Annotated in this window: 202 protein-coding genes, 2 tRNA genes and 1 pseudogene (1 of these 205 only partly in view); 111 read left to right on the top strand and 94 right to left on the bottom strand. The window is 35.4% G+C overall.

The features are described from left to right. Nucleotides 1-153: 153 nt before the first annotated feature. Nucleotides 154-1,413 carry a putative DNA modification/repair radical SAM protein gene (locus AC57AW_RS22255; RefSeq protein WP_318846542.1) on the bottom strand — a complete coding sequence of 420 codons (1,260 nt, stop codon included), beginning with the start codon at nt 1,411-1,413 and terminating at the stop codon, nt 154-156. Nucleotides 1,414-1,569: 156 nt separating this feature from the next. On the opposite strand from AC57AW_RS22255, the gene AC57AW_RS22250 reads away from it, so the two are divergent. The 7 genes from AC57AW_RS22250 (at nt 1,570) to sucC (ending at nt 7,972) form a co-directional block, all read left to right on the top strand. Then, nucleotides 1,570-2,898 (top strand): hydroxymethylglutaryl-CoA reductase, degradative, encoded by a 1,329-nt coding sequence (locus AC57AW_RS22250; protein WP_496353620.1) that lies wholly within the window; start codon nt 1,570-1,572, stop codon nt 2,896-2,898. Continuing rightward, on the top strand, nt 2,898-3,065 hold the full coding sequence (locus AC57AW_RS22245; RefSeq protein ID WP_496353619.1) for a hypothetical protein: 168 nt from the start codon (nt 2,898-2,900) through the stop codon (nt 3,063-3,065). Before AC57AW_RS22250 ends, AC57AW_RS22245 begins: the two co-directional genes overlap by 1 nt. Next, a complete protein-coding gene (locus AC57AW_RS22240; RefSeq protein ID WP_496353618.1) occupies nt 3,065-4,153 on the top strand; it encodes a hypothetical protein in 1,089 nt (362 codons plus the stop codon). The genes AC57AW_RS22245 and AC57AW_RS22240 overlap by 1 nt, the downstream gene beginning before the upstream one ends. Before the next feature lies 1 nt (nt 4,154). Then, nucleotides 4,155-4,541 carry a DUF423 domain-containing protein gene (locus AC57AW_RS22235; protein ID WP_047096689.1) on the top strand — a complete coding sequence of 129 codons (387 nt, stop codon included), beginning with the start codon at nt 4,155-4,157 and terminating at the stop codon, nt 4,539-4,541. A gap of 69 nt (nt 4,542-4,610) precedes the next feature. Then, complete coding sequence (locus tag AC57AW_RS22230; RefSeq protein WP_496353617.1) at nt 4,611-5,297, top strand: hypothetical protein; 687 nt, start codon at nt 4,611-4,613, stop codon at nt 5,295-5,297. 75 nt (nt 5,298-5,372) lie between these two features. Continuing rightward, a complete protein-coding gene (locus AC57AW_RS22225) occupies nt 5,373-6,650 on the top strand; it encodes a chloride channel protein (RefSeq protein WP_496353616.1) in 1,278 nt (425 codons plus the stop codon). Between the two features lie 131 nt (nt 6,651-6,781). Then, a complete protein-coding gene (gene sucC, locus AC57AW_RS22220; protein WP_318846547.1) occupies nt 6,782-7,972 on the top strand; it encodes an ADP-forming succinate--CoA ligase subunit beta in 1,191 nt (396 codons plus the stop codon). 257 nt (nt 7,973-8,229) lie between these two features. Here the strand turns inward: sucC and AC57AW_RS22215 are convergent, their stop codons facing one another. Further along, complete coding sequence (locus tag AC57AW_RS22215; RefSeq protein ID WP_318846548.1) at nt 8,230-9,117, bottom strand: mechanosensitive ion channel family protein; 888 nt, start codon at nt 9,115-9,117, stop codon at nt 8,230-8,232. A 94-nt stretch (nt 9,118-9,211) separates the two neighbouring features. Here AC57AW_RS22215 and AC57AW_RS22210 point away from each other — a divergent pair, with 94 nt between their 5' ends. After that, nucleotides 9,212-9,847: a peroxiredoxin gene (locus AC57AW_RS22210; protein ID WP_318846549.1), complete on the top strand. Its 636-nt coding sequence runs from the start codon at nt 9,212-9,214 to the stop codon at nt 9,845-9,847. Nucleotides 9,848-9,945: 98 nt separating this feature from the next. On the opposite strand, the gene AC57AW_RS22205 is transcribed toward AC57AW_RS22210, so the two are convergent. From AC57AW_RS22205 to AC57AW_RS22195, 3 genes are all read right to left on the bottom strand, one after another. Further along, on the bottom strand, nt 9,946-10,452 hold the full coding sequence (locus tag AC57AW_RS22205) for a hypothetical protein (protein ID WP_496353615.1): 507 nt from the start codon (nt 10,450-10,452) through the stop codon (nt 9,946-9,948). Between the two features lie 337 nt (nt 10,453-10,789). Next, nucleotides 10,790-11,305, bottom strand: coding sequence for a hypothetical protein (locus AC57AW_RS22200; RefSeq protein WP_223599855.1), 516 nt, complete (start codon nt 11,303-11,305; stop codon nt 10,790-10,792). An 89-nt stretch (nt 11,306-11,394) separates the two neighbouring features. Next, complete coding sequence (locus AC57AW_RS22195) at nt 11,395-13,680, bottom strand: TonB-dependent siderophore receptor (RefSeq protein WP_496353614.1); 2,286 nt, start codon at nt 13,678-13,680, stop codon at nt 11,395-11,397. Nucleotides 13,681-13,860: 180 nt separating this feature from the next. Here AC57AW_RS22195 and AC57AW_RS22190 point away from each other — a divergent pair, with 180 nt between their 5' ends. Continuing rightward, the gene (locus AC57AW_RS22190) at nt 13,861-14,916 is read left to right on the top strand and encodes a Gfo/Idh/MocA family oxidoreductase (RefSeq protein ID WP_496353613.1); all 1,056 of its coding nucleotides are present in this window, start codon (nt 13,861-13,863) and stop codon (nt 14,914-14,916) included. Nucleotides 14,917-15,004: 88 nt separating this feature from the next. On the opposite strand, the gene AC57AW_RS22185 is transcribed toward AC57AW_RS22190, so the two are convergent. Further along, nucleotides 15,005-16,897, bottom strand: coding sequence for an ABC-F family ATP-binding cassette domain-containing protein (locus tag AC57AW_RS22185; protein WP_496353612.1), 1,893 nt, complete (start codon nt 16,895-16,897; stop codon nt 15,005-15,007). 210 nt (nt 16,898-17,107) lie between these two features. On the opposite strand from AC57AW_RS22185, the gene AC57AW_RS22180 reads away from it, so the two are divergent. Together AC57AW_RS22180 and AC57AW_RS22175 are read left to right on the top strand one after the other, a co-directional pair. Further along, entirely contained in the window at nt 17,108-17,620 is a 513-nt protein-coding gene (locus AC57AW_RS22180; protein ID WP_496353611.1) for a 5' nucleotidase, NT5C type, read from the top strand. Nucleotides 17,621-17,763: 143 nt separating this feature from the next. Continuing rightward, on the top strand, nt 17,764-19,419 hold the full coding sequence (locus tag AC57AW_RS22175) for an alpha/beta fold hydrolase (RefSeq protein ID WP_496353610.1): 1,656 nt from the start codon (nt 17,764-17,766) through the stop codon (nt 19,417-19,419). Between the two features lie 43 nt (nt 19,420-19,462). Here AC57AW_RS22175 and AC57AW_RS22170 read toward each other — a convergent pair whose 3' ends face one another. After that, entirely contained in the window at nt 19,463-20,326 is an 864-nt protein-coding gene (locus tag AC57AW_RS22170; protein WP_496353609.1) for a GH25 family lysozyme, read from the bottom strand. A 66-nt stretch (nt 20,327-20,392) separates the two neighbouring features. On the opposite strand from AC57AW_RS22170, the gene AC57AW_RS22165 reads away from it, so the two are divergent. From AC57AW_RS22165 to deoC, 5 genes are all read left to right on the top strand, one after another. Then, on the top strand, nt 20,393-21,655 hold the full coding sequence (locus AC57AW_RS22165) for an NAD(P)/FAD-dependent oxidoreductase (RefSeq protein WP_318846556.1): 1,263 nt from the start codon (nt 20,393-20,395) through the stop codon (nt 21,653-21,655). Further along, nucleotides 21,652-22,323, top strand: coding sequence for a tRNA (guanosine(37)-N1)-methyltransferase TrmD (gene trmD, locus AC57AW_RS22160; protein ID WP_496353608.1), 672 nt, complete (start codon nt 21,652-21,654; stop codon nt 22,321-22,323). Before AC57AW_RS22165 ends, trmD begins: the two co-directional genes overlap by 4 nt. Nucleotides 22,324-22,703: 380 nt before the next feature. Further along, nucleotides 22,704-23,639 carry an endonuclease/exonuclease/phosphatase family protein gene (locus tag AC57AW_RS22155; RefSeq protein WP_496353607.1) on the top strand — a complete coding sequence of 312 codons (936 nt, stop codon included), beginning with the start codon at nt 22,704-22,706 and terminating at the stop codon, nt 23,637-23,639. A gap of 27 nt (nt 23,640-23,666) precedes the next feature. Next, a complete protein-coding gene (locus AC57AW_RS22150; RefSeq protein ID WP_047379047.1) occupies nt 23,667-24,137 on the top strand; it encodes an Lrp/AsnC ligand binding domain-containing protein in 471 nt (156 codons plus the stop codon). Nucleotides 24,138-24,141: 4 nt separating this feature from the next. Next, nucleotides 24,142-24,885: a deoxyribose-phosphate aldolase gene (gene deoC / locus AC57AW_RS22145; protein ID WP_496353606.1), complete on the top strand. Its 744-nt coding sequence runs from the start codon at nt 24,142-24,144 to the stop codon at nt 24,883-24,885. Between the two features lie 52 nt (nt 24,886-24,937). On the opposite strand, the gene dusB is transcribed toward deoC, so the two are convergent. Then, complete coding sequence (gene dusB / locus AC57AW_RS22140) at nt 24,938-25,933, bottom strand: tRNA dihydrouridine synthase DusB (protein WP_318846559.1); 996 nt, start codon at nt 25,931-25,933, stop codon at nt 24,938-24,940. Between the two features lie 198 nt (nt 25,934-26,131). Between dusB and AC57AW_RS22135 the strand changes: the two genes are divergently transcribed. After that, nucleotides 26,132-28,102, top strand: coding sequence for a T9SS type A sorting domain-containing protein (locus AC57AW_RS22135; RefSeq protein WP_496353605.1), 1,971 nt, complete (start codon nt 26,132-26,134; stop codon nt 28,100-28,102). A gap of 82 nt (nt 28,103-28,184) precedes the next feature. On the opposite strand, the gene AC57AW_RS22130 is transcribed toward AC57AW_RS22135, so the two are convergent. Then, a complete protein-coding gene (locus tag AC57AW_RS22130; RefSeq protein WP_318846561.1) occupies nt 28,185-31,412 on the bottom strand; it encodes a DUF8818 domain-containing protein in 3,228 nt (1,075 codons plus the stop codon). Between the two features lie 155 nt (nt 31,413-31,567). On the opposite strand from AC57AW_RS22130, the gene AC57AW_RS22125 reads away from it, so the two are divergent. Further along, entirely contained in the window at nt 31,568-32,437 is an 870-nt protein-coding gene (locus AC57AW_RS22125; RefSeq protein WP_496353604.1) for a T9SS type A sorting domain-containing protein, read from the top strand. Nucleotides 32,438-32,599: 162 nt separating this feature from the next. Continuing rightward, nucleotides 32,600-33,409 (top strand): T9SS type A sorting domain-containing protein, encoded by an 810-nt coding sequence (locus AC57AW_RS22120; protein WP_496353603.1) that lies wholly within the window; start codon nt 32,600-32,602, stop codon nt 33,407-33,409. Between the two features lie 118 nt (nt 33,410-33,527). Here the strand turns inward: AC57AW_RS22120 and AC57AW_RS22115 are convergent, their stop codons facing one another. The 8 genes from AC57AW_RS22115 to AC57AW_RS22080 form a co-directional block, all read right to left on the bottom strand. Beyond that, on the bottom strand, nt 33,528-36,350 hold the full coding sequence (locus tag AC57AW_RS22115; RefSeq protein WP_496353602.1) for a gluzincin family metallopeptidase: 2,823 nt from the start codon (nt 36,348-36,350) through the stop codon (nt 33,528-33,530). Between the two features lie 53 nt (nt 36,351-36,403). Next, on the bottom strand, nt 36,404-37,783 hold the full coding sequence (pyrF, locus tag AC57AW_RS22110; RefSeq protein ID WP_496353601.1) for an orotidine-5'-phosphate decarboxylase: 1,380 nt from the start codon (nt 37,781-37,783) through the stop codon (nt 36,404-36,406). A 121-nt stretch (nt 37,784-37,904) separates the two neighbouring features. Next, on the bottom strand, nt 37,905-38,246 hold the full coding sequence (locus tag AC57AW_RS22105; protein WP_318846566.1) for a YkvA family protein: 342 nt from the start codon (nt 38,244-38,246) through the stop codon (nt 37,905-37,907). 84 nt (nt 38,247-38,330) lie between these two features. Beyond that, on the bottom strand, nt 38,331-38,870 hold the full coding sequence (locus tag AC57AW_RS22100; RefSeq protein ID WP_496353600.1) for a TlpA family protein disulfide reductase: 540 nt from the start codon (nt 38,868-38,870) through the stop codon (nt 38,331-38,333). A gap of 9 nt (nt 38,871-38,879) precedes the next feature. Continuing rightward, nucleotides 38,880-39,443 (bottom strand): thioredoxin family protein, encoded by a 564-nt coding sequence (locus AC57AW_RS22095; protein ID WP_318846568.1) that lies wholly within the window; start codon nt 39,441-39,443, stop codon nt 38,880-38,882. An 18-nt stretch (nt 39,444-39,461) separates the two neighbouring features. Beyond that, complete coding sequence (aroC, locus tag AC57AW_RS22090) at nt 39,462-40,532, bottom strand: chorismate synthase (protein WP_496353599.1); 1,071 nt, start codon at nt 40,530-40,532, stop codon at nt 39,462-39,464. A gap of 50 nt (nt 40,533-40,582) precedes the next feature. Next, the gene (locus AC57AW_RS22085; RefSeq protein ID WP_496353899.1) at nt 40,583-42,172 is read right to left on the bottom strand and encodes an LIC_10190 family membrane protein; all 1,590 of its coding nucleotides are present in this window, start codon (nt 42,170-42,172) and stop codon (nt 40,583-40,585) included. A gap of 99 nt (nt 42,173-42,271) precedes the next feature. Next, complete coding sequence (locus AC57AW_RS22080; protein ID WP_496353598.1) at nt 42,272-42,826, bottom strand: YMGG-like glycine zipper-containing protein; 555 nt, start codon at nt 42,824-42,826, stop codon at nt 42,272-42,274. A 351-nt stretch (nt 42,827-43,177) separates the two neighbouring features. Here AC57AW_RS22080 and AC57AW_RS22075 point away from each other — a divergent pair, with 351 nt between their 5' ends. Further along, on the top strand, nt 43,178-43,618 hold the full coding sequence (locus AC57AW_RS22075; RefSeq protein WP_496353597.1) for a hypothetical protein: 441 nt from the start codon (nt 43,178-43,180) through the stop codon (nt 43,616-43,618). A gap of 483 nt (nt 43,619-44,101) precedes the next feature. Here the strand turns inward: AC57AW_RS22075 and AC57AW_RS22070 are convergent, their stop codons facing one another. The 10 genes from AC57AW_RS22070 to thrA all read right to left on the bottom strand — a co-directional run bounded on the left by AC57AW_RS22070 (nt 44,102) and on the right by thrA (nt 54,008). Further along, a complete protein-coding gene (locus AC57AW_RS22070) occupies nt 44,102-44,935 on the bottom strand; it encodes a glycosyltransferase family 2 protein (protein ID WP_496353596.1) in 834 nt (277 codons plus the stop codon). Nucleotides 44,936-45,365: 430 nt separating this feature from the next. Beyond that, nucleotides 45,366-45,593 (bottom strand): glutathione synthase, encoded by a 228-nt coding sequence (locus AC57AW_RS22065; protein ID WP_318846573.1) that lies wholly within the window; start codon nt 45,591-45,593, stop codon nt 45,366-45,368. Between the two features lie 638 nt (nt 45,594-46,231). Beyond that, nucleotides 46,232-46,501 (bottom strand): hypothetical protein, encoded by a 270-nt coding sequence (locus AC57AW_RS22060; protein WP_496353595.1) that lies wholly within the window; start codon nt 46,499-46,501, stop codon nt 46,232-46,234. A 359-nt stretch (nt 46,502-46,860) separates the two neighbouring features. Beyond that, nucleotides 46,861-46,931: transfer RNA gene (locus AC57AW_RS22055), tRNA-Cys, on the bottom strand. A 58-nt stretch (nt 46,932-46,989) separates the two neighbouring features. Then, entirely contained in the window at nt 46,990-47,487 is a 498-nt protein-coding gene (locus tag AC57AW_RS22050) for an RDD family protein (protein WP_496353594.1), read from the bottom strand. A gap of 44 nt (nt 47,488-47,531) precedes the next feature. Continuing rightward, on the bottom strand, nt 47,532-48,896 hold the full coding sequence (locus tag AC57AW_RS22045) for a DUF4403 family protein (RefSeq protein ID WP_496353593.1): 1,365 nt from the start codon (nt 48,894-48,896) through the stop codon (nt 47,532-47,534). A gap of 35 nt (nt 48,897-48,931) precedes the next feature. Continuing rightward, a complete protein-coding gene (gene folB / locus AC57AW_RS22040; protein ID WP_496353592.1) occupies nt 48,932-49,300 on the bottom strand; it encodes a dihydroneopterin aldolase in 369 nt (122 codons plus the stop codon). A gap of 4 nt (nt 49,301-49,304) precedes the next feature. Then, on the bottom strand, nt 49,305-50,609 hold the full coding sequence (gene thrC, locus AC57AW_RS22035; RefSeq protein WP_496353591.1) for a threonine synthase: 1,305 nt from the start codon (nt 50,607-50,609) through the stop codon (nt 49,305-49,307). A 15-nt stretch (nt 50,610-50,624) separates the two neighbouring features. Continuing rightward, nucleotides 50,625-51,551, bottom strand: a complete 927-nt coding sequence (locus AC57AW_RS22030) for a homoserine kinase (protein WP_496353590.1) — start codon at nt 51,549-51,551, stop codon at nt 50,625-50,627. A gap of 9 nt (nt 51,552-51,560) precedes the next feature. Continuing rightward, nucleotides 51,561-54,008 (bottom strand): bifunctional aspartate kinase/homoserine dehydrogenase I, encoded by a 2,448-nt coding sequence (thrA, locus tag AC57AW_RS22025; RefSeq protein ID WP_496353589.1) that lies wholly within the window; start codon nt 54,006-54,008, stop codon nt 51,561-51,563. A 334-nt stretch (nt 54,009-54,342) separates the two neighbouring features. On the opposite strand from thrA, the gene AC57AW_RS22020 reads away from it, so the two are divergent. The 5 genes from AC57AW_RS22020 to AC57AW_RS22000 all read left to right on the top strand — a co-directional run bounded on the left by AC57AW_RS22020 (nt 54,343) and on the right by AC57AW_RS22000 (nt 55,521). Next, nucleotides 54,343-54,534 (top strand): bacteriocin-like protein, encoded by a 192-nt coding sequence (locus AC57AW_RS22020; RefSeq protein ID WP_318846581.1) that lies wholly within the window; start codon nt 54,343-54,345, stop codon nt 54,532-54,534. 57 nt (nt 54,535-54,591) lie between these two features. Beyond that, nucleotides 54,592-54,762 (top strand): bacteriocin-like protein, encoded by a 171-nt coding sequence (locus AC57AW_RS22015; protein WP_318846582.1) that lies wholly within the window; start codon nt 54,592-54,594, stop codon nt 54,760-54,762. 62 nt (nt 54,763-54,824) lie between these two features. Then, complete coding sequence (locus AC57AW_RS22010; protein ID WP_496353588.1) at nt 54,825-55,022, top strand: bacteriocin-like protein; 198 nt, start codon at nt 54,825-54,827, stop codon at nt 55,020-55,022. A gap of 63 nt (nt 55,023-55,085) precedes the next feature. Next, nucleotides 55,086-55,295 (top strand): bacteriocin-like protein, encoded by a 210-nt coding sequence (locus tag AC57AW_RS22005; protein WP_047379010.1) that lies wholly within the window; start codon nt 55,086-55,088, stop codon nt 55,293-55,295. Nucleotides 55,296-55,311: 16 nt separating this feature from the next. Further along, on the top strand, nt 55,312-55,521 hold the full coding sequence (locus tag AC57AW_RS22000; RefSeq protein WP_496353587.1) for a hypothetical protein: 210 nt from the start codon (nt 55,312-55,314) through the stop codon (nt 55,519-55,521). A gap of 36 nt (nt 55,522-55,557) precedes the next feature. Here the strand turns inward: AC57AW_RS22000 and nadA are convergent, their stop codons facing one another. The 3 genes from nadA to AC57AW_RS21985 all read right to left on the bottom strand — a co-directional run bounded on the left by nadA (nt 55,558) and on the right by AC57AW_RS21985 (nt 58,190). Further along, complete coding sequence (nadA, locus tag AC57AW_RS21995) at nt 55,558-56,577, bottom strand: quinolinate synthase NadA (RefSeq protein ID WP_496353586.1); 1,020 nt, start codon at nt 56,575-56,577, stop codon at nt 55,558-55,560. 105 nt (nt 56,578-56,682) lie between these two features. Beyond that, on the bottom strand, nt 56,683-57,246 hold the full coding sequence (gmk, locus tag AC57AW_RS21990) for a guanylate kinase (protein WP_496353585.1): 564 nt from the start codon (nt 57,244-57,246) through the stop codon (nt 56,683-56,685). A gap of 86 nt (nt 57,247-57,332) precedes the next feature. Further along, nucleotides 57,333-58,190: a YicC family protein gene (locus tag AC57AW_RS21985; protein WP_318846586.1), complete on the bottom strand. Its 858-nt coding sequence runs from the start codon at nt 58,188-58,190 to the stop codon at nt 57,333-57,335. A gap of 309 nt (nt 58,191-58,499) precedes the next feature. Between AC57AW_RS21985 and miaA the strand changes: the two genes are divergently transcribed. Beyond that, nucleotides 58,500-59,420, top strand: a complete 921-nt coding sequence (gene miaA, locus AC57AW_RS21980) for a tRNA (adenosine(37)-N6)-dimethylallyltransferase MiaA (protein ID WP_496353584.1) — start codon at nt 58,500-58,502, stop codon at nt 59,418-59,420. A 202-nt stretch (nt 59,421-59,622) separates the two neighbouring features. Here the strand turns inward: miaA and AC57AW_RS21975 are convergent, their stop codons facing one another. The 4 genes from AC57AW_RS21975 to AC57AW_RS21960 all read right to left on the bottom strand — a co-directional run bounded on the left by AC57AW_RS21975 (nt 59,623) and on the right by AC57AW_RS21960 (nt 66,544). Further along, nucleotides 59,623-61,035 (bottom strand): efflux transporter outer membrane subunit, encoded by a 1,413-nt coding sequence (locus AC57AW_RS21975; RefSeq protein ID WP_318846588.1) that lies wholly within the window; start codon nt 61,033-61,035, stop codon nt 59,623-59,625. 166 nt (nt 61,036-61,201) lie between these two features. Beyond that, on the bottom strand, nt 61,202-64,384 hold the full coding sequence (locus AC57AW_RS21970) for an efflux RND transporter permease subunit (protein ID WP_496353583.1): 3,183 nt from the start codon (nt 64,382-64,384) through the stop codon (nt 61,202-61,204). 40 nt (nt 64,385-64,424) lie between these two features. Further along, nucleotides 64,425-65,585, bottom strand: coding sequence for an efflux RND transporter periplasmic adaptor subunit (locus AC57AW_RS21965; protein WP_496353582.1), 1,161 nt, complete (start codon nt 65,583-65,585; stop codon nt 64,425-64,427). Nucleotides 65,586-65,947: 362 nt separating this feature from the next. Further along, the gene (locus tag AC57AW_RS21960) at nt 65,948-66,544 is read right to left on the bottom strand and encodes a TetR/AcrR family transcriptional regulator (RefSeq protein WP_318846591.1); all 597 of its coding nucleotides are present in this window, start codon (nt 66,542-66,544) and stop codon (nt 65,948-65,950) included. Between the two features lie 322 nt (nt 66,545-66,866). On the opposite strand from AC57AW_RS21960, the gene AC57AW_RS21955 reads away from it, so the two are divergent. Further along, a complete protein-coding gene (locus AC57AW_RS21955; protein ID WP_318846592.1) occupies nt 66,867-67,421 on the top strand; it encodes a thioredoxin family protein in 555 nt (184 codons plus the stop codon). A gap of 532 nt (nt 67,422-67,953) precedes the next feature. On the opposite strand, the gene AC57AW_RS21950 is transcribed toward AC57AW_RS21955, so the two are convergent. Next, nucleotides 67,954-68,859, bottom strand: coding sequence for an AraC family transcriptional regulator (locus AC57AW_RS21950; protein ID WP_496353581.1), 906 nt, complete (start codon nt 68,857-68,859; stop codon nt 67,954-67,956). A gap of 123 nt (nt 68,860-68,982) precedes the next feature. Between AC57AW_RS21950 and AC57AW_RS21945 the strand changes: the two genes are divergently transcribed. From AC57AW_RS21945 to AC57AW_RS21935, 3 genes are read left to right on the top strand one after another with little or no spacing between them, the layout of a single operon-like run. Then, nucleotides 68,983-70,212, top strand: a complete 1,230-nt coding sequence (locus AC57AW_RS21945; RefSeq protein ID WP_496353580.1) for an MFS transporter — start codon at nt 68,983-68,985, stop codon at nt 70,210-70,212. A 2-nt stretch (nt 70,213-70,214) separates the two neighbouring features. Then, complete coding sequence (locus AC57AW_RS21940; protein ID WP_496353579.1) at nt 70,215-71,696, top strand: trehalase family glycosidase; 1,482 nt, start codon at nt 70,215-70,217, stop codon at nt 71,694-71,696. Between the two features lie 22 nt (nt 71,697-71,718). Beyond that, nucleotides 71,719-74,148 (top strand): TonB-dependent receptor, encoded by a 2,430-nt coding sequence (locus AC57AW_RS21935; RefSeq protein WP_318846596.1) that lies wholly within the window; start codon nt 71,719-71,721, stop codon nt 74,146-74,148. 144 nt (nt 74,149-74,292) lie between these two features. On the opposite strand, the gene AC57AW_RS21930 is transcribed toward AC57AW_RS21935, so the two are convergent. Next, on the bottom strand, nt 74,293-74,931 hold the full coding sequence (locus AC57AW_RS21930; RefSeq protein WP_496353578.1) for an MBL fold metallo-hydrolase: 639 nt from the start codon (nt 74,929-74,931) through the stop codon (nt 74,293-74,295). A 70-nt stretch (nt 74,932-75,001) separates the two neighbouring features. Between AC57AW_RS21930 and AC57AW_RS21925 the strand changes: the two genes are divergently transcribed. Both AC57AW_RS21925 and AC57AW_RS21920 read left to right on the top strand, forming a co-directional pair. After that, on the top strand, nt 75,002-76,222 hold the full coding sequence (locus AC57AW_RS21925; protein WP_496353577.1) for a type IX secretion system plug protein: 1,221 nt from the start codon (nt 75,002-75,004) through the stop codon (nt 76,220-76,222). A 364-nt stretch (nt 76,223-76,586) separates the two neighbouring features. Then, nucleotides 76,587-78,545 carry a M4 family metallopeptidase gene (locus AC57AW_RS21920; RefSeq protein WP_496353576.1) on the top strand — a complete coding sequence of 653 codons (1,959 nt, stop codon included), beginning with the start codon at nt 76,587-76,589 and terminating at the stop codon, nt 78,543-78,545. Between the two features lie 80 nt (nt 78,546-78,625). Here AC57AW_RS21920 and hemH read toward each other — a convergent pair whose 3' ends face one another. Genes hemH through AC57AW_RS21905 form a run of 3 tightly spaced genes read right to left on the bottom strand, consistent with a single transcriptional unit; the run spans nt 78,626 to nt 81,088 of the window. Continuing rightward, a complete protein-coding gene (gene hemH, locus AC57AW_RS21915; protein ID WP_496353575.1) occupies nt 78,626-79,654 on the bottom strand; it encodes a ferrochelatase in 1,029 nt (342 codons plus the stop codon). A gap of 15 nt (nt 79,655-79,669) precedes the next feature. Continuing rightward, nucleotides 79,670-80,197, bottom strand: a complete 528-nt coding sequence (locus tag AC57AW_RS21910; RefSeq protein WP_496353574.1) for an NADPH-dependent FMN reductase — start codon at nt 80,195-80,197, stop codon at nt 79,670-79,672. Nucleotides 80,198-80,209: 12 nt separating this feature from the next. Next, a complete protein-coding gene (locus tag AC57AW_RS21905) occupies nt 80,210-81,088 on the bottom strand; it encodes a NifU family protein (RefSeq protein ID WP_318846601.1) in 879 nt (292 codons plus the stop codon). 167 nt (nt 81,089-81,255) lie between these two features. Between AC57AW_RS21905 and AC57AW_RS21900 the strand changes: the two genes are divergently transcribed. Next, nucleotides 81,256-81,792, top strand: a complete 537-nt coding sequence (locus AC57AW_RS21900) for a gamma carbonic anhydrase family protein (protein WP_309436084.1) — start codon at nt 81,256-81,258, stop codon at nt 81,790-81,792. 171 nt (nt 81,793-81,963) lie between these two features. On the opposite strand, the gene AC57AW_RS21895 is transcribed toward AC57AW_RS21900, so the two are convergent. Then, on the bottom strand, nt 81,964-82,416 hold the full coding sequence (locus AC57AW_RS21895; protein WP_496353573.1) for a hypothetical protein: 453 nt from the start codon (nt 82,414-82,416) through the stop codon (nt 81,964-81,966). A gap of 82 nt (nt 82,417-82,498) precedes the next feature. On the opposite strand from AC57AW_RS21895, the gene AC57AW_RS21890 reads away from it, so the two are divergent. Further along, nucleotides 82,499-84,625 (top strand): helix-turn-helix domain-containing protein, encoded by a 2,127-nt coding sequence (locus tag AC57AW_RS21890; protein WP_496353572.1) that lies wholly within the window; start codon nt 82,499-82,501, stop codon nt 84,623-84,625. A gap of 34 nt (nt 84,626-84,659) precedes the next feature. Here AC57AW_RS21890 and AC57AW_RS21885 read toward each other — a convergent pair whose 3' ends face one another. The 3 genes from AC57AW_RS21885 to AC57AW_RS21875 form a co-directional block, all read right to left on the bottom strand. Next, nucleotides 84,660-85,508 carry a M12 family metallopeptidase gene (locus tag AC57AW_RS21885; RefSeq protein ID WP_496353571.1) on the bottom strand — a complete coding sequence of 283 codons (849 nt, stop codon included), beginning with the start codon at nt 85,506-85,508 and terminating at the stop codon, nt 84,660-84,662. Nucleotides 85,509-85,671: 163 nt separating this feature from the next. Continuing rightward, the gene (locus tag AC57AW_RS21880; RefSeq protein ID WP_496353570.1) at nt 85,672-86,109 is read right to left on the bottom strand and encodes a hypothetical protein; all 438 of its coding nucleotides are present in this window, start codon (nt 86,107-86,109) and stop codon (nt 85,672-85,674) included. Then, the gene (locus AC57AW_RS21875; protein ID WP_496353569.1) at nt 86,110-86,565 is read right to left on the bottom strand and encodes a hypothetical protein; all 456 of its coding nucleotides are present in this window, start codon (nt 86,563-86,565) and stop codon (nt 86,110-86,112) included. Nucleotides 86,566-86,752: 187 nt separating this feature from the next. On the opposite strand from AC57AW_RS21875, the gene AC57AW_RS21870 reads away from it, so the two are divergent. After that, nucleotides 86,753-87,757, top strand: a complete 1,005-nt coding sequence (locus tag AC57AW_RS21870) for an LLM class flavin-dependent oxidoreductase (protein ID WP_496353568.1) — start codon at nt 86,753-86,755, stop codon at nt 87,755-87,757. A 68-nt stretch (nt 87,758-87,825) separates the two neighbouring features. Continuing rightward, nucleotides 87,826-88,947, top strand: a complete 1,122-nt coding sequence (ribB, locus tag AC57AW_RS21865; RefSeq protein ID WP_318846606.1) for a 3,4-dihydroxy-2-butanone-4-phosphate synthase — start codon at nt 87,826-87,828, stop codon at nt 88,945-88,947. A 119-nt stretch (nt 88,948-89,066) separates the two neighbouring features. On the opposite strand, the gene fmt is transcribed toward ribB, so the two are convergent. The 6 genes from fmt to folK form a co-directional block, all read right to left on the bottom strand. Beyond that, on the bottom strand, nt 89,067-90,014 hold the full coding sequence (fmt, locus tag AC57AW_RS21860; protein ID WP_496353567.1) for a methionyl-tRNA formyltransferase: 948 nt from the start codon (nt 90,012-90,014) through the stop codon (nt 89,067-89,069). Between the two features lie 131 nt (nt 90,015-90,145). Continuing rightward, nucleotides 90,146-92,050 (bottom strand): RecQ family ATP-dependent DNA helicase, encoded by a 1,905-nt coding sequence (locus AC57AW_RS21855; RefSeq protein ID WP_496353566.1) that lies wholly within the window; start codon nt 92,048-92,050, stop codon nt 90,146-90,148. Between the two features lie 75 nt (nt 92,051-92,125). After that, nucleotides 92,126-93,565 (bottom strand): OmpA family protein, encoded by a 1,440-nt coding sequence (locus tag AC57AW_RS21850; RefSeq protein ID WP_496353565.1) that lies wholly within the window; start codon nt 93,563-93,565, stop codon nt 92,126-92,128. Nucleotides 93,566-93,776: 211 nt separating this feature from the next. Then, nucleotides 93,777-95,303, bottom strand: coding sequence for an OmpA family protein (locus tag AC57AW_RS21845; protein WP_496353564.1), 1,527 nt, complete (start codon nt 95,301-95,303; stop codon nt 93,777-93,779). A gap of 50 nt (nt 95,304-95,353) precedes the next feature. Then, entirely contained in the window at nt 95,354-96,469 is a 1,116-nt protein-coding gene (locus AC57AW_RS21840) for an OmpA family protein (RefSeq protein WP_496353563.1), read from the bottom strand. Nucleotides 96,470-96,486: 17 nt separating this feature from the next. Continuing rightward, entirely contained in the window at nt 96,487-96,903 is a 417-nt protein-coding gene (gene folK, locus AC57AW_RS21835) for a 2-amino-4-hydroxy-6-hydroxymethyldihydropteridine diphosphokinase (RefSeq protein WP_496353562.1), read from the bottom strand. Between the two features lie 20 nt (nt 96,904-96,923). On the opposite strand from folK, the gene sppA reads away from it, so the two are divergent. After that, the gene (gene sppA / locus AC57AW_RS21830; RefSeq protein WP_496353561.1) at nt 96,924-98,681 is read left to right on the top strand and encodes a signal peptide peptidase SppA; all 1,758 of its coding nucleotides are present in this window, start codon (nt 96,924-96,926) and stop codon (nt 98,679-98,681) included. Between the two features lie 77 nt (nt 98,682-98,758). On the opposite strand, the gene AC57AW_RS21825 is transcribed toward sppA, so the two are convergent. The 6 genes from AC57AW_RS21825 to rpmB form a co-directional block, all read right to left on the bottom strand. After that, entirely contained in the window at nt 98,759-99,019 is a 261-nt protein-coding gene (locus tag AC57AW_RS21825) for a GlsB/YeaQ/YmgE family stress response membrane protein (protein ID WP_318846614.1), read from the bottom strand. Between the two features lie 72 nt (nt 99,020-99,091). After that, nucleotides 99,092-100,045 carry a signal recognition particle-docking protein FtsY gene (gene ftsY, locus AC57AW_RS21820; protein ID WP_047386493.1) on the bottom strand — a complete coding sequence of 318 codons (954 nt, stop codon included), beginning with the start codon at nt 100,043-100,045 and terminating at the stop codon, nt 99,092-99,094. 15 nt (nt 100,046-100,060) lie between these two features. After that, entirely contained in the window at nt 100,061-100,528 is a 468-nt protein-coding gene (locus AC57AW_RS21815) for a RidA family protein (protein WP_318846615.1), read from the bottom strand. 89 nt (nt 100,529-100,617) lie between these two features. Beyond that, complete coding sequence (locus AC57AW_RS21810) at nt 100,618-100,770, bottom strand: DUF4295 domain-containing protein (RefSeq protein ID WP_073175385.1); 153 nt, start codon at nt 100,768-100,770, stop codon at nt 100,618-100,620. Between the two features lie 20 nt (nt 100,771-100,790). Beyond that, nucleotides 100,791-100,973 (bottom strand): 50S ribosomal protein L33, encoded by a 183-nt coding sequence (gene rpmG, locus AC57AW_RS21805; protein ID WP_027373683.1) that lies wholly within the window; start codon nt 100,971-100,973, stop codon nt 100,791-100,793. A 6-nt stretch (nt 100,974-100,979) separates the two neighbouring features. Then, nucleotides 100,980-101,222, bottom strand: a complete 243-nt coding sequence (gene rpmB, locus AC57AW_RS21800) for a 50S ribosomal protein L28 (protein ID WP_002976757.1) — start codon at nt 101,220-101,222, stop codon at nt 100,980-100,982. Nucleotides 101,223-101,465: 243 nt separating this feature from the next. On the opposite strand from rpmB, the gene AC57AW_RS21795 reads away from it, so the two are divergent. Further along, nucleotides 101,466-103,175 (top strand): T9SS type A sorting domain-containing protein, encoded by a 1,710-nt coding sequence (locus tag AC57AW_RS21795; protein WP_496353560.1) that lies wholly within the window; start codon nt 101,466-101,468, stop codon nt 103,173-103,175. A gap of 79 nt (nt 103,176-103,254) precedes the next feature. Here the strand turns inward: AC57AW_RS21795 and AC57AW_RS21790 are convergent, their stop codons facing one another. Continuing rightward, entirely contained in the window at nt 103,255-103,716 is a 462-nt protein-coding gene (locus tag AC57AW_RS21790; RefSeq protein WP_496353559.1) for a glycosyl-4,4'-diaponeurosporenoate acyltransferase CrtO family protein, read from the bottom strand. Between the two features lie 51 nt (nt 103,717-103,767). After that, nucleotides 103,768-105,402, bottom strand: coding sequence for an apolipoprotein N-acyltransferase (gene lnt, locus AC57AW_RS21785; RefSeq protein ID WP_496353558.1), 1,635 nt, complete (start codon nt 105,400-105,402; stop codon nt 103,768-103,770). Between the two features lie 56 nt (nt 105,403-105,458). On the opposite strand from lnt, the gene AC57AW_RS21780 reads away from it, so the two are divergent. After that, nucleotides 105,459-105,872, top strand: coding sequence for a VanZ family protein (locus AC57AW_RS21780; protein ID WP_496353557.1), 414 nt, complete (start codon nt 105,459-105,461; stop codon nt 105,870-105,872). On the opposite strand, the gene proC is transcribed toward AC57AW_RS21780, so the two are convergent. The 4 genes from proC to AC57AW_RS21760 all read right to left on the bottom strand — a co-directional run bounded on the left by proC (nt 105,862) and on the right by AC57AW_RS21760 (nt 109,717). After that, nucleotides 105,862-106,665 (bottom strand): pyrroline-5-carboxylate reductase, encoded by an 804-nt coding sequence (gene proC / locus AC57AW_RS21775; RefSeq protein ID WP_318846619.1) that lies wholly within the window; start codon nt 106,663-106,665, stop codon nt 105,862-105,864. The two genes, AC57AW_RS21780 and proC, sit on opposite strands and share 11 nt — an antisense overlap. A gap of 333 nt (nt 106,666-106,998) precedes the next feature. Then, nucleotides 106,999-108,012, bottom strand: a complete 1,014-nt coding sequence (gene murB, locus AC57AW_RS21770; protein WP_496353556.1) for a UDP-N-acetylmuramate dehydrogenase — start codon at nt 108,010-108,012, stop codon at nt 106,999-107,001. A 3-nt stretch (nt 108,013-108,015) separates the two neighbouring features. Further along, nucleotides 108,016-108,501 (bottom strand): hypothetical protein, encoded by a 486-nt coding sequence (locus AC57AW_RS21765; RefSeq protein WP_496353555.1) that lies wholly within the window; start codon nt 108,499-108,501, stop codon nt 108,016-108,018. Between the two features lie 10 nt (nt 108,502-108,511). Then, nucleotides 108,512-109,717, bottom strand: coding sequence for a pyridoxal phosphate-dependent aminotransferase (locus tag AC57AW_RS21760; RefSeq protein ID WP_496353554.1), 1,206 nt, complete (start codon nt 109,715-109,717; stop codon nt 108,512-108,514). 132 nt (nt 109,718-109,849) lie between these two features. On the opposite strand from AC57AW_RS21760, the gene AC57AW_RS21755 reads away from it, so the two are divergent. The 5 genes from AC57AW_RS21755 (at nt 109,850) to AC57AW_RS21735 (ending at nt 117,732) form a co-directional block, all read left to right on the top strand. After that, a complete protein-coding gene (locus AC57AW_RS21755; RefSeq protein ID WP_496353553.1) occupies nt 109,850-111,667 on the top strand; it encodes a T9SS type A sorting domain-containing protein in 1,818 nt (605 codons plus the stop codon). A gap of 317 nt (nt 111,668-111,984) precedes the next feature. Further along, nucleotides 111,985-114,492, top strand: a complete 2,508-nt coding sequence (locus AC57AW_RS21750) for a T9SS type A sorting domain-containing protein (protein WP_496353552.1) — start codon at nt 111,985-111,987, stop codon at nt 114,490-114,492. Nucleotides 114,493-114,635: 143 nt separating this feature from the next. Beyond that, nucleotides 114,636-115,820, top strand: coding sequence for a hypothetical protein (locus AC57AW_RS21745; protein WP_496353551.1), 1,185 nt, complete (start codon nt 114,636-114,638; stop codon nt 115,818-115,820). A 10-nt stretch (nt 115,821-115,830) separates the two neighbouring features. Then, the gene (locus AC57AW_RS21740) at nt 115,831-117,252 is read left to right on the top strand and encodes a hypothetical protein (RefSeq protein ID WP_496353550.1); all 1,422 of its coding nucleotides are present in this window, start codon (nt 115,831-115,833) and stop codon (nt 117,250-117,252) included. Nucleotides 117,253-117,276: 24 nt separating this feature from the next. Next, on the top strand, nt 117,277-117,732 hold the full coding sequence (locus tag AC57AW_RS21735; protein ID WP_496353549.1) for a DUF1801 domain-containing protein: 456 nt from the start codon (nt 117,277-117,279) through the stop codon (nt 117,730-117,732). Nucleotides 117,733-117,934: 202 nt separating this feature from the next. On the opposite strand, the gene AC57AW_RS21730 is transcribed toward AC57AW_RS21735, so the two are convergent. Genes AC57AW_RS21730 through AC57AW_RS21710 form a run of 5 tightly spaced genes read right to left on the bottom strand, consistent with a single transcriptional unit; the run spans nt 117,935 to nt 126,865 of the window. Then, on the bottom strand, nt 117,935-119,200 hold the full coding sequence (locus tag AC57AW_RS21730; RefSeq protein ID WP_496353548.1) for a TolC family protein: 1,266 nt from the start codon (nt 119,198-119,200) through the stop codon (nt 117,935-117,937). Then, a complete protein-coding gene (locus AC57AW_RS21725; protein WP_496353547.1) occupies nt 119,190-122,285 on the bottom strand; it encodes an efflux RND transporter permease subunit in 3,096 nt (1,031 codons plus the stop codon). The genes AC57AW_RS21730 and AC57AW_RS21725 overlap by 11 nt, the downstream gene beginning before the upstream one ends. 26 nt (nt 122,286-122,311) lie before the next feature. Further along, a complete protein-coding gene (locus tag AC57AW_RS21720) occupies nt 122,312-123,415 on the bottom strand; it encodes an efflux RND transporter periplasmic adaptor subunit (RefSeq protein ID WP_496353546.1) in 1,104 nt (367 codons plus the stop codon). Nucleotides 123,416-123,469: 54 nt separating this feature from the next. Beyond that, nucleotides 123,470-126,142, bottom strand: coding sequence for a magnesium-translocating P-type ATPase (gene mgtA / locus AC57AW_RS21715; RefSeq protein WP_496353545.1), 2,673 nt, complete (start codon nt 126,140-126,142; stop codon nt 123,470-123,472). Between the two features lie 24 nt (nt 126,143-126,166). Next, complete coding sequence (locus tag AC57AW_RS21710) at nt 126,167-126,865, bottom strand: MgtC/SapB family protein (protein ID WP_496353544.1); 699 nt, start codon at nt 126,863-126,865, stop codon at nt 126,167-126,169. Nucleotides 126,866-127,258: 393 nt separating this feature from the next. Between AC57AW_RS21710 and AC57AW_RS21705 the strand changes: the two genes are divergently transcribed. Next, nucleotides 127,259-128,110, top strand: a complete 852-nt coding sequence (locus AC57AW_RS21705; RefSeq protein WP_496353543.1) for an EamA family transporter — start codon at nt 127,259-127,261, stop codon at nt 128,108-128,110. An 88-nt stretch (nt 128,111-128,198) separates the two neighbouring features. Here AC57AW_RS21705 and AC57AW_RS21700 read toward each other — a convergent pair whose 3' ends face one another. Beyond that, nucleotides 128,199-129,560 carry an ATP-binding protein gene (locus tag AC57AW_RS21700; RefSeq protein ID WP_496353542.1) on the bottom strand — a complete coding sequence of 454 codons (1,362 nt, stop codon included), beginning with the start codon at nt 129,558-129,560 and terminating at the stop codon, nt 128,199-128,201. Between the two features lie 30 nt (nt 129,561-129,590). Further along, nucleotides 129,591-130,292, bottom strand: coding sequence for a response regulator transcription factor (locus tag AC57AW_RS21695; RefSeq protein ID WP_496353541.1), 702 nt, complete (start codon nt 130,290-130,292; stop codon nt 129,591-129,593). Nucleotides 130,293-130,393: 101 nt separating this feature from the next. Here AC57AW_RS21695 and AC57AW_RS21690 point away from each other — a divergent pair, with 101 nt between their 5' ends. Further along, nucleotides 130,394-131,068 (top strand): YiiX/YebB-like N1pC/P60 family cysteine hydrolase, encoded by a 675-nt coding sequence (locus tag AC57AW_RS21690; RefSeq protein WP_318846635.1) that lies wholly within the window; start codon nt 130,394-130,396, stop codon nt 131,066-131,068. A gap of 158 nt (nt 131,069-131,226) precedes the next feature. Continuing rightward, on the top strand, nt 131,227-131,538 hold the full coding sequence (locus tag AC57AW_RS21685; protein WP_047378941.1) for an NIL domain-containing protein: 312 nt from the start codon (nt 131,227-131,229) through the stop codon (nt 131,536-131,538). Nucleotides 131,539-131,752: 214 nt separating this feature from the next. On the opposite strand, the gene murA is transcribed toward AC57AW_RS21685, so the two are convergent. Further along, on the bottom strand, nt 131,753-133,060 hold the full coding sequence (gene murA / locus AC57AW_RS21680) for a UDP-N-acetylglucosamine 1-carboxyvinyltransferase (RefSeq protein ID WP_318846636.1): 1,308 nt from the start codon (nt 133,058-133,060) through the stop codon (nt 131,753-131,755). Then, entirely contained in the window at nt 133,060-133,737 is a 678-nt protein-coding gene (locus tag AC57AW_RS21675) for a DUF4290 domain-containing protein (RefSeq protein ID WP_496353540.1), read from the bottom strand. The genes murA and AC57AW_RS21675 overlap by 1 nt, the downstream gene beginning before the upstream one ends. A 187-nt stretch (nt 133,738-133,924) precedes the next feature. Between AC57AW_RS21675 and AC57AW_RS21670 the strand changes: the two genes are divergently transcribed. Beyond that, nucleotides 133,925-135,364, top strand: coding sequence for an alpha-amylase (locus tag AC57AW_RS21670; RefSeq protein WP_496353539.1), 1,440 nt, complete (start codon nt 133,925-133,927; stop codon nt 135,362-135,364). 246 nt (nt 135,365-135,610) lie between these two features. On the opposite strand, the gene AC57AW_RS21665 is transcribed toward AC57AW_RS21670, so the two are convergent. Both AC57AW_RS21665 and AC57AW_RS21660 read right to left on the bottom strand, forming a co-directional pair. Continuing rightward, on the bottom strand, nt 135,611-136,021 hold the full coding sequence (locus tag AC57AW_RS21665) for a thiol-disulfide oxidoreductase DCC family protein (protein WP_496353538.1): 411 nt from the start codon (nt 136,019-136,021) through the stop codon (nt 135,611-135,613). A 4-nt stretch (nt 136,022-136,025) separates the two neighbouring features. Then, nucleotides 136,026-136,493, bottom strand: a complete 468-nt coding sequence (locus tag AC57AW_RS21660) for a heme-binding domain-containing protein (protein WP_496353537.1) — start codon at nt 136,491-136,493, stop codon at nt 136,026-136,028. Between the two features lie 393 nt (nt 136,494-136,886). On the opposite strand from AC57AW_RS21660, the gene katG reads away from it, so the two are divergent. From katG to AC57AW_RS21640, 4 genes are all read left to right on the top strand, one after another. Further along, a complete protein-coding gene (gene katG / locus AC57AW_RS21655) occupies nt 136,887-139,163 on the top strand; it encodes a catalase/peroxidase HPI (RefSeq protein WP_496353536.1) in 2,277 nt (758 codons plus the stop codon). 174 nt (nt 139,164-139,337) lie between these two features. Further along, a complete protein-coding gene (locus AC57AW_RS21650; protein WP_318846642.1) occupies nt 139,338-139,856 on the top strand; it encodes a hypothetical protein in 519 nt (172 codons plus the stop codon). Between the two features lie 447 nt (nt 139,857-140,303). After that, nucleotides 140,304-140,591, top strand: coding sequence for a hypothetical protein (locus AC57AW_RS21645; RefSeq protein WP_312286217.1), 288 nt, complete (start codon nt 140,304-140,306; stop codon nt 140,589-140,591). Nucleotides 140,592-140,597: 6 nt separating this feature from the next. Next, nucleotides 140,598-144,983: a hypothetical protein gene (locus AC57AW_RS21640; RefSeq protein WP_496353535.1), complete on the top strand. Its 4,386-nt coding sequence runs from the start codon at nt 140,598-140,600 to the stop codon at nt 144,981-144,983. 589 nt (nt 144,984-145,572) lie between these two features. Here AC57AW_RS21640 and AC57AW_RS21635 read toward each other — a convergent pair. The 3 genes from AC57AW_RS21635 to AC57AW_RS21625 form a co-directional block, all read right to left on the bottom strand. Next, on the bottom strand, nt 145,573-148,623 hold the full coding sequence (locus AC57AW_RS21635) for an SIR2 family protein (protein ID WP_496353534.1): 3,051 nt from the start codon (nt 148,621-148,623) through the stop codon (nt 145,573-145,575). 556 nt (nt 148,624-149,179) lie between these two features. After that, nucleotides 149,180-149,497 (bottom strand): DUF6922 domain-containing protein, encoded by a 318-nt coding sequence (locus AC57AW_RS21630; RefSeq protein ID WP_496353533.1) that lies wholly within the window; start codon nt 149,495-149,497, stop codon nt 149,180-149,182. 37 nt (nt 149,498-149,534) lie between these two features. After that, nucleotides 149,535-150,215 carry a nucleotidyl transferase AbiEii/AbiGii toxin family protein gene (locus AC57AW_RS21625; protein ID WP_496353532.1) on the bottom strand — a complete coding sequence of 227 codons (681 nt, stop codon included), beginning with the start codon at nt 150,213-150,215 and terminating at the stop codon, nt 149,535-149,537. A gap of 751 nt (nt 150,216-150,966) precedes the next feature. Here AC57AW_RS21625 and AC57AW_RS21620 point away from each other — a divergent pair. The 9 genes from AC57AW_RS21620 (at nt 150,967) to AC57AW_RS21580 (ending at nt 163,733) form a co-directional block, all read left to right on the top strand. After that, a complete protein-coding gene (locus AC57AW_RS21620) occupies nt 150,967-152,517 on the top strand; it encodes a T9SS type A sorting domain-containing protein (RefSeq protein WP_496353531.1) in 1,551 nt (516 codons plus the stop codon). A gap of 12 nt (nt 152,518-152,529) precedes the next feature. Next, the gene (locus tag AC57AW_RS21615) at nt 152,530-155,367 is read left to right on the top strand and encodes a hypothetical protein (RefSeq protein WP_496353530.1); all 2,838 of its coding nucleotides are present in this window, start codon (nt 152,530-152,532) and stop codon (nt 155,365-155,367) included. 5 nt (nt 155,368-155,372) lie between these two features. Continuing rightward, nucleotides 155,373-159,026 (top strand): DUF6443 domain-containing protein, encoded by a 3,654-nt coding sequence (locus tag AC57AW_RS21610; RefSeq protein ID WP_496353529.1) that lies wholly within the window; start codon nt 155,373-155,375, stop codon nt 159,024-159,026. Then, complete coding sequence (locus tag AC57AW_RS21605; protein WP_496353528.1) at nt 159,026-159,454, top strand: hypothetical protein; 429 nt, start codon at nt 159,026-159,028, stop codon at nt 159,452-159,454. The genes AC57AW_RS21610 and AC57AW_RS21605 overlap by 1 nt, the downstream gene beginning before the upstream one ends. Before the next feature lie 118 nt (nt 159,455-159,572). After that, nucleotides 159,573-159,755, top strand: coding sequence for an RHS repeat-associated core domain-containing protein (locus tag AC57AW_RS21600; RefSeq protein WP_496353527.1), 183 nt, complete (start codon nt 159,573-159,575; stop codon nt 159,753-159,755). A gap of 127 nt (nt 159,756-159,882) precedes the next feature. After that, nucleotides 159,883-160,392, top strand: a complete 510-nt coding sequence (locus tag AC57AW_RS21595) for a hypothetical protein (RefSeq protein WP_496353526.1) — start codon at nt 159,883-159,885, stop codon at nt 160,390-160,392. Between the two features lie 30 nt (nt 160,393-160,422). Then, on the top strand, nt 160,423-160,641 hold the full coding sequence (locus tag AC57AW_RS21590; protein WP_496353525.1) for a ParB N-terminal domain-containing protein: 219 nt from the start codon (nt 160,423-160,425) through the stop codon (nt 160,639-160,641). A 1,141-nt stretch (nt 160,642-161,782) separates the two neighbouring features. Then, nucleotides 161,783-162,247: a CPCC family cysteine-rich protein gene (locus AC57AW_RS21585; RefSeq protein WP_496353524.1), complete on the top strand. Its 465-nt coding sequence runs from the start codon at nt 161,783-161,785 to the stop codon at nt 162,245-162,247. A gap of 322 nt (nt 162,248-162,569) precedes the next feature. Next, entirely contained in the window at nt 162,570-163,733 is a 1,164-nt protein-coding gene (locus AC57AW_RS21580) for a hypothetical protein (protein WP_496353523.1), read from the top strand. Nucleotides 163,734-163,876: 143 nt separating this feature from the next. Here the strand turns inward: AC57AW_RS21580 and AC57AW_RS21575 are convergent, their stop codons facing one another. The 3 genes from AC57AW_RS21575 to AC57AW_RS21565 all read right to left on the bottom strand — a co-directional run bounded on the left by AC57AW_RS21575 (nt 163,877) and on the right by AC57AW_RS21565 (nt 166,106). Beyond that, complete coding sequence (locus AC57AW_RS21575) at nt 163,877-164,044, bottom strand: hypothetical protein (protein WP_496353522.1); 168 nt, start codon at nt 164,042-164,044, stop codon at nt 163,877-163,879. Between the two features lie 153 nt (nt 164,045-164,197). Further along, a complete protein-coding gene (locus AC57AW_RS21570; protein ID WP_496353521.1) occupies nt 164,198-165,292 on the bottom strand; it encodes a nuclease/transposase family protein in 1,095 nt (364 codons plus the stop codon). A 1-nt stretch (nt 165,293) separates the two neighbouring features. After that, entirely contained in the window at nt 165,294-166,106 is an 813-nt protein-coding gene (locus AC57AW_RS21565) for an RNA polymerase sigma factor (RefSeq protein ID WP_496353520.1), read from the bottom strand. Between the two features lie 382 nt (nt 166,107-166,488). Between AC57AW_RS21565 and AC57AW_RS21560 the strand changes: the two genes are divergently transcribed. The 4 genes and pseudogenes from AC57AW_RS21560 to AC57AW_RS21545 all read left to right on the top strand — a co-directional run bounded on the left by AC57AW_RS21560 (nt 166,489) and on the right by AC57AW_RS21545 (nt 169,091). After that, nucleotides 166,489-166,713, top strand: coding sequence for a helix-turn-helix domain-containing protein (locus AC57AW_RS21560; protein ID WP_463711787.1), 225 nt, complete (start codon nt 166,489-166,491; stop codon nt 166,711-166,713). Between the two features lie 38 nt (nt 166,714-166,751). Next, nucleotides 166,752-167,402, top strand: a complete 651-nt coding sequence (locus tag AC57AW_RS21555; RefSeq protein ID WP_496353519.1) for a hypothetical protein — start codon at nt 166,752-166,754, stop codon at nt 167,400-167,402. Between the two features lie 674 nt (nt 167,403-168,076). Beyond that, nucleotides 168,077-168,991, top strand: a pseudogene (locus AC57AW_RS21550) (recombinase family protein); the annotation flags it as partial. Further along, entirely contained in the window at nt 168,963-169,091 is a 129-nt protein-coding gene (locus tag AC57AW_RS21545; RefSeq protein ID WP_496353518.1) for a hypothetical protein, read from the top strand. The pseudogene AC57AW_RS21550 and the gene AC57AW_RS21545, both read left to right, overlap by 29 nt. Before the next feature lie 519 nt (nt 169,092-169,610). Here AC57AW_RS21545 and AC57AW_RS21540 read toward each other — a convergent pair. After that, nucleotides 169,611-169,681, bottom strand: a tRNA-Gln gene (locus tag AC57AW_RS21540). 374 nt (nt 169,682-170,055) lie between these two features. On the opposite strand from AC57AW_RS21540, the gene der reads away from it, so the two are divergent. Further along, a complete protein-coding gene (gene der, locus AC57AW_RS21535; protein ID WP_318846664.1) occupies nt 170,056-171,366 on the top strand; it encodes a ribosome biogenesis GTPase Der in 1,311 nt (436 codons plus the stop codon). Nucleotides 171,367-171,614: 248 nt separating this feature from the next. Then, nucleotides 171,615-172,265, top strand: a complete 651-nt coding sequence (gene upp / locus AC57AW_RS21530; protein ID WP_496353517.1) for a uracil phosphoribosyltransferase — start codon at nt 171,615-171,617, stop codon at nt 172,263-172,265. Nucleotide 172,266: 1 nt separating this feature from the next. Here upp and AC57AW_RS21525 read toward each other — a convergent pair whose 3' ends face one another. From AC57AW_RS21525 to AC57AW_RS21515, 3 genes are all read right to left on the bottom strand, one after another. After that, nucleotides 172,267-172,953 carry an alpha/beta fold hydrolase gene (locus tag AC57AW_RS21525; protein WP_496353516.1) on the bottom strand — a complete coding sequence of 229 codons (687 nt, stop codon included), beginning with the start codon at nt 172,951-172,953 and terminating at the stop codon, nt 172,267-172,269. Between the two features lie 176 nt (nt 172,954-173,129). Then, entirely contained in the window at nt 173,130-173,783 is a 654-nt protein-coding gene (locus AC57AW_RS21520; protein WP_496353515.1) for a ComF family protein, read from the bottom strand. Between the two features lie 140 nt (nt 173,784-173,923). Beyond that, on the bottom strand, nt 173,924-175,402 hold the full coding sequence (locus AC57AW_RS21515; RefSeq protein ID WP_496353514.1) for a helix-turn-helix domain-containing protein: 1,479 nt from the start codon (nt 175,400-175,402) through the stop codon (nt 173,924-173,926). 126 nt (nt 175,403-175,528) lie between these two features. On the opposite strand from AC57AW_RS21515, the gene aceB reads away from it, so the two are divergent. The 12 genes from aceB (at nt 175,529) to AC57AW_RS21455 (ending at nt 187,716) form a co-directional block, all read left to right on the top strand. Next, complete coding sequence (gene aceB / locus AC57AW_RS21510) at nt 175,529-177,103, top strand: malate synthase A (RefSeq protein WP_496353513.1); 1,575 nt, start codon at nt 175,529-175,531, stop codon at nt 177,101-177,103. Nucleotides 177,104-177,215: 112 nt separating this feature from the next. Continuing rightward, the gene (gene aceA, locus AC57AW_RS21505; RefSeq protein WP_496353512.1) at nt 177,216-178,496 is read left to right on the top strand and encodes an isocitrate lyase; all 1,281 of its coding nucleotides are present in this window, start codon (nt 177,216-177,218) and stop codon (nt 178,494-178,496) included. A 180-nt stretch (nt 178,497-178,676) separates the two neighbouring features. Then, the gene (locus AC57AW_RS21500) at nt 178,677-179,249 is read left to right on the top strand and encodes an OmpH/Skp family outer membrane protein (RefSeq protein WP_318846671.1); all 573 of its coding nucleotides are present in this window, start codon (nt 178,677-178,679) and stop codon (nt 179,247-179,249) included. A 140-nt stretch (nt 179,250-179,389) separates the two neighbouring features. After that, nucleotides 179,390-179,776, top strand: a complete 387-nt coding sequence (locus AC57AW_RS21495; protein ID WP_496353511.1) for an acyl-CoA thioesterase — start codon at nt 179,390-179,392, stop codon at nt 179,774-179,776. Nucleotides 179,777-179,864: 88 nt separating this feature from the next. After that, nucleotides 179,865-181,031: a hypothetical protein gene (locus tag AC57AW_RS21490; RefSeq protein ID WP_496353510.1), complete on the top strand. Its 1,167-nt coding sequence runs from the start codon at nt 179,865-179,867 to the stop codon at nt 181,029-181,031. 36 nt (nt 181,032-181,067) lie between these two features. Further along, the gene (locus AC57AW_RS21485; protein WP_496353509.1) at nt 181,068-181,454 is read left to right on the top strand and encodes a hypothetical protein; all 387 of its coding nucleotides are present in this window, start codon (nt 181,068-181,070) and stop codon (nt 181,452-181,454) included. 72 nt (nt 181,455-181,526) lie between these two features. Then, nucleotides 181,527-182,969, top strand: a complete 1,443-nt coding sequence (locus AC57AW_RS21480; RefSeq protein WP_496353508.1) for a serine hydrolase — start codon at nt 181,527-181,529, stop codon at nt 182,967-182,969. Between the two features lie 162 nt (nt 182,970-183,131). Next, a complete protein-coding gene (locus AC57AW_RS21475) occupies nt 183,132-184,448 on the top strand; it encodes an erythromycin esterase family protein (protein WP_496353507.1) in 1,317 nt (438 codons plus the stop codon). An 89-nt stretch (nt 184,449-184,537) separates the two neighbouring features. Further along, entirely contained in the window at nt 184,538-184,984 is a 447-nt protein-coding gene (locus tag AC57AW_RS21470; protein WP_047386591.1) for a 6-pyruvoyl trahydropterin synthase family protein, read from the top strand. A 20-nt stretch (nt 184,985-185,004) separates the two neighbouring features. Continuing rightward, nucleotides 185,005-185,775, top strand: coding sequence for a UDP-2,3-diacylglucosamine diphosphatase (locus AC57AW_RS21465; protein WP_318846677.1), 771 nt, complete (start codon nt 185,005-185,007; stop codon nt 185,773-185,775). 194 nt (nt 185,776-185,969) lie between these two features. Further along, entirely contained in the window at nt 185,970-186,962 is a 993-nt protein-coding gene (locus AC57AW_RS21460; protein WP_496353506.1) for a LuxE/PaaK family acyltransferase, read from the top strand. A gap of 208 nt (nt 186,963-187,170) precedes the next feature. Next, nucleotides 187,171-187,716, top strand: coding sequence for a hypothetical protein (locus tag AC57AW_RS21455; protein WP_496353505.1), 546 nt, complete (start codon nt 187,171-187,173; stop codon nt 187,714-187,716). Between the two features lie 123 nt (nt 187,717-187,839). Here AC57AW_RS21455 and aqpZ read toward each other — a convergent pair whose 3' ends face one another. Beyond that, complete coding sequence (aqpZ, locus tag AC57AW_RS21450; protein ID WP_089690627.1) at nt 187,840-188,556, bottom strand: aquaporin Z; 717 nt, start codon at nt 188,554-188,556, stop codon at nt 187,840-187,842. 219 nt (nt 188,557-188,775) lie between these two features. Between aqpZ and AC57AW_RS21445 the strand changes: the two genes are divergently transcribed. The 14 genes from AC57AW_RS21445 to AC57AW_RS21380 all read left to right on the top strand — a co-directional run bounded on the left by AC57AW_RS21445 (nt 188,776) and on the right by AC57AW_RS21380 (nt 205,471). Next, complete coding sequence (locus tag AC57AW_RS21445; RefSeq protein WP_496353504.1) at nt 188,776-189,396, top strand: DUF5715 family protein; 621 nt, start codon at nt 188,776-188,778, stop codon at nt 189,394-189,396. Nucleotides 189,397-189,459: 63 nt separating this feature from the next. Next, nucleotides 189,460-190,239 carry a hypothetical protein gene (locus AC57AW_RS21440; protein WP_496353503.1) on the top strand — a complete coding sequence of 260 codons (780 nt, stop codon included), beginning with the start codon at nt 189,460-189,462 and terminating at the stop codon, nt 190,237-190,239. Nucleotides 190,240-190,256: 17 nt separating this feature from the next. Beyond that, on the top strand, nt 190,257-190,880 hold the full coding sequence (locus AC57AW_RS21435; protein ID WP_496353502.1) for a hypothetical protein: 624 nt from the start codon (nt 190,257-190,259) through the stop codon (nt 190,878-190,880). 149 nt (nt 190,881-191,029) lie between these two features. After that, nucleotides 191,030-191,662, top strand: a complete 633-nt coding sequence (locus AC57AW_RS21430; RefSeq protein ID WP_318846683.1) for a sensor histidine kinase — start codon at nt 191,030-191,032, stop codon at nt 191,660-191,662. Further along, nucleotides 191,631-192,308: a response regulator transcription factor gene (locus AC57AW_RS21425; RefSeq protein WP_318846684.1), complete on the top strand. Its 678-nt coding sequence runs from the start codon at nt 191,631-191,633 to the stop codon at nt 192,306-192,308. The genes AC57AW_RS21430 and AC57AW_RS21425 overlap by 32 nt, the downstream gene beginning before the upstream one ends. A 149-nt stretch (nt 192,309-192,457) precedes the next feature. Beyond that, nucleotides 192,458-193,810 (top strand): T6SS phospholipase effector Tle1-like catalytic domain-containing protein, encoded by a 1,353-nt coding sequence (locus tag AC57AW_RS21420; protein WP_496353501.1) that lies wholly within the window; start codon nt 192,458-192,460, stop codon nt 193,808-193,810. Between the two features lie 250 nt (nt 193,811-194,060). Next, nucleotides 194,061-194,309, top strand: coding sequence for a hypothetical protein (locus tag AC57AW_RS21415; protein ID WP_318846686.1), 249 nt, complete (start codon nt 194,061-194,063; stop codon nt 194,307-194,309). Between the two features lie 136 nt (nt 194,310-194,445). Next, a complete protein-coding gene (locus tag AC57AW_RS21410) occupies nt 194,446-196,371 on the top strand; it encodes an ABC-F family ATP-binding cassette domain-containing protein (RefSeq protein WP_496353500.1) in 1,926 nt (641 codons plus the stop codon). Nucleotides 196,372-196,517: 146 nt separating this feature from the next. Then, nucleotides 196,518-196,874, top strand: coding sequence for a hypothetical protein (locus AC57AW_RS21405; RefSeq protein WP_496353499.1), 357 nt, complete (start codon nt 196,518-196,520; stop codon nt 196,872-196,874). 245 nt (nt 196,875-197,119) lie between these two features. Further along, a complete protein-coding gene (locus tag AC57AW_RS21400; RefSeq protein ID WP_318846689.1) occupies nt 197,120-199,513 on the top strand; it encodes a TonB-dependent receptor in 2,394 nt (797 codons plus the stop codon). Between the two features lie 18 nt (nt 199,514-199,531). Beyond that, a complete protein-coding gene (locus tag AC57AW_RS21395) occupies nt 199,532-200,119 on the top strand; it encodes a hypothetical protein (protein WP_496353498.1) in 588 nt (195 codons plus the stop codon). A gap of 139 nt (nt 200,120-200,258) precedes the next feature. Further along, nucleotides 200,259-201,593, top strand: a complete 1,335-nt coding sequence (locus tag AC57AW_RS21390; RefSeq protein ID WP_318846691.1) for a trigger factor — start codon at nt 200,259-200,261, stop codon at nt 201,591-201,593. Between the two features lie 173 nt (nt 201,594-201,766). Then, nucleotides 201,767-202,453: a hypothetical protein gene (locus tag AC57AW_RS21385; RefSeq protein ID WP_496353497.1), complete on the top strand. Its 687-nt coding sequence runs from the start codon at nt 201,767-201,769 to the stop codon at nt 202,451-202,453. A gap of 153 nt (nt 202,454-202,606) precedes the next feature. Continuing rightward, nucleotides 202,607-205,471: a M16 family metallopeptidase gene (locus tag AC57AW_RS21380; RefSeq protein ID WP_496353496.1), complete on the top strand. Its 2,865-nt coding sequence runs from the start codon at nt 202,607-202,609 to the stop codon at nt 205,469-205,471. A gap of 75 nt (nt 205,472-205,546) precedes the next feature. Here AC57AW_RS21380 and AC57AW_RS21375 read toward each other — a convergent pair whose 3' ends face one another. Both AC57AW_RS21375 and AC57AW_RS21370 read right to left on the bottom strand, forming a co-directional pair. Further along, a complete protein-coding gene (locus tag AC57AW_RS21375) occupies nt 205,547-206,131 on the bottom strand; it encodes a DUF3109 family protein (RefSeq protein ID WP_318846694.1) in 585 nt (194 codons plus the stop codon). A gap of 6 nt (nt 206,132-206,137) precedes the next feature. Continuing rightward, entirely contained in the window at nt 206,138-207,043 is a 906-nt protein-coding gene (locus AC57AW_RS21370) for a DUF6427 family protein (protein WP_047378892.1), read from the bottom strand. A 42-nt stretch (nt 207,044-207,085) separates the two neighbouring features. On the opposite strand from AC57AW_RS21370, the gene AC57AW_RS21365 reads away from it, so the two are divergent. Then, on the top strand, nt 207,086-207,319 hold the full coding sequence (locus AC57AW_RS21365) for a DUF6341 family protein (protein WP_318846695.1): 234 nt from the start codon (nt 207,086-207,088) through the stop codon (nt 207,317-207,319). A gap of 84 nt (nt 207,320-207,403) precedes the next feature. Here the strand turns inward: AC57AW_RS21365 and AC57AW_RS21360 are convergent, their stop codons facing one another. The 6 genes from AC57AW_RS21360 to AC57AW_RS21335 all read right to left on the bottom strand — a co-directional run bounded on the left by AC57AW_RS21360 (nt 207,404) and on the right by AC57AW_RS21335 (nt 211,037). Next, nucleotides 207,404-207,841 (bottom strand): universal stress protein, encoded by a 438-nt coding sequence (locus AC57AW_RS21360; protein ID WP_318846696.1) that lies wholly within the window; start codon nt 207,839-207,841, stop codon nt 207,404-207,406. Nucleotides 207,842-207,900: 59 nt separating this feature from the next. Then, complete coding sequence (locus AC57AW_RS21355) at nt 207,901-208,506, bottom strand: fumarylacetoacetate hydrolase family protein (RefSeq protein WP_318846697.1); 606 nt, start codon at nt 208,504-208,506, stop codon at nt 207,901-207,903. Nucleotides 208,507-208,513: 7 nt separating this feature from the next. Further along, nucleotides 208,514-209,074, bottom strand: coding sequence for a hypothetical protein (locus tag AC57AW_RS21350; protein WP_496353495.1), 561 nt, complete (start codon nt 209,072-209,074; stop codon nt 208,514-208,516). Between the two features lie 8 nt (nt 209,075-209,082). Then, on the bottom strand, nt 209,083-209,481 hold the full coding sequence (locus tag AC57AW_RS21345; RefSeq protein WP_496353494.1) for a putative signal transducing protein: 399 nt from the start codon (nt 209,479-209,481) through the stop codon (nt 209,083-209,085). A gap of 2 nt (nt 209,482-209,483) precedes the next feature. Next, the gene (locus tag AC57AW_RS21340) at nt 209,484-210,248 is read right to left on the bottom strand and encodes an exonuclease domain-containing protein (RefSeq protein WP_318846700.1); all 765 of its coding nucleotides are present in this window, start codon (nt 210,246-210,248) and stop codon (nt 209,484-209,486) included. A gap of 75 nt (nt 210,249-210,323) precedes the next feature. Continuing rightward, nucleotides 210,324-211,037 (bottom strand): CDP-alcohol phosphatidyltransferase family protein, encoded by a 714-nt coding sequence (locus AC57AW_RS21335; protein ID WP_496353493.1) that lies wholly within the window; start codon nt 211,035-211,037, stop codon nt 210,324-210,326. An 89-nt stretch (nt 211,038-211,126) separates the two neighbouring features. On the opposite strand from AC57AW_RS21335, the gene AC57AW_RS21330 reads away from it, so the two are divergent. From AC57AW_RS21330 to AC57AW_RS21285, 10 genes are all read left to right on the top strand, one after another. Then, a complete protein-coding gene (locus AC57AW_RS21330) occupies nt 211,127-213,055 on the top strand; it encodes an LTA synthase family protein (protein WP_496353492.1) in 1,929 nt (642 codons plus the stop codon). A 191-nt stretch (nt 213,056-213,246) separates the two neighbouring features. Then, on the top strand, nt 213,247-213,666 hold the full coding sequence (locus tag AC57AW_RS21325; protein ID WP_318846703.1) for a DUF2147 domain-containing protein: 420 nt from the start codon (nt 213,247-213,249) through the stop codon (nt 213,664-213,666). A gap of 239 nt (nt 213,667-213,905) precedes the next feature. Next, nucleotides 213,906-214,886, top strand: a complete 981-nt coding sequence (locus tag AC57AW_RS21320) for a pyruvate dehydrogenase complex E1 component subunit beta (RefSeq protein WP_047378880.1) — start codon at nt 213,906-213,908, stop codon at nt 214,884-214,886. Nucleotides 214,887-215,000: 114 nt separating this feature from the next. After that, nucleotides 215,001-216,995: a KUP/HAK/KT family potassium transporter gene (locus AC57AW_RS21315; protein ID WP_318846704.1), complete on the top strand. Its 1,995-nt coding sequence runs from the start codon at nt 215,001-215,003 to the stop codon at nt 216,993-216,995. Between the two features lie 66 nt (nt 216,996-217,061). Next, entirely contained in the window at nt 217,062-217,535 is a 474-nt protein-coding gene (locus AC57AW_RS21310; protein WP_047386665.1) for a Fur family transcriptional regulator, read from the top strand. Nucleotides 217,536-217,538: 3 nt separating this feature from the next. Further along, nucleotides 217,539-219,278, top strand: coding sequence for an OstA-like protein (locus tag AC57AW_RS21305; RefSeq protein ID WP_496353491.1), 1,740 nt, complete (start codon nt 217,539-217,541; stop codon nt 219,276-219,278). An 89-nt stretch (nt 219,279-219,367) separates the two neighbouring features. Continuing rightward, on the top strand, nt 219,368-221,224 hold the full coding sequence (locus AC57AW_RS21300) for a P-loop NTPase fold protein (protein ID WP_496353490.1): 1,857 nt from the start codon (nt 219,368-219,370) through the stop codon (nt 221,222-221,224). A 14-nt stretch (nt 221,225-221,238) separates the two neighbouring features. Next, complete coding sequence (locus tag AC57AW_RS21295) at nt 221,239-222,414, top strand: aspartate aminotransferase family protein (protein ID WP_496353489.1); 1,176 nt, start codon at nt 221,239-221,241, stop codon at nt 222,412-222,414. Between the two features lie 188 nt (nt 222,415-222,602). Beyond that, nucleotides 222,603-222,989, top strand: coding sequence for an START-like domain-containing protein (locus AC57AW_RS21290; RefSeq protein ID WP_034696870.1), 387 nt, complete (start codon nt 222,603-222,605; stop codon nt 222,987-222,989). Between the two features lie 78 nt (nt 222,990-223,067). Then, complete coding sequence (locus tag AC57AW_RS21285) at nt 223,068-223,883, top strand: aminotransferase class IV (protein ID WP_496353488.1); 816 nt, start codon at nt 223,068-223,070, stop codon at nt 223,881-223,883. Nucleotides 223,884-223,968: 85 nt separating this feature from the next. Here the strand turns inward: AC57AW_RS21285 and AC57AW_RS21280 are convergent, their stop codons facing one another. Continuing rightward, nucleotides 223,969-224,550: an N-acetylmuramoyl-L-alanine amidase family protein gene (locus AC57AW_RS21280; protein WP_496353487.1), complete on the bottom strand. Its 582-nt coding sequence runs from the start codon at nt 224,548-224,550 to the stop codon at nt 223,969-223,971. 102 nt (nt 224,551-224,652) lie between these two features. Beyond that, nucleotides 224,653-225,201, bottom strand: a complete 549-nt coding sequence (locus AC57AW_RS21275; RefSeq protein ID WP_496353486.1) for a YqgE/AlgH family protein — start codon at nt 225,199-225,201, stop codon at nt 224,653-224,655. Between the two features lie 24 nt (nt 225,202-225,225). On the opposite strand from AC57AW_RS21275, the gene pdxH reads away from it, so the two are divergent. Next, complete coding sequence (gene pdxH / locus AC57AW_RS21270) at nt 225,226-225,867, top strand: pyridoxamine 5'-phosphate oxidase (RefSeq protein WP_496353485.1); 642 nt, start codon at nt 225,226-225,228, stop codon at nt 225,865-225,867. A 271-nt stretch (nt 225,868-226,138) separates the two neighbouring features. On the opposite strand, the gene AC57AW_RS21265 is transcribed toward pdxH, so the two are convergent. Then, nucleotides 226,139-226,429, bottom strand: coding sequence for an HU family DNA-binding protein (locus AC57AW_RS21265; RefSeq protein WP_002976900.1), 291 nt, complete (start codon nt 226,427-226,429; stop codon nt 226,139-226,141). A 399-nt stretch (nt 226,430-226,828) separates the two neighbouring features. Between AC57AW_RS21265 and panD the strand changes: the two genes are divergently transcribed. The 6 genes from panD to AC57AW_RS21235 form a co-directional block, all read left to right on the top strand. After that, a complete protein-coding gene (gene panD / locus AC57AW_RS21260; protein ID WP_047386679.1) occupies nt 226,829-227,179 on the top strand; it encodes an aspartate 1-decarboxylase in 351 nt (116 codons plus the stop codon). A 3-nt stretch (nt 227,180-227,182) separates the two neighbouring features. Then, nucleotides 227,183-228,265 carry a lysylphosphatidylglycerol synthase transmembrane domain-containing protein gene (locus AC57AW_RS21255; protein WP_496353484.1) on the top strand — a complete coding sequence of 361 codons (1,083 nt, stop codon included), beginning with the start codon at nt 227,183-227,185 and terminating at the stop codon, nt 228,263-228,265. 178 nt (nt 228,266-228,443) lie between these two features. Continuing rightward, nucleotides 228,444-229,019, top strand: a complete 576-nt coding sequence (locus tag AC57AW_RS21250) for a TerD family protein (RefSeq protein ID WP_047378867.1) — start codon at nt 228,444-228,446, stop codon at nt 229,017-229,019. 30 nt (nt 229,020-229,049) lie between these two features. Beyond that, the gene (locus tag AC57AW_RS21245) at nt 229,050-229,727 is read left to right on the top strand and encodes a TerD family protein (RefSeq protein ID WP_318846711.1); all 678 of its coding nucleotides are present in this window, start codon (nt 229,050-229,052) and stop codon (nt 229,725-229,727) included. Nucleotides 229,728-229,814: 87 nt separating this feature from the next. Beyond that, nucleotides 229,815-230,453: a vWA domain-containing protein gene (locus AC57AW_RS21240; RefSeq protein ID WP_496353483.1), complete on the top strand. Its 639-nt coding sequence runs from the start codon at nt 229,815-229,817 to the stop codon at nt 230,451-230,453. Nucleotides 230,454-230,470: 17 nt separating this feature from the next. Then, nucleotides 230,471-230,686 carry the start of a TerY-C metal binding domain-containing protein gene (locus AC57AW_RS21235; protein ID WP_318846713.1) on the top strand. It continues 828 nt past the right edge of the window, so the window shows 216 of its 1,044 coding nt (coding positions 1-216); its start codon is at nt 230,471-230,473; its stop codon lies off the right edge, out of view.

The raw sequence follows: 230,686 nt of genomic DNA, 5'->3' as shown, positions 1-230,686 counted from the left end.
TAAATTAAAAAATTTAGTTGTGTTGCCTGTCATTCTGACGCAGGAAGAATCTCCTAAACTAATCAGATTCTTCCTACGTCAGAATGACAAATGTGCTGTTTTATCGAAGCAATAAATTAGTGATCATTTGTGAAAATATTCGTGTAATTTGTGTTAAAACAAAGTTAGTTGTTGAGAAAACTGATTGTGAAACTTTGAAGAACTTCCACCTATCAACAGCTTTCTGAAATTTTTATCCGTTAAATATTTCAGGTAGGCATTCCCCGCATTGAAATCGATGAAATATTTTGCCCGGTTTACGGCTGCTCCCAGTTTTTTTAAATGATCCATCGTTAAAATCTGGAAACGTCTTGCACTGATAATTTTTTGAGCTGTTTTTACTCCGATTCCAGGAATTCTTAAAATTGTTCGATACTCAGCAGTCTGAAGATTCACCGGAAACTGATCCAGATTTCGCAATGCCCAGCTTAATTTCGGATCCATTTCCAGATCAAGAAAAGGAACATTCGGATCCAGAATCTCTTCTGCCCTGAAACCATAAAATCTCATCAGCCAGTCCGACTGATACAACCGGTTTTCACGAAGCATAGGAACCTCAGTTGTTAAAGAAGGTAATCTCTGATCTTCCAGAACAGGAACATATCCTGAATAATAGACTCTTTTCAGATTAAAATTTTTATAAAAATGATCGGCTACTTTAATGATCTGCAGATCATTTTCATTAGTTGCACCCACAATCATCTGTGTAGACTGTCCTGCCGGAGCAAATTTTGGAACTTTCTTCAGAATTTTCTTTTCATCCTGATACTGGATAATTCCTTTTTGAATATAGCGCATTGGGCTGATCATATCCTGTCTGTTCTTTTCAGGAGCCAATAATTTTAATCCGCTTTCTGTGGGAATTTCAATGTTTACGGATAAACGGTCTGCATACAGAGCTGCTTCCTGCATCAGATCGTCACTTGCTCCCGGGATAGATTTCAGATGAATATAACCATTAAAATTTTCTTCGAGGCGCAGCTTTTTGGCCACTCTCACCAGACGTTCCATTGTTGTGTCTGCATTTTTGAAAATTCCGGAACTCAGAAATAATCCTTCAATATAATTTCTGCGGTAAAAATTGATGGTAAGATCTACCACTTCTTCTACCGTAAAGCCTGCTCTTTTAATATCATTTGAACTTCTGGAAACACAATAGGCACAGTCATAAATACAGTGATTTGTCAATAGAATTTTAAGCAGAGAAACACATCTCCCATCTTCTGTATAAGTATGACAAATACCACTTGCAGAACTGTCTCCTAAAGCTCCTTTTTTATTCTTTCTTGAACCGCCGCTGGACGAACACGAAACATCATATTTCGCTGCATCGGCAAGGATTTCCAGTTTTTCTTTAAGACGGTCAAAATTCATATTTTCAAATTTTTGATATGTTTTGTATCTAAAATGTATTTAAATTTTGTTCAAATTTAGTTCAAAAATTGATAAATGTCAATCTTTTTTCATAGAAGTTATCCACAAAAAAGAGTCTCAAAATCATTATATTTACGGCTCATTAAAGTTTATATTATGAATCATAAACCAATCGAAGGTTTTTCTAAGCTTCCAAAGCAGGGGAAAATCGAATGGCTCGTAAACGAATATCTTGAAGGAAATCAGGAATATCAAAATATATTAAAACAATATTGGAATGATGATGCAGATCTTCAGAAGCTTCATGAAGAGTTTTCTGAAAATACCATCTCCAATTTTTATATGCCTTACGGAATTGCTCCGAACTTTTTGATTGATGGGAAACTTGTAGCACTTCCAATGGCTGTTGAAGAAAGTTCAGTAGTTGCCGCTGCTTCTAAAGCTGCCAAATTCTGGATTGATAAAGGAGGTTTCAAAACAACCATTATCAATACTGAGAAACTGGGGCATACCCACTTTATTTTTAATGTAGAATCTCATAAATTATTACATTTCTTTAATTTTAATTTAAAGAAAAAACTCCTTGAAGCGACAGAAGATATTACATCCAACATGAGAAAACGTGGTGGTGGTATTTTAAATATCAGTCTGATTGATAAGACCGCAGAAATGCCGAATTATTTCCAGCTGAAAGCAAGCTTTGATACAGTAGATTCCATGGGAGCCAACTTTATCAATTCATGTCTTGAGCAGTTCGGGAAAACCTTGAGACAGGAAGTGGCTACCAGCGAAGATTTTACTCAGGAAGAAAAGAATTCATTGCAGATCGTCATGAATATTCTTTCCAACTTTACACCTGATTGTATCGTAAGAGCTGAGGTTTCCTGTAAAATGGAAGATTTAAAAGACGACAGTGGAATTTCTCCTGAAGAATTTGCTTATAAATTTAAACAGGCCGTTACCATTGCTGAAATTGAGCCTTACCGTGCTACTACTCATAATAAAGGAGTGATGAATGGGGTAGATGCAGTTGTGATTGCTACCGGAAATGACTTCAGAGCTACGGAAGCCTGCGCACATGCTTATGCTGCAAGAGATGGACAATACAGATCTCTGACTCATTGTACAACAGATAATGGAGTATTCAGATTCTGGATTGATCTTCCTATCTCTGTAGGAGTTGTAGGAGGACTTACGAATCTTCACCCATTGGTAAAATTCTCATTAGCACTTCTTGGAAAGCCTTCTGCGCAGGAATTGATGAGTATTCTGGCAGTTTCAGGTCTTGCCCAAAATTTTGGTGCATTGCGTTCTCTGGTAACTACAGGAATTCAGAAAGGACATATGAAAATGCATTTATTGAATATTCTGAACCAATTGGGAGCTACCGAAGAAGAAAAACAACACTTTGTAACCTACTTCAAAGATAAGACAGTGAGCCACCACGAGGTGATCAATGAATTTAACAGAATGAGAGAAAACTAATGTTACAGATCATTTTGCCCATTGTATTCCTTCTTTTTGGATTCTTTTTAAAGAAAACAAACCATGAAGGTTTCAGAAGCTCCAAGAGATTTGCCAATATGTTTATCATACTGGGAATTTCTACATTGGTGGCCAAGTTTATTTTAATGTACTTAAAATCAGAATAGTGAAAAAGAGTATTGTATTTTTCTTACTGATTTCTGGTTTAAGTTTTTCACAACAACAAAAAGTGAAAATAAGTAATCTGCAGCCGAAAACTGAAGATACTGTTTTCCCGGTTGTTTCTTATTCTGAAAATCCCCGGGTAGAAAATAAAATCAATACATTTCTGCAGGTAGATCAGCTGGAATATGTTCCAGAATCTGGCGGAAACCCTTTTAAACTGGCTTCTACAGCAACCAACTCCTATTCCAATTATCTGTATTTTTATAGTTGGGATAAGATTGAAACGCCTAAAAATATTCTGAGTATTGCAATGGATGGTGAAGCTTCAGGTGCTTATCCTGAAGGTTTTTCAATCTGGAAGAATTTTGACCTGAGAACAGGAAATTATATCAATGCTGAAGATTTATTCCAATCAGGCTCAATAAAAGCAGTGGAAGGTATCATTCAGAAAAAAGTAAAGAAAAGAATCACTGATTTTCTTACCCAACTGAAAGCTGAGAAAAATCCTTCTGAGGAAACGAAAGACCAAATTGCAATGTATGAGGACTGTTTTACAGAACATACTTTAGAAGATATCCGATTTTTCTTCGGAAAAGATAAGCTGACTTTTGTTGCAGGCAGATGTTCCAATCATGCCATGAGAGCATTGGATGATCTTGGAAGCCATGAAATAGAACTTTCCTATAAAGAGCTGGAGAAATATTGGAGTTCTTATACGAAAAATTTGATTTCCGGGTCTGAAAAAACAGAGAAAACCAGTTTCCAGAATAAATTGTACAAAGGAAAAATAGATGGGAAATATCCTGTAACCGTTTTTATTACGCGTCTTTATAAAGATAGAAATAACAGCGGGCTCAGCTCCTTTAATGCATTTTATTGGTATGATAAAAATAAAAAACTGATAGCATGGGATGGAAAAATGAAGGGAAACCATATTTCTATTACAGAAAATGATCATTATGATGAAGCTGCCGGTAAATGGATTCCCAGAGCTTTTGTAGAAGCAGATATGAATGGGAGTAAAATCTCCGGGACATGGCAGGATGATAAAACAAAAAAATATTTAACCCTAGAATTAGAAGAGTTATAAAATGAAAACAATTACTTTAGTTTTTGGAGCGGTTTACGGAATGGTGTCTGTGATCCTGGGTGCATTCGGAGCACATGCTTTAAAGAAAATATTAGCTGTGGAAAGACTGGAAAGTTTTGAAACAGGAGTAAGATACCAGATGTATGCAGCATTTTTCCTGCTGATCATTGGATATATCTTAAAATTTGAAACTTCTGCAGAAAAATGGACTTCCATTTTAATGATTGCAGGAACATTGTTGTTCTCTGTAAGTATCTATTTTCTGAGTATGCAGGATTATTTAGGCATGAATCTTAAATTCTTAGGACCTATCACTCCGCTTGGAGGTTTGATGATGATCTTAAGCTGGGGAATGCTTATTTTTTATTTTGCTAAAAATAGAATTTAATCATTGCAATTCATGCAAAAAAGCAGATCTGCATTATTTTGTATAGATTGTTTTCTGAAAAATCATACCATGACCCATCGTTTTTTATTATTTTTTATTGCTGTCATTATTTCTTCTCTCAGTGTTGAGAAAATCAACGCGCAGGAGAAGAAAAAATTAATGGATAGAGGTATTTTAACAGAAGTGAAAAATATACAAAATCTTTTTTCTGATAGTGTAAAGAGATATGATTATAAAAAAGATGCTGCTTTATATGGTCAGAAGTATAGAGGCTTCTACAGTGAAAAATTAAAGAATCTTAAAAACCTTTATCAAAGCATCTATGACAAAGATGTGATCATCGGAAAGACAGATCCTGGTATTTCATTCAAAGCAACAACCGGGATACAAATAGAAAATAATATACCTCAAACAGGGGCCACGCCTTCGAAGGAAGCGAAAAATAATTCTGTGGATATTGCTGAGGTTGAAAATTACCAACAGCTTGTCGAGTTGAAGAAACAGTTGACGGTTGATTTCCCTGTTTATTTAATAGAAGATCTTAACGAAGAAGTCTATCAGTGTAAATTGAATTTTACAATTGATGTGGATGGGAAATTTAAAAAAGTAAAATATAGTGAGTCATCTGATAAAGAATTTGGTATAATCAGTGCACTGTTCCTGTATGCAGTTGGAGGTTTGGAAAAACCTTTGATTTATAACAAAAAACCGATTGTACAAACCTTTAGACAGCCCATTATATTAAGATTTAAATAAAATACGTATTACAAAGCTGTAATAATCAGTAAAGACAAATGATGATATTCTTTTACTATTTAAAAATAAATTAAAATGAAAATCAATAGAAGAAGGCGAATTATCAAAACATTTAATCTTTTGGATCAACCCATCAGATTTAATCCGTTTGTGTTTAGTAGGACCTTTTTTATGTGGGCAGTTACCGGTCTTGTAGGTGGTATTATTGCCGGAGGATATTGGATTGTACTGGAACATTTCACAGAATTTCTGGCCGAATTTCAAGGCTGGCAGGTGATTCCTACGATGGCAATCTGTGGATTATTGGCTGGGCTGGTGATTCATTTCATCGGTGATCCGGGAGAAATTCATTTGATCGTTAATAATATCAGGTTCAATAAAGGAAAACTGGAACCAAAGAACAATCCTTCGATGATTCTTTCATCCCTGTTTTGTGTAGCTTCAGGAGGAAGTTTGGGACCGGAGGCACCTTTGGTACAGGTAACCGGTTCTACGGGAACCTGGCTTGGGAAAATTTTCAGACTGAAGGGTGAAGAACTGCGTTCTTTGAGTATTGCCGGAATGGCTTCTGGTTTTACTGCATTATTTGGTGCGCCGCTTGGAGGAAGTCTTTTTTCCCTTGAAATTCTGCATCATAAACATGCTGTAGAATATTATAAAGCCATTATTCCTGCATTGGTAGCAAGCTGTTTCAGCTATCTGATGTTTGCTTTGATTATCCATTTAGGAATTGGGGCAACCTGGGACCTAAAAGCCTATCATTATACAGGAGTATATGATTTTCTATATGCTGCGCTGTTCGGAATTGTAGGAACATTTTTTGGATGGATCTTCATTTTTGTAGTTAAGTTTTTCAAGAAAGTTTTTGAATACAAACAGTTTCCGATATATATTAAAACATTCGTAGGAGGAATTATTTTAGGAATCATTGCCTATAATTTTCCTATTACAAGATATTTTGGACATAATGAGATCAATCAGCTGATTGGGGGTAATTTCGGACTGAATTTCTTAATCCTGATTCTGGTTTTTAAAATTCTGGCCATTGCCATTACGGTAACTTCAGGATGGAGAGGAGGGTTTATCATTCCCTTGTTTTTTGTAGGAACAACACTGGGATTAATTATCCATAATTTATTTCCCGGTGTAGATACTACATTGGCCATTGTAAGCTGTATGGCGGCGATCAATGCATGTGTGACAAGAACACCAATGAGTACTACTATTATCTTGGGAACACTTACCGGGTTTACGTATTTCGTGCCGATATTATTTGCGAGTCTTACAGGATATTTTCTGGCTCCAAGAATTCCATTCATTGGATCACAATCTGAGAAATTAGTGGAAGAATAGAGGGAATTTGAATGGTATGTTAAAAATCAAGTCAATCAGACTCTAAATTTTAAGCCAATAAACTTGAACTTCCGTGTCTTTTTAGTAAATTTGTCAACCTTTAAATAGTAAAATAAAATAATAAAAATAATATGAATCTTCACGAGTATCAATCAAAAGAGATTTTATCAAAGTATGGAGTAGCTATCCAACGTGGTTTCGTTGCAAACAACGTAGAAGAAGCTGTAGCAGCTGCTGAAAAATTGACTGCCGAAACTGGAGCTCAGGCTTGGGTTGTAAAAGCGCAGATTCACGCAGGTGGTCGTGGTAAAGGTGGAGGTGTTAAGTTTTCTCCAAACATGGATAAACTTAAAGAAAACGCTCAGAATATCATCGGAATGCAGTTGGTAACTCCTCAAACTTCTGCTGAAGGTAAAAAAGTACACTCTGTTTTGGTTGCAGAAGATGTTTATTATCCAGGAGAAACTGAAACTAAAGAATTTTATGTTTCTATTCTTTTAGATAGAGCTGAAGGTAAAAATACAATCGTATATTCTACTGAAGGTGGTATGGATATTGAGCACGTTGCAGAAGTAACTCCTCATTTGATTCACAATGAATTGATTGATCCTACTTTGGGTCTTCAAGGTTTCCAGGCTAGAAAAATTGCTTTCAACCTAGGTCTTGAAGGAAATGCTTTCAAAGAATTTACAAAATTCATCACTTCTTTATATAACGCTTATATAGGAATTGATGCTTCTCTTTTCGAAATCAACCCTGTTTTAAAAACTTCTGATAACAAAATTATCGCTGTAGATGCTAAAGTAACTTTAGATGGTAACTCATTGTTCCGTCACAAAGATCTTGAAGCTCTTAGAGATACAAGAGAAGAAGATCCTATCGATGTTGAAGCTGGTGAAGCTGGTCTTAACTTCGTAAAACTAGATGGTAACGTTGCTTGTATGGTAAACGGAGCTGGTCTTGCAATGGCAACTATGGATATCATCAAATTATCAGGTGGTAACCCTGCTAACTTCCTTGACGTAGGAGGTACTGCTGATGCTCAGAGAGTACAGACTGCTTTCGGAATCATCTTAAGAGATCCAAACGTAAAAGCTATTTTGATCAACATCTTCGGAGGTATCGTAAGATGTGACAGAGTTGCTCAAGGGGTTGTAGATGCTTACAAAGCAATGGGTAGCCTTCCGGTTCCATTGATCGTAAGATTACAAGGAACTAACGCTGTAGAAGCTAAGAAATTAATTGACGAGTCTGGTCTTCCGGTACACTCTGCAATTACTTTAGAAGAAGCTGCAAACAAAGTAAAAGAAGTTTTAGCTTAATTCTAAAATTTTCAAATAAATAAAGAAAACCGTTCCATTTTTGGAACGGTTTTTTTGTTGATACATGCTCGTTGTAAAATTTTTAGGATAGAATGAATTGTTAACAGCATTAAATTTTATCAAAGATAAAATCCTGACGTCTTTTTAAAAGAGAATGAAGTAAAATTGCGCCTTTGCGATATCCAACTTTGCTTAAATTACAAAAAAGAAGACCACTTCAAAAGTTGAAATGGCCTCTATTCCTATTTGAATATTCCTTACTTATCCTGATGACTTTCAGGTAAAATAGTATCCCCACTGGTAATACTAATACTTGTAGGCGTTACCAGCTGAACCTTATCCACATCAAAACGTTCTTTAATACCTAAATAAGCCTTACTTTTTATCTGTGCCAGGTTAGCACCTACTTTTATCCAGAACTTCACCTGAAGATTAAATGCACCTTGTTTCAGATCTGTAAAGATCACCTCTATGGTGTCTAACTTATCCACATTTTCGAGGTTTTTAATCACATCCAGAATTCCTTTCTGTGCTTTACTGATATCTTCATCAGCCGGAATTTCAAAATTTAAAATAATCCTGCGTTGTGGAGAAGCCGTGATATTATAAAACGGAGCGTTGAAAACTACCTGATTAGGAATATAAGCCTTCTTTCCGTCATCAGTAAGAATTTTGGTCGTTAAAAAACCGATTTCCTGTACCGTTCCTGAATGAGCTCCAATGGTAATATAATCGCCCACTTTGTATGCTTTATCAATACCAATCAGCATTCCTGAAAAAATACTGGATACAAGGTCCTTCAGTGCAACTCCGGCAATTACCCCGGCTACTCCCAGACTTCCTATAAACTTCCAGAGAAAACCGCTGAAACCCATTATTTCCAGCGCAATAAAAGTTCCCATCAGCATGATCAGAAATCTGAATATACTGATTAAAGTAACTAATGAACTTTCTTTTCTGCTTTTTGGAAAAAATTTGTGGAACAGTTTTACAGCTGCCTGGCTTAAATATTTACTGGTGATCAGGAAAAATGTAAATACTAAAATTCCGACAATTAATTTTGGGGTAAGCTCGGCAAATGTCACATACCAACTTTCCAATACTTTATAAACAAGATCTACATACCTGAGTCCGGTCTTCTCCATGAATAAAATTTTAATTAAAGATATAAATTTTCATCAAAAAATTTGCCAGTTCCAAAAAGCCTACTAAATTTGTAGACTAGAAAAGCAGCGTATTATGTCAATAAAACTAGGAGATACAGCACCCAACTTTCAGGCAGAGTCATCTGTAGGTGATATCAATTTCTATAATTATCTTGGAGATTCCTGGGGAATTCTGTTCTCGCATCCTGCAGATTATACGCCGGTATGCACTACGGAGCTGGGATACACTGCAAAATTGCAGTCTGAATTTGATGCCAGAGGAACAAAAGTGATTGCTTTAAGTGTAGATGGAGTAGAGGATCATCAAAACTGGGTAAAAGATATTAATGAGACTCAGAATACCAATGTAAGGTTTCCTATTATTGCTGATAAAGACAGAAAGGTTTCGGAGCTGTATGATTTTATTCATCCTAATGCTTCGGTGACGGCTACTGTACGTTCTCTTTTGATTATTGATCCTTCCAAAAAAGTAAGACTGATTATTACCTATCCGGCCTCTACAGGAAGAAATTTTGACGAAATCCTTAGAGTGCTGGATTCCTTGCAGCTGGTAGATAATTATCGCGTGGCGACTCCTGTTAACTGGAAGCATGGAGAAGATGTCATTATTCCACCAACGATTTCTACAGAAGAAGCGCGGAAGATATTCCCAAAAGGAGTGACGGAAATAAAGCCTTATTTACGCTATACGCCGCAACCCAATACATGATTTTATTTGATTTTTTATAGTTTAGTTTTAATTTGTACGAAAATCGCCCCGGAATTTTATTCCGGGGCGATTTCATTTTTTTATAAGTATTTCAGTGATTACTTAACGTCGTTGATGATTTGTTTACCTTTAGAAGTTGGTAAATAAATACTGAATCCTACATTGAAAGTTAAAGTAGAAGTTAATCCCTCACTACCAAATCCTGCAACACCATTATATTTTACTAGCCCTTCAACACCAATGTTTGGTGTAATGAAGTATGAATAACCTGGACCTGCTCCAAAATCTAAACCTGTTGTAGAATTAGATCCTTCAGTAGAAGTACCTCCAACACCTACATTACCTTCAAAGAACCATCTTCCGTGGTGTAATAGGTTATCTACTCCTTTTTCTCCTGGAGAAACATAATATCTACCTAAAGCTCCAACTTTATAAACAAAATTGGTAGGCGATCCATTTGTTACTTTATTAAATCCTAAATCTACATATCCCCCAACAGCTACATTGTCTTGAATAAAGTAAGCCGCTTTTGGCTGTAATGAAATGTTATATCCACCACCTGTATTTAAACCAAAGTTACTGGCTACGATGCTACTTCCTACCATCCAATTACCTTTCTGAATCTGAGCGTTTGCGGTTGCTGTTAAACCTGCTACGGCTAATATCCCTGTTAAAATAAGTTTTTTCATAATTTATTATTTTAATAATTAAATGTTTATTATTCACGAGTTATAGAAAAAACAATAAATGTGCCATACTCTTAATTTTAGGTAATTTTTCTAAATAAACGTTAACATTATCAGAGAGATATAATTTAGTTTTTTAACATATTCACTGAGAATTTCATAATGATAAAGAAAATAAAAGGTGGGTTTTAAAAAGGAAATAATAAAAAAAAGTAATATACCTAAGTGCTTTTTTTCTTTTGTTCAGTGTTGATTATTAAACAAATAAAAGAATAATAGATATGATAAGCCCTGCAATGGTAAATTTAATTCCGCGTTTGAAAGCCTTTGTTTTAGGATTAAACATCCAGAAACTTGAAATCACAAAAAAGAAAAGAGAAACTCCGAAGAATACACTTAGAGGAGATATAGCATCCTTAGACTGCGATTTGTGAAGAGAAACCATTTTGTCTAGTACGAAAGGCAATTCTTTCTTAGTGTACTTTGCTTTTCCGGTTGCGCTGTCGTAAGTTCCTTGTTTAAAATAAAGAACACTTCCCTCTGTTTTTTCCACTTCAAGGCCTTTCATCTTCAGCTCTTTCTTCAGTTCTTTCTCTGAAAGATTGGCAGCGATGTTTTTTTCATACTTCTTTTCGCTTTTCAGAAAGTCAGTGTCTCTGTACACGAGAAGGATTCCACTTAATGAATAAACAGCCATAATTCCGGCAAGAAAATATCCCAGATAACGGTGTGTAATTCTCATGAAACTTCTTGTGTCTTTAATCTTATCCATATCTTATTGTTTTGTTTTTAAATTTCAAAAGTGGAAACTGCAAAAATGCAATTTCCACTTTTAATGAAAGAATTATTATAAAAAGAATTCTAAAGTTTGTATGTCAGTGTGAAATAGTAGTTTCTTGGAGTGATAGGATTCACTGAGTAATTTTCGTGAACGTTATAGTTTACGACATCAAATAAGTTCCCCACTTTCCCCTGGATTGAGAATTTTTTCCACTCGTAGCCTACAGATACAGAAACAGTTGTATAATCTTTTAGATCAAACATTCTGCTCACATTGTTTCTGCTTGTGTTTGTAGATTTTGAATCATTCCATCCAGCGATTCTGTCTCCGATGTAATAAATTCCAGCTCCAATTTTTAAACCATTTACATAGTTTGTAAATTTATAGAAAACGGAGGCATTCGCTGTTGTAGCAGGTGTTCTTACCAGTCTTTGGTTTTCAACATATCCTTTTTCAGGAGTGTCCAGGTAAACGGAATTGTTATAAGAGAAACCTCCAATTATAGACAGGTTTTCTGTAGGATTTCCTGTAATGTCTAATTCTACACCACGGCTTCTCATATTTCCTGCAAATTCTTTAAGATTGGTATCTGTTGCATTTACTGGTGCCCCGTTTGGAGCAGAAGCGAACCAATATGTCTGGTAATAATTATTGTACATAATCTGGTAAGCTGTTAAGTTAACCGCTAAAGCATTGTTCCAGAAATTCTTTTTAATACCAATTTCGTATTGATCTACTGTTGAAGGCTTTATGCTTTGTTTTGATAAAGTAGTTAACTGATTTTGAACATCTGAAGCAGATTGATTGGTATTTACTGTACCAAATTGATCTGAAGTATATCCAGCATTTGAAGCAAACGAATTAGTATACGTTGCAAACACCGAAAGATTTTCATTTGGAGCATAGACCAAACCTACTTTTGGAGAGAATGCATTGTCAGATGTTGAAGAATTGGCTACTTCAATTTTATCATTAGATGTAAATCGGGTTGTCAGCGTAGGCATATTTTCTATATAAGACCATCTTAACCCTGCAATTACTTTTAGTTGTTTTGTTAAGCTGATAAAATCCTGCGCATAGATCCCAATTCTTCTTGTATTGATTCTGTTTCTTGTATTAAGAGTAGAATTTGGCATATCAATACTTCCCCATGTTGAAGGATCATCTAAATACAGAAGATTTTTTGGAGCTGTAATATTATATGCATAAGCATCTGCCTGACTGTAATCAGCATCTGAACCAATTAAAACTTTGTGGTTGATTCTTCCTGTATTGAATTCACCATTAATGTTTACCTGTGCAGAAGTATAATTTTGTTCGTTGTAAGTTCTACCAAAAGGTCTTTTCCAAGATAATCTATTAGGATCTACAGTGATATCTTTAGTGTCATATATCCATTGTACTCTTTCAGAAGAAAAATAATCTTTAGTGTAGTTTTGGTAAGAAGCAGTAGCGTTCAAAGACCATCTTTCGTTAAATTGATGATTAAAGGTTACGTTCGTAGAAGCTTGCTGTACATTTTGATATTGCCAGTCAGTTCCGAAGAATGTGTTTCTGGAAACAGCATCATTCAATCTGTAGCTTTGGTCTTTTTCAGTAATAGATCCAATTCCGAAATCCGGAGTGAAATTATTTTTAAGATAATCTGCCTCAACAATTAATTGAGATTTATCACTTAAATTAAATAAAAATGAAGGATTGAAATAGTATTTCTCTGATTCTACAACATCTCTGAAACTTTCAGCATGTTCATAGGCACCATTTATTCTGAATGCAACATTTTTGGATAAAGGTCCATAAATATCAACTGTTGGCTTATAGGAATTCCAGCTTCCGCCGTTTAGTCCTACGCTTCCACCAAAATTGAATTTAGGTTTTTTTGTAATCATATTGATAACACCACCAGCTGCTGTATTACCAAAAAGCATAGCATTTGCTCCCTTTAAAACTTCTACTCTTTCCAGACCACTTACTTCAGGGAAAACACCACTGTTTATTCTTGAGCCATTCTTAAAAATATTATCATTTCCTAAAATGAAACCACGTCCACCAAAGCTATCCTGAGAGTTACCTCTGGATGAAGTAATATACAGACCGTTTACATTCTGAAGAACATCACTTAGCTGTTTTGCCTGTTGCTGCTCAATGATTTCGTGAGTAACAATAGCAATAGGCTGTGGATTTTCCATTACCGTCAGGCTTGATTTTGTCGATAATGGTCTTGCCTGGTTAGGATTTCCTGTTTTGTGAAGATTAATATCTTCAATGGTCTGAGTTCTGATGGTGTCTGCTTCAGCATTTTTCATCTGTGAACTTGCTGAAACAGCGATAAATAGAAGACCTAAAGAAAGTAGTTGTCTTTTCATTTTATTTTTATGTAGAACAGTTTTAAATAAGGCGCAAATGTAAGTATTTGTTTAGAATAGATAAAAATAATTTTATGATTTAAATCATATTCTGTTCATAATGGCATGGATTATTTCTATAGCTTCTTTATACGAGGCGATAGAGAATTTTTTATGAATATATTTGTTAAAAATTATAATATGCAATTGGTAAAAGCAGGGCTTTGTGCCTTTGGAATGAGCGGAAAAGTGTTCCATGCGCCCTTTTTAAAGGAGCATCCTGGATTTTTTATTTCTGCTATCGTAGAAAGAAGCAAGGAAGAATCTAAAGAGAAATATCCTGAAGCAACCATTTACCGTTCCGTAGAAGAAATGCTTCAGCATGCAGACGTAGAGTTGGTTATCATCAACACTCCGGTTCAGACTCATTATGAATATGCCAAAAAAGCATTGGAGGCCGGAAAAAACATTATTGTAGAAAAACCTTTTACCGTAGATGTTTCAGAAGCTGAAGAACTTGTGCAATTGGCTGAAGAAAAAGGATTGTTCTTAAGTGTCTATCAAAATAGAAGATTCGACCGGGACTTTTTACAGGTTCAGAAGATTTTAAATGACCAGAAAATAGGAAATATTAAAGAAGCAGAAATCCGTTTTGACAGATTCCGGACAACTCCCAGTGGAAAACAGCATAAAGAAAGTCCGGATCAGCTAGGTTCAGGAACACTTCATGATCTGGGAGCACATCTTGTAGACCAGGCTGTACAGTATTTTGGATATCCTGAAAAACTTTTTGCAGATGTATTTTCTATGAAAGGAAAAGAATTTGCGAATGATTATTTTGAGATCCTGTTATTTTATAAAAATGACCTGAGAGTAAGACTAAAAACTTCGGTTTTCAGTAAAGAAGGTCACTACGCCTATACTATTCATGGTGACAGAGGAACTTTTTTACAGGAAAGAACAGATAATCAGGAAAATGAATTGGTAGCAGGTGCTATTCCTGTATACGGTAAAGAATGGACCCAGCCATTGAAAGAAGCAGATGGAATTTTAAATTTCCTGAACGATCACTCAGAAACGGAAAGAATTTTCACTTCCAGTGATGCAGGTAATTATATGGATTATTACCAGCAGATCTATGAGCACATTGTGTTTGGATACACTTTGCCGTCTCCGGGAAGAGAAGTTATTCAGAATATGAAAATTATTGATGCTTCTCTGGAAAGTGCAAAAGAAGAAAGAGTAATTAAATTATAAATGATGAGTTATGAATTATGAGTTGGAGAGTAATAGCGGTTGTCAACTTTACACCAACTCATAATTCATAATTTTTAATTCATCACTATTAAAGGATTTCCTGAAATTCCAGCCACTTCATCTCATACTCTTCTAGCTTTTCAGAAATAGCTTCCAGCTCGGCAGATAGTTTTGCAACTTTTTCATATTCCGTTTCATTATTAAGCTGATCCATTATTTTAGCACGCTTTTGTTCAAGTTCTGGCATTTCTTTTTCTATGGTTTCCAGTTCACGTTGTTCCTTAAAAGACATTTTTCTTTTTTTAGAAACAGGTTCAGAAACCTCTTGTACTGCCACGATTTCTTTTACAGGTTCTGGCTTTGATGCTGTGTTTTTTTCTAATGCATCCTCACGGCTTTTAGCTTCTCTGTATTCTGAGAAAGTTCCGACAAAATTTCTGATTTTTCCATCTCCTTCAAATGCAAGAACATGACCTACGATTCTGTCCATGAAATATCTGTCGTGGGAAACAATAATTAAACTACCTTGAAAGTTTAGCAGGAAATTTTCCAGAACAGTTAAAGTGGGAAGATCCAAATCATTGGTAGGTTCATCAAATATCAGAAAATTTGGATTCTGATACAAAATATACATCAGGTGGAGCCTTCTTTTTTCACCTCCCGAAAGTTTGGAAATAGGGGAGTACTGCGTTTGGTCATCAAATAAGAACAGCCTCAAAAATTGCGATGCAGAGATCGTTTTTCCGTTAGCTAAAGGGAAGTTTTCGGAAATTTCTTTGATAAAGTCAATTACTCTTTCATCTTCTTTATATTTCAGTCCTTTTTGTGAAAAATATCCGAATTTGATCGTTTCTCCGGTTTCAATTTCTCCGGAATCCTTTGGCTCAAGACCTTGGATGATATTCAGTAATGTAGATTTTCCGGCACCATTTTTCCCTACAATTCCTACTTTCTCACCTCTTTGAAACTGATAACTGAAATCTTTTATTAATAATTTTTCGTCATAACTTTTAGAAATATCCCGAAGTTCCAAAATTTTATTTCCGAGTCTTTTCATTTCAAAATCGAGTTCCAGAGACTCTTTTCGGGTATCGGTTTTAGCTATTTTTTCAGTTTCGTAAAAGTCATCCTGTCTGGACTTTGATTTTGTAGTTCTGGCCTTAGGCTGTCTTCGCATCCATTCCAGTTCTTTTCTGTAAAGATTATTAGCCTTGTCGATAGTGGAATTCATATTGTCCTCACGAATCATTTTGTTCTCAAGATAAGTCGCATAGGAGCCATTGTGGAAATACAGATTTTTATCTTCCATTTCCCAGATAATATCACAAACGCTGTCAAGGAAATACCTGTCGTGAGTGACCAGAATTAATGTTATTTTGGCTTTGCTTAGATAGCTTTCAAGCCATTCTACCATTTCTACATCAAGGTGGTTGGTTGGCTCATCCATGATCAAAAGAGTATGACGGTGCTCGGCTCTTGTTTCAGTTAACAATTTTGCTAAAGCCACACGTTTGATCTGCCCTCCGGAAAGTGTTCCCATTTTAGCTTCCAGATCTGTGATTTTCAACTGAGAGAGAATTTGTTTCATATCATTCTCCAGATCCCAGGCTTTATGAATTTCCATCTCAGCCAGAGCTTTTTCAATGAAATCATAATCTGTAGAAAGTAATGACTTATGATAATTTTTTAAGGCCTGAATGGGCGCAGAATCAAGTGTCATCATAAATTCGTCAATAGTGAGATCAGAATCAAAATCAATTTCCTGGTCAAATAAAACTACCTGAATATCCTTATTGATCATCACATTGCCACTGTCTGCAATTTCTTTCCCCATTAATATTTTAAGAAGAGTGGATTTTCCGCTTCCGTTTTTGGCAACGATGGCTATTTTGTCACCTTCATTGACATGGAAAGAGATATTTTGGAACAAAACTTTGATGCCATAAGATTTAGTAAGATTTTCTACAGAAACGTAATTCATTGGAATGTAATGGTTTGATATTGATTTTGAATTGAACCGCAAAAGTACGAAAATGTAGCCTAAAATTTTCCTGAACCTCTTTTATAAAATGAATATTTATAATTTTTTAATAGACTGTGTCCATTGTCTGAAAAAACTATTCAGTAAATTTGATAGCCTATAATTTAATTAACACAGTAAAAATATTAATACAAAAATCTGATTGAAGTAATGAAAAAAGTAATTGTCGACATGGATGGGGTAATGGCAGATGTATATCATCAGCTGGTACAATTTGAAAAAAGAGATACGGGGAGAGAAATTGAAATCAGTAATTTGACAGGTAAACCTGAAATAGAATCATTTCCGAACGGAAAAAAGCACGTTAATGAAGTAGGGTTTTTCAGAACCTTACCTGTAATGAAGGGAAGCCGTGAGGCAATGGAATATCTGAATAATAAATACGATCTGTATATTGTATCTGCCGGCATGGAATTTCCCAACAGCTTAAGAGAAAAATACGATTGGCTGGCAGAACATTTTCCATTCATCACCTGGGAGCAGATTGTTCTTTGCGGAAGCAAAAAAGTAGTTTCAGGAGACGTTATGATTGATGATTATCCTAAAAATCTGGATCATTTTACAGGAGACAGATTGATTTTCACACAGCCTCATAATGAACTGATAGAAAATGATACCTATCAAAGAGTTCATACATGGGAAGAAGTTATGAATATTCTTTAAAGGTAGAATTTAATGGTTTTTTAGAATAATTATAAAAATAGCGGAAAGCTTTAAATGAATTTTAACTAAAGATAGATTAAATTTAATAAGCTGTTATGAGAACAGGCTGTTGAAAAGAAATAAGTTTGCACCAAACTTTTAACATGAAAAAATATAATACTTTCTTCTTTCTTTTGGCAGCTTCTGCCTTCTATGCTCAGGTTGTTTCTGGGACCATTATTTCTAAAAATGAAAATCAACCAATTCCTTATGTGAAAATTGGCGTTGATAAAGAAAATATTGGGGTAGTTTCTGATGAAAAAGGAAATTTTTCAATTGATCTATCCACTTTAGCTCCACAAAAGAAAATAATCATTGAGGTGCCGGGTTATGAAGTATACGCGGAGGCTGTGCAGGATTTTAAAAAGCATGATCTGCAGAAAATATTTCTAAAAGAAAAAACTAGAAATATTAAAGAAATTGCAATTAAACCTAAGAAACTTGTAGATAAAAACTGGGGAGTAAATACAAAAACAAAAAGTGTTATTTATTCTGTTAATCCGGAATTTGACAAAAAAAGTTTTCTTGGAGAAACAGCCTTAGAATTCAATGCTAAGAAAAGATCCAAGCTTAAAAATATCAATCTGAATATAGCCAGCTATGTTTCTACCCAGCCGGTTTTAATGAGATATAGTATTTACAGTGAAAAAAACGGATTTCCGGATAAAAATATTCTTGAAGAAGAGATTACTGTAGAACTTACTGAAAATATGATCAAAGACGGCACTTATACATTAGATGTGAATGACCGTAATATTTGGGTTCAGGGAAAATTCTTTATCGGAATACAGTTTTTAAAAGATTTTGATGGCAGAATTAAAATAAGTGCCGCTTTATTCAGAACTGGATTTATAAGAGAATTTTATGGTGACTGGCAGAAAATGACCCTTGCTGCGCCAGCAATTAATATTGATGTGAAAATGGATAAAAATGGAGACAATAATCCCGAAAACGAAGGAGGGTTTGCAGACGACAGCGTTGAAGCAATGATGCCTGATGTCTCAAAATATGTTCAGGAATCTGAGCATGCCGTGTATGGACAAAATGAAACTGTCGGTAAATATCTCAAACTTCAGGATACAGACCTCTATTATGAAACGTATGGTGAAGGTGAACCATTGATTCTGCTTCATGGCAATTCAGGAAGTATAAAAGACTTCTATCAGCAGATCCCCGTTTTGTCAAAACAATATAAAGTGATTGCCATAGATACCCGAGGACAAGGGAAAAGTATAGATTCTTCAAAAAAGGATTTTACCTATAAAATGTTTGCAGAGGATGTAAAAGTACTTGCAAATAAGCTAAATCTCGATAAAGTAAATATTGCAGGCTGGAGTGACGGTGGAAATACAGGTCTGGAATTCGCCCTGAAATATCCGGAAAGACTTGATAAACTGATAACCATTGGAGCAAATGCTTTTCCTGATGGAGTAGACGACAGGCTTACCGATCATTTTGAAAATAAAATGATGGTCATGAAAGAACTTAAGGATCCTAAAAAGTTGAATGAACAAAGGCTTCTGAAGATCATGCTGACACAGCCTCGTATCACCAGAACAGATTTAAATAAAATTAGAAGCAAAGTATTGGTGATCGCCGGAGATAAAGATGTTATCAAGCCTGATCACACGGAGCTTATTGCCAAAGAAATTCCTAATGCGGAACTCAAAATTTATAGCAATGCTACCCATATGATTCCTTTTGAAAATGCGGATCAGCTTAATACAGATATTCTGAATTTTTTAGGGAAAAGCAATTAAAAGATAGAAGCGGGAAAATATTTTCCCGCTTCTGTTTTTATGATTAATCCAGGGTCAGTCTTTTCAATGACCAGGAATTACCGTTATAAATATCAAGATCCACTTTGGTATTGATGCCATGAACAATTCCGTTTTCCGTAAACTGCCAGAAATCCCAATGGTCATCGGGGGAGGGAGAAGGAACGTCATTGTAATTGGCCAGCCATAAAGGATAATCTTCAAACTCACCTTTCAGGAAATCTTTATAATAATGATAATAGGTATAAATAATGGGTTTTTCGCCATAAGCCTCTTCCACAATTTTGCACCATACTTTCAGATCTTCAATCAGTTTTTTGTTCGTTTTACGCTTTGGAATTTTTTCAATATCAAGAATCGGAGGAAGATCTCCACTTTCAAGTTTTACATTCGCTAAAAAATTATTGGCCTGAATAACAGGATCTTCATCTGCTCTGTAAAAATGGTAGGCACCACGGATAAGATCATGTTTTTTAGCCATTTCCCAGAACTCCTCAAAATGCTTATCAGCACTTCGGTTTCCCATGGTAGCACGCATAACGACAAACTCCAGCGGAATGGTTTTATTTCCAATGCTGAGGCTGTCCCATTTGATGTCTTCCCTGTTCTGATAATGAGAAACATCAAAGCCATAGGTCTTATCAAGATTGCTCGTCAAAATTCTTTGAATCCTTGCCGTTTCCTTTTCGTTGTTGTGGAGTTTTCTGTGAGTAAATTTGTTAAAGTACAGGGCGTAATAATAGCTGACAGATTGCTTTAAATAAAAGCCGGTTCCAATAAGAGCTACAATTAAAATAGCCAATATTACCTTTCTGCGGAAAAAATAGTTCTTCCGTCTTGTTTTATGGACTTGTTTGGCAGTTTTTTTGGTGTACTTTTTTGGTGTCATAAAGTTTTGCAAAACTAACTTTTTTCACTACTAAATGCTAAAATAAAATCAGTAAATTTGTGTATTATGGAAACACGCGAAAAAATCATCATTATAGGAGGAGGATTTGCGGGGCTGCAGCTTGCAAAAACATTGAATAACAAGAACAAAAAGGTCATTGTTCTGGATCGGATGAACCACCATATGTTTCAGCCGCTTTTTTATCAGGTAGCCTCAGGAAGGATAGAACCTTCCAATATTTCTTTCCCTTTCAGAAAAATTTTTCAGCAGTCCAGAAACACACAGTTCCGTATGACTGAGGTGAAAGAAATAGACCCTTCCACCAATAAAGTCATTACCGATGAAGCAGAATTTACGTATGATAAACTCATCATTGCAACGGGCTGTAAAACTAATTTTTTCGGGAACAAAGATTTGGAAGGAAAAGCTTTCGGAATGAAAAATACCCAGGAAGCCATCAGTATCAGAAATCATATATTGATGACCTTTGAAAAACTGATTATTGAAAAAAGCCGAAGTGATGACGGAAACTGGAATATCGTTATTGTTGGAAGCGGACCTACCGGAGTAGAACTGGCAGGAGCTTTTGCCGAAATGAAAAAAGATATCCTTCCAAGAGATTATCCTTACATGAACTTTGACCATCTGAAGATTATTCTGGTAAGTTCCACAGAAAAGCCATTGGCTGTAATGAGCAGTGAAGCGCAGGAGAAATCTGAAAAATACCTCAAAGACCTTGGAGTGACTTTTATGAGTGGAGAAGTGGTGACAGATTATGATGGAGATAAAGTACACCTTAAAAGCGGAAAAGAAATACCTTCCAATAATGTAATATGGGCAGCCGGAGTTACCGGAAATGTGGTAGGAGGTTTTCCGGAAGAAAAATTAGTACGAAACAGATATATTGTAGATCGATATAATACAATAAAAGGATACGATAATATTTATGCCATCGGGGATATTGCCTATATGGAAACACCAAAATATCCACAGGGACACCCGCAGGTAGCGAATGTAGCCATTAATCAGGCAAAAAATTTAGGTAAAAATTTATTAAAGAAAAGTCAGAACGAGTGGGTAGAGTATGAATATGATGATAAGGGTTCATTAGCAACCATTGGGAAGCACAGAGCCGTTGTTGATCTCCCGTTTATAAAATTCCAGGGATTTCTGGCGTGGTATTTCTGGATGTTTCTCCATTTAATGCTAATTTTGAGCGTTCGAAATAAGCTGGCCATATTCTTCAACTGGATGTGGAGCTATATCAACAAAGATTCTTCTTTAAGATTAATTATTATACCGACTAAGAAAAACGGAACATTACAATGAGAATTGACATAATAAGCGTACTTCCGGAATTGATGGAAAGTCCGTTCAAAACTTCTATTTTGAAAAGAGCGATGGATAAAGGACTGGCAGAAGTACATTTTCATCAACTGAGAGACTGGGCTATCAATAAGCACAGACAGATTGATGATGAGCCTTACGGAGGCGGTGCAGGAATGGTTATGATGATTGAGCCGCTGGATAAGTGTATCTCAGAGCTTAAGTCTCAGAGAAATTATGATGAAGTAATCTATCTGACACCAGATGGAATGACTTTAAATCAGAAAATCGCCAATTCACTTTCTATAAAAGGAAACCTGATCTTTCTTTGCGGCCACTATAAAGGAATTGACCAAAGAGTGAGAGATCTTCATATTACAAAAGAAATTTCAATAGGAGACTATGTTCTTACAGGAGGAGAGCTGGCAGCCTGCGTTCTTGCAGATTCAATTATCAGATTACTTCCCGGAGTTTTAAATGATGAGCAGAGCGCTTTGACAGACAGTTTTCAGGATGATCTTCTTTCCCCGCCAATTTATACCAGACCTGAAAGTTATAAAGGGCTGGATGTTCCCAAAATTTTACTGAGCGGAAATTCCGGAAAAATCGAAGAATGGCGTCATGATGAAGCTGTGAGGATCACCAAAGAAAAACGTCCCGATTTATTGTAATCAAATATTGTTGGAATTTATATAATTCTTACTCGTTTTTAATTCCATTTGTTATGAAGATAAATGGAATAATATTTGTTGTAAATTAAATAAATACGAAAAATATTAATATTTCTATTTTTAAAGTGAGAATTTATTTCTATTATTCTGGTTTTTATGTATTGTCTCAATTTTGATTAATGTGTTAAAACTCCCAGATAATTGAAAAATTAATTTATTATAGCTGATTTCATTGATATTTTTTGTTATATTTGAATTGTTTTTTATTGGAAATTGATTCGCTTTTCTTAAGGTGAATCAAGGAATTTTGAAAAAAAATAATAAATTTACATCTTAAGGAAAAAAGAACATAATAAATTAAAGTAAAGAAATTAGTGTAGATGGAACTGTTCTCTTTTTATAATGTTGAAAATTTATTTTTACCCGATCCGAAACCTGTCCACAAATTAGATCCTACACGGTCAGGCTTAAGGAATTGGGATGAAAAAAGATATAATAATAAGCTTTTCAAAATCTCCCATGTATTTCAGTTGATGAAGGAGGAGAATGGTGTAATGCCATTCGTAATAGGATTGTCTGAAGTTTCCGGAAGGAAAGTATTGGAAGATCTTGTGGAGCTGGAGCCCTTTCATTCGCAATATGGAATTGTACATTATAATTCTATGGACGAAAGAAAAGTGGATGTAGCCATGTTGTATGACAAAAATAAAGTAGAGGTAATAGATTCGGAAACCATTACTTTCTTTTTTGAAATAGTAAATAAAAACACAGGAAATTACGACACAACCAGAGACGTACTTTTTTCAAAAATTAAATATAAAGGGGAAATTATTAATGTCTTTATCGCCCATCTTCCCTCTAAGCGAGAAAAAGATATTAATAAACCTAAAAGAGCCTTTATATTGAATGAAGTCCGGGAACGGATTATGAAAATTGTAGATGCTGATAAAGAGCATGTCATATTGTGCGGTGATTTTAACGAAAACCCGGATGATGAAAATTTAGTACAGATTCTCTATAACAATGAGCATGAGAAGGTTTTAATGAACCCTTTTCAACAATTGTTTTCTACAAGAAATTATTCTACTTTTCATTATAAATCTGGATTGCTGTATGATCAGATCATTATGTCAAGATCTTTGCTTGATAATAAGACGCTGGCTTTTCAGGATGCCCATATATTCAATTCTGAAAAAATCCGCAGCAGAACCAGAAATTTTGAAGGACGACCTTTCCGAACTTATGCCGGTACACGGTATTTAGGAGGATATAGCGACCATTTTCCGGTTTTTGTAAAATTTAAAGATTTACAGTAAAAAACATAAATAATAAAAAAGTAGAAAATGAAAAATTCGAGCAACACAAGCTATCATTTAGATTCTATTGACAAAGAAATTATCTACATGTTGATGGATAATGCTAAAACTTCTTTAGCCCACATTTCCAAAAATGTTGGAATTTCCACAACAGCAGTGCATCAAAGAATCAAAAAACTCGAACATGCAGGAGTTATTGAAAATTCAATATCATTTCTTAATCCTAAAAAAATAGGATATAAAGTGATTTCCTACATTGGAGTATTTCTGGATCAGCCAAGCCATTATCCAGAAGTGGTAAAATCTTTGCATGATATTAACGAAGTAGTGGAAGCCCATTACACAACAGGAAATTATACCATATTCCTGAAAGTTCTTTGTAAAGATAATGATCATTTAATGCAGATCCTTAACAAGCTTCAGAAGCTGAAAGGAGTAACAAGAACAGAAACCTTTATATCTTTAGAACAAGGTATTTACAGACAATTGAAAGTATAACGATATGAACATAGCCCAATATTTGGATTCAACTTACCTGAAAACACCGGAGCAATCAGGTATTTCTCACGAAGAAACACTTCAAAAAGATAAAGAACTTGCTCAGGAAGCTATTGAGAATGGCATTTTTGCCGTAATGATTCGCCCGGATTATGTAGCTGAGATCAAGAAATATATTCAGGAAAGAAATTCAAATGTTGCAGTAGGAACTGTAATAGGCTTTCACGAAGGTACATATTCTGTTGATGAGAAGCTTGCAGAAGCCTCAAAAGCAATTGAAGACGGTGCTGATGAATTGGATTTTGTTATTAATTATACAGCTTATCTGCAAGGAAATACAGAACTGGTAAAAGAGGAATTTGTAAAATGTACAAAATTATCTCTTGAGCATCAAAAAATAGCGAAATGGATTATTGAGATCGCCGCTTTAACTGATGAACAAATTGCAGATCTTACCAAAAATATTTCTACATGGGCCGAAGAGAATTTCTCTGAAAATGACTGGTCAAGAATTTTTGTTAAATCTTCAACAGGATTCTATAAAACTTCTGAAGGAAAACCTAATGGAGCAACCTTTGAAGGAATAGCAATTATGCTCAAAAACGCAGGAAAGCTTCCCGTAAAAGCAGCAGGTGGTGTAAGAACGCCTGAAGATGCTGAGAAAATGATCAATATGGGAGTGAAAAGAATAGGAACCTCTTCAGCTTTAGGTCTTATTAAAAATGAATCTCCATCAGAAGGATATTAATCTAAGGTTCAAAATAATAAAAAACCATCAGTTTTGCTGATGGTTTTTACTTTTATATCTGTGCCTGATATTCTTCGTAGAACTGTTGGGTTTCTTGGATTAAGCTATTCATTTCTTCCAATGTGAAAACTTCCAGGAATTTTTTTCTGAAGTCCTTGAAGTGAGGAATTCCTCTGAAATAATTGCTGTAATGCTGTCTCATTTCGACCAAGCCTAATCTTTCTCCTTTCCATTCAACACTCCATTCCGCATGCTGGCGAACGGCCAATAATCTGTCGGATATTGTAGGGGCGGGTAAATGCTCTCCTGTTGTAAAGAAATGTTTGATTTCATTGAATATCCATGGATAGCCAATAGCAGCACGCCCGATCATGATACCGTCGCATGCATACTTTTGTTTATATTCTAGTGCTTTTTCAGCAGAATCAATATCTCCGTTTCCAAAAATTGGAATCTCAATATTGGGGTTTTGTTTGATTCTGGAAATATGTTCCCAGTCTGCCTCACCTTTGTACATTTGAGCACGGGTTCTGGCGTGTATAGTAAGAGCCTTGATACCTGTTTCCTGCAGACGTTCTGCTACTTCATCAATATTAATGCAGGTGCTGTCCCATCCTAAACGGGTTTTTACCGTTACAGGCAGATGAGTGGAAGTTACAACAGCTTTTGTAAGACGAACCATCAGGTCAATGTCTTTCAAAACACCTGCTCCTGCTCCCTTGCAGACAACTTTTTTTACAGGACATCCAAAATTGATATCTACCAGATCCGGATTTACTGTTTCAACAATTCTTGCAGACATGGCCATAGCTTCTTCGTCTCCACCAAAGATCTGTATACCCACTGGTCTTTCATAATCGAAGATATCAAGCTTTTTACGGCTTTTGATAGCGTCACGAATCAACCCTTCAGAAGAAATAAATTCTGAATACATCAAGTCTGCACCATGCATTTTACACAAACGTCTGAACGGAGGATCACTTACGTCTTCCATTGGAGCCAGCAAAAGTGGAAATTCCGGCAGTTCTATGTTGCCTATTTTTATCATGGTGCAAATTTACGAAATTCTGAAAAAACAATATTTTACTATTTAGAATACATTTAGTGTTTCACGTATCTCTGTTTATTTAAGGGATTTTATGATGTTTTGTTTAATTTTTATTGAATTTATATGATTGATTTTCAATGTTTTTGATATTATATTAGAAAATATTTTTTATATTTAATACTAACAAAAATTAATAATATGAGAAAAATTCTATTTTGCTTGATCGCAGGATTTGCTGCATCAAATTTTTATTCACAAGTGAATGTGTCTGCTACGGCAGGTACAGCTACAGGAACCTATACTACGTTAAAGGGAGCATTTGACGCTATTAATGCGGGAACACATCAGGGAGCAATTGCAATCAGTATCACAGCCAATACAACAGAAACGGCAACTGCCAGCCTGAATGCCAGTGGCGGTGCAACGAGTTATACTTCTGTTGCAATTAAGCCTGCAGTAGGAGTTACGGCTACTATTTCAGGAGATGTTGCCAGTGCACCTTTAGTGAGAATACAGGGCAGTAATATTACTTTAGATGGAAGTAATGCCGCTTCAGGAACTACCAGGGATCTTACTCTTACCAATACGTCTGTTACAGCACCGCAGGTACTTACATTTATTGCGGCTTCTGCGGCAGCGGCCAATACCAATATTATGGTTAAAAACCTGAATATTATTAACGGGATGAATAATTCCTCAGCTTTGGTAATGTATGACGGGGCTACAACTCCTACTGGAGGTTTCTTTAATAATGTTACCATTCAGAATAATGCTGTGAAGAAAGCCTACATGGGAATTTATTTATTTGCAGCTATAGGAGCAGGTAACGGAGGAAATACATTGGTTACCGGTAATGATATAAGTGCTTCAGGGGCAGATGCCAACCGTCTTGGAGGAGTTTATGTACAAGGGGCAGATGGAGTAACTGTAAGTAACAATACGCTGGGTAATTTTGAAACTACCAATGCAGAAATTAAAAGAGGAGTCTGGTTTGCAACAGCAACGGTTAATTCTTCGATTATTTCAAATACCATTACCAATCTTGGTTACACAGGAACTGGTGCTGGGGGTGCTGCCGGGATTACGGTTACTTCCGGTAATACAGGGGCATCTGCCGCCGCTAATATTATTGTAAAAGGAAATACGATTTCCAACTTTAACTCCAGTGGAACGGGAACTTTGTTTGCTGGAATTTATGCGGGAGGTACATTGACCAATGGAATGACTATCACTAATAATAAAATCACAGGAATCAAAAATACCAATGTATCCGGATACGGAGCACAAGGAATTTATCTTGCGACAACAAATCTTACCTCCAATACTTTAGTAGCAAACAATATCGTAAGTGGTATAGCTGGCTATGGATATGCAACAACAGGAGGAGTGAATGACAACGGAAATGGTATGGTCATTACCGCAGGCGGAGGATATAAAGTATATTATAATACTGTTGTGATGGATGTGAGCCAGACTGTTGCAGGAAGACCATCTGCTTTAAACATTACTAGCGGAGTAACAGGTGCAGGAGGTATTGATGTAAGAAATAATCTTTTTGTAAATACCCAGACCCAGGCAGGAGATAGATATGCTATTTATGCCGGAGCGGCCAGTACGGTTTTCTCTACTATTAATTACAATAATTTTTATTCTTCCGGAACTAATCTTGGGTATATCGGGGGAGCTGCCAAAGCTACCCTTACTGATATCCAGTCTGGATTTGGAGGTAATGTAAACTCGTTGAATGTTCTGCCGGTATTTGTATCAGCAACAGACTTCCATGTGTCTGCTACCGGAAATGCAGCGCTTGATAATAAAGGAACTCCAGTTGTTGAAGTAACATTGGATGCTGATGGTAATACAAGAAATGCTGTAACACCGGATCTAGGAAGTTTTGAATTTACAGCAGCAGTATTGGCTGTAAATGAAGCAGCGAAAAAGAATACAGTGAATTTCTATCCGAATCCGGTTGTAGATTACCTTTATATCAATAATGACGGCAGAATCAAAGATGTTGAAGTATACAATGTTTCAGGACAGAGAATTCTTAGTGAAACAATCAACGCAGAAAAAGGCTCTGTAGATATGAGACGTGCTCCTGCAGGAGTTTACATCTTAAAAGTGAATACCGAAAGAGGTTCACAATCACTTAAAGTTATTAAAAAATAAGAATTAACTAATAATAACCAATATAAATCCCCAATAGTGATATTGGGGATTTTTTATTTATTGTAAAAAGAAAATGTTCAACTTAGAAACTTGCCTTTACCTGCATGCTTCCGATATGAATAGTTCGGTCACCCGAGTTTCTTCCTTCGTAATTAAGATTTAGCTGGATAAATGAGTTGATGGCCTGTTGGATAAATACACTCCATACCTGGTTTTTCCCCGGCTTCAAACCATCCAGCATCTGGTTTCCTACAATACTGAAATTGTTTCCGGTAAAATTGTTACTGATGAAGGAGAAGTTTCCACGGATAGACGTTTTTCTACGCTCCCATTGGATGGTTCCCGTAACATCAAAAGCTTTAAGAAGCTCTTCACCATCCAGTCTTTGTTTTTGGCGGAAGGCAGAAGACAATTCAGCCTGTATGGCATCTGTGAATTTATAAGTGGCCTTAGGCTTTGTTTCAAAATTATTAAGACGATAATCCCTTGTTTTAAATAATTGTGAAGAGTTTTGGATATCGTGAACGGAATTTTCCCAATCGACCCTGAATTCTTTATTGAACCAATATCCTACATTCAGGAAGTGAGACGTTTGCTCACGCTCTTCATTGCTGAAATTGGCATTGATGAGATTATCGTTTGTGATGAATCTGTAGTTTCCGTTCCATCCTGATTTTTCGGTCGGATTGAATTGTACAGAAGCGAGTATATTTTGATTTTTAAGAATCTGATCACTATTCTTTTCAAAAGGATTCAGAACAAGAACTTTATCTTTTTTATAGAATGAGTTTTGGGAATTCAATGAAATGTTGAAATTCCAACGCTTTAAAAATCCGTTTTCTGAATTGAAAATGATTGCCGGATTGACAAATAATGCCAGCTGTAATTTATTTTTATTGGAAGGAATATATCTTACAGAATTGGTGTACACACGGATGTATTGAGCAAGATCAGAATATTCGGCAATTTCAAATTCGTCCAGCTGCTGAATGCCGTCTCCGTTATAATCGGTCCATTTGTATACCCCTTGTCCATCCGTTACTTTAATATACTGGAATTCTCTCTGTGCTTCTTGTCCGTTTCCAAGTTCGTAGAAAGCCTGAAGGCGCATTCCGTTTCTGAAAAGCTGTTGGTTGTATAAGATATTTCCAACCACGAAGTCATTATTTCGGGTAACATCACCTTCCGCACCTGAGTAGAAAAATTTTCTGTAGTGGATTAAAGCATTTAGCGTAGTTTTTTCCGTTTTGATGATCTGACTTTCTGCCATGAAACCCAAAATATTGTTCATATTCTGAAGCCTGTTGTCACGCACAGAGTCATTATCTCTCATATATACTTTCGCCAATAGCTTTGTTCTTGTACTGTCACCAATTTTCTTTTGCAAAAAGATTTCTTTCCAGCTGAAACTCGTGACATCCATAAGTTTAGTATCATTGTATTTCTTCTCATTGTGTTCCATGCTTCCACCAATGGCCCAGCTACCTTTTTTACCGGTAAATTCAGTTGAAATTCCTCCACGGATAAATTTAGTATCCTGAAGAGTGGCATTGGTATTCAGGTAAGATAAATTCCCTTTGGTAAAGAGTTTTCCTGTGATCCACCCGAAGTCCAGATCGTTTTTAAGCCCTTTGTAAGAGTCCTGTTCATTTAAATAATTGACACGGTAATTTAAAGTAGACTTGTTGTTCCATTTGTTCAGGAAGCTGAAAATAAACCTGTTTTGAGTCTTCTTGTTAAATTCCTGGGTAAGGTTAAAATCTCTGGAGAATTCCACATCATTGATACGGTCAAGAATATGAAACTGTCTGTCTATATACTGATATTCAAAACTTGGAGTTCCCTTCCATGTATTCTTTGTAAAGCTTTTATTTCCGAAGATACGCCACGCATAGCCCATATTCTGATCAGAATCCTTTGATGAAAATAAATTAACATCATAATTACTCAAGGAGATATCAGCTCCTATTTTTCCTTCATTTAATAAGTATTCAGAATTCAGGGAATATACCTGTGATTTCTGAGGAGAAGGAAGTTTTCTTACTGCTCTGTAATCTCCCGCATTAGGACCTACATATTCAAAAACACGTCCATTATTGGTAGTCTGTGCTATTTTATAATCTCCCAGATTAGCTCCAAAATAAGTAAAAGAAACCTGATAAAGCGTTAGGTTAGGATCAGTGGAAAATTCATAGAAATTTCCGGCAGAGTTTAATTTGTATAAAATTTTATTGACATCATATTCGGTAATGACACCAGATGGAGCATACATCAGATTGGGATCATTTCCAGCTTCAGCAAGGATTTGTTCATCTTCCTTAGATAGATTTAAAGAAAGAGGAGCATTTTTGTTGTCATTTTCCATGAACCAGTTGAGCCCCACTTTGAATTTTTCTCTTTGATGCTCAAGTTTTCCGGTAAATAAATATCTTGAATAATTTCTGTTGGCGTAGTTATAAGAAATTGTAATAAAGTTCTGCTGGAAAATAGGACGGAAACTGGTAAAGGTAACTTCACCTGTATTGTAATTGATGATATAATCCTGATTTTCTCCTCTTTTCATTAAGATACCATCAATGAAAACCTGTTCAGAACCGGAGATCAGTGTAATAAACTGTTCGCCGTTCTTACCCGTCAGACGATAAGGTCCCTGGTTTCCTTCAACCCCTTGAAAACGAATTCTGTGGAATTCACTTCGTGCAACACCGGCAGAAATATCGATCAATGTTTTGTTTTCTTTCCCAAATTCTGTCTGGAACTGAAGTCCCATACTCCTTCTCTGGTATTTCGCAAAATAATTTTTAGACTCTACAAGATCAAGGTGTCCGGCTCTAAGGATAGATTTTTCCTTAATATTAAGCTGCATATAGATTTTGTCAAACTCTTCCAAAGTTTGGGTATAACCATCAGCCTGAATAGGAAGGTTATGATCTGAAATACTGGCTAAAATCGTAACATCTTTTGATAATCGTCCTGAGATCTGAAGGTCCATAGAGCTTTGTACAGACTGTCCCTGATTATTTCCAAAAGTAATCCCACGGATAATAGAACCTTTCGAATTAAGCTCCCCTAAAAATCTTTTTTTGTCATTTTTTGCCAGTACAGCCTCGTCAATAATGATCTTATTGTGCGTTCTTATAAAATCCAGAGTATCTTTTGCAAAAATGTCCTGTTCCAGCCTGGCAGCCAGAATACTATCTCTCTTGATGCTGTCTTCAGGAACATTGGGATTTTTCCACGAAAACACCTGAGCATTTCCAGAAAATATGCCTAAGAAGAATAAAACGAATAGAATGATAAAATTCCGCACCTTTTAAAAATAATTCGTAAAAATAATTAAAAAATGTTAACATTGAGGGGTTAACTATAATTAACAAAAACTTAACTTGTTTATTGTCCCAAATAAAAAATTAGATGTAGTTTTGTGATGTAAAGAAATTTATTAACAAGAAAAAAAATTAAATCATGAAAAAACTTTATTCTCTTTTCGCTACGGTAGTAGTGAGCGCATTCGCCTTTGCACAAACAACTTACACATGGGATTGTACTTCTGTAAATCCTATTTCTGGTACAAATGCTAATATTTCAAGTGTAGCATTCGCAGCAACTCAGGGAAATAATAATGGTACTACTTCTTTAATTGCTACTTCATCTGCATCTAGCGGTTATACGGGAGCCAGTGGGTCTAGTAATTTTGGGGCTGCTGCTTATAAAGATGCTCTTTCTGCTGCTACAAGTACTTATTTTAGTGTAACAGTTACTCCTGTCGCTGGTAATAAAGTCACTTTGAATTCTTTAAATTTTGGATCTAGAGGAACATCTACTGGACCAGGAAAAATTACAGTATACTCTAGTATTGATAATTATACTACTGCCATAGGTAGTGCAAATGTTATTAACAATAGTACATGGGCATTGAATAGCATCACATTTGCAGGTGCTAATCTGGTAGGTGCAGAATCAGCTCCGGTTACATTAAGAATCTATGGAAGTGATAGTCCTGGTACAGGTACTCCTTCTGCTGGTACTGCTAACTGGAGAATAGATGATATTTCTTTAGTTGTTACTTCATCTACTGCCTCTCTAGCTGTTATCGATGCAAAAAACACAAAATCAGGGAACTTTGTAAAGAATTCTTTCGTTAAAAACAATGAGATCGTTTTCGGATCTGATGTAAAAGACGTAAAAGTTTTCAATATGTTCGGACAGCTTGTGAAAGAAGGTTCTGTAAAACAAAACGGAACTGTAAGCGTTGCTGAATTAGCAAAAGGAAACTATATCGTAACAGGTACAGTAAACAACCAGCCGGTTTCTCAAAAAGTTCTTAAAGACTAATCTCTTGAGATAAAAATACAAACAGCCGCTTCATCATTGAAGCGGCTGTTTTTTTATATGATTATTTACTGATCTTTAGATTTTTGTATGCTGTTTATTTCTTAATTTGGTGGTATTGTTTTTGATATTTTTATTACAAATCCATTTCTAAAAATTATTACGATGAAAAAAATCTTTACTCTTGTGGGGCTTGTATCATTAACAGCCTTTTCGAATGCTCAGATTGTGATCAATGAGATTTATGGCGGTAATGCAAACTCAGATGCCGTATTGAAAAATAATTATATTGTGCTCAAAAATATCGGAACCGGATTGGTTTCTTTGACTGGAGCGAGTATACAGTATGCTCCGGCAATAGGGGCATTTACCGAATATCATACACTGCCGGACTTTACTTTAGGGCCAGAAGAAACTTATTTGATTCAGGAATCAGCCATTGATGGAGGTGTTGAAAATCTACCGACACCGAATTTTATTGCAACTGCAATTACCAATTTTGATGGAACGCCCAACAAATCTTCCGGATTGAGAATTTCCAGTGTATCGGGAAAGATCGCTTTAGCTGGAAATATAGTACAGGTTACCGGACCTTCTGCATCTAACGTTCTGGACTTTGTAGGATATGGTTCAAATGCCGATCAGTTTAAAGGAGATGGGCCAGCTCCTTCTCCAACCACCACTACGGCTATAAAAAGAACATCAGCTGGCAGTAATGATAATATGACAGATTTTTCCCTAGAGGGCAGTGTGAAATCCGGTTTTGTACAGAATCCATTTATCAAGGACAGTAAAATTGTCTTTGGAACTGAAGTGAAAGATGTCAAAATCTATGATACATTCAGGCAGATTGTAAAAAAATCACCTACTAAACTGGCTTCAAGTCTTGATATTGCTGAGCTTCCAAAAGGAACTTATATTGTGACAGGAACGATTAACAACATTCCTATTTCGCAGAAAATTATAAAAGATTAGTTTTAATAAAAAGAACAGCTTGTAAATACAGGCTGTTCTTTTATTTTAATATAAGATATCATTCACTGAAATGTAATCCACAAAGATATCTACAATCGTTTTTTTATTTTAATAAGACTTAATACCATCCTCTTCTTGCGGCATTGATAATGGAACCAAGATTAAGAATCAAAGTGTATCGGATACGCTTTCCATAATCTTTAAATGAAGGCTCAAATCCTAACGAAGACTGTATCGGGAAATAAACTTCCAGGAAATCCGGGATGATTCTTACTTTCACTCCGGTATCCCATATGAATTTGGCAGGAAGATCTTTATTTTTATAAACTCCGGCGTCAGCATACACATGGAATATTTTCCATACACTTGAATCTACATTGGCAGAAGTGATCCATTGGTTTACCGTTCCCGGCAGGAATGATTTAAAACCACCATCAGCTAATATAAACTGTTGTGAAAGAAGACCGCTGCTGGCACTTTCTCCCAAAAGATTATAAGAGAAGGAGTAGTTAGAAACCCTCGAAATTCCATAGTCGAAAAGGTTGTTTCTTGTGTTGTTTCTTAAGAAATATCCGGCAAATAAACGTAAGCTCAGCTTCTGTTTAGGAGCAAATTCCCATCTGTAGAAACCTTCAGCTGTTATTTTATTAAAATCCTCCATTCCCTGCGTACTCAGACTAAAACTTTTTTCATGGATCATCTGGCTGTCACTATAGCCATACCCAACTGTCCAGACATTATATTTGCTGTAGTCATTATTGGCAATCATTACAGGACTCAGATCTCTTTCGAAATAATTATAGGAAACTCCGATGCTTCTGCTCACGGTACTTCTTGGATTTTTTCTGAAATTGATAGAGGTAGCTAACGAACTCTTTCTGTAGGCTAATCCATAATCATAATGAAAATAAGAACCGGAAACTCCAAAGGTTAAGCTTCTGATAATACTTTCGGCAGGCAGAATAGAGTAGGAAACAGCTCCTGAACCTGTTAGTTTTCCTGTTCCGGTACTGTAGGTTGGCGTAACTGAATACAGGAATTTCTGATCAAATAAAGATTGATTTTTTAAGTTAATTCCCAAAAGAAACTTATCATACGTATTGTTGAAACGTACTCTTGGGCTGAGATAAATTTCGTTGTATTCCGGATTTGGAATATCTTTTATTAATTTAAGTTTGATTTTTTTTGCATTGGAAAATATTCCTTTTGCATACAGAAAGTTATCTCTGTAATTTGATTCAGGGAAGGTATAGCCGCTATTTAATGTGACTTTATAGATGTTATCAGAAGCTGGAAGCGACAGACTGGTAATGCGTTCATTTTCTTCAGTATCTATCCAGTACGCCTTTTTTTCTCCTTCTTTGGTCTCTGTTTCAAGCTTTACAGGAATAGAGATATCGGTGTTTTTTGTAATCTTTATCTCTAGCGAATCGGTGTTTTTTCTAATATTTTTTAATTTAAAATCAACCCTGTTTTTTTGTTTCAAAAAGTTTGAAAGATAGGCTGTTGATTTATTTTTTGCAGAAAGGGAAGTCAGAAAATCTTCAGGAGTAATTTTTTTTCCTGTATTCTTAGAAATATAATCTTTTACAATATCATTGAAATTGTCATATCCCATTTTATCTGCTGAATAATTAAAGAGACTTCCTGTTTCAAAACTGCTGACAGCCATGTCATTGAAGTTACTCAAGACAGGAAAGTGCTCATCAACCTTCTGATCAAGATTTTGCAGCATGATATACTGATAGGAAAGTCCGTAACGGTCCAAAAGTTTTACTTTGGATGCATGGAAAAATTTTAAAGGCTTCATTCCAAATATTCTGGTCTCAGGAAGTGTTCCTAAAAGCTTTGTGTCAGCATAGAATTTTTTCAGATACTGGATTTCCAGGTAGGATTTTAAACCGTTCTTGAACCAATGGTCTTTTTCTTTATCAGCAATAATATTTTCATCAAGGATTTTCTTGGCAATAATTCCAAAATAATCCAGGTCTGTCTTTTCAGCATTGGTAAATAACTGAAATTTGAATTTCCAGAAAGTAATATCATTATTCCCGAAAAAGTCTTCCTTAGCCCTGAATTTATCAGAAATAAAAATACTTTTCGGAAGAAAACCGATTCTCTCTTTCAGAAACTTTAATTGTAAAGGAAGGTAAAATTCCAGATTTTGTTTTTCTTCCGGTTTCAGATTATAACCAAATTTAATTTCGGTTTCAGCCCCGTCAACATTGGTTCTTATTGAAGGATAGGCTGTAGGAGAAATCAAAAACTCAGGATCTGAATCCAGATATCCTTTGAATGAGTTCATCTGAACCTGTGGGAGATTACCCTCCACAAAGCTATTGGCAGGGATATCAAAGTTGACAGTCCAGAAAGTATTGAAACTTACCGGTTCTTCAATATCGTGATAGTTTCTTTGAGAAATATTGTCCGGATCAAAATGATCCGGAACAATAAAGAAATATTTTAATACCGTATTCTGAGCGGATGTTCCGTATCCCGTAAAAGTTTTATCGGGAAGCTGCATCCGGTATTGCAACTGTAAAGTGACGCTTTCGCCAGGTTTTAATACATTTTTCAGAGGAATAAAAAGATTTTCATCTGAGATTGTATTTACGGGAATAACTTCATTATCAGAATTTTTAACATTCAGTTCAAAAAGTTTTCCCAATTGATCGCTTGTCGCAAAATGCAAATCAGTATTTCTGTCTTCCAGTTTTCTGTAGACTAAAGAAGTTCCGCGTCTGTTGTAAGCGGAAACCCAATTCAGGAGTTTTACAGTCTGCAGATCTTTTTCGGAATGATTGTAATAAACAATTTCCTGACTGATCTCAAGGTTCTTTTTGTCAGGAGACAGTTTAGCTTCAATATATATACTGTCTTTCTGTGCAGAAACCTGTGCGGCTCCCCAGAACAAAATAAGACAAATGCTGATCTTTTTCAAATATTCGTGATAAAGGTCAAATATAACTTATTTTGGATATACTTTATAGGATTTTAACCCTGAATTGCTTTTTTTTCCAAAGAATTAATATACGCATTCCATCCCTCTGTTTTATAAGTGATCGCAGATGCTTCAGGGTTATCAGATTTGTAGATTCCTCTTCCTACAATGATAAAATCTGTATGCAGCGTTTTGAAAACATGTTCCGGTGTATTGTACTGCTGTCCCTTACCATCTCCTGAATCTGCAAGATTAACTCCCGGAGTGAATAATAAAAGGTCTTCAGGAATTTTGTTCTGAGATACTCCACCAATTACATTAGGATGAGATAAGGCTACTTTTAAAGCTTCTTCACGATAGCTTGCAGTAGTAAGAGCTCCTTTAGAAGACATTCCTACAATAGCTACCACTCCTACATTGTGGAAACAGTCTAATGATTCAAAACCTCCGATAACCTGAGACGTTACGAAATCTGCCCAATTGGTAATTTTGAAAACACCACTTGTGAACTGAAGTTCCTGAGTATTTCCAATGTCGGCAAACTTTCTGTCTTCCATCAGTAAGAACTGGTGTTTTACAGCGATCGCTTTTAAAGGAGTGATTGTTTTTTCATAATCGAAATCAGAAATAATATCAATATGCGTTTTTAAAGCAATGATGTGTGGTCCTACTTTTTCAGCAAGTTCCAATAACTCCTGAGTAGTGGTAACATCTGCAGAAGCAATAAGGTTTGATTTTTTTGCTAAAGCTGTTTCCAGTAATTTTTTTGATACCGAATGTTGTGTAGTCTGAAGTTTCTGATCGTAAGAAGATCTGGTTTCTTCTTCAAACTGAATATGGTTCCCCTGAAGGAAGTCCTGAATTCTTTTTACTTCTTCATCAGACAGTTCACCGGTTTCCTGAAGAATGTCGCATACTTCCGAAATATTGAAAAGCGTGTGTACTCTGTATCCTTTACTTTCCAACAGTTGTTTTCCACCCTGTTCTCTGTCCAATACCACAACAATATCAGAAACTTTAAGGTCTTCCTGTTCTATTTCAGGAATGGTTTCTAACAAAGATTTTCCTGATGTGATGACATCCTCTACCAAAAGACAGTTTTGTCCTTTCTGATAAATCCCTTCAATCAGTTTTTTCGTACCATAGCTTTTAGCCTCTTTTCTTTTAATAATTAATGGAATGTAGCTTTCCAGAGACATTGCAGTCGCCATAGGAAGAGCAGCATAAGGAACTCCACAGATTAAATCAAAATTATCCAATGGAAGCATTTCCAATAAATAATTAGCAAGATTTTTTAAAATTTTAGGATCTGAAGCCAAAGGTCTTAAGTCTACATAAAAAGGACTTTCAATACCACTTTTTAGGGTAAACCTACCAAATTTGATGATGCCTAGTTTGTAGCACTCTAAGAAGAATTCTTTTTTACTTTCCATTATTTTTTATTAGATATTGCAAATTTAAGGAATTGAAATAAGGCTTAAAAATTTATCAGCTATTTGTAAATAAAAAACCACCCCAGATCTACCAGGATGGTGTGAAAAATATAATAAACTATTATTTTACGATTTCAGCATCAATGACTTGAGCGCCTCTGTATTTTTGTTCGGCTTCCCATAATAAAAACTTGTCAACCTCTTTGATGAGTTTAGGAATAGTGAGCGACAAAACTGCCAGGTCATCCATGACTCCAAGTACCGGTATGGCAAATTCAGGAAGCAGGTCAATAGGAGAGATGACATATAAAATTCCCAGTAAAGGAAGAATAATGTCTATAGATCTCATCGGATAGGTTCCTCTTTTCCACATTTTGACCATTCTGAAAATATCAGGGATCTTTTTTACAAAGCCCTTGTGATTGATAGCTTCTTTTGCAAGATTTAATTTTGAATATTTCATTTTTGTGTTTGGATTTAATAAATTTTTCAACATTATAAATTTCACAAATCCTGTACCAACAAATTATAAAATTTAGTTAAAAATTTATTTGATAATATTGTCAATGAACTGATGCACAGTCTCTGTGTCCCAATCTTTTGTAGCATCTTCTTTGATAAGGATTCTTCCATACTTATCCAAAAGGAAAGTCGTAGGAAAAACTTTAGGAAGAATTTTCTCAGAAATAGGGCTTTGAGCAATATAAACAGGAACTGTATAATTATTTTCCTTTAAAAATTTTCTTACATCTTCTTCTTTGTCATTCATAGCGATCAATACAAAATCTACATGATCTTTTCGGGTATTGTACAGCTTCTGAATAGAGGGCCATTCTTTTCTGCATGGCGGACACCAGGTTCCCCAGAAATTCAGGAAAATTCCTTTATCCTTAAAGTTTTTAAGATTCGTACTCGGTGCATTGATTCCTTTAAGTTCTATATTGTAATCTTCTTCACTGATGTGTACCGCATTTTCAATAGTTGCAACAGGGAGGAATGTGTCTTTTAGAAAATTCCTTATTCCCGGTATGAAGGCAATACCACCGATAATAACAATTAATACAAGATAAATGACATTTTTTTTCATATCTCTTTTTTATAGAAGATCTAAAATTTCCTGAACAGCATCTTTTCCTCTGTTCTTGGCATAATATATCTGCAGATCATTATAGAACATATCTTTTGGATACGCTTCAGGATCAGCTTTATATTTCATCAACAGTTCATACCCGTATTTTGGACGAGGTCCCCATGAATTTTTTACATTCAGGTCTTTGTCAAGAATAAGTACTTTAGGAATAGATTCCGTACCATTGGTCAGAAACTGGTTGATTAAGCTTTTATCGCTGTCTCTAAGAAAAACTCTTACTTCATTATGACCTTCAAAAAATCTGAATAATGCAGGAACTGTTGCACTTGCATCACCACACCAAGCCTCAGAAATGATTAAAATCTTTCCGTCAAAGTTTTTTGCAGCGAGTTCTTTCAGCTGATCTTCATCCGGAATGTATTTTTTTACCGTTCGGTCCATTCTCTGAAGACCCAGCTCATAATATTGTTTATATTCAGCTTCCTGCTGGTTGGCAGGATTTGCTAATCTTTCTTTTGCAATCTGAAGATATTCGTCAAAAGAAATTCCTTTATCCCAGTAATTTTTCATTACCAAAAAGATTTTATGTTAAAAATTATTGATATTTCTTGTTTTGTTGATCAGAAACAGGTCTGCCAATACAAATGCAGCCAGGCTTTCCACTACAGGAACAGCTCTTGGAACCACACAAGGGTCGTGACGGCCTTTTCCTTCTACGATCACAGGATTTCCTTCTTTATCAATACTGTCCTGAGGTCTCAGAATAGTTGCCACGGGCTTGAAGGCTACACGGAAATAGATATCCATTCCGTTGGAAATTCCCCCCTGAATACCTCCTGAAAGGTTAGACTTTGTAGTGAAATCTGTATTGAAAGCATCATTGTGCTCTTTTCCTGTCATTTTAGCTCCGCAGAACCCGCTCCCATATTCAAAACCTTTGCAGGCATTGATGTTCAGCATTGCTTTTGCCAGTTCAGCCTGAAGTTTTGAAAATATAGGTTCGCCAACTCCCACAGGAACATTTTTAATCACACAAGTGATCGTTCCACCAATGGTATTGCCTTCTTTTTTGATCTCTTTGATTCTTGAAATCATCTTTTCAGCCGTTTCGGCATCAGGACAACGAACGTCATTGCTTTCCGTTTGAGAAAAATCTAAAGCCTGGTAAGGTTTTTCACAGAAAATATCACCCACGGAAGAAACGTAAGCGTTGATTTCAATGTCTGATAAAAGCTGTTTTGCAAGAGCTCCGGCTACTACCCAGTTCATTGTTTCTCTAGCAGAAGATTTCCCGCCACCACGATGATCTCTGAAACCAAATTTCTGGTCATAGGTGAAATCAGCATGACTCGGACGATATGCTCCTGCGATATGGTCATAATCTTTCGATTTCTGATTTTCGTTTTCAATGATAAAACCAATTGGGGTACCAGTTGTTTTTCCGTCAAAGATTCCTGAAAGAAATTTTACAGTGTCACTTTCTTTTCTTTGAGTAACAATTGCTGACTGGCCAGGTTTTCTTCGGTTCAGTTCGTATTGAACCTTATCGAGATCTACCGTTAAACCTGCCGGAAAATTATTGATGATACCGCCGTAAGCCACTCCGTGACTTTCTCCAAATGTTGTAAGACTAAGAAGATTACCTAATGTATTGAACATAGTACAAAATTACCTTTTTTTCTTCAGATAATAAAGTTTCTGGATTTGTTCTATTTATCAGTGTTTTTGATAATATTGATAACCTTTTGGGCTTCTTTTTTTTCTTCCGGAGTCATTTTTTTCCAGATAAATCCTTTTTTGAGGTCATTTTTGTCTGAAAGCTGTGGGAAAATACCTGCTTTTACATCATCAAAAATATAAAATGGAGTAACCGCAGGAAGAGGAGTATCAAAACTGTAAGGATAATTGTGAGAAACATTAAATTTAAAATTCCCGATTTTAAATGTATTAAACTGATGGTATTCGTAGGTTGAAGGTCTGTAAAGCTGTTCTTTTTCAAATCCTGTCATAAAGCTTCCCACCCTGAAACTTGGAATATATTTTTGTATCAATGCCGGAAAGGATAACATTGAAATGAAAAATAAACTGAGAACTGAAAAAACAATAATGGATTTTTTTTGATTAAAATATTCATGAAACAGAACAAAAAATACCACGAAGAAAACATCTATGAAAAATCTGTATTGAGCAGAAAACGCAAGGATCAATATACTTTTTATCAATAATGAAATGCAGATCAGAGTGATGAGTTTTCTTTTTTTGATCCAGGCAAATGCAGTAAAAATTGCTAAACTCAGGACAAAGAGAATATTAATCTTTGATTTGATTCCTTCCAGAAAAAGCCAGTTTTTAATATAATCTGCTGTAGAAAATTTTTGAATTTCTTCATAGGTATACTGCATATCATAGGTCTTCATGATTGCAAATTGTGACGAGGTTTTTAAAACCTCAGGATTAGGTTTCCAGAATACACCCAAATCACCTATTGCTACAGGAAAAACGGGAAAACCGAATGTCCATATATTTTTAATAAAGAATAAAACGAGAATTAGAATTCCTGAAAATAATGGCTTGAAATTGTTTTTGAAAATAAAAACAGAACTTAGAAATACCAATACAGGCAGCCATATCATGGTAGGTTTTATTGCAAAAACAAAAATTGAAAAGGCAAAAAGGAGACTTATATTTTTGTTCCCGTCTATGAGTTCATTTAAAATAATCAGTGAAAAAATAATGACAGGAAGATCTGGACTTGGAGATTGTGAGAACAGTAATAAGATGGGTAGAAAACAAAGATGTATCCAATTTTTTCTTTCGATGATATAAATGCTGTAAATAATGAGTAATACAGCATTGATTCTTAAAAACGGGTCAGAAAAATTGGAAAATCCGGCCTGAAAAATATGCCAGACAGACATTTGTCCCAGCGTGAGATCTATGTTTGAAATTCCTTTTACCAGTCCATATTCTGTAAGCCACTGAAGAGTAGGAATGTAATATCCGAAATGATCTAATATATAAGGATAATAAGAACCTGCGAGCATGATAATCAGAGCAGCAACACTCATTAATCCAAAATCTTTTTTTGAAAACTGGTAGAATTCCTGATAGGGTTTATTTTTAAAGAAAAAGAATAATCCTGATAGTATTGAAGCTGCTTCTACATAAATATTTAAAGGAAAGAAAAAAGAAATGAATGTCCATACCAGACTTATTCCCAGGATTCCGGATAAGATTTTTCCTGAGATTCCCTGAAATAAAATTCCGGATATGTTTTCCATGATTTTTCCCCAGCCCATTAAGACAGGAATGATGAAAATTGAAGAAAACAGGATCAATAGCATAAAAAAAGATTGCTTAAAAATAAGCAATCTTTATATTTATTGTGAAAATATTTATTAACGGGGTTGTACTCTTCCGTCTTTTCTATCTTGTGATCTACCAATGGTATAACCTGTTGCACCTCCTACAACACCACCAATTACAGCTCCAAGTCCTCTGTTTTTCTTGGCGATAAGGGCTCCGGCTGCAGCTCCACCCACAGTACCAATCACGGTTCCCTTGGCAGCTTTACTCCATCCTTTTTTCTTAGTTGTTCCTTGTGAAGTACCACTTTCGTTATCAGCATAATTTCCGTTACTGTTTCCTGATGAACCGGAATTTGAGTTTCTGTCTCTATATACTGTTCGTGTTTCTCTGATTACCTGAGGTCTTGAATTATTTTCAGCAGCAGCTCTTGCTTTTTTGTTTTCAGATATACTGTCTGCTTTTTTCTGGGCTTCATAGACCATTTTTTCCTTTTCAATAGCCAGTTTCTGTTTTTCTATTTCAAGTTGTTTGGCCTGAAATTCAAGCTTCTGTACTTCCAGTGACTTTTCAGCAACGCTGTCATCTTTCTTGCAGGCCGTCATTAAGAGGACGGATAAAAAACCTGCTAATACTATCTTTCTCATAATTCAAATTTTAATAAGGTAAAGCCAAAATGACTTTGATTTTAAATGTATTTTCAATTATGAAGCCAAATTTTAGTTAATGAGTGTTAAAATTGATGAAAGAAAAGTGAATTAATTTTAATTATCGGTCAATTTTGTATTGTTGATGGGGATTCTATGCGTTTGCTATTGAAATTTGTTTTTATGTTAAATAATTCTTCAGGAAAAGGAAATTTGATTTTTTAAGTAAAATGTATACCTGATATTTCGAACTGTTCTCAAAACTTTGGAATATTTGTAAATTTTAGTTCATTCATAGTTTTTACTGAATTCATATAAGTTGATTACTTTTGAGTACCAATTACTTTTAATATGAAAAAATCAATTTTTACGGTATCAGCATGTATTGGACTGCTGGCTGTTGCAACATCCTTTTCCTCCACGGAAATAATAGAGAACAATAAAACCTGTTCAGAAATATCTGATACTGCACCCAAGGCTCAGACTTATAAGATCCGCTATGGTCTTCTTTCAAAAAGCGGAACAAAAATTCTCTCAGGAAGCTATGATGTAGGAAGTTTTCTTGCCGAAAACATGGTTACCGGAGAAGTGTATGATACTTATTATGGTGGCGGATTTCAATCGGTGCCACAATATTATAATGGTCTTCCGGCAGGAACTTATACATTTTCTGCTATGCAGGGACAGGGCGGCTGGGTAGGTTATGGAACGGTAGTTGCTACAGTTTCTGATGCACAGGTTGATTCGGATGGATATATTACAGTTTATATTCCCATCATTTGGGAAGAGTAGACCTTGTGAACAAAAAAATATTTAACTACATTTACACTTTCCAGGAAAGTGGATTTTTTCAATCATTAATTCGTTAATAGTAATTTTTATTTTGTTTATATGAATTTTATGTTGATTAAAAACTAATAAATTACTATAGCTGTTTAAATTATTATTGATTCAATCTTCAAGATGTGGTTTGATTCTTATAGAAAGTATTCATTCTTTGTTCTGATATTGTATATATTCTTCTCCTGAGGAAATATAATGATTATGATCATGTTGAATGATTCTACAATATTCTGTTTAGAGTTTTCTAAATAGATTTTTTTCATCATTTGTGTTTTTTAGGCCTCCGTCAGGAGGCCGTTTCTATTTTTAAGTTGATCAAAGCTTTATGATTCTGCTCATATAATAACTGGATGGGAGATAGTATCTTTGAGAAAGAACATTTTCATTCCATATTTTATCAAAAAGACTCCTCAAACTGAGGAGTCTTTTGTTTTATATATTATCTAAAGTGACTTTTATTTTACTGATCAAGCGGTGCACTTTTTTGGTTTGATACCTAAGGAGGTTATAAATTTCCTGCGAACTGGTGAAAACTTCAGGAACAGCCTGGTTGTTGATTGTTTTGATTCCCCGTCTTTTCATCGTATCATGTATTACTCTTGCAAACGATTCTTTTGCACTTTGTTTTGCTTTACTCTGGGAGATGCCATCAGAGTGCAGTCTGTATAAATATAATGGCTCTTTGATGAATTTAGCTTCTCCCTGTTCCAATATTTTTAAATACAAATCCTGGTCTACTGCATTTTTCAAATTTGGATTAATTCCTGTTGTTCTTAAGTAAATTTCTTTTTTAAATACAAAGAAATGAGCAAACTGAATAGGACAGTTGAAGAAATGCCGGTTATTGTAAATCTGCTTAGTGCCGGCATATACTCTTTCAGGAATGAGGTTTTCATCACAAAGCATCATTTGGGAATAAACGGCTGCAAGGTCATCTCTGTCAACAAATTCCTGAGCTGTTTTTTCCAATGCTTCCGGATAAAGAGCATCATCCGGGTCCAGATAGGCGCACAAATCTCCCTGAGCATATTTCATACAGGCAGCTTTTGTAAAGCCACAACCTTTATTGGTTGCATTATGATAGAGTTTGAAGCGGGAATCATCTTTGATCAGCGACTGTATAATCTCAACAGAATCATCTGTAGAGGCATCGTCAATAATAATTACCTCCAAGTTTTGATAGGTTTGATGAATTAATGAATCGTAGCATTCCTTGAAATACTTTCCATTATTATAGTTGGCTATAAGTATAGAAAAAGTTATCACGTTGTTTTGAATTAATGAGGTAAAATTACAACATAAGATATGTGAAAAACATAACCTCAATCATAGCATATTTGATATTTTTTATTATATTTTAAAATGTGCAGTTGTGAATTATGTCTTAAACTCTGTTTATCAGTAAACAAGCTATAAAATATTTGAGAACAGCAAAAAGGGTAAAAATTATATCGATGTTGTCTATTGTCTTTTTTTGAGAAATATTGTCTGCTGGCTGGATAGCTCTCTATTTAAAAGAAATAATAATTTTATGATTCTACTCATAAAATAAAAAAAAAGACTGGTATATCTTTGGTTAAGAATTAATAGATAAAATAATTTTTATCTCTGATATAAAATTTTTTTTCATCATTTGTGTTTTTTGAGGCCTCCATTTTTATGGGGGCTTTTTTCATAAAATGGCTCTCAAAAATATTTAAAGATCAAAGAGTATTCTGCCGTCAAAGGGAGTGTCCCAGATAATAAATACTTTATCGTTTGATTTTCGCAAAGGAGGCTGAATGATTTCATAATCTCCTTTTTCGGTTCGTCTTTCTACAATAAGGTCAGAACCTTCACCTATTTCACTTATATTATACTCCAACTGGTATTCTCTTTCATTATTTTTCGTGAAATCTTCTTTACTAAAAATTCTTTGTGCCATGATGATTAAAATTTATTGGATTAATTTATATGAAGAATAAATTATGCCAATTTGGAGTTGGTTTAGTTTTTTTTGATAGCTGATGGAGTAGATGAAAATTTTTATTTCCCGAATGTGAATTTTATTTTATGAAATTGTAAATTATTTTATTTTTAACATTTTTGCCGACGTGTTATATTTATTTTAATTAATTATAAATAATTATGAAGTGGTTTTTAAAGCTTCAATAAGATAGGTTTAAAATGCTGAAATTGTAAAATTGATACTGTCAGTGCAAATTGGTTTTTTTTCTCAAAATTGGCATTCTTGGCACGATTTTTCGATATAGATATGTAACTCATGTTTAATTTGAGTTTTCATGGTTATTAGTTTTTATCCTCGGAATTTCCGGGGATTTTTTTTGTCCTAATATGACGCTGCTCATAAAATGTAAATTGATTAATCATCTATTTTTGAATAAGATAATTTAGTATCCATCATCTTTTTACATTATTTATCAAGCTCTTCTTTGAAATAGATGAGCTTGTTTTATATAGATTAACATAGAATGACTGTTTAAGAATATCCAATGAAAGAATAATGATGATAACTGTTTATGGATTTAAAATAAAAATCCCCGCTGAAGAGCAGGGAAATTATTAGGGTAAGTTTGATAAATTATCTAATTTGCTTTCTAAAGCCTGAACTTCAGTGGTGTTGTACTGGTCTGCTTTGTTAAGTAAGTGTTCCAGATATATTATAATGGAATCTATATTTCTCCTTGAAATAAAAATATTTTCTTTTTGAAATTCTTCTTCTATTTCTTCTACATATTCTATTTCATCATCATCAGCTCTGTCTTGTATTTCTTTTTCGTACTGTATTGCTGCCAATATCAGGTTCTTTTCTTCAGGAGTAAATTGTATCATCAGTATTGATTTTAGTCTTACTAATATACAATTATTTTAAAGGCTTATTTAAAAATAGGTTGAAGCTATTGCTGTTTGGATTTCTTAATCCCTTTTTTAACTGCATGCTTTATTAATTGATAAAAGCCATAAATACTGCAGAAAGCCATTAATAGCAATACAATTACTGAAATTATAATATGTGTAGATGATATGGATAAAAACATGGTTGAATTTTCCAGGTAATAAATGGAGGAAATTTTTCACAAATATAAAAATATACATATGATATTATGTATGCCTTTAAGGAAAAATAAATTGGGGTATTTTTTGTAAGATAAAAACAAAAAATCCTCTAAATTATTTAGAGGATTTTTTTGAGGTACCTAGCGGATTCGAACCGCTGTAGATGGTGTTGCAGACCACTGCCTAGCCGCTCGGCCAAAGTACCATTTTTACCATTTTTGAGGTGTGCAAATATAGCAAAATTTCTTTATGAACAAAAGTTTTTAAGCAATTTCTTTCTTTCCAAGAGCTTCTATTTCGCTTTTTGCTTGAATTTCAGCCTGATAATTTTTGATGTTAATAACTCTGGTATCACTCCAGCTGTCATGCCATCCGTTTACACCAAGAAATGATAACCCATCAAAAGGGACAATTCTGGAAAGACTTCTGTAAATAATTTGCTGGGTAGTTGGTTTTGTACCATCTGTACTGATTACTTTGGTTCCTGTAATATATTTTGCAACGGTTCTCCCATCTAAATAATTTTCCATCAGAAAGTAATAAAGGCAATAATTGAAATTTCCAATCAAGAGCTGCCATAACATATTTCCATTACTGTAGAAGTAGAAAAACTCAATTGAAGTTACTTCATAAAGAAGATTAGAAACAGTAGAGAGGAGATAATTAATAATATATAGTACTATAAGATCAAGAAAATTATTAGCAAGTCTGATCCCTGATGAAGCTTTGTTATATTCAACAACATTTAGAATTGTTTTCATGTATAAGATTATTAGTTTTTTAGTTTAATTTTTTATTTGAAGTTTTAGAAGCCATTGACCAATAATTTTAATGAAGCATTGGTATCAATAACAGCCGTAATTCCTGTATTGTTGAGGAGAATTTTACTGGGTTTCAGATTGAAAACTTTTCCGTTCATCTTTAAACCTTTATAATATTCTTTATTAAAGGCGTCTTCAATACTTTTTCTGGAGGCATCTTCCATTTCCTGGGTTGGAATACCATACTCTTCTTCAATCATTTTTACAATTTTCCCCTGGAACAGGAGAGAAGCTGTTTTCTGAAGAATATTGGTCGTTTTCAGTTTAAATTTGGTCTCTGATAAAACAATTTTTCTTTTTGTATCATCATACACCGGGATCCCGGAAATAATAGCTATACCTTTTATATAGCCATCGGTTTGAGCTTCAATAACCACTCTGTTGTCAACACCGTATACTCTGATATCAGTAACTTTTACTTTAGAGTCACGGATGTCAAACTCCTTATTCAGAAATGTTTTTCTTGCCATATTGCTTGCCTCTGTAAAAGGAATATTGGCCGTAGTCTGTAAAATAAATTTATCAGCAACAGTAGGAGTGGAGTTGAAATTGGCAACACTGGTTACTGGTAAAGAAGCTGCAGGTTTACTTCCTGTGAAAGTTTCCGAATAAATATCAACACCGAGCGTAGCATTGATCTGGTTTCCATAAAATTTCAAAGGAGTAATATTGACTCCCACCGGGCTTACCTTCAGCCATGTATTATATTCTTCTGAGATATTGAAAGGCTGCAGAAAAGTATTCCATGCCATTAAGGCATATTGCTGAAAATTCAGCTGTGTAGCCATTTGCTGATCTATCGTCTTACAGAATTTTTCCTGCTGCTCCTTTAAGCTTTTTTCAACAATGGAGGTAATAGGAATCTGGATTCTTCCATAATCAAGGACGGGTTTACTTACCCACCTGAAGCCATTGGGCTGGGTATTGGTGGTAATAGTCCAGTTATTTTTAAAAGTAACCGTTGTATTGAATGACATTACCGTTTCAAAAGTGGTATTCTGATAGGTGTATACTCCCAAAGTACCAATTCCTTTTTCTGCCCATATTTTTAACGGGACTTCAATCAGTAAATTCTGGCTCGTTCCACCAACAAGACGAATAGGTCTGGTTTTCCAAACTTTTACTTTAAACTGATCATTGTTATTGTCTGTATAAGAGTCATCCTGATAAACGAGTTCTTTCACAGAAGCATTGATCATATTGCTCAGTTCCGAAAGAGGAATAGTCACTGGCATTGTAATACTGGACTTTATCTTTGGAAAGTTATAAGCTGCCAGCTGATTATCAACACCAGTCTGACCAAAAATGCTGATACCTGCTACTAAAAATAATATTTTAACGAATTTCAATGTGTATGTTTTTTTAATGAACGAAAATAACAATTTTAAATTTCCGGTTTAAAACTCTTTTCCAGCTCAATGCTGGCACCTGTCATTTCTCCCTGCATAGGCGGAGCTGTTTTGGTGATTTTTAACTTAATATAATCAATCTGTGGAAAGCTGTCGTGGATTGTTGAGATTATTCTTCCAGCTACATGTTCCAGTAATTTAGATTTTATTTTCATTTCCTTGTGGAGAATATCATTAATGTCTGCATAGCTTATGGTGTCATACAAATCATCGGATTCTGCTGCTTTCCACAGATCAGTATGAAGTTCTACATTCAGAATATAATACGTCCCGATAATGTTTTCCTCAGGGAGTACACCATGGTACGCATATATTCTTACATCTTCAAGATATATTTTGCTCATTGCCTCATATTTTATGAAGCAAAAATCGTCTTAATTCTTCAAAATCTGAATTTATTTCTACAGTTTTTTTCTCCTTTTTCATCAGCTCATTCAATGATTCGGGAATTTCAATCTGAGTATGGATTGCTTTTTCCACAGCATCAGGGAATTTTACGGGATGGGCAGTACCAAGGATAAAGCCTTTTTGCTCTGGATTTTCATGCAGATATTGTTCCATTGCAGCAAATGCGACAGCACTGTGAGGCTCCAGAATATATCCGTATTTTTCATAGACTTCTGTGATGGTATTCATTGTTTTGTCATCATCAATGGAATACGCAGATATTTTATTTTTCAACGCTTCAAACTGATGGCCGAAAAGTTCTAAAATCCTTACAAAATTGCTTGGATTTCCCACATCCATAGCATTGGATAATGTGGCAACCGCTTTTTGTGGCTGATAGTTCTGAGTCTTAAAATAATCAGGAATTACCTGATTAGCATTACAGGCTGCAATAAAATGACTGGCAGGGAGCCCTCTGAAATGAGCCAGAATTCCGGCACAGATATTTCCGAAATTTCCACTCGGAACACAGATTACCGGTTCTTCTTTATGATGCTGAATCCATTGTTTTAAAGCTATTAAATAATAAATCTGCTGAGGAAGCCACCTGGCAACATTAATAGAATTGGCAGACGTCAAAAATAACTGACTGTTGATTTCTTCATCAGAAAAAGCCTGTTTTACGATATTCTGACAGTCATCAAAACTGCCATTTACTTCCAAAGCTGAGATATTTTCACCTAATGCTGTTAATTGTTTCTCCTGAACCGGGCTTACTCTATTTTTAGGGTATAGAATGACCACATTGATTTGTGGAATTTTGTAAAATCCATGAGCCACAGCACCTCCCGTATCTCCGGAAGTTGCTACAAGAACAGTAACTTTTTTCTGCTGATTTTTCAGGAAATAAGACAGACAACGGCTCATAAATCTCGCTCCAATATCTTTAAAGGCAAGGGTAGGGCCATGAAACAATTCCAGAATAGAGATCTGCTCACTGATCTTTACCAGAGGAATTTCAAAACTGACTGTTTCTGCCACAATTTCTTTTAGGATTTCTGAGGGAATGTCAGCTCCCACAAAATCTTTCATGCATTGGTAAGCAATTTCTTCATTAGAATACTGATGAAGATTTTGAATCCATTCAGCGTCAAACTGAGGAATATTTTCAGGGAAGAATAATCCTTTCTCTTTTCCCTGGCCTTTTATGGTTGCTTCTCTGAAATCAATTTTTTCCAGAGGATCTTTTAAGTTATAATACTTCATTTTTGTTTTTTTATGTTAAGCTTCTTCAACGATTTGAATACCTGTCGGATTTATTTTTGATACATACACAATGCTTTCTACATCAATTTTATCATAGACTGATTTCATCATTTGAGCTATTTTTTCTGCCGTCTCTTTTTGTTCAGAGAGCATGAAAATAGAAGGCCCTGATCCGGAAATTCCTCCACCCAAAGCTCCCAATTGCAAGCTTTTGGTTTTAATTTCGTCAAATTTTGGAATCAGAATGCTGCGGATAGGTTCTATAATGACATCGTTGAGACTTCGACCAATCAATGAAATGTCATTTTTCTGAATTCCTGCTACAAGACCTGCTATATTTCCCCATTGTTCTACTGCGCTTTTCAACGTGATATTTTTTTTCAAAATCTGTCTTGCATCTGAAGTTTTGACTTCCACCTGTGGATGTACGGCAGTTACAAATAGATCAGGACTGTTCAGCGGAATAATATCAATGGGATTGGTAGATTTTACCAGAGTAATTCCACCATAGATACACGGTGCGATATTATCCGCATGACGTACTCCTGAAGCGAGTTCTTCTCCAAACATGGCAAAATAGACCATTTCCTCTTTAGATAGTTTGTTTCCTAATAATATATTGGCTCCAAAGGCGGCTCCGGCTGCACTTGCCGCACTGGAGCCGAGCCCGCTACCAGGTTTTATATGTTTATGGATAATCACTTCAAAGCCGTTTTTGAGATTAAAATATTCCTGAATTTTTAACATGACAACCCCTGCGACATTTCTTGAAGGTTCCTCAGGAAGTCCAAAAGGATCAGTATGTTTTATAATAATTTCAGGAGTTTCCAATAACCTGAATTCCATTTCATCATATGGATCATGAACTGCCATTCCGAGAATATCAAATCCGCAAACCAGATTGGCAACAGTAGCGGGAACTTTTAATTTTACTTTTTTCATAACTGTATTTTAAATGGAACGAATAATATCTGCAAAAACTCCGCTTGCCGTTACATCAGCTCCGGCTCCAGCACCTTTTACGACTAAGGGTTGTTCGGAATATCTGAGAGTTTTAAAAATGACAATATTGTCTTTACCATAAAGATGAAACAGATCACTGTCCGGAGCGATGTGCTGTAATCCAACCTTGGCTTTTCCATCTTCAAATTCTGCGACATATTTTAATATTTTGCCTTCATTTTTAGCATTCTTCAATAAGTTTTTAAAATGGTCTTCATATGCTGTAAGCTTTTCATAAAAGTCTCCAACGCTTCCCTGCATACATTCTTCAGGAAGAAAACCAATGTTTTCAATTTCATTAAACTGAAGCGGATATCCGGCTTCTCTGGCAAGGATTAAAATTTTTCTAGCCACATCAGTTCCCGACAGGTCTAGTCTTGGATCCGGTTCTGTATAACCTTCCTGCTGGGCCTGGGCTACGACTTCAGAAAATGTTCTGCTGCCATCATATTCATTAAAGACGAAATTCAATGTCCCACTCAGTACTGCCTGAATAGACTGGATTTTGTCTCCGCTTTTGATCAAATCGTTGATGGTTCCTATTACCGGAAGTCCTGCTCCTACATTAGTTTCAAAATAAAAATTGCAGTTGTGGTTTCTTGCTGTATTTTTTAATGTTTTATACTTTTTAAAATCTGAAGAGGCTGCAATTTTATTACAAGCCACAATATTCACGCTTCTTTTTAATAAACTTTCATAAATTTCAGGTACATCAGGACTTGCTGTTACATCTACAAAAACAGAGTTTCTTAAATTCCGGCAGATAATATTTTCGGCAAATTCCTGTGGAGAAGCTTTTTCACCTTTCTGATCCCATATAAAATAGTCTTCCTGTGATATTCCTTTGTCTGAAAATATCATATGACGGCTGTTGGAAATTCCTGCAATTCTCAGATTGATCAAAAAGTTTTCTTTTAGATAAGCATTCTGGTCATAGATCTGCTGAATAAGCTTTGACCCGACGTTTCCTGTTCCACAGATGTAAAGATGGATTTGCTTAATTTCAGATTCAAAAAATTCCTCGTGAAGTACATTCACTGCTTTTTTACTGTCTTTTTCTGAAATAACGATACTGATATTTCTTTCTGAAGATCCCTGAGCAATTGCTCTTATATTGATTCCGTTATTTCCCAGACATCCGAACATTTTGGCGCTTACACCGCTTCTGCTTTTCATACTTTCTCCAACCAAAGCCACAATGGAAAGCCCCGTTTCAATTTTTACGGCATATACTCTTTTCAGATTGATGTCATCCGCAAAAGATGAATTGATGGCATCTTCGGCGCGTAAAGCTTCTTTTTCTTCAATTGCAATCGTGATAGAATGTTCCGAAGACCCTTGTGTAATAAGAATTACATTGATCTTTTCATGACTTAGGCACTGGAACAATTTCGCTGAAATACCCGGAATTCCTACCATGCCGCTGCCTTCCAATGTAAGAAGAGCTATACTGTTCATATTTGAAATTCCTACTGCAATCTGCTTTTTATTTCCTGAAGATTTCACTTGGTGAGAAATCAAAGTTCCTGGTGCATCCGGATCGAAAGTATTCTTAATGATCAGATTAATGTTTTTTTCCATGACAGGCTGAATGGAAGGCGGATAAAGTACTTTTGCCCCGAAATGAGACAGCTCCATAGCTTCATGATAAGATATTTCTGAAATAGGTTTTGCATTGGAAGCCAAACGGGGATCGGCAGTCATCATTCCGCTTACATCTGTCCAGATCTGAAGTTCTTCTGCATAAACGGAAGCTGCTATAATAGAAGCTGTGTAATCAGAACCGCCTCTTCCTAATGTTGTTGCATTATTTTTTTCGTCATGCGCTACAAACCCAGGACCTACGATGATACGATTCTTATTTTCATTCAGAAAATCAACAATATTACTTTCTGTGCATTTAAAATCTACTTTCGCATTGGTGAAAGTGCTGTCTGTTCTGATGAGGTCCGCAGAATTCATCCATAAACAGTCTAGTCCTTCATGCTGAAGTCTTGCTGCTACAATTTTTGATGACAAAAATTCTCCGTAAGAAGCAATTTTATCTTTGATTCTGTTAGTAAGTTCACCAAGGACGGCAATTCCGTTGTAGAGATCTTCGATATCATTAAAATGTTTTTTAACAAAACTCAGCCATGAACTTTGTTCTGTGATAGGGAAAAGGTCTTTGACCAGGCTGATATGTTTTTCTTCAAGATTCTGAACCATCTGAATATATTTCTCATCTTGAACGGAAGCGTATTCTGCAGCTCTGATCAGTTGGTCTGTTACGCCATGAAGTGCTGATACAATTACAACTATTTTGTTTTTTAAAGATTCATCTTTTATGATTTTTTCCACCAGAAGGATATTCTGTGAATGGGCGACTGATGTTCCGCCGAATTTTAAAACTTTCATCAATTATTTTTTTGAAGTTGGATATAACGAATTGACTACTCTTTAGAAAAAAGAGTACAGGTACCGGAAATAATATGTGAAAATTTACCCCGTTATGGGGTAGTTGTTGTAGTTGTGAATGTAGAAACAGAAGATATGCCTGAAATAGGTGATTTCAGGGCAGAAATATCAGATATGTTTCTTAATAAATTCATTGTAACAGAACAAATGTACAACTTATTTTGAAACAGCCAAGTTTTTAACATAATAAAATATATTTCCTTTTTTGGAGATATATTTGTTGTAATTGATTAAAAATGTTACATTTATAATCTAAACCAATAACTAAATAAACATGAAAAATCTAAAGAAAATCAAACGAGACGATTTAAAATCAGTCAACGGTGGAATAGGCCCTTGTAATGCAAACTGTCCTGCCGGGCCGTATGGACCAGGTGAACCAAGATCATGTGCTGATTATGATGCTTTACCAGAATGTTGTAAAGGAAGGGTACTGGTGAGTTTTGAATGCTTCGGTCCTTATTAATTTTTAATGACAAAAGTTTGTTGTTTTTTTATTACTGAATACTAAAATTATTATACTATGAAAACAATCAAGAAATTATCAAGAGAAGAAAAGAAAAGTATTAACGGAGGCTTTACGGATATCCAAATTGAAGCATGTGGAGGGGAGCAGTTCGTCTGTTTTCGTGGAGGTGGAAAATGGGGCTGTTGGCTGAAGCCGGGAGGAACCTGCTATGCACCCATGTTGTAGGTGATTCCTAATTATATTGTTCCAGTAGAAAATCAAAATTTAATTTGAAAATTAAAACGACCATGAAAAATTCAAAAAAATTAAACAGAGAAAATTTAAGAGCGATTATTGGAGGTGGAGGAGATACCTGTGCTGTTGATCTTGACTGCGGACCAAAAGGTTGTGCGGTATGTACAGATTTTAGAGGACGTAAGGTTTGTCTTTACCTTTTCCCTTATGATCCATCAATACCAGGCAGTTGTATCGTTCTGGAGGGATAGGATAATATTATTTAAAAATCATCAATTTGTTGTAAAAACATAAAAATCATAATTAAAACTACTATGAAAAATTTAAAGAAATTAAACAGAAAAGAGCTTGAACAATTAAATGGAGCTGCAGGTCCTTCAAGATGCGCAGGATGCCCACAACACGCTACATTCGGAGATGGGCCTGAATATCAATATCCATGTTCTGCTTATCAGGGACTTCCTGACTACTGCAAGATGTGTGTGCTGGTAAGTATGGAATGTGTGGACGGAGGAGTTTCTTAAAAGATAATCAGACTTTATGAAAAATTTAAAAAAACTGAACAGAAGAGATTTGGAACAGATGAAAGGCGCTGGTGTATCAAGATGTGATGGCTGTCCTACTCATCTGGTTTTTGGACCAGGCTCTTCCAGTGATCCTTCATGTGAAGCATATTGGAATCTCTCAGAACATTGCAGAATGTGTGTTGTTGTGAGTATGGATTGTTTTGTTGCAATTACTGCGGATTAAAATAAAAAAGCACTGTGTAAAAACAGTGCTTTTCAATTATTTTATGCTTTTTGAAAGATCAAGCATAGCCTCAATAGGTTTCAATGCTCTTAATCTTAATTCTTCGTCGATAAGGATTTCAGGAAGTTCATATTTCATACATAAATACAATTTCTCCATTGTATTACGTTTCATATAGAAACATTCCGAACAGTTACAGCTTTCATCAAAAACCAATGCAGGAATCAGTTCCTTGTGAGGAGCACGTTTTCTCATTTCGTGAAGAATTCCTTCTTCTGTTGCAATGATAAATTTCTGACAGTCGTCTTTTTCTACATAATTCAACAGGGCAGAAGTGGAACCGATAAAGTGTGCCAGTTTCAAAACGGCTTCTTCACTTTCAGGGTGTGCAATCAGTTTTGCATCCGGATTATCCGCCAGCTGCTGGGCAATTCTTTCCATTGAAAAAGCTTCGTGTACAATACAGCTTCCGTCCCAAAGGATCATATCACGTCCTGTTTTCTTAGATAAATATCTTCCCAGGTTTTTGTCTGGGGCAAAAATAATAGGTCTGTCTTTTGGAAGTGCTTCAATTACGGTTTCAGCATTTGAACTTGTTACGATGATATCACTTTCTGCTTTAGTTTCTGCATTACAGTTGATGTAAGTGGCAATTAAAGCATTCGGGTGCTGTTCACGCATCTTTCTTAAACCTTCTCCTGAACAGCCGTCTGCCAGAGAGCATCCGGCCATAGTATCAGGAAGAACTACTTTTTTAGTTGGATTCAGAATTTTAGCCGCTTCTGCCATGAAATGTACGCCGCAGAATACGATCATGTCAGCATTGGTATCTTTTGCCTGTCTTGCCAGCTGTAAAGAATCTCCAAGGAAATCAGCGATATCCTGAATTTCTCCCGGCTGGTAGTAATGGGCAAGAATAACAGCATTTTTCTCCTCTTTAAGTTTAAGAATGGCTTTTACCAATTCTTCTCCCTGAGGAATGGCTATATCTTTTATATCCAGAAATCCTCTGACAGGAATTGCAGATTTAGCTTTTTCTAATGTTTCGGTACTCATATCAACCTCAATTTTTTATGATCAGAAGTTAGAGGTGAGAAATTAAAAGTTAGATTTTGAGAGTATTTTGATTACTTCCATCTTCCGTCTTCTATCTTCCAGCCATTAATTACTGATAAAACTTTTTATTAAACTTTCTATTTCTTTTTTAGCTGCATCAAGATCTTCATTAATAACAATCTTGTCAAACTCGCCGGCGTAGGTCATTTCTTCTTCTGCCTTTGCTACACGGGTTTTTATGGTTTCTGCATCATCTGTATTTCTGGAGATCAATCTTCGTTCCAATTCTTCAATGGAAGGCGGTTCTATAAAAATAGACAGGGCTTTTTCACCGAAATATTTTTTTAACGAAATACCTCCTTTTACATCTACATCAAAAATAACAACTTTTCCCTGATTCCAGATTTTTTCTACTTCAGATTTTAAAGTACCGTAATATTTATCAGTATATACTTCTTCATATTCTACAAAAGCATCTTCAGAAATTTTCTGTCTGAATTCATCCGGAGTCAGAAAATGATAATCTACCTGATGAATTTCACTTCCTCTTGGCTGTCTTGTGGTACATGAGATTGAAAATTCCAGCTCAGGAAATGTTTCCAGTGAATGCTTTACCAATGTAGTTTTTCCGCTCCCTGATGGTGCTGAAAATATAATTACTTTATCCATTTTTTTTGATTTCGGGTTTCGGGTTTCGAGTTACGGAGTTCATTGTTAGGAATGATCATCACACATCTCTTAGCCCGTACCTATCATTACAATACGTTTAACGTTTGTTCTTTAATTTTTTCCAGGTCATCTTTCATCATTACCACCAGTTTCTGGATTTCTGCATGATTGGCTTTAGAACCTAATGTATTGATCTCTCTTCCGATTTCCTGAGAAATAAAGCCCAGTTTTTTTCCGTTGAAAGATTCATTGTCCATTACTTCTTTATAATATTTTAAGTGCTGGGTAAGTCTTACCTTTTCTTCAGAGATATCAAGCTTTTCAGTGAAATAGGCCATTTCCTGGTAGAAACGTGTTTCATCTACGTTTTCAAATTCTTTCAAAGATTTCTGATAACGTTCTTTCACGCTGACAATTCTTTCTTCCTCAAAAGGAATTACTTCTCCAAGATATTTGTCAATATTCTGAATATTTCTGTTTAATTCTTCGTGCAAAATGCTGCCTTCAGTTTTTCTGAATTCCTCAAATCTGTTAATAGCATTATTGACAATTTTAGCCAGCGCTTCCCATTCACCTGCCGTAAGTTCATCAGGTCTTGACGAGATAGCATCAGGAAGTCTAACTGCCATTTTAAGGTATTCGAAATTTGGACCGTCAGAAGCTATGTTTTTAAGCTCATTGATGTAAGATTCAATTAAATTTTTATTAATTTTTACATCATTGGACTCTTCAAGGTTCTCAATATTAACGTAGCAGTCTACTTTTCCACGGATAATTCTATCGTTAAGAATTTTTCTGATTTCAAATTCTTTTTCTTTATAACGTAAAGGAATTTTAATATTCAAATCAAAGCTCTTGCTGTTCAGTGATTTAATATCTATTGTAATTTTTTTTCCTTCAAAAACATCTTCGGCTCTACCGAATCCGGTCATTGATAAAATCATAGTTTTTTATTGTTCTACAAAGATAAACATTTAAGTCTATACTATAATACCATGAAACTTCAACGTACAGTATATAATCATTCAATTTTTAAATTTATTTTGAACCATTAAGAACATTTAAGCTGTTAAGTTTAATTAAGAAAAAAATCTCATAGATTTTGATAAGAGTTCTACTAAAAAGCGAAGCTCATCTTAATATTCTGAACTGCTTCATAAAATCTTAATGGTTCAAAATAAACAGCAGCTTTTTTGTAGATTTTATGTTTAAAAATAAAAATTCAAATAAACTCATTTTCGTAAATTAGCGCTGTGAAAAAGAAAAATTTGATTTCTGTAGTAGGCCCCACCGGAATCGGTAAGACGAGATTGGCAATTGATTTGGCGCAGCATTTCAATACGGAGATTATTTCCTGTGATTCCCGTCAGTTTTTTAAAGAAATGAAAATAGGTACAGCGGCACCTTCAGAAGAGGAACTTGCCGGGGCACCTCATCATTTTATCGGAAATCTTTCAGTTGAAGAATATTATTCTATCGGGCAGTATGAAGAAGATGCCCTTCAAAAACTCAATGAGCTTTTTGCAACGCATGACACCGTTATTCTTGTGGGCGGAAGTATGATGTATGAAAAGGCAGTGATAGAAGGTCTGCATGATCTGCCTGAAGCCAATACTGAAAACCAGGAAAAACTTCAGACTATTCTGGAACAGGAAGGAATAGAAAAACTTCAGGAAATTTTACAGGAACTCGATCCCGAATATTTCAGTGTAGTGGATATTCACAACCACCGCAGGCTTTTACGCGCTATTGATGTGATCTGGCAGACTGATACAAAATATTCTGAATTGATTGCTGTGTCCCAGGATTCAAGAGATTTTAATGTAATCAGAATCGGAATAGAAGCTCCCAGAGAAGAACTGTATGACAGAATCAACAGGAGAGTGGATATTATGATGGAAAAAGGGCTGCTGGATGAAGTGAAAGGTCTTGAGAAATTCAAAGAACTCACTGCTTTGAATACGGTAGGCTATGCAGAGTTATTCAAATATTTTGATGGTGAGTGGGATCTTGATTTTTCGGTTTCAGAAATTAAAAAGAACAGCCGGAGATATGCTAAACGTCAGTTGACCTGGTATAGAAAAGCCGATGATATTCATTATTTGCAGATAGGATATTCTGAAAAAGAGTATGAAGATTTGCTAAAATGGATTGCGGAGGAGTTTGAAAAGTAAATACTTTTACATTATTAAACGACTTTAGAAGCTTTGGAAATATAGACTCCTACGGAATGACAAACTGGGCGCTTAGTTTATCCATACACTATGTCATTCCGTAGGAATCTAAGTTTAAATTCATATTGTAAATAAACAGAAGCAATACAAAAAAATGCGGTCCTGAAAAGAACCGCATCTTAAACAAATATAATTTAATTTACTACTTCCAACCGCCGCCCAGCGCTCTGTATAGATCTACAATGCTGCTTAATCTCTGTCTTTTAATGGAAGCCAGATTCAACTCTGCCTGTAGGGAATTTCCTTGTGCTGTAATCACTTCCAGGTAATTGGCTGAACCTCCTTTGTAAAGAAGCTGTGCACTTTTAATTCCGTCTTTCAAGGTAGTTGCCTGCTCGGTAGCTTTTTGTTCCTGAGCTTTTAGGTTTTCATTAGATACCAAAGCATCTGAAACCTCACCTACAGCATTTAATACCGACTGACGGAATGCCAGAACATTTTTCTCTCTTTGAATTTTGGCTACTGCAAGATCCGTTTTCAACTGTCTTTTCTGGAAAATAGGCTGGGTAAGTCCTCCCAGAACAGACCCGAATAATGAAGCCGGAATCTGAAACCAGTTATCAAACTTGAAAGAGTTTACCCCTCCATTAGCTGTAATCTTCAATGCCGGATACATATTGGCCTGAGCAATTCCTACGATAGCATTTGACTCCAGCAAAACAAGTTCCTGCTGACGAACGTCTGGTCTTCTGCTTACCATGGCTGCAGGAAGTCCTGCAGTGATAGTCTGAGGTAGGGAAGTGTCTGACATTTCAATCGTTCTGTTTACTTTATTAGGGATTTCCCCTACAAGAATGCTTAAAGCATTTTCCTGAATGGCAATATTCTGTTCCAATTGAGTAATCAGAAGTTCTGTAGCTTGTTTCTGTGCAGAAGCCTGCTGTACACCTAAAGAGGTGTTATCACCACTTTCCCACATTTTTTGTGTGATGAGTAATGTATTACTGCTTAGTTCCAGGTTTGATTTTGCAATTCCCAGCTGTCTGTCAAGCATCAGAAGATTATAATATCCCTGAGCAATGGCAGCTACTACCTGAGTCTGAACTGCTTTTGAAGCTTCGTAAGTCTGCAAATACTGCATTCTTGAAACTTCCTGCTGGTTTTTAATTTTTCCCCAAATGTCAGCTTCCCATGAAAGGTTGAAGGCTGCATTGTAATCCTCAACATGACTTGATCCTAAAAATAAATTTAAGCTTTGCCCGTTCATGCTGTTTTTGGAAGGCCTTGAAATTTGCCCGCTTACTCCAAAACCAACATCCGGATATTGCATATATTTTGCCTGTTTCAGTTTTTCCTGTGAAGAGGCAACCTGCTTTAATGCAATCTGCAGGTCGTAGTTATTTTTGATTCCTTTTTCAATCAGCCCCTGTAAAATAGGATCGCTGAAGAACTGTTTCCACTCCAGATTAGCTATGCTGGCTGTATCGGCAGTTGCAGTATACTGAAACTTTTCCGGCAATGGCAGTTCAGGCTCCGTGTATGCCAGTTTGGACACACATGATACAGAGCCTATAGCCAGCGCAAAAGTTAGAATAATATTTTTTACTCTTTTCATAGTTTTTAAACTTTTAATTGAATACAAAACTCAGAGAGGTTTCATTTATGCAAAAATTGTCTTTAGTAGGAGAAAATTGCTGGATTTTTTAAACCATTAAGAACAGCAGGAGAATAGTTAATCCTTTGTCTTAAAATTTTCTCTAAGTTTTGTCATTCATTTTTTATTAATGAGCTGAAGCTAAAAGTTCTTCCTCCATTTGTTTTTTCTTCAGTCTTTTTTGTTTTCTGCTTGGCATTTTTTCGTGCAGATACTGGAAGATCACATACATTACCGGAATGATAAAGATCCCGAATATTACTCCTGTAAGCATTCCTCCTACGGTACTGTATCCAATAGAGTGATTACCTTTTGAAGAAGCTCCTTGTGTCCATACCAGCGGAAGCATTCCCACGATAAAGGCAAAAGAGGTCATTAAGATTGGTCTTAAACGTAATCTTGATGCCTGAAGCGCAGATTCTATCAAACTTTTTCCAGCTTTTCTTCTTTGTACAGCAAACTCTACGATCAGGATGGCATTTTTCGCCAATAGCCCGACCAGCATGATCAATCCTACCTGAACGTAAATATTGTTATCAATTCCTGCCAGTCCTGTAAAGGCAAATACTCCGAAAATTCCCGTTGGAATCGTAAGAATAACGGCAAATGGAAGGATATAACTTTCATACTGAGCTGCCAATAGGAAATACACAAACAAGATACTTAAGAAGAAAATGAATGATGTCTGTCCACTTGTTTTGATCTCTTCACGGGTAATCCCTGTCCACTCATATCCATATCCTCTTGGAAGTGATTGCTGAGCAACTTCTTCTACCGCTTTGATGGCATCTCCGGTACTGTATCCCGGTTTTGGTGTTCCATTGATAGTTACTGCGTTGAAAAGGTTATTTCTTGTTACCGTTTCAGGTCCGAAAGTTCTTTTTAATGTAACCAGTGTTTTCGCAGGAACCATTTCTCCTGATTTATTTTTTACATAAATTCCTTCCAGAGAGTTGACATCTGTACGATAAGGAATATCTGCCTGTGCCATTACTCTGTAGTATTTTCCAAACCTGTTGAAATCTGATACAAAGCTACTTCCGAAATAAATCTGCATAGTCTGCATCAATTCTGTAACGGATACACCCAGCTGATTGGCTTTGTCTGTATCTACATCAATCGTATACTGAGGGTTTCCAGCAGCATAAGTAGTAAAGGCAAATGCAATTTCCGGTCGCTTCATCAGCTCCCCAATGAACTGCTGGGTAGTTGTTCCCAATTGTTCAAAAGAACCGTTCGTTTTGTCCTGCAGCATAAATTCAAATCCGGAAACGTTACCGAATCCCTGAACAGTAGGGAAGTTGAAGAAGAATGCATTGGCATCTTTCACCTGGCTTACCTTTCCTGTTAATGTTGCTGCAATCTGGTCAGGATCTTTCATTTCACCGCGTTTGTCATAATCTTTAAGCTTAATGAAACCTGCAGAATATGGAGAAGCATTGGCGTTACTGATAAAGTTCATACCATCTGCTACCCAAAGGTGATTGGTTGCTTTTTCACCATTGATAATTTTATCAATCTGAGCAGTCGCTCTGTGGGTTCTTTCCAATGAACTTCCCGGAGGAGTATTCACGGCATACAATACGAATCCCTGATCTTCTGTAGGAATAAATCCTGACGGAGCTTTCTTGATAAGGAATACACTTGCTGCTGTAATAATGGCAAGTCCTCCTACAGCAACCCATTTATTTTTAATTAAAAATTTAAGGCTGTAAATATACTTTCGGGTCATATTGTTGAAGCTCACATTAAATGCGTTGAAAAATCTAGCTCCAAATCCTTTTTTATGACCGTGCTCACCATGTTCTCCCTGAGGATCATTTAAGAACATCGCACATAATGCAGGACTTAATGTCAATGCATTAACTGCTGAAATTAAAATCGCAATGACTAATGTAAATGCAAACTGTCTGTAGAAAACTCCTGCAGGTCCCTGCATAAAACCAACCGGAATAAACACGGCACACATTACCAGTGTAATGGAAATAATAGCTCCTGAAATTTCACTCATTGAATTCGTGGTAGCTTGTTCTACAGGCATTCCTGTCTGTTCCATTTTAGAATGGACGGCTTCTACCACTACAATGGCGTCATCCACCACAATACCAATGGCCAGAACCAATGCAAACAGCGTAAGCATGTTGATACTGAAACCAAAGAGCTGAAGGAAGAAGAATGTTCCAATAATCGCAACAGGTACTGCAATAGCCGGAATTAATGTAGATCTGAAATCCTGAAGGAAAATATATACTACAATAAATACCAGAATGAAGGCAATGATTAACGTTTCAACAACCTGATGTATAGATGCATCCAGGAAGTCTTTAGAGTTATACATGATAATTGGTTTTACTCCTTTTGGAAGAGTAGTTTCCATTACTTTCACCTGACTTTCAATTTCAGTCAGGATTTCATTCGCATTAGAACCTGCAGTCTGTAAGATGGCAAATCCGGCAACCGGTTTTCCGTCTACTCTGTTTGTTGCAGTATAAGTATAAGAACCGAATTCTACTCTTGCTACATCTTTTAGTCGTAAGAAAGAACCGTCACTATTGGCTTTAATGGCGATGTTTTCATAGTCTTCATTCTTATTCAGTTTTCCTTTGTATTTAAGGATATACTCGTAAGTTTCCTTACTTCCCTGTCCCAGACGGCCCGGAGCCGCTTCAAGGTTGTGGTCTTTAATAGCTCCAAGAACTTCCTGAGGGGAAAGATTGTTGGAAGCCAGACGATCCGGTTTCAGCCAGATTCTCATAGAATAATCCCTTGTCCCGAATACCTGAGCCTGTGCTACTCCCGGAATACGCTGTATCTGAGGAATAACATTAATCTTCAGGTAGTTTTGAAGGAATAATTCATCATATTGTTTTTCATCTTCACTGGTCAATCCCATGAACATGATCATACTGTTCTGTACTTTCTGTGTCGAAATTCCGGCCTGTACTACCTCCTGAGGCAGCTGGCTCATCGCTTTCGATACACGGTTTTGTACGTTTACTGCTGCATTATCAGCATCAGCGCCCTGCTTGAAGAAGACACTCAGTGTCATTGTACCGTCATTACTGGAATTTGAGGTCATATAGGTCATGTTCTCAACTCCGTTCACGGCTTCCTCAATAGGGGTGGCTACCGAACGTGCTACAACCTCCGCGTTGGCTCCCGGATAGAATGCCGTTACCTGTACACTCGGTGGAGCGATATCCGGAAAGAGGGCTATCGGTAAATTAAAGAGAGACAGGGCTCCCAATAATAAGAGTATTATGGAGATGACCGTTGAAAGGACCGGTCTTTCTATAAATTGTTTTAACATAAGAAGTTTATTTTTTTAAGTCTTCTGTATTCGGAAAGGATTATAATGGTTTCGCTTTTAATAAGCTGTCAGAAGAAATATTTTTCGGCTTGATAGATGCACCATCTTTTAAGCTTCCAATTCCTGTGTATACTATTTTTTCTCCAGGTTCAAGCCCTTCAGAAATAAAATAATAGCTATCCGTTTTTCCTGATATTTTGATTGGTCTTCCGGTTACCTTCTGATCTTTACCCATTACATATACATAGGTTTTATCCTGAATTTCGAAAGTAGACTCCTGTGGAATCACTACGGCATTCGAGATCAGTTGCGGCATACGTACTCTTCCTGTATTTCCGGTTCTTAAAGCTCCGTTTGTATTAGGGAAAACGGCACGTACACTGATGGCTCCTGTAGTTTTATCAAACTGTCCGTCTACGATGCTTAGTTTTCCTTTTTCAGGATAAGTACTGTTGTCAGCGATCACCAATTCTACCATTGGCATATTTTTCAGCTTTTCTTCCAGAGTAGCTCCGGGATATTTATTCTGAAAAGCAATAAAGTCCAGTTCACTCAAAGAGAAATATGCATAAATTTCACTGATGTCTGATAATAATGTCAATGGATTTACATCTGTTCTTGAAATCAGACTTCCCTTTTTGTAAGGGATTCTTCCGATGTATCCGCTTACAGGAGCTGTAATGGTTGTAAATCCTACATTGATTCTTGCGCTTCCTACCGAAGCTTTTGCTTGTGCAGCAGATGCAACAGCAGCTTCATAATTGGCTTTTGCTGTTTTAAGCTGTACATCAGAAACTACTTTGGCAGCTACCAATGGCTGAAGTCTGTCTACTTCCACTTTTGCCTTCTGTATATTGGCATTAGCAGCCTGTAGATTAGCCTGCGCCATATTCATTTGCTCGCCGTAGCTTCTTGAATCTATTTTAAATAAAGGTTGTCCGGCTCTTACGTAAGCACCTTCTTCTACATAGATTCTATCCAGATATCCATCTACCTGAGATCTGATTTCTACGTTATTTTTCCCTTCTAAAGCAGTAGGGAATTCCTGATATGTAGTAGCGGGTGATGTAAGAACGGTATAAACCGGAAGTTCTGGAGCTGGCGGTGCGGCATTGGCTCCTTCTGCAGCTTTGGTACAGCTCTGTAAAAGAATTATACTTGCAATAAGTACAATAAACCTTGTTTTTCCAGGTATTTTCATTGTGGTTTAATTTTTTTAATGAAGTGTTAGAGGTAAGTAATGTGTTTTAATAAATGCTGTGTTTTTTCCTAACAGTGTTAATAATTAGTTCAAAAAAAATTACAGGATTTTTAATGTGCAATTGGGTCGATAGTTTCCATAATTGAAAATTGTTTTAATGTATTTAAGTGTATAATGATGGTGTAAGGTGTGTTAATTTTACTAACAGTGTTAATTTATAAGCAAAAAATGATTACTTTTAACAGCTGAATGATATGAATTGCTCCATAAATGGTTTGGTTTTTAATCAGGAATCACAAAATAATCTATGTTAATTCAGTGTTAAGTTTCCTAACGGTGTTAATTTTTAATTCAAAAAAAAATTACAAAGACTTAATAAAAGCCGAAACAGTTTCGTCCAATGTTGTCTTGTTCATTGTAGAAGGGATATCAGCAGTACGCATCATCATAATAGAGATCATTCCGTGAACGGCAGAAAATAGGGCATGAGACATATGGCAGGCATTGTCAGGATTAGACCCATTTTTCTTAATAATCTCGTAAGTACATTCATAGATCAGTTCCTGAAATGAAGAAAATTCTTTTTTCATCTGCCCTTTTCCACAGCACTGCATCCCAAGACCAAACATAAGCTGGTAATATTCCTTATTTTTAAAAGCAAAGTTCCAGTAGGCATCCACAATAGCAGAAAGCTGCTCTTCCGGAGTGTTATGTTTTTTCTGAGCTTTTAATAATTCTATATGTAAATTGTGAAAACCATCTAAAGAAATTTCAAATAGAATGGCTTCTTTATTTTCAAAATAATCATATACTACCGGGGCACTATACTCAATAGCGTCTGCTATCTTACGCATAGAAAGTGATGCCCAGCCTTCAGTTTTAGCCAAGGTAAATGCAGCCTGCAAAATATTTGCACGGATGGATTCCTTTTCTCGTTGACGGCGTTCATGTAGACCCATGATATTGATATTTCTTTTACTAACAGCGTTAGCAAAACTACAAACTTTTTAATATAACTTCCAAAGATATTTTGCATTTAACAGTAAAAAACGAGTATAAAAACTTTAAATCAAGGGGATGAAAGAAGTGAGAATAAGCTCAGGAAGCTGGTTTTAGATAAAAACTTTTTAAAATAAAGAGATTGATAGAATTTGACTATGACTATTTTGGAAGCTTCATAACGTCTCTCTTTCTTGTGATGTTAAAAATAAAAATGTCTCTTTCAGAACCCGTTTTAATAATAAAAGAAATATCTATCTTTGCCCATAAAGAAAAAAGGATATGAATACTCCCTCAAATATGTTGGCACTAGGAACAAAAGCTCCGTTTTTTGAACTTCCTAACCCGTCAAAAACGAATGAACTTCAGTCTTTGGAAGACCTGAAAGGAGAAAAAGGAACATTGGTAATCTTTATGTGCAACCATTGCCCGTTTGTACTTCATGTGATCGACAAGATCAACGAATTGTATGAAGATTATAACGAGCAAGGAATTGAGTTCATCGCTATCAATGCTAATGATGTTGAAAAATATCCGGCAGATTCTCCTGAAAAAATGATTGAATTTCAGATTGAAAGAAATTTTGATTTCCCTTATTTATTTGATGAAAGCCAGGCAGTAGCTAAAGCTTATGATGCAGCTTGTACACCGGATTTTTACTTCTTTGATGATAAACTGGATCTTGTATACAGAGGTCAGATGGATGATTCAAGACCGGGAAATAATAAGGACGTGACTGGAGAAGACTTGATCATTGCTTTTGAAAATCTTTTGGCTGGAGAAGCTCAGGAAGAAATTCAAAGACCTAGCATGGGATGTAATATTAAATGGAAATAAGTAATTGTACCGGTTACTGATTATCTAGCTGCCGGTTTTTACTCATTATAATATAGAGCTGCTCTTTTGGAGTGGCTTTTTTGTTGATTGCAATATCTGCGCTTAGTTTATCCACACAGTTTGTCACTCCGTAGGAGTCTCAGCGCAGCTTATCCTATTTTTTATTGTAAACGTCTGCAAAATTTACATATGTAGGTCTGGATTCCTACGGAATGACAATTATACCGCTTAGTTATCCACAAAGCTTGTCACTCCGTAGGAGTCTCAGCATAGCTAATTCTATTTTTTATTGTAAGCCTCTGTAAAATCTACATATGTAGGTCTGGATTCCTACGGAATGACAATTATAACGCTTAGTTATCCATATAGTTTGTCACTCCGTAGGAGCCTCAGTATAGCTAATCCTATTTTTTATTGTAAACGTCTGCAAAATTTACATATGTAGGTATGGATTCCTACGGAATGACAATTATAAGACTTAGTTTATCCACACAGTTTGTCACTCCGTAGGAGTCTCAGCGTTGTTTTTCTATTAAAAACTCACCTTACTTTTAGTCTCTTTCTCAACCTTCAAATCAACATTGACTTTATTGTGAGAATAATTCTTGATAAACTCTGAAGGCGTTTTTCCTGTATATTTTTTAAACATCCTGTTAAAATACGTCACATTATTGAATCCGCAATGATAGCTGCATTCTGAAATAGACTTATCCTGTGCCATCAGCAGACATGCCTTATTGATTCTATATCTATTGACAAATTCTGTAAACGTAATCTGAGTCGCTTTTTTAAAGAAATTACAGAAAGCCGGCAATGTCAGATTGGCAAGTTTGGCGACTTGTTCAATTTCAATTTCCTTATCATAATGATGTTCTACGTACGTGAAGATATTTTCCAGGCGGGTTTTATTTTTTGAAATAATGGTGTAAGGCATGATTTCTTTGTTCAGAAGATCATAATCTTCACATTTTGAAAGCTCGAAAAGAATCTCAAGCAGCAGCAAATATCTTCTGTAACCTTCCGATTCAAGCATAAGCTTCAGTTTGGGAAGCATGACTTTTTTTACTTTATGATGAAAATGAATCCCGTATTTTGAAAGTTCCAGCAGGTTTTTAATAGATCTAGCTTCAACTTCCTGCTGTGGAAACTGGAGAATTTCTTCCTTAAACTGAAGTACAATTTCTTCATGCGGATCAATCGAGTTTAATCCAAATCCGGAATGGGGAATATTGGACCCAATTAACACCAGATCACCATTCGTGTAATTACTTTTATGATATCCAACGTGACGAGTACCGTTCCCGGAAATGACACATACAAGCTCAATTTCCGGATGATAATGATACTCCCATTTGAATTCTGAAATAGGAGAGTTATTATGAATCGTGCGGAACGAGCTCTTGTCATTAGGAATTACCCTTTCAAAAGTAACTTTCATTTAATTAATCATATTTAATTACTAAAAATACTAATTATATTAATATAGTTCAAATATTGATTTACTGTGTTAAATTATCGTTAACACAAATGCTTCTATCTTAGCCGACAAGAAATAACCTGAATGAAAAATATTAACATCAAGGCCGTTTTATTTTTAAATTATTTTGTCTTCGCCATTCTTTTGAATTCTGTAGGAACAGTCATTCTACAGGTGCAGCAGAATTTTGGGATTTCAAAATCTTCGGCCAGTGTTTTGGAAGGTTTCAAAGATCTACCCATTGCCATTTGTTCATTCATTCTGGCTTCATTTCTTCCTAAAATAGGAATTAAAAAATCAATGTTGATTGCATTGTTTTTGGTAAGCTGTATGTGTTTTGTAATGCCATTTACCAATGATTTCTGGGTTTTTAAATTATTATTTGCAACCGTAGGAGTTTCCTTTGCTTTAATTAAGATATCGGTTTTTACTTCTATTGGATTGGTGACAGAAACAGACAAGGAACATTCTAGTTTCATGGGATTTCTGGAAGGATTTTTCATGATTGGAGTATTGGCGGGAAATGTTTTATTCAGTTTATATATTGATGATAACAACCCGGAATCTACCCGATGGCTGGATGTGTATTGGATTCTTGGAGGGCTTTCCACTTTATCCTTTTTATTCTTATTCTTTTCAAAGCTGAATGAACAGGAAGCGAAGAGTGAGAAAACAGACCTATTGGGAGATTTAAGAAACAGCGTCAGCTTATTCAGTTACAAAAAAGTATTGTTCTTTTTATTATGTGCTTTCCTTTTTGTATTGGTAGAACAGAGTTTTCAAACATGGACGCCTACTTTTTATAAGGAAATTTTAAAAGTACCTACCTCAATGAGTATTCAGGCGGGAGCTGTTTTGGCAGGAGCTTTTGCTTTGGGAAGATTTCTGTCGGGATTCTTTTCTAAGAAATTCAACTGGATTTATGTGGTTTCTTTTTGTGTGATAGGTTTTGCCATCAGCTTACTGCTGGTTTTACCTCTTACTCATAATATTCACATTGATACAAATACAAGCTGGATGAACGCACCTTTGGTGGTGTATTTATTTCCCTTGATGGGAGGTTTGCTGGCACCTATTTATCCAAGTATTAATTCTGTGATTCTGGCATCAATCCCAAAATATTTGCATAGCGCGATGTCAGGTTTGATTGTGGTTTTCTCAGCAATCGGAGGAACTATCGGTTCTATTATTACCGGTTTTGTGTTTCAGGAATTCAGCGGTCAGCAGGCATTTTACCTTTCTCTGATTCCGCTTTCATTACTGATCATTTCGGCAGTTTTCATGAATAAATTAAAAATTAATCCTAAAAAATAACAATGAGTAATCAGCTTTACATAAAAGAAATTCAAAGTCTGTTTGATGAGGTACAGAGATCTGAAATTTTTGAAGATCAGAAAATGATGACGGATGCAGTTCCTCTGTTTCCTGTTGCAAAGATTAATGAAGATTATGAAAAATCAAAAAATACAGAGGGTTTTGATCTTAAAGATTTTGTGATGACCCATTTTGACTTTTTAGGAGCGAGAGTTTCTATTAATAGAGAAGACCATCTTCCCATCACAGAACATATTGAAAAATTATGGGATGAACTGACGCGTACAGCCGATGAAGAAAAGGGAACCCTTTTAAAATTACCGAAACCTTATATCGTTCCTGGAGGACGTTTTAATGAGTTTTTCTATTGGGATAGCTATTTTATTATGCTAGGATTAAAAGCTTCGGGTAGAATAGAAATGATGAAAAATATTATTGAAAACTGCTCTTATCTGATCCAGAATGTAGGATTTGTTCCCAATGCGAGCAGAACCCATTTCCTAAGCAGATCACAGCCACCTTATTTTTCATTAATGCTGGACCTTCTTTTTGAAACAACACATGAGGAAGGAATTTATACAGAATATCATGATACCCTAGAAAAGGAATATGCTTTTTGGATGAATGGTGAAGAGGGACTTGAAAATAAGTCAAGTATAAAAAGAGTAGTCAGAACATCGCACGGAGATATTCTGAACCGTTATTACGATGCAGAAAATGCACCACGTCCTGAGAGTTATCTGATCGATATTGAAGATCATGAAAAAACTTCGGGAGATGAATTTTACAGAAATATAAGAAGTGCCTGTGAATCGGGTTGGGATTTTTCCAGCAGATGGTTCGCAGATGGAGAAAATATACAGACGATAGAAACACTGAATCTTGCTCAAGTAGATCTAAACTGCCTTCTATGGCATTTGGAAATGACTTTGGCAAAATCTTCAGCGCTTCAGAATCTGAGTGAAAAAGAAAATTATTTTTCAGAAAGAGCAGCAAGCCGAAGACAGATGATCAATACCTATTTCTGGGATAGGAATACTAACAATTATAAAGATTATCACACAAAAAAAAACACAAAAACACCGTCTGAACATATTGCTGCTCTTTACCCTTTATTCCTTGGAATTGCAGATCAGGAACAAGCGGAGGCGGTTGCTAAAGCTATAGCTGAAAAATTTCTTTATAAAGGAGGGTTGGTTACCACCACTAAAAACTCAGGCCAGCAGTGGGATCTTCCCAATGCGTGGGCTCCTTATCAATGGCTGGGCTTTAAAGCAATGAAAAATTATGGCTTTGATGAACTGGCTGAGAAGATAAAAAATAATTGGTGTTCCAATGTAGAAAGAGTCTACAAGAATACCGGAAAACTAATGGAAAAATACAATGCATTAGACACAGAAACAATAGCAGGCGGCGGGGAATACCCTAATCAGGATGGATTTGGTTGGACCAATGGAGTGTATTTACAATTACAACAAAACTGAAACTAACAATAAAAATAAGGCTATGAAAAAAAAATCAATCTTTTTAATCGCCGCAACAGCTACGTTATATTTTAATAATGCTTATGCCCAGGAAACTCCGCAGGATTCTGCAAAAGTTTCTTCCATCGATCAGATTGTCATCACAGGAAATTCAAATCCAAAGAAAAAAATAGAATCCAGTACAGCGATTTCTACCTTCAGTTCCAAAGAAATTCAGAAACAAAATCCAATCAGTGCAGCTGCTTTATTACAGCGAGTTCCTGGATTTGCGGTGGAAACATCAGGTGGGGAAGTAGGAAATAACCTTTTTGCAAGAGGTATTCCTTCCGCAGGAGCTTACGAGTTTGTGCAGGTACAGGAAGATGGTCTTCCGGTTTTTGAAGACGGTGCTCTTCAGTTTGCCAATGCAGATAATTTTTTCCGTGTAGATAATTCGGTAAATCGTATGGAAGCTTTGAGAGGAGGTTCAGGTTCTATTTTTGCAACCAATTCTCCAGGTGGTTTGATCAACTTTATTACCAGAGAAGGAACCAATGATTTCAGAGGTACCGCAAAACTGGAAACAAGTACATACGGATTGATGCGTACCGATGTGAATGTGGGTGGAGCTTTGGTTCAGGATAAATTATTCTTTAATGTAGGAGGTTTCTACAGAACAGATGACGGGATCAGAAAAACAGGTTTCAAAGCCAATAACGGCGGACAAATCAGGATGAATCTGAAATACGTCTTTGATAAAGGCTATGTAAAAGTATATTACAAAAAACTGGATGACAGAAATACATTCTTCCTTCCTATTCCGCTGGTACAAAACGGCAATAAGCTGAAAGGATTCCAGAATTTTGATCCTAATTACGGAACATACAGTTACAGAGCCATCAGCCAGCTGAATATTCCACAGGCCGGAGGCGGGTTTTTCAACAGAAATCTTGAAGATGGGATTCATCCGAAAGTAGATGTATTAGGAGCTGAGTTTAAATATGATCTTGGAAACAATTTCAGCGTTTTAAACAAGACCAGATACACCAATATCAATATGAATTATACAGGGATTTTCCCGGCAGGAGGTCCACAGACAATGGCAGAATTTGCTAAAAGCAGCGGAATCAGCGGAAACAATTATCAGTATTCATTGGTGAGCAATGGAGCTGTAGTTAATCCTGAATATGTACAGAAACTGGGATTCTGGGCGATTGACAAGCAGATGAATAACTTTGTGAACGATTTACAGTTCAATTATAAATTTGATCAGGGAAATATTACGGCAGGTTTTTATAAATCCAACTGGAAATCCCACCAATACTGGAACTGGAGTAATATTCTAACTACTGCTACAGACAGACCGGAATTACTGAATCTGGTAGATACTTCTCTCAGCCCTTTAGATACAGGATATTCAAAAACGTATAATGGAGTTACCAACATGACGTTCTTACAGAGAGATACTCAGACTCAGGGAAGTTTGAATGATCTTTATGTAAACCTGGATTATAATATCACTGATGCCTTAAGTGTAAATGGAGGTCTTCGCTACAGCCATGATTATTATAAAGGGAATTTTGCGAACACTACCTCATCCAATTTAAATAATTCCGGGTTGACAACGGATGGAACTCACGGTTTCAACACTACAACTGCTGATGATAATATGAGCGTGCTTGGAAATAAATACACGTACTGGAATTATAATGTAGATAAGGTGTCTTTCACATTAGCTGCCAATTATAAGGTCAACAGAGAGAATGCGGTATATGCCCGTTTTTCCAATGGTTTCAGATCACCAAATGAAGAAGCGTATTACAATTATTTCTCCAATCCGAATCCTGATAAACCTTTAAAATCAGTAACCACCAATCAGCTGGAAGTAGGATATAAATATTACTCGCGTACCTTTGATATAGCAGTGATTCCGTTCTATTCTACCTTGAAGAACCTGTCATTTACAGATGTTTTCTCTGATGGTAAATCCGAAAATACCTTTGCGAATACAGAAAACTATGGAGTTGAACTGGAAGGTTTCGCCCGTTTATTCAATAATATTTTAGAAGTAACATTCAACGGGACCATCCAGAGTCCAAAATATAAAAACCTTGAGGCTGGAAGCGTTCTCGAAGGAAATGTGGTAAGAAGAATGCCTAAGTTTTTCTTCAATATTTCACCGGCAGTCAATATTACAAAAGCATGGAGAACATATGTAAGCATGAATTACTATGGAAAACGTTTTCAGGATGAGAAGAATGTGCAGACATTGCCTTCCTTTACTGAATTTGGAGCAGGAATGTCTTACCAATTAGGGAAAATACGTTTTGCTGTGGATGGAACCAATATCTTTAATACAATCGGTATCACAGAAGGTGACCCAAGAGCAGGCTCTCCAAACGGCGATGGAATCATTATGGCCAGACCTATTATGGGAGCTGCTGCCAGAGCATCAATCACTTTGGATTTCTAATTTCTATTTCTTTATAAAAATGAAAAACCGTCTGAGCATTCTGACGGTTTTGTGTTTTTTATGTTATCTCGCAGATTAAGAGGTGTTTGACAGAATTAAGTTTGAATTCAAACATTTACTGAACTCTCAAATCCTCCGACTCTCTTACTTCAAAAACGGATTATATTGCTTTTCAAATCCAATTGACGTAGGATTTCCGTGACCTGAGAAAACCTGAGTATCATTATCTAAAATGAAAAGTTTTGATTTAATACCATCAATCAACTGTTCATAGTTCCCTTTATAAAGGTCAGTTCTTCCGATGCTGCCTTCAAAAAGAACATCTCCTGAGATCATGAATTTCTGGTTTTCGTGATGATAAACAACACTTCCCGGAGAATGTCCCGGAACATGATAAATTGTAAATTTTTCACCATCCAGATCCAATTCATCCCCTTCTTTTATATATTCCACCTCTACTTTTACAGGATCTACCTGCATTCCGAATCTCATTCCGCTTGCCTGAAGCATATCCAGAACTTCCTGATCTTCCTGGTGCATCGTTACAGGTACTTTGAATGTATCAAAAGCCCATTGAAGACCCAATACATGATCAATATGTGCGTGGGTAAGAAGAATTTTCTGAATTTTCAGTCCGTTTTCCGAAATGAAACTCTCAATAGCCTGAGTTTCCTGCCCTTTCATATTTCCCGGATCAATTAACCAAGCGTTTTTATTCTCGTTATAAATGATGTAAGTGTTTTCGCTCGCAAAGTTGAATACGAAACCTTGAATCTGAAGCATATCTGAATATTTTTTATTCAAAAATACGATATTATTAAGAAAATGGCTATTTTTCGTTATCTTCGTCATAATGAAAACTTTGCGAATACTCTTACTTACTTTGAGCGGACTGGTTTTTGGACAAAATATCCAAAGTGTTCAGCTGTTCAATCCTCAAACCAATGATGAAACTCCGGTAATCAAGATTGGTGAACAGTTGGTTCTGGGCTTTGATGACCTTACCAACGGCAGTCAGATCTATAGATATACATTCAAACATTATGACAGAAACTGGAACGAGGATAATCTGTTTTTTACAGAATTTGCTACCGGGAGTATGAATGCGCTTCTGGATCAGTTTCAGTATTCTTTTAATACATTACAGGCTTATACCCACTATAAACTTGTTTTTCCAAATGATAAAATCCAGCTGAAAATTTCAGGGAATTATGAACTGATTGTTTACAAAGATTCTGCAGATCAGCCTCTTTTCAAAAAAAGGTTTTATCTGGTAGAAGATGTAACATCTGTAGGGTTAAATATTTCAAGGTTTGCAGATGCAAGAAATCCCAATCTTAACCAGAGGGTGGAGGTGAATGTTTCACCGAAAGGAGGAGATATTTCTTCCAATGTCAATTCAATCACGATGAATGTGATGCAGAATAACAACCCGAATATGACGATTTCTAATCTGAAGCCAAGCAGTGTTTTAGGAAATCAGGTACTTTTCCAGCAGATGGATCTTACATTTCCGGGAGACAACGAGTTTTATTATTTCGATAATAAAAATATGAATATGGCGGCAGATATGGTGCGTACAACCGAAATAAAAGATGATGTCAACCAGACCTATCTTCATCCGGTATGGGCGTTTCCTTTAAATTATCAATATCAGCCGGATGTGAATGGAGCATGGTATTACAGAAGAAATGATTTAGGCAGAGAAAGAGATGCAGAAAGAGAAGCGGACTATTCATGGGTGCATTTCTATCTGGAATCAGATCCGGTAGAGAAAGAAATTTATGTTTTGGGAGGGTTTAATAATTATAAGCCAAGCAAAGAAAATCAGATGCAGTATGATGCCGCTACGAAACAGTATGTGGCTAAAATATTCCTGAAACAAGGTTTTTATAACTACGTTTTGGTAACCAAAGAAGGAAATGGAGCATTGAATTTTGGTGAGGTAAACGGTAATTTCTGGCAGACAGAAAACCTTTATCAGGCATTTCTTTATTATGCACCATTCGGAAGAAATTATGACGGGCTGATGGGTTATGGTGAATTCAGAACTCCAATAGCGAATAAACGGTAATGATTTGATATCATTATTATATTAAAATATTCTTATACAATAGGACTGTCTTTTGAGATGGTCCTATTTTTTTATCCACATTAAAAGAATTAAGTCTGCCCCTGGCTTTAATCTTTGTTAATTTATAAAATATAATGCACTGAATAGTGAAAAAAAATAATTCACAAAATTTTGATTTTTGTTAAATATATTAATGTAAAATCTTCATTGCAATAAAATTATATTTAAATAATTTTCTTTGTTTTAAAATCATTATTGTGTTTTATTTATTGATTTATAAAATCAATTGAATTTTATTCATTGTTTTCATTGTTTTATTGTGAAAAGTTTATACATTCGTTTCCACAATCAACCAAATATTATTATGAAAACGAAATTTATCTTAGTGGCAAGCGTTGCCGCCTGCTCTTTTGTTTTTGGACAAAACACACCATCAAAATTAAATCCGGGGAAAAGCGGATTACATGCAGATTTTATGAGATTTGATAAAAATGCACCTGCTTTTCAGGGAAGTCCTGTTTTATTTGATGAAACTTCACAGAGACTTTCGCCAGGACAAGCTCTTAAACTGGGGCTGGAAAAAGATGCGCTGGGTTTTGAAACTCATAGATTCCAACAGACCGTTAATGATATTCCTGTAGAATACGGAATGATGGCGGTACAAACAAAAGGAGGCAAAATAGTAGGACAATCAGGAAAATGGGTTCTTCAGCTTCCAAAAGGACTTGAGAAAAAAACTAATATTTCTGAAAGTATTGCTCTGCAGAGTGCTTTATCATTCGTAGGGGCAGAATCCTATAAATGGCAGAATAAAGAAGAGGAAGATTTTATCAAAAAAGAATCCAATGATGCTAAAGCAAGTTTTGCTCCTAAAGGTGAATTGGTATATTATTCAGATCCTACAGACGAAAAACTGAATGATTTAACACTAGCTTATAAATTTGATATTTACTCAGAAAAACCATTAAGCAGACAATATGTTTTTGTAGATGCAAAAAATGGAAAAGTTTTGGGAACAGATGCTATTATTCACGAGGTGAATACTCCGGGAACAGCAACTACAGGATATAGCGGAAGCCGTAGTATTGTAGCTGATTCTTATAATGGAAGTTACAGATTAAGAGAGACCGGAAGAAATGCAGGTACAGCTGTAGAAACTTACAACCTGAAAAAAGGGACTAATTATTCAGCAGCAGTAGATTTTACAGATACAGATAATGTATGGAATAATGTAAATACCAACAAAGACCAATATGCTACAGACGCCCATTGGGGAGCAGAAATGACTGTTGATTACTTATATACAAAATTTGGAAGAAAGAGTATTGATAATAATAATTTTGCAATAAAATCTTATGTTCATTACTCTACCAATTATTTTAATGCATTTTGGGATGGCTCCAGAATGACCTATGGTGACGGAAGTTCTACAACTAACGGAGGAAAACCATTAACAGCTATTGATGTTTGTGGGCACGAAATTACCCACGGAATGACTTCAAAAACAGCTAATCTTGTGTATCAGAGAGAGCCGGGAGCATTGAACGAAGGTTTTTCTGATATTTTCGGAAACTCAATAGAACGTTGGGCAAGACCAACACAGGCAAGCTGGACATTGGGAGAAGATTTCAATTATGTCATCAGAGATATGTCTAATCCTAATGCCTATCGCCAGCCGGATACTTATAAAGGGACCTACTGGAAAGATGCTACGACTACAGGATGTGCAGTACCGGGACAGACAACCAATGACTATTGTGGAGTTCATACCAATTCAGGAGTCCTTAATTTCTGGTACTATTTATTGGTAACAGGAGGTTCAGGTACCAATGATAACGGTTTTGCTTATAATGTTTCAGGAATCGGACTGGATAAGGCAGGAGCTATTGCTTACAGAACATTAACTAGCTACCTGACTTCATCATCCAATTATGCAAACACAAGAACGTATTCTATCCAGGCAGCTACCGATTTGTATGGCGCAACCAGCAATGAAGTAACTCAGGTTAAAAATGCATGGAACGCAGTAGGTGTAGGAGGAGGAACTTCTGCGGCAGGACTTGTAGCAGCAACTTCAAATATTTCAGCTTATACCATCAGCCCGAATCCTGCCACTGACAGATTCACTATAAACTTTGAAGGTAAAGCAGGAAAAGGAATTGTAGAACTGGTAAGCCTGACAGGGAAGAAAGAGATTTCTGAAAAAGTGGAGATGACAGACGGTTCAAATAAACTGAACATCCAATTGCCTTCTAATATGCTTCCAGGAGTATATGTGGTAACAGTAAACGGACAGAAAGCTGGAAACCTGATTAAAAAATAGACACCAAAATTTTTAATATATTCAACAAAAAGGCTACAAGTTAATTCTTGTAGCCTTTTGTCTATTTTGAGTGAATCGAATTATACCAAATAGAAATCATTCAGTTTTTCTTCACAAAGTATTTTTACTACATCAATCCAGCGGTCTTCATCATTCAGGCAGGGAATGTAATGGAAATTTTCACCACCTCCATGCATAAACTGCTCTTTTCCTTCTACAGAAATTTCCTCCAAAGTCTCAAGACAGTCAGAAACGAATGCCGGGCACACGATGGCCAGATTTTTTATTCCTTTTTTACCAATTGTTTCCAGCGTTTCATCAGTATAAGGTTCAATCCATTTATCTTTCCCTAATCTTGATTGGAAAGAAACGATTGTCTTTTCTTTAGGTAAATTCAGTTTCTCAATAACACGCTGTGTGGTGTTATAACATTGATGACGATAACAGAATTGGTGACTCGGATTATCATCTCTGGAACAGCAGTCATTAAGATTACAGGTCTTGGTAGGATCTGTTTTATAAATATGTCTTTCCGGAACTCCATGATAAGAAAACTGAAGGGCATCAAAATTTTCAGGAAGCTTTTCTTTAATACTTTCTGCCAGGCAGTTGATATAAATATCTCTGTTGTAGAAAGGCTGAATATAATTGATCTTTACCTTTGGGAACTTCTTTTTTCTTACTTCTTCTGCCTTTTCAATGACCGTTTCCGTTGTACTCATGGCATATTGAGGATATAAAGGAAAAAGAACGATTTCAGTGACTCCCTGATCTACCAGTTTCTGGATACCGGTTTCAATACTGGGTTCTGCATATCTCATTCCTATTTCTACAGGAACATTAACCAGTTTCTGAAGTTTTTTCTGAATTTTTTCCGTGATGACAATCAGTGGGGAACCTTCATCTGTCCAAACTGTTTTATAAGCTTCGGCAGATTTTGCAGGTCTTGTTTTCAGGATAATTCCCTGTACAAGAAGTGCACGAAAGATCCAACGGTAATCGATTACTCTTTCATCCATCAAAAATTCATCAAGATATTCCTTTACGTCGTTTACAGAGGTTGATCTCGGTGATCCGAGGTTGACCAGTAAAATTCCTTTATTATTCAATATTATAATTTTTAATTATGAAACAGACGTTGTAAAATCTGCTACTAATTTTGATACTCTGGCAAAGGTATTACTTTCAAGTAAGCCATTGCTTTCAAATTTGCCTTTTATCCCCTTTATTAATGCCTGATGTTTATCATCCGTTGTCGCTCCAAGAGTTTTTAAAATCATTAATAACTCTTCATGGCCTTTTTCTCCACTAGCTGAAGCGGTGATCACTGCAACGGGCTTTTCTGAAAAGACTGTTGTGGAAACACACCATTCTAACAGATTCTTTAATCTGCCCGGAATACTGAAAATATATTCCGGTGTGGAAAATATAACACCTGCTGAGTTTTTAATATCCTCTCTGATCTTCAGGACTTCATCCGGAACATTCTCGTCCGTTATTGCAGTATCAAAATGGGGAAGGACAGAAAGATTATCATACATCAGAAAATCTGTATATCCCATCTTTTCCAGAACCTGTTCCATCAGTTTCTGATTGCTGGAATTTTCTGAAGCACTTCCAATAATGACTACAATTTTCTTTTCGGGAGGCATTTTCAAACTGAATTATCCGTTTACAGCTTCTACTTTTTCTACTAAATCCGGAACGAATTGTTTTAAAATACTTTCAATTCCGTTTTTCAAAGTAGCCGTAGAGCTTGGACAGCCTGAGCAAGCTCCCTGTAGAAGCATTTTTGCAGTTTTGTTCTCCTGGTCATATTCCATCAATGAAATCTTTCCACCATCATTTTCTACTGCAGGAGCTACATATTCATTTAAAATGTCAGAAATTTTCTGCTCATCTTCCGTATAATCTCTGTTGATGATCTTTTCAACAGGATTTTCGTGTTTCTGAGGTTCTACTTTAGAGATCTCACCTCCGTTTTGAAGATAGTCGGCAATAAGAGCACGAACAGTCATCATCACCTGGTGCCATTCTACAGAATTGTCTCTGGTAACCGCTACAAAATTATCAGAAATGAATACTTCTTTAGTAAATTCAAATTCTTTAAAGATTGCCTGTGCCAAAGGAACTTCCTCAGCAGCTTCCATCGATTTTACTTCTACAAAACCGTCCATCAGTAACTTGTTCGAAACAAATTTCATTACATTAGGATTCGGAGTCATTTCAGCATAGATCTGATACATTTCTTTTTTCTTCTGAAGATAAATTCTTGGGTTGGCCAATAATTCATCCTCAATTACATTTTTCAGGCTTTCAGCTACATGTTCCCATTCTATGGTATCCTGTTTTGCTACGGCTACAAAATTAGCTGTAATGAAAACTCTTTCCACAAACGGATAATTGAAAAGTTCCTGTGCCATAGGAATTTCTGAAATATCTGAATTTCTGTCCAACTCTAAAGACCCGGGAATGAGATTGTAATCTGCAACAAATTTCATTACTTTCGGGTTTTCGGTAGGTTCTATAAGTACGGTACGCATTTTTTCGTTAAATTTGAGATACAAAAATACGCATTAGAAGTTAGAAGCTGAAAATTGAGAGTTAGATTTTTGCTATCGCTGTAATTTAGAAGTTAGATACCATAGATTATAAGGCAAAAGATCATCATTTTCAATTAGGCATATTTTCAAATTTTCAAATTAATATTATGGCACTTATAAAAGAACTTTTAGGAAAAGCACCACAAATCGGAGAGAACACTTTTTTAGCGGAAACGGCTACTATTATTGGTGATGTTACGATGGGAAGAGACTGCAGCGTTTGGTATAATGCTGTGATCAGAGGCGATGTTCACTATATCAAAATGGGTGACAAGGTAAATGTTCAGGATAATGCAATGCTGCACTGTACTTATCAGAAGCACCCGTTGAATATCGGAAATAATGTTTCTATCGGACATAACGCAATTGTTCACGGGTGTACCATTAAAGATAATGTACTGATCGGGATGGGAGCTATTGTAATGGATGACTGCCTGGTGGAAGAAAATTCTATTGTAGGGGCGGGTTCTGTAGTAACTCAGGGTACTCATATCAAGTCCGGAGAAGTCTGGGGCGGAGTTCCTGCGAAAAAGATCAAAGATATCAATGCACAGTTATTGGAAGGTGAAGTGGACAGAATTGCGAATAACTATGTTAAATACTCTTCATGGTATAAGGAAAACGTGAAAGATCATCAATTTTAGGTTGTCAAGTGAAGAGTGAATCGTCAATCCGCTGAGCTTGTCAATTATTTTTGGTAGTAAAAAATTCACTATTCACTTGCGAAGCACAATTCACCATTGATCTTGTAAATATAAAAGCTCCGTCCTGAGACAGAGCTTTTTTCGATTTGATATAGAGCCTTTGCTTTATTGTTAGTTACTGTCCGGCGTGATCAGTCTGATCTTTCCCTGGATACATTTCAGAGATGTAGGAGGTGTGATCATTACACAATCAGACATAATATTATACTTTTCATTAAAAGTTTTTACTTTATCCGTATAATCATTTACTCTCTGTAAGAAAGCAGTTTCTATTTTCTTTGGATAAGCAATGTACAGCTGAGGTCCGCCACAGGATTTTGCCCCCATAGGAGCAAATGCCCACTCACTGGCATCCGTACATTTTTCTCCTGATACTTCAGATTCAATAGAGGCTTTTAATCTATCGAGCTGAGCCTGCTCATATTTCTGACTAGCTTCGTCAGCAGGTCTGTCTGCGATATCTACAGGAAGATTGCTATTGGTATTTTTTGATGTATTACAGGAAACCAGAGTTAATGCAGTACATAATACTATCACTGGGAAATACAAGAATAATTTTTTCACAATAAACTTTTTTCTTTTTAAGAATTTTCAAAACTTATGCCAAGGTAAGAAATTCAAATTCATTTCCGTATTTTTGACGACGATGAACAATCATTTTTTTGACTTAATAGAATATACCAACAGAAGTGTCTTTCTGACCGGGAAAGCCGGAACAGGTAAAACGACGTTTCTCAATGATTTTGTAAGACGTACAAAGAAAAAACATATTGTAGTAGCACCCACGGGAATTGCTGCAATTAATGCGGGAGGAGTTACGATTCATTCCATGTTTGGACTGCCGTTAAGAACTTTTCTTCCTACAACAGAAAGAATAGATACCAGTTTGGCTAATAATATTGCCGATCTGATGCCCCATTTCAAATACCGTAAAGATAAACTTAAACTTCTGAGAGAGGTTGAGATCATTATCATTGATGAGGTTTCAATGTTGAAAGCTGATGTTCTTGATATGATGGATTTTTCTTTGAGATTCATCAGAAGAAATAATCAAAGATTTGGTGGGGTGCAGATGCTTTTTATTGGAGATTTGTTTCAGCTTCCGCCTGTGGTAAGGGATGAGCATATTCTGAAAATGTATTACAATTCACCTTTCTTTTTTGACAGCCATGCTATTAAAGAAATCCCGATTGTTACTATAGAACTGACAAAAGTTTACAGGCAGACAGACCAGGAATTTCTGGCAATTCTGAATGCTATCCGTGATGGTGATGTAGGTAATATAGATTTTAATCATCTCAACGAAAGATATGATCCCGATTTTGATATGGGGAAAGAATCTTATGTATACCTATGTTCTCACAACAGAATGGCTGATGAGATCAACCTTGAGAAACTGGCGGAGATAAAAGTAGATCCTCAAACTTATGAAGCTAAACTTGTAGGTGATTTTAAAGAAAATCAGTTTCCTAACGAACAGTTTTTAGAATTGAAAATTGGAGCCCAGATCATGTTTATCCGAAATGATATTTCCGGCGAAAAGAAATATTTCAATGGGAAGTTAGGAGAGATCATCGGGTTGGATGAAAATGAAATTCGTGTTGCTCTGGATGGAAGCGAAACTGAAATTGCAGTTAAAAGAGAAACCTGGGAACAGAAAAAATATTTCCTTGATACCGATAAAAATATCCAGGAAGAAGTATTGGGAAGTTTTGAACAATTTCCGATAAAACTGGCCTGGGCTGTTACCATCCATAAAAGTCAGGGACTGACGTTTGATAAGGTTATCATCGATGCCGGAAAAAGTTTTACGGCCGGTCAGGTATATGTGGCTTTATCCCGCTGCAGAACACTGGAAGGGATTGTTTTAAAATCAAAAATTACCCCTGAAGTTATTTTCAAAGATAACAGGATTTTACATTTTCATACCGATACTATTGCTAACGATCATGTGGAAGCTATTCTGAATCAGGAAAAATATGACTACAGCATCAGAAAAGTACTGCGTACCCTTGATTGTACCTGGTTTTTAAAAGAAGTGGAAGAGTGGAACAACCTCTCGATTGTGACCAAGAATATTGATCATGCCAAGACTAAGCAGCTTTATCTGCAGTTAAAACATGAAGCGGTAAATCTGGGGAAAATCTTTGAAAAACTGGAGCGCATCATTTTCCAGAAAGTCAATAATTTTATTGAACAAAAAGAAGACTGGTCCGAAATTGAAAGTAAATCAAAAGGAGCTGTTAATTTCTTCTTTACAGAAACCAGAAATAAAATTTTTGATCCTCTGAAAGAATTTTACGCTGAAATAAAAGGTGCGAAAGGCTTAAAACAATATAACGAGGAATTCAAAAACTGGCTGGAAGATATTGAAGAATACCTGAACAGCTTAAGAGAGATTTATCTTCTTGAAACGAAACTTTTAGATGAAAAGAATGATAAAGAAATCAATCTGAAAATCGCAAAAGTTCCGTCTCAGGTTTTAACCTTTCAGTTGTTTGAGCAAGGAAAAACTATTGGAGAAATTGCTTTGGAAAGAGGTTTGGTAAAAGAAACAGTAATTGGCCATCTAGCCAAGTTTGCAGAACAGGGATTGCTGGATATTGCAAGAGTGATTACTTCAGATAAAATCAAGGCTTTTGAAGATGAATTCTACAAAAATCCCCGCGAAACATTGAGTGAATGGAAGAATGCACTGCCTAGTCATTTTGAATTTAATGAGATCAGGATTCTGATCAATCATTATAATTATAAAAGAGAAAAGAACTCATAAGAGTTCTTTTTTTATTTACATATGTTCTTGAAAATTAAGGATACATTGTGTTGATTGTATTAATATCTCCTGTTGTAAAACCGGTTCTGTTATACGTAAAATTTGAGTTGTCTGCTCTTGTGATAGTTGGCAGTCCATTTTTAGAATAAGATGTCGGCCAGTACATCATCACAGAATTAATATTAAAAGGGCCAATGTCCGTTCCTGAATTATAAATATTGAAATTATAAGACTGCCCGCTTTGGATATTGTTCCACAGGATTTTTACATATTGATCCCTGTCTTTACGGGTATGTTCATGATAAAGTCCCACTGTATGTCCCATTTCATGAATTACCGATCCTACAGAAATATACTGGTCCAGGGAAACAGTTTGTTTTCCTCCCTGATAACCAATATGAGCCCAGCCATCCGATCCTGATGAACTTCCAAAAATAAATTCAACATAATTGCTCTGATTGCTGCGATAAATCCATTGAGTATTGGTTTTGTTGTTATACTCGCTGATTGCAGAATTGATTTTATTGACGTTGATAGAACCCATGTTGCTGGCAATGGTGTAGTAAATTTTACCGCTTGGCCATCTTGAAAAGCTTGCACCTCCCTTATTGGCTTCACTGCCTTCTGCCAGCTGTTTGTCAGAAAGGACGATATCTCCCTGGAAAAAATTCAATCCGTTTTTTCTTTCATAGGTAATGTCCTGACCTCCCAATTGTCCTTTTTTAACATTTTCAACATTGAAAGCATTGGTTTGGGCCTCCGAGGTGATTTCTTCATTATTTTTACTACACGATGCTAAAACTGCAGTCATAATAATGCTCATAAGTACAGTTCTTTTTGGAAATATTTTCATAGAAAATAATCCATTGGATTTTTTGTTCATATTAAAGTTTTTTTAATGATTTGGTATACGAATATAACAAATATTTCTCTTTATGATGAGTTATTAATCTTAAAAAAACTTTTTAGATGATAATTATTTAATTTAAAGCTTTGTGTGGGTAAAATAAAAAATGGATTTGAAAATATTCAAACCCATTTTTATTTTATTCGTTTAGCATATCTTGGTTGACTCTATAACCAACTATTTTTATATCTCCTTCTTTGTTTTTTTCTAAAGTAAAAGATTCTTCTGTTTTTTTAGTTCCTCTTTTTACATCATACATGAAGAAGTATTGGCTTCGCGCATTGCTTCCTTTTACAACCATTGTTTCCCATTTGGATAGATTATATTCTTCAACAGGACCAATCTTATTAACTGTATTCATAAGTTTCACAAGTTTTTCTTTATCGGTCACCTCAAAAAATTTCTCACCAAACAGTTTATAAATATCATCAGGATTTTTTCCATATCGGAGTTCCCAATAAAATTTTATTGGAATTTTTTCACCATCTGTTTTATCAGACTCTCTGTCTTTGTAGGATTCGTTGAAAGAACAGCTCATTAGAAGAAATGAGAAAAGAAGTAAATAAATATTTTTCATTTAAATTTTAGTATCTAAGATTAATTTTCTTCGATTGTTATCATAGAATGTAGCCTGATAACTTTCATCTCTGAATTCAGTTTCCGTATTTTCTATTTCATTAAATAGGCTTTTGTCTGTTTTGGAAAACTCAACAATTTCAAAAAACTTTTCATCAATATAGTTGAAGTCTACAAGATTCAGATAGTGATCAATGGAGTTTTTATCAAGCATAATTTTCCCTCCTCCGAATTGATGTCTGTCCTGTCCATTTTTCTTTACACCGGAAACCCAATATTCTTCTCCGGTTTCTATATCAAAATGATTAGCATTGATTCCTGGTATTTTAAGCTTTTTGAGTGCTTTATTATTGAAATATATAGTTTGTCCCGATTTTGAAAATTCAACAAAACCAATCCATGCTGAACCGTAATGTCCGGAGGATTTGTTTTCGATATACATTATTTTTGCTTTCATAGGTTTTTATATTCTGCAATTTACTCAAAATTGTATAACTAAAATCAGGTAAAGAAAATTTGAATTCCAATAGTTTTTCCCTGAATTAACCGATCGGTTTTATTAATTACAAAAAGTAACTAATGCAGTTTTTATATTTTAAATTTGTATGGTTTTTTTAAGACCAAAGAAAAATTAACATCTCAATATGAAAAATTTTGAAATTTCTGTTTTAGATCTTGCACCGGTAAAGCAAGGCAAAAGCATTCACGATACTTTTCAGGATAGCTTATCATTAGCAAACCATGCTGAAAATCTAAATTATAAAAGATTCTGGCTGGCCGAGCATCACAATATGGAAAGTATTGCGAGCTCTGCTACTTCAGTTTTGATCGGTTTTATTGCCAATGGAACGAAGAGAATTAAAGTTGGTTCTGGTGGTATTATGCTTCCGAATCACAGTTCTTTGATTATTGCAGAACAGTTCGGTACTTTGGAATCTCTTTTTCCAGGAAGAATAGATCTTGGAGTAGGAAGAGCACCCGGAACTGACGGATTGACAGCTCAGGCATTAGGACGAAATCCTGCTAGTATTAATGAACAATTTCCAAGACAGATTCTGGAGCTTCAGCGTTATTTTTCTAAGGAAAATTCAGATGCTATGGTTCGTGCTATTCCCGGAGAAGGGCTGGATATTCCAATTTATATTCTGGGATCAAGTACAGACAGTGCATGGCTGGCTGCAGAACTTGGTTTACCCTATGCATTTGCAGGACATTTTGCTCCGGAGCAGATGGAAATGGCTTTTAAAATATACAGAGAACATTTTGAACCTTCAAAATATCTGGATAAACCTTATATCATTGCCTGTGTAAACGGTGTGGCTGCAGAAACTTCTGAGGAAGCTCATAAAATCTCTACCACTTTATTTCAGGCCTTCATCAACATCGTAAGAAATGACAGAAAGCCTTTTGCTCCACCTGTTGACGATATGGACGACATCTGGTCACCAATGGAAAAATCTATGGTTCTACAGAAACTGAGATATACTTTTATTGGAGATCCGGCTGAAGTTCAGGAAAAGCTTAAAGATTTCCAGGAAAAATTTCAGGTGGATGAACTGATGATCAACTCCCATATCTATGACCATCAGAAAAGATTGAGATCTTACGAAATTTTCAGAGAGGCGGCCAACTCTTTATCCAACGCGTAATAAACCCTTCATAATTAATTGGCAGATGCTTATTTTTATGAGTATCTTTGCAAAAATAAAAAGTAAAAATGTCCGATATTAAATTAAATACTATTCCAGAGGCTATTGAAGACCTTAAAAATGGTAAAATAATCATAGTCGTAGATGATGAAGACAGAGAAAATGAAGGAGATTTTCTTTGTGCAGCAGAGTTGACAACACCGGAAATTATCAATTTTATGGCTCTTCACGGAAGAGGGCTTATTTGTATGCCGCTTCCTGAAAAAAGATGTGATGAGCTTGGGCTTGAAGTGATGGTAAGCAGAAGCAGTGATCCTAAAGAAACTGCTTTCACCGTATCTGTTGACCTTTTAGGAAACGGAACATCTACCGGAATTTCTGCAGGAGACAGAGCAAAAACAATTTTAGCACTGATGGATGAAAAATCCAAACCTACAGATTTTATGAGACCTGGCCACATTTTCCCGCTTCGTGCAAGAAAAGGTGGAGTATTGAAAAGAGCCGGACATACTGAAGCTGCCATTGATCTTACCCATTTATCAGGTTTGAAAGAAGGTGGAGTGATCTGTGAGATCATGAATGAAGATGGAACAATGTCTCGTCTGCCTGAACTTCATGCATTCGCTCAGAAACACGATATGAAAATCGTTTCTATTGAAGATCTGATTCATTATCAGCTTAAAAAAGGAAACCTGGTTGAAAGACTTGAAGAGAAAAAAGTAAAAACGCACTATGGTGAGTTTGATTTTTATGCTTTCAGAGAAACTTCCAATGACCAGATTCACTTTGCATTGACAAAAGGAGCATGGACAGTAGATGAGCCGGTTTTGGTAAGAGTACAGTCTTCAGATTCTTATTTTGATGTATTGACAAGATTGAACAATGGTGAAAAACCATTATTGGAAAAAGTAACAGGTATGGTAAATGAAGCTGGAAAAGGAGCTATTATTTTTATCAATAATGTTTCTAATTCTGAAAATACATTAAGAAAACTTCAGCAGTTCCTGAACTATCAGGACGGTCAGGAGCAGCATCCTACTTTAGCATACAATTACAGAGATTATGGAATTGGAACGCAGATCTTAAAGAATTTAGGAATTAATAAGTTCAAAGTAATTACTCAAAATCCTAATATCAGACCTCAGGTTGGAGGATATGATGTAGAGGTTACTGAGTTGGTACAGTTATAATCAATGAATAGTCAGCAGTAAGTTTTACTGTTTACAATATAAAAAAAGGTTTAGGACTTCCTAAACCTTTTTTATTGGTATACTTTTATGCGTGTAAGATAATGATCTGAATGTAATTCTTAGTTTAATGTGATTCCATCAAAATTTCTGAAACCATTTAAGAAATCTTTCACAGTCATTCTTTTTTTACCTTCCAGCTGAAGTTCCAGCGGATAATATACGCCGTCCTGGGTATAGATTTTAAATTCATTCTTTGAAATATCTAAAGTTCCTGCCGGTTTTCCGTGATCAGAAAGTTCAAATTTACCTCCGAATATTTTTAATCCTTTTTCTTCGTTTTCAATTTTTAAAGTAGTAAAAGCTGCAGGATAAGGAGACATTCCCAGAATAAACTGATGAATAGTTTTTGAAGATTGATCCCACTTGATTCTGGTATCTTCCTTGAAGATTTTGTAAGCATTTTTAGGATGTTCTACCTGCGGCTGAGGTTTTTCTTCAATAGCATTTTCAGCCAGGCCATCTAATGTTTTAACTACGAGTCCTGAACCCATTTCCATCAGTCTGTCGTGAAGGCTTCCAGCATTTTCGTCAGGTAAAATTTCCATTTCCTGCTGAAGAAGAATATTTCCTTCGTCAATTTTTTCATTGATAAAGAACGTCGTGGCTCCGGATTTTTCTTCACCGTTGATTACTGCATAATTAATAGGAGCGGCTCCTCTGTAATCCGGCAGTAAAGAGGCATGAAGATTGAAAGTACCCATTTTAGGCATTTCAAAAAGAACTTTAGGCATCATTCTGAAAGCTACCACTATAAAAACGTCGGCATCCAGTTTCCTAACTTCTTCCAAAAACTCAGGGTTTCGCAGTTTTTCCGGCTGAAAAACAGGAATATTGTTTTCTTCCGCATATACTTTTACTGGTGATTGGTGTATTTTCTGTCCACGTCCACTTGCTTTATCGGCTACAGTTACAACACCTACCACCTGATGGTGAGATTGATGGATTGCCTCCAAAGAAGTTTTTGCAAACTCAGGAGTTCCTAAAAAAACGACTTTCAATGATTTCATACCGCAAAGATAAGTTTTTGATCTGAGAGTCGGAAGATATTGGAGTTTGAGGGTGGGAGAGTTTTAGAGATAAGATGAGTCTATTTTATCTTTTAATTAAAAAATCATTCTATGCTTATTATTACTCATTATTAATGATTAAGCTCATACGTTCTGAAGTTTAGCATTCTCACTTTCCCTGAATCCAAAAGGAAAATAAGGTTTTCTAAGATATTTTCTTTAGAATGATAACTCAGTTGTATGGAAAGTTCCTCAATCGTTGCCGGCTTTTTAGCTAATAAATTAACGATCTGCTGAGAAATATTCTTACCAAACATAGACTGTTTATTTTTTTCGCAAACAGAACACTGACCACAGTTTTTTGAATTTTTTTCACCAAAATAGGCTAGGATAAGTTTCATTTTACAGTATTCGTTATTTTCTACGTAAAACTTCATTTCTTCCCATTTCTGGATTTTGTTTCTCTGAATATGTTCAAATAACTTCCAGTAAGCGCTATTTACTGCTCTTTCATCACGGGGTTTAAGGAATTTAATACTTGAAAGCGCGCCATCAATATATTCAAGGTAATTTTTTTGCTGCAGTTCCTTAAGACGTTCTTTAATCAAAGGGACGCTGATATTGATTTTATTACTTACCTGCTGTTCGCTGAACATTACTTTGTGGGTAGTGATACCGGATACCGTACGGAAAAGAAGCTCCATAAAATAAGCGTCTTTTTGTGGTAATTGATCAATCTCATCGGCTTTGATAAAAAGTTCGAGCGAAGAAAGGCTCTTGTTTTCATTGTAGTAGATGATTTCCTGGTTGTGCAGAAAATTAAGTATGTTGTTGATTTTTGCTTTCGACAGTTTGGTGAAATTCTGTATGCCAAGGGTATTCAGCTGAAATGTTTTTTCAGGAAGTTCAAATTCTGCTACCTGAAAAATAGAGTAGAGGTAGCTGACGATCTTTAAAAATTCGGCTTTGTTTGGAGTCTGGTTTTTTAAGATCTGATCAAAATTCAGAAGTTCTTGCTTATTCCAAAGCATGAAGGCAAAACTGTCTTTTCCATCTCTTCCGGCCCTTCCAATTTCCTGGTAATAGTTTTCCAGAGAGGCGGCAGGAGAATAGTGGATTACAAATCTTACATTGTCTTTGTCAATACCCATTCCAAAGGCATTGGTAGAAATAAGGACATGATTGTCACTGTTGTTCCAAAGATTCTGTCTGGCATTTTTTTCTTTGGTTGTTAAGCCTGCATGAAAATAATCAACATTTTTCAGTTGATTTTTCTTTAAAAATTCTGCCAACAGTTCAGCTTCTTTTCTGGTTCTTACATACACAATCCCAGAATCGTTACTGTATTTTAAAATATCAAAGACACGTTGGAATTTATCAGATACTTCATCTGTAAATATTTTGATGTTCTCTCTCTTGAAACTTTTTTGGAAAACAGAAGGATTCTTCAGTTCCAGTTTATTTTTGATTTCCTCCAAAACTTTTGGTGTTGCAGTGGCAGTGAGGGCAAGACAGGGAATCTCAGGATTATTACTTCGGAATCCTTTAATATTCTGATAACTTGGCCGGAAATCCTGACCCCATTCTGAAATACAGTGGGCTTCATCCACTGCAATAAAGGATAACTGAATTTCCTGCATATTCTGAATAAACTGACTATTGGTAAGTCTTTCAGGAGAAACATAGAGTAGTTTGGTTAGGCCTTCCTTACAGCGGTTATAAATTGTTTCAGCATCATATTCATCCAGTTCAGATGAAAGGTATTCTGCTTCTATACCACGGAATTTAAGCTGATTTACCTGATCTTTCATCAGTGCAAGCAAAGGAGAAACGACAAGGCATGTTCCTTCTTTCAGTAAAGCAGGCAATTGATAGCATAATGATTTCCCTGCTCCTGTGGGTAACAAAACCAGAGTATCTTTTTCATTAATGACAGCATTAATAATTTTTTCCTGAGCATCCCTGAAATCGGTATAACCCCAGAAATACTTAAGAGTATCATATTTGAGCTTTTGAAAATCCTGCGGAGAAATCATGTTGTAAAAATAAGGAAAGTATCAATAAAAAAGTCACGCCAGGCGTGACTTTCATATAATATATAAATAAGTTTATTATTTAGCTTCGAAGTATACTCTTCTGTTGGCTCTGTTTTTCCATTCAGGGCATTTCGTTGCTGGTTCGCACTCAGGATATTTAAGGTCTTTTTCACCTTTTCCTACTGCTTGTAGTTTACCTGTTTGAACACCGTTTTTGATCAGATAGTTCTTAACGTTGTTTGCTCTTCTTTCAGATAGTTTTTGGTTGTAAGCGTCAGTACCTCTTGTATCGGTAGCTCCTACTACACTATAAGAACCATTTGAAGAATTAATATAGTTTACAGCATTATTTAAGATTGGAGTGTTTGATGGTAAAATTCTGTCAGAATTTAAATCAAATTCAATTCCTTCCAATTTAGTTTCTGTTTCTACTACAGGTCCTGTTGTTGCTATAGGACATCCGTTATTTTCAACAGGTCCCGGAACCGTTACACATTTGTCGTAAAGGTCAATTACACCATCAAGGTCAGTATCAAGAGCAACTCCGGCACCGTCAACTCTTGCTCCTGCAGGAGTATCAAGTTGTCTGTCCCAATCGTCACATACCCCATCGTTATCAGCATCTCCTTTTTTACATACTTCGATATCCTGGTTTTTATTAGCCAGTACATCCAGTTTGTAATAGATTTCCTGAAGTGGGTCATGCCACATTACATGAGACTCATGTTTTCCTAATTTCAGTGAAACACCTAAAGTCGCATTGAAGAAGTTGTCAGAAACCTGCTCAGAACGCTTGTTGATAGCACTGTAAGCATCACCACCACCATCAAACTCATCATCTCCTGTTACGACATACATTAGTCTACCCTCAATATCAATTCTTCTGTTCACTTTGAATTTCAGACCTGTACCAGCCTGCATGAACATAGAACCTAATTGGAAAGGTTTTACTTCTGTCATCAATCTTTGTGGTCCGGTACCAGCTTTCTGGTATGCTCTGAAAGCGATAGTACCAATACCTGCATATCCATGAAGAGCCCATCTGTAAGGTGAATGGTTGTCAACTCTTCTTAATAGATTAGAGAAGTTGATGTCTCCTAAGATTGAGATTGCATCATACTGAGTTCTTGCTCCTACTGCTGATGCATCTGGTGCTGCATCTTTGGTATTGAACCATCCTTGTCTAGTTTCACCTTTGTCGTATTGTAGATTGATTCCGAAAGCATGTGTAATTGCTTTATCAATACTTACATAGGCTGAATATCCAAAAAGGTTTTTACCATTACCATTTTTTATAGAAGTCAAATCTGCCGACTGAAGAAGTGGAACTCCAACCCCTGCAGAGATAGACCAATCGTTGAATCTTTTAGATTGATTGGTGAATGGGGAAACATTAGCAGATCCCGAAGAAAATGTATTAGGATATTCTCCTTTTGAAACTGCCGTTGAGTCTTGCGCATAAGTGGCAGAAGGAATTGCCAAAGCAAATGCTACAATTGCTAAACTTAATTTCATAGTGTTATTTTTTTAAGTTAAGTTATTTTAAATGATTTTTTACGCCAAAAAGCGATTTTATGTTATTTTTTTTCAAATCAAACTAGTTGATTTTTAATGTGTTTCATATTACTATTCTAAAAATAATGTTAAAGGTATGTAAAAAAATTCGTAGTAGAAAAAAAATAAACCGAAAAGAGTAATTCTTTTCGGTTTTGGTGTATTGGGAAAATTATTTCTTCTTTTTCTTAGCAGGTACCTTTTTTACCGCTTTTTTTACAGGAGCATCTTCATAGTCTTTCTTTTTGATAGAATCCCATTCTGATGTTTCTATAAATCTTACCGTAACTTTTCTGTCTGCCATTCTTTCAGCATCTGAAGCTGATGCAGGAATTACAGCATCTGCAGAGCCTACTCCTCTTGATTTCAGTACATTTTCATTGATACCTCTGGTTTCCAGAGCTCCTACAACGGCAGCTGCTCTTTCTTTAGACAGTCTTAAGTTATAAGCTGCATTTCCTTTGATATCTGTATGTCCTGTTAACAAATAGTTACCTCCATTTTCTTTAATAATTGAAGCAGCCAGATCCAGTTTTTCATTAGATTCAGGTCTGATAGTCGCTTTATTAAAATTGAAGTAAATATCTTTAAGGGTTTTCTCTACTTCTACAGCAGTTTCCTTATTGTCTTTTTTAACGATCGGACATCCGTTGTTTTCAACAGGTCCAGGAACCGTTACACATTTATCGTAAAGATCAATTACGCCATCCAGGTCAACATCAAGAGCAACTCCGGCACCATCTACTCTCGCTCCTGCAGGAGTATCAAGTTGTCTGTCCCAATCGTCGCATACCCCGTCATTATCAGCATCTCCTTTTTTACATACTTCGATATCCTGGTTTTTATTAGCCAGTACATCCAGTTTGTAATAGATTTCCTGAAGTGGGTCATGCCACATTACGTGAGACTCATGCTTTCCTAATTTGAAAGAAAGACCTAAAGTCGCATTGAAGAAGTTGTCAGAAACCTGCTCAGAACGCTTGTTGATAGCACTGTAAGCATCACCGCCACCATCAAATTCATCATCACCTGTTACAACATACATTAATCTACCTTCAATATCAATTCTTCTGTTCACTTTGAATTTCAGACCTGTACCAGCCTGCATGAACATAGAACCTAATTGGAAAGGTTTTACTTCTGTCATCAATCTTTGTCCGTTGATGTCTTTCTGATATGCTCTGAAGGCGATAGTACCAATACCTGCATATCCATGAAGTGCCCATCTGTAAGTGGAGTGGTTGTCAACTCTTCTTAATAAATTAGAGAAGTTGATGTCTCCTAAGATTGAGATTGCATCATACTGAGTTCTTGCTCCTACTGCAGATCCATCAGGTGCTGCATCTTTGGTATTGAACCATCCTTGTCTGGTTTCACCTCTGTCGTATTGTAGATTGATTCCGAAAGCATGTGTAATTGCTTTATCAATACTTACATAGGCTGAATATCCAAAAAGGTTTTTACCGTTACCATTTTTGATCGAGGCCAAATCTGCTGACTGAAGAAGTGGAACACCAGCTCCTACTGAGACAGACCAATCATTGAATCTTTTAGATTGGTTGGTAAACGGAGAAACATTAGCAGATCCAGAAGAAAATGTATTAGGGTATTTTCCACCTGAATCAGCAGTTGAGTCTTGTGCATAAGCGGCAGAAGGAATTGCCAAAGCAAATGCAACAATTGCTAAACTTAATTTCATCGTGTATTATTATTTGATTTCTTTTGAAAAAGAATTTTTAGACTTTTTAATTATTTGATAGGACATCCGTTATTTTCAACAGGTCCTGGAACAGTTACACACTTATCATAAAGGTCAATAACTCCATCAAGATCCATGTCTAAAGCAACTCCGGCACCATCTACTCTTGCTCCAGCAGGAGTGTCAAGCTGTCTGTCCCAATCATCACATACTCCATCATTGTCAGCATCTCCTTTTTCGCAAACAACAAGATCTGTTGATGCGTTTTCAAGAACGCTAGTTCTGTAGTAAGCTTCCTGAAGTGGGTCATGCCATGCAAGGTGAGATAACTGCTTTCCTAATTTGAAAGATAGTCCTAAACTTACTGTCCAGGCATTATCCGATCTTCTAGAGTTTAGCATGTTATATTTTGAACCGGGTGTGGAAGGATCGTAATCATTAGGATCAGCCCATCCGCCGCCATCGAATTCATCATCACCACTGATGATGTACATGGTTCTTGCTTCAACGTCAATAAGCTTAGAAACATTATATTTTATTCCTACACCTCCCTGATAGAAGATAGAGTTGATATCAATGTCTTGCTTAATGAATAAAGGGGTTCTTCTTGGAGTAGTGCTCCATCTGAATTCGTCATTATCATGTAATGATGTTCTGAATCCTTGAACTCCAATTCCCATATATCCATGGAATGCCCATCTGTATGGGGAATGGTTGTCTACTCTGCGGAATAAGTTTGAGAAGTTGATATCACCTAATAAAGAGATGTTGTCAAACTGTGTTGTTGCAGTAGCTATTCCTGATTTTACACCTGCAGCACCGGGAAGCTGTGCTGTCTGTTTCGTTTCTCCTCTCATATACATAACGCTTAAACCGAATGCATGTGTGATTTGTTTGTCTACGCTTACATAGGCATTGTACCCCCAATTGATCTTATCCTTGCGGATAGATTTTAAATCGGAGTGAACCATAAATGCCGGACCTCCTCCGACAGAAATAGACCAGTCTCTGAAACGTCTGGCTTTATTGTCGAAAGTTTGTACATTGGCGGAGCCTGAGGAGAATGTATTAGGATACTCTGTGGAAGAGTTTACTGTAGTGCTGCTGTTCTGTGCGAAAGCTGCAATTGGCAATGTTGTAGCCAATAATAATAAACCTAATTTCATACAATATGTTTTATGTTTTAAATAAAATCTTTTAATAATACTCTGGAAAAATCCCTTTCAAAAAGATGTTTTTTATGAGGGATTTCTAATCTTTCTGATTTAAAATTTAATTCATTGTACTTAATGATATCAATGTCTATTATCCTGTCAGTATAACCTCCGGATACTTTTGAATCATTAATTCTTCCCATCTCAACTTCTATATTCTTAATACAATCAAGCAGTTGAATTGGTGAAAGAGGAGTGAATATTATTGCTGCAATATTACAAAAAATATTGGAACTGGCAAACTCTACGGGTTCAGACATTAAATATTCGCTGGTTTGTGAAATTTGATTTCCAGCATCTTTTATCTTATTTAATGCGAGCTCTACATTTTTTTTTTGCTCTCCTAAGTTACTTCCTAGTAACAAAACGACCTTATGCTGCGACATATTAGAAAATTGATTGATTTATGAGAAGTTTCTTCAAAAATGTTTTGGCAAATATAGTAGCAATTGTCATACTTTGCGCTTTATTTTTCATCTTTTTCATTATGATGCTCGTGTTCAGTTCTATGGGAAATGATAAGTCGGTGGCGGTGAAAAAGAACTCGGTTCTTACGATTAATTTAAAGACAAATATAATCGATAGTCCTACTGAAGAGGAGATGGGATTGTTTGGTATAGGTGCCCAAAATAAAAGTGTCCTTTTATATGATGCATTGGAAGCTATTAATAAAGCTAAGACCGATGATAATATTAAAGGAATCAGTATTGAAGCTGATAATTTGAATGCAGGTCTCACTCAGATTGATGATCTTAGAAATGCGATTGAAGATTTTAAGAAGAGCGGAAAATTTGTGTATGCTTACGGAAACGGAGTTTCACAATCGGCTTACTATTTAGGATCTGTTGCGGATAAATATTATCTGCATCCTGCAGGAGGTATTGAATTGAAAGGTCTTTCTACTGAAGTTACTTTCTTTAAAGATTTTGCAGATAAATATGGTGTTGGAATAGAAGTTATTCGACATGGTAAATTTAAATCTGCGGTTGAACCTTTTTTAAGAAATGATATTTCTCCGGAAAATAAAGAACAGCTAAGTACTCTTCTGAATGACCTTTGGAAAAATACATCCAATAAAATGGCTGCTTCAAGAAAAATTGATACGGCTCAGTTCAGAACGGTTACTGACAGTTTATATGGAATGATTCCTGAACAGAGCTTGAAATATAAGCTTGCAGATAAACTTATTCAGAAATCGGAATATGAAGATCTTCTTAAGACAAAACTGAATGTAAAGAACGAAGAGAAGCTGAACAAAATCTCTCTGACAAGTTATATCAGTTCTTATGCTGATGAAGATAAATCCGGTGAAAAGATTGCAATATTGTATGCTTCAGGATCTATCAACAACGGAGATGAGTATAATGATATTCATTCTGAGAAATACGTGAAGTATATTAAAAAACTTCAGGATGATGATAAGGTGAAAGCAGTAGTTTTCAGAATCAATTCTCCGGGGGGAAGCGCTAATGCTTCCGATGAGATTCTATTTGAATTGCAGCAGTTGAAAAAGAAAAAGCCGTTGGTGGTTTCTTTTGGTGATTATGCGGCTTCGGGAGGATATTATGTTGCTATGGCAGCTGATAAAATTTATTCTGAACCTAATACACTTACCGGTTCTATCGGAGTATTTGGGGTAATGCCTTATTATAAAGATATTGCGAACAAAAACGGAATTCGTGCGGATATTGTTTCTACGAATGCTAATTCTATGTATTATTCAGGATTAAACGGAGTGACTCCTTATGGGGTAAATATGATGACGAGAAGTGTGGAAGGTACTTATAAGAGATTCGTACATTTTGTAACGCAGAACAGAAAGAAAACTTTTGAGCAGATTGATAATGTAGGAGGAGGTAGAGTATGGAGCGGAGTTCGTGCCAAAGAGATCGGTTTAGTAGATGAGCTTGGTACTTTGAACGATGCTGTAAAATTTGCTGCACAAAAAGCAGGATTGAAGACTTACCAGATCGATGCTTTCCCTAAGAGAATGTCACCGTTTGAGCAAATCTTCAAGGATCTGAATGAAGAGGATGTTTCTGCCAGAATTATTAAGAATAAGATTGGTAAATCCAACTATGAGATTCTACAGCAGATTACAGACAAAAAATTACAGTCTGAGGTGAAGATGGAAATGCCTTACCAGATCAGAATCAACAACTAACTAAATTTATATTGTATACAAAAATCCCGGATCTGAAATTTCAGATCCGGGATTTTATTTTTTTATCAGCGTTATTATCAGCTTTTCTTTGTAGCCATTCCATAAATCCAGAGGATAATTAAAGCTCCTCCGATTGAAAGAATCCAGCTTCTAGGATTCCAGAATGAAGATACATCTCCCCAGTGTAGAATGTAGACTCCTATAGCTCCTCCTACAAATGCTCCCAAAATTCCCAGGATGATAGTGATTAGCCATCCTCCTCCCTGAGTTCCGGGCATGATCATTTTAGCGATTGCACCTGCAATAAGACCGAATAAGATCCATGTTAGTATTCCCATAGTTGCAAATTTTTTTAATTGTTAATATTTAAAATTGATTTGTTGCTAATATAAGGGAAAACATGATATAAATCATCTTTTCTTGAAGAATGAATCTACAAATTCCGTACCATTAAAAAGCTGCAAATCTTGCATTTTTTCGCCTACACCAATATATTTAACCGGAATTTGAAACTGATCAGAGATGCCAATGACAACACCTCCTTTTGCTGTTCCGTCTAATTTTGTAACTGCTAATGCATTTACTTCCGTTGCGGCTGTAAACTGTTTGGCTTGTTCAAAAGCATTCTGTCCAGTAGAACCGTCCAGAACCAGCAGGATCTCATGAGGTGCATCAGGAATTACTTTCTGCATAACTCTTTTGATCTTGGAAAGTTCGTTCATCAGGTTGATCTTGTTGTGAAGTCTTCCTGCTGTATCAATGATGACAACGTCTGCATTTTGTGCTACAGCGCTTTGTACAGTATCGAATGCTACAGAAGCAGGATCAGATCCCATTTCCTGTTTTACGATAGGAACACCCACTCTTTCGCTCCAGATCACCAATTGATCTACTGCAGCAGCTCTGAAGGTATCAGCAGCTCCAAGAACTACTTTTTTACCCTCTGATTTGAACTGGTGAGCAAGTTTTCCTATAGTGGTTGTTTTTCCCACTCCATTCACTCCTACAACCATAATGACATAGGGTTTTTTGGAGGTGTCAATATTTCCTGTACTGGCATGAGGATTTTCAAGCAGTAGTCCTGAAATTTCATCACGAAGAATTTTGTCCAGTTCGTTTACACTTACATATTTGTCTCTGGCAACACGTTCTTCAATTCTTCCTATGATTTTGATGGTGGTAGAGGCGCCTACGTCAGATGCAATCAGTATTTCTTCCAGATCATCCAGTACTTCATCATCTACTTTGCTTTTGCCAACTACGGCTTTCGTCATTTTTTCAAAGAATCCCTGGCTGGATTTTTCCAACCCTTTGTCTAAGGTTTCTTTTTCTTCCTTTTTGAAAATATTTTTAAACCAACTCATAGTTTTAGTTTATTCTTATTTATTTTTAATCACTGCTGTGGCTTCTACTTCTATAAGCACATCATCTCTGAAAAGCCTGCTCACTTCCACAAGGCTGCTTACAGGAGGATTCTGAAGATTGACATACAAATCCCTGACTTTTCTGAAATCCGGTGTTTTTTTGATGTCTGTGGTAAAGATTCCCAGTTTGATAATATCTTTTCCTGTTCCTCCATATTCTCTCAGGATACTTTCAATATTTTTGAAAACCTGCTGGGTCTGTTCCTCTATAGAATTTCCCACCAGATTACCTTCGGAGTCCAGAGGTACCTGCCCGGATAATAAAATCATTTTAGAACTGCCGCAGTCAATACTTACTGACTGTGATAGCCCTTTTATGGAGAAAACTTTTGGTGAATTTTTATATTCTATAGAATTCATTGTTTTCTGACTGAATGAAAATAGAAAAGCTAAGGTGCAAACCAGAACCAGGATCTTTTTCATATTTTGCTGATTAATAATCTGGTGAACAAAGATAACAAAAAAACTACCCAAAATATGAGTAGTTTTTTATATTGTAAACAAAGTACTGATTATTTTTTCAAATAACCATCTACTTCGTCAGCATTCATTACTTTTTCTTCGAAAACGTAAGCTCCAGATTTAGAAGACTTAATCATTTTCACCACTTTTGTCATTTTCTTAGACTGACCGCTTTGTAGGGTTGCTACTACTTTCTTTGCCATGGTAAGTTATTATTTATAAATTACTTAATTTCTTTATGAAGGGTAGATCTCTTAAGAACAGGATTGTATTTTTTCAATTCCAATCTCTCTGTAGTGTTCTTTTTATTTTTTGTAGAAATGTATCTAGACATTCCTGGCATACCGCTTTCTTTGTGCTCTGTACATTCAAGGATTACTTGAACTCTATTTCCTTTTTTTGCCATGATTTATTAATTCTTTTTAATCAATCCGTTTCTAGTAGCTCTTTCAATAGCTTCCTCGATTCCAATCTTGTTAATCACTCTCAATCCATGAGCTGATACTTTCAGTGTTACGTGCTTATCTTGCTCTGGAAGGTAAAACTTCTTCTCTAATAAGTTAATTTCAAAACGACGCTTCGTTTTGTTATTAGCGTGAGAAACGTTGTTACCAACCATTGCACGCTTTCCTGTTATTTGGCAAATTCTTGACATATCTCGATGTTCTTATTTGTATAATATTTGAGAGTGCAAAATAACGAAGAATTTTTTAGATAGACAAATCTTTTGGAAAATATTTGCAAATAAGTGACTGATTAATAATCATGAATTTTTAAAATAGTAGAATCCTTGGGATACAGCAGATAATCAGTGCTGATATAATTCATACAGGCTTTTTTTTAAGCAAAGAATTTAATATTCTATCTTTGTTTTTAATTAATCTAAATAAAAACAAGTATGAAGAGGATTTATATTCTATTGTCTATGTTGCCTGTCAGTCTGATGGCTCAGAACTTTACGGAGATACAGACCAGCATGAATAATTTTTATTATTCTGCGGCAGATATTGCAGATATGGACAACAATGGTACAATGGATATCGTGCTCAATGGAGCGATAGATTCTGATGGTGATGGAAATGTGGACAGTACTTATAATGAAGTATATCAGAACAATGGAACGACATTATTACCATATGCAGGATTGGGAGCTGATGTGACCCATCTTGGAGATATTAAATTCATTGATTATAATAATGACGGGCTGATGGATATTATTTCCACAGGCCTCAGCTATATGGATGTTGTGAATTATAAACAATACCGTTTCAAAAATACAGGAACAGGCTTTGTAAAAGATGCTGAACTTCCCGGAAAAATTTATGGATCTGTAGAGGTTTTTGATTTTAATCATGATGGAAAATCGGATTATGCCATCAATGGAACTCAATATGGCCATGGAGGAGGATTCGGAAATACATTGGATTATTATAAAAATACAGGTACCGGTTTTGATCTGACGGAAAACTGGGTTGACGGAACTCAAAACGGAAGTTTTAAAGTGGTAGACCTTAATAATGACAAGCTTCTGGATCTTGTGATTATTGGGTCAGATATTAATGGTGATCCGGTTTCTAAAGTATATATGAACCAGGCAGGAGTTTTGATTCCTACGCAGGATCTTGCTCCTGTAGCTGTTGGGAAAATAGATTTTGCAGATTTCAATGCGGATGGTTTTCAGGATATTGTGGTAATTGGAAGAGATGGAAATGATGATGGATATTTTGCTGTTTTAATGAATGACGGAACCGGAACATTGACTCCTCAGGTGATTGCTGTAAATGATATTTCTGATGTTGCATTAAGTGTGGGTGACCTTAATAATGATGGGTATTATGACTTTATCATTTCAGGGAATGAAAATTATAATGCTGTTGTGAAAACGTATATCTATGATGTTTCCAATAATAAATTTAATGAAGGAACATTAACGGGTATAACTAAGCTGGGAGGTCCGGGACTGGTACAATTGTTTGATTTTAATAATGATCATCATCTGGATATCCTGTTGGGTGGATTTGACTGGGCAGCTTCTGATCTGCCTTCACTGACTAAAGTCTTTAAAAATAATTCTACTGCTGCAAATGCAAAGCCTACAGCACCAACTCAACTGAATCTGACGAAAAATGGAAACCGTTTTAATTTTGCATGGAGTGGAGCTTCGGATGACAAAACCCCGGTAAGTGCACTGCGTTATGAAATTACGGTAGGATCTACACAGGGAGCTCATGATATTGCTAAATATGTAGTGACGACACCGTCATGGTTTCTGGATCTTGATCCGGCCATTCAGAATGTGTACTGGAGTGTGAAATCTATTGATGCTTCAAAGGTGTATTCTGATGCTTCCGTACAAAGTGTCTTGGGAACAGCGGAAATTAAATCTGATAAACAGCTTGTCATCTATCCGAATCCTACATCAGATAAAGTGTATATCAAAGGAGAAAAAATCTCAGAAGCTGAAATGTATTCAATGGATGGGAAAAAACTGAATATCAGCGTAAATGGAGATCAGTCTATTGATGTTTCCCATTTACCTAAAGGAGTATATTTATTAAAACTGAAGATAAAAACCGAAATAACCACAAGGAAGCTTACGATTAAATAATTGAATCAATTCTATCTTCTATCAATGAGAAAAGCCAGACGTCCAGCTGGCTTTTCTCTTTATGCAATAAAGTTTACGTTTATAGTCTTTTTATAAATTTGTCAATTCTTCTTTTGTTTTCTTGTTGAAGTAAGGATGGATATAAATTCATTAATATATTCACAATCATCATGATCATTGCAAAAACAAAGTTATTTTCTAAAATTTTAATAAAGGCAAAAATACTTACGAATATAAATCCAATCAAATGATCTATTTCAGATTTTGTCATTTCATTTCTTAAAATGATTAAACTGCTTTTCTGAATTTTGCTTTTAAGTTTCAATTTTTGATTAAAGAATTTAAAAAAAGTATTTTTCACAATCCATTTAAAAAAAATTAATCCAATAGATTTATTAAATTTTTCACTTTTTATAAAATTCAGGTTGGAGAGATTTTCATTATAGAAAGCTGTATTTTTTAGAAAGGCATTGATAAACATTCCGACAATCCAGGAAATAAATGTTATTGAAATGCTAAAGGTGAAATATTTAATGATCATATCTAAAAAAGTAAAATTTATTTTTTTTGAATCATTTAGTTTACTGGGAAATTACGATTTTTTTGTTCTGTTTCGGAATTTTTCAATCAGATAATAAAACAGTAAAAAGCCCAGTGCAAATATGGAGAACCTTGACAGAAGATCTCCTGCTCTTGCATAAAATGTCATCGTATCATACAGGTTCACTTTTGCAAATAAGGCTGTTTTGTCTCCATAGAATGTATCAGCAGTTACTTCACCTTTAGCATTGATATGAGCAGAGATTCCACTGTTGGCAGCGCGGGCAATTTCTCTTCTGGTTTCAATAGCTCTAAGTTTAGCATAAGATAAAAGTTGTTTGTGTCCTTCCGTAACGCCCCACCAGGAATCATTGGTCATAATGGCTAAGAAATTGGCTCCTTTTTTTACATAGTCAGTTACAAACTCACCGTAAATACTTTCATAGCAGATGATAGGTGCCAGTTTCCCTTTGTTGTAAGGGTTTGAAAAAGCAACTCTTTCTTTATCTGTTCCCAAAGAGGCTACCGTACCTCCAAGGTTGATCATAGCATCTCCCAAAAGCGGTTTTAAAACATTCATATACGGAAATATTTCAACACCTGGTACCAGTTTTCCTTTGTGGTAAGCCTCTACTTTTTGATTAGGGACCAACTGAATCGCGGTATTATAACTGCTCACCCAAACACCACTGTTGATCTGGTAAGCTTCTTTAGGTAAATCGGCAGGATTATAAAAAAAACGGTGCGAAGAAATTCCTGTAGCAAAAACAGATCCCGGATGATTGGATAAAAATCCTTTGATATTGTTTAAAAGTAAACTTTTTTCAAAAGCTGTTTCAGAAATAGATCCTCTGCCGGGAAGAGCCGTTTCCGGTGCGATATAATAATCAATTTTACCTGTTGAGTTTTTTTCAGCCAGCGCCAGTAAATCCTGCTCAATGGTAAGGCTGTCTTTTGAATACTTTTCGGCATAAGGATCAAGATCCGGCTGCAGCATCAGAACACTCACCTGTCCGGCTGGCTTTTCATCAAAATTATTGTATTTGACCACTGAAATAATCATTGGAATAATAATTAAAGCTCCAACGATGGCCGAATTTTTAATCAGGTCTTTTCTCTTTCTTCCGGCTTCCCAGGTTCTTATGGTATAGAAGATAAGAACATTGATCAGTAAGATCCAGAAACTTCCTCCGGTAGCTCCTAAAGTGTCATACCATTGAATCAGTTTTGGGTAGTCGGCAAATACATTCCCAAGGTTCAGCCATGGCCATGTCAGCTCCCATCCCAAGTGAAATTTTTCAAAACTCATCCAGATCGCAATCAGAAATCCCAATCCCCAATACGTTCCCTGAGCATTTTTGTACCAGTGATAGCATTGGAATACTAGTGAATATAAAAGAGAATTGACCAATACCGGGAATACTACAGCCATCAGAGAATGACTTCCGTCAGGATTCTTTGAGCCATACAGCCATCCTGTAGTGACTACATTCCAGATCACAAAACATAGATAAGACAATCCGAAGACTACCCAGCTTTTCCTTTTATAATCTGAGAATTTTGAGACTCCATGTTCCATCATCAGAAGAGGAACGAGGGCAAAAAATATAAAAAACGGAACTCCATAAGTTGGCCATGAAACCGACAGCAGCATTGCTGAAATAAGTGTAAGTAGAACGTATTTCATTAAATTATTTTAATACACAAATTTAATGTTTTTGAAATGAATATATTAGCAGTTCAATGTTAAAGAAAATATATAAAATTAGTATTGTTCCGTATACTCTGTTTCTGCTTTACCTGATGTTTTTAGGAATGGGCAGGTTTCAGTATGAAGAAAATCTCCTTACGTTAGAACCTGTTTTTTCTACAATAAAATTTATCCAGGGTCCGAATAAGACAATAGATATTGTGATGATTGTCCTGGGAAATATTATCATGTTTATTCCTTTTGGATTCTTGGGGTGGGTTTTGCCTGATCTGAAAAAACTGAAGCCATTGATTTTTAGTTTTGTTTCGTGTATCGTTATTGTTGAAGCACTACAATACTTTACAAGAATGGGAATATTTGAGGTAGACGATATCATCCTGAATACATTTGGTGTGTATCTGGGATGGGTTTTTTGCAGAATTATTGAAAAAAGATTTACTTATTAAGTTCCTTGGCGCGTTTTTCAGCGTTCAGAATTCCCTGTTTCAGAATTTCTTTGAAACTGTTGTCTTCAAAAGTTTTTAAAGCAGCCTCCGTAGTGCCGCCCTTAGACGCAACATCTTGAATCAGTTCTTCCAGATTTTTTTCTGAATTATTGATCAGGTGATAAGCTCCCAGCATCGTCTGCTTTACGAAAAGCTTAGAAAGGTTTTCTTCAATCCCCATTTCAATCCCGGCCTTAATCATCGCATCAATAATGTAATAGAAATAAGCAGGACCACTTCCGGAAAGTGCCGTAACACCATCAAGAAGGTCTTCTTCCTCCAGATAAACCGATCTTCCGGTGCTGTTCAGTAATCTTTCAATACTTATTAATTGACTGAAAGAAATACCATCTGCAGCAGTATAACCCGTAATTCCCATTCCCAGAAGGGTAGGAGAGTTGGGCATTGCTCTTACAACAAGCGGATGATTCAGTAATTTTTGAATTTTTTCAATATTGATTCCTGCCATAATGGACAATACCATCTGGTTTTCCTTAAAAGTAAATTGAATATTTTGGGCAACCGATTGGAAATCCTGAGGTTTTACAGCAATGATAATCAAGTCAGAATCGAGTTCCTTCACTTCTTCAAAGGTGGAGATTTTAGATTTGGGGAATTCTTCCGCTATTTTGGAGATTTTGGATTCGCTTCTGATGATCAGATGCAGATGTTCAGGTTTGATCAGTTCGTATTTCAAAAATGATTTTGAAAAAGAAAGTCCCATATTTCCGGCTCCAAGAATAGCTATTTTCATCGCGAATTGTAATTTTTAAGCTAAAATAATGATTTTTTGGGATGTGGGAATAACTTGTGACGAGTTATTGTTGGAAAACGCAAGGGTACAATTTTTTGAATAACATGCTGTTTTAAGGCGCAAGAAAATTGAAATTTTCAATAAGAATGAAGTATTATAAAATCCTGTAATATAAAGATATACAGTATTCAATTTTATCGCAGATAAAATCTTTGCGTCTTAAAGCATAATGTATGTCAAAATCTTTGCGCCTTCGTGTTTACCAATATTTTTAGAAATAGTGTATAAAAAAGGCTGTATTCCAATCGAATCAGCCCTAATATATTTTTTAGATTATATAATATTCACTTCCCGTTCAAGCTCTATCCCAAACTTTTCTTTTACAGAATTGATAATCTCAGTAGAAAAATCAAAAATTTCCTTTCCAGTAGCATTTCCAGTAGCATTAATGATCACCAGGGACTGCAATTTGTGTGAAGCTACATTTCCAATCTGCTTTCCTTTCCATCCACATTGCTCAATCAGCCATCCTGCGGGAACTTTTACCCTGTCACCATTAGGATAGCCCTGAATATTTTCAAAATTTTGCTTTAAATCTTCAAATTGAATCAAAGGAATAGTCGGGTTTTTGAAAAAGCTTCCGGCATTTCCAATTTGCTTAGGATCTGGCAGTTTACTTTGTCTGATATTGATAACCGCTTTGGAAATATCCTGAATAGTAGGATTTTCAATGCCAAGATTTTCCAGTTCAGATTTGATCGCACCATATTCTGTTTTGATAGGGTGGTTTTTCTGGGTAAGTTTAAAAGTGACTTCCAGAATAACATATCTGCCCTTTCCTTCCTGTTTGAAGATTGAATCTCTGTAACCGAACCTGCACTGTTCAAGGTTAAAAGTTGAAAGTTCAAGATTTTCTAAATCCAATACCTGACAGCTGATAAAAACATCTTTGATTTCCGTTCCGTAAGCCCCGATATTCTGCATTGGAGAGGTGCCTACATTTCCAGGAATTAAAGAGAGGTTTTCCAGCCCTCCAAGATTTTTTTGCAGGCAGTACATTACAAATTCATGCCAGTTTTCACCTGCTTTTGCTGTTACCAATATTTCATTTTCATTGATGCTCTCTTCGGAAATTCCTTTTAAATTAAGTCTGATAGCCAGACCGTCAAAATCTTTTGTAAGAAGAATGTTGCTTCCTCCTCCTAAGAACAGAAGCTGAAGAGATTGAGCTTTCGAGAAAATAAGGGCCTCTTTTAATTCATCAATACTATTGACTTCAGTAAAATAGCGGGCTTTGGCTTCAACACCAAATGTGTTATAAGGTTTGAGTGAAAAATTTTCCTGCATGTTTTATTTGTATTCTTTGGGAAGAATTTTGTCTAGTTGTTCTTTAAGTTGTTGTAGCTGCTTATAATGTAAAGTGTCTACATAAGCATTCACATAGATGTGTGATTTTTTCGGAGTCCGGATCTGGAAAGTTTCGTCTATGCCATCTACTGATTGCTGGCTGGGAGAGCTTTTTATATAATCGAGGTCTACAATACTGACCGGTGATATAAGCTGTTTCCAGGTGCTGGAAGTGATGGCAGATGCCCATTTTTTATGGGTTTGATTGGCCGTCATTCCTTTTTCTGCAAAAACAGAGTCTTTTGTGACTTTTATGATCCTGTAGTTGCCAAGACTGCCTCCAATATCGGATACACTAATATAGGTGATCTCGTGTTGATTTTTATGGGAAGCAGAGGATTCTGTTTTTTTGGAATCACAGGAAAAAAATGCCGACAGCAAAAGAATCGAAAACAGTATTTTCAGATGTGATTTTTTTGTTGTCGGCATAGGATATATTTTACAGACTGAATTCTTCTCTGTACTTCTTTAAAGCTTCTTTAAGAATTTCAGCACTTCTTTTTAAATCTTCTTCTTTCAGAACGTAGGCAATTCTTACCTGTTTCTTTCCTAATTCCGGATCACTATAGAACCCTCCTGCAGGAGCTACCATAATGGTTTCGTTGTTAAGAGCATATTTTTCAAGCAGCCATTGTGCAAATTTCTCAGTATCATCTACCGGAAGTTCAGCAACACAGTAGAAAGCTCCTCTAGGTTTTGGGCAGATAACACCAGGAATAGCATTCAAAAGATCTACCAATACATTTCTTCTGTGGGTATATTCTTCTCTTACCGCTCTGATATAAGCACCATCATTCTGGTGTGCCGCTGTTGCAGCAATCTGTCCTAAAAGAACCGGGCTCAATCTTGCCTGTGCAAAAAGCATGGCAGCATTACGGATTTTGTTAGAACGGGTAACCAGACATCCGATTCTTACACCACACATAGAATAACGCTTGGATTCTGAATCTATGATGATACAGTTTTCAGCTAATTCAGGGAAATCAAACATTGAGATCTGCTGCTTTCCGTCATATACATATTCTCTGTATACTTCATCCGAAATGATTACAATATCATATTTCAAAGCAATGTCTGCAAGCTTCTGAAGTTCCTCACGGGTATACAGATATCCGGTAGGGTTTCCTGGGTTACAGATGATGATTGCTCTTGTTTTTTCTGTGATTTTTTTCTCGAATTCTTCAATAGGAGGTAAAGCAAAACCAGTATCAATAGTAGAAGATACGGCTACTACATTCACATCAAATGTGCTGGTAAAACCATTGTAGTTAGCATAGTAAGGCTCAGGAATAATCACTTCGTCACCTTCGTCACATAAAGTAGAAATGGCAAAGTTCAGGGCTTCAGAACCTCCATTGGTAACAATGAAATTATCAGGAGTAAGATCTGAAAAACCTAATGAATGATAATATTCAGTAAGGGCCTTTCTGTATTCTATATTCCCTTCAGAAAGCGCATATTCCAATACTTTTAAATCGATGTTTTTTAAAGCATTTAAAGCTGTTTCCGGAGTTTCAATATCAGGCTGTCCGATATTAAGATGATATACTTTTATTCCTTTCTGTTTTGCTTGTAATGCAAAGGGAACCAGTTTTCTTACCGGCGATGGCGGCATATGCAGTGCTCTGTTTGAAATATTCGGCATTGTTCAAAAAATTTGTATGACAAAAATAGGATTTAATTTCTCAATAATAAAATTAAGAATCAATAAGAATGGGTTTTTATTACTTGATTCTATTTTCACAATATTGATTAAGTTTGTGAAAAAAATAATACCATGATAAAAAAGATTTTTTTAAAGCAGTTACTTATTACTGTTTTTTTTTCTACGACTATTTTAGCAGCTCAACATTTTGAGACCATGCCAATACAATCCGGATTTAATAGTGATGTAATTGCTAATGGGATTGGGCCTTCTGCAACTTCAACAACAGCAAATGTTGATGGGACTTACTATAATCTTGTGGCTAACGATTTTAAATTAGTTCCTTCAAGTAATAATCTTACCTACGGATTGCCTGCAAATGGTATTATTAATTCTGCAATATCTACGGGATTGAAGTTTCAGATGGGAGATTTAAATGGTAATAATTCTTTAAGGCTTGATAGCGGTGTTTCGGGAAATATTGGTAATTCTGGTACTTTGGTATTTTCGAATCCTATTGCAGCATTTAAAATTTATATGCTTGCTACCAGTGGTCAAGGAACTGCTTATGTATCACTGACTGTCAATTTTACGGATAATACGACTCAGGTCTTTACACAAGAGATTCCATTCTGGAATAGCACAAAACCTAATTATGCAATTGCAGGAATTGGAAGAATCAATAGAAATACAGATCAATTGGATTATTTCCCACAGGATCCGAAGTTATATCAGACTGTTCATAATATTGATGTGGCAAATCAGACTAAGCTTATTCAAAGTATTACAATAAAGAAAGTCAGTACAGAAGGGTTGGCTAATATTTTTGCTTTTTCAGCAGATGCTTACTCAGATTGTATAGAACCTGTGGTACAACCGGCATCGGCGGTGGCTTCAAATTCGGCACAAATTTCATGGACAGTTCCTACAGGTACACAGGCAGTAAGCCATGATATTTATTACAGTACAGACCCAACACCTCCTAATACTAGCACACCAAATTATACAGGGGTTACAGGCACCTCTTATACTCTTAGTAATTTACTTTCTTCTACTAAATATTACTATTGGGTAAGAACCAATTGCAATGGTACTTTCAGTCAGAGTGCGTGGTCATTACCCAATACTTTTACTACATTATGTGGAGTTAATCAAGCCCCATATCTAAATAATTTTAATAATATGGGTAATCTCATGTTTCCGGGAACATGCTGGAAAAATAATCTTTCAGGAGGAACCCCAGCTACAGGGCCTACTGGAACAGATTTTGGATGGGGACAGTATGATTTTCTAAATTTAGCCAATACAACTAATAAGGGAGCACGTGTTGTGATGTATGATACGAATAAGATAGCATGGCTTACAAGTCCGCTTTTTGATCTTTCAACAGGGGGATATACGGTGAGTTTTAATTATGGGGTAACGGCTTATGCAGGGAATTCTCCTGCACAAATAGGAGTAGATGATGTTGTGTGTTTTATGATTTCCAATGATAGTGGAAATACCTGGACAATATTAAAAACATGGGATATTAATAATAGTCCGTCCAATACATCAAATCAATATATTTATAATTTGACAGGGAATTTGAGTACTACAACAAGATTTGCATTTTACTCAAATACAGGAACAGTAAGGGACTTCTATGATTATTGTTTCCATATAGATGATTTTGCTATAGAAAGTAACGCCCAATTAAACATTTCTGAAGTGGAAGATAAGATAAAAGAACTTGTTGTTTACCCAAATCCATTTAAAGATATTTTGTACTTATCAGGTTCTAAAGATTTAAAAAAGCTAACGATAGGAGATGCTTCAGGTAGAATTATTAAGATCATTGAAGGTAATACAAAACAGATTAATTTGAGTACATTAAATAGGGGGCTTTATTTGATTACTCTTTATTTCAAAGATGGATCGCAATCAATTGTGAAAGCAATAAAAGAATAGTTTTTTAGCAAAAAAGTAAATTAAAAAAAGACAGTTATATCATTTATAGTTGTCTTTTTTTTGATGAAAATCAGTAATCTCAGCTGATTCATTTTACGAAGTCTTTAAAATCAGCTATTTTAATAATGTTCACTATTAATTTTACATGCATTTTAAATAAATATTAACATTTTGTTAAAAATAGTATTTTTGTATTGTTATTTTTCATAAATTTCGCCTCAAATGTGATTAAAATGGTAATAAATTTATTTTCTAGAGTGGTACCCGCTATCGCTCTCTTTTCTGCCAGTGTACTCATGGCTCAAAATTATCAAACTATGCCAGTAGCTTCAGGCTTTACAGCTGATGTGATTGCTAATGGGGTAGGTTCTTCAACAATTACTACAAATAATGACGTAGACGGAGTTTCTTATGCTTTTGTAGCTAAAGATTTTCAGCTGACATCTTCAAGTACTGCTATTACGTACGGTATTCCTGTGGATGGGGTTATTAATTCTGTAGTGGGAACCACCCCGGGATTGAGCTTTCAGTTAGCCAGTTTGAATGCGAACAATTCATTAAGACTGGCTGCAACCAGTGATAACGGAACTTTGGCATTTACAACACCAAAAGCAGCAACCAAACTGTATATGCTTGCTGTAAGTGGAAGCGGTACTTCTACGGTAAATGCAGTGGTAAACTTTACAGATGGCAGTTCACAGACGTTTTCAAGTATCAGTCTTGCAGACTGGTATAATGGATCTAATTTTGCCATCCAGGGAATAGGAAGGGTTAAAAAACCAGGTGCTACTCCTGCCAGTGGTGATGATGTTCCTTCTCCTGAGGGCGGAACGAACCCAAGATTATATCAGGTTGAGCTGGCAATAGATGCAGCAAATCAGGCAAAGCTAATACAAAGTGTAACAGTTACTAAAGCAAGTGGCTCAGGTTTACCTAATATCTTTGCTTTTTCAGCGGATGCCTATTCGGATTGTATGCCTCCTGTATTGCAGGCTGTTTCAGGAATCACAGCAAACTCTGCTTTAGTTTCATGGACAGGTAATGCTGCCAGTTATGATGTATACCACAGTACTTCAAGCACAGCACCGGCGAGCACAGTAACCCCTACTTATCCGGGAGTAACAGGGCCAAGTACAACGATTGGAGGTCTTAATTCCAATACAACTTATTATTATTGGGTAAGATCCAACTGTAACACGGCGACAGGCCAAAGTGTATGGTCTTTTGCAGGAACATTTAAAACAGCTTGTTCTACTTTTACGGCTCCTTACACAGAAAATTTTGATACAACAAGTACAGGTTCTACGTCAAATACCAATGCACCAAGCTGTTGGGCATATTTAGAAAGTGCTTCATTTGCAGGATATGGTTATGTAACTACATCCAACAACTATTCAGCACCTAATGCGTATTACATGACCAATTCAAGTGCTACTACGGGCAGTCAAATGCTGGTTGCGCCTCCAACTGTAAACCTTTCAGATGGTACCAAGCGTGTAAGATTCTATGCAAAAGGAGGAGGAAGTAATTACACATTATTAGTGGGAACACTATCAAACCCTGCGGATCCTGCATCCTTTACACAAATTGGAGCTCCTATTGCTTTGACGACTACCCACACCCAATATACCGTTAATATTCCTGCTGGCTCTGATTTGCAACTAGCATTTAAACACGGTTTAGGAGGTTCTTCTCGTTCTATTTATATTGATAATATTACCGTTCAGAATATTCCTTCTTGTTTTGAGCCAACAGCAGTTACGTCATCAAACGTGGCAGCGAATACAGCAACGATTGGTTGGACGGAACCATCTCCAGTTCCTGCAGGCGGATACGAAGTTTATTACAGCACAAACAGTACTGCACCTGATGCTTCTACTGTTTTAAACGCTACAAACTCTGTAACTTCTACTACAGCTTCTGCACCGCTAAGCGGACTGCAGCCCTCTACAACATATTATACATGGGTAAGATCTAGCTGTAGTGCATCTGATAAGAGTATCTGGAGTACTTCTACATCATTTACAACTCTTTGTGTTCCAATAACTACACTGCCTTGGAGTGAAAATTTTGATGCAATGGCGGCTATAGGTTCTGCAATTGTTCCGAACTGCTGGAAGCAAACTCCAGGAGGAAGTTCATCTACCTATAACTTTACTTCAGCAAATGCTTCCCAGCAAGGTTATAATGATCCTAAATCTGCTCCAAATTATGTGACGATCTATTATCCATATGGTAATGCTGCTTATTTATGGACCCCTACATTTACTTTAACTGCAGGAAGTTCATATGATTTTACATTCTATTGGGTAGGAGACGGCTATTCAGGTTGGCAGAATGAAGTATTGGTAAACAACGGACAAACAGCTACCGGAGCAACTAGCTTATCAACATTTATTACGGCTGATCAAACAGCAGCAGGAGGAGGTGATAGTGCTAATTATACTAAAGTTACTGTTACATATACCCCAACGTCAACCGGCGATTATTCATTTGGAATTAAAGCTTTCAATACTACATCGGATCCATATTATATGGGGTTTGATGATTTCTCTCTTACACAGTCTAATTTAGCTACTGCTGAAACATCTGTTAAGAAAAAAGAAGTGAATGTATATCCTAATCCTTTCAAAGATGTTCTGCATGTTGCAGATATCAAAAATGTTAAATCTGTAACGGTTACAGATGTAGCAGGAAGAGTAGTGAAAACTATTGATAATCCAACTTCAGAACTTCAGTTAGGAGAATTAAATACTGGTTTATACTTGGTGACAATGAACTTTAAAGATGGTTCAAAATCTACCGTAAAAGCCATTAAAAAATAAAATTTTTTGAGTTAATAATTTCTGTAGGCAGTTGCATTCGTGTGACTGCCTTTTTTATGATCCATTACATAATAACTGGACAAATTATTCTTAAAAAATGTTGACGAAATTATTATACATTTGCACCGAAAACTATAACATCCATGAATAAACTTAAACTACTTTTTTTAATACCATTATTTTATTCCGAATTTTCACAGGCCCAGCGAATTGATAAAGAAACGATCAGTTTTCAGCTTTTGAAAGAACCGGTTTTTCCTACAGATCTCTCCAGCAGAAACTATACGATTACGGTAAAATCTCCCTATAATATTACAAAAGATGATGTTGTAAGACTGTCAAAAGAAGATCATCAGAAAAAGGTGGATAATTATCAGGCAAACGTTGAAAATGCCAAGTACGAACACGGAGAAAGATTGAAGGATTATGATGCTGAAGTGAAAAAACTTCAGGAAAAGTATAAACTTGAATCTGCCGAATACAGCAAGCTGTCAGCGGTTGAAAAAATTGCAGCAACCAACGGCGCTCCTACGCTGAGATTACCTTCAAGACCTATCCTTAATATTCCTCCGGTTCCGGTGTATCAGCAGCCAGATCTTAGAGATGCCTTAATTGTGGATAACAAAATTCTGGCTTCTCAAATAGATGTAATTGGTTTTTCAAAAGGAGGAAATTATCTTGATATCGTCATAGAAATGGAAAGAACAAATTTTCAGGATAATCAGGGGAAAACCTTTGCCAATCAGCCAACAAAAATCACAGCAAAGCAAGGTGGTACTATAAAACTGGATAAGACCTATTTCTCAGATTTTGCAGAAATAGCAAGCGTTCCAACCAATGAAATTAATCTGAATGCTCAGGAAAAAAGATTTCTGCAAAGAACTATTGACCGCACAAGAAATATTATCAATGAAAATTTCGGGTATCAGACCATCAATTCTACAGTGACTTTGGCAACTGTAAAGAACAAAGGAGAGTATGACGATTTGGAAAAAGCATATATCTACGTTACTACCAATCTAAAAAAACTTCAGGCAAAGTCAGATTATGCTCCGAACAGGATAGCGATGGAAAATATGCAGAAAGGAATTGATCTATGGAAAAGTGCTTTAACAAAAGTGAATTATAACGATAAGAAAGCACTTTACAACCAAAAAATCGGGGAGTATCTTTATTTTAACCTGATCAGATTGAATATTGCTTTAGGAAACTACCAGGATGCTGAGAAATATTTAAATGAATTACAGGAACATTTAGTAGATATTAAACTATCCTACGATGCTAATCTTGAACTGAAAAGATTAGAAGAAAAAATTTATAATAACTAAAGAAAACGATATGATTAAACAGATTATTGCTTCGGCATTAATTACAGCTTCCGTGTACTCTTATGCACAGACGAAGGTGACCGAAGGAACAAAATTCACAGTGGATGCCAATCTTGAAACTGATGATAAACTGGTTTTGGCAGATGATTACAATTCTTATATGTTCAGCGCTATCAATATTGATGGATTGATGAGAAATGTTTTCCCTCACAAGAAATTACTGATGAGAAAACTGGATCAGAACGGAAGTCTTGTAGATACTTATGTGAAAGATTACGCCAACAAAACGAATGGTGTACTTCACAATTATCTTGGATCACAGCAGATTGATGATGATAAATTTATAGCATTTACAGAAGAATATTTCGGAAAAGAAAACAGAAAAGAAGTCTTTCAACATGTTTTCAGCAGAAAGGAAGGTACTTTTACAACAAAAAGTATTGCAAAATATAGTATTGAGTCTACCAATAGATCAGGAACGACTTATGTGCTTTTCTCAGAAAACGGGAAATATGCAGCCATCTTCAATGACCGGTTTGCCAACAAAAAAACGGATAATGTGAATGATGTTCTGGTAATGGACCTGAGAACACTTTCTCCGGTTTGGAACAAAGAAATTACATTAAGTAATGATTATGTTGAAAAGTCTCTGACATTAACTAACTCAGCGAAAATCGTTGTATTGCGTAAAGCTGCAGGCTGGAAAGAATCTTATAAGCTGGAACTGGTTTCCAATACAGAGGATAAAGATCTTCCGTTCGATGATAAGTATATTCCTGAGAAGTTATATGCTTTCAGTAAAAATGACAGTGATTATCTGGTAACATTTGGAAGAAAAAATGCCACAGTTACTCTTGGCTCAAGTACTTTCGGAACGGTAATGTACTATGATATGAAATCTGGAAAAGCGGTTATCAGCAATACCAATTTAGCAGGAAGCAAAGATATGAATGATGTGAAAGTCATCAAAACCATTGTGAAAGGAGATGAGGTTTTAATGGCCGTTCAACAGGAAACGGTGACAAGACCGATGCCTACAACAATGAATCGTTTCCCGGATCCTGTATATTCATTAGATGCAGGAATGCTGATCAAATTTAATAAAGAAGGAGAAGTAAAGCAATTTGTGGCAGCAGGAACTTCTACAGGAAAAAGAATTAACGTTGTTGAAGCCGGAGAGAAACTTTATATTTCTGCGTTCTATCCTAAAGGAGCATTTGGAAATACAGGATTTTCTATGAAAGTTTTTGATTTTACTAATCTGAAACCTCAGGAGGTAAGTCTTGATTATAAAGGAAGAAATTTCTTCCAGAACTACGGTTTTACAGATGGAAATATGATCCAGTACGTTCCGAATGTGAACAAAATGATGTTCCTTCAAAAGAGCAGCAAAGATGTTCAGATGTTCAGCGTGTATAATTTTATAAAATAATCGTATTTTAGAAAAAATTACAATATGCAGATTCAGTCAGTTTCCATAGAAGATTATATCTCAAAGATTCCTGAAGAAAGACAGGAAGCTTTTAAAAAACTTTTTGATACGGTGAATGACAATCTTCCGAAAGGGTTTGAAGAGGCTACCAATTATGGAATGATAGGTTGGGTAGTTCCTTTGGCTACATTTCCTGCCGGATATCACTGTGCCCCCGGGACACCACTGCCTTTCATCAATCTGGCTTCCCAGAAGAATTTTATTGCACTCTATCATATGGGGCTGTATTCAAAACCGGAACTTCTGGATTGGTTTGTAGGAGAATATCCAAAACATTCCAAAAAGAAACTCGATATGGGGAAATCCTGTATCCGTTTCAAAAAAGTGGATGATATTCCTTTTGAACTGATTGCCGAACTGAGTCAGAAAATGACTTCTGATGACTGGATCGGAATTTATGAATCTCAATATAAAAGATAAAAAAGAGCGCTGAAATCTATTTGATTTCAGCGCTCTTTTTTATGCTGGAAGCCGGAGGTCAGAAGACATATATAATATTGTGTTTTTGTAATCACTGATTTCCGCTTGGTAATATATATTCAGAATTAAAAATTTAATGAAATAATATATACTTATCCATCATTTATCAGCAACTTCCTTCCTCCGGATTTCTTCTTTTCGCCTAAAAATGGATATCCCAGATTCCTGCTTTCCTTTCCAGTTCAATTAAAGCAGCTGCATTATCTGCCAAAGCTTGATAATAATCTTTTCTCACATTGTTATACGTTCTTTGGGCATTCAGCACTTCAAGGATAGAACTTTCACCTCTTTTGTAGCTGTAGGTAATTCCTTCTAAGATACTTTGAGCCTCTGAAAGCATTCCGTTATGAAATTGTCTGAGCTGTTTCTGAGTGGCCGTATATTGCTGATAAGCCTGCATCACTTCCGCTCTTATTCCCTGTTCGATTTGTTTATATTCAACTTCTGCCTGAGAATGCGCCATTTCTGCTATTTTCAATCCTGCATTTCTTCTGTTGGAAAACTTCAAAGGAATACTAATGCCCATTTTTACAGCATTTACAGTAGGAGAAGGAGCAATTTCATTAGTCGCTTCAGTGTGCCGTTCTGCTCCGGCACTGATACCTAAATCTATGATACGATTGGCTTTTTCAAGATTAATCTGGCTTTTGGTGACTTCTGTATTTTGTCTGGCGGCCAGTAAATCTGCTCGTTCATTCAATGCCTGAAGAATCAAATCATCAATGCTGAAATCCCTGTTGAAGGCATTAAAATCTCCGGCAACATCTCTGTCTGTCATTTTGCTGTCCCCAAGAAATACCGACAGACCGGTGAGAGCTTGTTGTTCCGCACTTTCTGCCTGATAGACTTCATTGAGCAGAGACGTAGCCTCCAGTTTAGTCTGTTTTGAGGTTACCAATGATATAGTCCCCAGGCGATAACGGATACTGTCAGATTGTGCCAGTTGCTGCATATTTTGATAAGAATCCTGTTGTACTTCAAGCAAAGCTTTGGATTTTAAAGCATCAATATATCCTAAACTGGCATCTGCACGGAGGTTTCTGAAAAAATCCTGCAATTGTATTTTGCTCAGTTCAGATTGATTTCTGGCCAGATTAACCCGGGCTTTTCTTTTGCCGCCAAGCTCAAGAGTCCATCCAATTGATGTTCCGTAGACGTACCCCATATCTTTACGCACTCCGTTATTGGTGGTTTCCATTTCCAATTGAGGATCAGGAAACATATTGGCGGTCTGGATAGCCGCTTCAGACATACTTACATTATATTTCTGCGAAGCATAGCCCAAATTTTTATCTCCGACAAGACTCAGGTAGTCTTCAAAAAGTAAAAGCTCTTTTTCCTGTGCTTTCATCTCTGTGATGCTGAGCAGCACTACGGATAATATGATAACATGAACTCTAATTTTCATCTGATTTTAAATTTTGTTTTTCGTTGCGGCGTTCAGTCATAAAATAAATAGCCGGCAGTACGAATAAGGTTAAAATAGTAGAGAACATCAGCCCGTAGACAATTACCGTTGCCAATGGACGCTGTACATCGGAACCGATTCCTGTAGCCAATGATGCCGGGAATAATCCGATTACTGCCACTGTTGCGGTCATCAATACAGGTCTGAAACGGTCTTTTGCGCCTTTGATGGCTGCCTGTTTCAGCTCATATCCTTTCTTACGCAGATCATTGATATGAGAAATCATAATCACTCCATTCTGAATGGCAACTCCGAACAATGCGATGAATCCTACTGCAGAAGAGACATTCAGAGACATTCCACGGATATTGAGGGCCAGCATTCCTCCGAATAATGCCATCGGAACAATAGACATCAGCACCAAAGCCTGTCTGAAATCACCAAACGCACCATACAATAACAGGAACATGATTGCCAATGCCAACGGAACAATAAATGCTAATCTGGAATAGGCTCTGTTTTGATTTTCAAACTGTCCGCCCCATTTGATCTGGTATTTCTCATGATCGTATTTGATATCTTTTTCGATTTTATCCTGTGCTTTTTTCAGGAAAGACGAAAGATCGGTACCTCTCAGATTCAGTTTTACGGTAAGATGGCGTTTGTTCATTTCTCTGGTAATGGTACTTTCTCCGGTACTTAATTTTACTTCTGCTACCTGAGACAGCGGAATTTTTGCTCCTGAAGCTGAAGTCAGCATCAGGTTTCCGATTTTGTCCGGAGTGTCACGGCTGTCTTCAGTATAACGGCAGGAAATATCATAAACTTTATTGCCAATAAAGATCTGGGAAATGGCTTTTCCTCCTAATGCCACTTCAATAAGGTCGGCTACATCGGCTACATTCAATCCATACTGAGCAATCTTATCTCTGTCAGCAATAATCTGCAGCTGCGGTAGCGGTGGTTCCTGATCAATGGCAAGGTCTGCCGAACCTGGAATTTTGTTTAAAGTAGACAATATATCTTCAGCAATTCTTCTGGTTTCTTTAAAATCTTCGCCATACACTTTTACCACCAGTTCACTGTGAGCGCCGGAGATTTTATCCATTACCCCATCAATCATAGGCTGTGAAAAACCTACAGTGAATCCCGGCATATCTTTATAATCTGCTGCGAGTTCTTTGATGAGGTCTGCTTTTGTTTTCCCGGCAGGCCATTCGCTGTAAGGTTTTATTCCAACAGAGACTTCAAAATGGGAAGCCGTCCATGGGTCGGTACCATCATCATTACGCCCTGCCTGAACCATCATATAAGTAATTTCAGGATGTTTCAGGGTACGGGCACGCAGCGTATCACTCATTTCTTTTGATTTGGCTAAAGAAATTCCGGGTGGCAGCTGTACCTGCAGCCATATAGAACCTTCATCCAGTTCAGGAAGGAAATCTTTTCCTACGGTATAAGACAGAATTCCGGCAGATGCTAAAACAATTGTGATGGGTAAAATAACTCTTTTGGGAGTCTGCATTATTTTTTCGATTCTTTTTCCATAGGCTGTACTTATTCTTTCCAGCCATTTATTGTGATAAATCTTTTGTGGCTTGCGGTAGATCACATAAGCCAATCCCGGAATCAAGACTAATGCTACAGCGAGAGCTCCTAATAAGGCATATCCTACAGTAAAGGCCATGGGGGTAAATAATTTTTTCTCTACTCTTTCAAAAGCGAACAATGGCAGATAGGCGGTAATGATAATAACGGTTGAAAAGAAAATAGGCTTGGCTACTTCAATCACTCTCTGAGTAATTGTTTTTTCTTCAAGTGCTTCTTCCGGATTTTCTTCTCTTTTCCTCAAAATGGTTTCCAGCATGACGATGGCTCCATCTACAATAATCCCAAAATCAATCGCTCCGAGTGAAAGAAGGTTGGCCGGAATATTGGTGAAATGCATTAGTATAAAAGCAAATAACAAAGAAAGCGGAATGGTAATCGCTACTAATAATGCTCCCCGCCAGCTTCCAAGAAATACAATCAGTACAATAATAACCAGTACAATTCCTTCAGTAAGTGTATGGGAAACGGTAGTAAGGGTTGTTTTTACAAGGTCTGTTCTGTCCAGAAAAGGATGAATTTTTACACCAGGAGGAAGAGTCCCGTTATTCAGCTCTTCAATAGCTTCATGAACTCCGTCCAGTACTTGTGAAGGGTTTTGTCCTCTTAGTAAAAGAACAATGCCTTCCACGCTTTCAGAATAATTCCGTTTTCTGTCGGTATAGCCAAGAATTCCTTTTCTTTCCAGGTTCCCGTATTTCAATGTTCCTACATCATTTAAAAAAACAGGAACTCCATTTTGGGTTTTCACTACAATTTTTCCAAGGTCATTTAAATCTTTTACAAGACCAATTCCGCGGATTACATATGCAAGGTTTCCCCGGGGAAGCATGCTTCCTCCGGCACTCATATTGTTTTTGGAAATGGTTTCGGTAACTTCTGATAAGGAAAGACCATACTGCTCAAGTTTATGAGGATCCAGTTCGATCTGAAACTGGGTAGTAATGCCTCCGAAATTAGTGACATCAGCAATTCCTGAAACCTGTTTGATCCGGGGTATGATTACAAAATTCTGCAGATCCGTCAATTCCCGCAAACTGTGGCTGTTACTTTCAATAATATAACGGTAGACTTCGCCAATAGGAGAGGTGAGGGGATCCAGCCCTGGCTGTGCCCCATAAGGAAGCTCCACATCCGTCAGCCTTTCCTGAATACGCTGTCTTGCCCAGTAATCGTCTATCCCATCATCGAAAACCATGGTAATGATAGAGAGTCCAAAGGTACTTTTGCTTCGCATCACATGCATTCCCGGAAGTCCGTTCAGAGATCGTTCCAAAGGGATGGTAATTTGCTGTTCTACTTCTTCAGCAGCCAGTCCCGGAACCTGTGTTACTACCTGTGAGGTGACATCGGCAATATCAGGATAAGCCTCTATGGATAATCTGGTCCAGGAATAATACCCAAAGAACCCTAATAAAAGGAAGAGAGCAAGCATCAGCCATCTCTTCTGTATAGAGATTGTAAGTAATTTCTTCATAATTGTTGATTTCGCATCATTGTACATTATTTCGCATCCAGCATATAAATTCCTCCTTCAGTCATGATGGTTTCTCCGGGTTTTAAGCCTGATGTAATTCTTACTGTTTTTTGGTCAGTTTCTCCCGTGGTTACTGAACGTTTGGTAAATTGGTTCTTACCTGTTTTGATCCACACATACTGGGAGCTGTCCTGCTGCATTAGAGCGGTAACGGGGATCATCACGGTCTTTTCAGGAGTAGTGGCAAAGTTTACCGTCGCATACATGCCTGGTTTTAGCTTTCGGTCCGGATTATCACATTCAATAAGAACTTTTATACTTCGGGTGTCTTCATCTACGATTTCATTGATGTGATATACTTTCCCCGAAATATTCCTGTCGGGATACGCACTTACTTTTACGGAGACCTGATCTCCGGTATTCACAAAGCGGATGTCTTTTTCTTTTACATCCCCGGAAATCCAGACTTTGGATAATTCTGCGATAATCATGACCGGGTCGGAATCTCCTTTCAGATATTGCCCGTTTACAATTTTGTTGGAAATGATTTCTCCATTGATGGGAGCCCTTACGATTAAAGGACTTCCAATTCCTCCTCCTTTGCTGTTATATACTTTCAAGGCAGAAGAAGCATTGGAAAGTGATGTTTTTTTATTTTTAAAATCAGTTTCCGCTTCATCAAGTTCTTTTTGAATACCCACTCCATGTTTCACAAGATCCTGCTGGCGTCTGTAATTTTTTTCTGCAAGCTGTACCTCGTTTAGGGCATCTGTATAATCCTTTTGAACCGAAAAATAATCTGAAGAAAGAATTTCAAAAAGAGGGCTTCCGGCAGAAATATTTTGTCCAAGTTGAATAAACGATTGGGTAATTCTTCCGGAAAACGGACTGGCAATTTCCGCATAATGATTGGGAATGGCCTGAATAGTTCCCGCTGACACCACACCATCACTGTGTTCCTGTTCGGTAACAACCTGTGTTTTAATTTTTTTGAAAACGGGATTGTTTTCCGGAACAGTGGCCTGATCACCTTTTATCTGGAGATCCTGATCCTGAGGAGCTTCGCTTTTGGGATTTTTACAAGAGGTTACCAATGTCAAAAGTACCATTGTTAAGACTGTTTTTTTCATATAAGTTATTTATAACCATTATTTTTATTTCTCTTTCGATGCTGATTTTTTACCTTAAAGCCACTGTCCGAATTTTTTGATAAACCATTGTTTGACGAACTGAGTCAGGATACAATAACCGGTAAGAATTCCTATTAAATAAGGGAAATAGCTTAGGGGTAAAGGCTGCATTTTCAGATACACTGCCATTGGAGTGAAGGGGATCAGAATTCCGATCAGCATGATGAAACTTGTTAATGCAACCACGGGAGCAGCTGCCCAGCTTTGGATAAATGGAATCTTTTTCGTTCTGATAATATGAACAATCAAAGTTTGAGATAATAACCCTTCCACAAACCAGCCTGTCTGAAATAATCCTTGCTGCTCCGGAGTATTGGCTTTAAAAATGAAAAACATTACTGCAAACGTCATATAATCAAAAATGGAACTCAAAGGACCTATATACAGCATGAATTTTTTGATGCTTGCAGCTTCCCATTTTTTTGGTTTTCCCAGAAAATCTTTATCCATTGTATCCCACGGAATGGAAGACTGTGAGACATCATACAGTAAATTCTGGGTTAAAATCTGCAACGGAAGCATGGGTAGAAACGGAAGGAATGCACTGGCTCCGATCATACTGAACATATTTCCGAAGTTGCTGCTGGCCGTCATTTTTATATACTTGACAATATTTCCGAAAGTTCTTCTTCCATAGATCACTCCGCTTCGCAATACCATCAGATCTTTTTCCAACAGAATAATATCAGCACTTTCTTTGGCAATGTCTGCTCCTGTATCTACCGAAATTCCGACATCTGCTTCCTTGATTGCCGCAGCATCATTGATCCCATCACCCATAAATCCTACGGTGTGGCCTTTGGATCTTAATATTTTTACAATGCGCTGTTTCTGTAGCGGACTTACTTTGGCGAAAACAGAATAGAGATTCATATCCTTACGAAGTTCATCATCACTCATAGTGTCCAGTTCATCACCAAGCATAATGGTATTGATAGGAATTCCTACATCATGGCATATTTTTTTAGCAACAATATCGTTGTCTCCTGTTACTACTTTTACTTCTACACCCAGCTTGTGCAAAGCTTTAATACTGGGTTCTGCAGATGGTTTTGCGGGATCAAGAAATCCCATAAATCCTGTAAGAGTAAGTTGATTTTCATCGGAAACAGCATAATTCAGCGGGTGGTCACCATCAAATTCCCGGATGGCTATCAATAAGACGCGCTGTCCTTCGGCATTGAGTTTTTCAGACATTTTGATAATCTGCTGTTTCATAGCCTCGTTCAATGGAACAATATTATCATTCTCTATATGCAGGCTATGGTCTTCACCCGGATCTAAAGCATATTGGCATAGAGGAAGCATTTCTTCCACCGCACCTTTGCAGATCATGAGATGTTTTCCCTGGGAAGTATTCAGGATTACAGACATTCTTCTTCTTTCAAAATCAAAAGGGATTTCGTCTACTTTCTGGTAAAGTTCATCAGCTTTCATGAGGTTATGAACTTCAGCATGATCCAAAACGGCCTGATCCAAAAGATTCTTGAGACCGGTTTGGTGAAAACTGTTGAGGTAGCCCCATTTCAATACTTCATCATCTTCAATACCACGAACGTTGAGGTGTGTTTCCAATACAATTTTGTCGAGGGTAAGTGTTCCTGTTTTATCGGTACAGAGGATATCCATAGCTCCTATATTCTGGATAGCATTCAGTCTTTTAACGATCACTTTCTTTTTGCTCATGTTCACTGCTCCCTTGGCCAGATTAGCGGTAACAATCATGGGAAGCATCTCAGGAGTAAGGCCTACCGCTACGGCAATGGCAAACAATAATGCCTGCATCCAGTCTCCTTTTACCAGTCCGTTGATAAGAAAAATGACAGGAGTCATGATCAGCATAAACCGGATCAATAAATAACTCACTTTATTTACCCCTATATCAAACGCTGTTTCAGGTCTTTTAGAAGTCAGACTTCTGCTGATGCTTCCGAAATAGGTGAAAATACCTGTGTTGGCTACGACAACTGTTGCTGATCCGCTTACCACATTAGTTCCCATAAAACATATGTTTTGAAGGCTGAGGGGATTTCTGTCTTTGGCATCTTTGATGGGAAGTGCATTTTTCTCAACAGGAAGAGCTTCTCCGGTGAGAATAGATTCGCTGATGAAAAGGTCTTTACTTTTAAGGATTCTGCAATCGGCTGGAACCATATCACCAGCAGATAAAATAACAAGATCGCCGGGGACAATTTCAGTAATTTCTATTTCTTCGCTTTCATTAAATTTTCTCTTGATAAGGCAGCTTGTTTTTACCATTTTCTTTAATGCTTCTGCCGCTTTATTGCTTCGGAATTCCTGAATAAACCTTAAAACTGTACTGAACAGAAGCATGACCGAAATAATAATGACAGTACTAAAATCTTTTTCACCTGCAGGCACAAGAATAGCATCAATAAATAATGAAATGACTGCAATACAGGCCAGGATATAATTAAACGGATTAAAAAAAGAATGGGCAAACTGTTTCAGCCATGAAGGCGCTTTTTGGGTGGCAATTTCATTCTTACCATAAATTTTCAGACGATCTTTTACGGTGTTTTCGCTGAGTCCTTCTTCTGAAGTTTCCAGTAGAGCATAAATCATTTTTTCATGCTCAGCAGCGGCTTCTTTCAATTTTACAAGAGCTGCTGCATTGAGATTTTTGTTGGAAGATTTTTTTAACATCGCTTCAGGGGTTGTTTTTACATGTTATAAATCGTTTTCGGTACCTATTATTTCCCAGCTTACTTTGATGACTTTGTCTTCAATAGTCAGTCTGCTGGCTGTTTTTTCCATAAAGCTGTCCTGTGGAGTAGAAGCATGAACTTCTGCTGTAATGATGGCATTTTCCGGAACGCCGTTGTCATCGCTGGTAAGAGATTTCAGTAATACTTTATCATTCCCGCTTAAAGACTGCATCAGCTGTACACGGATATGATTTTCCACTTCACTTTTGCACTTGATGCTGAGAAGATATTCGGTATAATGGTTTCTGGTGTTGATATTGTTACCCAGTTTTACGCCTAAAGGACGGAGAATGACATGGGTGAGAATAATAAATCCGCTGGTAATAGCGGCCTCAAAAGGAAGTCCTATAGCACTGAGAGCTCCTACAGATGCAGAACACCAAATAGTAGCCGCTGTATTGAGTCCTCTCACGGTAAGACCATCTTTCATAATGACACCTCCGCCCAAAAAGCCAATTCCGCTTACAATATAAGAGGCTATTCTGCCTGTAGCATCACCTCCGATCCTGATGGAAAGAAGAACGAATGCTGCAGAACCAAGACATACAAGGGTATTGGTACGGAGACCTGCACTTTTTTGGCGCCATTGTCTTTCAAAACCAATGCTGGCACCCAGGGCAAATGCGGTAAGGAGACGGAGTGTAAATTCTAATGTATTCATAACTTTTCCTGTTTTTATAAAGCTTTTCAGCTGTACGGGAAAAGTGAGTACAACTAAAGCCTTTAAGATTGATAATTACTGTAAGGATCTGAGTCCATATGCTTTATTTTTTACTGTGCAAAAGTAGAAATGAGCGCTTTCTTTTACCGTTAGAAAAGCTTTAGAATATTATTAGAAAATCATTAGAAAAAAATGATGCCTGTTCAAAATCGTACCTCATCATTTGTTGGGTCTGTTAATAAATGAAAACTGTATCCATATTAAAAAGTAAAATTTCAATACCTTTGGGGCAGACTATTTTACATGATGAATTTTATGATTTATCATAAAAATAAGAGCTTGTTTAATCCCGGAAACTTCTTTCCAAGATCTTTTGAACTATAAGTTGTAGAAATGAAAAAATCAAACATAGCGATACCTGCTACATTGTTGGCCATCATATGTGTACAGGGAGGAGCTTCCATTGCCAAGCAGCTTTTTCCTGCCATTGGAGCTATTGGTACTGTAACCTTAAGGATTGTACTTTCAGCTGTTCTGCTTACGTTGATTAATCGTCCGAAATTCTTGCAGTTTGACAGACAAAAATGGAAGTACTGTGCGATATATGGAATAGGTTTGGCCGCGATGAATCTTATTTTTTATATGGCGATTCAAAGAATTCCATTAGGACTGGCAGTTACAGTGGAATTTGCAGGACCTTTATTTCTCGCATTGGCCTTGTCCAGGAAATTACTGGATGTTATCTGGGCATTACTGGCTTGTGTTGGAATCCTGCTGATTGTTCCGTGGCAGAGTGATCATATTGATTTGACAGGGCTTGGACTTGCCTTTCTGGCGGGAATGTTCTGGGCTGTGTATATTGTAATGGGTGGCAAAGTTTCCAAAATAATGGATGGTAAAGATGCGGTAACTACCGGGATGATCTTCGCGAGTCTTGTGATTATTCCTTTTACCATATGGGATGGAGCAGTCTTCAATCTTACCCCGAATATTTTTATAAAAGGGCTGGGTGTGGCTATTCTCTCAAGTGCTTTGCCATTTTCGTTGGAAATGATGGCATTGAAAAGACTTCCTGCCAAGACTTTCAGTATTCTGATGAGTCTGGAACCTGCATTTGCAGCAATTTCCGGGTTGGTTTTTCTTTCAGAAGAATTATCTTTTCTGCAATGGATTTCTATTGCATGCGTGATTGGTGCAAGTATAGGAACTACTGTTTTCAATAAAAAATCTCTTTCTCACGAGTAGAGGGATGAAATTTTTAAACCATTAAATTAATGAAGGTTTTAAGAAAAGTTAAGGATAACATCAATTTGAATAAAGGACTATTGCCGTGTTAAATTATATCAAATAGTACTGTAAAAATAGTCTCGTTATTATCTGATGCCACAGTAATCTTTGCATTGTGGAGTGAAATAATTTTCTTGGTGAGGAATAAGCCTATGCCATGTCCTTTCTTCAGTTTTGATGTTTCGCTTCTGTAAAAAGGTTCAAAAATATGCTGTAAATCTTCCTGTCTAATACTATTTCCTGTATTGGTAAAACTAATCAAAAGAATCTTGGAATGGGCTCTAACATCTATTGAGCAAATATGTTCTGGCGAATATTTACAGGCATTATCAATAAGATTGTTAAATGCAACCTGTAAAAGATATTCGTTGCCCTGAATGATAAGCTGAGGCTCTTCTACTGAATCTTCGATATTGAGTGAAACTTTGTATCCTGAATTTTCTCTTATGATTTTGGTATAAGATTCCAGAAGAACTTCATCAAGGCGAACTTCAGAAAAACTGATTTCATTGGGATCGTAGCTTGCTTTGGCAAGATCCATTAAGCTATTGGAAAGTTTTACCATATTGCGTGCGTCTTCCAATGCATATTGAATGGTTTCCTGGTATTCTTCTTTAGTTTTATCCTTTTCGGAAGCCAGTTCCAGTTCGGTAATAATTGCAGATAACGGTGTTCTTAGCTCATGTGAAATATTGGATACGAAATGTTTCTGTGAATCAAAAGAGTTCTCAAGTCTTTCCAGCATTCCGTTGAAGTTTTGAGCTAACTCATTAAGTTCGTCTTTTTCCTTCGTTGTTTTCAGTCGTAACTGTAGTTTTCCTGCGGTTATCTTTTTAATCTGATTAACCATTTCACTGAGCGGGCTCAATGCTTTTTTAGAAAGAAATATCCCAGCCAGATAAATCAATATTAAAATACTAAAGAAAGAAATAATACTGATGGTAAAAAGGTGTGTAAGATAGTCATACCCGTATTTATCATAAGATGCAGCGGTTACTGCGTAAGTTTTTCCTTCATAATGATACACCATTCCAATAACCTGTAAATCATTTAAAAAGAAATTGATTCTCTTTTTCTGGAATATCTGAGAAAGCATTTCCGGAGTTTCTTTTACATAATCTACCTTGGCATCGTCATGATAAATAAGCTGCTTATTACTATCATAAATTGCTACCTGAACTTCATTGAGGGTTCTGGTATTGTTTTTATAAAGTTTGTGCATTTCCTGCTCAGGCAGGGAGCTTCGGAAAAATAAATCAGCCTTGGCAATTGCTTCGTTTTGAAGTTCACTGTAATAAGATTTCTCTCTGGCTTCTTTGGATGAATAATAAATCGAGATGCTGTAAACACTTAAAAGCATTGCAGTAATTAAGGTGAAAAGCAGCGTAAGTCGGGTTCTTATTTTCATCCGGATATTTTTAGTTCATCTCAATGATTTCTATACAGGACCGGATTCGTAGTCTTTTTTCAGAATAAATCCCATGCCGGCTTTGGTGTGAATCAGCTTGACTTCAAAATCTTTATCAATTTTCTTTCGGAGATAATTAATGTATACATCAATGAAATTGGTTCCCGTATCAAAGTGGGTTTCCCATACTTTCTCTGCAATTTCACTTCGGGAAAGCACTCTTTCTGAGTTTTCCAGCATGAATTTTAAAAGATTAAATTCTTTCGGAGTCAGTTTGATTGGGGAATGGTCCCTGCTCACCGTTTTCTGTTCCAGATTTATTTCAATTCCTTCATATTTAAGAATGAAAACTTTCTGCTGTCTTTGTTGTGAAAAGCGCTTCAGAAGTACTTTGATTCTTGCTACCAGTTCCCGCATTTCAAAAGGTTTGGTAAGATAATCATCAGCTCCGGCATCAAACCCTTCCAGTTTATCATCAGTAGTTCCCAATGCTGTCAGCATAATCACGGGAAGATTGGGTTTTAATGCTTTGATCTCATTACAAAATTCAAGACCGTTTTTTTTAGGCATGACAATATCTGTGACTACCAGATCGAAATTCGTCTGCAAAGCCAGTTTCAAACCTGTGGTTCCGTCATATGCCATGGTAACCTCAAATTCAGCTTCCTGAAATCCTTTTGCAATCAGTTTTGAAAGCCTGTCATCGTCTTCAACTAATAAAATATGTGGCATAAGAATGTTGGAAATGTTTGGGTTGGTGTGAAGAATAGATCAATATTCCCACAAATGTAATGAATTCTATTTTGTAATTTTGGTGCCGAAAGTAGAATAGAATGTCAGAATTTAAAATGTTTTTTAGCAAAAAAATTAAAGAAATTATTGTTGCAGGGCTTTTGTCCTGTTTCATGATGCTGTTGGTTCAGTGTAATCCTGCCTATACCGGTAATGTGCAGCTCAAAAATGGAGATCTGCTTTTTGTAACCGCAAAAGAATCCGGGCTTTCCGGAGCGATCAATAATGTTACTCAAAAACAAAAGACAGCTTCATTTGATCACATAGGAATTCTTGAAAAAGAAGGGAACAGGATGTTTGTTCTGCACGCTGCTCCTAAAGGGGGTTCTCAAAAGCAGGATTTGAACGATTTTATTAAAGATCAGAAAAAAGAAGGGCAGGAGGTGATTGTTTACCGATTAAAACCGGAATATCAGAAAACTATTCCTGAAGCTGTTAAAAAGGCAGAGTCCATGCTTGGAAAACCTTACAACTTCAATTATATCCTGGACGAAAACTCATATTACTGTTCAGATTTTGTGGAAAGGGCTTTTCGGGAAGAACATATTTTCAAATTGGAACCCATGACGTTCATTGATCCCAAAACAGGAAAAACAAATGCATTCTGGGAAGAATTTTATACCAAAAAAAATCTGAAAGTCCCTGAAGGAGAGCCTGGTTGTAATCCTAACGGACTTGCGGGTTCTGAAAAACTGGAAAGGATAAATAAACTTTAAAATAAGGGAGAAGCTGAAGAGGCTTCTTTTTTTTATGTTAAATTTTTAAAAATATTAGTCCACTAATTTGGTAGACTAATATTTTTTTATATTTTTGTCACAGATTTACATGCAAAGAGCAATATGATCTGAGAAGTTTAACCAAAAAATGTTTAGCGATGATTACACCTAATCCGGGCCTGCAGGTTTTACAAAATAAAATAAACCTGCCTAAAAAAGAATTGTTATTGGAAATAGAGTTGAATGGCAAAATGAAATTTGAACATTTAATGAATACCATCTACAATCAATTGGGCATCTGTCATAGAGTGTTATCCGCTAATGTGGAGTATGTGAACGGATATAGTTTTGGTTCCGTACAGTTATATATTAATGTCAGTTCAGAAGATTTTCAGCAGCTTGAGATCTATCTGAATAAAAATAAACTTATGAATACGACGGTGGAGTATATCTGCAGAAAGTATTTTTAAGTGAGATTCATATAGTTTTAATTACTCAAAGTGTCCGGTTTTTTTATCGGGCACTTTTTATTTTACACTAAACAGATTACAATGAACAATCATTAGCTGGGACAAAATTCCCTCCTCTGGAGGGGTGGCAAAAATTCTTTGAATTTTTGACGGGGTGGTTAAACAAAAAAGCGCTCAGATTACTCTGAACGCTTTCGTATTAAATAAAATAATTTTAAATTCTTTCGATGTCGGCACCAATTGCTTTCAGTCTTCCATCTATATTTTCGTATCCTCTGTCGATTTGCTCGATGTTGTGGATAATAGATTTTCCTTCTGCGGAAAGTGCAGCAATAAGAAGTGCATTTCCAGCTCTGATATCCGGGGAAACCATTGTTGTTCCTCTTAGCGGAGCTTCCTGGTTCAGTCCTATTACCGTAGCTCTGTGCGGATCACATAAAATGATCTGAGCTCCCATGTCAATTAATTTATCAACGAAGAATAGTCTGGATTCAAACATTTTCTGATGAACCAGAATACTTCCTTTTGCCTGAGTAGCTACCACCAAAATAATAGATAATAAATCCGGTGTAAATCCTGGCCATGGAGCATCCGAAATCGTAAGGATAGACCCGTCAATAAATTTCTGGATTTTATAATGTTCCTGAGCAGGAATATAGATGTCATCACCACTTTGCTCAAGCTCAATTCCTAATTTTCTGAAGGTATTCGGGATTACACCAAGCTGGTTCCAGTTTACATTTTTGATGGTAATTTCAGATTTTGTCATGGCTGCAAGACCAATCCAGGATCCGATTTCTACCATATCCGGAAGCATAGTATGCTCCGTTCCTCTCAGATAATCTACTCCTTCAATCGTAACAAGGTTAGACCCGATTCCTGAGATATTGGCTCCCATTCTGTTCAGCATTTTGCATAATTGCTGAAGATAAGGCTCACACGCAGCGTTGTAAATTCTTGTTTTTCCTTTTGCTAAAGCAGCAGCCATTACAATATTTGCCGTTCCTGTTACAGAAGCCTCTTCCAAAAGGATGAACTTTCCTCTTAATTCTTTAGCCTTTAAAGAATAGAAATATTCCTCTTCATCATAATGGAATTCAGCACCCAGTTCAACAAGCCCCTGAAAGTGAGTATCCAGTCTTCTTCTTCCGATTTTGTCACCTCCCGGAGTTGGCATATAAGCTTCTCCATAACGAGCCAGCATTGGTCCCATCAGCATAATAGATCCACGTAATTTTGCTCCGTCCTTTTTGAACTCATTAGATTTTACGTAATCAAAATTTACCTGATCAGCTTTGAAAGTATAATCTCCCTGTCCGTTTTTAGTAATTTTTACTCCAAAATCCCCAAGAATTTCAATCAGCCTGTTGACATCATGAATATCCGGGATATTTTTGATTCTTACTTCTTCGTCAGTCAGAAGAACAGCACATAAAATCTGTAGAGCCTCATTCTTGGCTCCTTGTGGAGTTATTTCACCCTGCAATCTTTTTCCTCCTCGTATCTGAAATGTTCCACTCATTATTTTCTGTTTTTATGATTGTTATTATGCCTTCTTTTATTGGGCTGGTTGTTGTTATTATTGTTCTTATTATTGTTGCTGTTTCTATTGTTGTTATTGTTATTATTTCGGTTGTTGTTATTGCTGGTGTAATAGATTTTACTTTTTTCAAGAGAATCTATTCCTGTAAGATCCAACCTGTTTTCAGACAGTTCTTTCAGGTGGCGGAAGATAACATCATCCGTCACATGTTCTTTATTATAGACATTATAAGACTTCTTCATATTGTTGGCAATTACCTCGATAAGGGCTTCTTTTTCATCACCCGCTTCCAGTTCAATTGCTTTTTCTATCAATTGAAGAATACTTTTTCCGTAAAACTTAAAGTCACCCTGAAGTTTTGGATATTCCATTCTTTTAGGTTTTTCTGCCAACTGTTCCGGAGTAGGGAACGGATATGGAGAATCTACATCCAGATCATGATTAGCAAGAATATAAAGATGGTCCCAAAGTTTATGTTTATAATTTTCCTCGTCGCGAAGTTGTGGGTTTCTCTGACCCATAAAATCGATGATTGCCATAGCCATTTCGTTCCTTTCCTCTTTGGTAGGAAGTTCTTTGCAGCGCTCAACCAACTGTTGTATTATTCTGCCATATTCTGGCATATTAAGCTGAGTTTTTTGGGTATTGTATTCCATAGTATGCAAATATATGGATTAAAAGAAAAATGACTTCCAGAATCTTAAAAAATTATGATTTTTTAATGAAAATTTTAAATTACTTTCTTCTTGATTTATTAGTGAAAATTAAAATATTTCCCTTTCATTTGAATTTGTTTTCAATAAAATTGTACCTTGTTTAATAGATTGATAATTAATTATTACGATGAAAAAAACATGTTTTTTCCTTTCCCTATTGGCTTTAGCGTTAGCCGGATCTTGTCAGAACACAGATGAATTGATTACGGAACCTTCCAGGCAGGAAGAAGTTCACAACAAAACAGTGAATGTAACTCATCATGATGGCCGTCCTTTCAGTACCGGAAATGAATCCGAGGCTATGCAGGGTAAATTTATAGCTGGCCCCGGTGGTGGAGTTCTGATGCAGGGCTTTTACTGGGATGTTCCTGAAGGAGGTAACTGGTGGAATACCGTTAAAGATAAATTAACAGCCTGGTCTGATGCCGGAATTGGTGCCGTATGGCTGCCTCCCGCTTCAAAAGCGCAGAACGGAGCTTACTCTATGGGATATGATCCTACAGATTATTATGATTTTGGTAATTTTAATCAGAATGGAAGTGTGGAAACCCGTTTTGGATCAAGAACCGAGCTTGAAGCACTGATTACAAAAGCACATGCTGAAAGTATGCAGGTATACGCAGATATTGTAATTAATCATAATAGCGGCGGGCAATCCGAAGCCAATCCTTTTACCGGAACCAATACATGGACTGATTTCTCAGGCGTTGCTTCCGGAAAATTTCAGAGAAACTACAATGATTTTTATAAAAATGCCTACGGAAATAATGATGAAGGGGCTTTTGGTGGATTTCCAGATCTTTCTCATGCTAATCCTCATGTTCAGGACTGGCTTTGGGGAAGAGATGATTCTGTCGCCAAATATTATAAAAATGTAATGAAATTTGATGGCTGGAGGTTCGATTATGTTAAAGGTTTTGGCCCTTGGGTCGTTAATACCTGGAATTCTAAAGTAGGTGGATTCTCCGTTGGCGAATTGTGGGATTCTAACGTAAATACATTGGAATGGTGGGCAAATAATGCAAACAGTTCCGTATTTGATTTTGCTGCGTATTATAAAATGGATGAGGCTTTTGATAATGGGAATTTAAATGTTCTGAATGATGATATGATGTGGAAAAGAAATCCATACAAAGCAGTCACTTTTGTAGCCAATCATGACACGGATATTATTAACAATAAAATGCCGGCCTATGCCTATATCTTAACTCACGAAGGCTATCCTACCATTTTTTACAGGGATTATGAAGAATGGTTAAACAAAGAAAGACTGAACAATCTGATCTGGATTCATAATAATAAAGCTACCGGAACAACTTCTATTCTCTACACTGATAATGATGAATATATTGCAAGGCGAAACGGGTACAATGGAAATCCGGGATTGGTTGTTTATATCAATACATCATCAAGCTGGCAGGAAAGATGGGTAGAAACCAATTGGAGCAGTCAGCAGATCAAAGACTTTACCGGAAGTTCAGGCTGGTATCCGACAACTCAGGGAGATAAATGGGTGAAAATCCAGTGTCCGCCAAATTCTTATTCTGTGTGGTCGCTGAATTTATAAGTAATGAATAATAGGTAATGAGTAATGAGTTGGATGAAAATTAGTTTTTATAACCAATCCCAGCTTGTTATTATCCACTAAGCTTGTCATTCCGTAGGAATCTATACAACTATCATTTTAATGTGTGCTGTGAGAAACTCTTACGGAATGATATTTTTGAATATAATCAAAACCATTAAGAAAGATTTAAGAAATAAAGTTTAAACAAGTTCTTTATATCAGTTGAAAGATTTTTTTAAGCTCAAGTTACACCTGAATAAACTTTTTCTTCTGGTGCTGATCCGGCAAATAACACTTCTGGTTAGCCAGTTTCATTCTGTTTCGGGAAATGACATCATACACCTTGTCACTTAGAAATGAAGGCAGGATTTTTCCAATAAAGGAAAGTTTATACACTCCTCCCAATAAGTTAGCTATTTCCAGTACAGCCCGTGATTTGATCTGATAATATCGTCCAGGTTTCCATAGGTACATCGTATTGAAGATATTTGTTTCCAATCCTCTTTCGGATAAAAATTGCTGCCCGAATTCAGACTGAAGAGAAGCAAACATAAACTTGTCCTTCTTATCCCGCTTCAAAATCCACTGCACCCAGAAATTACAGACTCCGCAATCTCCATCAAAAAACACAATATGTTTATTTTCCCAGTTTTCCACAATATTATTTATTAAACATGATCCCTCTCTCCGTATCTTCTTTTACCTTTTTGAAGTATTGGACAAGCTCTGCTCGCTGTTCATCTGATAGTTTGGCATTCTGATGTCCTAAATAATAAGACTCAAGCGGCATTTCTTTTTTCTCCACCATTTCTATACATTCCTCAAGTTTATGAAGCTGTCTTTTAGGCTCATATACTGCAAAGGTAGAAAAATTAAGATGTTTCCTGCCTTCATTTATATGATTTTTTACCCACCATGAAGCCGGGGAAATATTGGTATACCAAGGATATGCTGTTTCATTGGAATGACAGTCGTAACATGAAGTTTTGATGGTATGGGCAATTTTTTCCGGAGTGTTTTTTATCTTTAGAAAATCCATGCCTGGAGTAGGAGGAGGATTTGTCTTATCAATCGGAAAAAACTGAATGATGATAAAAGCAACAAGCACGACAACGATTATTTTTTTCATAGAGATAGTATTCATGTTTGATAATGATAAAGTTAACTAAATTATTTTTTACATAGAATTGAATTTGAAAATGGTTCCATTGTTTAAAATTTTTCCATTTACTATCGAATTGTATCTTCCTGCTAATTTCTCCTTTCTTGAAGTCCTGTTACGTTGAGTAATTCTAAATTGAGCGCTATTCTGCTGTTTTTATTTAAGTTAATCTGAAAAATGACTACCTTAATACCACAATTTTGTCTTAATTCTGATGCTGTCGGAAATATATGTTTATAGTTTTTAACTATCGTTGAAATAAAAATTAATAGATTGTATTTATTGCTTAAACGTTGTAGGTTTGTCATATTCTTATAACAGAGAATTTAAACTGTATTAATCAATATAAAATAAACGAAAATGGAAAAAGATTTGAATGACATCAGCAAATGCCCGTTTCATAATGGAACAATGAAGAAGAGTGTAGCAGGTGGCGGAACCCAGAATTCTGATTGGTGGCCGGATCAGCTTAGAGTAGATCTTCTGCGCCAGCATTCTTCCCTTTCTGATCCTATGGACAAGGATTTTGACTATGCCAAAGCATTTGAAAGCCTGGATCTGGAAGCGGTAAAAAAAGACCTTCATGCATTGATGACAGATTCCCAGGACTGGTGGCCGGCAGATTTCGGTCATTACGGACCCTTATTTATCCGTATGGCCTGGCACAGTGCCGGAACCTATAGAGTAGGAGATGGTAGAGGTGGAGCAGGAGCTGGGCAACAGCGTTTTGCACCTTTAAACAGCTGGCCGGATAACGTAAGTCTTGATAAAGCAAGAAGATTACTATGGCCTATCAAGCAGAAATATGGAAGAAATATCTCCTGGGCAGACCTTTTGATTCTTACCGGAAATATTGCTCTTGAATCTATGGGCTTTAAAACATTTGGATTTGCTGGTGGCCGTGCAGATGTTTGGGAACCGGATTCCGATATATATTGGGGATCTGAGAAAACATGGCTGGGAGGTGATTTACGTTATGCTCATGGTTCGGAAGGAGTAGCAGAAGGACGGTCAGCAGTTCTTCCTACAGATGATGATGCAGACGGAGATATTCATTCAAGAAATCTAGAAAATCCATTGGCAGCTGTACAAATGGGGCTTATTTATGTAAACCCTGAAGGTCCGGACGGAAATCCAGATCCTATTGCTGCCGCTAAAGATATCCGTGATACTTTCGGCCGTATGGCGATGAACGATGAAGAAACAGTTGCTTTGATTGCCGGAGGACATACTTTCGGTAAAACCCACGGAGCAGGTCCTGCAGACCATGTAGGTAAAGAGCCTGAGGGAGCAGGAATTGAACAACAGGGATTAGGATGGTCAAGCAGTTATAAATCAGGAAGCGGTAGAGATGCTATTTCCAGTGGTCTGGAAGTGACCTGGACAGAAACTCCGACTCAATGGAGTAACTATTTCTTTAAAAACCTTTTTGAAAATGAATGGGAATTAACAAAAAGCCCTGCCGGAGCTCACCAATGGGTAGCAAAAGATGGGGCAGATATTATTCCTGATGCATTTGATGCTGATAAAAAGCATAAACCAACAATGCTTACAACAGACCTTTCATTGAGACTGGATCCTGTTTACGAAAAAATTTCAAGACATTTTTACGAAAATCCTGATGCGTTTGCCGATGCTTTTGCAAGAGCATGGTTTAAATTGACCCATAGAGATATGGGACCGCGTGCCCGTTATCTGGGATCTGATGTTCCACAGGAAGAATTAATTTGGCAGGATCCTATTCCGGAAGTAAATCATGAATTGGTTGACAGAAATGATGTGGAAACTTTGAAATCAAAAGTTTTAAATTCAGGATTAAGCAATGCTGAACTTATATCTACTGCCTGGGCTTCTGCTTCTACTTTCAGAGGAAGTGATAAGCGTGGTGGTGCCAACGGAGCCAGAATAAGATTAGAACCTCAGAGAAACTGGGAAGTGAATAATCCTTCACAGCTGAATAAAGTATTAAACGTACTGGAAGGAATTCAAAAAGAATTCAACGATTCTCAAAATGGTAAGAAAATTTCCTTAGCCGATCTGATTGTTTTGGCAGGTAATACAGCGGTAGAAGTTGCTGCAAGAAATGCCGGACAGGATGTAAAAGTTCCTTTTGCTCCGGGAAGAATGGATGCTTCTCAGGAACAGACGGATGTAGAATCTATGGGATATCTTGAACCTATTGCCGATGGATTCCGTAATTACCTGAAAAGAAGATTTACTGTATCTACAGAATCTTTACTAATAGATAAAGCCCAATTGTTGAGTCTTACAGCTCCTGAGTTAACAGTATTAGTAGGTGGAATGCGTGCTTTGGATACGAACTTTGACGGTTCAAAACATGGTGTATTTACTAGCCGCCCGGGAGTTCTTACGAATGATTTCTTCGTGAATCTTTTAGATATGGGAACGCAATGGAAAGCAATGTCAGATGATAAACAACTTTACATAGGAACTGATCGCTCAACCGGTCAGCCAAAATGGACCGCGACCCGAGCTGATCTTGTTTTCGGTTCCAATTCTGAACTAAGAGCAATCGCTGAGGTATATGGAAGTAGCGATGCACAAGGAAAATTTGTAAATGACTTTGTAGGTGCATGGACGAAAGTGATGAATCTGGATAGGTTTGATCTGGTTTAATAAATAAAAATGAAAAATGGAAAAGACAGCAGTGATGCTGTCTTTTTTTGTTTATCGAAATATTGGTAATACAGATATTTTATCACAAATGTATTAATCATTATATTTATAAATGACCATTCTTTATAGAGTTTTTAAATTTGAATACCGTTAATGAGAAAGGTTAAAAAAGAGATGAAAACAAAAGAACTTATCAATACTGTTGTTTTGATTACCTTAAAAAATAAAAAGGTATTTGATGGTATATTGGTTGATATATCAGATAATTGGTGCTATATAAAATATATTCCTGTAGATTATGTGGTGGATGGTTTTGTACTGATCAGCCGGAGATATGTTAAAAGCATTGAAAGATCGGATGATCACAATTTTAAAGAAAATATATTGAGATTAAAAGGAGCGATTACTGCAAAAAGTATTGAACTAAATATTGATGATAGTATAAGATTACTATCGGATATGAAATCTAAAGTCGAGCTTATTCAAATTGAGCTTAAATATCCAGATAAATGTTATATTGGTAAAATTGATCTTGTTAAAGAACATTCATTCAAAGCAAGATTACTGAGTCCCAAGGCCAATTGGTTGTTAGTAGAATCTTTTCTGTATAAAGAAATACGGGCCATTTATTTTGATAACGATTATGTTAATTCTTTACAACTGGTATTATCTCCTATTTCAAATCAGGACTAGATATAATTATAGATATATAAAAACAAAAACCATCCTTAAAATAGGATGGTTTGTAGACCCACAGGAACAGATCTCGAAACATTTTGTTGAGGATTTAAACGAACTACACCATTTGTTAATATGTAACGATTAATGGATTACCTAACTTGCCGTAATAAGTTGATCATCGATTGGAAAGAATTAGTCCCTACAGTTCGGCAGGCCTTATATATTCATTATCAAAATTGAAATATGGTTTCTAATTAAAGCTATAAAAAGAACAAACTAAATAACATATGACGTTATTCTGCAATGGTTAGTTTATCCATCAATAGTTAAAGAAATATTAAGGTTATAAATCATCAATTATATTTGAGAAGATCATAAAAAACAGATTTTAATTGATTAGAGAAAAGTCCTCTTTCAAAAGAGGACTTTTTTAAGTAAATTGCTATAAATTCAAAATCTATGAATAAAATTGTAAAATCGTTTCTTACTATATTAAATTTGATAATTATTGCAATGTCAATATATTGGTTTTTAAAACCGGCTTCAAATATAGAACCCATAACTGTTTTTATATCTCAACTTATTTCCTTAATAGCTCTATATTATGGAGATAAAATTGTAGCAGCATTTCACATTAAAGATATATCGAATTCTGAAGTTAAAATTGATACAGATACAGATGATAATAGCCAATATAAAATATCAAGAGTGAAGGATGGATCTAAAATTAATATAAAAAAGCATTAAAATCTTATGTTTGAAATGTTTAAAGGTTTTTTTAGAAGAAATAAAAAAGAAATTATTAACATTAATGATATAAATAATTCGTCAATAAATATTGATATTGTTAATGCTGAAAATTTTTTTCAAACGGTCATCCATAATTTGGAATTTAAGAAAGATAGAACCAAAGAAATTATTCTTCAAACCAAAAATGTTTTAAACAAAATTCAATCAGACATTTCTGGTGTTAAATTGAAAAGAAATTTAACTAATTTATCCATAGAGGAAATAATAACTAATAATCAATTTGTTTTTATAAATGGGGGGGCAGGTTCAGGCAAGTCTGCTTATGCAAAACAAATTTTAGAATCTCTTGATGGTACCTGCATAATTTCATTTGCAGCAGATCAATTTTTAAAAAATTCACTTATCAATACTCTACATGAAATTGGAGTTGATTTGAGCATTGAAGAAATATTTAATGAATTTGAAGACTATTCAAGTAAATTGATATATATTGATAGTTTTGAAAAATTATTAGAAGGGGATGCTGAAGCTTTCCGAGAATTAATTGCTGTTTTAAAGGAAAATAAAGACATTAAACTGATTACCTCCTGTAGAAGCTACGCCTTAGAAATCTTAAAATTCAATTATTTTGATAGGCCGCTATTACAAAATAATTCAACTATTATCGACGTTCCTCAACTTAATGAGGAAGAATTAAATTATTTTGTTGAAAGAATTCCTGCACTTAGTGGCATCGTTAAAAACGAGAACCTTGCTGAAATAATAAAAATTCCTAAATATTTGTCTCTGGCAGATAAACTGATATCTATTTCTGGAGAAAATTTTTCTATTATCGATGTAGTAGAATTTAAAAAACAACTTTGGAAAAATGTAGTTGGAGGAAATAATGCACTATTTGAGGAAAAAAGACAAAATACTTTTGTAGAAATTGCCGTAAAAAGGGCAAAGAATCTGACATTATTAACATCTGTAAATGAGTTCGATTCAGAAGTTGTATATAAGCTTAAAGCTGATGGGGTTTTATTTGAAGAAAATAATTTTTACGCTCCATCACATGATATTTTTGAAGATTGGGGGCTGATTAAATATATAAACCATCTGAAAATTGACAATCCCAAATTAAATTCTTTTTATACCTTATTAACCAATGAACCTGCAATACGAAGAGGATTTAGGCTATGGGTAGAATCTAAAATTGAAGAGTCCGAAAGTTGGATATATAACTTTGTAGTTGATACGGTTAATAGTACATCGATAGAAAACCACTGGAAGGACGAAGTGTTAATTTCCATTATCAAATCAGATTTGTGCGATAAATTTTTTAAGGAACATAGAGATGAACTGTTGGAAGAGAATCTAAAGCTACTTAAAAGAGTCATTCACTTGCTCAAGATCAGTGGTAAAGATTTTAATCAATCTCCCAATAATAAAGGCTGGGATGTGGTTATAAAATTTCTATTTGATAATATTGACAAACTAACAGAAATAAATATTCAAGTATTAAGATTTTTATATGATTGGGAAAAAATTCTGTACTTTGGGAAGATATCAAATGTTGAGACACCCAAATATGTTGGAAAAATTGTAAACAAAATTTTATATAATTTCGAAGAGGGGGCCGATTGGATGAATGCAGGGGAAAGTAATTCATTAACTGAAAAAGGAATAGAATTACTTTACAAATTATCAGGATATATTCCGGAGGAAATTAAAGTTTTACTTGATAGTCTTTTCGTTGCAAGTGAAAAGGAGAATTACATAATAAGAAATAAGAAGGATAAGCAGGTCGAGTATGCATTATCTCATTTTCATTCAGGAACATTACCAAAATTCTTTCCTGATGAGCTTATTACCTTAGCAAACCTTAAGTGGAAACATAATAAAGTGAAATCCGAAAGCCGATTCGGCTTTGTATATGATGAGTCAGAAATTGAACATCATTTTGGATTGACACATGAATATCATTTTAATCATTTTCCTGAGAGTGCGTATCAGACATTTGTATATAAATTACTTAAAAATCATCCTTGGAAAGCATTAGACTTTATAATTGAATTCACAAATTTTTGTGTTGAATCATATATCAAATCAGATTTTTTAAAAGATAATGGTTTTGTAAGAAGTGCAGATGATGTACAAACTATTGAAATTTTATATAATGGAGAAAATTACCCTATTCATGGTTCTTCTTATTTATGGTCAATAAATAGAGGGGGGCAAATAACTGTACCAGATCTTTTACAATCTATTGTAATTGCTTTGGAACGATATTTATACGAATTAGGAGAGGTCGACGATGAAAGAGTAAATGATATAATACAGTCATTTTTTGATAAAATATTTACTAAAAGTAATTCTGTAATTTTATTTTCTGTTGTTGCAAGTATTACAATGGCATTTCCCGTTAAAGTAGGAGACAAATTTTTACCTCTTTTATCTGATAAACAAATTTTTGCTTGGGATAGAAATAGATGGTCAGCAGAAATTTTTGGAAGTTCACTACTTGACTTACCTCAAGGTATATGGGAAAAAGAACTTTGTAACGAGGAAAGAAAAGAAGCATCTAAATGGGAACATCGTCAGAAATATCATAAAGGTTTAACAGGTTTTTTACTTCAATATCAATTGCTTTATGGAAATATAGAGGGGAAAATATTTCAAATGATTGATAATTTAGAATATAAGCAGAAGGAAGAGGATGTCTATTTTCTAAAACTTTTATCAGAAATTGATGGAAGAAAACAAAAAGTTGAAGAGATTGAATATGAAGGGGAAAAAGTAATTCAAATTTCTCCAAATTACTCGGTGGATCCGGTTTTAGAAAAAGAAATGCAAAGGAATGAGGAGGAAAGCAATTTCCAAAATGAGTATTCAAAGTATAGTTTATGGATATCTCAAACCTTTCAAAAGAAATCAGAGGAAAATATAAATTATGGATATTGGAAAGAGTGTCTGGAGTATTTTAAAAAGACAGGAACACCAAACTTTTTTGATCTAAATCCATTTCCTATAGGAACATTGGCTACTTTGGGTTTGGATCTTTTTAGTAATGAATTGAATAATAATGAATTTGAGTTTTGCGTCAATACTGTTTTAGAAATTGCTCAAAAATTCTACGAACGCAACAAAAATGAGCGCGATAATTTTGAAAATTTTGATTTTTCTATTAGCATTTATGATAATGATTCTGTTTATAGTTCCCTACCTAAATTGCTTTTGTTCAAGGATAGATTGTCGGACCAACAGTTAAGCGATACTAAGGCGTTGGTTTTTTTCTTTTTGAGAGATGTTGGGCCAGAACGAGATATTCATTTAAAGCATTTGTATAATTCCTTCAAAAAAACCGTTTGGAATCTTGATTATCAATTTGCATATAATTGTTTGTTTGGTTTGATATTATATGCTGGTTTTTTTAAAAAACATCCAAGACACAAAAGGTATTCAGAAGAAGATACCAGGATTATTCATACAGAAGAGGTTGAAATTCTACATTTTATACAAAATAATGAAAGTGATTATAAGTTGACAAGTCTATCGTACTCAAATTTCTCGCACTGGGACCTAGATAAGGCGCTACATATCTTTCCTACTTCTGAAGAATTTGATTTTTCTTACATTTTTTTAGAGTTAATTTTTAGAGCTCATATGGAATCATATACTTTTAGGAAAGAAGGGTATTCTTCAAATAATTATCATAGAATTGGATTTACTATAAGAGAAACTATAATTAATTTTTTATTTGAGATTCCATTTAATACTAAAACAAAATCATTATTTGAAAATATTTTAAACATAGGTGCTAATTTTAAAAATGTTGATCGTAGACTAAAATACGATGGTATTAAATATGTTAAAGAAATTTTAGAATGGTTTTATTATAAAGTTGACAGCAATTCTGGAAGTGAAAAAATGCTAAGTAATTTATGGGATTATTGGGACGTACTTTATTTGAAAATTAAAAATAAGACGAACTTGTTTAATCAAGAATACTTGTTTTTTGGTAAATGGAAATTTGAAGCTGATGATTGGTTTGTGCTAAAAGGTGATAACAGACCAAAGATTTACTTGAGTAAAATAGAAAATTTAGATTTTGTTAATATTGAAGCATTAATGCAACTTCTGTCAGGAATAGGTTTTCAAAGTTTAATGCCTGACGGAATAAGAATTTTAACCAAACATCTGAAATCGGATACCAAGCAAATGCTTAGTGTCAATTATTATTATGGTGAGAAATTAATTATGAAATGCTTTGAAGCTAAAATTAAATTAATAAAAGAAGATGAATCGTTTTTAAATGAATTTTTATGGTTTTTAAACCTAATGATTGATTTAGGTTCTTCAAAAGCATATTATATTAGAGAGAATTTAATTTTATACAAGAATAAATAATACGCCCGTAAAGTGCTAATATTACAAGCTTTTGAGGTACCAGGAAAATTTATGAGTTGATACTTTGTCGTTATTTAATTTTAAAAATTTTAAGAAGTCTGCCTTTTAGTTGGACATCTTAAGATTAAGTATTTTGATTATGCAGATAAATTAGAAGATGATATAAAATCTATTTGTGATAAGAATAATTGGAAAGATACCTTATTCTTTTAGAAAATGTACTTGTAATTAGAATTAATAATTGGGATTTAATAGTTGAACACCTCAACAAAGTTACCTTGTCAAACTTATTAAATGATATTGTTAATACTAACGCTATCAGATGTATTTGCAGCTCCTTCAGAAAAACAGAAGTAGAAAAAGTATTTTGTATACGTACTTGAGTTATATAAAGCAAAAAATATTAATTTAGTCTCAGCTCACAAGGAAGTAGGCTATGCTGGGGAACAACCTCTACCAGTAACAAACTTTGGTATATGGATAAGGAGATTAAAAATGTCTCCTCTTTTTATTTCCGTATCTTGTATGGTTAAGCAAACCTTCTCTGAATTTGTAGCGAATCCATTTACTGAACTGAACTATTATGTTGTTATTTTATTAATTTAAAATAAATTCTCATTAACGCTTCATCTTCATTATTTATCAGATAATCTTTTACAGCAGTTTGAATGTAAGGAACTTTTTTAAATTCATTAATATAAACATCAGAAGTGTGATGTTTTAACCATAGGGGATTAAACAATATCGAAGGGTATTTAGATAAATTTAAAAGGAATTTAAAGTAGTTATTTTTAATTGATATTCTACTTATGTATTTTTTATTTATTTTTTTTGTATAAATGAGATAAAAAAAGTTCAAAATTGAATAATCCTTATAACCATGTAAATAGTCATTATTCTCTCTCTTCTTTAAATATTCTTTAATAAAGGTTAGATATATAGTAAATACTTTACTATTCTCATCAAAAATTTCATTTTGAAATGCTAAAAAGTATGAATATTCGTTAGGAGAATTGTCTTCACTTACCAAATATTTGTACAATTGTGTTTTGAAAATTGTCCTATTTTGTTCATTAAGGACTTTATATACAATATTAAACTCACCATAATTTTCGTCAAAATTAAATTGTGTAATATCAAAATTATTTAATAGAAAATTATCATCTTTTATTCTTATGAATTCTAATATTTGTACGAAATTCGCGTCATATTTTTTATTTTCAATATAAATTTCCAATATTTTTTTTATAATCTCTGTATCTATTTCATCTTGTTTTTGAACTAAGATATTTCTAAGATATTTATAATCAAATTTCCTTTCAGGAAATTTGATAAATTTTATAAAATAATATAATTTTTCAAGTAGCATATTCAAACTTTTTTTGGGGAATTTAAAATATGCCATTACAATTAGAATATTATTTAAAATACTGCGTATTATATCTGAAAAATCATTGTCAGTTACTAACTTACCGATAAAAATATTATTTTCATATATTGAATGCCCCCAAAAATTACTTTCATTAAATGATGAAGAAAAAAAGTTAGAAAAATCATTTACAATTTTATTTACTTCTTGTTCGCATATTTCAATCTCTTTTAATTGATTATCATTTATTGATTTGAAGAAATCTTCATGCTGCGCTTCACTTATTATAAATCTTATCAGGAAATGATTAAAATAATTTAAATGCGGACTTCCAAAATTTGGATAGTTTCGTTCTTCTCTTTTTACAAATTTTATTGAGTATCCTACAAGAAAAGCATTTATTGATTTTTGAAATGCTGTGGAGATCATCGAATAACCATTACCAATAATAAAATTATCTTCAATGAAATTCTTCAAATTTTGATTAGCTTTATATAAGTTATTAATATTAGAGTTTGAAGCACTACCTCCATTTTCAATGATAGATTTTGTTTTTGGAATATCATTATATATTCCGTCAATTTTATCACAAAGATTCTGAATGTAAATACCATTTTTTATTTCCCTTAAAAACTCGAAAACTTCTTTATCAACAAAATATTTTACTTTATTTAATTCTGAATCAATATCAATATTTTCAATTTCGACCCTTATTGCACTTATTTCTTTCTCATCTATAGTTCCATCATACATAAAGTGAGACATTTTACCCAGTCTATACATGTTGAATTTTGCCAGAAATGAAACTTCAAGCTTTTTTAGCTTATTTGCCTTTACTAAAATTTGTTTATAGGAAGTGTATGCCCGATAAAAATGATTTAATTGAACAAATCCATAAGCATAAGAAAGATCTTCTGCAAGGTCTGAATTTTCGGTAATGGTATAATTATTCAATTTGATAATTGCTTTATTAAAGTCAAATTTATCTATACAACAATTAATACATTCACAACTTTCGTTTTTTTTAATCTTTTCAAATAAATCAATTTTTGTTTCTTTATCTGAAGAATAAAAACAGAAACTATCTGGTTTTTGGCTTGGTTTTGCAATATCATAAATACCAGAAAATAAAAATCTGTTTAAAATAAAGTTTAACTTATCTCTTTCATCTTCAGTAAAATTTTTATCATCAAAGCCTTCATACTCTTCAATTATATTATATAACTCTTCATTAAAACAGGTTAAAATATTACCCATTAAATTGGCTTCTCCTGAATGGTTTTTATTTCCTTTGTTAACTGGATATAAATTCGTGATAAAATTAGCAGGTAATATTTTAAAATATCTAAAGCGGATTAACGAATTGTAAAGTTCATCTATTATTTGCTTTCTGTTCAATTTATCTCCACAATTATTCTTATGCTTATATAAATCGAATTGTTTGATATAATTTAATAGTTGGAAAACTTTTTTACTTTTACTAGAAAGATTAACATTATCATCTCCATAATTCTCTAAATCATTTATTTCTTTTGTTGCTTGATTATAGTTAATAATGTTTATACCTAAGTTTTCATAATAAAGTTTTTCAGTTTGGGATATGCTATCAGAAATATTAATCAGATATGCCCGTTGGTGATGTTTTTTTAGAATATATTGAATTTCTCTACTCAAAATTTTTAAATTAATATCTGAAAAACTATAACCTATAAAAAGGATTATTTTATTACTAAAAAGAGATTTAACAAAGATTTCCTTTAATGTATTGAGTTTGGAGAATTCTAAGTAATCATTTTCTTTTAAAACAATGTTATGATTTTCAAAGTCACCATGATACTTTATCAATAAATTTTTAAATTTTGCATAAGGTAAATCTTCATCTTTTACCACAATAGAAAAATCTAATCCTTCATTTTCTATAATTTGTTCAAAGAAATTATCATAGTTAGTTGTGATAATATGTTGCGGATTTAATTTAAAAATCATTTCATGAAGACTATTGTACTTTTCAATACTGTCTTTATACAGTAAATTTTTTACAATATCGTAGTACTCTTTCTCTCCTTTCTCATTGTAGAGTAATTGAGCTATTTTTAGTGCATCCTCACCTCTAATTTCCTCATTTAAATTCTTCTTTATTCCCTCAAGCAAACTTCCCCAAAGAGGAAGTCCTGAATCAAGAGAGATTCCTGAACCAGCAAAGATTACCAATCTGTCAGTAACTATAGCTTCTTTTAGAATTGATATTTTATTTTTTATTTCACCATTCATCAGTATAAATAAGTTGTTGTTTTTTTTATTTTTTAAAAATACTTAAAATCAATGATTCTTAATGGAAAAATTATCCTTTTTTATACAAAAGCAAAATCAGTTATTCTGGAAGCCTATCCAATTTTCAGGAGAAAATTGTCCCGCCAACTTTATAAGAATACAAAATTTTACAAGAATAATGAATAATTCAAGTTTAAGGTGAAATTTAAGTTTCGAGTGGTATTGAATCAGTTAAAAAAGTTCTCCTAAAAACATAGCGTAAAAATTTCATAGCGCCAATGCATAGTTCTATTTTTTAGATTTGATGGTCTTGATGCGATTATTTGAGATCTCTTTTGAGAAGCTTAGTATTTTTCATTTCCAATACAATTATTTAAAATGCAAGAAGTCCACTAAAAAGCGGACACCTTGCATTTTTATCAAAAGGAGAAAGAAGCTAATTTTTACCTAGCAATTGCCTCATCCAATATAGTATCTTTTAATTTTTAATACGAGAAATTGTTTTCTCAAAAATATAATTGGTTTCTAGTTATAGCTCAAATAACTATTTTCTTAGCTATATCCAATGATATGGTTTATCCTTACGATTAATATAGCAGTGCATCTCTTCTTTTTTAAGTTCGGGGAAAAACTCTATAGCTTTATCAATTGCATAATTTGGCAGGAAATGGATTTCGTCACGGATTGCTTTGACTACTTTTTCGTAAGTATAAAATTCTACAATTTTATCAATGTCGTTTTGACTACCACGTTCAACAATACGGGCAATAATTGACTTATAGGCTTTATCTAGATCCATCACATCTAAATCAAAATCCCAAAAAAAGGAAGGATCGATATCAAGGCATGGTCTTTTTTTATTTCCTGTTTTCATAGTATAAATTTACTGAATAATAGTGATATATGAAAGTTTAGCGCTTGAATCTACGTCCCTTTTGTTTATTATTTTGCTCTTTGATTTCAGTAAATTTCAGTAATGGGTTATGTACTGATTTTTTTAATCTCTCTTCTATCTTTTGCCAGGTTATATCTTTACCTTTTATCATCTTGACTTGTACATTCCTATCAATACTGTCATGATGTAGTAAACTTAAGGCAGCAAGTGAGGGATTTCCTCCGTACTTTTTTTGATAAAAATCAAGATAAGTCTTAAGGGAATTGTGTTCCAGTAGAAAATGCATATCAACGAAATCTTTTATTCTGCTTCCATCTTGAAATATAGCGTGAAGTTTCATAGCGCCTATATCCTCAAGGGATGCCAACCTAATGTCTTCTTTTGTTATTATTGTAGGCAATTGCCATTGATACTGATGGGCAAGGATATCGACCTTGATTTCAGATATTTTCAAAAGTAAGGTATTTTCAAAAGTATTTTTAACTTCTACAGGATAGTTATTCGAGAGATAGTTTAGGATAGACTTCTCATTAAACGGTTTAGTTGTAAACAGATCAATATCAATACTTAAACGATGACCAAGCATTAGACTGAGTGCGGTGCCACCTACCAAGGTAAAATCCTTTAGTCTTTCCTCTTTCATCAGTTTCTGAAGAAGTTCCCACATTTCCGTACTGACAGTTTCTTTATGTAGCATATTTCATTTTTCAGAAAATTAATTCTGAAAGTGAGGTATACTTCTACAAGGGCTTTGCAAGGAACTATTTGGCTTTGATTATCAATGAAAGCTAAATTATCAGCCCTTTATTGATGGAGATATTAATAAATGGAATTACAGTTTTTTATGTTGGTAGTTAATACCTGTATACTGAAACAGTCAGCTTAAATTTTAGTATAGTTTGTTCTTCCAATTGGCTCTTATAATTTTAAGAAGTCCACCTTTTAGTTGGATACTTTAAAATTTACAATATGTGTTTTGTAATTTTTAGAAGATTAGTGAAAACCCCTGCGTTATAAAAAAATAATGTTCTTAAAATTCTGTTTTAAGAATGGATCTAGTGTCTATTAAAATGCGTGCGATTTTACAACTATGTGGAGAAGTTAGGAGCTCATTCGCAACTTTGAAAGTCCTTACGTCCTAACAAAGTTGCTGCTTCGCTCTGTGAGACTTTTAAATCGGTAAGAAATTTTGTTTAGTCTATAAATATGACTTTAATTTAAAATTCTGTATTTTTAGAGGTATTCCATACTTGTTTTCATCATTTCAAATTTATTATTAATGCGACGAGTTTTGTCGTTTAAACCGTATATTTTTGTGAAATAAATATAATTTGATGGTTTAAAAGTACAGCTGTAATCATTTAAATGCGAATGTTTATTGTTTCTTAAAAAATGTTAAATTTGCCACGTTATTAAAAAAGCTAATTATTAACTCAAAAAACACGGGAATGAAAAAGTTCTATATCAGTGCATTGACCTTATGCATTGTCTTGGATGTCTCTGCTCAGGAAGTGGTATGGCAGAAAGACATCAAATCCTCTACCCAGGATTTCTTAAGCCAGGTTACCACAACAATCGATCAACAGTACTTGATCACAGGAAGCTCTATTCAGAGCAATAAATTACAACAAAGTAGTAAACAGAACAAAGGTTATGATTTCCATCTGATAAAATTAAATCAACAGGGGGAACAGGTTTTTGAAAAATACTTTTCAGGAAATAATCACGACTATTTATCTTCAACGGTTACTACTCAGGATGGTGGTTTTCTGATCACAGGTTCATCGTATTCAGGAAAAGGACTTGATAAAAAGGAAGATTCTAAAGGTGGCTCAGACATTTGGTTAATTAGAATCAATGAGTTTGGTGACGAATTATGGCAGAAAACTTTAGGAAGCTCATCAGATGAAGAAGCAAGAGCTGTGATTCAGACTACAGATCAGGGATTCTTTGTTGCGGGTAACGTACAGGGCTCATCAAAAGGTTATGGCTCAAAAGATGTTCTGATCATCAGGTTAGATAAAGACGGAAAAGTTCTGTCTGAGCAAACATTAGGGGGACGTGGACTTGATGAAGTAGAGAAGATGATCCCTACTCGTGATGGAGGAGCACTACTTGGAATATATTCCAGAAGTTCTATAAATGGGACAAAGAAAACAGAAAACTTTGGCGAAGGTGATTACTGGATTGTAAAGCTGGACAAAAGTGGAAAAGTAGAATGGGAAAAGAACTTTGGAGGAAAAGGTGATGATCATTTGAGAACTCTGGCATTAACTTCAACTGGCTTTATCATTGGCGGAGAATCCAGATCAGAAAGATCAGGAAACAAAACTGTCGGATTAGAAGAAGGAACAGACCTTTGGCTGATTTCTTTAAATGAAAGAGGTGAGGAACAGTGGCAAAAATCTTACAATTTCAAAAACAGAGATATTCTGATGGGAATGAGTGTAATAAGCGGGAAGCAGGAAGATGGAAGTGGGAAGTCTAAAGGCATTTTGCTGGGAGGTTATACCCAGGCAGAAGGAAGAATAGAAACAGATGATGAAACCTTCTGGATGTTATACCTTGACCAGAACGGAAATGAACAGTGGAGAAAACATGTAAAAGGAGAATCCAGCAAGAAGGAAGAAAGGCTTTCTGATTTAAAGCTGAACAGAGATGGTTCTATTGTTCTGGCAGGAACAAGTGCAGAAGAGCTGGGTAAAGAAAACTGGAAGATTGTAAAGCTGGCAGACAAGCAGGTAGACCAGTTGATTGAAAAATATGATATCAAAATCTATCCAAACCCTGTGTCAGATTATGCTTACGTAGAAATCGGTTTTGATTTTAAAGAAGCTGAGATTCTATTGTATGATATGAGCGGAAGACAGCTTCAAAGTGTGAAAACAAAGAATAAAGTGACCAAGATTAATACCCAGACACTCATTCAGGGAGCTTATCTGGTGACGATAAAAACGGATACTAATAAAACGGCGAATGCCAAACTGATAAAAAAATAAGACACAATAATCATGAAAAAAACTATGATTTCACTGGCAATCCTTGTTGCCGGTATGGGGCAGATTTATGCCCAGCAAGAGGTGAATTTTGGAGATTTTTCTAAGCCAGTACCCTCCGTTTCCTCTTTTGCTACTTATACCAATACTCCTATATCAAATGCCACAGGAATCCCTGATATTTCTTTTCCTTTGTTGGGATTACCCACCTATAATAGCGAAATGAACTTAAACGCAGGCTTATCTTACAATCCTATGAATGTTTCCGAAAGCGAACCAGCCAGTCAGGTAGGTATAGGTTGGACATTATTTGCAGGAGGTGTGATTTCAAGAAGTATAGAGAATGATATTGACGAGATGCTGGATAATAGTAATAGCAACAATTATTATCAAAATGAGTTTGATGACATTTACTATTATAATTTACCGGGAATTTCAGGGAAGTTTAAATTTAAAAGAAATACAACTACTAATACTTTCGAGCTGGTGAACCTCACATCCAATAAAATCAAAATTGAGTACACCCGTTCAGCTAATACCGCAACACTTATTCTTGACTCATTTACAATAACTGATACAAGAGGAATTAAGTATATTTTTAATGATTACAGCAGGAGTAATCAGGAACGAAATGTGTTTTTATCAAACGGAAAAGTTTATAAATCGGCTTTCTTTTTAACACAAATAAAAGATGCTAATAATGTTGAACTGGCTAATTTCTCTTATCAAAAGGATACAAAATATAAAAATAATGGTGTAACAATATCTTATCAAACCTGCAAATTAAAAACCATCACCTCCCCAGGATTTGGAAAAATAGAATTTGAATATTTATATAATCAGGCGTTGGAGAATTCAATGAATGATCCATATCAGGTTCAGAAAGTTGTTCTGAAGGATAATTATAATCGTATGGTTTCAGGATATACTTTTGAGTATTTATCCCAGGATAAAAGAACATTGGCCAAATTAATAAAACTGAATAAAAATAATGTCGTTTCTGAAACAACATCATTTGAATATGGTGATGCAAGTACCAGCATTCCGATACCCTACGGAACAGACCCTAATTCAATTTGTCCGGGGTTATCTACAGGAACACCAATAGTTGGGACAAGGGGGATTTTGAAAAGAATAACCACCCCTACAGGAGGAGTTGTGGAATATAATTTTGAACAAAACATAATATTTAAAGATAGGACAAATCCGGCTTATCTTAATGAGATTCTTAATCCCTACATGATTTCAGATCCTGAGGTTCAGTATCTGAATCCGTTTTGGGGAGCAGAATTTGATACACATGTAAGTAATAATACAAATTATACATTAACTATCACTGGTAATCCAGGAACTTACAAGAGAGTATTTGTAATGTTTATCGCAGGGGAGTTATATACGGATAATCCTATGTGGGATCCAACAATTCCTTATTCTATGGGATACAGTATTAAATCGGGAGGTGTTGTTGTAACAGGCAATCCTTGTCAGTCTCCCTCGTCAAACGGTAATTATTATGCCACTGAATATAGTTTACTTCCAGGAACTTACTCCGTTCAGGTGGGAGGTTCCGGAGGTCAGGGAGCCGTTCAGGCTTTTGAAATTGCTCATATTCCTCAGCCTTTTCACAATACAACCAGAGCTGCCGGAGCAAGAATAGCCAATATTAAATATTACAACAGCACTACTGATACAACACCTGTTAAAACAACAAAATTTGAATATAATAGTTTTACAGACAGTAATACATCTTCAGGATACTCAGTATTTCCAGATGGAGACATCAACGCTTCAAATTTTATCATTTATAAAAATGTAAAAATCACTAATGCCGATGATACTAACGGATATACCCAATATTATTATAAAATACCGGATGATTTTCCAAAAGAGCCTTATACAGTAAATGGAAGCAGTGTAAAAATCTGGCCACAATATAATTTAATAAGCAGTGGATTATTAGATAAAAAGGAAATGTACAATGCACAGGCTAAGCCGCTGGCATCTGAACAAACTACTTATACATTTGATAATATTCCTGGCACTGAGGAGTATGGGTTAGGAAATTGGGGACAAGGAGCAATCTACACCAAACTTGGATGGTTAAAAAAGCTGGTCAATACTTCCAAAACATATTTTGACAACAACCAAAGTATCGAAGAACAATCGGAAACCAATTTCAATGTGTTCAATTTTGATGTGGCTTCCACTAAAAAAGTGGTGGATGGAAATACGATAGAGCAGTTCTATACCTATCCGGAAACGGGATATACTAACCTTTCCAACGCCCATATCATGAATACACCAGTCATAGTTGAAGAAAAAAATGATGGGAAAACAGTTTCCAAAGCAGAAACAAAGTTTACAAATCCCATCTCCACACTTCCCACTGCCGTTATGACTTCCAATATCGGGAATACTATGCAAAAAACGGCTGTTATAGATCTATATGATGAAAAAGGAAATGCTATTCAGTTTACTTCCCCCTCAGGAATTCCCACAGCTCTTGTATATGGCTATGATAAAACACAGCCTATTGCCAAGATAGAAGGGTCAACCTATGCACAAGTGTCATCTTACGTTCAGACTATTATAGATGCTTCCAATGCAGATGCTCAAAATCCTGTCAATGAACCGGCACTCCTTACCGCATTGGATAATTTCAGAAAAACAACTGCATTGAAGGACTTTCAGATCACAACCATCACCTATGATCCACTCATAGGAATGACCACCACCACTGCACCTGATGGAATCAGAGCTATTTATAAGTACGATGCTAATAACAGGCTACAAAAAATTGTAGATATGAACGGAGTAACCCTGAAAGAATATCAATACAACTACAAAAACTAAACACAATGAAAAAAATATTAGTACTACTCAATTTGTTTGTGGTTGGTTTTAGCTTTGCACAGACCAACTTTACTCAGACAGAAAATTACATCTATGAGAAAAACTGTTTAACAGAAGACTGCTCCAAAAAAACAGAATCTGTACAATATTTTGACGGGCTTGGAAGGGCGAAGCAAAATATATCGATAAAGGTAACACCCACAGGAAAAGACATTGCCATTCCAATAGAATATGATGACTATGGAAGGCAGGTAAAAAGCTACCTTCCCGTTCCGCAGGCAGGGACACAAAATGGTGCTTTATATACTAATCCCCTTTCTAATGCGTCTTCTCTATATGGCAGTGAGAAAATCTATGCTGAAAAAGCATTGGAGTCTTCTCCGCTGGGAAGAATACAGCAGCAAAAAAATGTTGGTAATGAGTGGAATACCCATCCTGTACAGTTTGAATACAACACCAATACAACGAATGAGGTTTATCAATATGTTGTTTCTACTACATGGGAAAATGGAATTACTAAAAATATCCTGAGCTTATCCCCAAGCCAGGCTTATCCGGCCAATCAGCTATACAAAAGTACAGTAACGGATGAAGATGGAAGTAAATTGGTAGAATTTAAGAACAAAAAAGGCCAAACAATATTGGTCAGGAAAATGCTAAGTGCTTCTGAGCAGGTAGACACTTACTATGTCTATAATATATTTGGACAATTGGTTTTTGTACTTCCACCTGGCACCCTCCACAAACCTGTTACAGACGACCTTCTGAATGATCTTTGTTATCAGTACCGCTATGACACCTGGGGACGCCTGGCAGAAAAAAAGATTCCGGGAAAAGGCTGGGAGTACATGGTATATGATAACCAGGACAGGCTAGTAGCTTCACAGGATGCCAATCTTAAAGAAAAAGGACAGTGGATGTACACTAAGTATGATCAATTTGGCAGGGTTGCTATTACGGGAATATGTACCGGAGGTGAAAGATACCAGGAACAGAATATTGTCAATGGTTATGGTTCTAACAATGTCAATAGAATAAATACACCCTTTTTTGAAAGACAGGTAATGAATGTCTATTATAACAATCCTGATACGACTTATCCCAATGCAAGTAAATGGGTTACTTTATTATCTTTAAACTATTACGACTCTTATCCTTCTTACAGCTTCAACCCGGCTTTTCCTGCTGATATTATGGGAAAGCCCCTGCTTTCTGATAATTCTACAGCCAATGCGGTAAGTACTAAAGGACTCCCTGTGATGAGTTTGGTGAAAAATATTGAAGATGATAACTGGACCAAGAACTATATTTATTATGACCAGAAAGGAAGAACGGTAGGTTCTTACAGTATTAATCATCTCGGAGGTTATACCAAAACAGAATCATTGCTTGATTTTGCAGGCGTTACCAAACAGAGCAAAGCGTATCATAAAAGACTGGCAACAGATCCCGAAAAAGTAATTACCCAGACTTTCACCTATGATCACCAAAGCAGGTTATTGGTACATAAACACCAGGTGGATACCAATCCTGAAGAAATTCTGGTACAGAATGAGTATAATGAACTTTCACAGGTAAAAAACAGAAAATTGGGCGGAACCAATCCTGCCCAGCCATTACAGAATATTGATTATACATATAATATCAGGGGATGGCTTACCAAAATCAATGACCCGTCCAATCTGAACGGGAAGCTGTTCGGGTATGCGATGAAATATACCAATCCGGTAAATTCTAATGTGGCACCGGGGAAATTTTCAGGAATGATCACAGAAGTAGACTGGAAAAACGCTTCCGAGGACGTGCTGAAAAGGTATAATTATGCGTATGACGCATTGGGCAGGCTAAAGGATGCGGTCTATTCTGAACCCAATGCCACTGTTCCTTTTAATAATAATTATAATGAATATGTGACCTACGACCTTAACGGGAATATTAAAACCCTGAAGAGAAATGCTTTTCCTGCAAATGGAGGCATAACATCTGTTCAGGTAGATGACCTGGTCTACAATTACACAGGAAACCGTTTAACGAAAGTTACAGAAAATGCATTGAATGATACCGGGTACGAAGGAGGAAATAACATCATTTCCTATGATCAGAACGGAAATATGAAAGATATGCTGGATAAAGGAATTCAGTCTGTTCAATACAATTTTCTGAATCTTTCCAACGGGTACAGCGCTCAGCAGTCAAATGGCTTTGGGCAGTTTCTGAACAGTACGATGAGCTATCTTTACCGTGCTGACGGAACAAAACTCCGTAAAACCTATTCCAGTGCTCCGCCAAGAGGATCTGTTACCACCCGTATCACAGACTACCTAGATGGTTTCCAGTACAGTTATAACGAAGGAGGTGGTATCTGTCTTGAGTGCAGAACAGAAAGTGCCTATGAACAGCAGGCTTATAAAAATGCATCGTTTGTATTGCCGGGAACATTAACCCCGGAGTGGAAACTGGATTTTGTTGCTACAGCGGCAGGGTATTACAGTTTCACAGAAAACCGCTATATTTACCAGTACAGAGACCATCTTGGAAATGCCAGGGTAACCTTTACCAAGAACAGCGCAGGCGTTCCTGAAATTATCGATACCAACAATTATTATCCTTTTGGGCTGAACCATATCTCAGGATCGTTCAGTACTGCAGGTTTCGGAAGTTTTTACAGTTATAAATACAATGGCAAAGAACTTCAGGAAACAGGATTGTTTGATTACGGCTGGAGACAGTATCTGCCTGATCTGGGAAGATGGAACGGGATAGACCAGCTGGCAGAAAGCTACCTTTCTACGAGTCCTTATGCATATGTTGCCAATAACCCGGTTTCACAATTTGATGTAGACGGAAGATGGTTTAATGAAGACGGAACTATTGATACTTCAGGAAGAACTCCCGGGTTCACTAGTGGCAGACAGATGTATAGCCAGTTTCTGGGATATAGACCTGGAGATGGTGGCGGAGGAAATAGCGCAATCAGCGGCCCTGCTCCTAAAAGCAACACAGGCCCCGGAGTTATAGAAAGATTTATAAGTTGGCTGTTTGGGGGGAAGAAAAAAACAGGGAGGCTAGAAGTTGGACAAGTGGAAAGGGTTCAACAAACAGCATTGTTTGGACTTATTAGAAATGCTAATGTAAACGCTAATGGTGAAAGCCCATTAGAACAGTACAGAAGTTGGAGAGATTATCCGTTGTACAATGAAGGAGAAAACTGGCTTGACAGATTTGCCAGAAATGTGAACAGTTCTCATATGGAGATTCTTCTCGATGAAGGAAGCGGTGGCGGATTGATGTTTGGTGGTTATGGAAGGACTATAGCTGCTGCCGAAGAGGTTTCTATGATGTCAAAGATTGCTGCCGAAGCAGAAGCTCAAGGTTTCAAAAGTCTTAATTCTGGAATAGATCCGGCTATAACAGCAAAATATTTAGAACAAATGATGAATGGTACATTTAATAAACCTGTTGGAGTAGCTGGATTTAGATGGGAAGGGAAATTTTATTTAAATGATGGTAATCATAGAATGAGTTCTGCTATTCAATATAAAATACTAACTGGTGACTATAAGTATATGGATATACTTATGAACAATGCAAAATGGGATAACGCAAATCCTGTTAATTATGGAAAAATATATAAATTCCCTGTAAAACCAACAAGATAATGAACAGAATATCTATAATAAATTCAAAAGAATTACAAACCTTAAAGGATATGAATGAGTATGTTTTCGTTAATTTCGCTTATGATAATGCTCTAAAAATAAGTTATTTTTACGATGAAATTAGGAAGAATGAAAAAATTAAGTTAATTAATTTATTTAATCAATTAACAGGTATTGAAATTAGAGTAGATGATACCTTAGGTAAATTACACATAATTTTACTAAAATTATTAATCGATGGAAAAAAAGATAATATCGTTATTAGCAATGTTGGTTTCCATATGATATCATTTGAGTTTTTGATTGATAATTTGAAAAAAATCTTTGAACATCTAAAAGAATTAGTAAATAAAAATGTAATCATAGTTGACTGTAATCTTAATAATCCTGAGGATATTAAATATTTAGAGCAATATTTCAAAATTTAAACTCCGGAGGTTCGATTTTTAGCTCGTTCCATTGAATATATAACCCTACCGCATTATGGTGGTGCGAGCGTTTCACTCGTGACATAATTATCCGTTTGGCCTCAACCATATTTCAGGAATGTTAGGTATATCCGGTTTCGGAAGTTATTATTCTTACAAATATAATGGTAAAGAGCCTCAGGAAACAGGGATGTTTGATTATGGAGCAAGAATGTACATGCCGGATTTAGGAAGATGGGGTGTCGTAGACCCATTGGCAGAAGCATCCAGAAGATTCACCCCCTTACCATTATGGAAATAATAACCCGATAAGGTTTATCGATCCGGATGGAAGACTTACCGTAGATAACCTTCAAGGAGGGTATAGTACTGGAAGTGCTGTTGCAGATTTCATGTTTAGAACAGGCTTAAGTTCAGATGAAAGAAATATGCCGTTATTCTATCGTAATGAAGGTGGGGCAATGATAAGAACAGAAGCTTTGGGGAATGATGGCCAAGGTGGAGGTAGCGGACCTAAACAAGGACCTAAACCCGGTATTTTTAAGACAATAGGTAATTTCATCAAAAGGTTATTTGGTTGGAATAAAAATAAAGTAAGTGTTGGTCCAGCTGAAAGAATTCCTGAAGATTATAGTGCCAGCGGAAGCAGATTATTTGGTCTAATACAAGGAGCTAATTACAATCCTATGGCAGAATATCGCGCACGCCGTGATAACCCTTTTTATAATGAAGGAGAATCTGGCTTAGATAGATCATTCAGACTTATGAACAGTTCCCACATAGAAATAATGCAGGACTTCGGTGGTGGTGGTTACAATATGTTTGGAGGATATGGAAGATTAGCGAGAGCATCCGGTGTTGCAAATATAACGGAGGAAGTTTCATTAGCTGCTGAAATATCTGCTGAAGCTGAAGCAAACGGTATTAAAAGTGCTTAAAAAGGTATTAATCAAGATATTTTTGAGCAAATGTCAAATGGAACTTATGAGCCTACCGGTGGTGCAGGTTACAAATATGAAGGAATGCATATAATAGTAAACGGAAATCATAGAATGAATGCAGCAATTAAATATGGAATTAAGACAGGAAATTTTGAATATGTAGAACAACTTATAAACAAAGGTAATTTTCCACGTCTAAACCCAAGTGACTACGGAATAAAAATCTATAAACTACCAACAAAATAATGGAAATAAAATATCAATAATAGGATCAGAAGAATTAAAAGAATTAAAAGATTTAATTGATAAAAAAGAATATATCTATATTAATTTCAGTGATGAATATTCTATTAAAATCAATCCTTTTTTTGAAAGCATTGATAATAGCGAAAAGAAAACATTAATTCAACTTTTTTTTCAACTAACAAGTATAAATATAAGAATTGATGATCTTTTAGGTAAATTACATATAATTGTGTTAAAAATTTTATTAGACGGCAAAAAAGACAAGATTATAATTAATAGTTTAGGTCTTTCTAATGATTCAATAATATTTTTAAAATCCAATTTTGAGAAAATATTACAAAATTTTAAGAATAAAAATTTGACTATATATAAGTTTGAAGTTAAAGAGCCTTCAAATTTTGTTTATAAAAAAAGATAAAGACAATGCTACTAAACTTCCTTTGGGTGATATTTATCGATTCAATTCAGTAAATTATCCTGTATTCTGACAAGTTCCAAACATATTGATCCATAGACTTTTAAATAATATGAATAATAAAAAATTTTGTTGTGAAAGACTGGAAGGTGCATATAATGTGCAGAAAGGATTTGGTCTTAATTTTAGAATTGTGAAATTTACTGAACCTCTGTACAGTAAATTAAAGCTTATTAACCCGAACATGTTGGATAAAGGATTTGTTATGACATCAGGTTATATTCATACAATTAATGATGAAAGAACAATGAGTTTATTCATAAATAACTGTCCTTTCTGCGGTCAAAAATTAAGTGATTTTTACAAATCGGATGATTATGTACAAGAAATCATAAATGATTGATAATTTTAAAAACATGTTAGTAATAAAATTAGAGTATTGATTTTCAATGCTCTAATTTTAAACATGAAACTGAATTTAGAGAAACCACATAGAACCAATATTTAAAAACTAGCGAAAAATTTTGCTAGTGAAGCTGGTGAACATATTCAGGAACAAGTTGTGGGGAAATTTTTAGTTAAATTTAATAGCAATACGCAGGAAATTCTTGTTGGAAGAGTGGACTTAAGAGAGATCAGAACATTCTATAAAGCAAACCCTAATATAAGTACGACTCCTTTCCAAGATGCTCTTGATTTAGCGGCTAGTTTAACAAAATAAAAAGTATGATAAAAATAGAATTAAATACGGTAATAAATATACTGTCATTAAATGAACTTTCAGGAATGACTGAGAAAGAACGAGAAGAATTCATTGAAAACGAAGGAATTGAGAAAGAAGAAATCTTTGAATACTTAAAAGGAAAATATACTGGAGTAAAAGTTTCTTATATTGAAGAAAAAATTAAAACTTTATATCAAATACCTATTACTGTTATTGGAGTTGTAGAAAAACTAAATCCATGCCCTTGTTGTAATTTCAGAACAATTTTTGAAAAAGGGAATTATCAAATTTGTCCAGTTTGCTTTTGGGAAGACGATGGCAGCACAAATGATATGAAAACTAGCTCTGCTAACCATATGACATTAAAAGAGGCAAAAGATAATTTTAAGACAAAAGGTGCGATCTCAGATCAATTTTTGAAATTTGTAGATAAAGAAGCTGTACTTAAATATTATAAAGATATTTAGTTTAAATCCTTCCTCAAGCTGAAGGGAATGTTCCAAACGTGTTGATAATAAATTAGAGTATTGACTTTCAGTACTCTAATTTTAATAATATGAATAAAAATCTCAATTTAAAATGATATTGTGAATAGCTGATACAGAAAAATAGAAAAAAGGTTGTTTAAATATTGAAAATCATACTTGGAGTTTCAGAATTTAATAAATAAATCCACATCGATCGATGTGGATTATTTTATAGCTCACTATTTAAAGCCAATGAGTGAAAACTGAAGCCAAATGAATCTTGTTATTTATAGTAAAAGATAGGTGAGCTATTTTACTGTTTATGAAAACGTCTATAAATTTCAGGGCAGTTAAAACAGATTCCGAAGCGCACAACTTTAGAAGAAAGACCTTCGATTATATAAAAAAAGATCTTACGGAAAAAAATGAATATTGGGTACAAACTAAGATTTCAGATAGGCTAAAATCAATAGAAGCATACTGTAAGGAAAAATCCGGAAGGAAATTACAGAAAAATGCACTGCCAATTCGTGAAGCTGTAGTTGTCATTAAAGAAAATACAACGATGCAGGATCTGTATAAGCTTTCTAAAAGGCTTGAAGAAGAACTAAGAATAAGAATTTTTCAAATCGCCATTCATAAAGATGAAGGTCATTATGATAAGGATTCTAAAGAATGGAAACCTAATTATCATGCTCATTTAGTGGCAGACTGGCAAGATTTGGAAACAGGGAAAACGTTGAAACATCAATCCTTCCATTATTCAAAAATGCAGGATATTACTGCTGAATGTCTGGAAATGGAAAGAGGTGTTTCAGGTTCTATAGGAAGACTGGAAGCCATTGAATTTAAAATCCAAAAAAAGGAAAATGAGCTTGTGTTATTAAATAATAAGATAGCTCGAATGAAGGCGGAGCTCAAATCTAAAAAATTTTCAGATCTTATTGTTAAAGAAAATGACTTTTTAGGTTTTAGCAGGATCAAAACTGATAAAACGATTGAAAACTATGAAAGAGCTTTTAAAGCATATAATACAGAACTGCTTAAAAATAAAGAAATTCTTCAATCCAAATCTAAAATCATTACTGAGCTTCAGCAAAAGAATATAGATTTAAGCAAAGAAGTTTCCCTATTAAAAAACAAGCTTTCCAGCATACTGTCTAATATTACAGTATATAGTAATGAAAAGGAAACTTATCTTAATTCTGTTAAGGGTACGATCATAAAAGCAATCCAATTTGAAAAGTTCAAACAGCCGAAATTATTTGATACTACCAAAGAGAAGCTCATAGCAATAGTTGATCGTATTTGTAAAAAACTTTCTGAAGAAAACAATATTCCTTTTTCCTCACTGGAAGAGGTATTTAAAAATCCTGACAGCAGTTTAGAAATCTTCTCCTTACTGAACATTGGTGATCATAGAATACAATATAATACCGAAGATATTCCTGTTCGGGAAAAAAGAAAAAAGATAAAGAGGTCATAAGAAGGACTGCAAAAATTCATAAAAGAAAACAAAGGTATTGTTTCAGATTTTTTAAAAAGGCAAGTTCAGGTCCAAAGGATATGACAAAAAATCTCCACCTTGCAGGTTGTATTTTTCATCATAAACTTGCTTTTTAAAATCTTTCATAATGAATTTTTGGCTTTCTTTTTTTCTTTTTTCTTTTGAAAATTGTAAACAGTTGTTTTGAGGAGATCTTCATCAAACTCTTCCTTTTGTTCAAGTAAAGAAAATTGTTTCTGATTATAGTTATCACGGTCAAGAGCTAAAGTCTCGTACTTTATCCCTGACATTTTTTTAGCATTTAATTTGGGCCTTGACATATTTTTTGTTCCAAATTATAAATAAAAAAGTGAGCCCACGCCGTTGTATATACTATTAAGTATTTAGTGAGTGTACTTTGACCTCACCCTACGGGTGTACAAGCACCCTCATTATTTTTTTTGCTATCCAATGATTAATTCGATGCCAGCTTTTTCTGCTTTATATTTTATTTTGGTCTGCAACTGATAATAACTCCAGTTGCGGAGCACAAATTCCTGATCTTTTGCAATACCGATTTTATCTTCCTGATTTTTAAGAATAAGTGTGCCTGCCTGCTGCTGGATACAGAAATCGATAAGTTTCCGGCTGTACACATGAAGCCGATGGCTTACATATCGGCTCTCCAAATTTTCTGTTTTATGGAGTGCCTTTTGTTTGCGTTTGGCTCCTTTCCCAGAGCGCGCATAGGCAATGCCGGCCTGAATTCTCTTTTGACTTGCCTGAATGGCAAGCCTGCGATATAAAAACTCCTCTTTTGAGCCAATATTGATTCGTACATTATTAGCTTTTGCTACTATAGGATGTTCCAGAGACAGAGAAGCTTCTGCGATAATTTCAGGCTGTAAAAGATGCTTTTCTTTTTCAAATTCAAACACTGCAAGCCAATAGATTTTCCCGGCTTTAAGCTGGATCTGTGATGTACAAAGCTTTATCTCTCCCCGTAAAAGGCGTTCCATGATTTGGCGCTTATCAGAGAAGTCCCTCCCTAAATACGTTTTAACCGGAATAGCAAACATGTTGAAGCAAAATACTTTCTTTTCAGGATTATATTTCATTTTGCTGATGCATTTAACCGGAAGCGGAATGGGAATATCTCTCTTAAAATTTCTCAAAGATTTTAAACCCTGCCAGTATCCGGCTTTATTCTTAGAAAAAGTAGATTGAATCGTATTGTTCAGGCTTCCCAGAATATCGGTAGGGATCTCTCCTTTGAAACGGTCAAAAACCATGCGTGCCGTTGTGCTTGTTTTTGAACGTGTAAATATTCCCATTTCATCTTTGCTTGCATCGGCAAGTTTGTATTGAATTTCCTCTGTGAAGTAAAAGAAATCCTTAATCATTTCCTGAACATATAGATGGGAAACAATAAAATTAGCCGCACGGAAACATCGGTTCTGATATCGGTATAGCTTTTCCCACATATCCTTTTTTTCAACTGGGGGAACATCGATCAGCAGCTGAATTTTTCGGGTAAGTGTAACCGTCGATTTTTCCATTTTAAAGAGGGCTTTTAGTGGTATTTCGATTTTGTATATATTGATAGGCATATAGAAATTCCCGGTGGATTTCCTTTTCTGAAAGTTTAAGTTCCTGAGCAATAATCTTGAAAGAAGATTTTTGCTCAAACCTTCTTTTTAAAATATCTAATTGCTGGTCACTGAGTTTATCTGAAAGCTCTTTATTATCGGTAGCTTTTTCATGTGGCTGTTCAAAAGAACTTCCTTTAATGATTTTCCGGAGGTCATCTATAGCTTTGCTCACTTCATTGCTTATGGCTGTCACACTGCTCCCCATTGCTTCTGCAATGGGTTTATACTGAAAGCCGTATTCAAGACAAAGTTCAATCAAGTGTTTTCTTTTGGGACTTATTACGTTTAAAACCCTGTTAACTTCATCAAAATCTTTTTGATCGGACTGCTGACGGAGAAGGTGCTCTTTATCTTGCAGAGGATCGTAACCGACGAGATAATCCTGATAATTCTCAAAACGTTCAAGGGAAGTGGTTAAACGGGCGAATTTATTTTGGGGAGCATTGAAATACGATATACAGTCTCTTTTCAACACAAACCGTAAAAAGCCAAGGATATGATTAGGAGTTTCAATGGAATCACGGTGTATCCAAAGTTTGAGAAAGGTGTCTTGTACAAGCGTTTCAACTACAAAATCATCCTCAAGCATTTTTTTTCCGAGCCAGAAAAGAAGTCTTTTGTAGCGCAAATGAATATGTTCTAAAGAGGCTGGATTACCTTTTTTCAGCAGTTCATATAGCTGATGATCGGTGGGCATGCGGGGCAAAGAGTCTGTTTTCATAAGCAGTGAAATTATTGCTAGAAGGAACTGCTTCGATCAATAAGATAAATTCTCTGCATCAAAACGCTAACTCAACTACATATTGCCCAAAAGAAAAGGCGTGGAACTCAACTTATTGACTAGAGGTACTGGTATACCTGTGTACGATAAGAGAGCCCACGCCGCGGTCGTGAGCTAATTTACTTATCTTCCCGTACACATAAAATTACCAGTTTTCTAGTCGAGAATCTAAGCAATAGCTTCGATTATTAATATTGAAGTATTGCAAAGTTACCTTTATTGTAACTATTTAGCAAATATAAAAAATTTTTCTTTATGTAGGTTAATTCGACTACAAAAAATGATTAAAATCTCATCAATTTGTCTATTCAAAGTTAATCAGATGGATAGATTAGAATTTAGAATTGCATTTGGCAAAAGAGTTGAGATGTTCAGAAAAAAGCTTAATTTGAGTTATAGAGAGTTGGCGCAAAAATGTGATGTAGATCATAGTAATATTAGCAAAATAGAAAAAGGGGAAGTAGACCTTAGGATTTCTACTATTCAAGAGTTAGCCAAAGGGCTAGATGTGCATCCACAGCAGTTATTTGACTTTAAACTAAAGTGATGAAATTACTCTTGAACAATTTTTAATCTCATAAATGAATGGCAAAGAGAACTGAACGTCCAAAATTTATTCACAAGGCTTCAACTCAAGAGTATTTACATTGCCTTCAGAATATGTCTAAATGGTCGGAGATTTTATTATCCAACGACAGGAGGAAAAGGTATAGCGATTTTCTTAAATGGATTTTAGAAAATGATTACTTCAAAACCGATGAAAATCTTACTATAGCTCAAATTTCGAGGCTGAGCGGATATTCTTCTGCGAAGATTTCAAAGTGGTTACAGGAAATCTATGAAGGAATCCTTGATCTTAATGAGCATAATCCTGCATTATTTTACACCGAGCCGGGAGTGCCAGTGCTGCTCAGCATACGTTACTATGATAGCTACTGCTTCTTCTCACTTACAATGCCAGTAATTCCAAGAGTTTACGAAACTTTTGAATTTTTCTTTATTAAAGCTAAAATCGGTTGGAACAGGTTTTGGGTTAGAGATATACAATACGAGATTGACAATAATAAAACGACAATTTGGATATTTTTAGAGGGTGGAATCGTCAATCGATATCGCGAATTTGCAGTTGAAAAAGCAAAATTCGAAGGTAGAATTACTTTTAGAGACGAGCATGAGAAATATGATTTTGAAATTGACGACTTGATTTTGGGAAGAAATCGTAATGCTAATAGATAAAAAAAGACCAAGTTTTAGTTAGAGAAGTTTTTTGTTTTTGTCAGAAGCTTTAAAGCTTAATAAAATACCCATGGGAATCGATATTTTATTTTTAATATGATGAGATATTTTGGATTTTAAAGAATAAGTATTTATGATTTTAGGAAAAATTAGTACATTTATACTCAGCTATTTAAAGCTCTCTTAGTTAGAAGTTTAAGAAAATTCAATATCAGGATATCTGTTCTAGTAAAGGATAATATGCGTACTTCATTTGTAGAGAATAAAAAGCCGCATATGGATAATAATCCAATTGAAATGTACGTAAGGTGAAATTTTAGTCTCCTTTTGATTATAAAATAGTAATACTAGCTTATAATACTGTTAAGAAAATCCCAGCTTTAAAATAAAGCCATTAAAAGACATATACATTCCTTCAAAGCCGAATAGAATTATTATCCACTTTCGCTAATAATTTTATTGAAATTTATTCGAAGTGTTGGAGGATAAGAAAATAAAAAAAATACCTATCGAGGAGGTGATGGAATTCTTTCAAAACGAAGGCATGGAAATAACTGAGGAAGAAGCAGAACTGATCATGGAATTTCTGTATAATCTTACCACAATTGTTATTAGACAGTATTTCTACTCTGAATAATAATATTTCTAAAGCTATCCTTGATAATTACTAAAAAATGAAAATCATGAAGATAGCAGATTTATACATCCGTGTTTCTACCGATGAACAGGCTGACAAAGGATATTCACAAAGAGATCAGGAGGATCGTTTAAAGAGATATTGTTCATCTAATAATATCTCTATCGGACAAATTATCTACGAAGACCATTCCGCAAAATCATTTAACCGTCCTGAATGGATAAAACTTTTAACTGCACTTAAAAAGAGAAGTTGTAAAACAAACCTTATCCTATTTACTAAATGGGATCGCTTCAGCCGTAATGCAGGGGATGCCTATCAAATGATAAGTACACTTTCAAAATTGGGCATAGAACCACAGGCTGTTGACCAGCCTTTAGATCTTTCAATACCTGAAAATAAAATGATGCTCGCAATTTATTTGGCAGCACCTGAAGTTGAAAATGATAGAAGAGCTCTTAACGTATTTTATGGAATGCGCAGGGCAAAAAAAGAAGGAAGAGTTATGGGAAAAGCACCATTTGGTTATGTTAACAAAAGCAGGGAAAATGGTGAAAAGTATATTGTACAGCAAGAACCTGAAGCATCAGCCATGAAGTGGGCTTTTAATGAGATTGCAAAAGGAATATTGGTTTCTAATCAAATCAGAAAAAAGGTCAATGAATTAACAATTAAAAAGGTGAGTAGAACATCTTTCCATATAGCAATAAGAAATCCCATATACTATGGAAAAGTATTTTTAGAAAAACACAAAGATGAAAAAGCACATTTTGTAGATGGTCAGCATGAAGCTTTAATCAGTGAAGACCTATTCAACAGAGTGCAAGAAGTACTGGATGGTAAAAGGAGGCTACAGCGTCCTAATACTAAAATTCTTTCAGGTGAACACTTTCCATTACGGGGTTTTTTAGTATGTCCTAAATGTGGAAAGAATATTACAGCAAGCGCTTCAAAAGGCAGAAATAGCAGATACTACTATTATCATTGCAATGCAGCCTGTGGATTCCGTCATAGAGCAGAATTGGTCAATTCAGTTTTTGAACAGGGATTAAAACAATTGGAAATGAATGAGCCAGCAAAAAAACTTATAAAAAAAGTATTTCTGGATAATTATCAGAAGTTTATAAAAGCTCCTCAGGATGAAAGAAAGAAAATATCTGAAGAGATTGATAGGCTAAATTCAAGGATATCTGTGGCAAGGAATAAACTGCTTTCTGAAATAATTGATGATGAAGAATATCTTGAAATAAAAAAAGAATATAAAGTGCAGATTGAAAAGATGGAAAGACAATTAAGTGACAAGCCGAGAGAAAATAAATTAGATATACCAAAGCTACTGGAAAAAGCATTAGAAACACTTACTAATATCTGGAAAGTCTATACAGAAGGGGATATTGCAGTCAAGCGCCAAATCATTGGTTCGATTTTTCCTGAAAAACTTGAATTTGACGGAAATCAATATCGAACCACAAGAATTAATACTGTAGCTCACTATATCTTTCAAATTAACAATGGATTATCACAAAATAAAAACAGGAGAAACGATAATTATAATCATTTCTCCTGCTATGTAGACCCACAGGGATTCGAACCCCGACTGACGGTACCAAAAACCGGAGTGCTACCGTTACACTATAGGTCTGTTTCGATGATGCGAAATTATAGAATTTATTTTAAATATGAAAATCAAAATTAAAGATTAATTAACATAATACAGGAGTAACTGCTTTATGTATTGATTGCCAAATAATTATTTTTTGATAAAAATTTTCAAAAAACTTACCTTCATCGTAAAATAGCAGATTGTGGATATTTGTTTATTCAATTTTAAAGCGGGCAATTATTGTAATTTATCCGCTGAATAGTAACTTCCAGCCTCCTTATTCCAGCTTCCATCCCGAAGTATCTTGTTAAATAATAAAATCTTATCTTTGCAAAAAATTGGGCTCCAAAAGTTGGAGTAACCCATTAATAACATATCCTGAGCATAAGCAGAAGGATTATTAAACATTTTTTATGTCAAATATTGTCGCAATCGTTGGACGTCCCAACGTAGGAAAATCTACGCTTTTTAATCGTTTATTAGAAAGAAGAGAAGCTATTGTAGATTCTACAGCTGGTGTTACCAGAGACCGTCACTACGGAAAATCAGACTGGAACGGAGTCGATTTTACGGTAATTGATACCGGAGGTTATGATGTAGGTACAGATGATATCTTCGAAGAAGAAATCCGTAAGCAGGTACAATTGGCCGTAGAAGAAGCTACCTCTATTATCTTTATGATGAATGTGGAAGAAGGACTTACTGATACAGACTACGAAATTTACAGCTTACTAAGAAGATCCAATAAACCAATTTATATTGTTATCAATAAAGTAGATTCTGCTAAAGAAGAACTTCCGGCAACAGAATTTTACCAGTTAGGAATTGATAAATATTACACTCTTTCTTCTGCTACCGGTTCAGGAACAGGAGAAATCTTAGATGATATCGTTAGAGACTTCCCAACAACAGAATACAAAGATCCTTTTGAAGGATTACCTAAAATTACCATTGCAGGCCGTCCAAACGTAGGGAAATCTACGATGACAAATGCTTTATTGGATGTTGAAAGAAACATCGTAACTGATATTGCAGGAACTACAAGAGACAGTATCCAGACTTTATATAATAAATTCGGACATGAGTTTGTATTGGTAGATACTGCAGGGATGAGAAGAAAATCTAAGGTAAACGAAGACCTAGAATTCTATTCCGTAATGAGATCTATCCGTTCTATCGAATATTCTGACGTAGTAATCATTATGGTGGATGCTACACAAGGATGGGAATCTCAGGATATGAACATCTTCGGATTGGCTCAGAAAAACAGAAAAGGAATTGTAATTCTTGTTAATAAGTGGGATTTGATTGAAGACAAGCAGACGAATACAATGCGTGATTTCGAGAAATTAATCAAGGACAAAATCGGTCAGTTCCAGGATATTCCAATCCTATTTGTTTCGGCTTTAACGAAGCAGAGAATCTTAAAAGCTGTAGAAGTAGCCATGCAGGTTTATGAAGACCGTAAGAAGAAAATCAAAACTTCAAAACTGAATGAAGTAATGCTTCCAATCTTCGAAAATACACCACCACCGGCATTGAAAGGAAAATATATCAAAATCAAATATTGTGTTCAGCTTCCTACGCCGTCACCACAGTTTGTATTTTTCTGTAACCTTCCACAGTATGTGAAAGAACCTTATAAAAGATTTACTGAAAACCAGTTGAGAAAAGAATTTGGGTTTACCGGAATTCCGATTGAAGTGTATTTCAGACAGAAATAATAAGAACAATTGTTCGAAAGAAAATCCGGTAAGTTTACTTGCCGGATTTTTTTAATTCTAAGTTAAAAGCTGAATATTCACCCTTAAAATTACCCTTTTCATCATTTAAAAATAGCTGCATAGAGTGATAGATGTATTTTCTTAATATACTTTATTTCTCCCCAGGCCCAATTTTTCAATTCGTTTTTTAGTTGTAATTTTGCAACAATTAATATCAATTAACTGAAATTAAAAAAAATAAAATTTTCATGCTTACTATTTTATCGCAAAACTTTTCTCTTGTCAACGAATGGATCAACGAACTTAGAAACGTTGACATTCAACATGACCGAATGAGATTCAGAAGAAATATGGAGAGAATCGGAGAGATTGCCGCTTTTGAAATCAGTAAAGGACTGGAGTACAGAGAAGTTGAAATTCAAACTCCTTTAGATACAATAAAAAGCAGGGAAATTGCTGTACAGCCGGTTATTACAACTATTCTAAGAGCGGGAGTTCCTTTGTTTGAAGGAATTCTGAACTATCTTGACAGAGCAGACTGTGGTTTTGTAGCTGCTTACAGAAAGCACGATGCCAACGATTATTTCTCAATCAAACAGGATTATCTGACCTGCCCAAGCATTGAAGGCAGACCTTTGATTGTGGCAGATCCCATGTTGGCCACAGGAGCTTCTTTAATTGAAGCAATCAAAGATTTGTTAACCAATGGAAACCCAACCCAGCTCCATATTGTAGCAGCAATTGCTTCAAGACAGGGAGTGGAAACGATTCAGAATGCTTATCCTGAAGCTCATATCTGGGTAGGAGCCATAGATGAAGAGTTAACATCAAAAGGGTATATTACTCCTGGTTTAGGAGATGCCGGAGATCTTAGCTACGGAGAAAAACTTCAACGATAATTTAAGAAAGATTCCAAAAATCTTTCATTAAGTTCAACAATAGACTTGGTCGTACTTTATCCAGCGGATGTTTTGTCTCTGGAAGTACGGCCAATTTTGCATTCGGAAGACTTCTGTAAACCCTTGAACTTTCTTCAATAGTTATCATATTGTCTTTATCTCCCACCATGATTTGAATGGGAATATTAATCGTGGCAAAATTATTTTCCAACGGAGGATTTTTACCTAGATCAATCATCAAATCAGCTATAGCTGGTAGAAGCTGCTTCCATTTTGATCCGTGCTGTGCTTCTAAAAGTTGGGCATACTGTGGAATTTTTTCAAGAATAACATCAGGATTAAGCATCTTACTTTCTTTTAAAGCCTGCTCCTCAGTCCAGTCAAACTTTGTTCCCAGCGTGATAATAGAATTTACATTTTCAGGATTTTTCATTGCATAACAAAGTGCTGCATACCCTCCCATGCTATGCCCGAAAATAGATACATCTGTCAAATTATTTACTTCACAGTATTCTGATAATTCCTGAGTATATTTTTCAATACTAATGCCGCCAGCCGGAAGTTCCATGTTTCCATGTCCTGAAAACAACGGAGTGTGTACCGTAAAATACTGAGATAAAGTATTTAGATAAGGCGTGAAAATGTCGCTGTGACCTAAAGCTCCGTGTAATAAAAGCAGATGTGGCATAGTTGTTTAGTTTCCGGAAAATTAGGAAAAAGAATTGAATAGTGAAAATAGATTGGGTAAGTGTGTGGGAGAATTTGAGAGCCCTAGAGTTTGATAATATTTTTGAATATGATCACGAATCCCGAAGCTATTACCCCGAAACTCACATCTCGAAAAACACGTATCCCTTACCTCTTTTAAACATCCATCGCCATTACCAGCACACTCACTTTATTATTTCCGGCATTTAAAATTTCCCATGCAACTGATGAAACTGTATTTCCTGTGGTAAAAACATCATCAATCAGAAGAATATGCTTTCCGTCGACAGGTTGTGTGATAGAGAATGTATTGACAGCTTCCAATCTGTGTTTCTTATCTTTTAAAGCCTGTGCCTTTGAATAATGATTTCTTTTGATTAATTGATGATCAAAAGGAATGTCATAAAATGCCGCTAAAGTTTCTGTGAATAAATGAAGCTGATTATATCCACGCTCTTTGAGTTTCTTTGGATGAAGCGGTACACTTACCAAAAGATCAGGTTTCTCGTTCTTAAAGTTCAGGCGTTCTGTTGTCCAGTATGCAATAATCTTTCCTGCTTTTTCCCGGCCTTTGTATTTCAGTTCATGAATAATCTGACGGCTTAAGCTTTCCTCTTCAAACTGTAGTAATGCAAAAGTGTTTTCAACAGGAAAAAATAAACTGCATTTTTCTTTAATCGGATTGTTTTCAAAATAGGAATAGTGGGTAAAATAAATCTGGCTGAAACAAAGGTCACATACCAAAAGCTCAGAATCAATGATTCTGTTGCAGTGGATGCAGCGGTTGGGAAACAATATATCCAGTATCATAAGTGTGTTTTGTACTAAGATAGGAAATAAAAGACAATTAAGTGAATAGTCAATTTTACTTCGTAAGTGAGTGGAATAGAAGGTTAACAACAGTATTAAAATTCACAAGCGAAGCGTATTGACGATTCACGATTCACAAATTAATTCTCAAACCTCTTCCTTATCTTCTCCACAGAACTTTTCATGCTTAAATTAAAATGCTCCTTTTCCAGTCTTACCGGTGGCGCTTGTCTTACTTCGCAATCTGCAATGCTGCAGGATTCACAGGTTACTCCAACATTGATCGTTTTCAGAGAAGGAGATTTTATAAAACTAATTTTTTTAATCGTCTGGGAATTCAATAAAATACCAAGACAGTAACTTCTGTTGCTTCCATCCGAAAAAGGATTCTTTTGTGAAGTGGAAATGACCAGATAACTTATTCCCTGATCTTTATAATGAGATATTTGAGCATCAGTCAGAGTTTCATTTTCTTTTAAATGATCTAGATTTTTCACGGCAATCCATCTTCTGCAGTAATGCTCGTTGGTAGCGTTGGCGTGAGGTGCCTGCTGATGGTTCAGATGAAGTTCTTTTAAAATCTGAATCCTATCCGAATTCTTCTTTTTTACCAGACACAGATAAAATAAATCCTTAATTCCCATTTCTGCTGAAAGAATATTAGTCAGTCGATAGTAGAATGTTTCAGGAGAACGGGTAAAACTGTTGATGAGGTTTTCAAAATTTTTAGATTCCCATGTATTATTTTGAAAAAATTCTGATGTTTTCTCAATGACAGGCTCTTTTGAAATTAATAAAGCACCCGCAAAATAAGAAGCGTAAAAGTTGTTAAGAATTTCCTCAAAACTTCCAAAATCAAGCCATGAGTAAGTATTCGGGCGTGTTTTTAGTTCCAGAACATTAAATCCGATTTCTTTTGCGAGGATAAATGTTTTCTGATCTTTTTCCAGTTTTTGGTTGAGCAGTAATAATTTTTTCTCCGGAATAAAAAGCGAACGAAGATTATCCAGAGTTCCATATTTTTCAAAATCTTCAGATTGAATTGTATAGCTGAACTTTTCTGTAAGAATTTTTTCAAGTACCTCAGACTTTAAATTTTTTCCAGGTTTTACATTGTTTTCCTGAGTAAACAGATTTACTTTTTCTTCAATTTCCGGAAAATAATTGTCATACAATTCCTGGAATGACCTTAATACAGCAAAATAAAATCTTTCCTTACCAAGATTATAATTCTGAGAAATTTCGATCAGAGCATTGATGAAAGCCGTCACTTTTTTTGGAGCATCACTGATGATACTGATAAGGTTGTTTTTGTTGATCCCGAACAGCTCTAATGGAACTTCTTTGAAGAAATCCGATTGCAGAATTTCATTGAAGGGCGCTAAGCTTTTATCCAGTTTGGTGGAAACCAGATCATCAAAAGTACAGCTCAGTGCATCAGAAAGCTGAATAATCTTATCGTGTTTGGGATATTTTTTTCCGTTTTCAATTTCGTTAAGATAAGATTTTGATAATCCTGTCTTTACAGCAAGATCCTGCAGAGACCAGTTTTTCTTTTGTCTTTGCTGTTTCAGTTTTAGCCCGAAAACTGTTTTGATAAAGTCGCTTTCTGAATTCATTACTCAAATATAATTAAATAGATGCGATTATTCGCATAATAAATTTTAAATAAATTTAGCGAACGTTCGCTATTTGTGAATATTTTTATTTATGTTTGTAATATCAAATCACAAAATCAATATGTTATGGAAACCAAGACTCAATTAGAAATAAAAGCACAGAAGCAGTTTGAAGCAGTTTTTACTCCGGATTTGGTAGATTTTCTGATTGCACTTCATCAGAATTTTAATCCTAAAAGACTTGAACTTTTAAAAGAGAGAAAAAATACACAGCAGAATTTTGATCAGGGAAATCTTCCTGAATTTTTAAAAGAAACAGAAGAGATCCGAAATGGAAATTGGGTATGTGCGCCGCTGCCTGAAGATTTGTTGGACAGAAGAGTAGAGATTACAGGACCTGTAGACCGCAAGATGATTATCAATGCTTTGAATTCCGGAGCATCTACCTTTATGGCGGATTTTGAAGACAGCAGTTCGCCGGTGTGGGAAAACTGTATTCAGGGGCAGATTAATCTTTCTGATGCCATTAATCGTACTATTGATTTTGTAAACGAAACAGGGAAAGCCTATACACTTAATGAAAAAACTGCAGTTTTGCTGGTTCGTCCCCGCGGGCTTCATCTCCCGGAGAAGCATATTGAAATCAATGGTGAAAAAGCTTCCGGCTCGCTGATTGATTTTGGACTTTATTTTTTCAGAAATGCAAAGTCGCTTTTAGAAAAAGGAAGTGGTCCCTACTTCTACCTTCCGAAACTGGAACATTATAAAGAAGCCCGCTGGTGGAATGAGGTTTTTGTTTTTGCCCAGGATTATCTGGGAATTCAGCAGGGAACAATTAAAGCGACAGTTTTAATCGAGACCATTACTGCATCATTTCAGATTGATGAAATTTTATTTGAATTAAAAGAGCACAGTGCCGGACTGAATTGTGGCAGATGGGATTATATTTTTTCCTATATCAAAAAATTCAGAAACCTTCCGGAGTTTATTGTACCGGACAGAGATCAGGTGACCATGACTTCTCCTTTTATGAGTGCCTATTCAAAAAGAGTCATCGAAATATGTCATAAAAGAAATGTACATGCGATTGGCGGAATGGCAGCTCAAATTCCGGTAAAGGACAATGATGAAGCTAATAATCTTGCTTTTGAAAAAGTAAGAAATGATAAAGAAAGGGAAGTGAAAAACGGTCACGACGGAACCTGGGTAGCACATCCAGCATTAGTTTCAGTGGCAAAAGAAATTTTTGACCAGTATATGCCTTCCAAAAATCAGATCGACAAAAAATTTGAATATCATATAACAGAAAGTAACCTGTTGGAAATTCCCAAAGGTGATATTACCGAAAAAGGAGTCAGAAAAAATATCAATGTAGGAATTCTTTACCTTGAAAGCTGGCTGATGGGAACCGGTGCTGCCGCTATTTATAATCTGATGGAAGATGCAGCAACTGCAGAGATTTCAAGAACACAGATCTGGCAGTGGCTGAAAAACGAAGCGGTATTAAGTGATGACAGAACACTGACCCGCCATATGATTTTACAGTGGGAAAGTGAAGAAATGGACAATATTGAAAAGTATGTTGGAGAAACCCGTTTCAAAAACGGAAAATTCAACCTTGCCAAAGAACTTTTCAATGAACTGATCTTCTCTGAAAATTTTGAAGAATTTTTAACGCTTAAAGCATATCCTTTTATTTAGATTAAGAGAGTAGGAGTGTTTGAAAGTTTGAGAATTATATCTCGAATCTCGAACCTCGTACCCCGAATCCCGCATCTCGAACCCCAACCCTAAATAACAAAATCCAAATATTATGAAAACAAGACAAGACCAAATCCAGGCTATAGAACAAGACTGGCTGACAAACCCACGCTGGAACGGTGTGAAAAGACCTTATACAGCAGCAGAAGTTTTGAAACTTCGCGGTTCTTATACCATAGAGTATACCATTGCTACAGAAATGTCCAAAAAATTCTGGAATAAATTAAACAACCAGGATTATGTGGCAGGACTTGGAGCCCTTACGGGGAATCAGGCTGTACAGGAAGTAGATGCCGGGCTGGAAGCTATTTATCTTTCAGGTTGGCAGGTAGCTGCAGATGCCAATTTATCAGGAGAAATGTATCCCGATCAATCCCTGTATCCTGCCAATTCAGTGCCTTCTGTGGTAAAGAAAATTAATAATGCGTTACTGAGAGCAGACCAGGTACAATCTGTGAGCGGAGTTGGAGATAAAGAATATCTGGTGCCCATCATTGCAGATGCAGAAGCAGGTTTTGGAGGTAACCTGAATGCATTTGAACTGATGAAGCAGATGATAGAAGCTGGTGCAGCCGGTGTACACTTTGAAGATCAGCTTTCTTCTGCAAAAAAATGCGGACATCTGGGTGGAAAAGTATTGGTGCCAACGCAGGAGGCGATCAACAAACTGATTGCAGCACGTCTGGCTGCCGATGTACTGGGAGTTCCAAGCCTTATTATTGCAAGAACAGATGCAGATGCAGCAGATCTACTGACTTCTGATATTGATGACAGAGATAAAAAATTCGTGACAGGAGAAAGAACTGCAGAAGGATTTTATGTAGTAAAAAACGGAGTAGAGCAGGGAATCGACAGAGGTTTGTCCTATGCTCCATATGCAGATCTGATCTGGATGGAAACTTCAAATCCGGATCTGGAGCAGGCAAGAAGATTTGCAGAAGGGATTCATGCAAAATTCCCTGGGAAAATGCTTGCTTATAACTGTTCCCCTTCATTTAACTGGGCTGCAAGGCTGAGTGTAGAAGAGATGTCTACTTTCCGTGAAGAGCTTGCAAAAATGGGATATAAGTTCCAGTTTATTACATTGGCAGGATTCCATGCTTTGAATACGGCAATGTTTGAGCTGGCATTAGCTTATAAAGAAAGAGGAATGGCTGGATACTCAGAACTGCAGGAGCGCGAGTTTGCCCTTCAGCAGAAAGGATTCAGAGCGGTGAAGCATCAGTCTTTTGTAGGAACAGGGTATTTTGACGAAATACAGAATGTTGTTACAAACGGTTCTTCAGCTACTGTAGCAATGAAAGATTCTACGGAAACCGCACAATTCCATTAATCATTTTTTCCATATTTTTTTGATGTTAAACCTTCCTTTTGGGGAGGTTTTTCTTTGTTCAAAAAAATTGTGAGACTGTTTTTACTTCATTCAAATTCTAAAATAATAAAGGAATGAATGTCATATACTAAGTAATTGAAATTTGAATTATATTTGGGGACGAAAAAATATTATTAAAAAATGAATTTAATTAAAGTACTTTTTATTACATTAGGATTAACACTTACTGCAAACGCTGCGAATGCTCAACAGAAGATTGGAAGTGTAAACACGGAAGACATTTTTGCAAGTTTATCTGAAGTAAAAACTATAGGAACTACAATTGATAATCTGACTAAAACAAAACAGACTGAAATTGAAAAGCTGATCAATGATTATCAGACTAAGCTGAAAACAGCCCAGGATAAAGAAAAAACTCTAAGCGAGGCAAACAAAGAAGCTGTAACTAAAGAACTGATTGCTGCACAAACTGAATTACAAGGTTTAGGTAAAAAGATAGAAGAAACAAGAGCGCAGGCTGCTAAAGATATTTCTGCTAAACAAAATGAAATGCTTACTCCATTGCAAAAGAAGGTAAGAGAAGCTATTTTTGCTGTAGCTAAAGAAAAAAATCTAAGCTATGTGTTTGATACAGCAGCACAAGATTCTAATAACTTACTGTATACAGACGGAAGTGAAGATATTACTGCTATTGTAAAAAATAAATTAGGGGCTACAGCAACTGCTGCTAAGCCGGCTGGGAAATCTAAATAAGAATTTCAATATACTGAATATTGAACGGAATCAGAGAGCATCTGGTTCCGTTTTTTATTTTAGAAAATAGAAGTTTTGTTTCCCCAGGACTGAGAAAGTTCTGTTTTAAAATGATAAATTTGAGTAAACTTTTCATGAACATGAATTTAATGTACGAAAAACAGATCAAGGTAACCGAAGAACATATTGATCAGAATAATCATGTAAATAATGTACAATATGTGCATTGGGTGGAAGAAGTGGCTGCAGAACACTGGGATCTTCTAAAACATCAAAGCGAATATGTAAACGATGCCTGGATGCTTCTGGATCACCATATCCAATATAAAAAACAGGTTTATCTGAATGATACAATCACAGTAAGAACCTATCCTATAGCTCCTGAAGGTGCCAAACAACCAAGAAAAGTCGAATTTTACTGCAATGATGAACTTGTGGTAGACTCAAGTACACTCTGGATTCTCTTTGATCCGGAAACCAAGAAAATCAAACGTCTGGAAAGTGACTGGCTGGAGAAATTTTTTTAAACTGGTAAAAAATTAAAATCAGAGTAGGAAATAGAACTTTGATTTTTTTATTTTTAACCAACAACATTCAATAAAAAAACTAAATAACATGAAATTCTTTTATTCACTGGCTTTACTATTGTTAAGCATAGAGGCTTATAGCCAGGAAAATCCATACTTATTTTCTGATGATATTAAAAAGAAGGTGGAAGATCCTGCTCAAAGTCAGTCCTGGAGAAGTCAGATGGGGGCAACATATTACTCCATAAGCGGACAATATAAACCTGCACTGGAAAGTTGGGACCAGACTTTCGGAAGAGTGAAAAAACTAAATACTGCTGATAGTCTGAAGTTTACGAAACTAATTCCCGTGAATGCAAAAGAGTATATTCTGAAAAAGGCAGCCAATGAGAAAATTATCATCATCAATGAAGCCCATCATAATGCCAGTCACAGAACCTTTGCGTCCTCGTTGCTTCAGGGGTTGTATGACAAAGGATATCGATATTTAGGCATCGAAACACTGGAAGGAGACTCTTTAAATACCGTAAAATTTGCCACCCTCAACAGCGGATATTATTCCAAAGAACCGGAATTCGGGAATTTCATTTATAATGCCCTGAAAATTGGGTTCAAGCTTTTTCCTTACGAAGCCGAAGGCAATAATAAAGAAAGGGAAATTGGAGAAGCAAAAAATATCTCCGATTTTATGCAGCAAAATAAGGAAGGAAAATATCTGATCTATTGTGGATACCAACATGCTTATGAAGGAGTTCATAAATCCTGGGAAAAAACGATGGCTGGCCGACTTTCAGATTTAACAGGTATCAATCCATTGACCATTGACCAAACTCAGTTTTCGGAAAGAAGTTCCCCGAAATATAATGAACCAATTTTGAGATTGGTAAACAATTCTGTTCCTGTTGTTTTGAAAGATGATAAAGAAATGATTTATAACGGTGAAGACAAAGAATTGTATACAGATATCAAGATCATTCATCCTGTTACAAATTATATAAAAGGCAGACCAGATTGGATGCTGAAAGAAAACCGAAAGTTTTATAAAATTCCGGCTGCTCAACTTTCAACATATCCGGTTATGGTTTTTGCTTACAGAAAAGGAGAATTTGAACAGAACGGTATTCCAGCAGATATCATTGAAATCAGAACAGCTAAAGACAATCGTTTTTTAATCCTTGATAAAGGAAATTATGATATTGTGATTAATGATAAAGACTACAAAGTCATTCATAGATTTGAAAAAAGAATAAAATAAAGTTCAGCTAGAAATAGGTTGAATGAAAATGAAGCAATGAAAAATAAATTGAGGAAAATCATCATTAATAATAATGAGTATCTATATAATGTAACAGACCAATTCCATTCTGAAACGGAAACCAATACTCTGACTGTAAAAATCTTTTTAAGTGGGAAGAAAAAAACACCTTTAATCATTACATTCTTGACCGATGATGATTATATGATGGGACAGCCTTTAAAATCAGGTGTTAAGTTGACAAATAAAATGACAGGCTCGGAAGATGAGGTCAATCTTAATGAGCCCAAATACATCAAAAAGTTTATTTTATTGGGATTAGAAAAAGGATGGTCAGGTTCAAATTCAATAGAAATACAAAACGGACTTCATTATTTAAATGAATTAGGTTTTGAAACGGACAAATTAACTCCTGGAAAATAAACGTTTTTCTTCAATGTAATATAATAAGGCTTACAATTGTTTTTAATAGAGAAATCTCAAACAAAAATTACCATGAAACCATCCATTTTAACGATATTTTTTTTAAGTTTCTTCTTCACGGGTTACAGTCAGACAGCTGACCAGTCAAAAGAAATAGAAAATTATATAAAAAAGGTTATTCAAATCAATGAGATACCAGGAATGGCCGTAGGCATTGTTACGAATAATAAAATAACTTTCCAGAAATATTACGGAACGGAAACCTTAGAGACTGATAAAAAAGTAGATGCCAATTCCATGTTCAGAATCTATTCTACTACAAAATTGATGTCAAATATTGGCCTCTTTCAGCTCATAGAACAGGGAAAAGTATCTTTAGAAGATAAAATTTCAAAATATATTGACAATGTACCGGCAGAGTGGCAAAATGTTCAGGTGAAAAATCTTGTATCCCATTCTTCAGGGCTGCCGGACTGGATCCGTTTCACTGATATTCCCATGGATGCTGCCAATGCTGAAGTAATTGCTCGGTTATCAAAAGAGAAAATGGAATTTGAAACAGGAAGTGATTATAGATACAATCAGACCAACTACATGCTGGTCACCATGATCATTGAAAAAGTAACCGGAGAAAAATATGAAGACTATATTATCAACAAACAGTTTTCAGATTTAAGAAATCAGGTCGTGTTTTCATCTAATTCTATTGAAAAAATTCCAAACAGAATCGTAAAATATATTTACAACAAGGATAAGCATCAATACGATAAATCTACATTTGTAGAAGGGAGAAGAGCGCATTCAGCTAATGGTTTGGCGATTACATTACCTGCGTTTTTACAGTGGAGTATTCATTTGAGCAAAAATGATTTTCTAAAGCCTTCCACACAAGAGCTGATGTGGAAACCGTTTGAATATAAAGATAAAAATATCATCTTTACTCATGGCTGGGATATGGGAACTTTTAATAATGTAAAGTCCTATCATTTTTCTGGTGGAAATGTAAGTGTATACAGAATTTTTCCTGAAAAAAATAGGGCTGTTGTATTGATGTACAACGGATATAAAGAATCTGCGGTGATGTATCAGATGATCAATCAGATTATGGGGATCATGGATAAGAGTTTGCTGAATCCTTACACGTTGGCAGAAGAATATACAAAATCTAAACCTCTTGTTCATCCTGATCTTAAAAAAGAAATCTATGGATATCGCACAGAAAAAGGAAATGTTATTTTTTCCTACCAATTTCCTGAAAAACAAAGCATAGAATTTATCAAAAATATATCAGTTACAGGTTCATTTAATAATTGGAATCCTGATGATAAGACCTACTATATGAATCTGAAAAAGAACAATACTTTTGAGCTGGTAATACCAAAATCTCAGTTTGAAAAAGGGAAAATCTACCAATTCAAATTTGTAATGAATAAAAACGGCTGGCTTTCTGTGCCTTACAATGCTCTCAATATTGATGGAACTCCGGATAATAATTTAACCTTTAAAATAGATTAAAAAGGAGGATTGAGTGTAGAAACAAAAAGATAAAAAGCTTTGAGAGAGTAATTAAAATGTACTGTTTTGATAATCTGTGAGGTAGAAATTGAGTGAGTTAATGAAGGGTTAATGTAATTTTTTGAAGAGAATTTTTTTATAATTTATTCTAAATTTACGGTGATGAATAAGGCTTTATTCTCTCTTTACGTAAGAAAAGCCATTGAAAATTATACAATGTTAAAGAAATATTTTTTACTCAATCTCATATTAATTTCCTCTATGGGATTTTCGCAAAATACAAAAGGAGAAGTACAATTTCAAACTCCCTTTACAGACCATACAAACGAAACTAAGGCGATAAAGAAAATTAGTGAACATTTAAAAGACAATCTTATCGTTGGGCTGGGAGAAGGAACACATGGAACCAAAGAGTTTAATGAAATAAGAAGTGAAATCTCAAAACAGCTGATTAGCAAAAACGGTTTTAGAATTGTAGCCTTTGAAAGTTCTTACGGTGATGCTTCGTTTCTTAATGAGGCGGTTAATTCTGATATTGATTTAAAGGATGCACTGAAAAAATATATGACTTCTATCTGGCAGACAAAAGAAATTAATACCCTTTTGGCGTGGATAAGAACCTATAATAAGAATCATAAAGACAAAGTAATCATTTCCGGATTCGATACTGATGCTCTCACGAGGAGTGCTGAAATTCTGAAAAAATCGGACAATTTTGGAAAAGACTATTCTGATATAGCAGGAGAAGTTCAAAAGAAGGCAATAGTACAGGATGGAATGTGGGAAAAACAAAACGACCCATCTTTCAGATTGGATATGAAGGAAGTGATAAAAAATGGAACAGAAGGATATTTACTCACTAAAAAGCTGGATAGTTTATATGGTAAGAAAATGGATTTAAGTTCAAAACTGTCATTAGAGCATCTTGAGCTTGGATTTAAAATACCTTATGAAGCGAGCAAAAAAAATTATGAGGTATCCAGAGACTTTATCATGGCCGAGATGATCAAAAATATTCAGTCCGGGTATGATAAAAAAATGATCCTTTTTGCACATGACGGACACGTTGCATTGAAACCTATACTGGTAGATGGTATGGGAGGATATTTAAAAGAAAAATACGGAAACAAATATTACGCATTGGCAACATCTACTGTTTTAGGAAGCTATAGTGCTACTGCAGATCCCCGTGCAGTAAAGAATAATAAATACACCTCCTATCCACTCCCAAAACAATTGGAAAATAGCTGGGAAGAGAAATTAGGAAGCAAAAAAAATGAAAACTATTTTGTAGACTTCCGCAGCAGCAATGAAGAAATATACGGAAAGGCTTTTAAAATGAGACTTCTGGGATACAACCCTATAACACCAGCGACAGAAAAATTTACCATCACAGAACCTCTTAAGTTGAACGAATGTTTTGATGGAGTAATTTTTATAAAACATACAAACGCAGCAGAGCACTTATTTACAGAGTAAACTCAAGGGGAATTTCAATAGATTTTGTGAATCAATTTATACATGGTCTGGCTTTTTCAAGTTAGACCGTTTTATTATATCTTTGCAGTATGATACGTATTACAAAAATTTTTACATTTGAAACAGCTCACGTGCTTTACAACTACGATGGGAAGTGTAAAAATATGCATGGACATTCCTATAAGCTGTTTGTAACAGTGAAAGGAAAACCGATCAATGATATTGAAAATCCTAAAAATGGAATGGTGGTAGATTTCGGAGATATCAAAAGTATCGTAAATTCCGAAATTGTAGATGTATGGGACCATGCGGTTCTTGTAAATGCCTTGTCTCCACACAAAGAATTGGGAGATGATCTGGAACAGAAAGGGCATAAAGTAATCTATTGCAGCTTCCAGCCAACTTGTGAAAACATGTTGTACGCTATTGCTGCTAAAGTAAAATCAAAACTTCCTGATGGAATTTCTTTAGCCTATCTTAAACTTCATGAGACAGAAAACTCTTATGGAGAATGGTTTGCAGAAGATAATCAATAATTTACCCCAAAACTCAGAAGGTGTTAAAAACAACAATTAATTTAGAACCTGGAAAAAAAGTATATTTCGCTTCAGATCAGCACTTTGGAGCTCCCACACCCAGTGAGAGTAAAGTGCGTGAAGAAAAATTTATACGCTGGATGAATGAGATCAAAGAAGATGCCCAGGTTTTGTTTTTAATGGGTGATCTTTTTGACTTCTGGCACGAATGGAAACATGTAGTTCCCAAAGGATATATCAGGGTTCTCGGAAAAATTGCAGAACTTAAAGACAGAGGAATTCATATCTATTTCTTTGTCGGAAACCATGATCTGTGGATGAAAGATTATCTGGAAGAGGAAATTGGCTGCACTGTATTTTATCAGAAACAGTATTTTGAAATGGGAGGAAAGCAGTTTTTGCTGGCTCATGGAGACGGCTTAGGGCCTGGTGATAAAGGATATAAAAGAATGAAAAAATTATTCACAAATCCGGTGGCACAATGGTTCTTCAAATGGCTGCATCCCGATATTGCGATGAAAGTTGCATTGTACCTTTCCCAAAAAAACAAAATGATCTCCGGAGAAGAAGACAAAGCATTTCTGGGAGAAGATAAAGAGTTTCTGATCATTTACTCCAAAGAAAAATTGAAGACTGAGAAGATAGATTACTTCATTTATGGACACAGACACCTGCCAATGGTACTTGATCTGGAGCAGAATTCAAAATATATTAACCTCGGAGACTGGATTTCCTATTTTACCTACGGGGTTTTTGAAAAAGATTTTGAACTGAAGACTTTTGAAAAATAAAGCAAAAAAAAATTACCCCTAAAAAGAGGTAACTTTCGAACGGGCCGAAACCCACTCTTGTTTTTAATCCATATTCCGTTTAGGTATGTGCAATAAGCCTACCAAAATAGGTTTTGTAGATTAAAAAATTATTAAATATCAATATTTTATCTTTATAAATACTTTATACTGAGGTGATAAGGTGCTAAAAGGTTATGGAATTAAAAAATATATTCAATATACAGACTGAACAGGATTTTCTGAATGCATCGTTGAAAACTTTTCGTTATCAATATGAAAATGTTGAAATATACAGGAAATTTGTCAACTTTCTGAATGTTAATCCTGATGAGGTAGATAGTCTGGTGAAGATTCCGTTTTTGCCAATCGAAATGTTCAAAAATCATCAGATTCTGGACAAAAATATAACAACCGATCTGTTTTTTCAGAGTTCAGGAACAACGCAGATAAATCTTTCAAAACATTTCATCGCAGATCCGAAACTTTATGAAGAAAGTATTTATAAAAGTTTTGAACAGTTTATCGGGAAACCCGAAGATTTTATTTTTCTGGGCTTACTTCCAAGTTATCTGGAAAAACAGAATTCATCATTGATCTATATGGTAGACTATCTGATGAAGAAATCTGATAAACCTGAAAACGGATATTTCCTTTATAACCATTCTGATCTTTTTGAGTTATTGAATAAACTTCAGGATAAAAAAGTAATTCTATTTGGAGTTTCCTTTGCACTTCTTGACTTTCTGGACTACTGTCATTCTGAGCACAGCGAAGAATCGCTGAATTTTCCTGAAAACTTAATGGTCATTGAAACCGGAGGAATGAAAGGAAGAAAAGAAGAAATGACGAAAGATGAATTGCTGAAAATCTTACAGGACGGCCTTAAAACAGATAAAATCTACTCAGAATATTCCATGACGGAACTGCTTTCACAGGCATATTCCCTTGGAAATAATGAGTATGAATGCCCGAACTGGATGAGAATTATGGTTCGGAATGCAGAAGATCCTCTATCCTACGAAAAAGAAGGAAGAACAGGCGCTATTAATATCATTGATCTTGCCAATACCCATTCCTGCTCATTTATTGCGACACAGGATTTAGGTAAAATTGTAGGTGATAAGTTTCAGGTATTGGGAAGAATAGATCATTCTGATATCAGAGGATGCAGTCTGCTGGTAAGCTAAGAAGCTGAACGTAAAATTCAATTGTGAATGGTCAATTTACTTCGCCTGTCAATTTTATTAGTGAATAATAATTGAATATAACTTACAACTTTGCTGAGTGAAACGCCTTTACGAACATTGTAATCAGTTGGTAATTTAAGAAACATTGCAAACATTGCGTTTTATAATATTTTATTATTAAATATTTTTACATTTTATCATCATATTCATGATCAAAATAGAAGAACTCATACACGCCTATATCCATTCCCATTGTGATTTTGAAAAAGAAATTGTACTGACCAATTATTTTCAGGCCGATTGGGAGGCAGATATTCTGATCATAAATTCAGAAGGAGGAAGTCATGAAATTGAGATCAAGTTTTCGAAAAGTGATTTTAAAAATGATTTCAAAAAATCATATCTCAATAAAGATACCGGAGAAAAATTTCTGAAACATGATAAGATTTCCTGTGGCGATTATATGTGTAATTCTTTTAGCTTTTTGCTCCCAATGGGAATGGTAGATGCAGTTCATATTCCCGAACATTGCGGCATCATTGAATTTTACCATAATGCAGACACCTGGGAAACCGAATTTTATCTGATACGTCCACCCAAAAAGCTTCACGAAGATTCTTATTGGAAACTGAATGACAAAGACCTTTTTATCAGAAAAATGGCACTCAATCTGCTTCAGCGGAAAATGGAAATCAAAGGGAAGCATGAAGAACTGATATTCAAAAATCCTTTTGACATCAAAAAACTGAAATAAAACCAGAAGATTCTCATATAAATACTTTGCGTTTTAAGAAATTAGAATAATTTATTTGTGATCAGAGCATAAAAAAAATCCTGCCGCCTGACAGGATTTTATATTTGAATATTTTTCTAAAAATTAATCTGCAATTTCTGCAGTATCTCTCTGAAGTAAGAACTTGTAGATCAATCCTCCTACAACTCCTCCTAAAATAGGGGCTACCCAGAACAGCCAAAGCTGTGACATGGCAGTTCCGCCCACAAATACAGCCTGCGAAAGTGATCTTGCAGGGTTTACAGAAGTATTCGTAATAGGAATAGAGATCAGGTGAATCAAAGTAAGAGCAAGACCGATAGCAAGACCGGCAAATTTACCGTTGGCCCATTTATCCGTAGCTCCCATGATCACAATAAGGAAGAAGGCAGTTAATAAAAACTCAGCCAGGAATGCGGCTCCCATACTGAAAGCTTTTCCGTTGTAAACGGCCTCTCCGTAAAAGTTGGTGGCAAAATCTCCGGGTTTTGAGAATTCTACCGCTCCCGCACCGTTAAGGATTGTGTACAGACATCCTGCTGCTACAATGGCTCCCAGACACTGGGCTACAATGTAAGGAATAAGGTCTTTTGCAGGAAATCTTCCTCCTGCTAAAAGTCCAAAAGAAACAGCCGGATTAAAGTGTCCTCCTGAGATGTGCCCTACAGCGTAAGCCATCGTAAGAACAGTAAGACCAAAGGCTAAAGCAACTCCTAAAAGTCCGATGCCAATGTCGGGAACGCCAGCTGCGAAAACAGCGCTTCCACACCCTCCGAAAACAAGCCAAAATGTGCCGAAAAATTCAGCGAAAAGTTTTTTTATCATGTTGTTTATTATTTAAATGTATCTCAAATGTAAAATTTAAATCTTAAAGTAAAAAGTTAAAATTGAAAAATATTTCAAAAAATAGGGAACAAAAATTATAAAATTAATAATTTGGTGTAAACTTTGTTTGGGATTTATCTGGAGAGTATTATAATAGGTTTTGAAAGATATAACATAAATGTTTTATCTTTCGTTTGTAATTTAAAAGGATGGTTAATGAGAAAGTTTTTTTGTGTGGTCTTTGTACCTTTTATTTATAGTTTACATTATTCGCAGGCAGCAAAAAAGGCTTTTCCCTGCTATGATCTTACTACTGTATTGAAGGTTGAGCCTACACCGCTTTACAAACCCCATCTTGACGCCTCAAAGAGTTTTGGAATACAGTTACTGAAAGACTCCAAAACAGTACAGAAATATATCGGCAGCGGAAAATTCCACAAAATAAAAAAATCGGGAAAAGGATATCAGGTTCAGAGACTTGATTACAGCAGGGCTTATATGGTATCCAAAGCCAAAACTACCCTGGAGAAAATAGGTTCCAAATTCAGTAAAGATACAAAAGGAGGAACTTTTACCGTTTCATCCATTACCCGGACTCTTGAAGACCAGTGCAGACTGAGAAGAGTAAATTCTAACGCCTCACTAGGGATTAGTTCTCACAATTATGGTAACTCTTTTGACATTTCTTATGTAAGGTTCAACAACGTTCTGAAGTATAATCCGAAAATGGAAATAGCGCTGGAGAAAGTTTTAAAGCACTATCAGAATGCCGGTAGAATATATTACATTAAAGAAAGACAACAGAGCTGTTATCATATTACAGTGAAAAATTATTAATTAAAATCTTACTTGCGTAGCATGTTTAGTTTATATATTTTTATAGGACTAAAAACTATGCTTATGTCAACATTAAACATTGTAGACTATATGCTGCCTGTAGAAGAATGTAGAGCAGCATCAAACAAATGGAAAGGGTATTTCTCTGACTTTTCCAAAATTCAAAAGCTGATTCCTACCAACTATGTTTTTAATATTTCCAGTGAGCACCTTGAGTGGATGAAGGGCTTTAAGGATTATAAAGACTTTTGTGCAGCAGTAGGAGTTTATAGAGATCGTTTGATTCTTATTTTTTATCCTATGAATAATGAAGGGGTAAAAATAGACGTCAAAGAATATCCGTACAGCTTCCTTACAGAACTTGATAAAGATTTGAGACTACAGGAAGTTCAGGAATACACTGTTATTAGAAACGCTGTTCTTTCTAAAAATCTTGAGAGCACAGAGAAGAATGCTAATATGGGATTCCCGGTTTCCAATACACCTATTCTTGAGCAGGATATCGCTGTATCAGCTATTGAACGTTGGAGAAACGAAGGTATGGAGTGGTTTTATAAAGAATGCAGAGAAAATGAAGGGATTGGAATTTTTAGAAAATTCTATGTTCCTACCGCAGACCTTTGCCTTGAGGATGATGGTTTGCTGGGTATTACCTGTTCTTTTGGCCTTAGATACAATGATATCTATGGAAAAATGCTGGTAACTCTTATCTTTATTTCTTCCCGAGCAAATCTTAGAAATTCAGAACTGGGTGCAGAAACTGTTTCCAATACATATGACTGGGCAAAACCATGTCCTCCTATCTGCCGTATTCCGGATGTAGATGTAGGAAGTGGATTTTAAAAACGATAAACTGAGGAATGGCTGAACTTTATAAGGCAATTTTATTCCTGAATTATGCACTGCTTCTATCTGTTATACTGCTGGGAGCAGCAAAATACCGCATATTAAACCAAAAAGAAAAGCAGTATTTTTATTGTATTGCTTTTCTTTTTTTTATTGAACTGCTGAATCTGGCGCTGCCTTATATCTTCAGGCTTAATGATACATCATTTCTTTATCCCTTGTACATCGCAGGAGAGTTTTTTTTGCTGACAGGTTTATTTATAAGAAAACTGGATTGGCCGAAATATGTTCTGGGTATTACAGGTGTGCTGGCGGGAGGTTTTATGATTTCGAAATATGGGTTTGATTATCCATCTAATGCAGATATTGCGAAAGTAGTTTCCAATATCGTTATCATCTGCCTTTCCGGGGTTACTTTGATCCGTGAGATTAAAAATACCTCTGCACAGAACCGTTTTATTCTGGTAGATGCCAGTATTTTTTTCTACTATTCCGTTTCGGTATTTATTTTTATTATCCAGCACCAGATTGCTGAGTTGTCAGAAAACGATTATTATACTATTCTCAGTGCCAATAATATTCTTTCGAGTATTTTGTACTGTTCATTTTTATATACTTTTATCAAATTAAAGAAGTAACTTTAAATATCAACCTGCTGATCCTTATAATTGTTACCATAACAGTTATAGTATCTTTTATTCTGCTTGCCTACAGAGCTTTTATAACCAGAATTATTAAAGAGAAAAGCGTACAGCATGAGGCCGAAGTTCTCCATCAGAAAAAATTAGTGCTGGAAAACATCAAAGCCCAGGAAGAAGAAAGAAAAAGAATAGCAGTAATGATTCATGATGATATTGGAAACCGGCTCAATATTCTTTCTCTATGGCTGAATAACCTCGATACCCAAGGTGATGACCTGATAAAAAAAAATATCTATGGCCAGATGTCTTCTCTGATTGATGCTGCCAGAAGTATTTCTCATTCACTATACCCTGTAAACCTGGAATCGGTAGGATTGGTCTTATACGTTGAAGAATTAATAGCCAACCTTTCCCATAAAATTAATATTTCCCTGCAGGTAATGCCGGGATATGAAAAAAAAGATCTTTTCGTAGAAGTTCAGCTGTACCGGATTATTCAGGAATTTACCACCAATGTGATCAAGCATTCAGATGCTGAAGATCTCTGGATCTATATTAAAGATTATCCTGAAAATATGGCGGTCATTATTTCTGATAACGGACAAGGTTTTGAATATGAAGAGGTAAAAAAAGGAATGGGAATCAAAAATATAGAATCCCGTATCAAATCAATGAACGCAACACACAAATGGAAAAAAACTTTTTTAAAAAAAGGAAGTCGTTTAATCATAAAAATTCCAAAATATCATGAGTTCCCAAATCAAACTAGCACTGATTGATGATGAACAGCTGATCCTCGAAGGGGTAAAAATGTTGCTGTCCAATGAAAAAAATATATCGGTATGCCTTACCGCAGATAACGGCCCCGATTTTATAGATGACCTCGGAAAACTTTCAAAAGATGAATTTCCTGATATTGCCCTTGTAGATGTTCAGATGAAGCCTATGAACGGTTTTGAACTGGTAGAAATCCTGAAAGAAAAATATCCAGATCTTAAAATTATTATCCTTTCATCCCATTACAAAACCTCTATTCTCGGATACATGGTTAAGCTGGGAGTATCAGCATTTCTTCCCAAAAACTCAAATAAAAAAACATTTATTGATGCCATCACGATGGTTGATAAAAATGGAGTTTTCTTCACGGCAGAAGACCATCAGATGCTGTTTACCTATATGAACGGATCTGCCAAGAAAAATTCTCTTTTTGAAATGGAAGATGAGCTGTCTGAAAGAGAAAAAGATGTGGTAAAACTGATCTGCCAGGAATTTACCAACAACGAAATAGGAGAAAAACTCTTTATCAGTCCAAGAACTGTAGAAAGCCACAGGCAGCGTATTTTGGAGAAGATTGGAGCTAAAAATACTGTGGGAATAGTGATTTATGCTATTATTAACAATATTTATTCCCTTGAAAAAATGTAATCTGATTCCGTAGAAATACGGATTTTTTTATTTGGTACTTTTCACTCTAGCTAGCCTTGTTTTTCTTCTGTTATTTTGAAATGTCTCTTTTAGGGATTTTATTTGAAAAAACACAAACAAGATCTGTAATAAAAAATTAAAGTAAAAACATGAATGGCAGTAGAGTGATTTCCGTCGGGATTTTCTTTGACGGTACAGGAAATAATGGGGTAAATATTCTTTCACCGGATAAACCGCTGAACAACAATGAAAGCTATTATGGTACTTTCACCAATATCTATAAATTATACAGTTTATTTACTGGGGATGAAAAAATATATATCGAAGGAATTGGAACCGTAACAGGCAGTGAAGATAATAATTTTGCGATGGCAACATGTGCAAACCCACCCTATGGGAACGGATACTCTTCCGATGATAAACTTCAGAAAGCCGGGGATTTTGTACAGCAGGTTACCCGTGATCAGGCAATAGAATATCATTTTTATCTATACGGATTCGGGAGAGGAGGGATGCTGGCAAGAACTTTCTGCAACCAGCTTTTGGCTCATTATTCTCTGAAAAATTGTAGAATAAAATTTTTAGGAGTCTTTGATACGGTAGAATCCAAACCTTTCAATACTTATAATCTCAATATCCCTGCTCAGGTAGAGAATGCTTTGCATATCTGTGCAGTCAATGAGAGTCGGTTTTTCTTTCCGCTTACCGGCTTTTTTGAGAACTCAAAAACAATGGAAGACCAGAAATCGGAAAATACATCTTCCGTTTGGAAAGAAATCTTTGTACCGGGAGATCATGCTGATATTGGAGGAGGATATCTGGAAGGACCGCAATCTGTTTATATTTCAACAGATTTTATTCATATGGATGATCTGCATCATTATGTTTCAGATATCAGAAATGAGAAAACCAATGCTGAAGGCAATAAAATCTGGGATACCTTGCTTTCCGGATATGAAGTAGAAACGGATAATGGTCTTTCGCAGGCCTATGTGTGCCGGGATAAAGTATACAATGATCTTTCAAAAGTATATGGAAAATTGATGCTGGAAGAAACCAATGCTAAAGTATCCATTTTCAGTACAGAAAATGATGCATATTTTGGAATAGATTATAACAAACATCCTTTTCTCAGTCGTTTTTATATCAAAATAAAAGAATATATAAAAGATCTTTCAGTCAGTAAAAAGCCAATCTATGATTTTGGAAAATTTGCCGATTATACCCACATTTCTGCAAATTTCGGTTTATATAGCAACAGCCTCCTGAAAAGATCGCAGCGGGAAATTAATATTGAATTGATTAATAACGGATTAAATGTTTCCAGCAGTACTTCCGTTGATCAGACCAGCCGGACAAGACTTTCCGTTGAGCTGCATCTGCCGGAAGACAGTTTTGTTGCAGATTTTCTTTACGGAACCAATGTTCCCAATAATGATATCTGGCTTCGTTCCATTTTGAAAACACCGGCAGCTATTACATTCAATGAAATTAAGAATTAGTGCTAACGCTTCTCAGTTTTAAATTTAGGTTAGGGGACATCATGTTAGATGTTCCCTTTTATTTATCATATATTGAGAGTAATTGGGTAGAAGTACTGAATTTTAGATTTGGTATATTATACTGTAGTTTTTGGATTTTAATTCTCGTTATTTTGAATTGTTCATTTCACGAAGCTTCAAAATAAGACTATAAGTGAAATATGAAAATCCTTATATCGAATCATTACATCACCCCAAAAACAAAATAATTATGACAGTTTCAGCATGGCTTAAGAAAGCAAAAAAACTTTTAGAGACTTTTGAATACGAGATCAGTATCAAAAATGGTAGCAAAAAGATGACAATGGCTCAGGCTACTACTTTGAACGAATTGCAACATGAAATAGGATCTCACCATGGGATCAAGCAGGTAACCTACAAAGAGGGTGCACAAACGCTTGTAGAGATGATTGCAATGGTTGAAGCGGGAAGAAAAACACCACCGCTTACGGCTGGATAAAAATTGTATACATCAGTGACATTTAAAGGAAAAAGCTACCTATTTCGGGCAGCTTTTTTTATTTCTGGGCTATTCATTTCTTTTTCCGTATTTTTGCACCCGAAAATTCATTATTCATTACTAATTATTAATTAAGATGCTTTCGGTTCAAAGTTTAGGATTACATCATTCAGGAAATTATTTATTTCAAAATGTCAGTTTCACCATTAAAAAGGATGATAAAGTAGGTCTGGTAGGTAAAAATGGAGCGGGGAAATCCACTTTATTGAAAATGCTGTCCAAAGAAATTAATTTCTACGAAGGAGAAGTGGTCACTGAAGGAAGTGTTACCATTGGATTCCTGAAACAGGATCTTGATTTCGTAAAAGGAAGAACCGTTTGGGCTGAGACGATGCAGGCTTTCGAGCAGATTAATGCATGGAAAAACGAGCTTGAGGAAGTGAATCACCAAATGACTGTAAGAACAGACTACGAAAGTGATTCCTACACGGATTTGATTAATAAAATGACCGAGCTGAATGACCTTTTAATGAACCATGATGCCTACAATCTTGAAGGCGATATGGAAAAAGTATTATTTGGTTTAGGATTCAAAGCAGATGATTTCCAAAAAATCACTGATGAGTTTTCCGGAGGCTGGAGAATGAGAATAGAATTGGCAAAATTACTTCTTCAGAAGAATGATATTATGCTTCTCGATGAGCCTACCAACCACCTGGATATGGAATCTATCATCTGGTTGGAGAACTTCCTTAAAGATTATCCGGGAGCTATTGTTCTTGTAAGTCACGATAAACAGTTTATGACAGCGGTTTGTAACCGTACTTTTGATATCAATAACAGAAAGGTTGACGACTATAAAGCCAACTATACCAAATATCTTGTCATGAGAGAAGATCGCCGTGAAAAACTGATTCAGGCTAAAAAGAATCAGGATGCGGAGATCAAACAGATGGAAGACAATATTAATAAGTTCCGTGCGAGTGCTACAAAAGCATCTTTTGCACAGTCACTTATTAAGAAATTAGATAAAATAGAACGTATTGAAGTTGATAATGAAGACGTTTCAAAATTCAATATCCGTTTCGTACAGTCTATGGTTCCGGGGAAAGTAATCTTCGAAGCAATGAACCTTGGAAAATCTTACGGACAGAAACAAATCTTTGATGATGTAGATTTCATCGTTCAGAGAGGAGACAGAATTGCTCTTTTAGGGCAGAACGGACAAGGGAAAACAACTTTAGCTAAAATTTTAGCAGGTGATATTAAAGATTATTCAGGAGACTGGAATCTTGGGCACAATGTCAACATCGGATACTTTGCACAGAATCAGGAGGAGGTTTTAACCCCTAATAAAACGGTTCTTGAAGAAGCAGAAGATGCAGCAACAGAAGAGACAAGACCTAGAGTAAGAGATTTATTAGGATCTTTCCTTTTCCAGGGAGATGCGGTTTCCAAGAAAACAAAAGTACTTTCCGGAGGGGAGAGAAACCGTCTGGCACTTTGTAAACTATTGCTTCGTCCTTTCAACACGCTGATTATGGATGAGCCTACCAATCACCTGGATATTCAGTCTAAGGAGATTATTAAGCTGGCACTTCAGAATTTTGAGGGTACTTTGATTGTTATCTCGCACGACAGGGAATTCCTTCAGGGGCTTTGTGATAAAATCTATGAGTTCCGTGATGGAAGTATGAAAGAGTTCCTTGGAGACATCAACGAATATCTTGAATACAGACAAAAAGAAACGATCAGAGAGATTTCTGCAGAAAAAGCGAAGCTTCATCAGGAAGTAAAAGTAGAGCCTAAGAAAGTGGAAGAAAAACCAGTTGCTAGCAGTCAATCTTCAGCTATCGTCAGCAAAGAACAGAAAAATATACAGAATAAAATCAAAAAAGTAGAAGAGAAAATTTCTGAGCTTGAAACACAAGTAGAAGAAATGGAAGCTTCTTTTGCCAAAGAAAATCCTTCAGATGAAACCTTAGAAAAATACAATAAAGCTAAGGAAGAGCTGGATGCAGCCCTGCAGGAGTGGGAGTATCTTGGTACCCAACTTGATTAAATAAAATAGAAATGCTTCATCAACTAAAAATTATGAAGCATTTTTTTTGTAACAAAATCCTTTTCACTTCTACCTATTATCAATAGTCATAAGTAATTTAATAAAAGTTTAAGGAAACAATTAAATTATTTTCATAATTTTGAACCATGATTTTTAAAGAAAGCAGAAACCTAAAGAGTTTTATCTCCAAGCTATTGTTTGGAGTGTACTTCCTTGCGCTGCTTTCTCAAAGCTTTCACCATCACGATTCTGTAGATTATTTTAAGGCTTTCAATCTTAAAAAAGTAGAGAATACGGTGACGAAAGCAGTTACTAAAGAGAAAGCTGGCGATTGTCTGGCCTGCCACTTTTTGGTTACCGGACATACATTAGCTCCTGAAGAATTCAGTTTTACTTTTGAGCATTACAGCCATGAGGTAAAACAAATCATCACCATTCAGGAGAAAATTTGGTCTCAGACCAAATTCACTTTTCAGCTTCGGGGACCGCCCGCAATTTCATAATTCTTAGATTCTATAGGGTTTAAAGTTTGATACTTTAAGTTCAATGTTTAATGTTCAAAATATTAAGTTGTTGGAAAAACAGCTGTTAGTTTCTATTGATGTATAAAAGACCTCAATGATTAACCTCTGATTTCTCATTATTAATACATCTTATTTTTTACATTTTACAATCAAACCCAACCCTTCCCACAAATTTTAACGACAATTGTACCCTGTTGAAAGGGTACGCAATCAATCTATTTACAATGAAATTGATATATTGCCTGCTGCTGATCTTTTGCGGATCAGTATTTATAAGTGCACAAAAAACCTATACTGTAGAAGGAACCGTTCAGGATTTTCACGATAAAAGCTTATTGGAAAATGCTGTGATTAAAATCGGAAATTTTACAGCTAAAACCAATAAAAAAGGTAAATTTTCTTTTGACAAAATTCCTGCAGGGAAGTATACACTCATTGCTCAACATCCTGATTGCAATGATTATACTGAAAATATAGGAGTTGATCAGGATGTCCAGTTGGTTATTACGCTGGAACACCATGTCAAAGATATTGAAACGGTTACCATCCATGGAAGTCACAAGAACAACGGAAGTATGGTTGTGAAAACTATTGATAAATCAATGATTTCACGAAATATTACCGAAAACCTTGGAAATCTTTTAACAAACATCTCCGGTGTTAATGTTCTTAAGACAGGAAATAATATTGCAAAACCTATTATCCATGGGCTTTATGGAAGTCGAGTTTCTATTCTGAATGATGGAGTAAAACTAGCCGAACAGGAATGGGGTGTGGAGCATGCACCCAATGTAGACGTCAATAATTTTGAACATATTGATGTAATAAAAGGGGCATCTGCTTTGAAATATGGAGGTGGAGCTGTAGGCGGAGTTGTTGTTTTACAGCCTCAGATCTTGCCTAAGAAAGATACCATTATGGGGAATGTTTCCCTTTCTGGAATTTCCAATGGAAGAGGAGCTGATCTTAATGTAAAACTGGCAAAAACCTGGGAAAACGGCTGGGCAGTTAAAACCAATGGAAGCTATAAAAAACTCGGAGATCTTGAAGCTCCGGAATATGGCTTGATGAATACCGGACTAGAAAGTTCAGGATTTAATTTTGGAGTTCAGAAGATGACGTTTGAAAAAGGTTTTTCTTTTGATTATTATCTGACAAAGAGTACTGTGGGAATCCTTAGAAGCTCTCATGTAGGGAATTCTGAAGATTTGCGTAATGCTCTTACAGCACCACAACCAGTTTATCAAAGGGATTTTAGTTATGATATTGACAATCCTAAACAGGAAATTGAGCATCATATTGCTAAAGTATCTGCATATAAAAGGTTTGAAAATTTCGGAAAAATAACGGCTACTTACAGTTTCCAGTACAATCATAGAAAAGAATATGATATCAGACGTACGGAAGAGCTGAGTAAAAAGCCAGCTTTGGATCTTGAACTGATAACCAATGAATTGAATGTGAATCATCTGATAGAAAGAGGAAAATGGAATCTTGAAACAGGAATTAATGTAGGTTATCAAAACAATTATTCCAATACTCAGACTGAGGCAAGACGACTTGTTCCTAATTATGACAGATATTATGCAGGAATTTATTCAGTATTAAAATATAAAATTGCACCTCAATTGGATCTTGAATTGGGAGGTAGATACGATTATGATCATTATGATGTAACAAAATGGTATGATCTAAGCGACTGGAATAAACAATATGCAGCAGACTATTCAGATTTTGTAGTAAGAATAAACCAAAACAGAATTCTTACAAAACCATCTTTAAGTTATAATAATATCTCAGTGAATGGAGGGCTTGTTTATCACCCATCTGAATATTTTGACTTGAAATTCAATTATGCCAGAGTTTCGAGGTCTCCGAATATTGCAGAGCTTTTTGCAGATGGACTTCACCATTCTGCTGCCATTATTGAAAGAGGAGATATGAGAATGAAAAGCGAAACGGGAAATCAGTTCAATCTAGTTGCAGACATCAAAGCAAATGTTTTAAAAGGATTGAATATTTCTGTAAACCCTTACTTTTTCTATACCCAGAATTTCATCAACCAGATTCCTACAGGATACCAGAATACGCAGTGGGGTGGAGCTTTTGTAGTCTACAACTATCAGCAGATCAATGCAAAAATGTATGGGTTAGATATTGATGCCCAGCTTAAAATCACAGATAATCTGACCTACAAAGGAAGCGGTTCCTATGTTTATGGCCAAGATACAACTCACGATGTGCCACTTATTCTCATGATGCCTCCGAATTTTAATAATTCATTGGAATTCAATAAAAAAGAATGGAAAGGTTTTTATTTTACAGTAAGTAATAATACTTATTTAAAACAAACAAGATTTCCTACTTATAACGTTCCAATCAGATTATTTGATTCAGACGGAAATGCTTATAATGAAGAAGTAGATATTTCTACACCTCCAAGCGGATATTCCCTTTGGAATATTCAGACAGGGGTGAATCTGTCTAAAAATTTCGGAATTGATTTTTCAGTTCGGAATGTATTCGATAAGTCTTACAGAGATTATCTGAACAGACTTCGTTTCTTTTCCAACGAGATGGGAAGAAACTTTATTTTAACTCTTAAATATCAATTTTAATTACTTAAAATCAAAAAAATGAAAAATATTTTTAAAAATACAACACTTATATTAGGACTTTTATTCTTAACTGTTTCTTTAAGCTTAACTTCATGCAACAGAAGTGATGATGAAGCGGATGACCTTCCTCAGGAAGAACTTTCAGATGTTCTTTTAAGAGTAACGGATGAAGCTACAGGAACTCCTGTCGTTTATGATTATCAGGTGAACAGTACAACGAACCCGAATGTTAAACTAATAAACGGACATACCTATAACGTAGAAGTTATTTTCAAAAATGGGGACGAAGATGCTACGCAGGAAATTAAAGATGCAAAAGATGAACATTTCTTAGTGTATAACTTTCCAAACTCAGATATTACTTTAACGCGTACTGATGATGCCAATTCAACAAGAAAAGACGGAAGCCGTGTTGGGTTGAAAACAAAATGGGTAGTAAATACTGCTGTAAAAAATGCATCTGCTCCTAGTCAGCTGGTTCTTACATTATTCCATGAGCCGGTAACCGTTTCTGAAGCTTCTGCTGTGAGCGGAAACGGAGTTGTCTATGGAACACATACCGGAGGTGAAACAGACGCACAGGCAAACTATAATATTATTAATTAATATATCCTTTAATCTTGTTTGGACCACCGGAATTCTCCGGTGGTTTTTTATTTAACAATATTTGGCGTTATAAGTTGATTTTAAATGGATGATTCTCATAAAAAATTCATATTTTTGCAACCTAAAATTTTAATCAATAATGAAGGTTACCGCACAAAACCATGATGACGTAAGTGCATTGCTTACAGTAACATTGGAAAAAACTGACTACAAAGAAAAAGTAGAGAAGCAGTTGATTAATTATGCTAAAAATGCGCAAGTTCCTGGATTCAGAAAAGGGAAAGTGCCTTTGAGTATGGTTAAAAAACAATATGAAGCAGGTATTGCGTTTGAAGAAATCAACAGACAAGTTTCTGATGCTTTAAACGGCTATGTTAATGACAACAAATTAAGATTAGTTGGTCAGCCTGTTCCTCAGCCAGTAAACGAATTAGATTACAACGCTGAAAAAATAGAAGTTGCTTTCGAAGTAGGATATGAGCCTGAATTCACTATAGATTTAGCTAAATATGAAGCACCTCACTACAAAGTAGAAGCTTCTGACAAAGAAATCAGCAAGAGTATTGAAAACATGCAGAAGCGTTTCGCTGAGCAGGTTCCTCAAGATAAAATCACTAAAGATTCTTACATTGCTTTAGAAGTTTCTCAGGTTGTAGAAGAAGATGCTGAAGGAGAGCACCACCACCACCCAAAAAATCTTACCGTTACTGGTGAAAACAAAGAAGCTTTCAAATTGGTAAAAGGTTTGAAAATGGACGGATCTGTAAAAGTAACTAAAGAAACTCTTGCAGGTGACGAAGAATTAGCTAAAGAATTAGGATTCAGCAAAGAAGAAGTAGAACACCTACACCACAATGAATTAGAAGTAAAAGTAAAAGATTTCTATACATTAAACTTAGCTGAACTTAACCAGGACTTATTCGACAAAGTATACGGAGAAGGAAACATTAAGACTGAAGAAGAACTTAAAGATAAAGTGAAAACTGAATTAGACGAGTACTTCCAGCAAAATGCTGATGTTCACTTTGTGAATAAAGTATTAGAGCAAGTAACTGACAAAGAAGAAGTAAAACTTCCTGAATCATTCCTTGTGAAGTGGTTATTATTCTCTAATCAGAATATCCAGTCTGAAGATCAGGCTAAAGAAATTCTTGAAGCTGAGAAAAACCAATTGAGATACCAGATTATCGAAGGTAAATTGATGACTGAAAACGAAATCAACCTTGACTATGCTGATGTATTGGCTCAGGCTGAGCAGTTAGTTAAAAACCAATTGGCAATCTACGGAATCCACCACCTTGGTGATGAAGAAGTTCAAAAATATGCTGTTGAAATGTTGAAAGATCAAGAGCAGGTAAGACAAATTTCTTCTGAAGTTGCTATGGCTAAATTGAAAGATGTAATTCTTGAAAAAGCGAGCAAAAAAGAAACTAAAATTTCTCACGACGAATTTTTAGAAGAACTTAAGAAATAATTATACTTCGATATAAATATTTGAAAACCGTCAATTTTTTTGACGGTTTTTTTTTATTATGCCTCTACCCAAAGATTAATCCCTCATCAGTCATCATTTATTACTCATCACTCATTATTTATTCCTATGTCCGTCAATATTCCTATATTTACCCTTTAAACTTTATTATAAATATGAAAAAGATCATCATTCCATTTTTCTGTGCTGTACTTTTTTCAGTACCGGCAGCAGCTCAGAAGAAAGGAGCTGCATCTGCTAAAACAGAAGCTGTAAAATCCAAACTGACCTCTAAAGAAGTTGTTGATAACTATTTCAAAGCATTAGGAGGAAAAGATAAATTGGAGGCTGTAAAATCTACCATTACTGATAACACAGTTTCTGTGCAGGGAATGGAAATTCAAATGACTACTAAAAAATTAGGAAATAAATTCAAATCTGTACAATCACTGATGGGAAAAGAAATGATTCAGCTTTTCGATGGTGAGAAGGGATACTTTGATCAGATGGGAAATAAAACGGATATTCCTGCAGATAAACTTGTTGAGTTGAAAAAAGGAAAGCCAATTGATGCTTTAGCTTTTGATGCCTCTAATTTTCCAAATGTATCAACAGAAAAATTAGACGGAAAAGACTATAATGTATTGTCTTCAGACAAAGGAAAGTTTTATTTCGATGCAAAAACCGGACTTTTGTACAAAACCAATGCAGGAGAAGGAAATGCTACCATTAAAAGCTACATGACCGTAGATGGATTGCAGTTCCCTGCTGAAGTAGATGCTGAAGGAGGAGGTCAGAAAATGACGATTAAAACTACTAAAGTTGTAATCAATTCCGGAGTTACGGATGCTGATTTTAAATAAAAAGTCACTTTTTTAAGATATTAAAACCGGGTATAGCCCGGTTTTTTTAGTATATAAATAAATTTAACTCAACTTTAACTATAAAACAGATTCCATAATTTCCTCATTTTGTGAATAATTGGTAGTTTTAAGCTGTAAATAAAATCAAATACCATGAAAAAAGTCTTATCTTCATTTGCGGTCATCTTTTTGATGTCAGCAAATGCCTTTGGACAGAATATTCCAGTGGATCCTTCTGTGCGAATGGGTACCCTTTCCAACGGAATGAAGTACTACATCAAAAAAAACACCTTACCTGAGAAAAAAGTAGATTTCCGTCTGGCAATCAATGCCGGATCTATTCTTGAAGATGAAAATCAAAGAGGATTGGCTCACTTTATGGAGCACATGAACTTCAACGGAACCAAAAATTTTCCAGATAATAAATTAGTAGATTTTTTACAGTCTATCGGCGTGAAATTCGGACAACACCTTAATGCTTATACCAGCTTTGACGAGACGGTTTACATGCTTCCTGTTCCATTGGATAAACCAGGGAATTTAGATGCCGGACTGAAAGTAATGGAAGACTGGGCATTCAATGCAACCCTTTCTGATGAACAGATCAATAAAGAAAGAGGAGTTGTATTGGAAGAGCTAAGGCTGGGTCTTGGTGCAGATAAGAGAATGATGGATAGATATCTTCCAAAGCTTTTATATAAATCTCAATATGCAGACAGACTTCCGATTGGTAAAAAAGAAGTGTTGGAAAACTTCAAACCTGACGTGATCAGAAAATTCCATCAGGACTGGTACAGACCGGATCTGATGGCGATCATCGTGGTAGGAGATATCAATGTGGATGAAATTGAGAAGAAGATCAAAGATAACTTCAGTAAATATAAAAACCCTTCAAAACCCAGAGAAAGAAAATCTTTTGACCTTCCAAACCACAAAGAAACTCTGGTAGCAATTGAAACAGATCCTGACGCTACCAATTCTATGGTACAGTTTATCATGAAAGATGCTGATGCTTATAAGCCGGACGTAACGGTAGAGCAGTACAATCAGAGTCTTGTGGAAAATCTTTCAACAACGATGTTAAACAATAGGTTGAGAGAACTGATCAACTCTACAAACCCGCCTTTTACTTTCGGGTCAGTATACCACGGAGGAACCTATGCAAGAAGCAAAGAAGCTTTCCAGGGATTTGCCATGGTAAAAGAAGGAAGCCAGCTTAGTGCATTGAAGGTTTTATTGGAAGAAGTGGAAAGAGCAAAAAGATTCGGATTTACCCAGTCTGAACTTGACAGAGCGAAATCTCAAGTACTTTCTAACCTTGAAAGATCTTATAACAACAGAGATAAGACAGAAAGTGACATGCTGGTAGGTGAGTATGTAAGAAACTTCCTGGAGCAGGAGCCAATACCTGGAATTGCATGGGAATATGAAGATACAAAAACGTTCTTACCATCTGTTACCCTTGCACAGACCAACGATATCATCAAGAAAATGGTGAAAGATGACAGCAGGGTAATTGTGATCACAGGTCCTAAAAAAGATAATATCACCATGCCTACAGAAGCAATGGTTTTGAATACATTTGATACTGTGAAAATGGCTGATCTAAAACCTTATGAAGAAAAGGCTACGATCAAAAATCTTGTAAAACCTTTCAAATCTGAAGGGAAAATTGCTAAAACAGAAACGGATGCCAAGCTAGGGACAACAACTTGGACATTAAGCAACGGTGCTAAAGTGACTTTCAAGAAAACCGACTTTAAAGATGACGAAATTGTATTTACTGCAAGAAGTTTAGGAGGAAGTTCTCTTATTCCGGATGCGGATTACAATAAGACACAGTTTGCTTTCTCTGCATTATCAGAAGCAGGAGTTGGAGGATTCTCAAAAGCGGATCTTACTAATTATTTAGCTGGTAAACAGGTGAGTGTAAATCCAATGGTAACCTCTCTTTTTGAAGGTATTTCCGGAAGAACTGCACAAAAAGATTTAGGAACAGCGATGGAGCTGATGTATGCTTATTTTACAAGCTTAAATTACAATCCGGCTTCCTTCAATGCATACAAAGAAAAGCAGTCTGCTATGCTGAATAATCTGTTGTCTAATCCACAGGCTTATTTCTCTAACGAGCATGCAAAATTCATGAACCAGAAGAATCCTAGATTTATTGGTGTATTCCCAATGGAGAAAGATTGGGCGAATACTGACTATAAAAAAGCATACGACATCTATAAAGATAAATTTGCCAATGCCGGAAACTTCCAGTTCTATTTCGTAGGAAATATTGATGAAGAGAAGTTTAAAAATGAAGTCCTTCAGTATATTGCAAGCTTACCATCATCAGGAAAAACTACAATGTTCAAAGATACCGGATACAGAACAGTTACCGGAGATTACACAAAAGTATATAAAAAAGGAAAAGATCCGAAGAGTATGGTGTCTATCTCATACAGTGGAGAAGCTCCTTATAACGAAAAAGAAGCTTTAGCATTATCTGCTCTTGGAGAGGTGGCTACCATCAAGGTCATCGAAAAACTGAGAGAAGATGAAAGCGGTATCTACGGTGGAGGTGCAAGAGGTGGTATGAATAGAATTCCTTATGGTACTTACAGCTTTGGAATTAACTTCCCTTGTGGTCCGGAAAATGCAGATAAACTGACGAAGAGTGCTATTACTGAGCTTCAGAAGCTGATTGATAAAGGTCCTGAACAGAAAGATCTGGATAAGTACAAAGAAGGAGAATACAATGACAATAAAACAGAACTAAAAGACAATATGTTCTGGATGAATGCTATTGCTAAAAACCAGTTAGACGGAAGTGATAAATATGATATTCTGAATTACCAGGAGAAAGTAAAGGCACTTACTGTAAAAGATCTTCAGGATGTTGCTAAAAAATATCTTACAAAAGGTAGAATTGTAGCGACTTTGATGCCGGAAGACGGTTGGGAAAAAGCTAAAAAAGATGAAACTAAGAAAGCAGAAGTTACTACTGTAAAAGCAGGAGCAGCTAACTAGTCAGCCTTTTTATTGACAATAAGAAAACCGCAGATTTCTCTGCGGTTTTTGTTATTTAATTCAAATCCTGATCGGTTAAGAACCATATTCTTTTTTCCATTCGTCAGCAGCTCCACTCAGAACATTGTAGAATTCTTCGCCGTATTTTCTGATCAATGGAGTTTTTAAGAATTTATAAACAGGAACCTGAAGTTCTTTTCCAAGCGTACACGCATCGCTGCATACATTCCATTCATGGTAATTCAAAGCAGTGAATGCAGAATATTCGGTAATACGAATAGGGTACAGGTGGCACGAAATCGGCTTTTGCCATTCTACAGCGCCATCTTCATATGCTTTTTCAATACCACATTTGGTAATTCCTTTTTCGTCGAACGTTACATAAGCACATTCACGGTTCTCCACCATAGGAGTAACATACATTCCGTCGTGCGGATCAGTAGTCCATGTTCCTTGTTCTTCAAGGGCTTTGATGCCTTCCTGGGTAAGGTAAGGTTTTATTTTATCAAAAATACTGTCCAATACTTCAAGCTCGTTTTTATCCAACGGAGCTCCTACATCACCTTCCACACAACATGCACCTTTACATTTCGTAAGGTTGCAAACAAATTCTTCGGAAAAAATTTCCTCAGAAATCAATTTATCGTCTATCTGAATCATAATTTTTTAAAATAAATCAAAAACTGTACCTGCTTTAAAGGTCAGTAAACTAATAATAATAAGCCATACACTGGCTTCACGCATCCAATATTTGGGTAAAAATCTCATCATTCTGCTTAGAATAATACTTGAAGGAAATGCAAGAAGCAGCAGATATTCATAACTCTTATTCATATACAGGATGATGGAAACAAGCTGGGCCATAGAAAAAACCAACAGGAAAGTATATTTATACCTGCTTATCGGGCTTTTCTTATTATAGTTTTTAAAATGGTCATATACCGCATAAATAAGCATTAGAACCACAGGAATCAGTGGCAGAAGCTCCGTATAATCCGTTACAGGCTTCATCTTTCCAAACGGAAAATAATCTATATTCCAGGAAGTAAACTGAACGAAATACATCACAGAAAAATAACTGAAGGTAATCAAAACGATCCCGAGCAGGAATCTGAAAAGATTCAATGTGATTTTGGCAGAGGTCGCAATCACGTGGATGATCACAAAAACAGCCATCGGCCAGGTGGTAGGAAGGAAAATAAAGTTCAATGCTACAATAGATCCTACCAGTACATATGACTTCTTTCTGATATCTTCATCCGCACTTGTCAGAAGAAGGATAAGAAAGGAGTTTGTAAGCAGAGAAACCGCAATTCCTATATCCAGATTTCCGGGATACAGCCCAAAAATGAAAAAAGTATATAAGAATAATGGAAGGTGCGTCTGATAATTAAGGGCAATACTGTGAAAACAAAAATATCCCAAAGCAATTCCCAGAAAAGTTATTCCGGCAACAATAGCTTCATAAGTATTGAAATTCAGTATGTTAAATATTACGACTACTAAAAGAAGAAAACCAATATAAACAGGAATTGAAAAAATATTGCTTTCTTTTGAAAGTAATTTAAACATTTTTTATAAATTTGTACAAAGTTAATTTAAAAAAGGAAAATAATGACGTCTTTCTTTCTATTCTTAAGCAAAGTTTTCAAATGGACTTTCGGTTTCTTTGATACTTTCGGAAATGTTTTAAACTGGATTTTATTTACAGTTTGTTGTGTATTATTTACTTATTGGTGCTATGTACTTGTAGTAACACTAGGTGGGGACAAAGACAAAGACTATTATTCTCCAACGGAAGGTAAGAATCCTTACTACGATCCGAATATCTACAAAAAAGAAGGTTAATTAATTGGTTATATAGTAAAAAACCGATCAAACAATATGCTTTGATCGGTTTTTTTATTACTAACGATTAAAATTTTCTTTTTCTTAGTCGTGAATTGGAAGTACCAGCACAGGAATACTTGAACTTTTTGTAATTCCTTTGGTTAAGCTTCCCACGAATACATCATATATTCCGCTTCTGCCATGTGATCCCATCACAATATAATCTGCATTTTTATCCTTTGCATGTTCCAGAATAATATCTTTGGCAAGCCCTTGTTTTAAAAGGTGTTCGCAATCGATATCATGAGCGATGATTCTCTGCTCAATTTTATTAAGCTGTACCAGCTCTTCTCTGATTTCGTTGGCTTCTACTTCAGGAAAATATTGAAATCCCATATCACCAATGGCAAAGCCAATGTCTGATGGTGCTACGTGGATCAGGTAAATTCTGCCGTTAAGCTGTTTTGCAAATTTTATGGCACCGTCTACCAATTGGTCTGTCTTGTCCCCAAAATCTACGGGTACTACAATATTTATCATAACCTCTAATTTTGTTACCTAAAGATAGGGAAAAATTGTCAGACTCTGGTGTTAAATACTTATAATATTCGGATATCAAGGATTTTTTCCTCTTCAAGATACGCTTCCAGAATATCATTTTCATCTACTTTTCCAACTCCTTTTGGAGTTCCGGTGAAGATAAGGTCACCTACCCTTAACGTGAAATACTGAGAAGCGAAGGCAATGATATCGTCAAAATTGAACATCATATCTTTTGTATTGCCATCCTGTACTTTTTCTTTGTTCTTTAATAATGAAAACTGGAGGCTGTCAAGACTGAAACTGTCTTTTTTAAAGAAACTGCTTACCACAGCAGAACCGTCAAAACCTTTAGCAAGTTCCCATGGAAGTCCCTTTGATTTTAGCTCACTCTGAAGATCTCTGGCCGTGAAATCTATTCCCAGACCTATTTCTTCATAATGCTTGTTGGCTGTTTCTTTCTGGATATATTTTCCTCCCTTAGAAATTTTCAATACCACCTCAAGCTCGTAGTGAATATCATTTGAAAACTCAGGAATATAAAAATCATTTCCTTTCAGAACTGCCGTATCCGGTTTCATAAAAATAACAGGATTTTCAGGAATTTCGTTTCCTAATTCTTTTGCGTGTTCACTGTAGTTTCTTCCTATGCAGATTATTTTCATAACTTAATTAATTTACTTTACCTTTAAAATATCCTTTACCTTCTTCTATATATTTTTCAGGACCATATCTTCTTTGAACTTTGAGTTCAGTATATCCGAAGATACTATCTCCTTTTTGATAAGATTCTTTATCCAGAATAACTTTACTGTCCAAAACTTTATAATATTCTCCCGTGTCCAAAAAATCAAAAAGTTTTACATCGTCAGTATAAGAATAGGGAGAGATTTTATATCTGTTTTGAAAAATATCTATCTGAAAACCACCACCGCTGAAACCATCTCCAACAGAAAATGTAACGTTTAGCATTGGATTTTCATTAATAGAACACGTATAATATGCTGGACTTATACTGTCTGATTTTGTCTTAAAATCATTGGTTTTAATATCTTCACTCTCCGAACCCCAAATACTTGTTTGTTTTTGCTGATCAAAAGATTTAAAAAGAGGTTTCTGGCTTAGACTATGATCAACTTCTACGCTGTTCCATACCAATATGAACTTTCCTATTATGAAAAGAAGAAAGCCAAGAATAACAACGAGAAAAATCTTTCCAATTTTTTTGACCATATTAAACCTTAATGGGAGAACTCATTTCCGCAATAATAACATTTGAATTTATGGCTCGTCAGAAAAGAAATGCCAAAAAAGCTGGTGGCACTGTCATCCCTGTAAATATGATTGGAACCACATTTAGGACAGACAAAATCAAACTCAGGATCTTCAATGGTGTGTTCTACTTCCAGCGAATACTGTTCATTGTCCTTATAATCCTGTAATACCTGCTTGGCTTTTTCCAGATCTTCTTCAAATACCTGAAGCTGTATGCCGCCAACAGCCTGCGACAGGAGCCAATCTGACTGGATCAGCTGCTCATTTGCAATGAAACTATTGATGGCGTTTTCAGCCAATATCTGTTTGTCCCTGTTAGCTTCAAGGGCAGTTTCATAAAATTTAAAACGAACCAGTTCAGACATTTTTAAAACCTGCTAGATAATTGAATTTTTGTAAAAACCTTTTTCGTATACAACGGAAAGTCAGCATTCTGAAGCCATCCGAAATATCCTAAATCTTTTTGGAATACTGCTTTCACTCCCTGGCCTTTATATTTTCCAAAGTTGAAAACTTCTTCCATTTTTTCGTTATATCCGATAAATCCTGCAAGATCCGCATTCTTATTATGGAATGTAAATTCGCTTAACGGTGCTATTTCATTCGGAATATCATCGTATTTTCCTACTTGTGCATCCAGAACTTCAAAGGTTGCCATTACATCAGCTTCTGCAGAATGCGCATTTTCTAATGTTTTTCCACAGTAAAACTGATAAGCAGCACCTAAGTTTCTAGGTTCTTTTTTATGGAAAATAGTCTGTGCATCTACCAATCTGAATTTACTCAGATCAAAATCCATTCCTACTCTTAAAAGCTCTTCAGCCAAAAGAGGAACATCAAATCTGTTGGAATTAAATCCTCCCAAATCACTTCCGGTAATCATTTCCATCACTTTAGAAGCAATATCCCTGAATGTAGGAGCATCTTTTACATCTTCATCATAGATCCCGTGGATCTCGCTGCTTTCTTTAGGAATAAGCATTTCCGGGTTGATACGCCATGTTTTGCTTTCTCTGGAAGCATCAGGATTTACTTTTAAGATACAGATTTCAACAATTCTGTCTTTTCCGATATTGGTTCCTGTTGTTTCAAGATCAAAAATACAAAGCGGTTTATGGAGTTTTAAATTCATGTTGATCATTAATAATTTGAAAGTGTGTTTTACTTAAAATAAGGTGATAAAAACCTTATGTAAATTGTTTAATTTCTATTTTAATTGTCCCTGAAAAACAAGAGACACTACTATATAATAAATAACAAGCATCGGAATTCCTACTACCTGAAATAAGGCAAGAATAGCAACACCTCCCACAAGCAATACAACTTTAGGATAGTTGTCTTTTAATTGTTTGGATTTGAATTTCATCGCCATCATCTTAATCGGGCTGATCAGAAGCCATGATGTAAGAAGAGTCAGCAGAATAAGCAGCAGTTCATTATCAAATAAAAAGCTAAAAGTTCCGGTTTCTTTAAATGCATAATAAAGACCAAACAATAAAACGGTATTGGTAGGCGTATTTAATCCTTTAAAATAATAACGCTGCTCTTCATCAAGGTTGAAGATAGCAAGTCTCAGGCAGGAAAATACGGTAACAATCAACCCAAGATATTTGATTTCAAACGGAAAATGAATCCCAAGAAGCTCAGCACCAAAGGGTTCAAGTGCTTTATACATAGTAAGTCCCGGAATTACTCCAAAGCTTACCATATCCGCAAGAGAGTCCAGCTGAAGTCCCAGATTGGAGTTTGATTTTACAGCTCTGGCTACAAAGCCGTCGAAGAAATCGAAAATCGAAGAGAGAATAAGGCAGATTGCCGTAGTCTGATAATCTCCTAAAATTAGATGTATTGCCCCTACACAGCCTGCAAATAAGTTAGCCAGGGTTAAGGCATTGGCCAGATTATTCTTTATAAAATCCATAACCACAAAATTACAGTTTTTAAAAATTCTAACTCAAAATAATCTGCACTAAAAAATGCATTAAAGTGATTTTGATGTAAATTTGCCCCATGAAATTTTTAAAAGGATTTAGAAAACAGGAAGTTCTGGCATTAGTTTACAGGATTTTTTTAGCCTATGTTTTTTATCAGATTGCCAGACTTTTATTCTGGTATTTTAATAAAGATCTGATTAAAGTTGACTCTGTTTCAGAATATATAAAGCTGGCCTTCCATGGTACAGCTTTCGATACCACTGCTATTTTATATGTCAATGCATTGTTTATACTTCTGAGTTTGTTGCCTTTGGTCATTAATACAAAGAAAGTCTTTCAAAAAGTTCTTTTCTGGCTGTATTTTATTACCAATGGGATAGCTTATGCGATGAACTTTGGTGATTTCATTTACTATAAATTTGCACAGGCAAGACTTACCTCTGCCATATTTCAGGTGGCTGAACATGAATCTAATGTTTCCCAAACGTTGATGATTTCTGTAGGAGAGCATCCTTTTGTGCTGATTTGGTTTATTGTTTTAATGGGATTGTGGGTTTTCCTTTACAAAAAAGTAAAAGTGGAGGAGGTGAAGCCTTTGAAATTACTTCCTTACTTTATTACCTCCATTGTTACGCTGTGTATCACTGCGGTATTGGTTGTAGGAGGGATCAGAGGAGATTTCAAACATAGTACAAGGCCAATTAATATGGTGGATGCTACCCGTTTTGTAACCAATCCGCTGCAGGGAAACATGGTGCTCAACAGTACATTTTCCTTTTTCAGGACTTTAAATACCAATAATTTTAAGGAAGTTCATTTCGTAGATAAAAAATATATTGAAGAAAATGTACAGCCTTATAAAGTATATGACAGAAAAGTAGAAAACCGTCCCAATATTGTTATTTTCATTGTAGAATCTTTCGGAAGAGAATATTCAGGAGCTTTTAATAAAGATAAAAATATTAAAGATTACGTTTCTTACACCCCGTTTATGGATAGCCTGGCTGGGCAGAGTCTTATTTTTCCCAATACTTTTGCCAATGGACGACAGTCGATTCATGGGATGAGCAGTGTTTTGGCCGGAATTCCGAGTCTTACTGATGCCTTTACAGGATCACCTTATTCCAATCAGAAAATTCAGTCTATCGTTTCGGTTTGTAATGATCTGGGATATGATACTTCGTTTTATCATGGAGCACCAAATGGTTCTATGGGATTCCTGGGATTTGGAAATATTTTAGGATTTAAACACTATTTCGGAAAAACAGAATACAATCATGATGAAGACTTTGATGGAATGTGGGCAATCTGGGATGAGCCTTTCCTACAGTATTTTGCTAAGAATGTCGGGAAGAAACAACCTTTCATGACTACGGTATTCACCGCATCATCACATCACCCTTTTAAGATACCTGAAAAATATAACGGCAAATTTAAAAAAGGGAAGATCGAAATACATGAGCCGATGCAGTATACAGATTATGCTATCAAACAGTATTTTGAAACTGCGAAAAAGCAGCCTTGGTATAACAATACGATCTTTGTTTTCACCGGAGATCATACCAATCAGGTGTATTATCCAGAATATGAAAGAGCGATGAACCGTTATGCCGTTCCATTGGTTTTCTACTCTCCGAATCCTGCATATCAGCTCAAAGGAGTCAGCCAGGAAATCGCACAGCAGGCAGACATATATCCTACATTGGCTGATCTTATTGGGTATAACAAACCTATCAGAAGCTGGGGAAGAAGTTTGGTAAGTGATAAAAAATACCCTTTTATCGTTGTAAATTCAGATGGAAGCACAGATCAGTTCATGATAGGGAATTATATTTACCGTTTTGACGGAAAAGAAATTATCGGAGTTTATAATAAATCTGACCTGAGCCTTGAGAAAAATCTGATCAATGAAGTTAAAACTCCTGAAGTAGAACAGGGAAAACTAACTGCAAAAGCCTGGTATCAGGATTATATGGATAGAGTGATTAACAGGAAACTGTATTAAGATACATAGGAGGAAATGCTAAATGACTAGTAGATTAATTGGCAAATCAGCCTTTTTATAGTCTTGCTATTTCGACTTTCATCATCTCTTTATGCTTTGTATAATAAAAGTTTTTGTTCGTTGAAAATTAATTTATATTTTTATCAATACGTAGATAAGAATATTGTATTAAAATTAAAACTATAAGAAATATGAAAAAAATATTGTTAACGTTCGCGCTTTCTTTATGTGGTGTACTTACATTTGCTCAGATAGAAGGCAAGTGGAAAACGATAGATGATGAGACAAAACAGGCAAAATCTATTGTTGAAGTATTCAAAAAATCAGATGGAAAATATTATGGGAAAGTTTCCCAGTTGTTGGTAAAACCAGCTGATCCGAACTGTTCAGCTTGTAAGGATGACAGAAAAGGGAAACCAATTGTAGGACTGGAGATCATCAGAGGACTGAAAAAAGATGGTGATGAATTCACAGGAGGAACAATTACAGATCCTAAAACAGGGAAAACATACAAGTGTACCATTACAAGAAGCGGAGATAAGCTGAATGTAAGAGGTTACTTAGGATTATCTCTATTAGGAAGAACCCAGGTTTGGGAGAAAATGAATTAATATAAGTTTAAATAGAATTTTAAATGACATTTCAGAAATGAGGTGTCATTTTTGTATATAAAGAATGGATAGGAATTTCTTCATGACCTTATTGAAAACTACACAGAACTGAGTCTACAAGAGAATAATCAGTTTTAAATAAAATTAATATTATAACTTCATCATTCAAATGAAAAGCCTTTTTATGATGTGTATAATAAAAATTCACTATTTTTGTAGTCTAAATTTTTCGAATAAATATGGCAGAATATACTTTTCGTGAGGTAATTGCACAGGCAATGAGCGAGGAAATGCGTAAAGACGAATCCATCTTTTTAATGGGGGAGGAAGTTGCGGAATACAATGGTGCTTATAAAGCTTCAAAAGGAATGCTGGATGAGTTTGGTCCTAAAAGAGTAATCGATACCCCAATTGCAGAACTTGGTTTTACAGGAATTGCTGTGGGTGCTGCGATGAATGGTAACAGACCAATTGTAGAGTATATGACATTCAATTTCTCATTGGTAGGAATTGATCAGATTATCAATAATGCTGCAAAAATCCGTCAGATGAGTGGTGGGCAATGGAACTGTCCAATTGTTTTCCGTGGACCTACAGCTTCTGCAGGACAATTAGGAGCTACCCATTCTCAGGCTTTTGAGAACTGGTTTGCAAACATTCCTGGTCTTAAAGTAGTGGTTCCTTCAAATCCTTACGATGCGAAAGGGTTGTTGAAAACTGCAATTCAGGATAATGACCCAGTTATCTTCATGGAATCTGAGCAGATGTATGGAGATAAAATGGAAATTCCTGAAGAAGAATACTACTTACCATTAGGAAAAGCAGATATCAAGAGAGAAGGTACAGACGTTACTTTGGTTTCTTTCGGTAAGATCATGAAGCTGGCTTTACAGGCTGCTGAAGATATGGCTAAAGAAGGAATCTCTGTAGAGGTTATTGACCTTAGAACAGTTCGTCCTCTTGATTTTGATACTATTCTGGCATCAGTGAAGAAAACAAATAGATTGGTTATTTTAGAAGAAGCTTGGCCATTTGCTTCTATATCTTCTGAAATTACTTATATGGTACAGCAAAAAGCATTTGACTATTTAGATGCTCCTATCAAGAGAATTACTACTCCTGATGCACCTGCACCATACTCTGCAGCATTATTTGCAGAATGGTTCCCTAAACTTGAAAAAGTAAAAGAGGAAATCAAAAAAGCGATGTACGTAAAATAGTTATAGAGAAAAACTTCCGAAAGGAAGTTTTTTCATTTATTATATTCATGAAGAAAAATTCTTGACGTCATAAAATTAGTATAAATTTGCGCCTTTAAAATAAATTAAGCTGATATGGCAGAAGTTACAGAAGATGGTTACCACTTCGATATAAAGAAGCTTTCCTTTATGGGAGTTTTAGTGTCTCTAGGAATTGTTTTTGGAGATATTGGTACCTCACCGCTTTACGTAATGAAAGCAATTGTGAATGCACAATTTCAAGGAAGTAATATGCCGTTCAATGAATACATAGAAGGTGCTCTTTCCTGTATTATCTGGACTCTTACACTTCAGACTACCATAAAATATGTGATCATTGCTTTAAGAGCAGATAACAAAGGTGAAGGAGGTATTCTTGCTTTGTTTTCACTGGTAAAAAACCTTAAAAAAGGTTGGTTGTATCTCATTGCCATTGTAGGAGCAGCCGCTCTTATTGCAGACGGGGTAATTACACCATCGCTTACCGTAATGTCGGCTATTGAAGGTCTTGAAATTTATAATCCTCACACCCCTGTTGTGCCTATCACCATTGGAATTTTGATTGTTATTTTTGTGGTACAGCAATTCGGGACCAGCTTTATCGGGAAATTTTTTGGCCCTGTAATGGTGGTTTGGTTCCTGGTATTAGGAGGTTTGGGAGTAATGCATTTGAGTGAAAACTTTGAAATCTTAAGATCTTTCAATCCTTACTATGCTTACAAGCTTATTGTCAACTCACCGAGTGCTATTGTTATTTTAGGAGCTGTTTTCCTTTGTACAACAGGAGCTGAAGCTCTTTATTCAGACTTAGGACACTGTGGTGCAAAAAATATCAGAGTAAGCTGGGGATTCGTTAAAATCATGCTTATTCTAAACTATCTTGGGCAGGGAGCTTGGCTTTTGACCAATTACAACAAACCTGGATTCTCCGTAGTAAACCCTTTCTTTGGAATTATGGAAGAATGGATGATTATTCCGGGAGTAATTTTAGCAACGGCAGCTGCAATTATTGCCAGCCAGGCATTGATTACAGGTTCTTTCACCATATTCTCAGAAGCAATGTCTCTTAACTTATGGCCGAATCAAAAAATTGATTATCCTTCCGGAGTTAAAGGACAGATGTATATCCCAAGAATCAATTGGGGACTACTTATTCTGTGTATTATTGTTGTTCTGCATTTCAGAGAATCCGGAAAAATGGAAGCCGCTTATGGACTTTCCATTACGGTCACGATGCTGATGACAACAATTCTGCTTGTGTTCTGGTTATTGAAACAAAGAGTAAGCAAAATATTGATTTTATTTTTCGCATTTGTTTATATGGCTATTGAATTAGGTTTCTTCAGTGCCAATATTATCAAATTCCTGGAAGGAGGATGGATTACAGTTGTATTAGCTGGTTCTATCGGACTTTCTATGTATGCATGGTATAACGGACGATTGATTAAAACAAGATTTATCCAGTTTGTGAAAATAGAAAAATACGTGTCTATTCTTAAAGACATGAAACTGGATGAAACCATTCCGAAATACGCTACCAACCTTGCTTATCTGAGCAGAGCAAAAAGAAATGATGAAGTAGAATCCAAAATTATCTACTCCATCATCAAAAAACAGCCGAAAAGAGCAGATCATTACTTTATCCTGAGCATCGTAAACCAGGAAGATCCCTATACGTTTAAATACACCGTAGACGAAATTCTTCCGGGAACAGTATATAAAATCAACTTCCTTTTAGGATTTAAAGTAGACAGAAGAATCAATGATTACTTCAATATGGTCCTTAAAGATTTAATGGCGGACGGAACCATTCCTTCAAGAAGCAGCCATCCTTCTTTAAGATCTCATGAAATACCACCGGATCTTAAATATGTAATCATAGATAATACTTATATCAACGATATCCTTTTAACGGTTAAACAAAAGATTATTCTTAACATTTATAACTTTGTGAAGTATATCGGAAGTGATGACTTTAAGGCTTGGGGAGTATCTTCTCATAACGTTGAGGTAGAATCTGCACCTATTACAGAACTCACCGTTTATGATAATAAGATTGAGCAGTCGGGGTACTTCCGTCACAACTCTTAGCCTTATGGCATCTAACCATACTATCTATTTAAATAAAATTCAATAAATTTGTAGATAATTTTTTTAATGGATACAGTACAAAAAGAAAAAAATATAGCTTTGATCAAGGATGTTTTGAGAAACTACTTATTAGAAAAAGGGTTCAGAAACACACCTGAAAGATATACGATATTAGAAGAAATTTATAATATGGATCATCACTTCAACGTTGATGATCTATATCTTCTGATGATGCAGAAGAAATATCATGTTTCCAAAGCAACGATTTACAACACTATTGAAATTTTCCTTGATGCAGGTTTGATCCGTAAGCATCAGTTCGGAGAAAAAACATTGACCTCTTCATCTTATGAGAAGTCTTATTTTGACAAACAGCATGACCATCTGGTGATCTACAAAAAAGACTCTGATAAAGAGATTGAAGAAATTATTGAATTCTGCGACCCAAGAATCCAAGGAATCAAAGAAGCCATTGAAGAAGCGTTTGGCGTAAGAATTGATTCTCATTCGCTATATTTCTATGGCACTAAGAATGACTAATTAATGAGAATAATCTTTTTTCTGTTAATCTTTATTTCTACGCTAAGCTTTGCGCAGGAAAAAACTCCTGCGAAGAGAGATCCCTATTTGCAGACTCCTTCACCGGCTCAGCCCAAACAGGTGAGACCTGAAGATAAAGTAAAAATCATCCATGCGGACGAAATCAAGAAAGACCCTGAAAAGTACGACGGAAATCAATATTTTACCGGGCATGTTCAGATTGAACATCAGGGCTCCATTCTTACTGCGGATGAAGTAGTCCTGTATAATGAAGAAAACTTTGTAAAAGCAATAGGCAATACAAGGCTTCAAAATACAGATGGCTCTGTAATTACAGCAGGAGAAATGGAATATGATGCCAATACCCAAAAAGGTGTTGCCAGAAAAAACGTGGTTTTAACCGACCCTAAACAAACAATAAAAACAGATATTCTGTATTATGACAGGCTGGCTAATCAGGCTTATTTTAATACGGGAGGAACGATCTCTGATGGTCAGAATGTAACCTATGCCAAAGTAGGAACTTATTTTCTCAATACAAGAATTGTAGACCTTACTGGTAATGTGAAAATAGAAACGCCTCAATATATCATTGAAGGCCCTAATATCAAGCAGAATCAGAATACAAAAATTGCTGATTTTAATGGACCGACAACCATTACCAGCAAAACGAATTCCCGGAACAGAATATATACTGAAAGAGGAACCTATAAAATGGATTCTAAGGAGGCTTATCTAACCAAAAATTCCAAGATCTATTATAACGATAAAATCCTTACCGGTGATGATATGTACTACAATCAGATTTCAGGATTTGGTAAAGCCACCGGAAATGTAACCCTTGATGATCCAAAAGAAAGAAGATATATAAAAGGAGGATACGGAGAGATTTTTGAGAAAAAAGACTCTGCGATGATGACGAAAAATCCTTATGCCGTAAAAGTGATGGAAAAAGATTCCATTTATTTTGCAGCAGAAAAAATTATCTCTTATCAAAGGCCGGATTCACTGGATATTAAAGTGAAGAAAAGTTATCTGAGAGCCTTTAAAAAAGCCCGTATTTACAAATCCAATGCACAGGGAAGAGCAGACTCCATTGCTTTCAATGAAACAGACGGAGTGATGCATATGTATACAAGTCCCATTTTGTGGAGTGGTGAAAAGCAGGTGACAGGTGATAAAGTAGAAGCTTACTTTAATACCAAGACAGAAGATATAGACTCATTAAAAGTAATCGGAAATGCCTTTGCCATCAGTAAAGTAGATTCACTTACTCTCAAAGATGAATTCAACCAGGTAAAAGGAAAGTTCATGACGGTTTACTATGAGAAAAATGATATTAAAGAAGCAAGAGTAGTTGGAAATGCCCAGTCTATTGTCTATGTAGATGATACCGATCAGGAAACCAAAAAACCGGAAAGAATAGGAATTACCCTTTCTACCTGCGGAATTATCGGAGCATTGTTTGAAGAAAGAGCCCTGCAGATTATTTCATGCAGTATTGGAGCAAATTCAGACACGTATCCAATGAGTAAAATAGAGCCTGCACGAAGAAAGTTCTCCGATTTTAACTGGAATACCAAAGACAGGATCCGAAAGTGGCAGGATATCCTTGTAGATACCCCGAACAACGAAGAAATAAAATATACCGCTGATAGCGAGCTCTTCGATAATGCGCAGAAAGCAATTGATGACGAAAAAGCCAAAGAAGAAGCTAAAAAGCCGAAACGAACCAGAAAATAATAGAAAAGACCAGTACTCACTGGTCTTTTTTTTGTGGATTAATATTTTAACCTTTAATGAATCTTTTATAGCTTTGCTGAAATTTTTATATGAGTTTTTTTAGTAATATAATAACCAGTTTTTTATCTAAATCTTCAGACTATGCAATACAATTAATTGGCCCTTGGGGAGTTGGTAAAACATACCTATACAAAAATACAATAGAAAATATAGTTTCAGAGCAAGAGGTTTATAATGATGCAACAAAAAAATATAAGCCAATTTATATTTCACTTTTTGGCTTAAAATCAATTGAAGAAATCCAAGATAAAATTGTATTTGAATTGTTTGAATCTAAAGTATTTAAAAATTATAGACAACGTTATAGTAAGTCCATTAAAGTAACAAAAAATATTTTTAAAATTGGACTTAAAGGATTTTTAAACTTTAAAAAAATAGGAACAAATTTTAATACTGAAGTTCGAGATATTGGTAAAACCGTTTTAGATTCAAGAGAACTGTTTATTTGTTTTGATGACTTAGAAAGAAAAAATTCTAAATTAGATATAAACGATTTTATTGGATATGTAAATAGTTTGGTTGATGAAGGAATAAAAGTATTAATTATTACAAATGAAAATGTAATTTTAAATGAATATGATTATAAGATAGTTAAGGAAAAGGTAATAGGAATTTCTATAAATTTTGATATTGATAAAGAAACTATTTTAGATGATATTATAAATAAAAGATATCAAGCTTTTGAAAGTTATAAAAATTTTTTGAACCAAAATAAAGAACTTTTATTGCATATTGCTAAACGTTCAGAATACAATTTTCGTAATTTAATATATGCTTTTGATAATCTCCATGAAATGTATTCGTCTATTATTAAAGATATAGTTGATACAAAGGATGTTATTAGTGGTGAAATTTGTAAGAAGAAAGATATTCTAATAAAATTAATTCTTGCATTTTCTATAGAATATAAAAATTCATTTGTAAATATTGATAATAGAAAAGATTTTGAAAATGAGAATAACGATATTTTAGGTTTATCTAAACTTATAGCAACTCAAGATGGAAAAGAATATAAAGAAAATCCTATTGAACTGTTTTGTGAGAAATATCAAATAAACCAAAATGAATATTTTTTCTTTAGTTCAATCTTTGATTATATTATTAAATTAAAGAGTTTTAAATCTGAGTCCTTCAAATTAGAATTTATTGATAATTTCAAGTTGATAATTTCAAATGGAAAATTAGAAGAACAATATGAGATTTATAATAAATTAAATTTTGATCAAATAGTAAATTACTCAGAAACGGAGTTTAAGGAATTAAGTGATAAATTATTAGATTTTGCGGAACAGGGGTATTTTAAACCTTATGAGATTTTTGGAGTTTATCAAAGAATTACTTTTTTAGATAATGTTTTAGATTATGACTTAGGAGACGTAACAAAAAAGCTAATCAATGGAATTGAAAAATATGTTGAGGAAAATCAAATAGAATTCAATGATATTAAGATATTTAATAGTCATTCTAGGAGTGGATATACAAAAGATAATTTCGAGATTAAAGAGCAGGGATTAGAACTTTTGAAACTTAAGAATGATTCTCAATTAAAAGAAAAATGCTTAGAAGAAATAAAAAAGATAATAAATGGTGAGGAAATAATCGAAATAGGTGTAAATCTAGATGGAGTTTCTACATTGTTGAGTAATGATTTTTTATTATTAATTAATAGTAATGATTTTTTTAATTTAACAAAGAATAGTTCAAATTATATATTGGAATCATTAAAAACACTTTTTTCAATGACAAACGCAAATATAGATAGAGCAGAATTAGATAAATATATTAGGCTTCTTGAAGAATATAAAGCGGAATTTGAAGAAAATAATAAAGATAAATTAAGAAGTTATTTCTTTAATAAATACTTAGAATTTATTAAAGAAATTTAAAGTAATAAATGGAAATGCATAAAGATTTTTTTATATATCAGGCTCAAACCACAAAATTTGCAGCAGGTTTTGAAGTTGAAAAAGCAGAAGGAAGCTATATCTATGGTACAGACGGAAAAAGATATCTTGACTTTGTAGCAGGAGTTTCTGCCAATACGCTGGGGCATTCACATCCTAAGATCGTGAATGCAATCAAAGAACAGGCAGATAAATACCTTCACGTAATGGTGTATGGTGAATATGCACAGGAGAAGCCTATTGCGTTATGCCGACTGCTTGCAGAAGCAACTCCGGAGCCTTTGGAAGTTACCTATCTTGTGAACAGTGGTGCCGAGGCTATTGACGGAAGTCTTAAGCTGGCAAAACGATATACAGGGAGAGAAGAAATTGTATCCTTTAAAGATTCTTACCACGGGAATACCCATGGCGCTTTGAGTGTTTCAGGAAACGAAACCCATAAAAGAGAATTCCGCCCCTTACTGCCCATGGTTTCTTTCATTGAATTTAATAATGAAAAAGACTTCGATAAAATAACTGAAAAAACGGCTTGTGTTATCCTGGAAACCATTCAGGGAGCAGCAGGGTTTCTGGTTCCCGATAATGATTATCTGATAAAACTGAAGAGAAGATGTGAAGAAGTGGGAGCGCTTTTAATTTTAGATGAAATTCAGCCCGGATTTGGAAGAACAGGGAAGCTATTCTCTTTTGAACACTTTGGAATCGTTCCGGATATCCTGGTGATGGGTAAAGGAATGGGAGGAGGAGTTCCTGTAGGAGCTTTTATGAGTTCCAGAGAAATTATGGAAAGCTTATCACATTCACCAAAGCTAGGTCATATTACCACTTTTGGAGGAAATCCGTTGATTGCTGCGGCAAGTTACGCTACTTTAAAAGAAGTGCTGGGCAGCGGTCTTATGAATGAAGTGGAAGAAAAAGAAAAACTCTTCAGAGAACTTTTAGTTCATCCTAAAATTAAAAATATCAACGGCAAAGGCTTAATGCTTGCTGTGAACCTCGGAGCTCCTGAATATACGCTGGAAGTTGCAAAAAAATGTATGGAAAAAGGGCTTGTTGTTTTCTGGCAGCTGTACAGAAATGAATACCTGAGGATTTCCCCGCCTCTTACATTATCTAAAGAGGAAATCAGAGAAGGATGTCAGATTATTCTTGATATACTAAACGAAAATTAAAGATAAAATCTCTCTGCTTCAGAGAGATTTTTTTATGCTGTGCATGATAACTTTAGCCATTAAAAATTAATGGGATAAGGATTTAAATCCTGTGATAAATATCATACTGATTCTTTAAAAAAGTAATTGTTTTTTTGCGTAATAAAAAAATTAATTTATATATTGCGGGACGATAAAACAAAGATTATATGGCGAAACATAAAGTCCATTACGAATTTCCAATGCACTGTTTATCAGAGATTTTATACGAATATCTGGCAACTGCAGAAGGATTATCTGAATGGTTTGCGGATGAGGTAACAGAGAAAGGCGATGATTTCTTTTTTAGCTGGGGTGGAGGTCCTGCTGAGAAGGCCACTTTGATCAGATATAAGCCTGAAGGTTTCGTGCGTTTCAGATGGGAAGAAGATGAAGGAACAAAAAATTTCTTTGAAATGACGATCACAATTGATGATATTACAGAAGATCTCGCTTTAAATATTACAGATTTCTGTGAAGAAGGTGATGAAGAGGAGAACGCAATGTATTGGGAAAATCTTATTGAGAACCTGAGAATAAAACTAGGTGCGGCATAATACCGGGCTATATTAAATGATAAAACTGATGAACGATTTATCGTTCATTATTTTTTTGTAAATAAATCACATCAAAAATTGGAAAATCAATATTTTACATCAGACGAGTTAAATGTAAAGAACAGAGCCTTCCTTTGGGGAGACTCAGTAAAAGTTTCTTTCTTTGTAAGAAATGGTGGGTTGATCATGGACGAAGAATGCTATTTTTTCCTGATGGCTTCCATGAGAAAGATGAGAATGAATATTCCTTTGACTTACACCCTGGAGTTTTTCCAGACACTCTTTCAAAAAGAAATTATTGAAGGTAAAGGAGTAAAGAACGGAATTATCAATTTCCAGGTGTTCAGAAACAATGATGAAGTGACATTGGCAAAATCTTCTGTCTCTTATTTTTTCGAAGTTTTAGAAATGGAAGATGTACTGGCAGTTCATCAAAGACTTTTAGAACTGGATTTGATTAAAGAAATTAACGTTAATAACAACCTTCTGAGCAATATTAGAGTTCACTGTCCGGAAAACATCTACGGAGCGATCTATGCCCAGGAAAATGACCTTGATGACGTTATTCTTTTGAACCCAAACAAAAGAATAGCACGTACCACTGTTGGAAATCTTCTTTTTTTAGAAGGTGACGTTATTAAAGTACCGAAGCAGACCGAAGGAGCTTACATTTCTCCTTTGATGGAAAATTTTGTTACTTTTTTACATAAAAATAACCTTGCTGATATTCAGGAACACGAGATTATCGCATTCGAATCTCAGAAAGCTGAAGAGATTTTGATGATTTCTGAAGAAAAAGGAATATTTTCTGTAGGTAAGATAAGAAATAAAACTTTTGAAAACTCCCGCTTCTCAGAATTACTAGAAAGCTGGAAGAAAAGTTTTAATCAATAAAAATTGACAAACCCGGTAAACAACAAAGTTCCAGAAGTCCTTTACCGGGTTTTATTCTGATTAAATCAGAAATTGTTTATTTATTTTAGTATTCGTTGATGATTTCAACAAATTTCTGTGCGATTTCTTTTTGCCCCTTTTCACTTGTTATATAATTCCTGTTTTCAGAATTATTGATGAATCCAAGTTCTACCAATACGGCAGGCGCTTTAGTTTCTCTTAAAATATGAAGATTGCTCTCCGATATTTTACGGGCATTGAATTTCTTGTAAATTTTTCCAGCCAACTCCTTTGAAACATCAGAATTCTGAGTGTAAACTTCAAATGCGTTATCAGCTCTCTCTTGTTCAGGAGAAGTGTTGACATGGAGTGAAATGACCATTTCAGGATTAAGTTTATTGATCTGATCTGTTCTCTCAGAAAGAGAAGGATACGTGTCAGAATTCCTTGTCAGAATGATCTCATATTGATCCTGGCTTTCATTGATCTTTTGGATTTCTTTAGCAACGCTTAATGAAATATTTTTTTCACGAATTTCACCATGTGTTGCCCCAAAATCATTTCCACCGTGTCCGGCATCTATGACAATGTATTTTTTGTTAATGGGAGTAAATGATAAAAATGCGGTAGAAAATATTGATAAAGCAAGTAATGTAATACCTTTCATATCAGTGATTTTAGTTTTTCAAAGAACGGAAAAACTTTCTTTAAAATTGGTTAAAGGAATCTTAAAGTTTGTTAATTGTCTGATTGATATGAAAATGACACATTAATTCAGCGAAATGTCTTCAGGTGAATTCGCCCAAAGAAGAAATTCTCCCCCAAGATTCTGCATAATAGATTTCCAAAGAGTTTGATCATTGGGAAGCGTATAATCAAGATTATAAACATCTACTACCGTCCACATTTTTCTTTGAACTTCAGTATCCAGCTGGCCGGGAGACCATCCTGAGTACCCTGAAAATATTTTGATGTGTTCAATGTCCAGCTCGCTGCTCAAAACAGCGTTGATGATACGGTCAATATCTTCTGTAAGATAGTATTCATCCGCGATGTCTGTATAGATCTCAGTAACCCTTTTACCTTTTACAATAAAAAAGACTTTGTCGTTTTCTACAGGGCCTCCATCATACACCTCAATTTTAAAGTCAAAAAAATCTTTGAACTTGCTGCTCATCTGGCTGTTCTTTTTATTCAGAATCAAACCAAATGCACCACTTTCATTATGTTCAATAACCAACACTACCGATCTTGAAAAAATATCGCCGGAAATGTCAGGTGTCGAGATTAATATTTTACCTTTGTATGAGTGATTCATACTCAAATTTAATAAAAAATATTTATGGAAAACCTGCACGACAAAAGAAAAGTGTACGATAAATCCCAACTTATTGAAAGTGAGATAAAACAAAATCCAATGGAGCAGTTTAGAGACTGGTTTTTGGAGGCAAATGAAAGTCCAATGATCTCAGAAGCCAATGCTATGGCTGTTTCTACTGTAGAGGAAGATGGGTGTCCGAGAACAAGGATGGTACTTCTTAAAGCATATACCCATGAAGGTTTTATTTTTTATACCAATTATAACAGCCGGAAAGGTAAAGCAATAGAAAACAACCATAAAGCATGTTTGCATTTCTTCTGGCCTAATCTTGAAAGACAGATTATCATTAAAGCAGATCTTGAAAAACTGGCAGAAAACCTAAGTGACGGGTATTTCCATTCAAGACCGAAGGGAAGCCAGCTGGGGGCAGTAGTTTCTCCACAGAGCGAGGTGATTCCCAATAGAGAGTTTTTGGAAGGTAAATTAAAAGAGCTGGAAAAGGAATATGAAAATACAGAAGTTCCAAGACCTGCCAACTGGGGCGGATACCTGGCAAGACCTTATGAAATTGAATTCTGGCAGGGTAGACCTAATCGTCTTCATGACAGGATTATTTATCAGCTGGAGGATCTGGATTGGAAGATTTCGAGACTGGCACCATAAGGAGAGGTTAGAAACTAGAAACTAGAAGTTAGGTGTTAGTGGGTGCTTTTAAAATATGATACCTGCACTCTGAAAATATAAACTTTGCAATATCAATAGAAGCGGGCTTTAGCCCGCTTATTTATTTGTGATAAGAATAAAAGGCTTTAGCCAAAACTTAATAATTCTTAACCGCTTAAAACTTCTTAATGGTTTAATTTTTACCATCATTTTAAATAAAAAAAAGGCTGTTTCTTTAGAAACAGCCCTTGAATTTTTTTAATCTGAATGATTATTTTTTCTTAGCACCTGAAACTGCATTTGATAAATCAGCTCCAGCTTTAAATTTAGCTACTTTTTTAGCAGCGATCTTGATCGGTTTTTTAGTTGCAGGGTTAATACCTTGTCTAGCAGCTCTCTCAGCTACTGAGAAAGTACCGAATCCTACTAAAGACACTTTACCGTCTTTTTTCTTTAAAGTAGTAGTTACGTTACCAATGAAAGACTCTAAAGCAGCCTTTGCTGCAACTTTAGTGATACCTGCATCTTTAGCGATTGCGTCGATTAATTCAGACTTGTTCATAATTTTTAATATTAAAGTTAGTTCGTAATTATAGCAAATATAATACTATTTTCTAATTGTGCAATTTTTTTATTAAAACTTGTAAAATTTTTTTGCTTTTCGGTGAAATTAGTTAAAATATGATAATTCCACTTTTCACGGAAAACCTACGTTACGCGTTACTAAAATCATGCCAAATGCTTATGTGTATTGACTTTAGCAAAAAGTTAATATTATTTTTTGTATTTATTAAATCCTAAATTAAGTATAGACAATTAATTTTTTTAACCATATGATTATTAAATTTATAAGTAATTCTCAGAATCCTTGTGTTTTGTAAAATTAAACCCCTGTGTTTGTGGGAGTTTTTAAATGATAGTAAAGACCTGTTTTATTAATTTTTATTAATAAATTTGCACCATGCTAATAGAAGTTTTCAAGTCTAAGATTCATAGGGTGAGAGTAACTGCCTCTGACCTTAATTATATAGGAAGTATAACAATAGATGAAGATCTTATTGAAGCTGCCGGTCTGGTAGTAGGAGAAAGGGTCTATATTGTGAATGTGAACAACGGAGAACGTTTTGATACCTACGTTATCAAAGGAAAAAGAAAATCCGGAGAAGTATGTCTGAACGGGCCTGCAGCAAGAAAAGTACAGAAAGATGATATCATCATCGTTATTGCTTATGCGCAGATGACCCCGGAAGAAGCCAAAGACTTCCAGCCGAAGATCGTTTTCCCGGATGAAAAAACAAATCTTCTTACCTAGTACATGGAGAAAGTATCAAAAAGTCCAATAAAATCAATACTAACAATAGTAATATCGCTTGCTTTTGCAGGCTTTTTTTTATGGCTTGCCTTAAGAGGGCTTGACTTTAAAGTCATTCAGAAGTCACTGGCGAAAGCGAATTATCTTTGGGTATTGTTTGCATCCGTATTTGGCCTTCTTGCCTATTGGTTTAGAGCTATCCGCTGGAATCTGATGCTGGAACCCATGGGATATAAAATTTCAAATTCCAATGCGCTTTGGTCTATATCATTTGGGTATCTGATGAATCTTACCATTCCGAGAAGTGGGGAAGTGGCAAGAGCGACAACTTTATATGGAGTGGAAAAAGTACCTGTGGACAAATCTATAGGGACTATTATTTTGGAAAGAGTAGTGGATCTTATTTGTATGGCAGGTTTTTTAGTTCTGACAGGAATTTTTAAATTTAAAGCAATTCTTGCTTTCTACCATTTTGTAATGGATAAGAAAGATGAAAAGGAAGAATTTATTCCTAATTTTTTTGAGAAACAAATAATGAAGTTGGGGGTAAATGATTTTGATTCATTTTATCTGTATGTTAAAATTGCTCTGGGAATATTGGTTTTAGTAGGTTTAGGTCTTCTCTATAAATATAAAAAAGAAAAACTTATCAATTTTGGAAAAGGTATTCTTCAAGGAATAACTTCCATTTTTAAATTAAAAGAAAAAGGGAAATTTATCCTTTATACATTAGGAATCTGGATTTGTTATTATTTAGCCGCCTATCTGGTTTGCTTTGCACTTCCTGAAACCTCCGCATTTACCTTTGCAGACGGTTTCTTTATTATTGTAGTAGGAACATTGGGAATGATTATTCCTGCCAGTGGAGGTATTGGGGCTTATAACCTTGCGATGAAGTATGGTTTTATGGCACTCTTTATTTCAATAGGAAAAAGTGCTGATTTCGGAGGGGAAATGGGATTGACGTATTCCTTTATTTCTTTACCATTGCAGATTGTGATTATGCTGGTGATGGGACTGATTTCTATTCCTATGCTGGCAAAAGCAAGAAATGCTGCTGTTTCGGATAAGGATTTTGAAAAGTAATTCAATACTCTTCTATACAATACAAGGTTCAATTTTTCAATTGGACCTTTTTTTTATGGTAATTGGTGACTTAAATAGCTTTAATTGGGCTCTGGAGATCATTTTTTTCTAAATAAATTTGGTCAATTCATAAATCACTTCTATCTTAATGCGAAAAATAATCATAATATAAAACACTATGGCAATTAATCTACAGAAAGGGCAAAAGATCGATATAGGATTGACGAAAATGACGATTGGGCTAGGCTGGGATCCTAATGAAGGAACCGGCTACGATTTTGACCTTGATGCTTCTGCAATCATGATTGACTCTGACAGAAAATTAGTAAGCGAAGAATACTTTGTTTTTTACAATAACCTGAATTCTCCGGACGGAGCTCTTACGCATACAGGTGATGATCCCAATGGTAAAAACAGCGATGGTGACGATGATGAAGCAATCGTGATAGATCTTGATAAAGTAGATTCAAGAGTGGAAGAGATTCTTTTCGTAGTCACCATAGAAGATTTTGAAAGAAGAAGACAGAATTTCGGACAGGTAAGAAACTCTTACATCAGAGTTGTTGATAACCATTCAAACCAGGAAATTGCAAAATATGAGCTGGATGAAGATTTCTCTATTGAAACAGGAGTAGAGTTCGGAAGGCTGTACAAAAGAAACGGGAGCTGGAAATTTGAAGCTTCAGGGATAGGATACAGAGCAGATCTGGGCTTCTTCCTGGAGAAATACTACAAAGGACAAATCATCAAATAAAAAACACCCAAATACACAAAAACGATAACTATGGCAATTAATTTACAGAAAGGACAAACGATAGATTTAAGAAAGAATGACCGCGGAGAAAGTGTTTATGATCTTTCAAAGGTAACCATCGGTTTAGGATGGGATGTAAGAAAACAAGGCAGTGGATTCTTTGGAAAACTGTTTAGCAAAGAAGCTGAATATGACCTTGATGCAGTGGCCTTTCTCTTAGATGGTAATGGTAAAGTAGCGAATCTTGGAAGAACCGTACAGACCAATGACGGAAGACAGATGGCGCTTTATCAGGGAGATGTGGTTTTCTTCAATTCTATGCAGCACCCAAGCGGAAATGTATGGCTTACAGGAGACAACAGAACCGGAGCGGGAGATGGAGATGATGAGCAGATTATTGTAAGATTGGACCAGCTGGATCAGAGTTATCAGAAAATTGTATTCCTGGTTACCATTTATCAGGGAAAAACAAATAACCAGCACTTCGGAATGATCGAAAATGCATTTATCCGGGCGGTGGATGCTACAGGAAAAGAAATTACAAAATACAGTCTTTCCGGAGATTCAAGTATGAACGGGATGTGTGCAATGGTTTTTGCAGAAGCATACCGTCATAACGGAGACTGGAAATTCCGTGCCGTGGGTGAGCCGCATCATACAGATAATTTTATAGATATTCTGAAACAGCAATACGCTTATTCCAACTAGATTTTCAAAATTTATCAAACCAAAATAAATCCGGCGGAGGAAGTCGAAGACTTCCTCCGCCGGATTTAGAATTAATATAGTCGTATAATGAGCAGGAGATTATTAGCCTATTTTTTATTAGATACATCAGGTTCTATGAACGGGGAACCTATTCAGGCACTGAATAACGGATTCAACGGATTGATCAGTATGCTTCGTGCAGATCCGCAGGCAATGGACAGCCTTCATCTAAGCGTGATTACCTTCGACAGAGAAGTGAAAAATAGTATTCCTTTAATCGATTTGGCGAGTTTTTATCCCATGGAAATTACCTGTCCGGACAGTGGGCCAACCCATACGGGAGCTGCATTGGAAATGGTTTCCGAATTGGTGCAGCGAGAAATCGTAAAAGAATCGGCCGATGCAAAAGGAGACTGGCAGCCGCTACTTTTTATATTTACAGATGGAAAACCTTCAGATATTCAGAAATACAGACAGATGATTCCTGTGATCAGAGGATTGGAATTTGGAGCCATTGTAGGCTGTGCTGCAGGTCCGAAAGCCGATGAACAGTATCTTAAAGAACTGACAGATCATGTGGTAAAACTAGATACCACAGACGCTATTACCCTTTCTTCCTTTTTCAAATGGGTAAGTTCTTCCATCACACAGGGAGGACACTCACAGAATACAGGAGAAAATATCACACTGCCTCCGCCACCATCGGAGCTTACTATTATTATTTAAAAAATTGTCTTTACAACATGAGAAGACTGCCTATTTATTTTTTAGTAGACATCTCCGAATCTATGGTAGGAGAACCTATTGAGCAGGTACAGGAAGGTATCGCCAATATTATCAGAGAATTAAAAAAAGATCCGTATTCACTCGAAACCGTTTATATTTCTGTGATAGGTTTTGCAGGAGAAGCGGAAGTGATTACTCCCATGCAGGATATTATCAGCTTTTATCCACCTAAA

The sequence above is a fragment of the Chryseobacterium sp. BGA-UO-ETr-SB22 genome, from assembly GCF_059567885.1.
Note: the sequence above shows the minus strand (reverse complement) of the source record. Positions and strands in the feature narration are given on the sequence as shown.

Excerpts from the sequence above, each read along its gene's own strand:
- AC57AW_RS22255 (WP_318846542.1), bottom strand. The coding sequence starts at position 1,413 with ATGAATTTTGACCGTCTTAAAGAAAAACTGGAAATCCTTGCCGATGCA.
- AC57AW_RS22250 (WP_496353620.1), top strand. The coding sequence starts at position 1,570 with ATGAATCATAAACCAATCGAAGGTTTTTCTAAGCTTCCAAAGCAGGGG.
- AC57AW_RS22245 (WP_496353619.1), top strand. The coding sequence starts at position 2,898 with ATGTTACAGATCATTTTGCCCATTGTATTCCTTCTTTTTGGATTCTTT.
- AC57AW_RS22235 (WP_047096689.1), top strand. The coding sequence starts at position 4,155 with ATGAAAACAATTACTTTAGTTTTTGGAGCGGTTTACGGAATGGTGTCT.
- AC57AW_RS22230 (WP_496353617.1), top strand. The coding sequence starts at position 4,611 with ATGACCCATCGTTTTTTATTATTTTTTATTGCTGTCATTATTTCTTCT.
- AC57AW_RS22225 (WP_496353616.1), top strand. The coding sequence starts at position 5,373 with ATGAAAATCAATAGAAGAAGGCGAATTATCAAAACATTTAATCTTTTG.
- sucC (WP_318846547.1), top strand. The coding sequence starts at position 6,782 with ATGAATCTTCACGAGTATCAATCAAAAGAGATTTTATCAAAGTATGGA.
- AC57AW_RS22215 (WP_318846548.1), bottom strand. The coding sequence starts at position 9,117 with ATGGAGAAGACCGGACTCAGGTATGTAGATCTTGTTTATAAAGTATTG.
- AC57AW_RS22210 (WP_318846549.1), top strand. The coding sequence starts at position 9,212 with ATGTCAATAAAACTAGGAGATACAGCACCCAACTTTCAGGCAGAGTCA.
- AC57AW_RS22205 (WP_496353615.1), bottom strand. The coding sequence starts at position 10,452 with ATGGTAGGAAGTAGCATCGTAGCCAGTAACTTTGGTTTAAATACAGGT.
- AC57AW_RS22200 (WP_223599855.1), bottom strand. The coding sequence starts at position 11,305 with ATGGATAAGATTAAAGACACAAGAAGTTTCATGAGAATTACACACCGT.
- AC57AW_RS22195 (WP_496353614.1), bottom strand. The coding sequence starts at position 13,680 with ATGAAAAGACAACTACTTTCTTTAGGTCTTCTATTTATCGCTGTTTCA.
- AC57AW_RS22190 (WP_496353613.1), top strand. The coding sequence starts at position 13,861 with ATGCAATTGGTAAAAGCAGGGCTTTGTGCCTTTGGAATGAGCGGAAAA.
- AC57AW_RS22185 (WP_496353612.1), bottom strand. The coding sequence starts at position 16,897 with ATGAATTACGTTTCTGTAGAAAATCTTACTAAATCTTATGGCATCAAA.
- AC57AW_RS22180 (WP_496353611.1), top strand. The coding sequence starts at position 17,108 with ATGAAAAAAGTAATTGTCGACATGGATGGGGTAATGGCAGATGTATAT.
- AC57AW_RS22175 (WP_496353610.1), top strand. The coding sequence starts at position 17,764 with ATGAAAAAATATAATACTTTCTTCTTTCTTTTGGCAGCTTCTGCCTTC.
- AC57AW_RS22170 (WP_496353609.1), bottom strand. The coding sequence starts at position 20,326 with ATGACACCAAAAAAGTACACCAAAAAAACTGCCAAACAAGTCCATAAA.
- AC57AW_RS22165 (WP_318846556.1), top strand. The coding sequence starts at position 20,393 with ATGGAAACACGCGAAAAAATCATCATTATAGGAGGAGGATTTGCGGGG.
- trmD (WP_496353608.1), top strand. The coding sequence starts at position 21,652 with ATGAGAATTGACATAATAAGCGTACTTCCGGAATTGATGGAAAGTCCG.
- AC57AW_RS22155 (WP_496353607.1), top strand. The coding sequence starts at position 22,704 with ATGGAACTGTTCTCTTTTTATAATGTTGAAAATTTATTTTTACCCGAT.
- AC57AW_RS22150 (WP_047379047.1), top strand. The coding sequence starts at position 23,667 with ATGAAAAATTCGAGCAACACAAGCTATCATTTAGATTCTATTGACAAA.
- deoC (WP_496353606.1), top strand. The coding sequence starts at position 24,142 with ATGAACATAGCCCAATATTTGGATTCAACTTACCTGAAAACACCGGAG.
- dusB (WP_318846559.1), bottom strand. The coding sequence starts at position 25,933 with ATGATAAAAATAGGCAACATAGAACTGCCGGAATTTCCACTTTTGCTG.
- AC57AW_RS22135 (WP_496353605.1), top strand. The coding sequence starts at position 26,132 with ATGAGAAAAATTCTATTTTGCTTGATCGCAGGATTTGCTGCATCAAAT.
- AC57AW_RS22125 (WP_496353604.1), top strand. The coding sequence starts at position 31,568 with ATGAAAAAACTTTATTCTCTTTTCGCTACGGTAGTAGTGAGCGCATTC.
- AC57AW_RS22120 (WP_496353603.1), top strand. The coding sequence starts at position 32,600 with ATGAAAAAAATCTTTACTCTTGTGGGGCTTGTATCATTAACAGCCTTT.
- pyrF (WP_496353601.1), bottom strand. The coding sequence starts at position 37,783 with ATGGAAAGTAAAAAAGAATTCTTCTTAGAGTGCTACAAACTAGGCATC.
- AC57AW_RS22105 (WP_318846566.1), bottom strand. The coding sequence starts at position 38,246 with ATGAAATATTCAAAATTAAATCTTGCAAAAGAAGCTATCAATCACAAG.
- AC57AW_RS22100 (WP_496353600.1), bottom strand. The coding sequence starts at position 38,870 with ATGAAAAAAAATGTCATTTATCTTGTATTAATTGTTATTATCGGTGGT.
- AC57AW_RS22095 (WP_318846568.1), bottom strand. The coding sequence starts at position 39,443 with ATGAAAAATTACTGGGATAAAGGAATTTCTTTTGACGAATATCTTCAG.
- aroC (WP_496353599.1), bottom strand. The coding sequence starts at position 40,532 with ATGTTCAATACATTAGGTAATCTTCTTAGTCTTACAACATTTGGAGAA.
- AC57AW_RS22085 (WP_496353899.1), bottom strand. The coding sequence starts at position 42,172 with ATGGGCTGGGGAAAAATCATGGAAAACATATCCGGAATTTTATTTCAG.
- AC57AW_RS22080 (WP_496353598.1), bottom strand. The coding sequence starts at position 42,826 with ATGAGAAAGATAGTATTAGCAGGTTTTTTATCCGTCCTCTTAATGACG.
- AC57AW_RS22075 (WP_496353597.1), top strand. The coding sequence starts at position 43,178 with ATGAAAAAATCAATTTTTACGGTATCAGCATGTATTGGACTGCTGGCT.
- AC57AW_RS22065 (WP_318846573.1), bottom strand. The coding sequence starts at position 45,593 with ATGGCACAAAGAATTTTTAGTAAAGAAGATTTCACGAAAAATAATGAA.
- AC57AW_RS22060 (WP_496353595.1), bottom strand. The coding sequence starts at position 46,501 with ATGATACAATTTACTCCTGAAGAAAAGAACCTGATATTGGCAGCAATA.
- AC57AW_RS22050 (WP_496353594.1), bottom strand. The coding sequence starts at position 47,487 with ATGAAAACAATTCTAAATGTTGTTGAATATAACAAAGCTTCATCAGGG.
- folB (WP_496353592.1), bottom strand. The coding sequence starts at position 49,300 with ATGAGCAAAATATATCTTGAAGATGTAAGAATATATGCGTACCATGGT.
- thrC (WP_496353591.1), bottom strand. The coding sequence starts at position 50,609 with ATGAAGTATTATAACTTAAAAGATCCTCTGGAAAAAATTGATTTCAGA.
- AC57AW_RS22030 (WP_496353590.1), bottom strand. The coding sequence starts at position 51,551 with ATGAAAAAAGTAAAATTAAAAGTTCCCGCTACTGTTGCCAATCTGGTT.
- thrA (WP_496353589.1), bottom strand. The coding sequence starts at position 54,008 with ATGAAAGTTTTAAAATTCGGCGGAACATCAGTCGCCCATTCACAGAAT.
- AC57AW_RS22020 (WP_318846581.1), top strand. The coding sequence starts at position 54,343 with ATGAAAAATCTAAAGAAAATCAAACGAGACGATTTAAAATCAGTCAAC.
- AC57AW_RS22015 (WP_318846582.1), top strand. The coding sequence starts at position 54,592 with ATGAAAACAATCAAGAAATTATCAAGAGAAGAAAAGAAAAGTATTAAC.
- AC57AW_RS22010 (WP_496353588.1), top strand. The coding sequence starts at position 54,825 with ATGAAAAATTCAAAAAAATTAAACAGAGAAAATTTAAGAGCGATTATT.
- AC57AW_RS22005 (WP_047379010.1), top strand. The coding sequence starts at position 55,086 with ATGAAAAATTTAAAGAAATTAAACAGAAAAGAGCTTGAACAATTAAAT.
- AC57AW_RS22000 (WP_496353587.1), top strand. The coding sequence starts at position 55,312 with ATGAAAAATTTAAAAAAACTGAACAGAAGAGATTTGGAACAGATGAAA.
- nadA (WP_496353586.1), bottom strand. The coding sequence starts at position 56,577 with ATGAGTACCGAAACATTAGAAAAAGCTAAATCTGCAATTCCTGTCAGA.
- gmk (WP_496353585.1), bottom strand. The coding sequence starts at position 57,246 with ATGGATAAAGTAATTATATTTTCAGCACCATCAGGGAGCGGAAAAACT.
- AC57AW_RS21985 (WP_318846586.1), bottom strand. The coding sequence starts at position 58,190 with ATGATTTTATCAATGACCGGATTCGGTAGAGCCGAAGATGTTTTTGAA.
- AC57AW_RS21975 (WP_318846588.1), bottom strand. The coding sequence starts at position 61,035 with ATGAAAAGAGTAAAAAATATTATTCTAACTTTTGCGCTGGCTATAGGC.
- AC57AW_RS21970 (WP_496353583.1), bottom strand. The coding sequence starts at position 64,384 with ATGTTAAAACAATTTATAGAAAGACCGGTCCTTTCAACGGTCATCTCC.
- AC57AW_RS21965 (WP_496353582.1), bottom strand. The coding sequence starts at position 65,585 with ATGAAAATACCTGGAAAAACAAGGTTTATTGTACTTATTGCAAGTATA.
- AC57AW_RS21960 (WP_318846591.1), bottom strand. The coding sequence starts at position 66,544 with ATGGGTCTACATGAACGCCGTCAACGAGAAAAGGAATCCATCCGTGCA.
- AC57AW_RS21955 (WP_318846592.1), top strand. The coding sequence starts at position 66,867 with ATGAATACTCCCTCAAATATGTTGGCACTAGGAACAAAAGCTCCGTTT.
- AC57AW_RS21950 (WP_496353581.1), bottom strand. The coding sequence starts at position 68,859 with ATGAAAGTTACTTTTGAAAGGGTAATTCCTAATGACAAGAGCTCGTTC.
- AC57AW_RS21945 (WP_496353580.1), top strand. The coding sequence starts at position 68,983 with ATGAAAAATATTAACATCAAGGCCGTTTTATTTTTAAATTATTTTGTC.
- AC57AW_RS21940 (WP_496353579.1), top strand. The coding sequence starts at position 70,215 with ATGAGTAATCAGCTTTACATAAAAGAAATTCAAAGTCTGTTTGATGAG.
- AC57AW_RS21935 (WP_318846596.1), top strand. The coding sequence starts at position 71,719 with ATGAAAAAAAAATCAATCTTTTTAATCGCCGCAACAGCTACGTTATAT.
- AC57AW_RS21930 (WP_496353578.1), bottom strand. The coding sequence starts at position 74,931 with ATGCTTCAGATTCAAGGTTTCGTATTCAACTTTGCGAGCGAAAACACT.
- AC57AW_RS21925 (WP_496353577.1), top strand. The coding sequence starts at position 75,002 with ATGAAAACTTTGCGAATACTCTTACTTACTTTGAGCGGACTGGTTTTT.
- AC57AW_RS21920 (WP_496353576.1), top strand. The coding sequence starts at position 76,587 with ATGAAAACGAAATTTATCTTAGTGGCAAGCGTTGCCGCCTGCTCTTTT.
- AC57AW_RS21910 (WP_496353574.1), bottom strand. The coding sequence starts at position 80,197 with ATGCCTCCCGAAAAGAAAATTGTAGTCATTATTGGAAGTGCTTCAGAA.
- AC57AW_RS21905 (WP_318846601.1), bottom strand. The coding sequence starts at position 81,088 with ATGCGTACCGTACTTATAGAACCTACCGAAAACCCGAAAGTAATGAAA.
- AC57AW_RS21900 (WP_309436084.1), top strand. The coding sequence starts at position 81,256 with ATGGCACTTATAAAAGAACTTTTAGGAAAAGCACCACAAATCGGAGAG.
- AC57AW_RS21890 (WP_496353572.1), top strand. The coding sequence starts at position 82,499 with ATGAACAATCATTTTTTTGACTTAATAGAATATACCAACAGAAGTGTC.
- AC57AW_RS21885 (WP_496353571.1), bottom strand. The coding sequence starts at position 85,508 with ATGAACAAAAAATCCAATGGATTATTTTCTATGAAAATATTTCCAAAA.
- AC57AW_RS21880 (WP_496353570.1), bottom strand. The coding sequence starts at position 86,109 with ATGAAAAATATTTATTTACTTCTTTTCTCATTTCTTCTAATGAGCTGT.
- AC57AW_RS21875 (WP_496353569.1), bottom strand. The coding sequence starts at position 86,565 with ATGAAAGCAAAAATAATGTATATCGAAAACAAATCCTCCGGACATTAC.
- AC57AW_RS21870 (WP_496353568.1), top strand. The coding sequence starts at position 86,753 with ATGAAAAATTTTGAAATTTCTGTTTTAGATCTTGCACCGGTAAAGCAA.
- ribB (WP_318846606.1), top strand. The coding sequence starts at position 87,826 with ATGTCCGATATTAAATTAAATACTATTCCAGAGGCTATTGAAGACCTT.
- fmt (WP_496353567.1), bottom strand. The coding sequence starts at position 90,014 with ATGAAATCATTGAAAGTCGTTTTTTTAGGAACTCCTGAGTTTGCAAAA.
- AC57AW_RS21855 (WP_496353566.1), bottom strand. The coding sequence starts at position 92,050 with ATGATTTCTCCGCAGGATTTTCAAAAGCTCAAATATGATACTCTTAAG.
- AC57AW_RS21850 (WP_496353565.1), bottom strand. The coding sequence starts at position 93,565 with ATGAAATTAAGTTTAGCAATTGTAGCATTTGCTTTGGCAATTCCTTCT.
- AC57AW_RS21845 (WP_496353564.1), bottom strand. The coding sequence starts at position 95,303 with ATGAAATTAAGTTTAGCAATTGTTGCATTTGCTTTGGCAATTCCTTCT.
- AC57AW_RS21840 (WP_496353563.1), bottom strand. The coding sequence starts at position 96,469 with ATGAAATTAGGTTTATTATTATTGGCTACAACATTGCCAATTGCAGCT.
- folK (WP_496353562.1), bottom strand. The coding sequence starts at position 96,903 with ATGTCGCAGCATAAGGTCGTTTTGTTACTAGGAAGTAACTTAGGAGAG.
- sppA (WP_496353561.1), top strand. The coding sequence starts at position 96,924 with ATGAGAAGTTTCTTCAAAAATGTTTTGGCAAATATAGTAGCAATTGTC.
- AC57AW_RS21825 (WP_318846614.1), bottom strand. The coding sequence starts at position 99,019 with ATGGGAATACTAACATGGATCTTATTCGGTCTTATTGCAGGTGCAATC.
- ftsY (WP_047386493.1), bottom strand. The coding sequence starts at position 100,045 with ATGAGTTGGTTTAAAAATATTTTCAAAAAGGAAGAAAAAGAAACCTTA.
- AC57AW_RS21815 (WP_318846615.1), bottom strand. The coding sequence starts at position 100,528 with ATGAAAAAGATCCTGGTTCTGGTTTGCACCTTAGCTTTTCTATTTTCA.
- AC57AW_RS21810 (WP_073175385.1), bottom strand. The coding sequence starts at position 100,770 with ATGGCAAAGAAAGTAGTAGCAACCCTACAAAGCGGTCAGTCTAAGAAA.
- rpmG (WP_027373683.1), bottom strand. The coding sequence starts at position 100,973 with ATGGCAAAAAAAGGAAATAGAGTTCAAGTAATCCTTGAATGTACAGAG.
- rpmB (WP_002976757.1), bottom strand. The coding sequence starts at position 101,222 with ATGTCAAGAATTTGCCAAATAACAGGAAAGCGTGCAATGGTTGGTAAC.
- AC57AW_RS21795 (WP_496353560.1), top strand. The coding sequence starts at position 101,466 with ATGAAGAGGATTTATATTCTATTGTCTATGTTGCCTGTCAGTCTGATG.
- AC57AW_RS21790 (WP_496353559.1), bottom strand. The coding sequence starts at position 103,716 with ATGATCATTAAATATTTCACCTTTAGCATTTCAATAACATTTATTTCC.
- lnt (WP_496353558.1), bottom strand. The coding sequence starts at position 105,402 with ATGAAATACGTTCTACTTACACTTATTTCAGCAATGCTGCTGTCGGTT.
- AC57AW_RS21780 (WP_496353557.1), top strand. The coding sequence starts at position 105,459 with ATGTTAAAGAAAATATATAAAATTAGTATTGTTCCGTATACTCTGTTT.
- proC (WP_318846619.1), bottom strand. The coding sequence starts at position 106,665 with ATGAAAATAGCTATTCTTGGAGCCGGAAATATGGGACTTTCTTTTTCA.
- murB (WP_496353556.1), bottom strand. The coding sequence starts at position 108,012 with ATGCAGGAAAATTTTTCACTCAAACCTTATAACACATTTGGTGTTGAA.
- AC57AW_RS21765 (WP_496353555.1), bottom strand. The coding sequence starts at position 108,501 with ATGCCGACAACAAAAAAATCACATCTGAAAATACTGTTTTCGATTCTT.
- AC57AW_RS21760 (WP_496353554.1), bottom strand. The coding sequence starts at position 109,717 with ATGCCGAATATTTCAAACAGAGCACTGCATATGCCGCCATCGCCGGTA.
- AC57AW_RS21755 (WP_496353553.1), top strand. The coding sequence starts at position 109,850 with ATGATAAAAAAGATTTTTTTAAAGCAGTTACTTATTACTGTTTTTTTT.
- AC57AW_RS21750 (WP_496353552.1), top strand. The coding sequence starts at position 111,985 with ATGCCAGTAGCTTCAGGCTTTACAGCTGATGTGATTGCTAATGGGGTA.
- AC57AW_RS21745 (WP_496353551.1), top strand. The coding sequence starts at position 114,636 with ATGAATAAACTTAAACTACTTTTTTTAATACCATTATTTTATTCCGAA.
- AC57AW_RS21740 (WP_496353550.1), top strand. The coding sequence starts at position 115,831 with ATGATTAAACAGATTATTGCTTCGGCATTAATTACAGCTTCCGTGTAC.
- AC57AW_RS21735 (WP_496353549.1), top strand. The coding sequence starts at position 117,277 with ATGCAGATTCAGTCAGTTTCCATAGAAGATTATATCTCAAAGATTCCT.
- AC57AW_RS21730 (WP_496353548.1), bottom strand. The coding sequence starts at position 119,200 with ATGAAAATTAGAGTTCATGTTATCATATTATCCGTAGTGCTGCTCAGC.
- AC57AW_RS21725 (WP_496353547.1), bottom strand. The coding sequence starts at position 122,285 with ATGAAGAAATTACTTACAATCTCTATACAGAAGAGATGGCTGATGCTT.
- AC57AW_RS21720 (WP_496353546.1), bottom strand. The coding sequence starts at position 123,415 with ATGAAAAAAACAGTCTTAACAATGGTACTTTTGACATTGGTAACCTCT.
- mgtA (WP_496353545.1), bottom strand. The coding sequence starts at position 126,142 with ATGTTAAAAAAATCTTCCAACAAAAATCTCAATGCAGCAGCTCTTGTA.
- AC57AW_RS21710 (WP_496353544.1), bottom strand. The coding sequence starts at position 126,865 with ATGAATACATTAGAATTTACACTCCGTCTCCTTACCGCATTTGCCCTG.
- AC57AW_RS21705 (WP_496353543.1), top strand. The coding sequence starts at position 127,259 with ATGAAAAAATCAAACATAGCGATACCTGCTACATTGTTGGCCATCATA.
- AC57AW_RS21700 (WP_496353542.1), bottom strand. The coding sequence starts at position 129,560 with ATGAAAATAAGAACCCGACTTACGCTGCTTTTCACCTTAATTACTGCA.
- AC57AW_RS21695 (WP_496353541.1), bottom strand. The coding sequence starts at position 130,292 with ATGCCACATATTTTATTAGTTGAAGACGATGACAGGCTTTCAAAACTG.
- AC57AW_RS21690 (WP_318846635.1), top strand. The coding sequence starts at position 130,394 with ATGTCAGAATTTAAAATGTTTTTTAGCAAAAAAATTAAAGAAATTATT.
- AC57AW_RS21685 (WP_047378941.1), top strand. The coding sequence starts at position 131,227 with ATGATTACACCTAATCCGGGCCTGCAGGTTTTACAAAATAAAATAAAC.
- murA (WP_318846636.1), bottom strand. The coding sequence starts at position 133,060 with ATGAGTGGAACATTTCAGATACGAGGAGGAAAAAGATTGCAGGGTGAA.
- AC57AW_RS21675 (WP_496353540.1), bottom strand. The coding sequence starts at position 133,737 with ATGGAATACAATACCCAAAAAACTCAGCTTAATATGCCAGAATATGGC.
- AC57AW_RS21670 (WP_496353539.1), top strand. The coding sequence starts at position 133,925 with ATGAAAAAAACATGTTTTTTCCTTTCCCTATTGGCTTTAGCGTTAGCC.
- AC57AW_RS21660 (WP_496353537.1), bottom strand. The coding sequence starts at position 136,493 with ATGAAAAAAATAATCGTTGTCGTGCTTGTTGCTTTTATCATCATTCAG.
- katG (WP_496353536.1), top strand. The coding sequence starts at position 136,887 with ATGGAAAAAGATTTGAATGACATCAGCAAATGCCCGTTTCATAATGGA.
- AC57AW_RS21650 (WP_318846642.1), top strand. The coding sequence starts at position 139,338 with ATGAAAACAAAAGAACTTATCAATACTGTTGTTTTGATTACCTTAAAA.
- AC57AW_RS21645 (WP_312286217.1), top strand. The coding sequence starts at position 140,304 with ATGAATAAAATTGTAAAATCGTTTCTTACTATATTAAATTTGATAATT.
- AC57AW_RS21640 (WP_496353535.1), top strand. The coding sequence starts at position 140,598 with ATGTTTGAAATGTTTAAAGGTTTTTTTAGAAGAAATAAAAAAGAAATT.
- AC57AW_RS21635 (WP_496353534.1), bottom strand. The coding sequence starts at position 148,623 with ATGAATGGTGAAATAAAAAATAAAATATCAATTCTAAAAGAAGCTATA.
- AC57AW_RS21630 (WP_496353533.1), bottom strand. The coding sequence starts at position 149,497 with ATGAAAACAGGAAATAAAAAAAGACCATGCCTTGATATCGATCCTTCC.
- AC57AW_RS21625 (WP_496353532.1), bottom strand. The coding sequence starts at position 150,215 with ATGCTACATAAAGAAACTGTCAGTACGGAAATGTGGGAACTTCTTCAG.
- AC57AW_RS21620 (WP_496353531.1), top strand. The coding sequence starts at position 150,967 with ATGAAAAAGTTCTATATCAGTGCATTGACCTTATGCATTGTCTTGGAT.
- AC57AW_RS21615 (WP_496353530.1), top strand. The coding sequence starts at position 152,530 with ATGAAAAAAACTATGATTTCACTGGCAATCCTTGTTGCCGGTATGGGG.
- AC57AW_RS21610 (WP_496353529.1), top strand. The coding sequence starts at position 155,373 with ATGAAAAAAATATTAGTACTACTCAATTTGTTTGTGGTTGGTTTTAGC.
- AC57AW_RS21605 (WP_496353528.1), top strand. The coding sequence starts at position 159,026 with ATGAACAGAATATCTATAATAAATTCAAAAGAATTACAAACCTTAAAG.
- AC57AW_RS21600 (WP_496353527.1), top strand. The coding sequence starts at position 159,573 with ATGTTAGGTATATCCGGTTTCGGAAGTTATTATTCTTACAAATATAAT.
- AC57AW_RS21595 (WP_496353526.1), top strand. The coding sequence starts at position 159,883 with ATGCCGTTATTCTATCGTAATGAAGGTGGGGCAATGATAAGAACAGAA.
- AC57AW_RS21590 (WP_496353525.1), top strand. The coding sequence starts at position 160,423 with ATGTCAAATGGAACTTATGAGCCTACCGGTGGTGCAGGTTACAAATAT.
- AC57AW_RS21585 (WP_496353524.1), top strand. The coding sequence starts at position 161,783 with ATGATAAAAATAGAATTAAATACGGTAATAAATATACTGTCATTAAAT.
- AC57AW_RS21580 (WP_496353523.1), top strand. The coding sequence starts at position 162,570 with ATGAAAACGTCTATAAATTTCAGGGCAGTTAAAACAGATTCCGAAGCG.
- AC57AW_RS21575 (WP_496353522.1), bottom strand. The coding sequence starts at position 164,044 with ATGTCAGGGATAAAGTACGAGACTTTAGCTCTTGACCGTGATAACTAT.
- AC57AW_RS21570 (WP_496353521.1), bottom strand. The coding sequence starts at position 165,292 with ATGGAAAAATCGACGGTTACACTTACCCGAAAAATTCAGCTGCTGATC.
- AC57AW_RS21565 (WP_496353520.1), bottom strand. The coding sequence starts at position 166,106 with ATGAAAACAGACTCTTTGCCCCGCATGCCCACCGATCATCAGCTATAT.
- AC57AW_RS21560 (WP_463711787.1), top strand. The coding sequence starts at position 166,489 with ATGGATAGATTAGAATTTAGAATTGCATTTGGCAAAAGAGTTGAGATG.
- AC57AW_RS21555 (WP_496353519.1), top strand. The coding sequence starts at position 166,752 with ATGGCAAAGAGAACTGAACGTCCAAAATTTATTCACAAGGCTTCAACT.
- der (WP_318846664.1), top strand. The coding sequence starts at position 170,056 with ATGTCAAATATTGTCGCAATCGTTGGACGTCCCAACGTAGGAAAATCT.
- upp (WP_496353517.1), top strand. The coding sequence starts at position 171,615 with ATGCTTACTATTTTATCGCAAAACTTTTCTCTTGTCAACGAATGGATC.
- AC57AW_RS21525 (WP_496353516.1), bottom strand. The coding sequence starts at position 172,953 with ATGCCACATCTGCTTTTATTACACGGAGCTTTAGGTCACAGCGACATT.
- AC57AW_RS21520 (WP_496353515.1), bottom strand. The coding sequence starts at position 173,783 with ATGATACTGGATATATTGTTTCCCAACCGCTGCATCCACTGCAACAGA.
- AC57AW_RS21515 (WP_496353514.1), bottom strand. The coding sequence starts at position 175,402 with ATGAATTCAGAAAGCGACTTTATCAAAACAGTTTTCGGGCTAAAACTG.
- aceB (WP_496353513.1), top strand. The coding sequence starts at position 175,529 with ATGGAAACCAAGACTCAATTAGAAATAAAAGCACAGAAGCAGTTTGAA.
- aceA (WP_496353512.1), top strand. The coding sequence starts at position 177,216 with ATGAAAACAAGACAAGACCAAATCCAGGCTATAGAACAAGACTGGCTG.
- AC57AW_RS21500 (WP_318846671.1), top strand. The coding sequence starts at position 178,677 with ATGAATTTAATTAAAGTACTTTTTATTACATTAGGATTAACACTTACT.
- AC57AW_RS21495 (WP_496353511.1), top strand. The coding sequence starts at position 179,390 with ATGAATTTAATGTACGAAAAACAGATCAAGGTAACCGAAGAACATATT.
- AC57AW_RS21490 (WP_496353510.1), top strand. The coding sequence starts at position 179,865 with ATGAAATTCTTTTATTCACTGGCTTTACTATTGTTAAGCATAGAGGCT.
- AC57AW_RS21485 (WP_496353509.1), top strand. The coding sequence starts at position 181,068 with ATGAAAAATAAATTGAGGAAAATCATCATTAATAATAATGAGTATCTA.
- AC57AW_RS21480 (WP_496353508.1), top strand. The coding sequence starts at position 181,527 with ATGAAACCATCCATTTTAACGATATTTTTTTTAAGTTTCTTCTTCACG.
- AC57AW_RS21475 (WP_496353507.1), top strand. The coding sequence starts at position 183,132 with ATGAATAAGGCTTTATTCTCTCTTTACGTAAGAAAAGCCATTGAAAAT.
- AC57AW_RS21470 (WP_047386591.1), top strand. The coding sequence starts at position 184,538 with ATGATACGTATTACAAAAATTTTTACATTTGAAACAGCTCACGTGCTT.
- AC57AW_RS21460 (WP_496353506.1), top strand. The coding sequence starts at position 185,970 with ATGGAATTAAAAAATATATTCAATATACAGACTGAACAGGATTTTCTG.
- AC57AW_RS21455 (WP_496353505.1), top strand. The coding sequence starts at position 187,171 with ATGATCAAAATAGAAGAACTCATACACGCCTATATCCATTCCCATTGT.
- AC57AW_RS21445 (WP_496353504.1), top strand. The coding sequence starts at position 188,776 with ATGAGAAAGTTTTTTTGTGTGGTCTTTGTACCTTTTATTTATAGTTTA.
- AC57AW_RS21440 (WP_496353503.1), top strand. The coding sequence starts at position 189,460 with ATGTCAACATTAAACATTGTAGACTATATGCTGCCTGTAGAAGAATGT.
- AC57AW_RS21435 (WP_496353502.1), top strand. The coding sequence starts at position 190,257 with ATGGCTGAACTTTATAAGGCAATTTTATTCCTGAATTATGCACTGCTT.
- AC57AW_RS21425 (WP_318846684.1), top strand. The coding sequence starts at position 191,631 with ATGAGTTCCCAAATCAAACTAGCACTGATTGATGATGAACAGCTGATC.
- AC57AW_RS21420 (WP_496353501.1), top strand. The coding sequence starts at position 192,458 with ATGAATGGCAGTAGAGTGATTTCCGTCGGGATTTTCTTTGACGGTACA.
- AC57AW_RS21415 (WP_318846686.1), top strand. The coding sequence starts at position 194,061 with ATGACAGTTTCAGCATGGCTTAAGAAAGCAAAAAAACTTTTAGAGACT.
- AC57AW_RS21410 (WP_496353500.1), top strand. The coding sequence starts at position 194,446 with ATGCTTTCGGTTCAAAGTTTAGGATTACATCATTCAGGAAATTATTTA.
- AC57AW_RS21405 (WP_496353499.1), top strand. The coding sequence starts at position 196,518 with ATGATTTTTAAAGAAAGCAGAAACCTAAAGAGTTTTATCTCCAAGCTA.
- AC57AW_RS21400 (WP_318846689.1), top strand. The coding sequence starts at position 197,120 with ATGAAATTGATATATTGCCTGCTGCTGATCTTTTGCGGATCAGTATTT.
- AC57AW_RS21395 (WP_496353498.1), top strand. The coding sequence starts at position 199,532 with ATGAAAAATATTTTTAAAAATACAACACTTATATTAGGACTTTTATTC.
- AC57AW_RS21390 (WP_318846691.1), top strand. The coding sequence starts at position 200,259 with ATGAAGGTTACCGCACAAAACCATGATGACGTAAGTGCATTGCTTACA.
- AC57AW_RS21385 (WP_496353497.1), top strand. The coding sequence starts at position 201,767 with ATGAAAAAGATCATCATTCCATTTTTCTGTGCTGTACTTTTTTCAGTA.
- AC57AW_RS21380 (WP_496353496.1), top strand. The coding sequence starts at position 202,607 with ATGAAAAAAGTCTTATCTTCATTTGCGGTCATCTTTTTGATGTCAGCA.
- AC57AW_RS21375 (WP_318846694.1), bottom strand. The coding sequence starts at position 206,131 with ATGATTCAGATAGACGATAAATTGATTTCTGAGGAAATTTTTTCCGAA.
- AC57AW_RS21370 (WP_047378892.1), bottom strand. The coding sequence starts at position 207,043 with ATGTTTAAATTACTTTCAAAAGAAAGCAATATTTTTTCAATTCCTGTT.
- AC57AW_RS21365 (WP_318846695.1), top strand. The coding sequence starts at position 207,086 with ATGACGTCTTTCTTTCTATTCTTAAGCAAAGTTTTCAAATGGACTTTC.
- AC57AW_RS21360 (WP_318846696.1), bottom strand. The coding sequence starts at position 207,841 with ATGATAAATATTGTAGTACCCGTAGATTTTGGGGACAAGACAGACCAA.
- AC57AW_RS21355 (WP_318846697.1), bottom strand. The coding sequence starts at position 208,506 with ATGAAAATAATCTGCATAGGAAGAAACTACAGTGAACACGCAAAAGAA.
- AC57AW_RS21350 (WP_496353495.1), bottom strand. The coding sequence starts at position 209,074 with ATGGTCAAAAAAATTGGAAAGATTTTTCTCGTTGTTATTCTTGGCTTT.
- AC57AW_RS21345 (WP_496353494.1), bottom strand. The coding sequence starts at position 209,481 with ATGTCTGAACTGGTTCGTTTTAAATTTTATGAAACTGCCCTTGAAGCT.
- AC57AW_RS21340 (WP_318846700.1), bottom strand. The coding sequence starts at position 210,248 with ATGAATTTAAAACTCCATAAACCGCTTTGTATTTTTGATCTTGAAACA.
- AC57AW_RS21335 (WP_496353493.1), bottom strand. The coding sequence starts at position 211,037 with ATGGATTTTATAAAGAATAATCTGGCCAATGCCTTAACCCTGGCTAAC.
- AC57AW_RS21330 (WP_496353492.1), top strand. The coding sequence starts at position 211,127 with ATGAAATTTTTAAAAGGATTTAGAAAACAGGAAGTTCTGGCATTAGTT.
- AC57AW_RS21325 (WP_318846703.1), top strand. The coding sequence starts at position 213,247 with ATGAAAAAAATATTGTTAACGTTCGCGCTTTCTTTATGTGGTGTACTT.
- AC57AW_RS21320 (WP_047378880.1), top strand. The coding sequence starts at position 213,906 with ATGGCAGAATATACTTTTCGTGAGGTAATTGCACAGGCAATGAGCGAG.
- AC57AW_RS21315 (WP_318846704.1), top strand. The coding sequence starts at position 215,001 with ATGGCAGAAGTTACAGAAGATGGTTACCACTTCGATATAAAGAAGCTT.
- AC57AW_RS21310 (WP_047386665.1), top strand. The coding sequence starts at position 217,062 with ATGGATACAGTACAAAAAGAAAAAAATATAGCTTTGATCAAGGATGTT.
- AC57AW_RS21305 (WP_496353491.1), top strand. The coding sequence starts at position 217,539 with ATGAGAATAATCTTTTTTCTGTTAATCTTTATTTCTACGCTAAGCTTT.
- AC57AW_RS21300 (WP_496353490.1), top strand. The coding sequence starts at position 219,368 with ATGAGTTTTTTTAGTAATATAATAACCAGTTTTTTATCTAAATCTTCA.
- AC57AW_RS21295 (WP_496353489.1), top strand. The coding sequence starts at position 221,239 with ATGCATAAAGATTTTTTTATATATCAGGCTCAAACCACAAAATTTGCA.
- AC57AW_RS21290 (WP_034696870.1), top strand. The coding sequence starts at position 222,603 with ATGGCGAAACATAAAGTCCATTACGAATTTCCAATGCACTGTTTATCA.
- AC57AW_RS21280 (WP_496353487.1), bottom strand. The coding sequence starts at position 224,550 with ATGAAAGGTATTACATTACTTGCTTTATCAATATTTTCTACCGCATTT.
- AC57AW_RS21275 (WP_496353486.1), bottom strand. The coding sequence starts at position 225,201 with ATGAATCACTCATACAAAGGTAAAATATTAATCTCGACACCTGACATT.
- pdxH (WP_496353485.1), top strand. The coding sequence starts at position 225,226 with ATGGAAAACCTGCACGACAAAAGAAAAGTGTACGATAAATCCCAACTT.
- AC57AW_RS21265 (WP_002976900.1), bottom strand. The coding sequence starts at position 226,429 with ATGAACAAGTCTGAATTAATCGACGCAATCGCTAAAGATGCAGGTATC.
- panD (WP_047386679.1), top strand. The coding sequence starts at position 226,829 with ATGCTAATAGAAGTTTTCAAGTCTAAGATTCATAGGGTGAGAGTAACT.
- AC57AW_RS21255 (WP_496353484.1), top strand. The coding sequence starts at position 227,183 with ATGGAGAAAGTATCAAAAAGTCCAATAAAATCAATACTAACAATAGTA.
- AC57AW_RS21250 (WP_047378867.1), top strand. The coding sequence starts at position 228,444 with ATGGCAATTAATCTACAGAAAGGGCAAAAGATCGATATAGGATTGACG.
- AC57AW_RS21245 (WP_318846711.1), top strand. The coding sequence starts at position 229,050 with ATGGCAATTAATTTACAGAAAGGACAAACGATAGATTTAAGAAAGAAT.
- AC57AW_RS21240 (WP_496353483.1), top strand. The coding sequence starts at position 229,815 with ATGAGCAGGAGATTATTAGCCTATTTTTTATTAGATACATCAGGTTCT.